Raw genomic sequence first — 188330 nt, 5'->3', positions numbered from 1 at the left:
TGGCGAGGCATCGTCAGTCGGGTTCGCTGGCCGATGCACACAGGACAGTTGGAAGGCATAAACAATCGAATAAAGGTCATCAAACGGATGGCGTACGGTTACCGGGATAGCGAATTCTTTTTCATGAGGATCAAGAGCGTCTTTCCCGGTAATCCGTGAAGAACCATAAAAAAGCCGCTCTAGGCGGCTATTTAAGGGGTTTCGTGAAGCTTGGCGAAACCCTGTGAAACTGGAAATGGTGCCCGAAGCCGGAATCGAACCGGCACGCCCTTACGAGCGGGGGATTTTAAGTCCCATGCGTCTACCAGTTTCGCCATTCGGGCGGTAGCGCGGTGAAGCGACCGGGTTCTGGCAAATACTTTTTGACAGGTCCGACGCTTGTGCAGCAGAGGTGGAAATATATACATCCCGCCCCGGTGAAGCAAGGTTGCAAATACCCTTTTCAAGACTAAATCTTGCAGCCTACTGCAAATAAAAAAGCTCCGTAAATCATAGATCTACGGAGCTCGTTTATGAGTGGAGGCCGAGGTCGGAATCGAACCGGCGTAGGCGGATTTGCAATCCGCTGCATAACCATTTTGCTACTCGGCCTCAAAACATTTGCTGTCAGTAGCGCAACATCAAATGTGAACAAACCTGATACGGGAAACGACACGTTGATTCGCGCTCTATCTCCTTGAAAACATTGACCTTTTTCAGCCGTCAGTGCTTTCGATGGCGTGAATTATGTACTCATTTCTTGAGACTGGCAACCCCTTGATTTCAAAAAAAATTCTGGCGGCGAGTTTCATTGCTCATGGGCTCAAACGTCCCGTTCTGTATTGGACCTTGGCACCGGTGGAGCCCGCCTTGACGCAGAGCGATCGAGGGAATGAGCGGCGCGTAGACGAGGACGTGGAGAGAAGGATGCCCTGTGACTGTCGCTTTTTTTAGACTGCGCATTCAATGGACACATCAATAGGGTTTGGGGTCAGTCGCCAGGCATGACGTCGCAAACATTGAATTTTTTTGCTCAGCCAGCTATCTCTTTTTCAAGCACGAGCAGCCATCCGCTGAAACCTGCACAACCATGAAAATCGATTGGCCACTCAAAAAATTACCCTCCCTGCCTCCCGCATGAAAATCTCAACGGTCTTGGGGCCGATCCCTTCGAAGGCAGACAGACGTTGTTCAAACTCGGCACGGTTAGCACTGGCTTCCAATATCTTGCGCACTTTTCCGGCGTATTCGCCGTTGAGCTTTGCGGCCAACGCCAACAAACGGGACGCGGTGGTTTCGTCATACCGCACGTAATGCGCCTCGCCGAGCATCGCCACCAGTTCGCGGTGGCTACAGTGGGCAAGCTTGCGAGGTGTATCACGGTGATGTTTGTCGACAATCACCTGATAAGCCTTCACTGCGATGTCGGCCTGAATCCGTTTGCCCATCAGGAAGCTGGCGATCAACCACTTGAACAACCCCTCTTCGTTCGCATCGTCGAGGCTGATGTGTAAGTCCTTCGCACTGATGTTTGTGTGCATCTGGCACCTTCTGGCTTCGCAGAGCGCAGCAATGTTATTTTTTTTGCGGTAGTACAGCCCCTAACACTTGCTTGGCTGTTTGCACGATGACCCCGGTCTCATCGGGGTCGCCCCTGAGCAGTGTCGTAGCGAATTTTTTCGCCTGTTCAAGCTTGATGTGCGGGGGTAACGGCGGGACATTCGGGTCTGTCTTGAATTCGATCAGCACGGGCACATCCGACGCCAGGGCCTGCTCCCAGGCCGATGCCACGTCTTCGTCGCGCTCGACGAAAATCCCCTTCAAGCCAATGGAGATGGCAAACAGGTGATAGGGAACGTCAGGAATGTTTTGCGAAGCTTCAAACTTCGGATCACCTTCCATCACTCGTTGCTCCCAAGTGACTTGATTCAAATCCTCGTTGTTGAAAACGGCGCAAATCCATTTAGGGCTTTCCCATTGCCGCCAGTATTTGGCGACAGTGATCAGTTCCGCCAGGTTGCTCATCTGCATCGCGCCATCGCCGACCAGGGCGATGACCGCACGTTGCGGGAACGCAAACTTCGCTGCAATCGCATAAGGCACCGCAGCGCCCATGGAGGCGAGCCCACCGGATAGAGAACACTTCATGCCGCGACGAATTTTCAGATCGCGGGCGTACCAGTTGGCGCAAGAGCCCGAATCGCTGGTGATGATTGCCAGTTCCGGCAGGCGTGGCGACAGTTCGAATACCACTCGCTGCGGATTGACCGGCGAAGCCTTGACCAGCGCGCGCCTCTCCAGGGTTTTCTCCCAAGTGCTGCGCCAGCCTTCAACCTTTTTGCGCCATTTGCGCGATGTCTTTTGCTCCAGCAAAGGCAGCAAAGCCGTCAGCGTCTCACTGGCATCGCCCACCAGGTTGACCTCCATCGGGTAGCGCAGGCTGAGCATGTCGGGCTGCAAGTCGATTTGCACGCCGCGCGCCTGGCCTTCCTTTGGCAGAAATTCGGAATAGGGGAACCCGGAACCAATCATCAGCAAGGTGTCGCATTCGGTCATCAACTTGTAGCTGGGCTCGGTACCGAGCAGCCCGATGCTCCCGGTGACCCAAGGCAACTCATCGGGTAACGCGGCTTTGCCAAGCAATGCCTTGGCCACCCCGGCGCCGAGCTTTTCCGCCACCGCAATTACCGGGTCTGTTGCCTGCAACGCACCGGCGCCGACCAAGATGGCAACTTTCTCACCCGCGTTGAGCACATCGGCAGCACGCTGCAAATCGACCTCGTAAGGCAGCACTTTGGGTTTGGTGTAGCCGACTCCCGAATGAACCGTGCCATGCGCCCTCGCTGGCGCTTCATACTCGGCATCCTGCAGGTCATTAGGCAAAATGATCGCGGTGACGCGGCGCTCCCCCACCGCCGTTCGCACTGCCCGGTCGATCAAATGGCGGACTTGCCCCGGCACCACGGCTTGCTGCACAAAAGCACCGGCCACATCCTTGAACATCGACACCAGATCCAGCTCTTGCTGATAATGACCACCAAGCGCTGCACGAGCCTGCTGGCCGACAATTGCCAGTACCGGCATATGATCCATCCGCGCGTCGTAAAGGCCGGTGATCAAATGTGAGGCGCCAGGGCCAGAGGTGGCGATGCAGACGCCCAATTCGCCGGTAAATTTGGCGTGCGCTGAGGCCATGAACGCCGCCATTTCCTCATGCCGGGCCTGAACGAACTCGATTTTTCCCTGCGCTCGATTTAGCGCTCCGAACACCCCATTGATCCCATCCCCGGGATAACCAAAGATCCTGGTCACGCCCCATTGGCTGAGCCGCTCAACCAGAAAATCCCCCACTGTCATGGCCATCATCGCTCCTCATCTTTCACCATTCAAAAATCCCGGCCATCAGCCTGCCGAGAGGTGTAAGGGTCTGGACAGCCGGGCCGGCTTTGAAGTTCGACCCGATTATTGCAGCCTCGCAGTGAGGCACTGCCGCTATCTGCAATGGCGAAATCGCCGGTTCTTGCAGACTGCATGCCCCGTTCAACGAGTACGATTCGCAAGTCATTGTTTGCGCACGAGTTGGTTGAATGAAGTCTTTGGCACAGGAAATGCGATAGCTCTGCGGTACCTCAATGTTTGATCCATTGGGGGCTCATTTTTCCGTGCTACCTGAGGCAGCCAACATGAACGCCATCGACCTTCTGCAAGCCGACCATAAGAAAGTGAAAGCCATCCTTGCCCAATTGAGTGAATCGACGGACAGAGCGACAAAGAAACGCACTGAACTGCTGGACAAGCTGGAGATGGAGATCTCCATCCATACAAAACTGGAGGAAGAAATCCTCTACCCGGCTTTCAAAGAGGCGGGTACTAAAGAGCAGGACGTCATGTACTTTGAGGCCAAGGAAGAGCATCGCACTGTCGACTCGCTGGTATTGCCGGATCTGAAAGAGACGGATCCAGGCACCCCGGAATTTGCCGGACGAGTGAAGGTCGTAAAAGAACTGCTGGAGCATCACATTGAAGAAGAGGAAACCGAAATGTTTCCTCAGGCAAAAAAGCTCCTGGGCAAAGCCAAACTCGACGACCTCGGGGAGCAAATGGAAACGATGAAGGCCGGTTTTAAAAAGGAGTGGGCCGCCAATCATCTGGCAGCTTGATGCTGTAGAAGCAAGTTTGCTCGCGATGGTCGTTAACGAAAACGCGTGTTTATTGGTTAAACGCAGCGCTCTTGGGTCCATCGCGAGCAAGCTCGCTCCGACAACAGCGTGAGGCGTCACTCCTTGAGTGGGTGAACCTTGCCGCTGAAGACCTTGAAACCGTAGGTGTTGTAGATGTGTGTCACTGGAATCAACGCGGCGAAGCCGACCAACATGAAGGCCTGGCTGTGTGGGCTGGACGCTGCCGCTTGCAGTGTAAGGTTCGGCGGATCAGCGGATACAACGCCGCCCTCACCAGCGCGAATGCCAGTAAAAAATGCCCAATGCAGCAAACAGCGGCACGTAGTCTCGATGACTTCTAAACCCCACGAAAAAGACCATCATCAGCCCCAGGAACACGACAAGCCGGGATCGAGCCTGCCGAAGCGGTCACTTGCTGGCGGGACACCGCTGAGACGCTGTCGGCCGTGCGCAGCACACCATAGACGGTGAACGGCTGACGACCCACCTTGACAAGCGCATGGGTTCACCTTCCCCTCGTGTCGGGCGTCGCATATCGCTCATCCGAATACCTCTCGGTGGAGCGGTCGGTTGCACAATAGGTTCACAACGTCTGACGAGAGGCTCGCACTCGCAAACGCTAATCGGCGCACCGGTTGTCGGCCTGGAAACCTGCGGGCTTTTAGTCATCTGGATGGAACGTTGCTAGCAGCCCCATCCTCTATCGCAACACCAGTGAACCTGAGGACGTCACCATGATTGACTCATCGACCGGAATGAAGCCAGGCGAGCGCTACGTTGTTGAAAGCCTCGAACGCACGCGACATTTCCCCGGATTCTTTCTTGATGGAAAGTATTATCTGGGCCCGGAACTGATGACTGCCGTGGGCTGGCTCGAAGGGCAGCAATTTTTGTACGACGAACTGGATCCTGCTGGCGAGCCGGTTTTTCCGGGCCGGGTCGCGGGCACCATCGAAAACCTGACATTGATGCTCGCCGACGGTGTACGCCTGAAACTCAGCGAGGTTCAGTACAACGCTCGCCAGGAACCCCTCCCCTGCGAGGTCAACAGGGGCCCTGATGTGCTCTTTCAGCACATGTCCTCGCCGCTCAATAAAAAACTGGTGGTGATCACCGGCGCGTCAAGCGGGATAGGCCGTGCAGCCGCGCACGCATTCGCGGGCAAAGGTGCGCGGCTGGTACTGGCTGCACGTGACGAAGTCGCCCTTGCAGCAGTCGTCAGGGAATGCGCGGCACTGGGCGCTTTGGCACTGGCCGTGCGCACCGATGTCACGAACAGCGAGCAGATGCGCGCATTGGCAGACCAGGCCGCCGCCTTCGGCAACGGATGTATCGATATCTGGATCAACAATGCAGGCGTGGGTGCAGTAGGCAGTTTCGAAGAGACGCCGCTTGAGGCGCATGAGCAGGTGCTGCAGACCGATTTGCTGGGTTATTTGCGCGGCGCCTATGTGGCGTGGCCGTATTTCAAGGCACAGAAGCGCGGGATATTGATCAATACGCTGTCACTGGGCAGTTGGGTCGCACAGCCCTATGCCGCGGCCTACTCTGCCAGCAAATACGGTTTACGCGGCCTGAGCGAAGCGCTGCGGGGTGAACTGTTCGACTATCCGGCAATCCATGTTTGCGACATCTATCCAGCCGTCATGGACACACCAGGATTTCGTGACGCTGGCAATTTCACGGGGCATGCGCTGAAACCACCAACGCCTTTTTATGACCCCCATCTCGTCGCGCAAGCCATGCTGGAATGCGCGATACGGCCAAGACCCAGTACCACCGTCGGCGCAGCGGCAACGATGGCCCGGATCGCACATTTTTTGCTGCCGGGCTTCCCGTATCTGTCTGGTTGGCTGACTCACCTGGGATTGCAACACCGTCAACAGGCAGCTTCGTCGCCGGGGAATTTGTTTGCCCCATCAAGCTTCCAACGTCGCGTTGTCGGGGGATGGCGCGCAACGTCGTACCGACCCTCGCTCACCGTTGTGGTGGGTGCGACGTTATTGCTAGGAGGCTTGCTGGTTGTTTTGAATCGCCCTGGCCGCCCCCGGGTCAGCCAAGCAGGAAGCGCGGGATTTAACAGATGAATCCCACGACACCCGACGGTCGTTATTTTGTCGTCAACGGACAATTATGGCGCTGCTCCAATCCATCACTGACAGAACAGGTTCGCCAGCGTCTCGTCAACGAGCTGATGGCGGCGCGACGTGAGGTGAAAGCCGCGAAGGCCTCTGGAGATTTTGACCCGTTGAAGCTGGCCAGAGCCCGTGTTCAGACAGCCAAGGTTGCGCTTGGGGAACGAGGCCCTGTTTGGTGGTGCGATGGCCACCCCGACCTCAATCGACGAAATGTCCTGACTACAATCTATGCACCCTGGTACCGCTCCTTGAGCGAAAGCACCCACCGTTGAGCTGTTGAGTCGGCAGTCAGGAACAGGTACTGCGGGCAGGCGGCGCCATGGCCTCGCGGCCCGACACGTGCACAATCAGGATCGGCACGTCCACCAGTTCGGCAAGGGCAATGGCGCGATGGGTCGCTTCGCGCTCCACCAGCATCGGCCGCGACACGGCGTGGTAGCGCGGCGCAGTCAGCCCGGCCACCAGTAGTCGCTCGGTCAGCCAGGCGATGCAATCGCTGTTCTGGGTGTGGAGCATCACCATGCGCCCTCGCGGCGCGCGACCGACAACGTCTCGAGAATCTCCCGGTCGCCCAGCTTCAGCGCATCGTAGGTCATATAGATCTTGAACGATGTATAGCCTCGCCCATGGCGAGCGAGCGTTCGGAACCTTCTTCGTATTGATCACCAGGCTGATGGCCAATCGGGCGCCATTGGGCCAGGTGCCTTTTGGGCGCTGTCTACCGTAGCCCACTAAATCGCGTGCAGGTGAGTTCCAGGGAAACGATATTGGCCTGGCTGAACTCACGCAGTATCGCGCCGACGTCACTCGGGGCCTCCAGCAATGTCTCACCACCAAAGTGCCGAATACGTTCGCTGTGGGTGTCGGCAGCCTGTTGCAGCGGCGCACGGAACAGTCGCTGCAAATCCTTGAGACCTGCAAAGCCAAGGGCCTGCGCCAGTCTGTGGGTATCCTGCGCGCTTTGGCGCCAACGAACAGGGACAACCCGTCCATATCCCTAAGGGAATGGTTTTACCAAAGTGTTTGGCATTGTGCACAGCGGTATCAGTTAAACGCATGCGTACATCTCCTCGTCTCGACCGAATGAGGAGAGATGTACGATTCCGGCAATGCATCAACTATCTGAAATTGGCTATGCCTAAAACCACGATTTCGATGTACTTATTGATGTACTTGAATTCGTGGCTGTTGGCAGATTTCGATAGAATTCGCCGGAACGAAAAAAGAGGCCGAAGCCTCTTTTTTCTAGCTTTGCAGCGTTCGATGGAATGCTGCATTGCAATATTTGGAGCGGGAAACGAGACTCGAACTCGCGACCCCGACCTTGGCAAGGTCGTGCTCTACCAACTGAGCTATTCCCGCGTCTTGGTGTGGCGCATTCTATAGAATCCAGAAGCCCCGTCAACCCCTTGATTCAAAAAAGTTTTATTTCTTTTCGACGTCGGTCTTCAGATGTGGCCAGGCAGCCCGCAAGTACTGGACCATCGACCACAACGTCAGGCCTGCCGACACCATCAGCAAGGTATATCCGAGCAGGACCCAGAAGCTGAAATCGGAAGGATTGGCCAGCAGAATCACCAACGCGAGCATTTGCGCGGCGGTTTTCCATTTGCCCAGGTTCGATACAGCGACGTGGGCACGAGCGCCCAGTTCGGCCATCCATTCGCGAAGAGCCGAGACGACAATCTCGCGACCGATGATCACCGCGGCCGGCAGCGTGAGCCACAGGTTTGCGTGTTCTTGCACCAGCAGTACCAAAGCCACCGCTACCATCAGCTTGTCGGCGACCGGATCGAGGAACGCACCGAAGGGCGTGCTCTGCTCCAGGCGGCGCGCCAGGTAGCCATCCAGCCAATCAGTGGCCGCCGCGAAGGCGAAGACCGAGGCGGAAGCCATGTAGCTCCACTGGTAAGGCAGGTAAAACAGCAAAATAAAGATCGGTATGAGCAGAACGCGTAGAACGGTAATCAGATTAGGGATATTCATCGGCACAACTGGCTACGAGGTGAGGGGGCATTCTACTCGCTGTGCAGATTTGCATAAATCAACTCTGCGAGCTTTTTACTGATCCCGGGGGCTTTGGCAATTTCTTCGATGCTTGCACGAGACAGCTCCTGCAATCCACCAAAATGTTTCAGCAAATCCCGTCGACGTGTCGGACCGACGCCAGCGACGCCTTCCAGTGTAGACGTCCGGCGGGTTTTCCCACGTCGGGCGCGGTGCCCGGTAATGGCAAATCGGTGGGCTTCGTCGCGAATCTGCTGGATCAGGTGCAGCGCGGGCGAGTCGCCACGCAAGGTGAATTCGTGTGCGGCATCGTTGAGATACAGGGTTTCGAAACCCGCCTTGCGCGTCGCGCCTTTGGCCACGCCGAGCAAAATCAGGTCGGGCACCGCCAGTTCATTGAGCACGTCGCGGGCCATCGACAACTGGCCTTTACCACCGTCCACCAACAGGATGTCGGGCAACTTGCCCTCCCCGTCCTTCAGTTTGCTGAAGCGTCGGGTCAACGCCTGGTGCATGGCCGCGTAGTCATCGCCGGCCGTAACGCCCTCAATGTTGTAGCGACGATAGTCGGACTTGATCGGGCCTTCAGGCCCGAACACTACACAGGACGCGACCGTCGCTTCGCCACTGGAGTGACTGATGTCGTAGCATTCCAGTCGCTGTGGCGGCTCATCCAGCTTCAGCACCTCGGCCAGCGCATCAAAGCGGGCCGTAATATGCTGACGATTCGCCAGGCGCGCACTCAGTGCCTGCTCGGCATTGGTCACCGCCAGTTGCTGCCAGCGAGCACGTGTACCCCGCACGCGATGGCTGATGCTCAGTTCACGACCGCGTAACTCGTCGATGGCGGCAATCAGCGTTGGAAAATCCTCGTGGACCACGTTGACGATAAGCTCGCTCGGCAAGTCGCGTTCCGGGCTGCTGATGAAGTACTGGCCGAGAAATGCGGCCATGACTTCGGAAACGTCCTCTTCAATGCCCACTTGAGGGAAGAAGTTCTTGCTCCCCAATACCCGCCCACCACGTACGCTGATCAAGTGAACGCAGGCACCGCCCGGATTGACGAACGCGGCAATCACATCGACATCGCCGGTCCCGCCTTCCATGCTCTGTTGGTCCTGAACCCGACGCAGCAATGAAATCTGGTCGCGCAGTTCGGCGGCACGCTCGAACTCCAGATTGATCGCGGCCTCTTCCATCCCGGCGGACAACTCGTCAGTCAATGCATTGCTGCGCCCTTCAAGAAACATCACCGAGTGGCGCACGTCTTCGGCATACACATCCGGCTCCACCAACCCGACGCAGGGCGCCTTGCAGCGCTTGATCTGGTATTGCAGGCAAGGACGCGTGCGGTTCTTGTAATAGCTGTCTTCGCATTGCCGGACGAAAAACGTCTTTTGCAGCAGGCTCAGGCTTTCGCGAATCGCGCCAGCGCTGGGGTATGGCCCGAAATACTTGCCCTTGGCCTTTTTCGCACCGCGATGAATGCTCAGGCGCGGAAACTCACCGTCCGATAGATAGACGTAAGGGTAGGATTTATCGTCGCGCAGCAGGATGTTGTAAGGCGGACGCCATTCCTTGATCAGCGTCTGCTCAAGCAGCAAGGCTTCGGTTTCGTTGGCCGTGATCGTGGTTTCGACCTGGGCGATACGCGCGACCAGTGCAGCGGTCTTGGGGGCGAGCCCGGTCTTTCGAAAGTAACTCGACAGGCGACTCTTGAGGTTTTTCGCCTTGCCGACGTAGAGCAACCGCGCTTCGCTGTCGAACATGCGGTACACGCCGGGGCGTCCGCTGACGGTCGACAGAAAGGCGCTCGGATCAAAGATTTCGGTCATTTTCAGAGGCTGGCGTCGACCATGCCATGACGAACCGCCAACAGCGTCAACTCGACATCACTGCTGATCGAAAGCTTTTCGAAGATGCGGTAACGGTAGGTGTTCACGGTTTTCGGCGACAGGCACAGCTTGTCGGATATGATCTGGACTTTCTGGCAGCCGACGATCATCAACGCGATCTGGATTTCCCGCTCTGACAAGGCGTCGAACGGCGAATCGTTGGTCGGTTGAAAGGACTTGATGGCCAACTGCTGGGCAATCTGCGGACTGATGTAGCGTTGCCCGGCAAATACCAGGCGAATGGCCTGGACCATTTCCGGCAAACCTGCCCCTTTGGTCAGGTATCCTGCCGCGCCGGCTTGCAACAACCGCGTAGGAAACGGGTCTTCTTCACACACCGTCACCGCGACGACCTTGATGTCCGGATGACTGCGCAACAATTTGCGAGTGGCTTCAAGTCCGCCGATCCCCGGCATCTTGACGTCCATCAACACCACATCTGGTTTCAGCTCGCGCGCCTTGAGCAGGGATTCCTCACCCGACTCGGCCTGGCCGACTACTTGCAGGCCATCGATGTCAGCCAGCATTCGTGTAATGCCTGTACGAACGAGATCATGGTCATCGACTACTAGCACCCTAATCAAGCAGACACCTCGCGATATGGTCTTATTCGGTTGCCAGACACCTTAGCAAAAAGCATCTGGCAGACCTAGCAGAAAGCGTCGGATTAAAAGTTTCAATTCATCTTGAAAGGCTTGTCGCAAGCGCATCGTCGTGATTTTTCCGGGTGATATCGCACTGCATTCGCAAGAAACATTCGTCCTGGCCCACTACCTCCAGGCCTTTGCGCTGATACAACTGCCGGGCCGGATTGTTTTCGAAAACCGTCAGGCGTAACGCCAGTCGCCATTCCAGGCGCGCAATGGCCAGTACCTGGTCGATTACCCAGGAGCCGACGCCCTGTCCCCGATACGCTTCGACGATATGTATTTCGCGGATATAGAGCGCACTGGCATCACGACTGAGACTGACAAAACCGGTCCGGTCTTCGCCGCAGACAATCACTCGGTTGTCCCGCCCCGCCCAGGCCACATCAAACGCCCCGTCCTGCCACAACAAATCATGCTGAATGTAGTAAGGCAGCATGCCTTTGCAGGTCAGTTCACGGGCGAACACCAGGTCACCCTGCGTGGCCTCGCGCCATTGTCTCTGCATCGTGCCCGTGGCAAGTGTCACTGGCGCCATGATGTGTCCCTTTGACGAGTTGTTTTCCAAGAGCCGCAGAGTGTGTCACAACCTCAAGCACACTCAAGCAATAGAAAGCGCCGTCGCTGACCGATAGCATTTTCTGATTGAAACCGCGCACCGCCCTCTAGTAAGCTCGGCCCATTCATCGGAGACAGACCATGTTCAACACCCTCTCACAGCTTCGTACCGCCAGCGCCCTGCGCTCGGTTGCGGCTGCCCGGGTGAACGACGTTTGTGCTCCGGTCAGCTTTTATTTTGGGTATTGGTTTAGCCACTGGCGCGCCTGATACCCACACGGCGCCCACTTTAAACGGGTCGCCACCAGAGAATTCTCAACCCCCGGTCGGCCTCCCGACCGGGGGTTTTGTTTTTTCAGCCCCATGATTTTTTGCGACACACACGCCATTCAGAGGATCCAGTACATGAACTACGCCACTTATTACCGTTACGACAGTTTTACCGCCTGGCGATTTACCACCCTCCGCTCGGGACAGCCTGCCGCCTCCGATCGGTCACCCACAGGTGGCAACCACACGCACGCAACCAATTTGGCCAATTGTCGAACACCCCAGTAGGGCCGAGTGCGCGGGCATGAACCCGCCATCCGCCCAGGAAGCCTTGAAAATGAATTCGTCCGTCTCTGCCCTGCCACTGCCCACCTTGAGCCCAGCCAATGAAGCGCTGACCCTGCGTCTGCCCAGCTCTTTGCAGCTCAAACAGCAATTGCCCCTCGACAACGCCCTGACCCGCCAAGTCGCCGCCCACCGCCAAGCGGTTCGCGCGATCCTCAACGGTGAGGACTCCCGTTTGCTGGTCATCGTCGGTCCATGCTCGATACACGACCCGAAATCAGCCCTCGAATACGCCGGCAACCTTTCCCGCCTCGCCGCCGACGTCAGCGACCAGATGCTGCTGGTGATGCGCGCCTATGTTGAAAAGCCCCGCACCACGGTCGGCTGGAAAGGCCTGGCCTACGATCCGCACCTGGATGGCAGCGATGACATGGCCGGTGGCCTGACGCTGTCCCGCGAGTTGATGCGCGACATGCTGCGCCTGGGCTTGCCGGTTGCGACCGAATTGCTGCAACCCATGGCGGCCGGCTACTTCGACGACCTGTTGAGCTGGGTCGCGATTGGCGCCCGGACGACCGAGTCGCAGATCCACCGGGAAATGGCCAGCGGCCTTGGGATGCCAGTCGGTTTCAAGAACGGGACCGACGGCGGTGTTGGTGTCGCCAGTGATGCCATGCGCTCCGCCGCTCACCCGCATCGCCATTTCGGTGTCGATGGCCAAGGGCATCCGGCGATCATTCAAACCCCGGGCAATGCCGACACTCATCTGGTCCTGCGCGGCGGTCATCGCGGGCCGAACCACGATCGCGCCAGCGTGGCCCAGGTCAACAGCGACCTGGCCAGACTGAAGATTCCCGCGCGCATCATGGTCGATTGCAGCCACGCCAACAGCGACAAAGATCCGCTGCGCCAACCAGCGGTGTTCAACGATGTACTTGAACAACGCCTTCAAGGTGACTGCTCGCTGATTGGCATGATGATCGAAAGTCACTTGTTCGAAGGTTGCCAACCCTTAGGTGCCTCCTTGCAGTACGGCGTGTCGATTACCGATGGCTGCCTTGGCTGGGTCGGGACGGAGACCTTGCTGCGCCAGGCCGCAGATCGGTTACGTCATCAAAACAGCTGCCAGCCGGCATGACCCTCAGCGCCATCCAGCCCTAAAGCCCGGATGGCGCCAGCCCATCAATTCCCGCCCCGTGCACGTACCTGCACCCGCGTTTCCCCGGATAGCTGACTGGCATCATCGAGCCGCTCGACCGAATAGGCGACACGGATCGTCGAGCCCTCATGCTCGCGCCAGAATCGATAAGGAACGATGAACACCAACGGTTGGTCAGCGGTTTCCCGTGTTATTTCGCGATCATCCCGGTGGCTATAATTCTCCCCATCGCACTTGAGGTAAACCAACTCACCCTCCTCAGCCCGAGCCCGTTCGATGACGATGGTCACGCCATCTTGCGCATCCTGCAGGTCCAGCCAGCCTTCGTCGGCCTCCAGCACAATGGGCGCGAGTAAAGGTCCACGCTCGAGCCTGCCAATCATCAACTCTGTCGTTTGCGAGTAACGAGGGCCAAGCCCTGCTTGCTTGACGCAGTAATCGATGGAAACCGAGGAACCCAGGTTGTGCGCGATGCACGCCGGGGTGACCCAGAATGATAGTTCGTCCCCCACCGCAAAGGGCTCGACCCTGAGCGCATCACTGAAGCTGCCTTCGACTGAAAGACCCGCCCAGGTCAGCAGTACCCAGTCACCCGCCGCCATGCGCGCGTAGGGTTTGATCGTAACGATGGCGCCTTCTTGCACCCGATCCGGATCCAGTGTTCTGCCCACTGATTCGTTCACGGTCGCGGGCAACAAGTCGGTCTGCACGTCACCTACGTTCAGTTGCAACCGCGGGGAATGCAAGGGCGCGGCAAAACGGGTACTGATGAGTGAGTACCAGACTTCGAGAAAACCGCCGTCAAGGGCTGCGATATGCGCGCCACCCACGGCAAAGATGATGTCGTCGTCTACCCGGTCTTCGCTGACATAACGCGCCACCTGATGATGGTAGGCCAAGCCATCGGCATCCAGCCCCGTCCAATTCAACAGCAACTTGTCGCCGCAGCTCATTCCGGCATAAGGCTGCACCCTGATGACCGCCTTACTGTCCGAGGGATCCAGTACGCCGTTTTCTGCCTGTTTAAGCAGGGGAACGGGTAATCGTTGCTGCGCGAGATTCAGGGTGTCGGGTTCATAAGCAGTCATTGAGAGTCGCTCCAGTCCTTGGAATAACGCCAACCGGCTGGCCAGCTTTGGATGACGTCTATTGAACCGCAAGACTACGGTTCGCGCTGTCGGGTGCTTGCTCTACGGGACGAGGAAATTCGACGCTTGCGAGGTAGGTCGTTGTTCAGTAGCAGCGCGAAACCAGCGAAAAGATGTCCAGATATTCCGAACATACCCGCGTCAGCATTTGAGTTTTCGTACCTCCTCTATTCCGGTTTCTGCACTGTTCAGCGGACTTTTCAGACATCGCACCCAAGCACAGTGTTTTAGAGTGAAGCGCAACCCAGACCCAACGAACTTCTGCGAAAAGGTACGAATATGCAACGGAATGCACACACTTTTTATCCAATCCTGTTGGTCCACGGTCTCTTCGGCTTCGACAAAATCGGAAAATTCGAGCTGTTTCACGACGTCCGACAGGCGTTGCGCAACGCCGGAGCCAGGGTGTTCGTCCCCCACTTGTCAGCCACCCATGACAACGAAGTCCGGGGCGAACAATTGCTCAACCAGATCGAACGGGTCCTGGAGGGAACCGGCGCGAGCAAAGTCAACCTCATCGGTCATAGTCAAGGCGCACTGACCGCACGCTATGCTGCCGCGGTTGCGCCACACAGCGTCGCTTCGGTGACATCCGTCAGCGGGCCAAACCACGGCTCGGAGCTGGCGGATTTCCTGCGCAAGGCACTGACCCCCGGGTGCCTGCCGGAGCAAGTGGCGGAGACCGTAGTGACCCTGTTCGCCGATTTCCTGGCGACATTGAGCGACAACCAGTACCAGCCGCAGGACGCCATTGCAGCCCTCAACGCGCTGACCACCGAGGGCGTCGGCGCATTCAACGATAAATACCCGCAAGGGCTGCCCAAAACCTGGGGTGGCAAGGGACGCGAGCAGGTCGATGGTGTGCGTTATTACTCGTGGAGCGGCATCCTGCAATCGAACGCACTCGCACAACAGCTCAATGCGCTCGATCCATTCCACGCCTTCTGCCGGGCCCTTTCCGGTTATTTCGTCACCGAAGGCGAGCAGAACGACGGCATGGTCGGCCGCTTCAGCTCCCACCTGGGCACGGTCATCCGCTCCGACTATGCACTTGATCACCTGGACACCATTGGCCAGCCGGTAGGCCAATTGCGCACGGGCGTCGACCCGATTGAGCTGTATGTCGAGCATGCCGGGCGCTTGAAAAACGCTGGCCTTTGAAAAGCCACCTGCCCTGGATCCCGCGTGGAACGGAACTTTGGGAAGAAATAGCTCACTGAATCCGGTAGGCTCAGCACTTTACCGAACATTGAAAGGAGAATTTTCCCATGGCTAAAGCCACTGCCCGTCACATCCTGGTTGCCTCTGAAGCCAAGTGCAACGAACTCAAGGCCCAAATCGAGGCTGGTGCCGATTTCGCCGACGTTGCCAAGGCAAACTCCACCTGCCCTTCCAGCCGTCAAGGCGGTGACCTGGGCTCGTTCGGTCCAGGCCAGATGGTCAAGGAATTCGACACCGTGGTGTTCAGTGCACCGATCAACGTGGTCCAGGGTCCGGTCAAGACCCAGTTCGGCTACCACTTGCTGGAAGTGACCAGCCGTCAGGATTGATCCACGGTTGAGCGATTCACACAACGGCCCGCCTTTTGGTGGGCCGTCGTGTTTACGGTGCGTGATTCGGCTGGCGAGGGACGCGCCGCTAGCGTACAAATTGTCGTTATCGACCACCCGGCTTTAAGGCTGACAATGCGACTGGCTTTCCCGACCTTGTTGTTCACTGCCGTGGCCCTGCTGTTGGGCGCCACCGGTGTGAATGCGCAACCGCAGCATGCGCTGACCGTTTACGGCGAACCGGCGAAATATCCGGCCAGCTTCAGCCATTTTGCCTACACCAACCCACAGGCCCCCAAGGGTGGCACGATGCGTCGCTCGGCCATCGAAATCGGTCAGTTCGACCATGTCCTGCCCTACATCGACAAAGGCATTGGCGTCTCTCAGATCGACGGCCTGCTCTATTCCCCGCTGGCCCAGCGCTCGCTGGACGAGCCGTACACCGTCTACGGCCTGGTCGCCGAGAACATGGAGCGTTCCGACGATGGCCTGTCCCTGCGCTTTTACCTCAACCCCAAGGCACGCTTTGCCGATGGCAAACCGATCACCGCCGAAGACGTGCGTTACACCTTCGACCTGCTGATGACCCAGGGCAGTCTGCGCTACCGCACCCAGTTCGCCGACGTCAAAGGCGTCGAAGTGGAATCGCCGCTGACCATCCGTTTTGACTTCAAGAACAACGAAAACCGCACCCTGGCACTCGATATCGCGACCTTGCCAGTGTTTCCCGAGCATTGGTGGAAAACCCGCGATTTCGCCGGTGGCGGTGGTTATGAAGCGCCGTTGGGCAGCGGCCCCTATAAGGTCAGCAAGGTCGATTCCGGCCGCAGCATCACGTTCGAGCGTAACCCTGACTGGTGGGGCAAGGACCTGCCGGTCAGTCGTGGCTTGTACAACTTCGATCATTTCAGCATTGAGTATTTCGGCGATACCGACGTGGCGCGCCAGGTGCTGCGCGGCGGCGCTTACGACTACAACCGCGAGTTTTCCGCCACGGGCTATTCCATCGGCTATGACAGCCCGGCCCTGAGCGACGGTCGCCTGCAAAAGGCCCACCTCGCTACCGAAGCGCCGCAACCGGCCCAGGGTTTTGTGTTCAATCTGCAAAAGCCGCTGTTCCAGGACCGTCGTGTGCGCCAGGCGCTGGTGATGCTGTGGGACTTCGAGTGGAGCAACCGGCAAATGATGCGCGACATGTACATCCGCCAGCAGAGCTTCTTCTCCAACACCGTCCTCGCCGCCCGGCAATTGCCGGATGCTGGAGAGTTGGCGATTCTCGAACCGCTACGCGGGCAGATTCCCGATGAGGTCTTCACCAAAGTCTTCCAGGCGCCGAAGACCGATGGCAGCGGCGTAATCCGCGACAAGCAACTTCAAGCCCTCGACCTGCTTGAACAGGCTGGCTGGAAGCCGGATGGCGATCAACTGGTCAACGCCGAGGGCGAACCGCTGAGCTTCACCTTCCTGGTCAGCCAGAACGGCATGGATCGTCTGCTGTTGCCCTATAAACGCACGCTGAAACAGATCGGCATCGACCTCAACATCCGACGCATCGACTCATCCCAGTACGTCAATCGCCTGATGAGCCGCGACTACGACATGATCGTCACCGGCTACCCGGTCACCACGTCGCCGGGCAACGAGCTGCTCAACTACTTCGGCTCCGAGGCGGCCACCGACCCAGGCTCCAACAACTACATGGTGTTGAAAAACCCGGCAGTCGACACGCTGATTACCGGGCTGATCCGCGCCACCACCCAGGCCGACATGCTGCATTACGCCCATGCCCTGGACCGGGTGCTGCAATGGAATTACTACTGGATTCCCAACTACTACCCGCCCGGCACCTCGACCGTGTGGTGGAACCGTTTTGGCATCCCGAACGTGCAAGCGAGCAATGACGAAGCCATCGAGAGCTGGTGGGAAATGAGCACCACGCCATTGACCAACCAACAGATGACGGCCGAACGCATTCGTCGTGGCAGACCCGGAGGACCGCACTGATGTGGGCTTACATACTGCGGCGCCTGCTGCTGATCATTCCGACGCTGGTGATCATTCTGTTGGTCAACTTTGTCATCGTCCAGGCCGCGCCGGGCGGGCCGGTCGAGCAAGCCATCGCGCACCTGCAAGGGATTGGCGGCGCCTCTATCGGCGGCGGTTCAGGCGAAGCCATGAGCGGCAAGTCCCGGGCCAGTCGCGGGCTCGATCCGCAACTGATCAAGGACATCGAAAAACAGTACGGCTTCGACAAGCCGGCCCACGAGCGCCTGTGGCTGATGCTCACCAGCTACGCACGACTGGACTTTGGCAAGAGCTTCTTCCGCGGCGCCACCGTCACCGACCTGATCCTCGAGAAAATGCCGGTAACCATTTCCCTCGGTCTGTGGGCGACGCTGATTACCTACCTGGTGTCGATTCCGTTGGGCATCCGCAAGGCCGTGCACCATGGCAGCCATTTCGATGTCTGGAGCAGTACCGCGATCATCATCGGCTACGCCATGCCGGCGTTCCTGTTTGCGATGTTCCTGATCGTGGTCTTTGCCGGCGGCACCTCGTTGAACTGGTTCCCCGTGCGCGGACTGGTATCGGACAACTTCGATTCGCTGTCGACCCTTGGCAAAGTCGCGGACTACTTCTGGCACCTGGTGCTGCCGGTGACCGCGCTGGTGATCGGCGGCTTCGCCACGCTGACCATCCTGACCAAGAACTCGTTCCTCAACGAAATCACCCGTCAGTACGTGGTCACTGCCCGCGCCAAGGGCTTGAGTGAACGCCGCGTGCTGTACGGGCACGTGTTCCGCAACGCCATGTTGCTGGTGGTGTCGGGTATTCCCCAGGCGTTCATCAGTGTGTTTTTTGCCGGTTCCCTGCTGATCGAAGTGATCTTCTCCCTGGACGGCCTGGGTCGCATGAGCTACGAAGCGGCGGTGTCGCGGGATTATCCGGTGGTGTTCGGTTCGCTGTTTATCTTCACCCTGTTTGGCCTCTTGATAAAACTGGTTGGCGACCTCTGCTACACCCTGGTCGACCCGCGTATCGACTTCGCCGCGAGGAACGCCTGATGTTCAAGCTTTCGCCGTTGGCGCGCCGTCGCTTCGAGCGCTTCAAAAAAAACCGTCGCGGCTGGTGGTCGCTGTGGCTGTTTATTGGCCTGTTTGCACTGACCCTTGGTGGTGAGCTGATCGCCAATGACAAGCCTCTGGTTGTCAGTTACCAGGGCTCGCTGTATTTCCCGGCCTTCAAGCGCTACACCGAACAGGAATTCGGCGGGCAACTGCCGTTCCAGGCCGACTACCGCAGTGACTACGTGCAGCAGCTGATCAAGAAGGGCGGTGGCTGGCTGTTGTTCCCGCCGATTCCATTCAGCGACGACACGCCCAACTATGACCTGAACAAACCCGCCCCCAGCCCGCCCACCCGCGTCAATTGGCTGGGCACCGACGACCAGGCGCGAGATGTCCTGGCCCGGGTGATCTTCGGTGCCCGGGTGTCGATCCTGTTTGCCTTGATGCTGACATTCGTCAGCGCACTGATCGGCATCGCCGCCGGTGCGCTGCAAGGCTATTACGGCGGCTGGGTGGACTTGCTCGGCCAGCGTTTGCTGGAAGTGTGGTCCGGGTTACCGGTGCTGTATCTGCTGATCATCCTGTCGGGCTTCGTCGAGCCGAATTTCTGGTGGTTGCTGGGGATCATGGCGCTGTTTTCCTGGCTGGCCCTGGTCGATGTGGTACGCGCCGAGTTCCTGCGCGGGCGCAACCTGGAATACGTCAAGGCTGCACGCGCATTGGGCCTGGCCGACCGCAAAGTCATCGTCCGGCATATCTTGCCCAACGCCATGAACGCGACCTTGAGCTACCTGCCGTTCATTCTCACCGGGGCGATTTCCACTTTGACGGCACTGGACTTCCTCGGCTTCGGCATGCCGGCGGGCAGTGCATCCCTGGGTGAACTGATCGGCCAGGGCAAGCAAAACCTGCAAGCACCTTGGCTGGGCCTGACGGCGTTTTTTACCCTGGCACTGATTCTTTCTTTACTGGTGTTCATTGGCGAAGCCTTGCGCGACGCTTTTGACCCGAGATCTTGATGCGGATGTTGATATGACCAACCTGATCGAAATCCGTGGCCTCAGCGTGGCCTTCAGCGGCCAGACCGTGGTGCGCAACCTGTGCCTGGACATCCGTCCCGGCGAGTGCCTGGCACTGGTCGGCGAATCCGGTTCGGGCAAGTCGGTGACGGCGCACTCGATCCTGCAATTGCTGCCGCAAACCGATACCCAGACAACGGGCAGCATCCGCTATCGCGGCCAGGAGTTGGTGGGCGCCGATGCCGGCAAGTTGCGGCAATTGCGCGGCAACCGCATCGCGATGATTTTCCAGGAGCCGATGACGTCGCTGAACCCGCTGCACAGCATCGAAAAACAGATCGGTGAAACCTTACTGGTGCACAAAGGCCTGGCGGGCAAAGAGGCGCGGGCTCGCATTCTCGATTTGCTGCATCTGGTGGGCATTCAGAAACCCGAGGAACGCCTCAAGGCCTATCCCCATCAATTGTCAGGTGGGCAACGCCAACGGGTGATGATCGCCATGGCCCTGGCCTGCGAACCGGAACTGCTGATTGCCGACGAGCCAACCACCGCGCTGGATGTCACGGTGCAACGCAAAATCCTGCTGCTTCTCAAGTCATTGCAGCAACGGCTCGGCATGTCGCTGCTATTGATCAGCCATGACCTTAATTTGGTGCGCAGCATCGCCCAACGGGTGTGCGTGATGAAGGCCGGGGAAATCGTCGAGCAGGCGCCGTGCGAAACCCTGTTCACCGAACCAAAGCACCCTTACAGCTGCGTCTTGCTGCACGCCGAGCCCGAGGGCGAAGCCTTGCCGCGGGACGAACGCGAAAACGTTTTGGAAGTGGACAATCTGAAGGTGCGCTTTCCTGTCAGTGGCGGGTTGTTCCAGCGCAAGACCTGGCTGCGGGCCGTCGATGGCATCAGTCTGAACATCCAGCGCGGCAAAACCCTCGGCATCGTCGGCGAGTCCGGCTCCGGCAAGTCGACCCTGGGCCAGGCGATCCTGCGCTTGCTCGACTCCGAAGGCAGCATCCGTTTTCAAGGCCAGGCACTGGACGGCCTGACGCAAAAACAGCTGCGGCCGTGGCGCAAGAAAATGCAGGTGGTGTTCCAGGACCCCTTCGGCAGCCTCAGCCCGCGCATGTCAGTGGCACAGATCATCAGCGAAGGACTGGAAGTGCATCGCCAGCTGAGCACTGAAGAGTGCAACGCCGAAGTGATCCGCGCGTTGATCGAAGTAGGGCTCGACCCGCAAAGCCGCCACCGCTACCCCCACGAATTTTCCGGAGGCCAGCGCCAACGCATCGCCATCGCCCGGGCACTGGTGCTCAAGCCGGCGTTGATCCTGCTCGACGAACCGACCTCGGCGCTCGACCGTACGGTGCAGAAACAAGTAGTCGCCCTGCTCCGCCAGCTTCAGGAAAAACACGGCTTGACCTACCTGTTCATCAGCCACGACCTGGCGGTGGTCCGCGCCCTGGCCCACGACATGATCGTGGTCAAGGACGGAAAGGTGGTGGAGCGAGGCGCCAGTCATGAGGTGTTTGACTCACCGCAGCATCCGTATACCAAGGAGTTGTTGGCGGCGGCGTTGCTCGGGCAAGCATAATTCCGGCTCTGACCGAGTCGCGGCCTTCGCTGGCAAGCCAGCGAAGAGGCCAGCACAGCCAACACACAATCAGGATCAATACCGATGAACACCACCGAAAGCCTCAAGGACTACCAGCGCGTACGCCTGCTGGCGATCCGCTCTTTGTTCGAGATCATCGAGCAATCGAGCGAAGGCACGGTGATTGTCGACCGCGACGCCACTATTGTCTGGATGAACGAGCGCTATGCCCGGCGCTTCGGCCTGCAATCGGCCGAAGGCGCCATTGGCAAGCCTTGCGAAAGCGTGATCCCGGGCAGCCTGTTGCGAGAAGTGGTGCGCACCGGCCGGCCGATTCTGCTGGACATGCAAGACACCCCCAAAGAGCCACTGGTGGTCATGCGCCTGCCGATTCACGATGACGCCGGCGTGGTGATCGGCGCCATCGGTTTTGCCTTGTTCGATGAATTACGCAGCCTGTCGCCGATGCTCAAGCGCTACATGAGCATGCAGGAAGAACTGGCCTCCACCCGTTCGCTGTTGCGGGCACGGCAGACCAAATACAACTTCGCCCACTTCATTGGCACCAGCGCCGCGAGCCTGGAAGTCAAACGCCGAGCCCGGCGCAGTGCGAGTACCGAATCGCCGGTGTTGCTGCTTGGCGAGACCGGCACCGGCAAGGAGTTGCTGGCCCAGGCAATTCATAACGCCTCGCCCCGGGCGCACAAGGCGTTTGTCAGCGTCAACAGCGCAGCGATTCCCGAATCGTTGCTGGAAGCGGAGTTCTTCGGCACCGCGCCTGGCGCCTTTACCGGAGCGGAGCGCAAGGGTCGCGCCGGCAAATTGCAGATTGCCCAGGGCGGTACGTTGTTCCTCGACGAGATCGGCGACATGCCGCTGCCGCTGCAAAGCAAACTGCTGCGGGTGTTGCAGGAAAAGGAATTCGAGCCCGTGGGTTCCAACGACGTGATCCAGAGCGATGTGCGGGTGATCGCCGCGACCTCCACGGACCTGGAGGCGGCGATCAAGCGCGGCGAATTCCGCGCCGACTTGTACTACCGGCTCAACGTGCTGCCGATTCAGGTCCCGCCCCTGCGCGAGCGCCTCGACGACGTGCCAGCGCTCAGCGAAGCGATTCTTGAAGAGCTGCGCAGCCAGCATGAACTGCACCACGAAGCGCTTGAATTGCTGGGTCAACACGCATGGCCGGGGAACATTCGCGAACTGCGCAATGTGCTGGAACGGGCCGCGTTGCTCAGCGATGACGTGCGCCTGACGGTGGCGGACATTCGCGCGGCGATCGGTACGTTTGCGCCGGTGGAGCGCGCGACGCCCTTGGCGATCGAGCCGATTGCCCGTGAAACGTTCAGTGCGGCTCGGGAGCGGTTTGACCGACATTTGATTGAAACCACCCTTGCGCAATGCGGTGGCAAGGTGATTGAGGCGGCGGCGCGGCTAGGGCTGGGTCGGTCGACGTTGTACAAGAAGATGGCGGCGTTGGGGATTGCCGAGTCTCAATAAAGAGATTTTGTTCTCTATTTTAAGACGCGCTGCGCGCGATTCGCTGGCAAGCCAGCTCCTATGTATGGACTCGCCCCCACTGTCTACCCGCTTTTGAAAAACCGCTGCCCCGTTGCATCTATGTATTAGGCCTATTCGTGGAAGCCGTCTTCGGCTTCTGGCCAAAATTGGAAAAGCTCGTGGTATGCCCATTACAGTCAGGCCTCGAAGGCCAGTAGGAGCTTAGGCATCAATCCACGTCGGTCTTACCTGGGGTCAATTTTTTTCAGCAGAGGGTCAGACGGTTAGTACCTCGGTGGCAGAACTCTGTCGCTCAGTGGCCCATCGTCGCTGGCTGGCCATCACCCGCGTGGCGACGATAAGTCTGATCATTCTGTAGAAGTACCCAGACGATTCGCAGGTTGCGGTTGGCTAGCCTGATCGCAGCCTCCTTACGGCCCAACCGGCTCATCCAGTGCAACAAGCGGCGGTCATCGGGTTGCTGTGAATCAGGTCGTAGTTGTTGCAGCACCGCATGGGCTCCCTGGATCATCAGGCTGCGTAAATAAGCATCACCTCGCTTGGTCATGCCCCCCAGCCGGACCGTCTCCCCGCTGCTGTGCTGGTCAGGCACCATGCCAAAGTACGCGGCAAACTTGCGGGCATTGGGAAATCGCTCAGGCTTGGTTTCCTTGGCCACCAGTGCCGTGGCAGTGACTGGGCCGATGCCGCGCACAGTCATTAGCCGCTTCGCCGTCATGTCGGCGTTGGCGGCCACTTCCAGGCGTCCCGTCAGTACGCCGATGCGCTCGCCCAAATGGCGCCACTCGGCCAACAGTTCGTCGATCAGTTCACGCAGCAGGCCCGGCACCGGCTGGGTGGCATCTTCCAGCACCCGCGGGATTTTCTGGCTGATCGCAACATCGCCCTGTGCCAAGGCTACGCCGTGCTCAAGCAGCAGGCCGCGCATCTGATTACTGAGCGCCGTGCGTCGACGCACATAGCCCTGGCGGGCGCGATGCAGCGCCTGCATTGCCAGCGCCGCAACGCTTTTGACCGGTACTGCGCAGATTTTTTCATCGCGATTAGCCCGCAGAATCGCCAGCGCATCGTTGCGATCATTTTTAGGCCCGCTGCGATGTGTGGCCACCAAACCGGCTGGAAGAATCCGCACCGGATTGCCTTGGTCTTGCAGCTGCCGGGCCCAGGCCTGGGCACCCGGACCGGTTTCCATCAAAACCATGACATGCGGCGGCAACTGTCGGAGAAACGCATAAAACGCCTCGCGCGACTTGATCCGTTGCTGGTAGAGCACCTGGCCGAGGATCTCTTCACCGGCGACCTGAAACACCTGTTTGGCCAGGTCGACTGCCAAGGTTGTGCAGGCCGACAAATCAGAAGAAGACACGGATTGATGAATCGAACTATGATTTTTCATGGACTCGCCCTCGCTGTCGTTGGCTGTTTAGACTGCCACCGTGGCGCATTGACGCCTCGGCTTGGGCGAGTCCATCCAATTACAGGGCATCGCGCAACCTTGTAGGAGCTGGCTTGCCAGCGAAGACGTCGTGACATCCAAAAACATTCTCACGACAGAGACAAAAAACCGAAATATACCCAATACTTCTAAAAATAAACTTAAAAATCAAATACATATATTCCTGGCACAAATCTCGCTATACGCCTCTCCCACAACGATCCACCCTACAAAAATAACAACCCAGGAGAGACACACCATGAGTGTGATCATTGCCTTGGCAGCCCTCGCGCTGCTGATGCTGGCTGCCTACCGTGGCTACAGCGTTATTCTTTTTGCCCCGATTGCCGCCCTCGGCGCTGTCCTTTTGACCGACCCGTCTGCCGTCGCCCCCGCTTTCACCGGGGTGTTCATGGAAAAAATGGTCGGCTTCATCAAACTGTATTTCCCGGTGTTCCTGCTCGGCGCCGTGTTCGGCAAGTTGATCGAACTGTCCGGTTTCTCGCGTTCCATCGTCGCCGCCGCCATTCGCCTGCTCGGTACCCGCCAGGCGATGCTGGTGATCGTGCTGGTCTGCGCCCTGCTGACCTACGGCGGCGTGTCGCTGTTCGTGGTGGTGTTCGCGGTCTACCCGTTTGCTGCCGAGATGTTCCGCCAGAGCGATATTCCCAAGCGCCTGATCCCGGCGACCATCGCCCTGGGCGCGTTTTCCTTCACCATGGACGCCCTGCCCGGCACCCCGCAAATCCAGAACATCATCCCCAGCACCTTCTTCAATACCACCGCCTGGGCCGCACCGTGGCTGGGCTTGATCGGCACGATCTTCGTGTTCTGCGCCGGCATGCTGTTTCTCCAGCGTCAGCGCAACAAGGCGCAGCGCGCCGGTGAAGGTTACGGCACGGAACTGCGCAACGAGCCGGAAACCGCCGCCGACCTCAAGCTGCCCAACCCGTGGCTCGCGCTCTCGCCACTGCTGGCCGTGGGCATCATGAACCTGCTGTTCACCCACTGGATTCCCCAGTGGTATGGCAAGACCCACAGCCTCGCACTGCCGGGCATGGCCACGCCGGTGACCACCGAAATCGCCAAGCTCACTGCGATCTGGGCGGTTCAGGCCGCTTTGCTGGTCGGCATCCTCATGGTGCTGGTGTTCGGCTTCCGCGCGATTCGCAGCAAACTCGCCGAGGGCAGTAAAAGTGCGGTCAGCGGTGCGTTGTTGGCGGCGATGAACACCGCTTCTGAATATGGCTTTGGCGCGGTGATCTCATCATTGCCAGGCTTCCTGGTGCTGGCCGACTGGCTCAAGAGCATTCCCAATCCGCTGGTCAATGAAGCGATCACCGTGACCCTGCTGGCCGGCATCACCGGTTCCGCCTCGGGCGGTATGAGCATCGCACTGGCGGCAATGTCAGAGCAGTTCATCAGTGCCGCTCATGCCGCGAACATTCCGCTGGAAGTGCTGCACCGGGTCGCCGCGATGGCCAGCGGCGGCATGGACACCCTGCCGCACAACGGCGCGGTCATCACGCTGCTGGCGGTCACTGGGTTGACCCATCGCGAGGCTTACAAAGACATTTTCTGTATTACGCTGATCAAGACCCTGGCGGTTTTCGTGGTGATCGGCACCTTCTACGCCACTGGCATTGTGTGAGGTATTCATGAAGACTCTTTCGGGCAAGACTGCACTGGTCACCGGTTCCACCAGCGGTATCGGCTTGGGGATCGCCCTCAGCCTGGCCAAGGCCGGGGCCAATCTGATCCTCAATGGCTTCGGCGATGCGTCCAAAGTCATCGCCGAAGTGGAGCAGTTTGGCGCCAAGGTCGGCCATCACCCGGCTGATGTCAGCGACCCGGCGCAAATTGCCGACATGATCGCCTACGCCGAGCGCGAGTTCGGCGGCGTCGACATTCTGGTCAATAACGCCGGCATCCAGCACGTGGCGACGGTGGAAGACTTTCCGGTAGAACGCTGGGATTCGATCATCGCCATCAACCTGTCGTCGGTGTTCCACAGTACTCGCTTGAGCCTGCCGGGCATGCGAGCCAAAGGCTGGGGCCGGGTGATCAACATTGCCTCGGTGCATGGCCTGGTCGGCTCAGTGGGCAAATCGGCTTATGTCGCCGCCAAGCATGGAGTGATCGGCTTGACCAAAGTGGTTGCTCTGGAAACCGCGACCACCCAGGTCACCTGCAATGCGATTTGCCCGGGCTGGGTGCTGACGCCGCTGGTGCAAAAGCAGATCGATGATCGTGCCGCCAGCGGCGTTGATCCGCAGCAGGCGCAGCAGGATCTACTGGCGCAAAAGCAGCCGTCGCTGGAGTTCGTGACGCCATCGCAACTGGGTGAGCTGGTGTTGTTCCTGTGCAGCGAGGCCGGCAGCCAAGTGCGGGGCGCCGCGTGGAATGTGGACGGTGGGTGGTTGGCGCAGTGATTACCCCCATAACCGTGTAGCGAGCGGGCTTGCCCCCGATGGGAGGCGAAGCCGCCCTAAAACTTCACTGACGATGCAGGTAGTCTGATTTTTACGACTGCTTCGCAGCCGAACGGGGGGCAAGCCCCCTCGCCACACAAGCTCCCTCGCCACAACGGTCCGATTCACATCGGTAAAAGTCATAAAAACAAGAGGCAACCCATGTCCGACATCCTCTGGCAACCCGACGCCAAACGCATCGGCAAGACCCGCTTCGAGGCCTTTCGGCGCTTCGTCAATCAGCGGCATCACCTGAAGATCGACGACTTCCCTGCCCTGCACCAATGGTCCATCGAGCATCGCCCGGATTTCTGGCAGGCCATCGTCGACTTCTTCGACATTCGCTTTCATGAGCAACCCGACGCCGTGCTGCTCGAAGGCCCGCAGATGCCCAGTGCCCAATGGTTCCCTGGCGCTACACTGAACTTTGCCGAACACCTGCTGCGACGTCGCGATGATGCAATCGCCGTCATAGCCGTTGGCGAAAACGGCCAGCGCGAACACCTGTCCTGGGCCGAACTGGCCGAACACGTCGCCGGTTTTCAGAATGGCTTGATCGCCGCCGGCGTGGTGGTTGGTGACCGGGTCGCCGCGTGCATGCCCAACACCTGGCAAACCCTGGTGGCCATGCTCGCCACCACCAGCCTCGGCGCGGTGTGGTCCTGTTCTTCACCCGACTTCGGTACGCAAGGGGTGGTCGACCGGTTCGGCCAGATCGAACCCAAAGTGCTGCTGACCTGCGCCGGCTACCGCTATGCCGGCAAGGACATCGACCAGACGACCAAGGTCAACGAAATCCTCGAACGCCTGCCGACGTTGCAGCAGTTGATCATCGTGCCCTATGCCCGGCCCCGTGCACACATCGAAGACTTGCGCACCCACGCCAACGTGACGCTGTGGGACGACTTCTATGAGGCAGGCGGCGAGCCGGATTTTGTCCCGGTGCCGTTTGCTCATCCGCTGTACATCCTCTATTCCAGCGGGACCACCGGCGTACCCAAGTGCATCATCCACAGCACCGGCGGCGTGTTGCTGCAACACGTCAAGGAACACGGCCTACACAGCGATCTCGGCCCCGGCGAACGCCTGTTCTACTACACCACTTGCGGCTGGATGATGTGGAACTGGCTGGTCTCGGCATTGGCGGTTGGCAGTTCGGTGGTGCTGTACGACGGCTCACCGTTTCATCCCGAACCGCAACGCCTGATCGACCTGATCGACGACGAACGCATCAGCGTCTTCGGCACCAGCCCGAAATACCTCGCCACCCTGGAAAGCAGTGGCATCAAGCCCCGGGAAAGCCATGACCTGAGCAGCCTCAAGACATTGCTGTGCACCGGTTCGGCGTTGTCGCCGCAGAGCTATGACTTTGTCTATCGCGACTTCAAGGCTGACGTGTGCCTGGCCTCGATGTCCGGCGGTACCGACGTCGTGTCGTGCTTCGTCAACGGCAACCCGCTGTCGCCCGTGCGCCGTGGTGAAATCATGGGCAAGAGCCTGGGCATGGCCGTCGAAGTGTGGAACGACGCCGGCCAACCGGTGATCGGCGAAAAAGGCGAGCTGGTGTGCACCCGGCACTTCCCGGCGATCCCTGTTGGCCTGTGGAACGATGCCGACGGCGCAAAACTCCGTCAGTCCTATTTCAGCCTGTTTCCCGGCGTCTGGGCCCAGGGTGATTACGCCGAAGAATTGCCCCATGGCGGGATGATGATCCACGGCCGTTCCGACGCGGTGCTCAACCCCGGTGGCGTGCGCATCGGCACGGCGGAGATCTATCGCCAAGTGGAAAAAGTCCCCGAGGTGCTCGACAGCGTGGCCATTGGTCAGCAGTGGCAGGATGACGTGCGTGTCGTGCTGTTCGCGCGCTTGCGCGACGGGCTGGCACTGGACGAGGCATTGCAGCAGCGCATTCGCCAAGTGATTCGCGCCAACACCACGCCGCGGCATGTCCCGGCGAAGATTGTCGCGGTGAGCGACATTCCCCGGACCATCAGCGGCAAGGTCGTGGAGTTGGCGGTGCGCGATGTGGTGCATGGCCTGCCGGTAAAGAACACCGATGCGCTGGCCAATCCTGAAGCGCTGGAGCAGTACCGAAACAGGCCTGAACTCCAGGATTGAAATGTAGCGAGCCTGCTCGCGATAAATCAGAGAGCGCCGCGGAGCACCTGCCAGCCAGCGTTATGATTGACGACCTTCGCGAGCAGGCTCGCTCCTACAGACTTCCGTGTCGTTAAACCTGTAGGAGCTGGCTTGCCAGCGAAGCCTTCAATCCAGTCATACAGGACCGCTCAAGCCTTCCACTCAACCAGCGCCTGTCACCTGTGCAAGAATAGAAACAGCACAAGCGATTCAGGCGCAGGACACAGTGATGAACCCACCACCCACCGCCAGCGATGCCCAGGCACTGATTGCCCGACTCGACTGGGCCAGCGGCCCGTTGGGCGACGCCAGCCACTGGCCGCAAAGCCTGCGGACCGCCGTGGACATTGTGATTCACTCGCCCATGCCGATGTTGTTGCTGTGGGGCCCGCAACTGACGCAAATCTACAACGACGGTTTCGCCTTGCTCGCCGGCAGCAAACACCCCCAAGCCTTCGGACAACCGGCACACCTGATCTGGCCGGAGTTACGCGACTTTACCGACCCCATATACAGTGCCGTCCTGCACGGCCAGGTACGCACCTACAGCGAACAGCGCTTTACCCTGCAGCGTGAGGGTCGCGAATCCGACTTCTGGCTCGACCTGACCTACAGCCCGATCCGCGACGAAAGCGCCGAAGTGGCCGGGATCCTGGTCACCGCCATCGAAACCAACGAGCGCCGACGCATCGCCCTCGAACTCGAACAGCGCTCGGCGGCCAGTCTCAAGGCCCAGCACGAAACCGAAGAGCGCCTGCAACTGGCCCTCGCCGCCACTGACGCAGTCGGCACCTGGGACTGGGACATCAGCGAGGACCGTTTTATCGCCGATGCGCATTTTGCCCAGTTGCACGGCGTCGACCCCAGCATGGCCAGCCAGTTGCCGATCAGTGAATACCTGCACGGCGTGCACCCGGAAGATCGCGCCATGATCGCCCGCAGCATCAAGCACTGCATCACCCACGGCACCGAGTACGCCGAGGAATATCGCCTGCTGCAGACCGACGGCCAGATGCGCTGGATATTCGCCCGCGGTCGTTGCTACAAGGATCACCACGGCCGGCCGATCCGTTTCCTCGGTGCCGCCCTCGACCTGACCGAACGAAAGCACACCGAACAAGCCCTTCGCCAAAGTCAGACCGAGCTGCAACTGATCATCAACGCGATGCCGATCCTGATCAGCTACGTCGACCGTGAAGAACGCTTTCGCCTGAACAACGCCGCCTATCTCGACTGGTACGGACTGACGCCGCAGGAGCTCTACGGGCGAACCATCCTCGAAGTGATCGGTGAAGAGGCCTATGCGTTGCGCGCGCCGCACATTGTCGAGGCGCTGTCCGGCAGGTCGTGTTGCTTCAGCATCAGTACGCCATACCGCGATGGCAGCCTCCGCCAGGCTCTGATGAATTACTTGCCGCGCCATGGCGCTGATGGTGCGGTGAACGGTTTCTACATCTTCGTGATCGACGAAACCGAGCGCAAACAAACCGAAGAGGCGCTGCGCAACCTCAACGAAACCCTGGAAGAGCGCGTCGCCGCTCGCACCCGCCAACTGGCCGAAGCCAACGAGCGCCTGCAAAACGAGATGTTCGAGCGCGAGCGCGCCGAAGACGCGCTGCGCCACGCGCAGAAAATGGAAGCGGTCGGCCAGCTCACCGGCGGCATCGCCCATGACTTCAACAACATGCTCACCGGCATCATCGGCAGCCTCGACCTGATGCAACGCTACATCGCCGATGGCCGTACCGCCGAGATCGGCCGATTCACCGAAGCGGCGGTGTCGTCGGCCAACCGTGCCGCCGCGCTCACCCACCGCTTGCTAGCGTTCTCCCGGCGCCAGTCGCTCAACCGCAAGCCGCTGAACCCCAACGAGTTGATTCATTCCCTCGAGGATTTGTTCAGCCGCACCAAGGGCGACCACATCGAACTCAAGTTGCAACTGGCCGAGCAGGTCTGGCGGGTCAACACCGACGTCAGTCAGCTGGAAAACGCCTTGCTCAATCTGGTGATCAACGCTCGGGACGCCATGCCCGATGGCGGCGAGTTGCAGATCGAAACCGCCAACGTGTTCCTCGACGGCAGCGACATCACCACCCTGGAGCCAGTCAAGGCCGGGGACTACGTGATGATCGCCGTCAGCGACAACGGCATCGGCATGACGCCCTCGGTGCTGGCGAAGGCCTTCGATCCGTTCTTCACCACCAAGCCCATCGGACAGGGCACCGGTCTGGGCCTGTCGATGATTTACGGTTTCGCCCAGCAATCGGGGGGCCACGTCAGTCTGTTCAGCCTGCCCGGCCGGGGCACCAGTGTGCGTTTGTACCTGCCGCGCCTGCATTCGAACGAACCGGAAAAAGTCCTGACGCCGGTGATCAGCGAGGCACCCGCGGCGATTGCCGGCGAAACGGTGATGCTGGTCGAGGACGACCCGGCGGTACGGATGCTGGTGCTGGACCTGCTCAAGGAGCTCGGTTACCGCGCCCACGAAGCCGAGGACGCCAAGAGCGCCCTGCCGGTGCTGGAATCCGACTTGCGGGTGGACCTGCTGGTGACCGATGTCGGCCTGCCCGGCATGAATGGCCGGCAACTGGCGGAAATCGCCCGCCAGCACCGCCCCGAACTGAAAGTGCTGTTCATGACCGGTTACGCGGAAATCGCTGCCGAACGCCAGGGCTTCCTGGAAGAAGGCATGGACATGGTGGCCAAACCGTTTTCCATCGACCTGCTGGCCAACAAGATTCGCACGATGATCGGCCAACCGAACTGAGTTGAGGCATAATCGCGCGCCCCGTTGACATGACCGCAATCAGGTAACCGCCCCATGAAAGCTCAAGCCCGCCATATCCTGGTGAAAACCTCGGAAGAAGCCGAGCAGCTCAAACAACGCATTGCCAAGGGCGAAGCGTTCGATGTGCTGGCCAAGAAGTATTCGACCTGCCCCTCGGGCAAGCGCGGCGGCGACCTCGGCGAAGTGCGGCCGGGGCAGATGGTCGGCGTGATCGATGCGGTGATCTTCAAGAAACCCGTGCGGGTGGTGCATGGGCCGATCAAGAGTAAGTTCGGCTACCACCTGGTGCAGGTGTTTTACCGGGATTGATGAAGTTGGCTTGAGGGCCTCTTCGTTGGCAAGCCAGCTCCTACAGGTATCGCATCGTTCTTGTATGCGCTGGCTTGCCAGCGAAGGCGGTGACGCAGCCATCGGCCATTCAACGTTTACCGGGGAATCAACGCCCCCGGCACCTGAATCACCCGGCTCGCCAACCGATGCCCGGCCTCGGCGGCGTCTGCCGGGCTGCCGCCCTTGAGTCGCGACGCCAGGTACGCGGCACTGAACGAATCCCCCGCCGCCGTGGTGTCCACCACCCGCTCGACCTTCTGCGCCGGCACTTCGAACGACTCGCCAGCACACCGGATCAGGCAGGCTTCAGCGCCGCGTTTGAGCACCACTTCCGGCGTCCCGATCTGCTCATAGGCGGCAAACACCGCGTCACAACCGGCATAACCGAACAGCGCCTGCTCGTCATCCACGGTCAATAAGGCCAGGTCGACATACGGCAGCACCGTGCGATACGCCGCTTGCGCCGCCTCGACCGATGCCCACAGCCGTGGCCGGTAGTTGTTGTCGAAGACGATGCGCGCATCGCGTTGGCGGGCCTCGATCAAGGTCTGCAGGAGTTTTTCCCGACCTTGCTCGCCGAGTACCGCCAGGGTGATGCCGCTGAAATACAGCACGTCGTAGTCCGGCAGCGCTGCGAGGATTGGCGCGGCGGCCGGGGTGGTGAAGCAATCGCGAACCGCGGCTTCGTTGCGCCAATACAGGAAGCGCCGTTCACCGACGGCGTCGGTCTGGATGCAATACAAACCCGGCAGCCGCCCGGGCAGGCGCTGGACCATACCGAGGCCGATATTCTCGGCCGCCCAGCTTTGGCACATCGCGTCGCTGAAACTGTCATCGCCCAGGGCGGTGACGTAATCCACGGTGCCGCTCGTGCCCAGCTCCCGGGACAGATAGACCGCGGTGTTCAAGGTGTCGCCACCGAAGCTTTGTTGCAGGCTGCCGTCGGCGCGGTGCTGCAGCTCGATCATGCATTCGCCGATCAGGGCAATGCGCGGGGTGTCGGGGCCCAGGGTGTTGATGGTGTTCATGTGGTGGGGTCTCAGAGGTTTCTTTGTTGTCTGGGTGGGCCTCTTCGCGGGCAAGCCCGCTCCTACAGGGGAACGCATTCCAATGTAGGAGCCGGCTTGCCGGCGACGGCCGCACCTCGGTCCGGAACCTTAGAAACAGGTTTCCATGGTCTCGATGACGTTCAATTGCTCATCCACCAGACAGCCGACACGCCACTTGTCGAACGTCAGGCACGGGTGCGAAGTGCCGAACGAAATGATGTCGCCCACCCGCAGGTCAACCCCCGGCGCCACGGTCATGAACGCGTGCTGGTCCATCACCGCCGTCACCTTGCAGGCACTCACGTCATCGCCCATGGCCGGCACCACGCCCGCCTTGTAACGCAGCAACGGCACCGGCAAACCGGCGTCGTAGGCCACATCGCGTTTGCCCAGGGCAATCACTGCAAACCCCGGCTCCGGCAACGACTGCACGTGCGCCCACACTTCCAGCGCCGGACGCAGGCCTTCGTGCAGGTCGCTGCGGCGGTCGAGTACACAGCACTGCGCTTCCTTGTAGATGCCATGGTCATGGGCCACATAACTGCCGGGGCGCAGCACGCTGAGGAAGCGTCCGGCGGCGTTCTGCGCTTCGAAGGACTCGGCGATCAGGTCATACCAGGCCGATCCTGACGCGGTGATGATCGGCTTGGCAATGGCGAACGCGCCGCTGTCCTGCAACTGCACCGCCAGGCGCACCAGCGAGGCGGCGAAATCACGAATGCCGGTCACGGCGTGATCGCCATGGATCACCCCTTCATAACCTTCGATACCGGTCAGGGCCAGCGCCGGTTGCGCGGCGATGGCCTTGGCCAGGTCGAGCACTTCCTGCTCGCTGCGGCAACCGCAACGACCACCGACCACGCCGTACTCGATCATCACGTTCAGGCGCACGCCGCGGGAGGCGAAATAGGCGCCGAGGTCGGCGACATTGTCCGGGTGATCGACCATGCAATAGAAGTCGAACGTCGGGTCGGCCAGCAGGTCGGCAATCAGCGCCATGTTCGGCGTGCCGACCAATTGGTTGGCCATCAGCACCCGGCGCACGCCATGGGCGTAGGCCGCACGGGTTTGCGTGGCGCTGGCCAGGGTGATGCCCCAGGCACCGGCGTCGAGCTGGCGACGGAACAACGCCGGGGTCATGCTGGTCTTGCCGTGGGGCGCCAGTTCTGCGCCGCTGTCGCTGACGAACGCCTGCATCCAGCGGATGTTGTGCTCCAGCGCCTCGCGGTGCAGCACAAGGGCCGGCAGGCTGACGTCACGCACCAGGCTCGCACCGATGGCGGCGGTGCCTTTGTCGACGTTGGCAGTATGGGGGGCAGAAGACATGGTCGAACTCCTCGTTCACGCGGCCGCGGGCAGCCGCTGTTATTCGTTGATGCGACGGGCCAGGCTGTTGGCGCTGTCGATCAGCACCCGGCGGTAGTCGTTGTAGTTTTTCTTGGCATCGGCGCGTGGGGCGACGATGCACAGGGTCGCGATGGCCACGCCGCCGGGGTCTTTGACCGGGGCGGCAAAGCAATGGGTAAAGGTGTCGGCGACGCTATCGAAGGAGAAAAATCCGTCGATACCGGCCTGGCGGATTTCTTTGAGGAATTGCTCAAGCGGCAGTCGCTCGCCGCCGGGCAAGATGAAGTCGTCGTGGTCGATCAGGTCGACGATTTGCTGGTCGCTCAGGTGCGCCAGCAACAGGCGCCCGGACGCAGTCCAGGGAATGGGTGCGTTTTCGCCAATGTCCGAGGAAATGCGGAAATGCCGCTCGCCTTCCTTCATCAACGCAACGGTGTATTTGCGCCCATTGAGCAGGCACATCTGCGCGGTTTCGTGGGTCTGGCTGACGATCTCCTGCAAGGCATGATCGGCCTCGCGGGTCAGGTCGAAATGGCGCAAGTGGGCCTGGCCGAGAAAGTACAACTGGCGACCGAGGTAGACATGACCGTCCTTGCCCACCGGCTCCAGGATCCGACGTTCCAGCAGCGAGGCCACCAACTCATAGACCGTGGATTTGGGGCTGCCGATGCCGTTGGCGATGTCGTTCGGGCGCAGCGGTTGGCCGATTTCCTTGAGGAAATCGAGGATATCGAACGCCCGGTCCAGACCGCGTGCACGGCGCTTGATGGTGTCTTCGGTCATTTCAGTGGTTCCCATTCAAAGTCGCCGGGAGTTTAACCAGAGTGATGGGGTGACTGTTAGGGCGCCTTCGCTGGCAAGCCAACGCCTACAGAGACCGCGGTCCCTTGTAGGAGCTGGCTTGCCAGCGAAAGCAGCCTCAAAACCACCGCAAGTCTCAAGCCTTTTTCTTGTAGGCAATGCAGTCAATCTCAACCTTGCAGTCGACCATCATGTTCGCCTGCACGCAGGCCCGCGCCGGGGCATGTTCGGGCTTGAAATACTCGGAGAAGACCTTGTTGAAACTGGTGAAATCCCGCGGATCCTCCAGCCACACGCCCGCACGCACCACGTCTTCCAGGCCGAAACCTGCCTCTTCGAGAATCGCGATCAGGTTTTTCATGGTCTGGTGGGTCTGCTCGACAATGCCACCGACAATGATCTCGCCGTCCACCGCCGGCACCTGCCCGGAAACGTGCAGCCAGCCATCGGCTTCAACGGCGCGGGCGAACGGGCGAGGCGTGCCGCCTGCAGCGGCGCTGCCGGTGCCGTAACGAGTAATGCTCATGAGTGTTTCTCCTGAATCAAAAGTGAAGGTTTAAAAACGCGTGTTCTTGAGAAATTCCACCAGTCGTGGCGATTGCGGGCGCTCGAACAGGTCCTTGGGCGGCCCCTGCTCTTCGATGCGTCCCTTGTTCATGAAAACGATCTTGTCCGAGACTTCGTAGGCAAAGCGCATTTCGTGGGTCACCAGCAGCATGGTCATGCCGTCTTCGGCCAAACCCTTGATCACGCTCAGTACTTCGCCCACCAGTTCCGGATCGAGGGCCGAGGTCACCTCATCGAACAGCATCAGGCTGGGGTTCATCGCAATCGCCCGGGCAATCGCCACGCGCTGCTGCTGGCCGCCGGACAACTGACCGGGAAAGTGATCGCGCCGTTCCAGCAGGCCGACCCGCTCCAGCCATTTCTCCGCCAGGGCCACCGCCTCGTCCTTGTGCAGTTTCTTGACCTTGAGCAGGCCCAGGGTGACGTTCTGCAACGCGGTCAGGTGCGGGAACAGGTTGAACTGCTGGAACGCCATGCCAGTCATGGCGCGATGGCGAGCGATGACTTTTTCCGGATGGCGAATGCGCTTGCCGTTGACCTCGTCATAGCCGATCGACTCGCCGTCGAGCAGGATCTGCCCGCCCTGGAATTCCTCGAGCATGTTCACGCAGCGCAGCAGCGTGGTCTTTCCCGAACCGCTGGAGCCGATCAGCGTCACCACGTTGCCGCGCTGCATGGTCAGGTCGACACCCTTGAGCACTTCGAGCTGGTCGTAGCGCTTGTGCAGGCCGCGAATGTCCAGCAGTGGCTGGCCGATTTGAGCATTGGTTTGAGTCTGAGTCATGGCAAAGCCACCCGCTTTTCAATGTGCCGGCCGAGTAATTCGATGCCGTAGTTGATGACGAAGAACAAGAAACCGGCGAACAGGTAGAACTCCAGGGTCATGAACGTGCGGGCGATGATCTGCTGGGTGCTGAGCAGCAGCTCCGCCACACCGATCACCGACAACAGGGTCGAGGCCTTGACGATCTCGGTCGACGAGTTGACCCAGGTCGGCAGGATCTGCCGCAGTGCCTGGGGCAGCAGCACGTAACCGAGGGACTGGTAGAACGTCAGGCCAATGGCCTTGCTCGCTTCCATCTGCCCGCGAGGCAACGCCTGCAAGGCACCGCGTACGATTTCGGCGACGTGGGAACCGCAGAACAGCGTCAAGCCCAAGGCACCGGCCTGGAACGCGCTGATCTGCCAGCCCAGTGCCGGTGCCATGTAAAAGCACGCCAGCACCAGCACGAACACCGGCGTGCCGCGGATCACATCGACATAAAAACGAAACGGTGCGCGCATCCAGAACTTGCCGTAGGTCAGCACCAACCCGGTGACGACGCCGAGCAGCGTGCCGAGCAAAATCGCCAGTGCCGACACCTGCACACTGGTCAGGAAGCCCTGCCACAGCACTTCCCGCGCGACCCACAACTCATGCAACCAACTGGGGGATTCGTACATGGGGGCCTCCTATCGGCGAATCGCCAGACGCTGCTCGAGGTAACGCAGCATCATGGCAATGAGGTAACAGGCCGCCACGTACAACGCCGTGGTCACCAGCCAGGTTTCAATCACCCGGTAGCTCTCGACGTTGATCTTGCGGGCGTAATAGGTCAGCTCCGGCACCGCAATCGCGGCCGCCAGCGAGGTGTCCTTGAACAGTGAAATGAAGTTGTTCGACAGCGCCGGCAACACATTGCGCAGCATCACAGGCACGGTGACGTAGGCCTTGACCTGCCACTCGCCCAGGCCAATGGCCAACCCGGCTTCGCGCTGCCCCTTGGGAATGCTCAGCAAGCCACCCCGAAACACTTCGGTTAAATACGCCCCGGCGTACAACGACAGCGTGATGATGAACGAGGGGATCTTGTCCAGCCGGATCCCCAGGCTCGGCAACGCAAAGTAGATCAACAAAATCAACACCAGGATCGGCGTGTTACGAATCACCGTGACATACACCGACGCCAGCACCCGCAATGCGCGGTGCCTGGACAACAAAGCAAACGCCATCATCAGGCCGATCACACAACCGATGGCGATCGACACCAGCGCCAGTTCAAGGCCCAGGCCGAGCCCCGCCAGCAAGGTGTCGAAATCGCGCCACACGGCGGCAAAGTTCAACTGATAGTTCATGGTCAGCAGTACCTTGAGCGAGACGACTCGAATCGCCCCGCTCGTCATTCAGCCATTGGAAACGTCACGAGCCTGTTTACAACGCAGTGTTTTGCGCGAAGCCCGCAGCAGTTTTCATTTGAATTCGACGGGGAAGCCGATGGCCGGGGTAGGCAGGTCGACACCAAACCATTTCTTGAACGACGCCGCGTAGGTCGGGAACTCAACGCCGGTCATGGCTTCATGCAAGGTGGTGTTGACGAAGTTCAGCCAGTCCTGATCGCCGCGCTTGACCGCGCATGCATAGGTTTGCGGGCTCCAGGCGTAAGCCGGGCTGCGATAGCGGCCGGCGTTCTGCACCATCAGGTACTTCACGGAGGACTGGTCGGTGGCAGCGGCATCGGCGCGGCCGGAGTTTACGGCTTGATACATCAAGTCCACGCTGTCGTATTGATCGACCTTGGCCTGAGGCAGCGCCTGGTGCACCAGTTCTTCGGCGTAGACGTTTTGCAGCACCGCCACGGTGAGCTTATCGCCCGCCGCTTTCATGTCATCGATTTCCTTGTACTTGCTGTTCGCCGGCAACAGCAGGCCGACACCTTCACGGTAGTACGGCAGGGTGAACGCCACTTGCTGCGCACGGCTGGCCGTCACGGTGATGAACTGGCAACTGATGTCGACCTTGTCGGTCAGCAGGTTCGGGATTCGCGCATCGGACGACTGCACCACGTACTCGACCTTGTCCGGATCATTGAACAAACCCTTGGCGATCATGTGCCCGATATCGATATCGAAGCCCTGCAACTTGCCATCCGCCCCCTGGAAGTGCCACGGCGCGTTGGTGCTGCCGGTGCCCACAATCAGTTTGCCGCGGGCCAGAACACTGTCGAGCTTGCTGTCCGCTGCCTGGGCCACACCCATGGCAGCGGCAGAAGCCGCGAACAGAAAAACACACGCTTTGAACAAGGAAGGTCGGCGATGCATGGCAAGCACTCCAGGGTGATGTTTATTCCGCTATAGCGGAAGATGTTATGTAACAACGGAATAGACAGCAGAAAGTGTGCCACAGGATGCGGTGGGGATGTGAGAGGTTCGAAAGTTGTTTTGAATCAGTGGGATGCGTCGGGAGAGTAAAAAACGTTACCAAACGCACAGGTAGACAGGCGCTACCGTTGGCTACAGAGCGCGGGTATCGGGTTCTCAATCGGGCTGGGTTGAGCCATTTCGGTGCAGGAGGAAAACGGGGTGGTTAACGCGTGATTGCGTCCTTATAAACGTCGCCACGTTCTCTTTTACCGATGGCGATTACCGTCACCAACAGCACGTCGTCTTTGACTCGGTAAACCAGACGATACCCTGCACTGCGCAACTTGATCTTGTACGCATTCTCCAGACCGCAAAGCCTGTCTGCCAGAACATGTGGATTCACCAACCGTTCCTGAAGCTTTTTCTTGAATTGCTCTTTCAGGTTTACCCCAAGCTTTTTCCATTCTTTCCAGGCTTTCTCAGAAAACTCCAGCTCATAAGTCATCAATTGAAACCTTTACGGTTGGATCGTTTTCCCGCTCCTTGCATAGCGCGATCAACTCAAGATCCTCCAGCCGACTCATCATGGCTTCATACTCTTTGGCGGGAACACAGTAAAAAGCCGGTTCGTTTCGGTTGAGGATCGCTACCGAAGCCCCCCCACCAGCCGCCACCGTACCCATGGGGTTTCTTTTCAGTTCCGAGATGCTCGCCACGACCTGCGACAGCACAACATGTGTCATGTAGGTATTCCTTGGAGTGCTAATAGAGGTGCTCAAAATAGCACTCCAAAGTGCGTTCGGGCTCTACCCCTGTCACGGAAAATTACCGATTTCATGGTACTTAAGCCCCCTCATCCTGTTGCCGGCTACCTTCTCCAACCCATTCAAAAAGTTATCACGGCACGCGCTTCGGCATTTCCGTAACTGTCGTGGGCTCTGCCTCGCGAGTTTGTGGGAAGTTTCCGAGTCTGCGCCGCTCATTGGACAACCCCGCATCCGACTGCTTTATTCAATGTTCAAGTGATAATCGGTCTTAACTGTCGCGTCGCTTCGATGTGTGCAGTCCCAGGAGGGTTCATGTCCTTCAAAGTCATGATGGTTTTCGGCACACGACCGGAGGCCATCAAGATGGCACCACTGGCGCGGGTCCTGCGTAACTGGCCCGGTATCGAACTCAACATTTGTTCCACCGGCCAGCACCGGGAAATGCTCAAGCAAGTGCTCGATTCGTTCGAGCTGGCGGTCGACGAAGACCTGCAAGTCATGACCCAGGGCCAGACCCTCAACGGCCTCTCCGAGCAATTGCTGGCGCATCTCGACAAAGCCTACGCGCGGGTGCAGCCGGACATCGTGCTGGTCCACGGCGACACCACCACCAGCTTCATTGCCGCCCTCGCCGCCTTCAATCGCCAGTTGCCCATCGGCCACGTCGAGGCCGGCTTGCGTACCGGCAACTTGCGCGCACCCTGGCCGGAGGAAGCCAACCGGCACCTGACCGGCGTTATCGCCGACCTGCATTTCGCCCCGACCACCAAGAGCGAAGACAACCTGCTGCGTGAAGGCGTACCCAAGGCCAACATCGAGGTCACCGGTAATACCGTGATCGATGCGTTGGTGTGGATGCGCGACCACCAGCAAGCGACGCAATGGCACCCGGCCGCCGACTCGCCGCTGGCTGTGCTCGAAGACAACCGGCGCATGGTGTTGATCACCGGCCACCGGCGGGAGAACTTCGGCGGTGGCTTTCGCAACATCTGCCTGGCATTGGCCACCCTCGCCCAGCGCTACCCCGATGTGCAATTCGTCTACCCGGTGCACCTCAATCCGCAGGTGCAGAACGCGGTGTACAGCGTGCTGTCAGACAAGCCCAACATCTATCTGGTGGCGCCGCAGGATTACCAGCATTTCGTCTGGCTGATGGGCCGCGCTTATTTCATCCTCACCGACTCCGGCGGCATTCAGGAGGAAGCCCCGGCCATCGGCAAACCGCTGTTGGTACTGCGCGATGTCACCGAGCGGCCATCGGTGCTCGAAGGCGGCACCGTGTTGCTGGTGGGTACCGATACCGACCGGATCGTCAAGGAGTCCAGCCTGTTGCTCGATGACGAGGCCACGTTCCAGCGCATGAGTCGAATCCACAGCCCGTACGGTGACGGCCATGCCAGCGAGCGGATCGCCAACCGCCTCGGGGTCTGGCTCAAGCACCGCGCGGCGTCGGGAAAAGCGGTATGAGCCTGGGCTTGGTCGATTTTTTTGCCTATGTGCTGTTCGGACTCAAATACCTCGCCATTGCCCTGGCCCTGCTGATGTTCATACTCGGGCTCGATGACCTGTTCATCGACCTGGTGTATTGGGGGCGCAAGTTTATCCGGCGCTGGCGGATCTACGAAAAATTCCGCCGCGCCGATGAAGAACGCCTGTATTCGATCGGTGAAAAGCCACTGGCGATCATGGTCCCGGCATGGAACGAAGTCGGCGTGGTTGGCGAAATGGCGCGGCTGGCCGCCTCGACCATCGACTACGAGAACTATCAGATTTTTGTCGGCACCTACCCCAACGATGCCGAAACCCAGGCCGACGTCGATGCCGTCTGCCTGCACTACCCCAACGTGCACAAAGTGGTCTGTGCCCGCCCCGGCCCGACCAGCAAGGCCGACTGCCTGAACAACGTGATCGACGCCATCCTGCGTTTTGAGAGCGATGCCAAAATCCAGTTCGCCGGTTTCATCCTGCACGACGCCGAGGACGTGATTTCGCCCATGGAGTTGCGCCTGTTCAACTACCTGTTGCCGGCCAAGGACCTGATCCAGATCCCGGTTTACCCCTACGCGCCGGAATGGAAAGGCTTCACTGCCGGGCACTACGTTGACGAGTTCGCCGAGAACCATGGCAAGGATGTGATCGTACGCGAAGCCCTGACTGGGCAAGTGCCCAGCGCCGGGGTCGGTACCTGCTTCAGTCGCAAGGCCATCAGTGCCTTGCTCGAAGACGGCGACGGTATCGCCTTCGATGTGCAGAGCCTCACCGAGGACTACGACATCGGTTTTCGCCTCAAGCAAAAAGGCATGAAGTGCATCTTCGCCCGGTACTCGGTCACCGACCCGAAGCTGGCGCTGGAACAGCCTTGGGTGTTCGGCATGAACCGTGCGTTTTCCCAAGTGATCTGTGTGCGCGAACACTTCCCTCGTGACTTGCAGCACGCAATCCGGCAGAAATCGCGCTGGATTGTCGGCATCGTATTCCAGGGCACCAAGAACCTCGGCTGGAGTAGCAAAGGCCTGCTCAACTATTTTCTGTGGCGCGACCGCCGTGGTTTGATCGCCTACCTGCTGAGCTTTCTGGTCAACCTGTTGTTCATGGTGTTACTGGCGATGTGGCTGGTGACGGTGATTGCTCCGAACGCCTGGCGCTATCCATCAATCCTTTCCGACAGTACGTTACTCGTGACCCTGCTGTGGCTTAACGGTTTCATGCTGCTCAATCGACTGTTCCAGCGCGGCTGGTTCGTCACACGCTATTACGGCCTGGTCGAAGGGCTGCTCTCGGCACCACGCATGATGTGGAGCAACTACGTCAACTTTTTCGCCAACCTGCGTGCACTGCGCCAGGTCATGGAGATGGGCGACTCACGCCGTGTGGCCTGGGACAAGACCACTCACGAATTCCCCGCGTTGACCCAGGCCCAGCGCACGCCGCTGGGGCATCGGCTGGTGGAAAAAGGCCTGCTGACCGAAGAACAATTGGAAGCGGCGATCACCAACCCGGTGCGCCGGCGTTTGGGCCAGGAACTGCTGCTGCGCGGGCACATCGACACCACGCAACTGGTGCAAACCCTCGCCGAACAAATGGACCTGGATTGGGCGCCGCTCAATCCATTCAAACTCGACAAACGCCTGATCGACGCGGTGCCACGCAAAATTGCCACGCACTACGGCGTGCTGCCGGTTGCCGAAGAAGGTGAAACACTGGTGCTGGCCTCCGAGGGGCCGGTGAGCCAGGTGTCGCAAGGCGCAATCAGCCGTCAGCTCAAGCGCCCGGTACGTTGCCGCCTCGCGCCGCAGGGCCGGGTCACGCTGGGGATTCGCTACTGGTACCCCAGCCCCCATCAAAAAGGAGAGGTGCACCAGATGTTGCAAGTGCTGGAGCGGCTTCAGGACGATGAAGCCCTGCTCGAGCGCGTCAGTCATCACCAAGTGTTGTTGGGCAATGTGTTGCAGGTACGCGGCATGGTCCCGCCGACCCTGTTCAACCAAGCCTTGATCGACTTCGATGCCGATCAAATGTCGCTGGGCGAACATTTGATTTCCCGCGGCATGATTACCCAAGCCGTGCTCGAACAAGCCCTGAACGATCAGGCCAGCGAACAGCAAGAGGCTTATCGCATTGCCCGGGAGGCTGCATGAAGACCAGCCACCGTCGCACCCTGTTGCTCGGCAGTCTGCTACTGAGCCTGACCACTGCGACCTGGGTGCAAGCCAAGCCACTGACCGACTTCGAACAGTTTCGCAGCTATCCCTACATGGACCGCAGCTATCGCGAAGCGAAAAAAGGCAACTGGGCTGAAGTCGAACGCCTGATGCGACACCTGCTGACCAAAGTGCCAAACAACGATGAAGCGCGGGCGCTGCTGGTGCAGTCGCTGGCCAAGCAACGGCGCTACAAGGACGCCGTGCAGGCCCTACCGGACAACCCGGCCAACAGCGACGCCCTGCTCAACCTGCGCCTGACCTGGATCGAACAGGACCCACCCGGCAGCGATCAAGTGGAACAGTGGATCGCCACCAGCAACCTCAATCAGCGGATTCGCTTGTGGCAGGCCTACAGCCTGAGCCTGGCCAAGTTCGGGGGCGCGGCGCGAGCCCACGACTGGCTGGCACAGCTTTCGCCTAAAGGCGATGAGCGAATCTTGCATTTGGCCATTGCCAATTGGTCCGAACAGTTACGCGACTGGAACGGCACCATCGAGCAACTGGCCCCGCTCGCCGCCAAAAACCAGCTGGACGCGCCGGGTTGGCAACGCCTGGCCAATGCCTACGTGCAGCGCCTCGACGAGCAGCCTTTGCAACAGCTATTGCAAACAGCCCCCAGCCCGGAGGCCGCGCGCAAGGTTCGCCTGGCCATGGTCGACCGGGCGATTGCCATGGGCCATATCCAGCAGGCACAACGCTGGATGCAATCACTGCCGCCTGCCGACCTTGCCGACCCGGCGCAACGCCAGCGTTCGTGGGAGCTTGCGCGAGAAACCGGCGACAGCGCCACCGTGCAACGCTTGAGTGCCGATTTGCAACGGCCTTGCCTGGAGACGGCGGACTGGCTATCGCGCCACGACCCGCAAGCCGCGCTCACTCAGCTGAAAAGCTGCCAACCGGAAGACAATCCCCAGGTGTGGCTGGTTCTTGCCCAGCGCCTGCAAGCCACCGACCTGCTACAAACGACACGCCTGCCGGAACCGTGGGACAAGCGACGTCGCGAACAACTGCTTGATGTCTGGCAGGACGAGGGCCGCAACGACAAAGTCATGGCCTATCTTGCCAGCCAGCCGCAAACCGCCGACGTGGTCAGGCGCCGCGCCGAACTGCTCCAGGCAGCGGGACGCAACAGCGAAGCGGCGACGTTGTGGGAGCGGCATTACCAGCAGACCGGCAACCTCAATTCGTTGAATCAAGCGACCTATCTGGCCCTGAATGCCGGCCAACGGGAACATACGCAGCAGTTGCTGGAGAATGCCTACGATCGCCACGGCGGCAAGCTGCCAACGGCCATGCTGCAAAGGCTGGCGGGCTTGTACGCCGCCTCGACACCTACCACCGCACAGCAGCAGCGCATGGTTTCGCTGCTCCATCGCGTCGATCCCGCCACCCGCGGGCAACTGCTGGCGCAACTGGCAGAGAACGGCCAGTGCGGCGCAGTTCAACAGGTGATCGGCGATCATCCGCAAGCCGCGGGCGACTATCGCGCCCTTGGCCGTTGTGCAATGCCGGAGCGCCCCGGAGAAGCGGTGGTCTATTACCAGAGCGCGGAAAAAATGGGTGACCAGAACAGTCGCCAGCCCCTCGCCTACGCCCAGGAAGCCGCCGGAGATTCCAAAGCGGCGCAGGCCATCTGGCGCAACATTCCGGACGTAAAGCTCAGCGACAACGCCCGCCTCACCGCCAGCCGTGGCGCCCTGAATATCGGCGACACGCAAACGGCCGAGCGTTATTGGCAAGCCAGTCATACCCGGGGCGCCAATGAGTGGGCCTTGGGCGCGGCGATTGCCGATGCCCGGGGCGATCACGCGCTTGCGCTGCAACGCCAGCGTTCTGCCTTGCAACTGGCGCCGGATGCCGAGCATTACTACGCGGCCTCGGTCACCGCGCAAAAGGCCGGCGACACGCAACAAAGCACCCAGTGGCTGGCCGAAGCCGTGCACCGCGACCCGAATAACCCCCGCTATCGCGCCGACTACGGCGTGCGCCTGGCCGGTGCCGAGACCCAGGAAGAACGCGCCCGCGCCATCCCGTACCTGCAACGCGCCACCCAGGATTTCCCCGAGGATTATCGCCTCGGCGAAACCCTGGCCTGGCGTTATGACGAGGTCGAAGACAGCGCCTCGGCGCGCAAGGAACTGGAACGCGTGATCGACCTGGAGCAGAACCCAGTCGCGGCCGATGACGAGGATGGCAGCATGGAAGCGCGGCGCTATCGCCAGCGCCGCGCCCACGAAAGCCTGTCCCGTCGCGACTCGGTGAGCATCGCCAGCACCTGGTCGCCGGCCGGGGTATCGACCAACGACATCCTGCGACCCGACGACAGCAACGGCACCCAACGCCGATCCAGCTCGCAGAACGTGCAATTGGCCATGTGGGACCACGCACTGGGCGATGAACCCAGCCGTGCCGGCAGTACGTTGTCAGTCTATGGACGCGTGTTGCTCGGTAGCGTCGGCCGGTCGAGCTATGCCGAATCCCTCGGCACCGGTGTCGGTCTGCGCTATAAACCCTGGGGCACGACCAACATCAACTTCTACGGCGAGGTCTACAAACAAAGCCAATTCGATGACCAGGACAATCACGGCTTGAGTCTGGGTGAAATGCTGATCCCCGAGAAGCTGGCCGATCAGGTCAACGACCATCGTGACGATGGGCACACCACCACTGACTACCTGTTGCGCGCCACTGCGTCGTTTCTCGATCAGGGACGGTTTCGCAATGACTGGCGGGTCGATGAAAGCGAATGGGAGGAGCGCTTCCTCTACCTCGACGGCGCTTGGTGGACCCAGGCCGGTGACCATCAATGGCTCTCGCGCTTCCAGCAAGGGCACACCTGGAAGCTGCCGTTCAACGGCGCGCAAACCGTCATGCCCTATGGCTTCCTCGAATTTGCCAGCCAGGACCCGAGCAACGACTGGCGCCAGGATCTGCGCACGGGTGTGGGCCTGCGTTGGCAATGGTGGTTCAACGATGACATCTATAACGCCTACCGTGCCCACCTGTCGGTGCGCACCGAGTATCAGCAATCGCTGGGCGGCAATCTGTATGAAGGCGGCAACGGTGTGTTGCTCGGCGTGGAGTTGAATTTTTGATGAAGCGACTTCTTTTGGCGATGTGCCTGCTGTTCGTCGCGGTGGCGAGCCATGCCGACGAGCGGATTTTTTATCAGCCACTGAACGCCGACGCCAACCTGAGCCCTGCACAATGGCAACGAGTCTGGCAGGACGCGGCCGCTCAAGGCGCGCACACCCTGATCGTGCAATGGACGGCCTATGGTGATTCGGACTTCGGTGGCCCCAACGGCTGGCTCGCCCACAGCCTGAAACTGGCCCAGGCCCAAGGCTTGAAACTGGTCCTGGGCCTGCACATGGACCCGGCCTACTACCAGCGCATCGATGAACTGGACACGGCTGGACTGGCGACATATTGGCAGGCCCGGCTGGGGCAGTCGCTGGCCCAGCAGCAGACAATACGCAAAGACTGGAAACTACCTGTCAGCGGTTGGTATCTGCCCCTGGAACTGGATGACCTGCACTTTCAGGCACAGGACCGTCGGCAAACCCTGCAACGCCAACTCAAGGATTTTGCCGGCAAGCTCGACGCGCCGCTGCACCTCAGTGTGTTCAACGTCGGCAAACTCGCACCGCAAGTGAATGGCCAATGGCTGGGCGAAGTGGCCAATGCCGGCATTCAGGTATGGTGGCAAGACGGCGCCGGCACCGGGCGCTTACCGCCCCTGGTTCGCGCCGCCTTTGCCAATGCACTGCCCTGCTCCATCGGCATCGTCCGGGAAGCGTTCCGGCAGGTCAGCACCGCCGGGCAGCCCTTCCGTGCCGAGCCGATGACCCCGCAAACGGAATCGACAGGGTGCCACCCCACCGCTGTATTTTCCCTACGCTACCGACCGTGGGGTAAGGTGATTCTCGACAACCAGCACAACGACAAGGTCGGCGATGTACAAAACCATTGAAGATGAAGTCCTGAAAAAAGCGGCGCCGGCCGAGTTCAGAGCCGAGTTTCTCCAGCACGAATTTGAGCGGCTGCACACCTTCTGCATTTTGATCTACATCGCCAGTATCGTGGTCTGGATTGCCTACGACCTGATCCTGAGTTTCATCGGCGGAGAGCCCTTCACCTGGCGTTCGCTGGTGTTCTTTGCAATCTTTTCGGTCCTGGTCATCACCTTGCTGCTCATCCGTAATGCCAGGCATTTCCAGGTACTCAACCTGCTGTTTGTGTTCGCCATTGCCTTCGGCACGCGACTGTTGATCGAAGGCCTGGCCAGCGATCACCAACCGGCCTGGCTGCTGCTGGCGGCATCGACCACCCTTTTTACCGCCTCGGTTTTGCCGCTGAGCCGCTGGTCATTCTTTGGCGCACAAATCATCACCTGGTTTTTTCTCAATCCCTTCTACAACACCGGGATCGAACATTTTGAACTGGGTGGTGTGATGGCCTTCAGTTACTCGACCTTCATTGGCGGCCTGACCCTCTACAGTTTCCTGACCTTGCGCAAAGCCAAGCTCTACAACTTCATCATGTCCAAGCTGTTGCTGGACCAGGCTTACATCGACACCCTCACCGAAATCCCCAACCGCCGCTCGTTCATGACCCGTGCCAACCTGCAATTGAACAATGTGCCCCGGGAAAACGAGCATTACCTGGCGATGGTCGATATCGACAATTTCAAGAGGGTCAACGACGTCTACGGCCATGACATTGGCGACGAGGTGCTTAAACGCGTTGCCCAGGACATCAAAGGGGTGATGGCTCGGTACGAATATGCGCGATTGGGTGGCGAAGAGTTTGCGATTTACTTGGCCGGGGTGCGCCGTGAAGACGTCCAGTCGCTGGCCGGCGAGTTGTGTCGGGTGGTGCGCGAGCAAACCACCCAACCCCCGGTGACCATCAGTATCGGCCTGACCCGGGTGCTCGATGGCGACACCTTGAACCAGGCGTTGGTCAAGGCTGATGGGGCTTTGTATGAGTCGAAACATACGGGGAAGGATCGCTACACATTCCACCCGTGACTCCATGCTACCCAAAGGATCAGTGTTTGAACGAGGTCATCACCCGCTCGGCATTTTCATCGCACGTCATGCCTTCGGGCCGGGCCTGGAGGGTGTCTATCCAGCCCAGCAACTGCGCCTTGCTATGGGCCAGGTGCCGTTGCATCTCTTCGATCTGCTCGATCTTGCGATGCAGGCCCGTCATCAACTCATCGTGCTTGAACGCGCCCGTCACATTATCTGGCAGTAATTGCTTGAGTTCTTCCAGGCTGAAACCCGCTTGCTGCGCGCACTGGATGATTTGCAGGGTCTGCAGCGCCTGTTGCGAGTAACGCCGATAACCATTCGCAGAGCGCTCGACCTGGCGGATCAAACCCTGGGATTCGTAAAAACGGATGCGTGAGGCGGTCAGCCCGCTCATTTGCGCCAATTCGCCAATCTTCATTGCGACCTCATTTGCCTGCTTGACATTAAAGTTAACTTTAAGCGTAGGCTCTACTCATCACTACGAGGAGTCAAGCATGTCGCCCTTCCAGACATTAAATTTGCCCAACGGCCAGACCATCGGTAATCGCATTGCCAAAGCGGCGATGGAAGAGAACCTTGCCAATACGGATCAGGTGCCCGACGAGGCGCTGTTTCGCCTTTACAAGGCTTGGGCTGAAGGCGAAGCCGGCTTGTTGCTGACCGGCAACGTGATGATCGACCGGCGCGCCATGACCGGCCCGGGCGGGGTGGCGCTGGAGGATGAGCAACACCTGGAGCGCTTTCGCCAATGGGCGCAGGCCGGGCGGGCCGGCGGTGCGCAGTTCTGGGTGCAACTCAATCATCCTGGCCGCCAGACAATGGCCAACCTCGGCCAGCAAGCGTGGGCGCCGTCAGCGGTGGCATTGGATCTCGGTCAGTTCTCGAAGATGTTTGCCGAACCAAGGCCCATGAGTGAAGACGACATCCAGGAGGTGATCCGACGCTTCGCCACCAGCGCCGCACTCGCGGAGAAAGCCGGTTTTACCGGGGTGCAGATCCACGCCGCCCACGGCTACCTGATCAGCCAGTTCCTTTCGCCACTGACCAATCGGCGCACCGATCAATGGGGAGGTTCGCTGGAGAATCGTGCGCGCCTGTTGTTGTCCGTCGTAGCGGCCGTGCGCCAAGTGGTGTCGGCGCAATTTTGTGTGTCGGTGAAACTCAACTCCGCGGACTTCCAGCGCGGTGGTTTCGACGCTGACGATGCGCGTCAGGTGATCCTGTGGCTCAACGAACAGGCGATCGACCTGCTGGAACTTTCCGGCGGCAGCTACGAAGCACCGGCCATGCAGGGCGAAGCGCGTGACGGTCGGACACTGGCGCGAGAGGCATACTTTCTGGACATGGCCGCTGAACTGGCCAGCGTGGCGCGCATGCCGGTGATGGTGACCGGCGGGATCCGCCGTTTAGCGATCGTCGAACAGGTCCTCGACAGCGGCCTCGCCATGGCCGGCATCGGCACCGCACTGGCCGTGGAACCGCACTTGGTCAAGCACTGGCGCGAAGGCCGGGACAGCCACCCGCAACTGCCACCGATTCGCTGGAAACGCAAGCCGCTGGCGGCGTTGGCGAACATGGCGGTGGTCAAGTTCCAGATGAACCGCTTGAGCCGTGGGCGCAAAACCCGACCTGAAGTCTCGGCGTTGTGGGCGTTGATTGTCGACCGGTTATACATTGGCAAGCGTACCCGGCAGTACCGGCAGGCGATGGGTAAGTAATCCATCATTTGTGTTGGCTGACACATTGCCTTCGCTGGCAAGCCAGTTCCTACAGTAGTCGGGGTGTACACAATCCCTGTAGGAGCTGGCTTGCCAGCGAAGACGGCGGCATGAACCACCCAACACTCAGCCCGAAAGCAACTCATCAATGTGCCGATACTCGGCCCGCAACTGCGCCGCCAACACCCGGCTACGGCCAAGCCGGATCGGCCCGCGCTCGATATCGATCAACAACCCCGGACACTCCAGCACCGGCAGCAATGGCCAGTCCTTCAGCCTTCCATCGGTGACCAACAGCAACCGCTGTTGCTCTGCCGCAAAGCGCTTTTGCCGTGCCGCCAGCCATCGATCTGCTTCGCCCAAGGCCGCCAACAATGGCGTGCCGCCACTTGCACCCAGTCCATCGAGCCAATGCTGCAACCCCGTCGAAGCCTTCAGTCCCTGCACCTGCCACTTCGGTGCAGCACCGCTGGCCGTGAGCAACGCCAGCCGCGCACGCTGGCGATAGGCATCGTCGAATAACTGCGCCAGCAGCCCCTTGGCATCGCTCAATGCCTGATGACGACGGGTCGAGGCAGACGCATCGACAATCACCAACCACAGTTCATGAGGCGAGCGCGTACGCAGGTCAAACAACAGGTCGTCGCGCTGGCGCGGCCGGCCCTTGAGTAGTGTGCCCGGCCAGTTGACCGACCCATTGCGTGCGGTATGACGCTGGCCTTGTTTGCCGTGATCCAGCCGCCCGGCCCGGGGTCTGGCATTCGCCCCCGCGTCGCAGCGAGGACGAATGCCTAGGGCTTTTTTGGCCAGCTCGGCACTTCACGTCGTGCACCCACCGGTAGCGCCCGGGCCGGCAACTCGCCCCACTGGCCCTGCCCTTCGCTCGGGCTGGCCTGTTGCGGCGAGGATTGTTGCCCGGCATGAGGTGGCTGAGGCGCCGATGCTGAATGCTCGTGGCGACGATGGCGCAAGGCGAACTCGGCCACTGCATCGATATCTTCTTCGGCGATTGCATTCACCCCGCGCCAGGCAGCGTGAGCCCGTGCGGCGCGCAACCAGACCAGATCGGCGCGCAAGCCATCGACACCGGCAGCAAAGCAGCGCTCGGTAATCTGAGCCAGCGCCTCGTCGTCGAGGGGAATGCTTGCCAACACGTTGCGTGCGCTCTGGCAGCGTTCGCGCAGTGTTGCCTGGGCGGACTCCCATTCGGCACAGAAGCCCTGCGGGTCGCTATCGAAATTCAGTCGCCGACGAATGATCTGACCGCGCTCGGCCGGTGCCGTATGGCCACCGAGGGCGACGTTCAAACCGAAACGGTCAAGCAGTTGCGGTCGCAATTCACCTTCTTCCGGGTTCATGGTGCCGATCAACACGAACTTCGCTGAATGCCGATGGGAAATGCCGTCACGCTCTACCAGGTTGGTGCCACTGGCGGCCACGTCGAGCAGCAAGTCAACGAGGTGATCGGGCAGCAGATTGACTTCATCGACGTAAAGCACGCCACCGTCAGCCTTGGCCAGAACGCCGGGGGAAAACTGTGCGCGACCTTCACCCAGTGCAGCGTCGAGATCGAGGGTACCGACCAGGCGTTCCTCGGTGGCGCCCAATGGCAACGTGACGAATTGACCGCTGGCCAGCAAATCCGCCAGGCCACGGGCCAGCGTCGACTTGGCCATGCCCCGCGGGCCTTCGATCAGCACACCGCCGATCTTCGGGTCGATGGCAGTCAGGTACAGGGCCAGCTTCAAGTCGTCGGCGCCGACCACGGCGGAGAGCGGGAAATGCGGGGTGTCGGTCATATCGGGTTTTCTCATCATGGTCGGTGGTGTCGATCAACAATCCAAAGGACATACGGGTCACTGTGGCCCCGGGATTGGGGAAGCTAGCTGTCTTCTTCTATATCCAGCAGCAGGTTTTCCAGTGCCTCGCGGTACTCGCCGGGCTCTTGCCACATCCCCCGCTGTTGCGCTTCGAGCAGGCGCTCGGTCATGTCGCGCAAAGCATGAGGGTTGTGCTCGCGGACAAACGCCCGGGTGTCCGGGTCAAGCAAATAGGCATCGGCCAGCAACGCGTACTGGTGATCGTCAATCAACTTCGTGGTGGCGTCGAAGGCGAACAGGTTGTCGACCGTCGCCGCCATTTCGAACGCACCTTTGTAGCCGTGACGCTTAACGCCTTCGAGCCACTTCGGATTGGCTGCCCGGGAGCGGATCACCCGGTTCAGTTCTTCCTTGAGGGTGCGTATTTTCGGCAGGTCCGGCTGACTGTGGTCGCCGTGATAACTGGCCGCTGCCTCGCCCCTCAGGCTTTCCACCGCCGCCAGCATGCCGCCTTGAAACTGGTAGTAATCGTTGGAATCGAGCAGATCGTGCTCGCGGTTATCCTGGTTTTGCAGCACCGCTTGCACCTGGCTCAGGCGCTGGCTGAACTGCTCGCGAGCGGCGGTGCCTTCGTCGCAACCGCCATAAGCATAGGCGCCCCAGTTGAGGTACACCTCGGCCAGGTCCTCGCGGCTTTGCCACAACCGGCCGTCGATGGCGCCCTGCACGCCTGCGCCATAGGCACCGGGTTTGGCGCCGAAAATCCGCCAGCCGGCCTGGCGCCGCGCCGCCTCTTCATCGAGGCCGGCCTGCAACAAGGCTGCGCGCTCGGCGCGGACCTTGGCCGCCAATGGATTGAGGTCGTCCGGCTCATCTAGATCAGCCACTGCTTGCACGGCCGCATCGAACAGCCGAATCAGATTGGCAAAGGCATCGCGGAAGAAACCGGACACGCGCAAGGTCACGTCGACTCGCGGGCGGTCGAGCAGGCTCAACGGCAGAATCTCGAAATCGTCGACCCGCTGGCTGCCGGTGGCCCAGACCGGGCGCACGCCCATCAGCGCCATCGCCTGGGCGATGTCATCGCCACCGGTGCGCATGGTCGCGGTACCCCACACCGACAGACCGAGTTGGCGCAAATGATCGCCGTGGTCTTGCAGGTGCCGCTCGAGGATCAGGTTGGCCGATTGGAAACCAATGCGCCATGCGGTGGTGGTCGGCAGGTTGCGCACGTCCACCGAGTAAAAGTTACGCCCGGTGGGCAGCACGTCCAAACGCCCGCGACTCGGTGCACCGCTGGGGCCTGCCGGGACGAAGCGCCCGCTCAAGGCATCGAGCAAACCACGCATCTCTGCCGGGCCGCAGGCGTCCAGACGCGGAGCGACTACCTCGCGCAAGCCATCGATGATGGCCTGAACTTCAGACCACCCCACCCCTTGCCACACAGGACCGTTGCCATTGGGGATTGGTGTGCTTTGAGCCTCTGTATTCAGCGCATCCGAAATCAACTGCGCGGCGAACAATTCCAGGCGTTCACGGGTGTCGCCTACGGTACGCCAGCGCTCTTCGCTGACAGTCACAAGCGGCTCGGGCCGCGGCCCAATCCAAGGCTCGGCCAGCGCACAATCGAGCGGATCGAAACCCAGTTCGAACGCCTTGGCCAGCGCCCGCAGCAGGCTCGACTGCGCGCCGCGCCCGTCACCCCGGGGAATGCGCAGCAACGCCAGCAAGGTGTCGATGCGCAAACGTCCGGTGGGTGATTCGCCGAACACATGCAGGCCGTCGCGGATCTGCGACTCTTTCAGGTCACACAGATAGGTGTCGAGTCGCGGCAACCAGATCGCCGCGTCGGCATCGCTGTCCAGTTGTTCGTCCAGTTGCAGTTCACGGTCGATGTGGGTGTCGCGCACCAGTTGCAAGATGTCACGCTGCAACTCGCGGGCGCGGCGCGGGTCGAGCAACTGCGCTTCGTAATACTCATCGGCCAACAGTTCGAGGTTACGCAATGGACCATAGGTTTCGGCGCGGGTCAGCGGCGGCATCAAGTGGTCGATGATCACCGCCTGGGTGCGCCGCTTGGCCTGCGCACCCTCGCCCGGGTCGTTGACGATAAACGGGTAGATGTTCGGCAGCGGCCCGAGCAACGCATCCGGCCAGCAGTGTTCCGACAGACCGACACCCTTGCCTGGCAGCCATTCGAGGTTGCCGTGCTTGCCGACGTGAATCACGCCGTGGGCGCCGTAGGTGTTGCGCAACCAGAAATAGAACGCCAGGTAACCGTGGGGCGGCACCAGGTCCGGGTCGTGATACACCGCGCTGGGATCAACCTGATAACCCCGCGCCGGTTGAATGCCGACGAAGGTCAGGCCCAAACGCAGGCCGGCGATCATCATCCGTTCGCTGCGGTACATCGGGTCGTTTTCCGGCGCGCCCCAACGTTCGAGCACCGCTGCGCGATTGGTCTCGGGCAAGGCATTGAACATCATCAGGTACTCATCCATCGCCAGGCTTTGCTGACACGGTCGCTGGTCGAGGGTGTCCAGATCGTTGCTGACGCCACCCAGCAATTGCTGGATCAGTGCGGTGCCGCTGTCCGGCAACTCAGCCGGCAAGGGATAACCTTCGGCGTGCAGCGCCCTCAGGATATTCAGCGCCGCGGCCGGCGTGTCGAGGCCGACGCCATTACCGATGCGACCGTCGCGGGTCGGGTAATTGGCCAGGACCAGGGCAATGCGTTTTTCCGCATTGGGCAGCCGCGCCAGGTCCACCCAGCGCCGCGCCAGTTCGGCCACGAAGTCCATGCGCTCCGGCTGCGGCCGATAGCAGACCACGTCGGACTGACTGCGTTCGCTGCGCCACGCCAGGTCCTTGAAACTGATCGGGCGGCTGATGATGCGGCCGTCCAACTCAGGCAAGGCGATATGCATCGCCAGGTCACGGGGGCCGAGGCCCTGCTCGCTGGCGCGCCAACCTGGTTCGTTGTCCTGGGCGCAAATCGCCTGGATCACCGGGATGTTGCGGCGAAACGGGCGCAGATGCGGGGCTTCAGGGCTGGACTGAGCGAAGCCGGTGGTGTTCAGGATTACACCAGCGTGGACTTCATCCAGCCAGTCCTCGACCACCGAGAGGCAGCCGGGCTCTTTCAAACTGGCCAGCGCAATTGGCAACGGGTTCAGCCCCGCTGACTGCAAGCGCTGGCAAAAAACATCGATGAATGCGGTGTTCGCCGCTTGCAAATGCGAGCGGTAAAACAGCACCGCCGCCACTGGTTGGCCCGCTTGCCAGTCGGCCTGCCAGTCACTCAGTACGGCTGCGTGTTTGTGCGGATGATAAATCGCCGTACGTGGCAAGGTTTGCGGCTCGCCCCAGGTGTAATCACGGGCCAGCCAGTGGTTGGCCAGGCAGCGGAAGAAATCCAGCGCGTTGCCCATGCCGCCCTGGCGCAGAAACTGCCAGAGCCGGTCGCGATCCTCGGCACCGACAGTGCTCAGGTCACTGAGCTCCGGGTCCGGACGATCATCACCCGGCACCAGAATCACCTGCACCCCGCATTGCGACAGCTCTACCAGCCGTTCGATGCCGTAACGCCAATAGGCGATGCCGCCGTGCAGCGAAATCAGGATCACCTTGGCATGACGCAGCACTTCATCGACGTACAAATCGACCGACGCATGGTTCTGCACCTGCATCGGGTTGGCCAGGCGTACGCTCGGATAATCGTCGGGCAACTGCTGCGCCGCCTCGGCGAGTAGCGCCAGGCTGGAGTCGCCGCTGCACAGGACCACCAGTTCGGCGGGGGTTTGTCCAAGGTCGGCGATGTTGTCATCCGACACGAAACCGCCGGGCTGGGTCCTGAGCAGGTGCATGGCTTACACGCTGAGTGCGGCGCGCAGTTGCGCTTCGAGTAGAGCGGCGTCCAGTGCCTGGCCGATCAGCACCAGGCGAGTTGCGCGTGCTTCTTCGGCGCCCCACTGACGGTCGAAATGCTTGTCGAAACGCGTACCCACGCCCTGGATCAGCAGGCGCATCGGTTTATTTGGAATGGCAGCAAAGCCCTTGACCCGCAGGATGCCGTGCTTGACCACCAGTTGGGTCAGCGCGTCCATCAGCAGGCTTTCGTCGGCTTGCGGCAGCTCGATCGAAATCGAATCGAAGGCGTCGTGATCGTGGTCGTCATGATCGTCGTCGCCATCGTGATGATGGTCGTGGTGGCTGTGGCGGCTATCGATGTGTTCTTCGGAGCCGGCACCCAGGCCGATCAGCACGTCCAGTGGCAGGCGACCGCTGCTGGCTTCGATGATTTTGACCGCCGGCGGCAACTCTTCGGCGACTTCCAGGCGCACGCGGGCCAGGTCTTCAGGGTTGATCAAGTCGGCTTTGTTGAGGATCACCAGGTCAGCGCTGGCCAGTTGGTCGGCGAACAGTTCGTGCAACGGCGATTCGTGGTCCAGGTTCGGGTCGAGCTTGCGCTGGGCATCGACTTGATCCGGGAAGGCGGCAAACGTACCGGCGGCCACCGCCGGGCTGTCGACCACGGTGATCACCGCATCGACGGTGCAGGCGCTGCGGATTTCCGGCCACTGGAAGGCTTGCACCAAAGGCTTGGGCAGGGCCAGGCCGGAGGTTTCGATAAGGATATGATCGAGGTCACCGCGACGGGCCACCAGCTCGCGCATCACCGGGAAGAATTCCTCCTGGACGGTGCAGCACAGGCAGCCGTTGGCCAGTTCATAGACGCGGCCGTTGGCTTCTTCTTCGGTGCAACCGATGGAGCACTGCTTGAGGATCTCGCCGTCGATGCCCAACTCGCCGAATTCATTGACGATCACCGCAATGCGGCGACCCTGGGCGTTATCGAGCATATGGCGCAGCAGCGTGGTTTTGCCCGAGCCGAGAAAGCCGGTGACGATGGTGACGGGAAGTTTGGCCAGTGTTTTCATCGGATGCCCTGTGACGTAGGTGGCGGGCATACGGGACGACGACCGGCAACGCGCACGCGTGCCTGGAAGAGTTCGCCACCGGATCACCCCGCCCGGTTGAAAGTGAGAATCTGTGACGAGGCAGGTCTCCTGGCTGACGGTGCGCCGGCCTGGGGCCTGGCATTCGCTGCGCCTTCCCGCCGGGCTCATGGATTGAGCCAGCAGTGGCGTGGCAGCGAACATCACCGTTCACAGTTGCGGGGGCAGCCGCGGCATTGACCGCGTTCCCTTCTTAGCTTCGACAAACGCCGAAGAACCTCGAAAGCGCAAGGCTACGCATGGTCTTGGGGCGGGTCAATGCTTGCGATCCCTGCGGCGATCCGACAAGCCCCCTCGCCACAATGTGCTGTACAAATCTCAAGTGAGAACCCTTGCCAATTGACGCCCAACCCTCCCCCATGCTCTCCTACGCACCTTGTTACGGGTGCCCTTCACAGGGTGAAACGGGAAACCGGTGAATCATGTGCTTTACTCTAAAGCCATGTCAGTCCGGTGCTGCCCCCGCAACGGTAAACGAGTGAAGCTTCAAATCCACTGTGCCACATGGCATGGGAAGGAGATGCTTTCTGGTTCAGGCGCAAGCCTTTGCCCCTCGTGAGCCCGGAGACCGGCCCGCAACACAAAGTGACCTGTACGGTCACTGAACCAACAAACCCGCGGTGGGCGGGCGCTGTTCGAACCTCTGCGCGCTCGCTCGTGCAGGGCTTTGCATGCGCTCTTATTCCCCGCTGACAGACCAGAGGGATACGCCATGTCGATCATCAGCAGCACCGGCCACAGCACTGCCAGCACCACCGCTTCCCTGACCCAACGCCTGACCGCCGCTGTCTGTGCGTCGATCCTGGGTGCTAGCCTTGTGTATTTTGCCGGTTTCTCGCACATCGAAGCGGTGCACAACGCCGCCCACGATACCCGCCACAGCTCCGCGTTCCCGTGCCATTGAGACCTGCCGACATGATCAAGCGTATTGCGCAAACCGCAGGTTTCACCGGGCTGCTGGCCGCCCTGTTGCTGACCTTGCTGCAAAGTTTCTGGGTCGCCCCTTTGATTCTGCAAGCCGAGACTTACGAAAAAGCCGAACCGGCCGCAGTTGAAATGCATGAACATGCCGATGGCGCCATGGCTGGCCACACTCACGATGCACAAGCCTGGGAGCCGGAAAACGGCTGGCAGCGCGTGCTGTCGACCACCGGTGGCAACCTGGTGGTGGCGGTCGGTTTCGCCCTGATGCTGGCGGGCCTGTACACCTTGCGCGCACCGACCAAAACCTCCCAGGGCCTGCTCTGGGGCCTGTCCGGTTATGCGACCTTTGTGCTCGCACCGACCCTCGGCTTGCCGCCTGAATTGCCGGGTACTGCCGCCGCTGACCTGGCGCAACGTCAGCTCTGGTGGATTGGCACCGCTGCCTCCACAGCAGTCGGCATCGCCCTGATCGTATTCAGCCGTCACTGGCCGATGAAGCTCCTCGGCGCGGCGATCCTCGCCGTTCCCCATGTGATTGGCGCACCGCAACCGCAAGTGCACTCGATGCTTGCGCCGGAAGCCCTGGAAGCCCAGTTCAAAATCGCTTCGCAGCTGACCAACGTGGCGTTCTGGCTGGCCCTGGGCCTGATCAGCGCCTGGTTGTTCCGCCGCAAAAGCGAAGGCCAATACCACGCATGACAGATGCCAGCACAGCGCCGACCCTGGTGGTCGGTCTGGGCTGCCAGCGGGGCTGCCCGGTCAGTACGTTGCTGGCGTTGCTCGACCAGGCGTTGGCAGCGCACCAGATTGCGCGCCATGAAATCAAGGCTTTGGCCAGCATCGATTTGAAGCGTGATGAACCGGCCCTGGTCGAGTTGGCCACGCAATTGGGGGTGCAATTGATGTATTTCAGCAGCCAGCAATTGGCGGCTTATGAGCATCAACTCAGCCACCAATCGCAGATCGCCTTCGAGCGCACCGGTTGTTACGGCGTCGCGGAAAGTGCCGCGCTCGCCCTCGCCGAACAACTGATCCAGGCGCCCGCCAAACTGCTGATTCCCCGACAAAAATATGCCCAGGCAACCTTGGCATTGGCCGGCGCAGCCTAAAATCCCCGATAATCCCCACCCTCGATCATGAACATTCTTCATCTGAAGTTTTGTTCACCCCCTTTTTCCCACAGGTACCGACGATGACCGTCTACTTCATTGGCGCGGGTCCCGGCGACCCCGAACTGATTACCGTCAAGGGCCAGCGGCTGATCCGCAGTTGCCCGGTGATCATCTATGCCGGTTCTTTGGTGCCTGCTGCGGTGCTGGAAGGTCATCGTGCCGAGCAGGTGATCAACAGTGCCCCATTGCACCTGGAACAGATCATCGACTTGATCAAAAACGCGCACGGCAAAGGCCAGGACGTGGCCCGCGTGCACTCCGGGGACCCGAGCCTGTATGGCGCGATTGGCGAGCAGATTCGTTATTTACGTGAACTGGGCATTCCCTTTGAAATCATCCCTGGTGTGACGGCCACGGCCGCGTGTGCCGCGTTATTGGGTGCCGAACTGACCCTGCCGGACATCTCACAGAGCGTGATCCTGACTCGCTACGCCGACAAAACCGCCATGCCACCTGGAGAGGATTTCTCCAGTCTGGCGCAGCACGGCGCGACCATGGCGATTCATTTGGGGGTTAATCACCTGGCGAAAATCGTTGAGGAGCTTGTGCCACATTACGGTGCCGACTGCCCGATTGCGGTGGTGCACCGCGCGAGCTGGCCGGATCAGGATTGGGTGGTGGGAACGCTTGAGGACATTGCCGGGAAGGTTGAAGCCAAGGGCTTTCGCCGTACGGCGTTGATTCTGGTGGGCCGGGTGCTGGGCAGTGATCATTTCAGTGAATCGTCGCTGTATCGCGCGGGGCATGCCCACCTTTATAGACCCTGATTCACCACCAACCCTGTGGCGAGGGGGCTTGCCCCCGTTCGGCGGCGTAGCCGTCGCAAAACCTGTGCCCCCGTACAAAAGCCGGGACTGCTTCGCAGCCCAACGGGGGCAAGCCTCCTCGCCACAGGTTTCCAATTTCCCATAAAAAAACGGCGCTCACGGGGCGCCGTTTTTTATGTTTCGCAGCGAACACCTTAGTAATAGGCGTTTTCTTTCTGCGTGTGGTCGGTCACGTCGCGAACACCTTTGAGCTCCGGAATGCGCTCGAGCAAGGTGCGCTCGATGCCTTCCTTGAGCGTCACGTCCGCCTGGCCGCAGCCCTGGCAACCGCCGCCGAACTGCAGGACGGCGATGCCGTCTTCGACCACGTCGATCAGGCTGACCTGGCCGCCATGGCTGGCCAGACCCGGGTTGATCTCGGTTTGCAGGTAATAGTTGATGCGCTCGTTGACCGGGCTGTCGGCGTTGACCATCGGTACTTTGGCGTTCGGCGCCTTGATGGTCAGTTGGCCGCCCATGCGGTCGGTGGCGTAATCGACAACCGCGTCGTCCAGGAAGGCTTCGCTGAAATTGTCGATGTACGCGGTGAAGCTTTTCAGCCCCAGCGCGGTGTCTTCGGGTTTTTCTTCGCCCGGCTTGCAGTAGGCAATGCAGGTTTCGGCGTACTGGGTGCCAGGCTGGGTGATGAAGACGCGGATGCCGATGCCCGGGGTGTTCTGCTTGGAGAGCAGATCAGCCAGGTAATCGTGGGCGGCGTCGGTAATGGTAATAGCGGTCATGGAAACTCCTCGCAGGCTTGGGCGCAGTTTACGCCAATCGAGGCGCCGGACAAAGTCCCAGTATTTTTGTCAGGAAAGAAATCCTTTCCTTGTAGGAGCTGGCTTGCCAGCGAAGGCGTCAGACCAGTCGACATATGGCTTGACTGTCTCGGCCTCTTCGCTGGCAAGCCAGCTCCTACAAGGTGTTGCTTCAGAGGTTCTCGTAGCGATTCATGTCCAGCACGCCCTCTTCCACCGAGTCGGTTTCGTGGATGTAGCGGCTCATGTCGTGGAAATACGGCCAGAATTGCGGATGACTGCGGCGGATGCCCCAGCGTTCGACGATTTTCTCGAAGCTGTCGCTGTCCCTGGCGTTTTCCATCGCATCGACGAACGCCGGCACCTGATCGGCCGGGATGTTGAACATGAAGTTCGGGTAGCTGCTGAGCACGCCCGGATAAATGGTCAACGTGTCGAGCCCAGGCTGATAACGCAGCGATTCGCCGAGCAGGAACGCCACATTGCTGTGCGCTCGGTTGCGCAGCAGGCTGTAGACCTCGCGTTTGCCGCTGCCGGTTCCGACGCGCAGCAGGGTTGCTTCCGGCAGTTGATCGATGACTTTGAGCCCCGCCGCCGGGCGCGACGTCAGGCGGCTCAACGCCTGCTCGGCCGTTTGCAGGTCGGGGTCGATGTTCGGCCGCGAGCAATACGCACCGTCGCAGCGGTTGATCGGATCCGGCCGGGCATTGAGGTCACCGTAACGGGCCAGCAACTGCATGGCAAAGTCGCGCTTGGGGTCCTGCGGGTTGAGTTTGAGCGCAGTCGGCGTGTCGTCATCGATGGCCTCGTAGTCGAGCCACATCTTGAATTTGCCACTGTTCTGGTACCAGTCGTCGAGGTAGGCATCCCGCGAGTCCGCCGGCATCAGGCGCAGGAAGTTCTGCTCGGCGCCGTTGCGGATCAGGTCGAAATACAGCCGTGTCTGGGCCTGATGGGAGACATTGCCAAACACATCAAAATTGACCGCCAGTTGATAGTAGGTGCGCTCCAGCAGGGGATAGTCGAACAGCCACATCGTCTGCGGCACGTCGCCAATCAAGCCTTTGGTCACCGAGGCGCTGTCGAAGTGACGGAAGATGCTCAGCAGCGCGTTGTCGTTGCCGGCCCACAGGGTCGACCAGCTCGGCGCGGGTTGATCGGCGTAACTGTCGCGGCGCAGGGCCTCGTATTCGTTGCGCTTGTCGCGGTAGTCATGCCACAGGCTCAGCACGCTGCCGACGTCGTCGTTCTGCCCTGGCATCGCCAGCAACGGTGTGGCTTGCCCGCGATAATTCGGATCGGTGATATAGAGGTCGTGTTCCGGCGCCTGGAACAGGGCCCAGAAATTGTCGCGAATCACATCAGTGGCGATCTGCCCGCGACACACCGGGCCGCGAATGAACGTGCGCACAAAGTATTCGGCGTTATCGAGCATGAACTGATAGCGCGCCTGGGCCGGAATGGCCTCGAAGGTAGCAAACGGGTTGGCCCGGCTGTGCGGTCCATAACCCGGCAGCGCGTTGACCTGCCAGCTGCCGTTGTAGAACAGGCTCTTGACCCGCGCCATCTTCGCCGCGCTCAGCGGATAGGTGATGTGGGTCTTGTGCACGATCACGCCCTGCACCGGCCACAAGCGGTAGTAGAACTGCGAGCCCGGGTCATCGTTCGGGCGACGGGTGTTGATCACGTCGATCGGCTGGCCGGACGGGGTGCGCGATCGCACCCACTGGAAGAAATGCCCCGGCTCGCCGTCCTTGAAGTAGAGATGCGCGAGGAACCAGTGCTCATACAGCCAACGCCCGACCAGGCTTTCCCGGGCACCCGGCGCATTGAGCAGGTTTTCCCACTGCAGCACTTCCTGGGCTTCCTTGGCACTCGGGGCCAGCGCCTGCTGGTCGATGGGCGCTCCGGCCGCCAGCCAGCGCTGCAACGTCTGGTATTGCTGATCGGTCAGGCCGGTCACTGCCAGCGGCATGCCCTCTCTCGGTTGCGCGGCGGCATAGGCGCCGAATTCCGCCGGCATGGCGCACATGTTTTCCCGGTTCAGGCCCAGGACGATGTCTTCCGCCAGCTTGGCATTGGGTTGCAACGGGGTGTTATGGCCCAGCTCCAGCATCCGCGCCATCAACGCGGCCTGACTGCCCTGGGCATCGAGTACCGAGTAGAAGCCCTTTTGCTGCCAGGCCTGTTTGCCGGAGGCGTCGTAGAAAATCCGCGTCGGTGCCACCGCTGTACGACGGTCGCCGTCATACACCGGGACTTTCGTCGCGCCCCGCGCCGCGCCCTCGCCACTGCCCAGGTTGAGCTGACAAGCGGCGTCGTTGCAGGCATGGCAGGCCACGCACTTCTCGGTGAAGATTGGCTGGATGTCGCGGCTGTAGGAAATGGCAGAAGAAATGGCCGGACTTTGCGCCGCAGCGCCCCAGCTAAAAAACAACAGCAATGCGCTGATGACGAAGCGATACGACATGTCCCTGGTCCTGAATCCTGAAAAAACGCCGCGATTCTACCGGTCCAGCCTCCTTGCCAACATGAACGATATTCATGCAAATCCGAGTCATGCTCTAAAAGCGCACAGGTTTGCTATTATCCGGACCCTTCGTCATGGCCTTACCGAGTAGTCCAAATGTCCGATCGCAGCGTTCGCCTTCAAGCTCTCAAGCACGCCCTCAAAGAGCGCATCCTGATTCTCGATGGCGGTATGGGCACGATGATCCAGAGCTACAAGCTCGAAGAGCAGGATTATCGCGGCAAACGCTTCGCTGACTGGCCAAGCGATGTCAAAGGCAACAACGATTTGCTGGTACTGACTCGCCCGGACGTGATTGGCGGTATCGAGAAAGCCTACCTCGACGCCGGCGCCGACATTCTGGAAACCAACACCTTCAACGCCACCCAGATTTCCCTGGCGGACTACGGCATGCAAGGCCTGGCGTATGAATTAAACGTAGAAGGCGCACGCCTGGCGCGCAAGGTCGCCGACGCCAAGACCCTGGAAACCCCGGACAAGCCGCGCTTCGTCGCCGGTGTGCTCGGCCCGACCAGCCGTACCTGCTCGCTGTCCCCGGACGTGAATAACCCCGGCTACCGCAACGTGACCTTCGATGAACTGGTGGAAAACTACACCGAGTCCACCAAGGGCCTGATCGAAGGCGGCGCCGACCTGATCCTGATCGAAACCATCTTCGACACCCTCAACGCCAAGGCGGCGATCTTCGCCGTACAGGGCGTGTTCGAAGAACTGGGCATTGAATTGCCGATCATGATTTCCGGCACCATCACCGACGCCTCGGGCCGTACCCTGTCGGGCCAGACCACCGAAGCGTTCTGGAACTCCGTGGCCCACGCCAAGCCAATTTCCGTCGGCCTCAACTGCGCCCTGGGTGCCAGCGAATTGCGCCCGTACCTGGAAGAGCTATCGAACAAGGCCGGCACTCACGTCTCCGCGCACCCGAACGCCGGCTTGCCGAACGAATTCGGTGAGTACGACGAACTGCCGTCGCAAACCGCCAAGGTCATCGAAGAATTCGCCCAGAGCGGCTTCCTCAACATCGTCGGCGGCTGCTGCGGCACCACACCGGGTCACATCGAAGCCATCGCCAAGGCTGTGGCCGGTTACGCACCGCGTGAAATTCCGGACATTGCGAAGGCCTGCCGCCTCTCGGGCCTGGAGCCGTTCACCATTGATCGCAGCTCCCTGTTCGTGAACGTCGGCGAGCGAACCAACATCACTGGTTCCGCCAAGTTCGCCCGCCTGATCCGCGAAGACAACTACACCGAAGCCCTGGAAGTCGCCCTGCAGCAGGTCGAGGCCGGCGCCCAGGTGATCGACATCAACATGGACGAAGGGATGCTCGATTCGAAGAAGGCCATGGTGACCTTCCTCAATCTGATCGCCGGTGAACCGGACATCTCCCGCGTACCGATCATGATCGACTCCTCCAAATGGGAAGTGATCGAAGCCGGCCTGAAATGCATCCAGGGCAAGGGCATCGTCAACTCGATCAGCATGAAAGAAGGCGTCGAGCAGTTCATTCACCACGCCAAACTGTGCAAGCGCTACGGCGCGGCGGTAGTAGTAATGGCCTTCGACGAAGCCGGCCAGGCCGACACCGAAGCGCGCAAGAAAGAAATCTGCAAACGCTCCTACGACATCCTGGTCAACGAAGTGGGCTTCCCGCCGGAAGACATCATCTTCGACCCGAACATCTTCGCCGTGGCCACCGGTATCGAAGAACACAACAACTACGCTGTGGATTTCATCAACGCCTGTGCCTACATCCGTGACGAGCTGCCGTATGCGCTGACCTCCGGTGGCGTGTCCAATGTGTCGTTCTCGTTCCGCGGCAACAACCCGGTGCGTGAGGCGATCCACTCGGTGTTCCTGCTGTACGCCATCCGCGCCGGGCTGACCATGGGTATCGTCAACGCCGGGCAACTGGAGATCTACGACCAGATCCCTGTGGAGCTGCGCGATGCCGTTGAAGACGTGATCCTCAACCGCACCCCGGAAGGCACCGACGCCCTCCTCGCCATCGCCGACAAGTACAAGGGCGACGGCAGCGTCAAGGAAGCCGAGACCGAAGAGTGGCGCAACTGGGACGTCAACAAGCGTCTGGAACACGCACTGGTCAAGGGCATTACTACGCACATCGTTGAAGACACCGAAGAATCGCGTCAGTCCTTCGCCCGTCCGATCGAAGTGATCGAAGGCCCGTTGATGTCCGGCATGAACATCGTCGGCGACCTGTTCGGTGCCGGCAAAATGTTCCTGCCGCAAGTGGTGAAATCCGCGCGCGTGATGAAGCAGGCCGTGGCGCACCTGATCCCGTTCATCGAGCTGGAAAAAGGTGACAAACCAGAAGCCAAGGGCAAGATCCTGATGGCCACGGTGAAAGGCGACGTGCACGACATCGGCAAGAACATCGTTGGCGTGGTGCTCGGTTGCAACGGCTATGACATCGTCGACCTGGGCGTGATGGTCCCGGCAGAAAAAATCCTGCAAGTGGCCAAGGAACAGAAGTGCGACATCATCGGCCTCTCCGGCCTGATCACCCCGTCGCTGGACGAGATGGTCCACGTCGCCCGCGAAATGCAGCGCCAGGATTTCCACCTGCCGTTGATGATCGGCGGCGCGACCACCTCCAAGGCGCACACGGCGGTGAAAATCGAGCCCAAGTACAGCAACGACGCGGTGATCTACGTCACCGACGCCTCCCGCGCCGTGGGCGTGGCGACGCAGTTGCTGTCCAAGGAATTGAAGCCCGGTTTCGTCGAGAAAACCCGCCAGGACTACATTGAAGTTCGCGAGCGTACTGCCAACCGCAGTGCCCGCACCGAGCGCCTGAGCTACGCCGCGGCGATTGCCAAGAAGCCGCAGTTCGACTGGGCGAACTACACGCCGGTCAAGCCGACCTTCACCGGTACGCGGGTGCTGGACAACATCGACCTCAACGTTCTGGCCGAGTACATCGACTGGACGCCGTTCTTCATTTCCTGGGACCTGGCCGGCAAGTTCCCACGCATCCTTGAAGACGAAGTGGTCGGTGAAGCCGCGACTTCGCTGTACAAGGATGCCCGTGAAATGCTGACCAAGCTGATTGACGAGAAGCTGATCAGCGCCCGTGCCGTATTCGGTTTCTGGCCAGCCAATCAGGTGCATGACGACGACATCGAACTGTATGGCGATGACGGCAAGCCCATGGCCAAGCTGCATCACCTGCGCCAGCAGATCATCAAGACCGATGGCAAGCCGAACTTCTCCCTGGCCGACTTTGTTGCACCGAAGGACAGTGAAGTGACCGACTACGTGGGTGGTTTCATCACCACCGCCGGTATCGGCGCCGAAGAAGTGGCCAAGGCCTACCAGGACGCGGGCGACGACTACAACTCGATCATGGTCAAGGCCCTCGCCGACCGTTTGGCCGAGGCCTGTGCCGAATGGCTGCACCAACAGGTGCGTAAAGAGCATTGGGGTTATGCCAAGGATGAAGTGCTGGATAACGAGGCGTTGATCAAGGAGCAATACAGCGGCATCCGCCCTGCTCCAGGCTACCCGGCCTGCCCGGATCACACCGAGAAAACCCAGTTGTTTACCCTGCTCGATCCCGAGGCCGAGGAAATGCGCGCCGGCCGTAGCGGCGTGTTCCTCACCTCAAGCTACGCCATGTTCCCGGCGGCAGCGGTCAGCGGCTGGTACTTCGCGCACCCGCAGGCGCAATACTTCGCCGTGGGCAAAATCGACAAGGACCAGGTGCAGAGCTACACCTCGCGCAAAGGCCAGGAGCTGAGCGTGACCGAGCGCTGGTTGGCGCCGAACCTGGGTTACGACAACTAAGCGGTATTGCCGACCGCGGTACTGAGGTCGGCAGTAATCCATTGTGGGAGCAAGCCTGCTCGCGATTGCGGACCATCAGCCAACATCGATGTTGAAGGGTGTTCCGCTTTCGCGAGCAGGCTCGCCCCCACATGAGTTAGCCAGTGGCTGATCTAGCTATTGCTGGCCGAAGTCCCTGGCAGTGATTGTTCATTTGTCAGCTGCGAGACCTCCTTGCGGGACAACTCGATCATCTTCACATTGCGTGCCGCCGCCAACTCAAAGAGCTGATTCATGAACACGGCATCGTCGGCGTCATCGCCTCCCTCATCTTCCCCGCCCTGGTTCTCCACTTCATCGAGTGCCTGAAAGTCTTCCGGGTACTTTTCCTTGAGATAACTCACCCAGTAGTCACGCTGGATCAAGTCTTCGAAAAACCCGTCGGAGCGCTCCGCATGGACGATTTCCACGCGCGCATCTGTCAGTTGTTGGCGGGTGACACCCGAGGCATACGTCATGTGTTTGGGCTGGCCTGGCAGGATCAATCCGTCATCCCACCCTTCGGTCAGGCCGATTCGATAGCCCAGGCGAACCTCGGCCTCATCCGCACCGGTACGCGTCGCGGCTTTGGTCGCCAGTTCATCGACCTTGTCCAGTCGAAACAGCTGCCGGGACAGTTTCAGCAGGGCTTGACCCTTTACACCCAGGCGTCCTGGCGGAATGTCGAGCAAGGCGTTGTGGGTGAACACCTGGCTTTCGAGCCCGCTGAACGTGAGGATTCGCCCGTCGACACAGGTGCCATGGGACGCCGAACTGGCGAACAGGACTTCACGAAGTTCGCTGTTGCTGGCCGCCGCTTCCATGACTGTCCAGACCCGCCGAGTCAGGTCGGCACTGGCCACGCGAAACTCCTGGGTGTCCTGCAAGCGCGAGAGCAAATGAAAGAACGCGGCATTGTCCGGCTCGGCCGCCAGTTGATCCCAGATCAGGGTTTTACCGGCCAGTTCCTCCCGGGCCGCATTGGCCAGCCAGGGAGCCATTTGCGCGGCGTCCTGCTCAACCTCGGGCAGTTCTTCATCCGACTCGATGCTGTCGGTGTCGCTTTGGTCGTGAGCGTCATCCAGCAGCTCGTCAAGTTCGGCGCGCGAGAGCCCCAGCACAGTCTCGCGTGCCCCTGCATCACGGTAGGCCCTCAAGCGCTCAAGGCTTTCGAGCACCAGATTGTTGTCGCTCAGGTCGATGCCGATCATCAGCACGTTGTGGCTGCCGTCCAGAGCACGTGCTGGAACCGATGCGATCCCGTTACCGCTCAAATTCAGGACTCTGAGGGAGCTGGCGTCCAGCACGCCTCCCGGCCATTGCGTCAGGCTGTTATTGCGCAGATCGAGTGTCACCAGCGCTTCGAAAACGTCGAGATCGAAAGTACCCAGCTCGTTGTAGCCCAGATCCAGCCACTTCAGACGCTCCAGGTTACTCAACGAGGCCGACACGTGTTCGGCATCGTCGAGCCGGTTCGAAGACAGTTCCAGCCGCTCGAGTGTGCTCATGTGCTGGACCGGCTCGGGTATGGCCTCCAGCCCATTGCCATTGAGTTCCAGCGTCTTGAGGCGGGTAAAGGCCGTGAGGAATCCGTCGGAGCCCGTGCGCGTGAGTTTTACACCGGTCAGGTTCAGCCGAGCGATATGTGCGAACGTGACCGGCATTTCCGGCAGATCGCCCAGTTGCAGGCCGCTCAGATCCAAAACGGTATTGCCTGCACCCTCCACGCCCGTCAGGCCTTCGCGCCAGCATTCGAGGATGCGCAAAGCGCCCAGCCTGCGAGTGCTCGAGGACATCATCCAGCCTGTTCCACTCACTCCCCGCGTAAAGATCCAGCCGTTCAATTCACGCGTCAGCGCTTCGAAGGACTGTTCCCAGCCCGCCAGGCGCTCGCTGATTTGCAGCTCGGTCGTCCCACCCTCGCGCATCTGTTGCAGCGCGTGCAAGGCGTCCTCATCCGCCAGTGTCGGCTTCAAGCGTTGCAAACGCTGTGCGAAAACCTGCGCCCCGTCTCCCACCGGAATTTCAGGTAACGTCAATAAATGCTGCGCGATGGAAAGCCCGCTCTCGGACGGCGGGAAACCCAGCGGTATCGGCTCCAGGGCGAACCGTTGCAAGGTGCCCTCTGGCAGTACCCTGGCCACTTCTATCTGCTGCCAGGCGTTCTTTAGCCTTGCACTTGCCTGAGGGGTCAAGGGTGAACCGCCGAGGTGGGTTTTGAGCAAGATCTGATTTTCCAACACCGCCGGCAGCTCGGAAATCTCGCTGTCGCGCAAGTCCAGCCAGCTCAGCGCAGGCAAATCCTGGGCGCCTGCCGGCCACGCCTGCAGCGTTGTTGAGCGCAGGTCCAAGGCCTTGAGGCCCGTCATCGCTCCGATATCCAGGCGGTTCAAGGGGTTGCCGCTCAGGTCCAGATATTCGAGCGTCCGCCACTTGTCGAGGCTTCGCTGAACCGCTGAGTTGACCACAATGTCGTTATTGGAGAGATCCAGCTGAGTCAATTTGCCGAGATCGTCGGGGGACACAGGGATATCAGTCAGACCGCCACTGCGCAGATCGAGTCTTTGCAATTCGGAAAACCTGCTGACGAAAGCACGCACCTGGGATGCCGGCGCTTTACTCCCGCGCAAATACAGCGTTTGCACCTCTAGAAACGCTCCCGCTGGTAGCTCAGGGTAATCACTCAATCCCAGGTTTGGCAGGTCCAGCACCGTCGCGTCGCCCGTCGCGCCATAGCGCTTGAATACGCCATTGCGCCAGCAAGTTCTCAAGGCATTTGCCATTAATGTCCGACCTGTGATTTCGTTGATCGCCGTTGGCCTTTCCAGCGCACGATACGACCAGTCATTAAGGCTACGGTTGAGTACATGCTGTTGCTCACTCATGGCCTCGATCGCCGCGTACCGCGCCTCGGCGTCCTGCCATTGCTCGACGAACCGATTGAACAAGACCTCGTGATTCTCGTTGATGCCATGACCAATGCGACTCAACTCACCCTTGCAGTACCCCCTGATCATCCCCTCAAGATCAACACGGTATGGAGGCTGCCTTTTGGCGAACTCATACGCCGGCCTGAAATCTTCACGAAGGAAACTCGACCAGTCCAGCGACAGCCCGGACCACAGTTTTTCATGTCCGTTGAAAATGCGATCCGGCAAGGTTCTGATCCCGGTGTCCTTGAGGTTCAATCGCTCAAGTCGCGGCAGTTCGAGCACGCCGGCGGGCCATTCCATCAACGAAGGCGCCAGCACTTCCAGCAGGCGCAGGTTACGCAACTGGCTGACATCCAGCGCAATCGGCGTATACCCAGAACAATAGACATTGAGGAACTCAAGCCGGGTCAAGGCACCCAGCCTCGCCGGCATGTCGGCCGCGTAGGGCACTGTTGCATACAGGCTCAAGTCGACCAGCTCGGGCATCCTGCCGATGCTCTGGGGTACATTGCTGAACTGCTCACCCGTGGCGTTGATCCGCAGCTTTCTCAACCTGGGGAAATTCGCCAACAACGCATCGGCGTTGGCATCGGTGATGCACCGACCCCGAACGTACAGGTCCTGCACGTGGGAGAAATCGGCCGATAACGCAGGCAGCGCATCATCACAAGTCAATTCAAGCAAGGTGAATTGTGCATACCCGCCGGCCAACGGCGAGTTGCGCCAACTGTGCTTGAGCGCGTGTGCAACCGAGGCCTTGCCGCCCATCAAGTGCTCAAAAGCGGAATTCGATGCCGGCTCGCCGACCCATTGATCAAGCGTCGACTCAAGCGTTTCCCATTCCCGCAGGCGGTTCTGCAACAACCCGTAAATCTGCGCATCGGTTTTTCCCGCGCGCAGTTGCGCCAGGATAAAAGCGTTGGCCTGCTGTTCCGTCAATCCCGGATAGAGGTTGCGCACCCGCATCGCCAGTGAAGGATTGAGCCCCTGCCCGCGTCCGCTGGCGTAATACCCGACCAAGCGTTCGTTGACCCGTACCGGAGGCTTGAACCGCCCCTGCTTGCCGATGCGATTCTCCAGGCGTTCTGTCAACTCGGCACGATGGGCGCTGGCATAGTCGATGATCGCTCGGCGCAACTGGCTGCCTTGGGCCACATGGGGAACACCCAGCGCTCGACGTGCCCCATCCGGCATGGCGTGCATGATCGAGGGGTAGAAATTATCTTCATTTGGCGGCATGCCGTTAAGCGCCTCACCTCGCTCATCGAACGCCTGATAGGCAGGTCCCTTCTTGACCACATACTTGTGCGTGCCGGCGGTCTCACTGCCAATGCCATCGATCAGCGGGCCTTCGACGTGACCATCGCGCAGTTCCAGGCGCACACCCTGGGGCCAGCCCGGCAGTTTTTCCAGGCAATGCAGGACGAGCCACCGGCTGTCCGCCGAGACCAAACGCGCCTGATGCAGCCCGGCGAATGCATTATTGACTCGCTCCTGTCGGGCATACCAACGGCCCTCTTCCAGCAGCTTCAAGGGTATCCGCTGTGTCGTTTGCCACCTCGCCAGTTCTTCGGCATTGGCATCGAGCAAAACCCTGTTGGCAGCAGACTCGCTCAACCCAGGACACGCGCGCCGCAACACCGCCACCGGCCCCTCGCCCGCCTCGGCATTTCCCGGCCCCACCTCGAACGCCCGCAACAACTCAGCCAGCCCCGCAGGCGCCGGCAGATGATCGAGGTGCATCTTGCGCAGGGCATTGTCACTGGTCCCGCTGGCATCGGCGATGGTAAGCAGTTGTTCATCAGACAGGCCTTCGGTCGAATGACCCATGCGCCGCAACAGGGTCAGCCGATCCCACGCTAGAGGCCGCTCCAGCGTATGGCGCCAGGCACCGTGGCCGTTGTGCTCGAGAATCGGCCGCCAGGCACCCGTGTCGGAAGGATGCTTGATACGCCATTTTTTCAGCATTGAATCAAAGGTGATCTCATACACCTTGCCTGCCTGGCGGATGTAAGTCCTGCGGTTGGCGCGAAACTGTCCCAGGGCATTGGGGATGATGTCATCGCCCAGCTCAACGCTGCTTTCATAGGGCTTCAGGTCGGGTTTCCACAGCCGAATCGCGCCATCGGGGCGTTTGATGCTGTCCAGCCCTTCAACCACTGGCTCCGGCGCAACCGGCACCAGCTTGCCCAGCACCTTGCCGCCCCCCGCCATCGCCGCGATCAATGCCAGGTTTTCAGCGACATCCACCAGGTGCGCCTTGGCAGCAACGCGATCCCCCTCACTCCACTCGATGGCCCCCTCGAACGACTCGTACAGCATTTGCCCGGCCATTACCGTCAGCATGATCTCGCCCAGCACCGGTACGAACATCGACACCATGTTCAAGCCCAGCATGCCGATTTCCAGCAGGTGATTGAGCTTTGCCGCCCGCGCCCTCGCATCGACTTCAGCCGTCGGGACGGCATGGCTACGTGCGTCGGCAATGACCTTGGCGCGGTTTTGCTCGTAGAGATAAGTCCACAGGTCAGTGTTGGCGGACCAAATGCCGGCGACGCCATTTCGCGTCGTGCCCATGGGATCGAGGTAGGGATCATCCTCCGGTTCGCGCTTGCCCTGGATTTCCGGGGGCAGCTCCTTGATACCGATGAACGTGGAGAACGGCGCAATGTACTGGGCGACCTTGACCCAAATGGAATGCAACGGATCGTTCGGCGCATCCGCGCTTTTGCGGGTGAACTGGCTGAAGTAATAAGGGCGGTCGGCGTAAGCCACGAACTGACTGAAAAAGCGCTGGTGCGGGGTCGGCCTGCTATCGCCGGCAGACCGAGAATTGCCGGCCGTGAACTGGCGTGTGAACTCCTCGCGCAACTGCGCCGAGGTGTAGCGCTTGAGCGGATGTTCGGGGTCATGGGGAACGTAGACGATGAAATCGCTGGTATAGCGATACGGCTCGCTGATGCTGAACACCACACAGCCGGTCATCCGGCGCTTCATCAGGATGAGATCGCGAAACCAGACCTGCCTGCCGCCCATCCGCGGATGGACTTCCCCGCCAATGACTGCAAGGATCATCGCGTAGTCCTGCGGCTCGATGTCCTTTTTCAACAACGCCAGGTCGGCAGCCGCCCTCATGGCGGTTTTCTGGCTGTCGATGAATTGCTCGCGCAGGCTGGCTTCCACGCGCGCATCGGCGGGCTTAAAAAAAACCTGAACGAAGCTTTGATAGCGGGCGCCGATGTCCAGCGTTCGGCACAGCGACAGGAACTGCCTGACCGACATGCTCAACGCAACGTCCTTGAACGTGCCAGGGGTCGGTGTTTCGACGACGAACCCCGAATCTCGATGGAAGGCCCCTTCTTCACACTCTGACGCCTCGAAGTTATGCAGTGCCGCCTGGAGCAAGGACAACTTCATCACCTCGAAAGACGAGACTTCAACCTCGAACACCCCAACCTCCAGGGGGCGCCGCAAGCACACCCAGGTCTGGTTGACGTCGACGTCGACCGAAAACCTGTCCTTGAGCGCCTGGGCCAGAATCGGCCCGGCGAACGTTTCGGCATCGTGCAGCGCGGACATTGTCTGGTCCAGCCGGGACTGCGCGACAAAACTGGCGTTGAAGCTGGCCGTCAGTGCCTGCTGTTGCGCACGGGAGGCGTGCACGTAATCGTCAGGCAGGCGTATAGGGCTTTCTCTGATCGCGGCGCGCCTTGGGGGTGTCGCGTTGATCAACCAATCGGGGGTCATGCGCTCAAGCGCTATGCTGTGCATGCTGCTTTTACCCGGCAGCGGTTTGAAAGGCGGCGAAGTACGGGATGAAATGTTCATGATGTCTCTCCTGGCAAATGGAGCGACAGGACACCATCCCGGGGCAGGACGGCTGCGGTAAATAGTTACCGCCCTGTCGAAAAGGCGAGACAAAGCGTTTCAGGCAGCCCCGGCATGAATCGACAGATTGACTATGCTGTGGGGACTTACATTCAGGCGAGGGATTTATGGACGATCCGGCCGACAACAAGCCGCCGACCTTCTGGCAAATGCTGCACAGCGTCATGGCAGCGGCATTCGGGGTACAGAGCGGGAAGAACCGGGCCCGTGACTTCACTCACGGCAAGCCCAGTCATTTTGTGATCCTGGGGATCCTGTTCACGGCGATTTTCGCACTGACGCTGTTTGCCATCGTCGAACTGGTGCTGCACTTTGCCGGGGTTTGAACCGGCTCAGTGCATCAGGGTTTGCAGGGTGAACGGATAGCGATACGACGTCGGTCGGCCCTTGGCGGACAACTTGTTAAAGTCCACGCCGAAATCCTGCGCGTTGCCCATCGCCAACAGTCGCCGGGCCTGTGTCCGATCGATCAGTTGCAACAGCGGGATCTGCCGGTCGCGTCCGCCGTACTGGCTGACGTCCACGCCTTCATCGTAATCATGCAATTGCACCAGCGCCCAGCCGCCCAGGCTGAAGTGCCCGCCGAGCAATACGCTCAGGCGACCGTCCAGCAGCGCCTGCAACGCTGCGGGCGAATTGTTGATCGCGCCAAACAACACGCCCTTGCCCGGCATACCGCCGGCCTCGACACAGGCCTGCATCACGCCGAGCGCCATCTCGTCATTCGCCGCCCAGACCAGCGACGTCTGCGGGTAGCGTTTGAACAACAACCGGGCCTGTTCGTAGGCGCGTTGCCGGGTCCAGCCTCCGTACACCAATTGGCGCAAACGCACTTGCGGGTGCTCGGCCAGCGCGCGCCGCATACCTTTCTCGCGATACTGCGCGGACGGGGTAATCTTCAACCCGGAGAAGGCCAGCAGATCAAGGGTCTGGCCGGAGGCCACCGGACCGTGCTGGCGGATCAGCTCCTTGAGCATCAGGTAACCGCCCTCCTCGTCATTGGGCACCAGGCTGCCGAGAAAGCCGGGATATTTATCAGGGCGGGCGTCGACCAGTTTCAGCTGATCCGGAGTCAAGGCGTTGTTGACCATGAACAGCTTCACCCCGCTGCCTTTGGCCAGGCGCAGGATTTCCGGGGCGATATATTGCTCGTTGACGAACACCAGGTAGTCCGGACGATTGTAGCCCTGCAGGGCTTCGCGAGCCTGGCGGACCGTGTTTTCCGAGACGCGGTCGGAATACTCGATGCGCAATTCCATCCCCAGGTCAGTCGCCGCGGCCTGCATGAACTGCGAGTAACTCACCCAGAACGCTTCCGTGGCGGTTCCCGGATTCAGGAACAACACTGACGCCGCCTGGGCACAAGTTCCCACACTCATGCCCAGCGTCAGCAATGCGCCACACAAAAACTTCAACATTGGTCGTCCGAGCCCCCGGAAATTCGCCGCGCATTATAACCAACGAACATCCGTAAAACGGCGATTTTTCCGGTTTTTGTCAGACAATCGTCGGTACCGGGCCCGGACGGGGTCGTTTACTGATGGCTGACCCAGAATACCGCCGTCCCCACGACCAGAATGATCAGGAACAAAATGGCCCAGGCATCAACGGTGCTATCGCTTTTCCGTGCTTTGGTTGGGTTGCTCATTGCATCGCCTCTTGTCGGTTTTATCGGTGATTGCAGAAGGACACGAGCAGAGTAAAGACGACGATTGCCCGCACCACAAACAGGGTCTTTGCAACAACGATTCTCATTAGGCGATTTGGTTCTTTACATATGCTCAAACATCACTTTTACGCATAAACGCAAACGGGTATATTGCCCCGGCTCCGTAGGGAGTGCGCGGCCGTGCGCGCAGAATTGCCGAGGTTTTATCGGACGCCAGCAAGCCAAAAAAACGCCGCTGTTTCCGACCGGCCCAAGCCTGAGAACAGGACTTATATGTACGTATACGACGAATACGATCAGCGGATCATCGAGGACCGCGTCAAGCAGTTCCGTGATCAGACCCGACGCTATCTGGCAGGCGAGCTGAGCGAAGAAGAATTCCGCCCCCTGCGCCTGCAAAATGGCCTCTACATTCAGCGTTTCGCGCCGATGTTGCGAGTCGCCGTGCCTTACGGCCAACTGACTTCGCGTCAGATGCGCATGATGGCCAGGATTGCCCGCGACTACGACAAGGGCTACGCCCACATCAGTACCCGGCAGAACGTGCAGTTCAACTGGCCGGCCGTGGAAGACATCCCGGACATCCTGGCTGAACTGGCGACTGTGCAGATGCACGCGATCCAGACCAGCGGCAACTGCCTGCGCAACGTCACCACCGACCAGTTCGCCGGTGTCGCCGCCGACGAACTGATCGACCCGCGCCCATGGTGCGAGATCGTCCGCCAGTGGACGACATTCCACCCGGAATTCGCCTACCTGCCGCGCAAATTCAAGATTGCCGTCAACGGTTCGACCGCTGACCGTGCCGCCATCGAAGTCCACGACATCGGCCTTGAGCCGGTGCACAACGCCGCTGGCGAACTGGGATTCCGTGTATTGGTCGGCGGTGGCCTGGGCCGTACACCGGTGGTGGGTGCGTTCATCAATGAATTCCTGCCGTGGCAAGACCTGTTGAGCTACCTCGACGCCATCCTGCGTGTGTACAACCGCTATGGCCGTCGCGACAACAAGTACAAGGCGCGGATCAAGATCCTGGTCAAAGCGCTGACGCCTGAAGTCTTCGCGCAGAAGGTCGATGCGGAAATGGAGCACCTGCGCGGTGGCCAGACCACATTGACCGAAGCCGAAGTGCAGCGCGTTGCCAAGCACTTCGTCGACCCGGACTACAAGGCGCTGGACAACCAGGCCGCCCGACTGGCCGAACTCGACAAAGAGCACCCGGGCTTCGCCCGCTGGCGCGTGCGCAACACCCTGGCGCACAAGAAGCCGGGTTATGTCGCCGTGACCCTGTCCCTGAAGCCGACCGGCGTTGCACCGGGCGACATCACCGACAAGCAGCTCGATGCGGTGGCCGACCTGGCCGACCGTTACAGCTTTGGTCAACTGCGCACCTCCCACGAGCAAAACATCATCCTGGCCGACGTCGAGCAGGACAAGCTGTTCGCGATGTGGGGCGAACTGCGCGAGCAAGGCTTCGCCACGCCGAACATCGGCCTGCTGACCGACATCATCTGCTGCCCTGGCGGCGATTTCTGCTCACTGGCCAACGCCAAGTCGATCCCGATTGCCGAATCGATCCAGCGCCGTTTCGACGACCTGGACTACCTGTTCGACATTGGCGAGCTGGACCTGAACATCTCCGGTTGCATGAACGCGTGCGGTCACCACCACGTCGGCCACATCGGCATTCTCGGGGTGGACAAGAAAGGCGAAGAGTTCTACCAGGTTTCCCTCGGCGGCAGCGCCAGCCGTGACGCCAGCCTGGGCAAGATCCTCGGCCCGTCCTTCGCCCAGGAAGCCATGCCTGACGTGATCGAAAAGCTGATCGACGTGTACATCGAACAACGTACCGAAGACGAACGCTTCATCGACACCTATCAGCGTATCGGGATCGACCTCTTCAAGGAGCGTGTCTATGCAGCGAATCATTAAGAACAACGAGGTCATCGACGAGACCTGGCACCTGCTGCCCAAGGATTTCAGCATCGACGAGATCACCAATTGCGACGACTACATCGTTCCGTTGCAGCTGTGGCGCGAACACAGCCGTATGCTCCTGGCCCGCGACGGCGGCCTGGGCATCTGGCTGGACGCCGATGAAGAAGCCGAGGAAATCGGTGAAGACGTGGCGCAGTTCCAGGTCATCGCCCTGAACTTCCCGGCCTTTACCGACGGCCGCAATTACTCCAATGCCCGCCTGCTGCGTGACCGCTACGGTTTCAAAGGCGAACTGCGGGCCATTGGCGATGTGCTGCGCGACCAGTTGTTCTACCTGCATCGCTGCGGTTTCGACGCGTTCGCCATTCGCGCCGACAAGGACCCGCATGAAGCCCTTGAAGGTCTGAAGGACTTCTCGGTGACCTACCAGGCCGCCACCGACGAACCGCTGCCGCTGTTCCGTCGTCGCTGACTGTCATACCAGGAACCCCGAGCCGGGGTTCCTGGTGTTTCACCCTTCCCGTCAAAAAACAGGGTGATCCTCCAGCGGAATCGGCCGCCCCATGGCAACCCGTCCATGACCCATAGCAACGCACTGCCCGATGGCCTGTCGGCCAATCGTTGCCAGATTTGCTGCCGGGCCTCACGCAAGTGTTCATTGCCCCACAGTTTCACCCGGTCCCGGGAGACCGCCTGCGCGAGTATGGCGTAGGGAACCAGCCACCGCGTTGCCGCAAGCAGGAAGGATCGACAACTGCCTAGACATTTCGCCGTGGGCGGGAGGATGTTGGAAGGATTCGCAGGGAAAAAAGAGTTCTTCACGCAACCCCGGGAAACTGTAGGAGCCAGCTTGCTGGCGAAGGACTCAAGTGCGCCGCGTTTATCCAGATCACACGCGTTATCGTTAACGACCTTTGCTGGCAAGCCAGCGCCTACAGGGGACCGTGTTTGAGTCGAAAATGAAGTGGCCTGCACGCCAGTGAAAGCACAAAAAAACCGGCGCAAATGCCCCGGCCTTTGGTTTCGGCGATAGGTAAGAGTGCATTACCAGAAGCGTTGCTGGATCAAGCGACTCCACCAGCTCAGCAGCACGCGGTCGACCGAGCCACTGGCCGCCATGCCGATGCGCTCGGGCAGGCTTTTGCGTTCGGCGTAATGCAGGTGATAAAGCTCGGACTGCTTGGCGCGCTCGGCGAGGTATTCATCGCTGGTCTTCAGTTCGTCGACCAGTTGATTGTCCAGCGCTGCGACGCCGAGCCAGATTTCGCCGGTGGCCACTTCATCGATCGCCAGTTGTGGGCGATAGCGCGACACGAAGTTCTTGAACAATTGATGGGTGATATCCAGGTCTTCCTGGAACTTTTCCCGGCCCTTCTCGGTGTTTTCGCCGAACACGGTCAGGGTACGCTTGTACTCACCGGCGGTCAGCACTTCGAAGTCGATATCGTGTTTTTTCAGCAGGCGGTTCACGTTGGGCAACTGCGCCACCACGCCAATCGAGCCGAGAATGGCGAATGGTGCGCTGATGATCTTCTCGCCGATGCACGCCATCATGTAGCCGCCGCTGGCCGCGACCTTGTCGATGCACACGGTCAAGGGCACGCCGGCCTCACGGATGCGCGCCAGTTGCGAGGATGCCAGGCCATAGCTGTGGACCATGCCGCCGCCGCTTTCCAGGCGCAGCACCACTTCGTCCTTCGGTGTGGCGAGGGTCAGCAAAGCGGTGATTTCATGACGCAGGCTCTCGGTGGCGGAGGCCTTGATGTCGCCGTTGAAATCCAGCACGAACACCCGCGGCCTGGCCTCGGGTTTCTTCTTCTGCTTCTTGTCGGTTTTAGCCTGGGTCTTGCGCAGGGCCTTGAGCTGGTCCTTGTCGAGCAAGGTTTGCTCCAGGCGCTCGCGCAGCCCTTTATAGAAATCATTGAGCTTGCTGACCTGCAACTGGCCCGACGACTTGCGCCGACCCTTGCTGCGCAAGGCCGCAAAACTGGCCAGGACCACCAGGATGGCAATCACCAGGGTCACAGTCTTGGCCAGGAAAATGGCGTACTCGGAAAAAAACTCCACAGGGACTCCTCAAACGATGCGCGGCTTTAACGCGCGGGATGCCTCCAGCATACCCATGCACCGACCTTGCGACCAGCCGTGAAACCTCTGGCAACAGGGCTGTAACGGGCATTTCAAACAAGCGTATGTTTTTTCATTGACAGCACACCGCCATCCTCATAACCTCGCCAAACCTTTAACGTACGGGGATGACGCGGACGTGGGCAGCATCTATTTGATTCGACATGGCCAGGCCTCCTTTGGTGCGGACGACTACGACGTCCTGTCGCCGATTGGCATTCGCCAGGCTGAAATCCTTGGCCGGCACCTGGCCGAACTCGGGATCAGCTTCGACCGTTGCCTGGCAGGCGACCTGCGCCGCCAGCAGGACACGGCCACCGGCGCGCTGGAACAATTCGCCGCCGTCGGCCTGCCGGTGCCGATCCTGGAAACCGACGCGGCCTTCAACGAATTCGACGCGGATGCAGTCATCCGCGCACTGCTGCCGGCGATGCTGCCGGACGAGCCCGAAGCCTTGAACATCCTGCGCAACGCCGCGCAAAACCGCGGTGAATTCCAGCGTATCTTCGCCCTGATCATCGAGCGCTGGCTCGCCGGCAGCCACGACACACCGGGCCTGGAAAGCTGGCTGGGGTTTGTCGAGCGGGTCCGGGCCGGTTTGAACCGCATCCTCGACCAGGCGGACAACACCCAGAAAATCGCCGTATTCACCTCCGGCGGCACCATCACTGCCCTGCTCCACTTGATCACCCAAATGCCTGCCCGCCAGGCCTTTGAAATGAACTGGCAAATCGTCAACACCTCGCTCAACCAGCTGAAGTTTCGTGGTCGCGAGGTGTCACTGGCTTCCTTCAACGGTCATGCGCACCTGCAGCTGTTGAAGGCCCCGGAACTCATCACGTTTCGCTGAGTCCGGACTATTGTGACCCTGGCTGTAACCACCCAGCTCTTATACCCAAGAAAGGATCGAACCATGACCTCCGTAGCAGACGCCGTACAAGCAATGAAAGCCAAGTTCAACCCAGCCGCTGCTGCCGGTCTGGACCTGGTCTTCGGTTTCCGCATCGACGACACCAAGAACTTCTCGCTGGTCGTTAAAGACCAGACTTGCGAGCTCAAAGAAGGCGAGAACCCGGACGCCCAGGTGACCCTGGTGATGGACGGCGAAACCCTGGAAGGCATCGTCAGCGGCGAGACCGACGGCATGCAAGCGTTCATGGGCGGCAAACTGCGCGCTGAAGGCGACATGATGTTGGCGATGAAACTGTCCGAGCTGTTCCCGTCGTAAGACCTGGCTCCTGATTTTCGGGAGCGTACCGGGCCGCAAACGAATCCCGCCCTTAGTGGCGGGATTTGTCGTTTTGGCTGCCCTGTGGCGAGAGGGCTTGCCCCCTCGCCACGGGTATGAGTGGTGTCAGTAAGGCATCCGCTCTTACAATGCCCGAACCCTCCCAACCGGCCACCCCATGGACATCGACCTCGCCCGCACCTTCCTCGAAATCGTCCGCCACGGCAGCCTGGCAGCGGCCGCGGAAAAACTCCATGTGACCCAGACCGCGATCACCGCCCGCGTGCAAAAACTCGAGAGCCAACTGGGCAGCACCCTGTTTATCCGCAACCGGGCCGGCGCGCGCCTGACACCCAACGGCGAGGCGTTCGTGGTGTACGCCAATCAGTTGGTGCAAACCTGGGAAGCGGCGCGCCGCGACTTGCCATTGCCCGAGGGCTATCGCGACGTGCTTCACATCGGTGGCGAGGTGAGCCTGTGCAACCCGCTGATGCTCGGCTGGGCCGGCGCCATCCGCCAAAAAATCCCCAGCCACGCCTTGCGCATGGAGATCCGCGACGGCGAGCACTTGCTACGCCAACTCGAACTGGGTGTGCTGGATGCGGCGCTGGTGTATCAGCCCGAGTATTGGCCGCGTTTGCAGGTCGAGCAGATTCTCGAAGAAAAACTCATCCTCGTGCGCTTGCCCAGCCAGCCCGACCCATACGTGTACATCGACTGGGGCCCCGACTTCCGCCGCCAGCACGATGCCGCCCTGCCGGAAAAAGCCAAGGCGGCGCTGACCTTTAACCTCGGCCCGCTGGGTTTGCAGTACCTTCTGGAAAACGGCGGCAGTGGTTACTTTCGCACCCGCGTCGTGCAGACGTATCTGCAAAGTGGCGTACTGGAACGAGTGCCCAAAGCTCCGGAATTCAGCTATCCGACCTACCTGGTCTACTCCCGCGACCGCGACTCACCGACCCTGCAACAGGCATTCGATCTGCTGCGCGAGGTCATCATTTGCGACGAAGACTGGTCGCAACGCTGGGACCCGCTCACCTGAAAACGCCTTGCACCGGATCATGGCCGTTGTGTCCTTGAGGTTAAGCCTGCCAAAACGCCGGAATCGACTAATCTGCTGGAGATAACAATAACGACAAGGTGATTGCAGTGAGGCAGACCACCGAAGGATTCCGCAGCCGTTACCGCGCGGCCATTCATCCGCTCTACAACCCTTGGCTGCACAGTGCTTTTGTCCTGTTGTTCGGGGCACTGGCGATCAGCCTTTTCTGGAGCAACGTGCATCAGATACAGCCAACGGAATGGCTGGCGGTACCCATCACGCTGCTGTTGTTCAACCTCGGCGTGTACCTGGTGCATCGTCATCTGGGGCATCACAAAAAGCGCTTCGCCCGGCTGTTTTATGCGCGCCACGCCGGCGACCACCACAGTTTTTTCGCCCCCGGCCATATGACCTATGACAGCGCCCGCGACTGGCGGGTGATTCTGTTTCCAGCGTGGCTGATCGTTTTGCACACCCTCGCTGTCGCCCTGCCGCTCTGGTGGCTGCTCAAGCAGCTCGATTCGAATGTCGCCGGTCTGGTTGGCGGTTTTCTGGTGCTCGGCTATCTGGCCTATGAAGTGTTTCATGCCTGTGAGCACCTGCCGCCGCACAATCCGGTCACGCGCTTGCCCTGGATCCGCCAGATGCGTCGGCTGCACGCACTGCATCACCGCCGCGAACTGATGCAGGAGCGAAATTTCAACATCGTTTTCCCGCTGATGGACTATTTGTTCGGCACCCTTTACTGGGAGCCGGAGACCGAACCGCTCAACCTGACGAGAACGCCCATGACCCGCATGCAGCATCAGATTGTCATCGCCGGACACCCGATCAACGTCCTGGCGTATGCCAGCACCGTGACCCTCTGGCCGCAATGGCATCCGTCGTCGCTGCGTATCGATGGGCCCAAAGGCCCGTTGCATGCCGGTGCACGTTTCGAGGAGGACATCCGCGCTGGCGGCCGTGACGGGCACTTGAGCTGGGAAGTGGCGGAGTACCTGCCTGGGCGGCGCTGGAGCGCGCGTGCCCAGGGCGATCATGGCCTGTCATTGGTGGTGACCTACGAATGCGATAGCGAAGGCAACGACACCCATTTCGTGCGCACCCTGGAGTATCAGTTCAGCGGCATCGCCATGCGAATGGCCAACCGCTTGCTGCTCAAGCGCCGCATCGATGCTGAATCGGCCGCGTCGCTGCAGGCATTGCGCGACATGGCGCAGAAATACCTGGCGGCGACAGGGGTCAGCGCGTGAGCAAAGCCCTTAAATGCGTACTGCTGATCATCATCGCCATCGGCGCTTTCCTGCTGTTGATGCCAACCAAGGTTCGGCCGGTGGCCTGGACGCCATCGCCGGCGCCGTCCCTGAGCAGCGGTGTCTACGCCGAGAATCAGCGACTCAAAGGCGTGGAGCGCGTCGGCGCCGCCAACATCGACGGACCGGAAGCCTTGTTGCTGGAGAACGACACGCTCATCACCGGCCTGCATGATGGTCGGCTGATTCGCACCAGCCTGGACGGCAACACCACCAAACTTCTGGCCCAAACCGGTGGCCGACCCCTGGGACTGGCCCGCCATCCCAATGGCCTGCTGGTGATCGCCGACGGCGTCAAAGGCTTGTTGTCACTCGATGCCCAAGGGCGTCTGGTGCCTCTGGCCACCGAGGCTGACGGTGTGCCCTTCGGTTTTACCGACGATGTGGCCATCGACAAGCCCGGCCACTTCGCGTACTTCAGTGATGCTTCCAGCCGCTTCGGTTATGGCCATGACGGCGACGCGATCATCGAACACGGCGGTGACGGACGCCTGCTGCGTTACGACTTCCAGACCGGCAAAACCACGATGTTGCTGGATAAGCTGGAGTTCGCCAACGGTGTGACGATGGGACCGGACGATGCCTATGTGCTGGTCAATGAAACCGGCGCCTATCGCATCAGCCGCTACTGGCTCAGCGGCCCCAAGGCCGGGACGCATGACCTGTTCATCGACAACCTGCCAGGCTTGCCGGACAACCTGTCGTTCAATGGTCACGACCGCTTCTGGGTGGCGCTGTATGCCCCGCGCAATGCCTTGCTCGACGCCACGGCGACTCGTCCCTTCGTGCGCAAGATGATCGTGCGGGCCATGACGGTCCTGCCCAAACCCGTGGAGAAACGCGGATTTGCCCTGGGCCTGGACCTTGAGGGCAAGGTCATCGCCAATTTGCAGGACGATAGCAAAGACAATTACTCCCCCATTACCACCGTGCGCGAATATGGTGAATGGCTGTATTTCGGCTCGTTGAAGGCCCGGAACATGGTGCGTTTGCCGTTAAGCAAGGCCCTGCAATGAAGCCCCTGTAGGGTCGACCTCGATGCCTTCATCCTCCGGCAGTCCGTCGATACCTGGCTCTTCCTCGGGGTTGGTCGTGGTGTGCTCCGGGCTCAGGGGTTCAGGATGGGTGGGGATCGGGTCGTAGCCACCCTGTTGTTCGCTGGGGTATTTGGGCTGGTTCATGAGGCACCTCGTTGAGAGCCGTAGGGTCGGTCTCTGAACATTCGAGGTGCCGTTTCTTTTTGCCGTTCCAACTATTCAGCCACCGGTCGTCGGTGGCCGGTTGGCTGGGGTCAGGACGCCGAGCCCAGTTGCCTGACGATCTTGTCCTTGACCAGCAAACGCGCCTCCTTGAGCTTCTTCACGGCATCATCGTTGGATTTCGCATCCTCTGCCTTGACCACCTCGGCATCCGCCTGGGAATACTTGTTAAGCAGCGAATCCAGTAACGGATCCTTGGAGCGTTTCTGCTGGATTTCTTCCTTTGAGCATTTCAGATCCTGATAAAGATCATGGGGCACCGGCATGGAACACCTCCGTTTGATGGGGACAGCGAAACGCGATCAATTGCGTTCACCAACTATCAGAATGGCCTCGGTTGGCCTGTTCTGTCGACCATCTGTCAGACCAGCGGTGTCCGTTCGTCGTCCGGTCGCAAATGCGATAAAACCTTTGTCCGCCTCGCACGCTCCACCGGTTAACGATCACGCGATCACCCGTGAAAACCGAGCGGAGAACACCAATGGACGGATTCAACTCGCGTCACCTGGCCCTGGCCATCGCCCTGAGCACGTGCATGGGCAGCGCATGGGCTGCCACTTCCAATGACTTTGTCGATAAAGCAGCGGCCGGCGGCATTGCCGAAGTCGAAGCCAGCCGGCTGGCCCTTGAAAAAAGCGCATCGGCCGACATCAAGGCATTCGCCAACATGATGATCAGCGATCATTCCAAGGCCAACGATGAACTGGCCGCACTGGCAAAGAAAAACGACATCGAAGTGCCGGACAGCACGACCCTGGTCAAACAGGCCAAGGAAAAAATCCTCGACATGCGCGACGAATCCTTCGATGCGGCCTACGCCAACAATCAGGTCAAGGCTCACGAAGAAACCATCGAGCTGTTCAAGAAAGAAGCCAATACCGTGACGGACGACCGGGTCAAAGGCGCCGTGGACCTCAAGGGCTTTGCGCAAAAAATGCTGCCCGCGCTGGAAAAGCACCTGGCCATGGCCAAGAAACTCCAGGCCGCCCACCCCGGCAAGTAACCGAGACTGCCATACCAAAGCCGCCTCCTGTGAGGCGGCTTTTTGTTGCCCGTGCAGCAAAAAACGCGCGTACGCCGCCCCAGCTCCTTCAGTTTCTGTGCAGCAGGCAGGAATTACTGCCGATACCTAACAACTATTTTTAACGGCAAATGTCACTGACTTTACGCCGATCATTTTTTGCGATATCGGCCCACACCTTCAAGGAGTTCAAGTCCCACGGCGGCATTGCACACCAGCACTCTCGATGCGATTAACAAAAACCAGGTCCAATTGCTTGCCGAATGGACCAACGGCCTGGAGCTGATCGACAGCGTCAAACTCGATGCCCTGATCTTCGGCGACAAACATGCGCACCGAGGGCGTGTCCTCGACGATCAGCACATGTTCGCCCGCGCCCTGTGGGTCGACGCTGCCCGGTTCGACCAGACTGGCCGTTGGGTCCGAACTGGCTGGCAGCATGATGGTCACTTCGGTGCCCCGTCGCGCCACGCTTCGGATGTGCGCATCGCCACCCGATTGCCGGGCAAACCCGTAGATGCTGGACAAGCCGAGCCCGGTGCCCTGGATCGGGTAGGCGTCGGCACCGGCATCGAGACCGGTGATGATGTCGCCGGTCTGGATCAAGGCGGCCGACACATGGATCACCGGCAGCAACGCGGTCGCCACGTCCGAGCGCAGTTCGCGCACGATGCCGACCCCGCTCATGTCCGGCAGATTGACGTCGAAGACCAGCACATCCAACACATTGGTCGCCTGACACACCGCCTTCGCTGGCAAGCCAGCTCCTACAAATGGTTCACCGCAAAACCTGCAGGAGCTGGCTTGCCAGCGAAGGGGCCGGCAGGTCGGGACATAGATGTGGCCTAGCCGTTCAGGACCGTGCGCACCATCTGCGTGAGCGCCTGCGGGTTGTAGGGTTTGCTCAACAGATGAGTATCGGGGCTGAGCTGGTGATTGCGCGAAATGATGTCGCGGGTGTGTCCCGAGGTGAACAGCACCGCCACCGGGGGATCCTGCACTTTTGCCCAGGCCGCCAGATCCGAACTCTTGATCAGGCCGGGCATGACCACGTCGGTGAAAATCAGGTCGACCGCCGCGCCTTCCAGCAACATTTGCATAGCGATATCACCATTGTTGGCCGTGAGGATCTGATACCCCTCCTCGCGCAACAACTCCACCACCGAGACCCGCACAGCCTCATTGTCTTCGACCACCAGGATGCGTTCGTGCCCGCCCCGTTGCGGGGCATCGACATTCTCGATTTCACTGGGTGCCGCACGCAAGGTCCGCGGGAAGTACAACTGCACCCGGGTGCCCTGCCCCACATCGCTGGCGATTTCGATATGACCGCCGCTCTGCTTGACGAAACCGAACACCATGCTCAAGCCCAGCCCGGTGCCCTGCCCGTCGGCCTTGGTGGTGAAGAACGGCTCGAACGCCTGGGCCAGCACCTGTGGCGACATGCCGACGCCGGTATCGGCCACGGATACCCGCACATAGTCCCCGGCGACAATACCCTTGCCGGCGCAAAACTGCCGATCGAGAACGATGTTTTCCGCACACAGGTCAATGGTGCCTTCACCTCGAAGCGCATCCCGGGCATTGATCGCCAGGTTGAGAATGGCATTTTCCAGTTGATTGCGATCGACAAACACATTCCAGGCATCGTCCGGCGCCGTCATGCGCACCTGAAGGGTTTCGCCCAAGGCGCGCAACAACAGTTCCGCCAGGCCATCAAATATCTGCTGCAACGTGAAGACCGCAGGCGACAACGGCTGGCGCCGGGCGAACGCGAGCAACTGCGAAGACAGCTTGGCACCGCGTTCGACGGCGGCAATCGACGCTGAGACCCGGCGCTGCACATTGGGGTTATTCGCTTCATGGCGCGCCAATAAGTGCAGGTTGCCGGCGATCACCTGCAACAGGTTGTTGAAGTCGTGGGCGACGCCGCCGGTAAGGCCGCCGATGGCTTCGAGTTTCTGTGATTGGCGCAATTGCTCTTCCGCCGCCAGCCGCGCCTCCACCTCATCCGCCACCCGCTGTTCCAGGTTGCGGGTAAACCTGAGCAGCGATTCTTCCGCCGTCTTGCGCTCGTGGATATCGATCAACACCCCGGGGAACCGAAACGCCTCGCCCTGTGCGTCGAACTCGCAGCAACCGCTGGCGAGTACCCAAAGATAACTGCCGTCGGGACGCTGGATCCGGTACTCGACGTTGTACGGCTCACCCGTCTCGACCGTCAGCGTAACCCGCTCGTTGACCCAGCCGCGGTCATCCGGATGGATTCGGCTCTCGGCAACGTCCTGAGAGAGGTTTTGCAGATCTTGCCCTGGCGGGTAGGAAAAGGTGCGGGCGAAGCGCTCATCACCCGAGAGCACATTGGCCTTGATGTCCCAGACGAAGGAGCCGAGCAAGGCACCGGCGTTCAACGCCAGGCGCACCCGTTCGTTGTCGGCGCGATAGGCGTCTTCAGCCGCCTGCCGCCGACGTTCGGAAATCACCCGTTCAGTGGTTTCCACCACCATGGCCATGACCCCGGCCGGGCGCCCGTCATCAGTGGCGACCGGGCTGTAATAGAGGTCGAGCCAGACATCCTCGGGGACGCCGTCGCGCAGCAACACCAGGGCTTTATTGCGATAGGACAAGGTGCCGCCCGCCAGGCAGGTATCCACCACGTGGCGATTGAATTCGGCGACTTCGGGCCAACCCAGCTCAACCGCAGAGCCGAGCAGATACGGATGGCGCCCACCGGCGAACTTAGAATAGGCGTCGTTGTAGATCATGTACCCCGCCTGCCCCCAAAGCATCACCATCGGCAGCGGCGACGCGAGCATCAACTGCACTGCGCTGCTCAGGCTCTTGGACCATGAATCAAGTGGGCCAAGTTCGGTCAGGCTCCAGTCGAACGCACGAATGCGCCCGGCCATTTCGCCACTCCACCCGGAACACCCGTGGCTATCCTTTAGAAACTGCATCGATTGGCTCAATCCCGGTAATTTTTACCCGTTTGTTTCGAGCATTCTGGACGCTATTCGTTTCATAGAGGTATAGCTGATTCTGAGGCTTCTTTGTCTAGTCGCAAATCTGTGATCAACAGAGCCCCCTCTGGGAGCTTGCCAGCGAAGGTGTCCGCAAGATCGGTGCAAGGCTCAAGATGGCTTTCGCCGGCAAGCCGGCTCCTACAGGACATGCTTGGGTTCAAGAAATGGCCATGCAGACCCGTTTATTGTAGGAGCTGGCTTGCCAGCGAAGGTGTCCGCAAGATCTGTTCAAGGTTCAAGATGGCTTTCGCCGGCAAGCCGGCTCCTACAGGGGATTCAATGGAAATCCCGGCTGCGCACGGTTATGCCGTCGAGCAATGGGCTCAAATCACTCATCCGCCCGGCGATCAGGTGCCGCACCTCGCCCTCCTTCTCCCAGCGGCCATCGACCTTGAGCAATTGCGAGCCGACCAGCACCGCGCGTTGGCGCTCGGCCAGGTCGCGCCAGACCACCACGTTGACGTTACCGAACTCGTCCTCAAGGGTGACGAACGTCACGCCGCTGGCAGTGGCCGGGCGTTGGCGGCCGGTGACCAGCCCGGCGACGCTGACCGGCCGACCGTGCTCGACGTCCAGCAACTCTTTCGAACTGCGACAACGCCGCGCCTTCAACTCAGCGCGCAACAGGGCCAGCGGATGCGGCCCGAGGGTGGTGCCGACACTGGCGTAATCGGCTTGCAGGTCTTCGCCCACGGTCGGCTTGGGCAACGCCACGGCACCCTCCTCCTGGCGCGGCAGGCCGGCAAACAACCCCAGCTGCTTTTCGACCCCGGCCACTTCCCAGCGCGCCCGATGGCGGTCGCCGGCCAACCCGCGCAATGCGCCGGCATCGGCCAGTTGCTCCTGGGCGCGGGCATCCAGCCGTGCCCGTTCGCCGAGGTCGGCGATGTCGGCAAACGCACCTTGCGAGCGGGCCGCCTCGATGCGCCGGGCATCGTCCTCGCGAAAACCCTTGATCATGCGCAGCCCCAAACGAATCGCCGGTTGCGCACCGGCAATCGGCTCCAGGCTGCAATCCCAGTCACTGGCGCGCACATCCACCGGGCGAACCTGCAAGTGATGACGCCGCACGTCCTGCAGAATCTGGTCCGGGTTGTAGAAGCCCATCGGCCAGCTGTTGATCAGCGCACAGGCGAAGGCCGCTGGCTCGTGGCATTTCAACCAGCAACTGGCGTAGGTCAGCAAGGCGAAACTGGCGGCGTGGGACTCGGGAAAACCATAGCTGCCAAAACCCTTGATCTGCTCGAAGATCTGCGCGGCAAATTCCGCCGTGTAGCCTTTTTTCTTCATGCCGGCGGCCAGCCGGTCCTTGTGCGGTTCGAGTCCTCCATGGCGTTTCCAGGCGGCCATGGACCGGCGCAACTGATCGGCCTCGCCGGGGCTGTAGTCGGCCGCGACGATGGCGATCTGCATCACCTGCTCCTGAAACAGCGGCACACCCAAGGTACGCTTGAGCACCTCGCGCAACTCTTCAGAGGGGTAGGATTCGAGTTCTTCCTTGTTTCGGCGACGCAGGTACGGATGCACCATACCGCCCTGAATCGGCCCGGGGCGAACGATGGCCACTTCGATCACCAGGTCATAGAACTTGCGGGGCTTGAGCCTGGGCAGCATCGACATTTGCGCCCGGGATTCGATCTGGAACACGCCGACGGTGTCGGCCCGGCCGATCATGTCGTAGGTGTCTGAGTCTTCGGAGGGCACCGTTGCCAGGCTCAAGTCGCGATTGCGATGACGGCGCAGCAAATCGAAACAACGACGAATCGCACTGAGCATGCCCAAGGCCAGGATATCCACCTTGAGTAGCCCGACCGCATCGAGGTCGTCCTTGTCCCACTGGATGATGGTGCGCTCGGCCATCGCGGCGTTTTCCACCGGCACGAGGTGGTCCAGCGGCTGCTCGGAAATGACGAAGCCGCCGGGGTGCTGGGACAGGTGCCGGGGGAAGCCGATCAGTTGCCGCGTCAAGCTCAACACCCGGCGCAGCACCGGGCTGTCCGGATCGAAACCGCCTTCACGCAAGCGCTCCACGGGGGGTGTTTCATCGCTCCAGTGACCACAGCAATCGGCCAGGGCGTTGATCTGGTCCGGCGGCAAACCCAGGGCCTTGGCCACATCGCGCACCGCACCGGCCGCATGGTACGTGCTGACCACCGCCGTCAGCGCCGCACGACGGCGACCATAGCGCTGGAACACGTACTGCAAGACTTCTTCGCGGCGTTCGTGCTCGAAGTCCACATCGATATCCGGTGGCTCGTTGCGCTCCTTGGAGAGAAAGCGTTCGAACAACATGTTCATCCGCTCGGGGTCGATCTCGGTGATGCCCAAGGCGAAACACACCGCCGAGTTGGCCGCAGAGCCTCGACCCTGGCAGAGAATTTTCTCGCGCCGGGCGAAGGCGACGATGTCCTGGACGGTCAGGAAATAACTTTCATAACCCAGCTCGGCAATCAGCCCGAGTTCCTTGTCGATCAGCCCGCGAACCTTGTCGCTGGTACCTTCCGGCCAGCGCTCGCGCATGCCGCGCTCGGTCAGCTCCCGCAGCCAGGATTCTGCACTGTGCCCTTGGGGCACCAGTTCGCGGGGATATTGATAACGCAACTGGCCCAGATCAAAGGTGCAGCGCCGGGCGATGTTCAGCGTTTGCGCGAGCAAGTCTGGCGGATACAGGGCCTGCAACGCATCGAGTCCACGCAGGTGCCGCTCGCCATTGGGGTGCAGGCGCAACCCGGCATCGGCCACCGGCAGGTGATGACGGATCGCGGTCATGGTGTCCTGCAAGGCCCGGCGACCGCGCGCGTGCATGTGCACATCACCGCTGGCCACGGCGCGAATCCGCAGTTGCGTGGCCAGGGCCAGCAGATCGTTCAGGCGCTGGGCATCGTCCTGACCGCGATGCAATTGCACCGCCAGCCACAGGCGCTCGTCAAACACCTGCTTGAGCCAATGGCCCTGCGCAAAGGCATCGACCGCGTCCGGCACCCACAACGCCGTCAATCCCGGCAGCGGCTCGCTAAAATCCTCGCGCAGCACCTGATACTGGCCTTTCTGCGTGCGCCGCCGGGCGCGAGTAATCAACCCGCACAATGCCTGGTAACCCTCCAGGTTTTCCACCAGCAACACCAGTTTCGGACCGTCCTCGATGCGCACTTCGCTGCCAATGATCAGCGGCAACTCCACGGACTTTGCCGCTTGCCAGGCGCGAACGATGCCCGCCAGGGTGCATTCGTCGGTGATCGCCAGGGCTTGATAACCCTGTTTTTTCGCACGCTGGAACAGTTCGAGGGCACTGGAGGCACCGCGCTGGAAACTGAAGTTCGACAGGCAGTGCAATTCGGCATAGTCGAGGCTCATGCGAACCAGCCCTGCAACCACAACGGGCCGTCCTCACCGACCGCCCGATAGGCCCAGCCCTGCTGGCCGGCACGGGTCTCGATCAGGTAATAGTCGCGGCGTACGTCGTCGCCGTCCCACCAGCCGGACTCGATACGCTCCGGCCCCATGAGGATGCGCGCCGAGCCCTGCTGCACGGCCAATGGTTCGGTCAGCAGCCAGCCCGGCCGTTTCACTGCGCTCAGTGCCGCGCAAGGCTGGCTGTCGGCGCGGGCCTGCCACGCGCACTCAGGGCGGTGGTCGGCCTGGAAGCGCAAGCCATGCACCGCGTCATCCCCCAGCCGCGCTCGCAGGCGTTCGCGCAGTTGCTCCCAAGGCAAGGACTGCTGCGGACGGTCATCGAACAGTTCCTGATGCTGGGGTACGAAGGTCGGCAAGTCTTCGGCGCGCAGGCGAAAGCCGCGTACCGGTGCCTCGACCTGGACCTGCTCCAGCCGGCCACGGGCCAGCTCGAAGAGCATCGCCGGATCGCGCTCGGCACTGAGCAGGCCGACCTTGATGACCGTATCGGGCAACCCGGCATGCTCCAGATGCAGGTCGAAGCGTTGAACACCGCTGTCGCGCCCGCAAAGGAACGCCGACAGGTCACCGGTCAAGCGGCGCAACGGGAACAGCAAGGCTTGATGGGACTGCACATCGAAATTCAGTTCGATGCGCACATCAAAGCGGTCCGGCGGCAGGTAGAACGCCAACGCCAGCCGCCGCTGGCCGAGCAAGGTATCCAAGTGCTTGAGTACCTGGGCCTCGAAACGCCGGGCCAGGCTATGGCGGGGCAACGCCTGCACCTGGCCCAGGGTGCGCAACCCCATGCGCGACAACGCGATGGCCACTTGAGCGTCGAGGCCGATCCGGTCGACAGGCATTTGCCCCAGGTGATGCTGCAAGGCTTGCTCGTCCGGCACCACCAGGCCGTCATAGGCGTTGGCCAGCACTCGCGCCGCCACCGGGTTGGGGGCGGCCACGATGCGATGGCGAAAACCCAGTTCGCCGAGTTCATGGCGCAGGCGTGTCTCGAATTGTGGCCAGGCGCCGAACAGGCCGAGGCTGGATTCGATCTCGAACACCACGGCGCGGGGGTAATGCACGCTGACCTGGGAACTGAAGCGATAGGCCCAGGCGGCGAGGAACTGCTGCCAGTGATCGATTTCGCTGGCGTCGTATTCAGCCGTGGCAAAGCCCTTGCTCAGGGCTTGCGCCGCGCTCATGGACTGGCCGGGGCGCAGACCCAGCGCCCGCGCCGCGCCGTTGACGGCCTGCAGCACCCGACGCTGGGCCGGACCGGTCAGCAACGCCAGCGGTTCATCGGGATCAGCGCGCTGACGCAGTACCGCGTCCAGCGCCAATTGCGGGAAAAGGATACAGACCCAGCGCATGGCAACCTCAATGCCCCACGGCGAAGGCAATCGGCGCCGAACGGGCCAGGCCGCCGCGGCACTTGAGCACGCGCAGTTGCGCCGGTTGCGCATCGATGGCAATGCGCAGGGCCGCTGGCGAAGGGTTGATCGCTTCACCGAGGGGGCGATAGGCGAAGGCCAGGGTCTGACCGGTTTCCGCCGCCACCTGCAAGCGGCGCAAGGCGCGGTCATCGGCCTTGTGCGGCCAACACAGCACCGCGCCGCAACTGCCCGAACGCAGGCATTGTTCCGCCGCCCACAGGGCATCGCGCTCGCTGGCCCGAATGATCGACAACTGCCGCAGGTCGACCCCGGCACCCTGCCACGCCTGGGGATACGGCACGTAAGGCGGCGCCACCAGGACGATGCGTTCGCCCGCTGCCGACAACCGCGCCAGCGTCGGCCATACCAGTTGCAACTCACCCACGCCCTGCCCGGCCAACAGGATTTCCGTCAGCGCTGCCTCTGGCCAGCCACCGCTGGGCAGTGCGGCGTCCAGCGCGGCATGCCCGGTGGGTTGCGGGCTGGCAGTCGGCGGCGCAGGCCGGCCCTTCCAGACCTGGCCGCCATTGAACAGCGTATCCAGCGCGACGACGGCCCCCATCAGCCTTGCCTCACCAGGCCACAGAACACGCCTTCGATGGCCAGGTCCCGGTCGGCTTCGACAATGATCGGCTGGTAAGCAGGGTTGCGCGGCAGCAGGCGCACCACATCGCCAACCCGTTCGAAGCGCTTGATGGTGACTTCACCGTCGAGCCGCGCCACGACGATCTGGCCGTTGAGCGCCTCGGGATTGCGGTGCACACCCACCAGGTCGCCGTCGAGGATGCCGTCCTCGATCATCGAATCGCCGCGGACCCGCAACATGTAGTCCGGCACCCGCGAGAAGATCGACGGATCGAGCAGCAAGCGGCTATGGACCTCCGCATCAGCCCCAATCGGCGCACCGGCCGCGACCCGACCGAGTACCGCAATGTCCAGCAGCTCGGGGCGTGGCGGTTGCCCAAGCAGGCGGATGCCCCGGGCCTGGTGAGGGTTGACCTCGATAAAACCGGCTTCGGTCAGCGCCAGCACATGCTTGCGCGCCACGCTGCGGGAGGCAAAACCAAAGGCCTCGCTGATTTCAGCGAGGCTCGGGGACTGACCGTGCTCGGCGATGCGATCGCGGATAAAAGTCAGGATGGCGGTACGGCGGGGAGTGAGAGTCGTCATGGAGTACATTTGTACTCTTTTGTTTTTTACCTGGCAAGGACCGCCAGTCACCTGCCGAATGGATCACCTGTAGGAGCAAGCGCTCGCGATGAGGCCCGGTCAGTCGACACACCTGTTGAATGAAAGACCTTCGCCAGCAAGCTCGCTCCTACAGGGATCAGGCCAGGCCGCAGAGGTACGCCCACGGATAAATCCCGCGCTCATGACCATCACTGAACACCAGTTGCAGGCCATAACCCTGCGGGTTGAGTTCGATCACCTGCACCCGATCATCGACCAGCGGCGTCAGCCCCCGCAGACGAAAGGCCCGGCACTGCGAGCACGGGCACTGGCGGCGCAATTGGGCATGGTTCAATACCTGTTCGCGCCCATCGGGCCAATTCAGGCGCAATTGCTGCTTGCTGCGGGAATTGCCCACCGCCAGCGGGCTCATTGCAACTGACTCAAGGCAATGCGCACGGATTTACGCACTTCCGGGTCACCATCGTCTTGCGCGGCGGCCAAGGCCGGGATGGCGCGCGGGTCGTTCAGTTCACCCAGGGCCAGCGCGGCTTCCTTGCGCAGGTTGCTGATGCGATGGCCGAGGGTGTCGATCAACGCTTCCAGTGCCGGTACAAATCGCAGGCGACCGAGACTGCGGGTAGCGCGCAGGCGCACTTGCCAGTAATCGTCGCCCAAGGCGTCGACCAGGGCCGGGCCGGCGTCGAGGTGACCGACCTTGCCCAGCGTAGTGGCGGCTTCTTCGCGCACTTGCCAGGCCTCGTCGCGCAAGGCCTGGCGCAGGGCCGGCAGCACTTGCGCGTCAGACGCCAGGCCCAAGGCCCCGGTGGCAGCGCGGCGCACTTCGGTGTCCGGGTCATCGCTGGCCAACCGCGCCAGTGCCGGCAAGGCATCGAGCTGCTTGAGCCAGCCGAGCACGCCCACCGCTTCGCGGCGCACACTGGCGCTTTCATCGGCCAATGCAGCGACAGCCGCCGAGGCGGCATCAGGGCAACGCAACTCACGCAAGGCCCTGAATGCAGCGATGCGCACACCCGCGTCGGCATGTCCGGTCGATGGCAGGATCACCCGCCCGGCCGCTTCGCTCTTGAGCAGGCTGAGGCTTTGCGCAGCAGCGGCTTGCACCGTTGCCGAGGGGTCGGTCAGTGCCTGGCACAACGCGGCAACCACCGGCTCGTCCTCCCAGGCTTCCAGCAACCGTGCGGCTTCGGCACGGACCTCTTCAGCGGGATCGTCCGCCAGCCGATTGATCAACCACAGCAGACCGTCTGGTTCCTCGAGATCGGCCAGCTCGATCAGCGCGATCCGGCGCACGCCCGGGTCGTCATCGGTCAGGCGGGGTTGCAGGGCCAGGATGTCAGCGTTATCGGTTACATCGAATAGAGAGGTCATAGGGCAAACCGTGGCAATTTGTTTTCAGGGGGAAGTCCGAGCGGGTTCAGACGCGGCAGTTGCCGGCCGTCTTCGTGCCGCAGGAGTTCGAGGCAATGGCGCTTGAGGTGCGAGAATTCAGCGCTGGTCACCAACTCGGTGCTGCGCGGCCGGGGGAAGTCCAGGCGCAGGTCTTCGATGATCCGTCCGGGGCGTGAACTCATGACCAGCAAGCGGTCGGCGAGGAACAGCGCTTCGTCGATGTCATGGGTGACAAACACCACGGTGGTGCGGATGCGCGTCCAGATGTCCAGCAACAGTTCCTGCATGTTCAGCCGGGTCAGGGCATCGAGGGCGCCGAAGGGCTCATCCATCAGCAACAGGCGCGGACGGTTGACCAGCACCCGGGCGATTTCCACCCGTTGCTGCATGCCGCCGGAGAGCTGGTCGGGCCAACACTCGGCAAAATCTTCAAGGCCCACTAGCGCTAGAATTTCATCGGCGGCCTTGTGCCGTTCGACCTTGCCGACGCCGCGCATTTTCAGGCCGAAGGCCACGTTGTCGCGCACCGTGCGCCACGGAAACAGCGTGTGCTGCTGGAACACCATGCCCCGCTGGGGCGAGGGCCCGGTCACTGGCGCGCCATCCACGTTCAAGCTACCGGTGCGCGGTTGCAGGTGGCCGGCGAGCGCGCCGAGCAATGTGGACTTGCCGCAACCGGACGGCCCGAGAATGCACACGAACTGCCCCGGTTCGATCTGGCAATCGAGCCCTTGCACGGCTTCAAAGGCCGTGTCGCCCTCGCCCAGGCTGATCGACAGCCCGTGAATATCGATGCGCCCTTGCAGGTGTTGAAAAACGCTCATCAGGCTTTCCCTCGTGGTCGGTGCCAAGGCGTAAACAACCCGCCCAGGCGTTTGATCAACAGGCTGCTGCCCATCCCGAGCACGCCGATCAGCAACATGCCGACGACGATGTCGGCGTAGTTCTGGATGGTGTAGGACTCCCAGGTGTAATAGCCGATACCGAATTGGCCGGAGATCATTTCCGCCGTCACCAGGCAGAACCACGAGGAGCCCATGCCGATGGCCAGGCCAGTGATGATGCTCGACGCGGCGCCCGGCAGAATCACTTCCTGCAGAATTGCCCGGCGCCCTGCCCCGAGGCTTTTGGCCGAGGCGATCAACCTTGGATCGACGCCTTCGACGCCGTGCACGGTGTTGAGCAGGATCGGGAACAGTGCGCCGGTGAACGTGATGAACACCATCGACAGTTCCGAGGAAGGAAACATCAGGATCGCCAGCGGAATCCACGCCACGGCCGGGATCGGCCGCAGCACTTCCAGCGGTGGCAGCAACAGGTCTTCGGCCCATTTCGAGCGGCCGATGGCCAGCCCCAGGGCGACGCCGATGATCAGCGCCGCGAGGTAACCGGCGAACACCCGGCCAAGGCTGCTGTACAAGTGCTGCGCGAGCTTGCCCGAGTCACCGAGGCTGAGGGCGGCTTCAACCACGGCCAGCGGGGTCGGGACGTTGGCGAAAGTGACGAGGCCAAGGTTCCAGTGGTGGCTAGCGGCGAGTTGCCAGAACAGCAGGCAGAGCAGCAAGGAGGCGGCCCTGGGAATCCAGCGTGAATAGGATCGGTACACAATGCTTCCTCTCAACCAAAAACCTGTAGGAGCCGGCTTGCCGGCGAAAGCGGTGGGTCAAACAACATCGATGTCGACGGGACTGGCCTCTTCGCTGGCAAGCCAGCTCCAATTACAGGGCATTGCGGTGGTATGACGGTTAGCGAACGGCCACGGCTTGAGTCGTCGCATCGGTAAAGTCAAAGACCTTGCCGCCCTGCGCCGTCGCAAATTGCTGGGCCTGGCCTTTGAGCAGGAACGCACTCAACCGCCCCTTGGCATCACTGGCAAACCACGCCTGGTCCGCCAGCAACTTGATCCCGCTGTCACTGGCCTGGGCATACACGGCGCGGATGTTCTTGCCTTCCTGCTTGAGGGCCGCCAGCGCGGTGAACGCCGCTTCTGCCGAGGCGTACTGGCGGACTTTCGGTTCGCCACGCACCCAGATTTCCGCCACGTGGCTGAAGTCAGTGATGGCTTGGCCGCTTGCTGCATCAACGGCCTTGAGCGGCGCCTGCTGATAATTGGCAAGTTGTGCGCTGTAGTCCAGGTTGGAGGCCTTGAACGCGGCGCGGATGTATTGGTCGTCGATGAAGTGGTCGAGATCGAGACCGCGATCGGCCTTCTTCAACAGCTTGAGGGTGTCGATGGCAGTGCCCACGGCCTGGCGGTATTCCGGCTTCCAGCTCAGGTCGCGCGTCTGCACGCCGAGCGGGCCATGGAACAGGTAATTGACCTCGGCATCGACGCCGGTGACCTTGGCGATCAGCTCGCTGTACTTCTCCGGTTCAGCCGCCAGCAACTGGTTGGCTTCCAGGCTCGCCCGCAGGTAAGCGACGACGATTTCCGGGTACTTTTTCGCGTAGGCCTGATCGACCAGCGCACCGTGGAAGGTCGGTGCATCGGCCTGGGAGCCGTCATAAATCTTGCGGGCGAAACCACGGCTGGGGAACAGTTCGGCGAACGGTACGAAGTCGGCGTGCGCGTCGATCTTGCCGGCTTGCAACGCCGAGCCGGCGACTTCCGGTGGCTGGGCGATGATGTTCACATCCTTGAGCGGGTCCCAACCCTGGGCCGCCACGGCGCGCAACAACATGCCATGGGCGGTGGACGCGAACGGCACGGAAATGGTCTTGCCTTTGAGCTCCGCCAGCGACTGCACGCCCGACGCGCTCGGCACCACGATGCCGTTGCCGCTGCCCTTGATGCTGCCCGACAACACGCTGATGAACAGGCTGTGCTTGCCCGCAGTTTCGAACGCCACGCCGTTGAACGCGCCGGGAAAATCGGCCATGGCGCCAAAGTCGAGCTTGCCGGCGACCATCTCGTTGGTCAGGGGCGCGCCGCTGGTGAAGTTCTTCCACTGCACGTCGTACCGGGCGTCTTTGTATGGGCCGTCGTGGGGCAGGTACTTGTCCAGCAGGCCCAGTTCGCGAATCAACAGGCCACCGGCGGCGCAGTTGATGGTGGTGTCCTGGGTGCCGATGGCAATGCGGATGGTTTCGGCCGAGGCCGACAGGGTGAAGGAAGCCAGTACCAGACCGGTCAAAGCTGCACGCAACATCATGAGTGTTTCCCCTCGAATCATTTATTGGCTGTTCGTCTCCGCCACGATCAGGGCGTGGTGGGAAACGAGGGGTGGTTTTGAATCAGGCGTCCGGGGGTGGCCGGATGGCATTTTTGCGTTGTTTGGGCTGGCCTCTTCGCTGGCAAGCCAGCGCCTTCATTTTCTTGAAGCCCTGCACAAACCACTGTAGGAACCGGCTTGCCGGCGAAAGCGGTGTGTCAGGCACAACAATGTTGAATTTGAAAAGGCCTTCGCTGGCAAGCCAGCTCCTACAAAAGCGGTTATCGCAATAAGTACGGGATGTCGACTTTCACGGCGCCTGTCGGGCAGTCCTTTTCACAGGGCATGCAGTACCAGCATTCGTCGAACGCCATGTAGGCCTTTTGCGTGGCCGGGTTGATCGCCAGCAGGTCCATCGGGCACACGTCGACGCACACGGTGCAGCCTTTGTGGGCGATGCATTTGTCTTCATCGACCGTCACGGGAGCGTTGGAACGGAAGAATATTTCCTGGGGTTGATAGGCCATTTCGGTCTCTCTGTGTGTAAGGCTCAGGCCGCAAAGGCGCCGACCCGCAGCCGGTCATAGGCCTGCAACTCATCGGCATCGAGCGGGATGATGTAAGGCTCGACGGGCTTCTTAAAACTGCTCATCACCCCGTTTTCGTCTTTCTTCAGGTGGCAATGGCAGAACCAGTCGCTGTCGTTGCGCTGTGGGTGATCGACGCGATAGTGGTACAAACCCCAGCGGCTCTCGGCGCGGAACAACGAGGCACGGGCGGCCATTTCGGCGCAGTCGCGGATCATGCTGACTTCCATCGCGCGCATCAGTTCGTGGGCGTTGTGGGCCTTGATCTGGTCGAGGTCGCGCTGGATGTCGCTGAAGCGTTGCAGGCCGATCTGCATCTTCTTCGTCACTTTCGGCGGTTGCAGGTAGTCGTTGACGAAGCGTCGCAGCTTGTACTCGACCTGGGCCGGCGGCAGGCCGTGCTCACGATCCAGCGGGGCATAGACCCGTTGTTTTTCGGCTTCGATCTGCGCCGCGTCCAGCGCTGAAAATTCCCGATCGGCAACAAAATCCGCGGCGTTGTGACCGGCAAACCAGCCGTAGGTGAATGCACCGAGCATGTAGTTGTGCGGCACCGCCGCCATGTCGCCAGCCGAGTACAAGCCCTTGACCGAGGTCTCGGCCTTCTCGTTGACCCACACGCCCGACGCCGAATGCCCACTGCAAAAACCGATTTCCGAGATGTGCATCTCGACCATCTGCGTGCGGTAGTCGGTGCCGCGATTGGCGTGGAACTGGCCGCGACTCGGACGTTCGTTGCTGTGCAGTATTTCTTCGATGTTCTGGATGGTTTCCTCGGCCAGGTGATCGAGCTTGAGGAACACCGGGCCGTTGCCGCTCTCCAGCTCTTGGTGGAACTCCCACATCATCTGCCCGCTCCAGTAGTCGCACTCGATGAAGCGTTCGCCCTTGTTGTTGGCGGTGTAGCCGCCCAAGGGACCGGTCACGTAGGCACAGGCCGGGCCGTTGTAATCCTTGATCAGCGGGTTGATCTGAAAGCACTCCAGATTCGAAAGCTCCGCCCCTGCGTGATAGGCCATCGAATAACCGTCGCCGGCATTGGTCGGGTTTTCGTAGGTGCCCATCAGGTAGCCCGAGGACGGCAACCCCAGCCGCCCGGCAGCCCCGCAGGCGAGGATCACCGCCTTGGCCTTGATCACATGAAAGTCCGCTGTGCGGCAATCAAAGCCCATCACGCCATTGACCGCTCCCTCTTCATCCTTGAGCAACCGCGTGCAGACCAGGCGGTTGGTGATGCTCACCCGCGCCCGCTTCAACTGCCGATAGAGGACTTTCTTGATGTCGTGCCCTTCCGGCATCGGCAGCACGTAGGCGCCCATGTGGTGGACCTTTTTCACCGCGTAGTCGCCGGTTTCATCCTTCTCGAATTTCACCCCCCAGCGGTCCAGTTGTGAGAGAGTTTCGAAGCTGTGGGTGGCATAGGCGTACACCGCGGCCTGGTTGACGATGCCGTCGTTGGCAATGGTGATTTCCTTGGTGTACTGCTCGGGCGTCGAGTGCCCCGGAATGATCGCGTTGTTCAGGCCGTCCATGCCCATGCTGATGGCGCCGCTGCGCTTGACGTTGGCCTTGTCGATCAATAACACCCGCAGGTCGCGGTTGCGTTCCTTGGCCTTGATCGCCGCCATGGGGCCGGCGGTGCCGCCGCCGATCACGACGATGTCGTATTCCTGTTCGAGGGTATTGCGTGTCATGCCTGATCCCCTTTGTGGCGGTCGATTCGCAGGCGGTACTGGAAGGCATCGCCACGGTAATAAAGGTGTTCGAAGTCCACGGGGCGGCCCTCGCCATCGTGGGTCAGGCGCTCGATGCGCATGATCGGCGAGCCGGCCTCGACGTTCAGCGCCTGGGTCAGGTCGCTGTCGGCCAGCACGGCATCGATGGCCAGGTCAGCGTGCCCCAGGGTCAGGCCGCAGTCGTTTTCCAGGATCAGGAAGATATCGCGGGTGACCAGGTCAGCCTTCTCCAGCCGTTCGCCAATGGCCTTGGGCAGGTAGGTGATTTCCAGGGAAATCGGCTCGCGATTGATCAGGCGAACCCGCTTGATCTGCGCCACAGTGTCGCCCTCGGCGACCTGCAAGCGTTCGGCGACGAGCTTGTCGGCGGCGATGAATTTGAAGCTGCGCAGGCGGTTGATCACCTCAAAGCCACGACCGGTCATGGACTCGGCCAGGCCCTGCAGGGTGCTGACGTTCTGGAAGGTTTTCGGCTTGGCGACGAAGGTGCCTTTGCCGTGGATCTTGAAGATCAGCCCTTCTTTTTGCAGGTCACCCAAGGCCTGGCGCACGGTGATGCGGCTGACCTTGAACAGCGCGCCCAGCTCGCTTTCGGAAGGCATCTGGCTGTCTTGCGGGTATTGGCCGTCGAGGATACGGGCGCGCAGCACGTCTCGCAGTTGGGTGTGCAGCGGGACGCTGCTCAGGGACAGAACGTTATCGGTCATGAAGATCACTTGTTATAACGAGTTATGACGTGATCTTAAAGTCGTTATGACAAGCTTGAGAAATACCGAAAAAGCATAAGGTTAGATGCGACGCTTGTTCATGCCCAAAACCCCATGTGGCGAGGGAGCTTGAGAAACCTCACCGCCACCAACGCCGAGCCGGGCGCGTTGTACAAGGCCGGGGCGCTTTTGCGCTCAGTGACGCTGCCACAACCGATCATGCCCCAACGCACCACGTTCATAGCCTCTCCTTGCTGCTCAGCCGATGCGCAAGGCGCGCAGGTCCAGTCGAGCGTCCTTGAGCGGCGGGCACCAGTAGTAGCCGCCGGTGATGGGCCGGCTAATACGGTACAGGCCGTCGGTGATGCCGTCTTCCAGGCCACTCATGCGGCGCAGCTGGGCTTCGAATGCGTCGAGGGAAAAACCAAAGGCCAGGAACATCAGGCCGGCACGGTCGCCTTCGATCCACGGCATCGAGCGGCGCACCACGAATGCTTCAGGTGCAAAGCTTTCCTGGGCGGTGCGTTTGACGTGGGCGGACACCGGCGCGTCGTCGATCTCTTCGTTGTCGCTCAGGCGACGGCCCATGATGTTGTCCTTCTCATGGGACGCCATCGCGTGGAAGCCCTTGAGGTCGTGCTGCCACTGCTGGATCGCGGCGAAGCTGCCACCAACCGTGCCCTGCGCGCCATCAGCCACCAGGGCGGCAGCAACAGCGGCTTGGTCGTGAGGGTTTTCGGTGCCGTCTTCATAGCCGGTCAGGTCGTGGCCGGTCATGTGGCGGAAGGTTTCGTTCATCTGCACCAGGCGCAATGCCGGAGCCAACGCGTCGGCGATGGCGTTGCTGCGATTGAGCAATTCGCCACGGTCGTCACCGTGCAACCAGCACCAAAGCGCGTGTTGCGTCGACGGGTTGTCGACGCCAACGCCGGTCAGTGCCGGGAACGGGCGCAGGCCTGCGAGCTGACCATCCAGTGCCTTGACCAGGGATTCGCCGAAGCCAACCACCACCGATTTGCCGTCCACCAGCCCTTGCAGCTTGTCGAGTGCGGCCGGCAGTGCAGCGACGGATTCGAGCGCGAAGAACATATGGCGGGCTTGAGGCGGAACGGGAGTGGCGAGGATGCCCGGCTGGTAATGACTCATATGAACTCCTTGAAAAAGAGTGCGGAGTTTAACCGGAGTGCGCGGTTTTGTGTGTCGTCAGAGGCCATTACCACAAAAGCGGCTCGCTACAAAGCTCAAGCCACACTGGCGCTTTCATTACGATACGCACTCGGGCTCATCCCAGTCCAGCGCTTGAAGGCCCGGCGAAAGCTGCGTACGTCGCTGTAGCCGACTTCTTCGGTGATGCGTTCGATGGACATCTCCGGGTTGCCCAGCAGGCTCATGGTGCGGGACTGGCGCACTTGTTCCAGCAGGGTTTCGAACGTCAACGCGTGCTCGGTGAGGCGGCGGCGCAAGGTGCGGCTGCTCATGTTCAGGTCGCTGGCGATTTTCTCGATGTGGCTGCCCTCGGTCAGGTCCCGGGCAATCGCCCGTTCCACCGCCTGGATCAAATCCATTTTCTGGTGCACCTGCGCAGCTTCCAGTTCGAGCAGTGCCACCGCCTGGCGCAGGGCCAGGGAATGGTGATTGGGCAGGTGCACGTCCAGCCAATGCGCATCGATCACCATGCGGTTTTGCAGGCAACCGAAATGCACGTCCGGCCCCAGCAGGCGCGAATACTCGCTGAGATAGTCCGGCGCGGCATGCATGAACTCCACGGCCATCGGCTTGAAATCCGCACCGGCCAGCGCCCGGCCGTACACCAACAGGCTGGCGAAAAACTCCTCGACCGCAAACAACTGCACGTCGGCGAACGGCAAGCGGCATTCAACGTCGAGAAACACCCGATCACCCGCCTCCTCCACGCTCGACACGACAATGCCGCCGGAGGTGTGTTGGTGGCGAATGCCCAGTTCAAAAGCATCGCGCAGGGTCTTGCACAGCGACAATACGTGCCCCAGCAAGCCCAGGGTCCCGAGCACATTCTGCGCGCCAACCCACAAACCGAGCCCTTGATTGGGCAAGGCCTTGAGCGCTCGCTGAATCATGGCCACGGCCTGGCGATAGGAGATGCGCTGCGCCGGGTCCTGAAGGTCTTCAAAGGTAAAACCCAGCCCTCGGCACAAGCTTTCGGGGTCGATGTCTTTTTGCCGGGCGACTTCCGCCAGGGTCTGCAGGAGAAACGGCGACACCAGCGCCAGTTCAAAGGTGGGGTCGATCACTTTCATTTGCATGGGGCTATACATTCCGGGCCGAGCTGCATTCTTATTTTTGTTACCGGTTATGTCGAAGGAAGTTAGCACAGGGTTCAAAGCCTGTCCGCAGAAGTCCCCCTAATGGCCGCCAATACCCTGCCTTGCAAGGCGCAGACAGCTTATTTCTATGGGGCGGCCCTCGTATGGATGCCGAAAAGCCCGCTAACAATAATAATGAGTACGCCCATGATCCCGACCCGCACGACACTTCCCCTACTGGTCATCGGCCTGGCCGGCGCCTGCGCCCTGCAACCGGCACTGGCCACCGAGGCTGGCGTGGACAACATCGGCCCCGGCACCGACGGTTTCTTCATGTTGCCGCTGTCGCCCGACAGCCTTCCGCAGAACATGCTGGCGTTCAACCTCTACTACAACCACTACAAAGCCACGGAGCTGAACATCAGCTCCCTCGGCGGCAAAGTGCCGAACGTCGAGATCGAGTCCACCGCCGTGATTCCACGACTGGATTACCTGAGCCCCTTGCGCGTGTTTGGCGGCCGATTGGCCGGCTACATCGCGCAGCCGTGGCTCAAGCAGGAAGTCTCGGTGTTCGGCTTGCACGACACTCGCGAAGGCATGGGTGACACCACGCTCGCGCCGATCATTCTCTGGGACATGGGCCCAAGCCTGACCCTCGGCGCCGCCATCGAGGTCACCCTACCGACCGGCGAATACAGCGTTGATCGCCTGGCCAACACCAGCAACAACTTCTACACCTACAAACCGCTGTTCTCCTTCACTTGGCTACCGACGGACAGAACCGAGGTGTCAATGAAGACCACGTACAGTTTCAACGAGAAAAACAAAGACACCGACTACAAGTCGGGACAGATTTTTCACTTCGACTACTCGGCCAGTTTCAAAATCACCGACGACCTGATGCTCGGCGTCAACGGCTACTACCTCAAGCAAACCACCGACGATAAGCAGTTTGGCCATACCGTGCAGTTCAATGGCGAAGACGTGAATGATGGGGTGCGCGGGCAGGTGTTTGCGATGGGTCCGGCGTTGCACTGGACCTTCCTCAAATACGCCAGCGCGGAGATTCGCTGGGCCAAGGAGTTCGACGTGGAAAACCGGCCCGAAGGGGAAATGCTTTGGGCGAAGGTCAGTATTCCCTATGCGTTTTGACTGAGTTGACACTATCGCGAGCAGGCTCACTCCTACATTGAAATTCATTCCAACTGTAGGAGCGAGCCTGCTCGCGATAGCGGTTAGCCAGACTCAGAATCTTCCTCAGGAATACACCGCCCAGCTATCGACAATCCTCCCACCCCGAACCGCCAGCAAATCCCCAAACTGCAACAGCACCGACTCGGTCTGGGTCGGTCGCAAGAACACCTGATCCTCCACCGTCAGCCCCACCGCCGCCGACCCATTGACCATTTCCTGGTTCGAGCTGCGGCCATACACGCCATTGCTCTGCAACCCCGTTGGCGATTCGAACTCCGCCATCCAGTTGCCGCCATAGATGAAAAACGTCTCGCGCTGATTGGTGTCCCACCAGGAAAACAGCCTGGATTTGTCATCCAGCGCCGGAATGTTCACTGTCCCGGTGCTTTTCAATACCGGCGTGGCGATGTAAGCGGCTGGCACGTGCTCCAGCAGTGACGGCAAATCATAGTGCGTGGGCTTGAGCATCGCCGTGCCCACCGACACTTCGCTGCTGAGCTGTTCGTGCTCATGCATGCGATAGCTCGGGCTACCGGCCGTATTCAGGGTCAATCCTTCATGCCACAAACCGGGGTATTGCTGGCGAGTGAAATCGACGCAGCGGTTGTAGACCACCATCACCTTGGCGAACAGTTCTTCGGGTGAACCCAATATCCCCGGCACACCCATGCCCACGAACGGGTCGTAGCCCATGAACCCGGCGAAATCCAGGTGCTGCGGGTGCTGGCTGATCAGCGTCAGCATCTGCCCGAGGACGCCCAGGTCGCTGACACCACCGCGGTGCAGGCCGACATCCAGTTCAATGTTCACCCGCAATCGTGTACCCAGGCCTTGCGCCAGGGCGAGGTACTGCTGCAAACGCTGCGGCGTATCGAGCAACCACTGCAATTGCTTCGCCGGATCAAAAGGCCCTTTGTGCGACTGATAAAACAACTCGGCCGAACGCACCGGCAGCGGTTTGCCCAGCAGGATGTCGGCCCCGGGAAACTGCATGGCGTCATGATTGAGAAACGGTTGGTGAAACGACATCAGCCGTTGCGTGCCAGCGCGTTGGGCGATGTAGCTCAACAGCCCCGGCGCCGGCAGTGATTTCTCCACCAGGCGCAGGTGTTTGCCGCCGCGCTTGACCGATTGCATCACTACGTCGATGTTGTGATCCAGCCGATCCAGGTCGATCAGCATCACCGGTCGCATCGGGCCGTGGTCCTTGAGCTCGCGGTTCAGCGTGCGGAAATAATCGCTGTAAGGTACACCGCGATCACCCGGCCGCAGCCACGCGCCGACACCCACCAGCACAGCACCGACACCCAGGGTGCCGAGCACAAAATTGCGGCGATTGACCGTCATCCGTTCACCCCCAGAATCGATGACAAATGTGCATTGAGGAATTTGCCGCTGGGGTCGAGTTCCTGCCGCACCTGAATGAATTCCTGCCAGCGTGGATACAGCGGCTGCAGGTTTCTCGCGTTCAGTGTGTGCAACTTGCCCCAGTGCGGGCGGCCGTTGTACTTCCAGAAAATCGGCTCGACGGCGGCGAAGAAGTTGTGATGATCCATCTGGTAATGCTGGTGCACCGAGATCGAACAACTGTCGCGACCTTCGAACATGCTCAGGGGGATGTCATCGGCCTTGACGTAACGGTACTCGATCGGAAACCAGGTGCGCAGGTCCTTGTCCTGGATCAGCTTGAGGATCTCGCGCAAACACGCCGGGCCATATTCGGCCGGCACGGAATATTCCATTTCGTTGAAACGCACCGTGCGCACATTGGCGTAGATATCGAACGAGTCGCCGACCCGGTCCTCGAAGTTGGCCAGGTGACGCAAGTTGTTGACCAGTGTGCGGCGCAGGTCCGGGAAGTCACTGGCGTACTTGTCGATCTTCTCGATCAGTGTGACGAACTCGTTGCCGCCCTCCTCATCCGCCGGGATCGGCAGTGTGGCAGGGTCGGTGGTTTCGTTAAGGGTCATCGACAAGGCGTAGTCAGAATGGGTCACCACGAGCATTTCCCAGTGCTGGTTTTCCCCGGTGTTCTTGTCCAGGTCTTCCAGCAACTCTTCGGTCTTGGCGATCCACTGGTGCTCGCGCAGGCGATACGCCGGGCGGTTTTGCAGGCGTATCTTGCTGGCCACGCCCAACGCCCCCAATGACACCCGCGCCGCATTGAACACTTCAGGATGACGGTTGGCGTCGCAGTCGAGTACCTCGCCGCTGGCGGTCACCAATTGCAAGCCGCAGACGTGCGCCGAATAGGATTGAAAATTCTTGCCGGTGCCGTGGGTCGAGGTCGAGATCGCGCCGGCGAGCGTCTGGTAATCGATGTCGGCCATGTTTTGCAGGGCCTGGCCGATGTCCTTGAGCGGCGTGCCCATGCGTGACATCGGCGTGCCGGCGGCGAACTCGGCTTGCAGCGTTTTCGCATCGTGATCGAGCAAACCGGTGAAATAGCTCAGCGACAACAAGGTGCCGTCGGTGGGCACCAGCGCGCTAAAGGAATGCGCCGAGCCCACCGGGCGAATCTTGCCGGGGGCCTGGCGCACCACCTGCGTCAACTCATCGAGATTCTTCGGCGCCAGCCGCGCCGCCGGCAGGCAACTCTGGCCCCCCGACCAGTTGCGCCAGGGAATCAACCGTGGCGCGCGCAACAGCTCGGCCAGTGCCGGCGTGGAGCCGAGCGCGGAAAAGGCGCCAATGACGCTCGCCCGTTGCAACAATTGACGCCGTGTCAGGTCCATCGTCATGAATCGCACCCTGCCGTTCTTGTTATTGGATTTGCTGGCCGGACATAAAGGCAATCAGCGCCAGGAACTGTTCCTGCGAGCACTGCATGCACATGCCCATCGGCGGCATGCCGTTGTAGCCATTGATGGCGTGATCGAGCAGCGTATCGGCGCCCTGCAACACCCGGGGTTCCCACGCCTTGGTGTCGCCAGTCAGCGGCGCCCCGGCCGCCGGGTTGGCATGGCACAGCTTGCAGCTGTTGTCGTACACCTGTGCCAGCTCCGCGTCGGCAGGCCTTGCAGCGCTGGCTTCGCTGCGGCTCGGCGGGTTTTTCGGCTTTTCGCCACACCCCGTCAGTAACACCGCAAAGACACACCCCACCAGTGCCAAACAAAGGCTAGGCTTTTCAGTTAATCGGCTTGCCTGCATGGCTGTCCTCTCATTGAGTGCCCGGTCAGCCGGGCGCACCTTTTTTATTGTGGTCAAGCACAGGTCAACACTAAGGCACCGCGTATGGGCGGGTTGAGGGCATTGGGGGCCAACAAGGGGGGCTTCTGAGGCCATGACCGAAGGGGCTGAGCAACAGGCGATCCATCACGCTGTGCGGCAAAACGCTGAGATGAGTCATGACAAGCGGGGCCCAAGCCTGCTAAAACGATTCATCAATGCAACACCCAAACCAGAGGGGGTAGCGACATGACCACAGCCAATATTCTTCAGAACCTGTTCCCGAGCCCCGCCGACATTCCGGAAAAGTACCGCCTCGACGGCCAGACCGAGCAACGTGAGTACCTGGTCGATGGCGAGCTGAGAACCTGGAGCGGGCCGCTGGCCCAGGTTCGCAGCCCGGTGTACCTGAGCGGGCCGAATGGCGATGAACAGGTGATCCTGGGCAGCACGCCGCTGCTGGACGCCGACACCGCGCTGACTGCCCTCGACGCCGCCGTGCGCGCCTACGACCGCGGTCAGGGCCTGTGGCCGACCATGCGCGTGGCCGAACGCATCCAGCACGTCGAAACCTTCCTCGCCCGCATGCGCGAACAACGCGATGCCGTGGTCAAGTTGCTGATGTGGGAAATCGGCAAAAACCTCAAGGATTCTGAAAAAGAATTCGACCGCACCTGCGACTACATCGTCGACACCATCAATGCGCTGAAAGAACTCGACCGCCGCTCCAGCCGTTTCGAACTGGAACAGGACACCCTCGGCCAGATCCGTCGCGTGCCGCTGGGCGTGGCGCTGTGCATGGGGCCTTACAACTATCCGCTGAACGAGACCTTCACTACGCTGATCCCGGCGCTGATCATGGGCAATACCGTGGTGTTCAAGCCGGCCAAGCTCGGCGTGCTGTTGATTCGCCCCTTGCTCGAAGCCTTCCGCGTCAGCTTCCCGGCCGGGGTGATCAACGTCATCTACGGCAGCGGCCGCGAGACTGTGAGTGCGTTGATGGCCAGCGGCAAGATCGACATCTTTGCCTTCATCGGCACTAACAAGGCCGCGAGCGACCTGAAAAAGCTCCACCCAAAACCTCACCGCTTGCGTGCGGCGCTGGGTCTGGATGCGAAGAACCCCGGCATCGTCCTGCCGGAAGTGGACCTGGACAATGCGGTCAGCGAAGCGGTGACCGGATCGCTGTCCTTCAATGGGCAACGCTGCACGGCGCTGAAGATCCTGTTCGTCCACGAAGACGTGGTCGATGCCTTCATCGAAAAATTCAATGCCCGGCTGGCCACGCTCAAGCCCGGCATGCCGTGGGACAGCGGCGTATCCCTGACGCCTCTGCCGGAAGCGAGCAAGGTCGATTACCTGCATTCGCTGGTGGCCGATGCCCGGAGCAAGGGCGCCAAAGTGGTCAACCCCAACGGTGGTGAGGCTCGCGCATCGTTCTTCTACCCCGCGGTGTTGTACCCGGTGACGCCGCAGATGCGTGTGTATCAGGAAGAACAGTTCGGCCCGGTGGTCCCCATCGTGCCGTACCGTCACCTCGATACCGTGATCGATTACGTGCTGGAGTCGGACTTCGGCCAGCAATTAAGCATCTTCGGCACCAACCCGGTGGCGGTCGGCCGACTGGTGGACACCTTCGCCAACCAGGTTGGGCGCATCAACCTCAATGCCCAGTGCCAGCGCGGCCCGGACACCTACCCGTTCAACGGTCGCAAGAACTCCGCCGAAGGCACCTTGTCGGTGCATGACGCATTGCGGGTGTTTTCGATCCGCACCCTGGTGGCCACCAAATTCCAGGAGACCAACAAGGAACTGGTCAGCGAGATCATCAGCGGCCGCAGTTCGAGCTTTCTGACCACCGACTATATCTTCTGAGGAGAGACAGCCTGAGTACATCCAGCGCCCAACGCTTGCCACCACTGCTGCGCCGACTGCTGCGTCCGTTGCTGGACCCGTATCGACGCTACCGCCATGCCCGGGTGATCCACGCGGTGCGGGTGTCGCTCGGGTTACTCGCGACGATCCTGCTGACCACCGGCATCAAGCTGCCCCACGGCGAGTGGGCGTCGGTGACGATGCTGGTGGTGATCGGTGGCTTGCAGCATCACGGCAACATCGGCAAGAAAGCCGCCGAACGGGCCATTGGCACGTTGATGGGCGCCGGTATCGGCCTGTTGCTGGTGGCGCAACAAGCCTGGCTCGGGATGCCTTGGTTGACCTATTTCGCGATGTCGGTGGTGTGCGGGTTCTTCTCGTATCACGCCATCGGCAAGGGCGGCTACACCGCGCTGCTGGCGGCGATTACCGTGTTCATCGTCGCCGGGCACGGCGACAACCCGGTCACCGATGGCCTGTGGCGCGGGGTGGATATCCTGATCGGCATTGCCCTGGCCTTGGCGTTCTCCTTCGCCCTGCCGCTGTACGCGGTTTATTCCTGGCGCTATAACCTGGCTGATGCGTTACGCGATTGCGCAAAAATCTACGGTCGCATCATTGACGGCCAGGCCATCACTGCCGACGAGCACTTGCAAATCATGACGCGCCTGAATGCGGTCATGGTGCAACTGCGCTCACTGATGCCGTCGGTGTCCAAGGAAGTGAAGATCTCCATGACCGAACTCGATGCGATTCAGCGCAACTTGCGCATGTGCGTCAGCACCTTGGAAATCCTCGGCAATACCCGACCGGATACCAACGACCCCGAGGCGCTCAAGCGCCTGCAAACAGCCTTGAAAGCCGAACATCGGCAGATTCGCGTGCAATTGATCGGCATGGCCCGGGCCTTGAAATCAGGCGCCAGCCAGCGCCTCAATCGGCCGATGGATTTACCGTTGGTGAGCCTGGATGCGCCGGTCTACAACTCGTTGGATGGCTATCGCCTGTTGACCCAACAACTGGCCGCCAACATCGGTGAGATGCGCCAGCGCCTGGCCAATAGCGCACCGCGCTGGAACATCTGAGCCAGGATCAGGACGTCACCGTTCGCCGCCACTTCAACGTCCACCCTTGTTGCATGCCAGCGGCGGCCAACAGAATCGCTGCGACGCCAATCCATTGCAGCAGCTCAAGGCGATGGCCGAAGGCAAACCAGTCGACAAAAATCGCCGCAATCGGGTAAATGAACGACAGTGCGCCGGTCAGCGCAGTCGGCAGTTTCTGAATGGCGCCGTACAGCAACACGTACATCACGCCGGTGTGCACCATGCCCAGCGTCACCAGGCTCGCCCACGCATTCGGCGCCTGTGGCAATGCCGAAAAATTCGCGAACGGCGCGAGCAACAACACGCCGGTACTGACCTGGACCAGCGCAATCAAGTGCGGCGGCGTGCCCGTCAAACGCTTGATGATCAGCGCCGCTATCGCATACAGAAACGCCGCCCCCAGGGCCAGGGCAATGCCCACCAGGTAATCGCTGCCGCTCTCGCCCTGGCTGCCGTGGGCACTGACAATCGCCAGCATTCCGAGAAACGAAACGCCCAGCCAGGTAAGTTTCTGTGCGGTGATCTTTTCATTGAGAAACAGTGCCGCCAGCCCGACCAGCATGAACGGCTGGACGTTGTACACGGCCGTACCGATGGCAATCGACGCCCGGGAATAGGACGCGAACAACAGCAGCCAGTTACCGACTATCGCCACCCCGCTGAGCACCGCCAGCAAGAACGTGGTGCGGGTCAATATGCCTGGGCGCAAAAAGCCGAACACCGCGCAAATCAGCAACAAGGTGCCGGCACCGAATAGGCAGCGCCAGAACACCACGTCCAGTACCGGTTGCCCGGACACCAGAACGAACCAGCCAATGGTGCCGGAGATCAGCATGGCGGCGGTCATTTCGAGCGACCCGCGGCGAAGGGATTTGTCCATCATCAGGCTCCTGTGTTTATGGGCAAAGTATGCCAATCCGCCCGGGGGGTTCTCCAGCGCAAAAAGCAGGCTAAACTGGTTTTCTGCCTTTTTTATCAAGGTGCTTTTGATTAATTGCCTAACAGGAGATGACCATGACCGACGACATTGACCAGGTGTTGATCACGGCCTTGATGGAGGACTCGCGGCGCTCGCTCAAGGCGCTGGCCAATATCAGTGGCCTGTCTTCGCCCAGCGTCGCGGAGCGCCTGCGCCGTTTGGAAGAACGCGGGGTACTCAAGGGCTATACCGTGGAAATCGACCCGAAATGCTTTGGTTATCAGCTCCAGGCCATCGTGCGCATCCGACCCTTGCCCGGGCAGCTACAGGAAGTGGAAAGGCAAATCCAGGCCATCCCCGAATTCACTGAGTGCGACAAGGTCACGGGGGACGACTGCTTCATCGCGCGCCTGCATGTGCGCTCGATGGAACAACTGGATAGTTTGCTCGACCGCCTCAACAGCCATGCTGAAACCAACACCGCCATCGTCAAGAAAACGCCGGTCAAACGCCGGCTTCCGCCCATGGCGTAAGTGACATTTTGCAAAGGACAGGCGTAGATTAATGTTTTTCCAGCTAAGGATTGGCGTAATGAAAATTCAGCTTCTGTTGATCACGGCGACGCTACTTGTCGGCTGCGGCACGATTCAAACAGTGGTGCGCAATGACGATGTGGCCGTAAAAAGCCTGAAGGAACAGAAGAGCTATTGCGGCGCCGTCCCACGCATCTACAGTGGCGTGACCTACGACTTTTGCTATTTGAATGCCCCCCTGGAGCAAGGCGTAGATGCACAGAACCACACCTGGGCTCCCGCCATCGTGCTTATCGACGTCGTAGCGTCCGGGGTGATGGATACGTTGCTACTCCCCTACACCTTCTACCGCCAGCAAGCCGACGGTAGCATCGTCATCGTGGAATAAAGCCCTGAATTTCAGTTAATAAAAAACCCGCTTAAGCGGGTTTTTTATTTCAAGGTCGACAATCAGTCATCGCGACCCATGATGCCGAACAGCTGCAACAAGCTGATGAACAGGTTGTAGATCGATACATACAGGCTAATCGTCGCCATGATGTAGTTGCGCTCGCCGCCATGAATGATGGCGCTGGTCTGGAACAGGATGCAAACCGAGGAAAACAGCACGAAACCTGCGCTGATCGCCAGTTGCAAGCCGCTGATCTGGAAGAACATGCCGGCCAGCGTCGCACCCAGCAGCACAAAGAAGCCAGCCGTGATGAAACCACCGAGGAAGCTCATGTCCTTGCGAGTGATCAGCACGTACGCCGACAAACCACCGAACACCAGCGCCGTCATTGCGAACGCCGAGCTGACCACTTCAGCGCCGCCCTGCATACCCAGGTAACGGTTGAGGATCGGGCCGAGCAGGAAACCCATGAAACCGGTCAGGGCAAATGCCGACACCAGGCCCCAGGCCGAATCACGGAGTTTGTTGGTAAGGAAGAAAAGACCGTAGAAGCCGATCAGCACCACGAAAACGTTCGGGTAGCCAACACGCATCTGCTGGGCAACGAAAGCCATCACACCACTGAAGGCAAGGGTCAGGGCGAGCAAGCCGTATGTGTTGCGCAGGACGCGGCTAACCTCTAGCTGCTCAGCCTGCACGCTGTTATTAACTGCGTAATCCTGTTCGCGCATGGCGACACTCCTGTTGGTTTGAAACGTTCAGTCGCAAAGATCATAACAGACGCCCTGCAACAAGCGATGCAGAGAGTTTGACAGTGTGTTTCATTCAGGTATTATGGCGCCCGCAACGCAAACGGAGGTGTGGCCGAGTGGTTTAAGGCAACGGTCTTGAAAACCGTCGACTGTAACAGGTCCATGAGTTCGAATCCCATCGCCTCCGCCATCTTTATACGACAAAGCCCTGATTTTTCAGGGCTTTGTCGTTTCTGGCATTTGAGTTTTTAGCATCACCCATCATCAAACCCATCAATAAAGAAATGCGCCTCTGCTCTTGGGGCCTGTCGCTGATGAGCTCTGGAAAACTTGCACCTAAAGAGGCGGGGCATTTAGCCAGTAGAACGCACCTTCCAGATGGCATACGGCTATAGTAGCTTCTGCCTCATCAGAGCTCGCTCGATAAAGAGGACAAAAAATGGAATTGCCTGTCCAGATAGCCGCAGGAGCCGCTTTGTTAGTGGGGACCTGTGTTCTTGCTCGCTTTTTCTATGTGGCGATAAAGGCACCTGAGGCTATGAGCTTGGGCTTAGACAGTGAGCTCCCTCGTTCTCTAGGTTCTCGTATCTATCTTGGGCTGGTTGTAATTAGCTGGGTGGCATTCGCTTTTAGTGGCGCTCATGGCTTGCTCTCGTGGCTTCCTGAAGAGAGTGCCGAAGGGCTCGCGAGTCTTATAGCCTTCTTGTCGCTGTTTCTGCTGGTCCAAATTGAGCGTTCGGCTTACACCCTGCAAGCCTTTCGCAGAGTCCTGAGGGTGCGCCGAGAGCTCGAGCAACTTATCAAATACGCGACCGTCCCTTCGCAAGGCATTATTGAAGGCTTTTGGGAAAAAGCCAGGTCCGCAGAAACAGCGTCGGACCGCGAGGCCTACGCAGAGTTGGCAGAACTAGCGTCGGCCCTGGCCGAGCGCGATAACCAGCTCTGTGATTATGTGGTTAGCCAAGTCCGGCGCGAAGTTGCAGAGCTGGCCGAAGCCCAGCAAAAAGCCCAGCAAGAAGCCCAGCAAGAAGCCGATAAGTTGGCAATTGCGGCAAAAGCGCAAGCGGCCAAGCAGGAGCAAAGCATTAAGCTTCGGCAGGCTCTCGACATAAGCATGGCGGAACTGCCGATAGTCAAGACAATTGACTCGGCCAGTTCTGGGTCTGAAGCGCTTCTCGAGCCTTGTGTGGCAAAGCAGAAGTGGCAGCCGTTGTACGACTTCGGAGAGCGGTTGCGGCAATTGGGCAAGGACGCCCTCATTCCTCAGCTATTGCAGCCGGTGGCTGGCGTACAGCCTATTGCCGGTGTCACTTTCGAGTTGGTGTTCAATGGCACTGAGCGAGATGGTCATTACGACTCACTCAGTGTCAGGGATGGTGCCCAAGGCAGCATTGCGGACGGGGTCACCTTTGAGGCATCCCTCGATGGGTTGATAGCCGCATTCTTTTTACGAGCCGCTTTGCCAGGATGTCTTGCCTGGGGGCACGGGTTCTACGACCACGACCAAGAATTCATCATTACTCAAGAGCGGGCTATCGCAATCCTTGTAGGTTGCCAAATATCCGCCGATGACGCGGGATTACAGACCATTACCGTGCCCGCTGGCTTTCGTGTCTGCTGCGAAGAGGATGGAACGTTGACACTGAAGTGCCTGACCTATCTCCCAGGAAAGGGCTTCTACGACTACGCAGTTAGTGTTGCGGCTGGCTGTGCCTCCAGCGTCCGAGAATCCAAGCTGTTTCAGTGGGGCCAGGGCATCTACTACTGAATCCCCCTAGGCCCTAGGAATCTTGCACCCAAAAGGCTGGATACTTAGTAGGCCAGTACGCACACGCGCGCGAAGCGTGCGGTGAAGCCATTGTTGGTAACGCCAAACCGAGGAAGGCGCCGAAGTTGATGAATGAAGTTGCCATTTCCACCGTGAGGTTCAAGCCGATCAACCCGATGACGCTGGTGAACAAAAGGTTGAAAACCGGTGTCCGGGTCTTTGGGTGCAAGGTACCGAACAGCGACCGCGGCAGCATCATTAGCCCTTGTGCGTTGAGGCGGCGCGTCTCGACGCCGGCCATGCGTTCGATGTCCACGTTATCGCCCACGGCGACGATGCGCCCCTGATTCACGGCGATGGCCTGGGCCCTGGGCAGGCTGGGGTCCATGGTGTGGATGTCGGCGTGGGTGATGATCAAGTCTGCTGCGGTGGTCATGGCAACTCCGGTCAAACGGATTTTTGTTGTGTAAAGCGTCAGCGCAGGGCGGCACTCAGGTGCCGCTTTTCACCTTGCTCCAGAGCCGGGTACGCACGCGCTCCAGTTTGAGTGGCAGCGTCTCGAGCGGGTAAAGCGTGGCCATGACGTCTTTGGAGGGGTACACGCCCGGGTTGTCGCGCAATGGCGGATCGATGAACGCCGATGCGTCTTTGTTGCCGTTGGGGTAGCCGACGTAGTTGGAACTCTTGGCAATCACTGGCGGGCGCAGCATGTAGTTGATGAAGTCATAGCCCTGCTGCGGGTGAGGCGCGTCTATGAGCAGCACCATGTTCTCAAACCATACCGGCGCGCCTTCTCGCGGGATGCTGTAAGCCAGTTTGACGCCGTTGTTGGCATGGTCTGCTGTGACTTTCGCGTTATACACAGAGCCACCCCAGGCGACCACAGCACAGATGTCGCCATTGGCCAGGTCCGTGGTGAACTTCGAGGAATCGAAATAGCGGATGTAGGGGCGAATCTTGCGCAGCAAGTCTTCGGCCTTGAGGTAATCCTCCGGGTTCTTGCTGTTCGGTGGCAGGCCCAGATAGTGCAGCGCGATGGGCACGATCTCTACGGGTGCATCCAGCATCGCCACGCCGCACTGACTGAGTTTTGAGATATTTTCTTCTTTGAAGATCAGGTCCCAGGAATCGACCGGAGCGTTCGTGCCCAGCAGTTGTTCGACCTTGCCCTTGTCATAACCAATGCCTGTCGTACCCCACATATAGGGGACCGCGTAGCGATTACCCGGATCATTGCCTTGGAGTTTCGCCAGAACGTCCGGCGCCAGGTGCGACCAGTTGTCCATACGTCCACGATCCAGTTCCTGAATCACGCCGGCCTTTGCCAGGCTCGGCAACAGGTCGTCAGGCACCATCACCACGTCATAACCGGTGCGTCCGGCCATCAACTTGCTTTCCATCACTTCTGCATTGTCGAAGGCGTCCCAGACCAGCGAGATACCCATATCCGTCTGGAACTCCTTGGGTGTTTGCGGTGCGAGGAAATCCGACCAGTTATACAAGTGCACGCGCGGCGGTTCGGCCCACGCGACACCGATTCCGGTGACAAACGATGTGACAAGGCTGAACTTCATCAAGCGGGGAAACTTCATGGGATGCTCCTGGCTGACTGCACGTTCTTGGCGAACGCGCCCCCAACTGACTGTTGCTGAATTATTGTTATGGGTTGAGCGGCGTCGATCGATGTGGCGCCTTAAGGAATCAGCAGTTCGCGTCGGCCATCCGCATGTTCAATACGCTCCCCCGCCAACTGGAAGCGCTGGTCTTTGCGGTAGTCGTAGACGGCTCGGGCATCGGCGAGTTGGGTCATGTCCAGCTCGATCACATGGCGGCTTTCCTGGCGCCCACTTTCGAGCAATACGTGACCAAAGGGGTCAATCACCGCACTGCCCCCGGCGAATACCGTGTCGTCATCACCCGGGCCAACCCGGTTCACCACCACGGCAAATACCTGGTTTTCCTGCGCACGCGCCATGATCGAGGTGCGGTGCACGTGACCGTAAGGCTCCATGTTGCCGTCGGTGACCAGGATCAGCTCGGCGCCGAGGGCTGCGACGGCCCGTGCCGTCTCCGGGAACTCGGTGTCGTAGCAGATCAACAGACCGATGCGCACACCACGCCACTCCACCGTGCCATAGCGGTCACCAGGCAATACCAGGCCAGGCTCGGAAACCCAGAGGTGGGTCTTTCGATAGCTCAGTTGAATACCTTCGGGGGTGATGAACAGCGTCGTGTTGTAAAAATTCCCGCCATCGTTTTCGATCAGCCCCACCACTACCGCCACGTCACGTTCCAGTGCCACCTGCTGGATGGCCAGGACACTGGGGCTATCCAGCGTCAGGGCCTGTTCGGCAATGTTCTGTTCATTCAGGAAACCGGTGATTTGCGCTTCGGGAAACACCACGATGTCGGTGTCAGGCGCACATTGGGCAATGGCCTTCAGCGTGCGTCGCAAATTGTGCGCGGTGTCGCCATCGCGCCCCGCCAGTTGTACGAGTTCGAGCTTCATATTCGGACCTTGTTATCAGGGTAAATCCCGGTCAGGAAGTCAGTGACTTTTGCAAAAGGTCGATGCAATTATGCGTTTTGCCAGCGATTTTCCTATCACGTCGAGTGATTAACCCCAGGGGGTATATGCATGACACCAACGCTTCAGGACATGGCCTGGCATCGCTCCGCCGGCCAACTGATCGAACGCCTGGACAAGACTGATTTCTGGCGAAGCCTGAGCCGGCTGATAAGCGAGTACGTTCCGGTCGATACCTGGGCAGTGCTGCTGTTCAGCGACGGTCGCCCTTTTGTCTTCGCCGAGAGCCCCTATCAGGGCGAGGGCCCTGACCCGCTGTTCAAGGACTACATCAAGGGCCTGTATCTGCTCGATCCCTTCTACATCGCCAATCGCGAACAGCCTGCCACGGGGCTGTTCCGTTTGGCAGACGTGGCACCGGAGCGCTTCAAGAAGACGGAATACTTCGAACGCTACTTTACCCATCACGTAGAGCAGGACGAATTGCAGTACAACGTGCGACTCGATGAGGCCCGCAGTTTGTGTCTGTCATTGGGAAGTCGTCAGCTGTTCACGCCCGAACAAATTTCGCTGCTGGAGATGATCCGCCCCTGGGTAGCGGGCCTGATGCGCCAACGCATGTTTTTCGAAAGCGCGATGGCAGAAAGTGTCCCTCGCCAGGTACCGCGCTGGCAGGACAACCTGGAGGAGGCAATGGTGCGACTGGGTACTCCGCTGACCGCCAGAGAGCTCGACGTGATCCGCTTGATTCTCAGTGGTTGCTCGAACAAGGAAGTGGCCAACAAATTGGGCATCTCGGCAGAGACCGTCAAGGTCCACCGCCGGCATGTCTACGCAAAACTGAACATAAAGTCGCCGCAGGAGTTGTTTTCACTGTTTCTCAAGGCGCAGGTTGAAACGCCGTAAGGGAAATCGATGCGGCCCGCCGACTCCAAAAATGAGTTGATGTAGCCAAAACCGGCGATAAAAAACCACCCGACCGGTGAAGGAACGAGTGGTTTTTGGAGGGGGGACGCGGTAAGGCCTAACCCAATATCTCGCTGGCCACGTGATCGACCGCGCGCTTGGTGATGTCCACGATCAGGTCCGCCTCCTCCTGGGTCAAGATCAAAGGAGGGGCGAAGCCGAGAATGTCACCATGGGGCATTGCCCGGGCAATCATGCCGCGCTCCAGGCAGGCCGCCGACACTTTCGGGCCGACCTTCATGGCCGCATCGAATGGCGTGCGCTGCTCTCGATCGGCCATGAACTCCACCGCCGCAAGCATGCCGTCACCGCGCACTTCACCCACCAGCGGATGGCCCTCGAGAGTTTCGCGCAACCGCCGATTGAGATAGGCACCGACCTTGTCGGCGTTGGCGGTGAGGTTTTCTCGTTCCAGGATATCGAGATTGGCCAGCGCCGCCGCCGCGCAGATTGGATGCCCGGAGTACGTCCAGCCATGGCCCATGGCGCCCTGTGACTCGGAAGCTTTTTCGATCACGTCCCAAACTTTTTCGCCGACGATCACCGCCGACAATGGCGCGTAAGCACTGGTCAGGCCCTTGGCGGTGGTGATCAGGTCCGGGCGCATCCCATAACGCTGGCTTCCCATCTTCGAACCCAGGCGACCGAAGGCGCAGACCACTTCATCGGCGATCAATAGCACGTCGTACTTGTTCAGCACGGCCTGGATCGCGGCCCAGTAACCGACCGGTGGGACGATGATGCCGCCAGTACCCATCAAGGGCTCGCCAATGAACGCGGCAACGGTGTCCGGGCCTTCGGCAAGAATCATTTTTTCCAGTTCATCGGCGCAATAGCGGACGAACGCGGCTTCATCCATGCCGTTCGGTGCCTTGCGATACCAGTGTGGGCACACGGTGTGCTTGATGCCTTCGGCCGGCAGGTCAAAATGCTGATGGAAACCTGGCAGGCCGGTCAGACTGCCGGTCATGATGCCCGAACCGTGGTAGCCGCGATCACGAGAGATGATTTTTTTCTTCTGCGGGCGGCCCAGCACATTGTTGTAGTAGCGCACCAGTTTAATCTGTGTCTCGTTGGCGTCAGACCCGGAGAGGCCGTAGTACACCTTCTTCATGCCTTCGGGTGCCCAGTCGATAATGCGGCTCGACAGCTCGATGATCGCTTCGGTCGAGTGGCCCATGTAGGTGTGGTAGTAGGCCAGTTCCTTGGCTTGCTTGTAGATCGCGTCGGCAACTTCGGTGCGACCGTAGCCAATGTTGACGCAATACAGGCCGGCGAAGGCGTCGATCAATTCACGACTTTCGTGGTCGCGGATGCGAATACCCGAAGCGCCTTTGATGATGCGCCCCTTGAGTGTGCCGCTGGCGTGGTCATGGGCATGAGTCGAAGGGTGCATGAAGTGCGCACGGTCTTGTTCGAACAGCGAGTCGAATTCTGGGTTCATGGCATGTCTCCTGAGAACTGGCCTTAGAACTGGCCTTGATGGTGCAGGCAAAAGTATTTGGTTTCGACAAAGGCTTCGAAGCCTTCGGCGCCGCCTTCACGGCCCAGCCCCGAGGCTTTCATGCCACCGAACGGGATCGGATGGCCGGTGAACTTGACGCCGTTGACCGCCACCATGGCGTGGTCGAGCCGGCGAATCAGCGGGTAGATCAGGTCCAGGCGATTGGAACAAAGGTAGGCGGCCAGACCGTATTCGGTATCGTTGGCCATCTCGACGGCCTGATCGAGGCTGTCGAACGGCATCACCCCGGCAATCGGCGCGAAGTTTTCTTCGCGGTAAATGCGCATCTGCGGCGTGACATCGGCCAGTACCGTGGGCTGGTAGAACAAGCCACCCAGGGCATGCGCCTCGCCCCCCACCAACCGTTGTGCCCCCTGCTGCAGTGCGTCGGCAACGCGCTCGGCGGTGACGTCGAAAGCGGCCTGATGCATCAACGGGCCAATATCGACCTGTTGCTCCTGGTCGCCGACCATCGCCGGGCCTACGCGCAACGCTCGCACCGCTTCGGAAAATCGCTGGAGAAATACCGGATAGACAGCACGATCCACCATGATGCGATTGGCTGCGCAGCAGTCCTGGCCAGAGGTCTGGAACTTGGCGGCTACTGCGACTTTTACCGCCAGTTCAAGGTCGGCGTCGGCGCAGACAATGAACGGCGCATTGCCGCCCAACTCCAGTGCAACCTTTTTCACATCCTGAGCCGCGGCTTGCAGCACCAACTTACCGACACGGGTCGAGCCGGTGAAACTCACCGAACGCACGCGAGGGTCCTGTACCAGGGTTTGCATGGCCATTTGCGGCTCGCCCAGCACCACGTTGAACACGCCGGCCGCGAAACCCGCTTCCTCGGCGAGTTGCGCCAGGGCGAAGGCCGAATACGGCGTTTCATGGGCGGGCTTGACGATCACGGTGCAACCGGCGGCCAGGGCCGCAGCGGCTTTGCGGGTAATCATGGCTGACGGGAAATTCCACGGGGTCAGCAATGCACATACGCCGACCGGTTCCTTGACCGTGCCCAGATGAGCACCTGGAATGTGGCTGGGAATGTTTTGCCCGTACAACCGCCGAGCCTCCTCGGCAAACCATGGAATGAAACTGGCGGCATAAGCGATTTCGCCACGGGACTCGGCCAGGGACTTGCCCTGCTCCAGGCTCAGGATCCGCGCCAAGTCTTCCTGATGTTCAAGTATCAATGCCGCCCAGCGCCGCAAAACTACCCCACGCGCCTCCAGGCTTTGTTCACGCCAATCAGCAAACGCGCGGTGCGCGGCCTCGACGGCGGCGACGATTTGGGGTGGGTCAAGCAGCGGCACATGACCGATCAGTTTTTGATCGGCCGGATTGTGCACGGCGATGCTGTTGCCGCTGTCACTGTGCACCCAATGGCCATCGACGTAGCAAAGGGCCTTGAACAACAATGGATGTTTAAAATTCATGGCATTCACTCCAATCCGTGTGCGTGAAACCATGCTAGGGCAGCCGAGCCTTGGGGATTTGGCGTTTGAAAGGGGTGTGGCAGGTGTTTTTTTCTGATTGAGTGCGGGTAAACACGTGCTTTTTGCGGTGCACTCAGGACGCTTGAATGAGTTCGGCCGGCAACGCACCACCGGTCTTGATGGTTTTGGTGACGATGTAGGTGAAGTACCGTTCGATACCCAGGTCATCAAGCAGCAGTTGGTCGATAAAACGCTGGTAATGGTCAATGTCCGGTGCCTGGATCATCGCCATATAATCGACGCCGCCGCCGGTGGCATAACAGAATGCGACTTCGGACGCATCGTTCATGCGCTGCTCGAAGCGCCGCATGTCCTGCGCCGTGTGCCGGGCCAAGGTGATTTCCACCAACACCTGCTGACGCTTGAACACCGCGCCCCAGTCGATTTGCGCCCGGTAGCCCTTGATCAGGCCCAGGGCTTCGAGTTTTCGCACGCGCTCCCAGGCTGGGGTCACCGAGAGATTGATCGCTTCGGCCAGGCTCGATTTGGTAATACGCCCGTCGTCAGCGAGTACCCGCAGGATTTTCAGGTCATAGCGATCGAGTTTGTGCATGGGCCGGGAATCTCCTGAATGTAAGGAAACCCTGTGGGAGTGAGCGGGCTCGCGCCCACAGGGGACTTTGAGTTACTCCACAACGTCGGCGATAACCGCAAGGGTATCGCCACAACCCACAAGTCCTGGAAAGTGTCGCGCCGCCAACACACCATTGCGCGCTGCACGGTATTGCACCGCAGCTACACCGCTACGGGTGGCGTCGTAGACGCGGGCGATCACCTCGCCCTTGTTCACGTTATCACCCAGGTCACGGCACATCTCCAGCAACCCATCGTGCTCACTGGCAATGAAACAATCACCGTCGGGCATGTCGAGCATGATCGAGCGCGCCGTCTGCATTTCGCCCTCAAGAATCCCTGCATGCACCAGCAAATTGCGCACACCGCGTTCGGCAATCGCCACGCTGCGTGCCGTGGACGAACCGCCGCCGCCCAACTCTGTCGTGACAAAGACTTTGCCTTGGGACTCAGCAGCGGTGTCGTACATCGCCCCCGCATCCAGTTCGAGCATGCGCATGCTGTATGGCGCATTGAACGCTCGCATGCCCGCCTCGCAGCGTGCCTGTTGCTCTTTATCCGGCAAGACGTGACATGCGGCGAACGGCAGGAAATCCAGGGTGCGGCCACCGGAGTGAATATCCAGCACGATGTCGGCCAGGGGCAGCAAGGCGCGGGTGAAGTAATCGGCGATCTTTTCGGTCACCGTGCCGTCCGCCTTGCCGGGAAAGCTGCGATTGAGGTTGCCCTTGTCGATCGGCGACGTACGCCGCCCAGCGCGAAACGCCGGGGTGTTCATGAACGGAACGATGATCACCCGCCCGCTGACGTCGGCAGCCTTCAGGCGTTGAGCCAGCTTGCTCAATGCCACAGGGCCTTCGTATTCGTCACCGTGGTTACCGCCGGTCAGTAGCGCGGTCGGTCCCTGACCGCCCTGGATCACCGTGATCGGGATCATCACCGCGCCCCAGGCAGAATCATCCCGGGAATACGGCAACTTGAGAAAACCGTGCTGCACGCCCTCGCGGGTGAAATCCACGGTGGCGCTGATTGGGTTGTCAGGCAGTTCACTCATGGCTCAATCCTTCACGAACAGTTGGCGAGGCACATCGCACAGCGTTTCGACGCCAGTCTCGGTGATCAGGATGCTCTCGGTAATTTCCAGCCCCCAGTCATCCATCCACAGACCCGGCATGAAGTGGAAGGTCATGCCCGCTTGCAATACGCTGTTGTCGCCGGGCCGCAGGCTCATGGTGCGTTCGCCCCAATCCGGCGGGTAGCTGATGCCGATCGGGTAGCCGCAGCGGCTGTCCTTGTGGATGCCGAACTTCTCCAACACCTTGAAGAATGCCACGGCGATGTCGCCGGTGGTGTTGCCCGGCTTGGCCGCTTCAAGCCCGGCGGCGATGCCTTCGACCACGGCTTTCTCGCCGTCGAGGAAGTGTTGGGGTGGCTTGCCCAGGTAAATCGTGCGCGACAGCGGGCAGTGATAGCGCTTGTAGCAGCCGGCGATTTCAAAGAAGGTGCCGGCGCCTTTTTCAAACGGCGAATCGTCCCAGGTCAGGTGCGGCGCACCGGCGTCGGCCCCCGTCGGCAACAGCGGCACGATCGCCGGATAATCACCGCCATGACCGTCGGCGCCGAGGATGCCGCTGCTGTAGATCTCGGCCACCAGCTCATTTTTGCGCATGCCCGGTTCGATCCGTTCAAGGATGCGCCCATGCATGTTTTCGACGATACGCGCGGCGATGCGCATGTACTCGATTTCTTGCGGCGACTTGACCGCACGCTGCCAGTTCACCAGCCCGACCGCGTCAATCAGCCTGGCCTTGGGCAGGTTTTTTTGCAGCGACAGGAACGCGGCGGCGCTGAAGTAATAGTTGTCCATCTCCACGCCAATGGTCAGCGCGTCCCAACCGCGCGCGCTGATGACTTCCCGTGACAGGTAGTCCATGGGATGACGTTCGCGCGACTGCACGTAGATGTCCGGATAACCGACGATGTTTTCCGGCTGCATGAACACCGTGCGCTTGGCGCCGTTGGCGTCCTGGCCACGACCGAACCACACTGGTTCGCCATCGAGGGCCAGCAGCACGCATTGATGGACATAAAACGACCAACCGTCGTAGCCGGTCAGCCAGGCCATGTTCGACGGATCGGTGACCAGCAACAGCTCGATGCCCTGCTCCTGCATGGCCGCTCGCACCTTGGCCAGACGCTGGGCGTATTCCGCCCGCTGGAACGGAAGATTGACGACTATCTGAGACATGCACATGCCCTCTGATAAATGACGCGCGGATGAAAAAACGGTTTAACTGCTGAACTGAAAACCCTTGCCGGCTGAGCGCGCACGCTCGAAGGCCAGGTTGGCCATGGCCGTGTCCTGAGCGCCGGTACCGGTGAGGTCGCACAAGGTGATCTGCGTGGCGCCCGTGCGACCGGGCCGTTGACCGGCAATCACCTGCCCCAGTTCTGCAAAGCCCGATTCGTCGCTGACGACGCCCGCCAAGAGCGCGTGATGTAGCTCACCGAGCAAGCGCGTCTGGCTCAAACGATCCGCCACATAGCGGTCGACTTGCGCCAAAGCACCGGGGGAAATTTCGTTTTTGTGCTCGGCATCCGAACCCATGGCGGTGATGTGCAAACCGGGGGACAAATGACGCACATCGATTAACGGCTCTCGGCTCGGAGTACACGTGATCGCGATGTCGACCTCGGCCATTGCCTCGTCGATGCTAGCGCAAGGTTTGATGGCCAAGCCGCTGTCACGGGCCAGGCGTTCGCTGAAGGACTGGGCCTTGGCGAAATTTCGCGCCCAGACATGCACGCTGTCGATTGGCCGCACCAGGCGCAAAGCCTCAAGCTGCAATGCGGCCTGCTCGCCAGCCCCCATCAATGCGACACGGCGACTGTCGGGCCGAGACAACGCCCGCGCCGCCACTGCCCCTGCCGCAGCCGTACGCACCGCCGTCAGGTAACCGTTATCCAACAGCAAGGCATCCAGCAGACCGGTGCGTGCCGACAGCAATATCATCATGCCGTTGAGGCTGGGCAAGCCAAGTGTCGGGTTGTTGAAAAACCCCGGGCTGACCTTGATTGCAAAACGCTCCAAGCCCGGCAAATAGGCGGTTTTCACGTCCACTTCGCCGTTATGCTCGGCAATGTCCAGGCGCAGGATCGGCGGCATGGCAACGTCGGCGGTCGCCAGCAACACGAAGGCCTGCTCTATGGCTTCAATGCTGGGCAAATCCAGCGCTACGCAAGCACGCAGATCCGCTTCATTCAACAAGGTGATTTCACTCATCAACGCGGCACTCCATTGAGTCGTTATTGTTGGAATTCAGGCATCGGCACCGCTCAACACCCGCAGGTGCTGATCGATATCGACGTTGCGTCCGCTGACCACCACCACGACCGGCCCCCGCGGCTCGATCAAGCCATCGAGCAGCGCGGCGATCCCCACCGCCGCCGCACCTTCCAGTACCAGGCGCTCTTCGCGATAGGCGTGGCGCATGGCGTTGGCGATAGAGGCTTCACTGAGCAAGTGCAGGTGATCGCAAGTGTCGCGGGTTATTGAGAAGGTGTATCGGTTGTCCAGGCCGATGCCGCCGCCCAGCGAGTCGGCCAGGGTCGGCAACTCTTCGACGTCCACCGGATGTCCGGCGGCGTGGCTGGCGTGCATGGCAGCGCCGCGTTGCATGCTGATACCGTGGGTGACGATCTGCGGGTTTGCACTTTTGAGCGCCAACGCAACGCCGGCGAACAAACCGCCGCCGGACAATGGAATCAGGACTTGAGCGACGTCTGGCTGCTGTTCAAGGATTTCCAGCCCCAGCGTGCCCTGTCCGGCAATGATTGCCGGGTGGTCGAACGGCGGCAGCAGCGTCGCGCCCTGCTCATGGGCAATCCGTTCGGCTTCACGCTGGGCATCATCTTGGGACTGGCCGACGATGCGCACATCGGCGCCGAGATCGCGAATGGCCTGGACCTTGTTTCCCGGCACCAGGTGCGACAGGCAAATCGTCGCTTTCACACCTTGTTGCGACGCGGCGTAAGCGAGCGCCCGCCCATGATTGCCGGTCGATGCGGCGACCACGCCCCGCGCCTTTTGCTCGGCACTGAGGTGTGCCACGGCATTACTCGCGCCGCGCAACTTGAAGCTGCCGGTGATCTGTTGAGATTCGAGCTTGAGGTACACCGGCACGCTCAATTGCCGCGACAGGCTGGACGAATGTTCCATCGGTGTGCGCCGAATCAGCGCAGCGATTCGCTGGCGGGCGAGGTAGATATCGTTGAGCTTTAGCGCAGACATGACCGCATCCCGATGAGGTAGTGGACGCAGTCTAAGAGGGCGGGATTGTCGCGCTGAATGTACTAGGGCAATTTAATCGACAAATTTTTCCACGCCTTTTTTCCCGTTTAAAAGTCATGGATCTGCGGGTACTGATCAAAAATTTCGCGCATGCCGATCAGCGCATTGCGCATTTCTTCATCGCTGCATTCAGCGCCGACGCACACCCGCACCGCCCGTGGTCGGGGCGTACCACGCACGGTAAAAGGGTCTGGCGAGGTAACCGCAATATGCTTGTGGCGTAGTGCCCTGACCAGGCTGTCGAGCTCCCAGTGCGGCGGGATGCCGATCCACGCGTTCAAGGCATGGGGATGCTGGCCGAGCAGGTATTCGCCCAGGTATTCGCCGACCATCGCCTGGCGCCCGCTCAACAGCTTGCGCTGCGCGCCCACCAGCGTGTCGGCGCGCCCATCGCGAATCCAGCGGGTGGCGATTTCCGAAACCATCGGCGTGGCCATCCAGCTGTTGACCCGTAGGATGCTTTCGGTGCGCAGCGCCAGGCGCTTGGGCATTACCAGATAACCAATGCGCAAACCGGTGAGTACCGACTTGGTCATGCTGGTGCAATAGAACGACAGCTCTGGCAGGTAACGGCTGATCGGCGGTGCGCGACGCTCATCCAGCAGCGGCCCGTAGACGTCATCTTCGATGATATGCACGCCAAAACGCCGTGCAATCTCGGCAATTTCACGTCGGCGGTTGTCCGGCATCAGGCTGGTGGTCGGGTTGTTCAGGTTCGGTGTACAGACCAGCGCAGTGATGCGCTCGTTGCTGCACATGTCCTCGAAATGCTCCGGATCAATGCCATAGCGATCCATTTCCAGGCCCTTGAGTGTAAAACCGAGTACCTGAGAATTGCCGATCACGCCATGGTCGGTAATGCCTTCGCAGAGCACCACATCATCGGGACCGGCCAGCGAAGCCAGGGCGAGGAAAATCCCGTGGGCTGCGCCGTTGGTGATCAGGATGTCATCGCGTTCGACGCGCAGGCCCTGTCGCCCAATCCAGTGCATGGCCGCTTCACGGTGCGATTCGAAACCGGCAATAGGCCGAAACGCGTGAATCCACGGCTGGTCTTCTTCGGTGCTGAGTTCCCGGCAGGTCTCGCGCCAGAACTGGTCGTGCTCACGGGTGTGCATGATCCGCGTGATTGAAAAATCCACGAGCGCGCGTTCCGGACTGTCGAGAATATAGGTGGCGACCCGGTCGCTCATGCGCCGCGATACAAAGCTGCCGCGCCCCACTTCGCAACGTACCAGGCCCTGGCGCTCCAATTCCTTATAGGCATTGGTCACCGTCTGCACGCTGATGCCTATCGTATCGGCAACCTGCCTCTGCGGCGGCAGGCGCTGGTCGTTGACCAACACGCCTTGCTCGATATCGTCGGCAATCACCTGCACCAGGATCTTGTATTTCGACTCGCCGATGCGGGCCATTTCCAATGCTGCCTTCCATTTGTCCATCAGCGCCGAACCCACGTGTTTGCCAATGCCAACAGCATCCCGCGAGAAACCATGCAAAGCAATTGTCCTAGTGCAATGCAATGTGGCGCAGGGCTTTTGTATGCTCGGTTCAAGGTCGATGCACAGGCTGCTGAACCCGCCGCCCATAACAACCAATCGATCTGTACCGGAACTGTGTCTCCAAGCTTCGGCTCAACAGGAAACGGCTCTCGTACGCTTTGCTCTTGTCACACTGCCTCCTACCACAGACCCGTCACCGTCGGGTCCACAAGAAACAGGAGATTTTATCGATGAGCAATTACCTTCCCCGCGGTTCCCATGTTTTGCGTCACTTGTTCGTGGCTTGTGCGATGTTCGGCCTGGCCGCCAGTGCCCACGCTGCCACGACGCTGGAAACCATTACGAAAAACAGCAGCATTCGTATCGGCTATGCCAATGAAACCCCGTTCGCTTTTACCGAAACCGATGGCCGGGTCACCGGGGAATCGCCAGAGATCGCCAAGGTCATCTTCGCCAAAATGGGTATCAAACAGGTCGACGGTGTCTTGACCGAGTGGGGCTCGTTGATTCCGGGCCTTCGCGCCGGGCGTTTCGACGTGATTGCCGCCGGCATGTACATCACCCCCGAACGCTGCAAGCAGGTCATTTTCACCGATCCGCAGTACCAGTTGCCCGACGCCCTCCTGACCGCCAAAGGCAACCCGAAGAATTTGCACAGCTATGAAGACATCGCCAAAAACCCGGATGTGAAGCTGGCGATCATGGCCGGCACGGTCAACCTGAAATATGCACGGGATTCTGGGGTCAAGGACGCTCAGATCCTGCAGGTGCCCGACACCACCGCCCAATTGCAAGCCGTGCGCGCCGGTCGCGCCGATGCCGCCGTGGGCACTCAACTGACCATGAAAGGCCTGGCCGCCAAGGGCGGTGAAAAAGTCGAGGCGGTCACTGACTTCAAGGATGACCCGTCGCACACCGGTTATGGCGCCCTCGCCTTCCGCCCCGAAGACAAGGACCTGCGCGATGCAGTCAATGCCGAACTGAAAAAGTGGCTGGGCTCCGAAGAGCACCTCAAGACGGTCGCCCCGTTCGGCTTTGACAAATCCAACGTGACCAGCAAAACGGCTGCCGAGCTCTGCGCTCAATAGTCAAGACAGGCATGGCGCTGCGGCACGATGCCTGTCCCTGTCGACTCCGGATGTTGAACCACGCAGGTGTAAACAATGGGTGAATTACTTCCGCTATTGATACAAGGCGCCTGGGTCACGCTCCAAGTGACCTTCTTCGGCTCGATCCTGGCCATTGTCGCGGCCATTCTGGCGGCACTGGGGCGCATGTCGCCGTGGCGCCCGCTGAGCTGGTTCTCGGTCGCCTACATTGAGGTGTTTCGCGGCACGTCGTTACTGGTGCAGTTGTTCTGGTTGTTTTTCGTATTGCCGCTGCCACCGTTCAATCTCGAACTGAGCCCGTACAGCGTGGCCATCGTCGGCCTCGGTCTGCACATCGGCGCTTATGGCGCCGAGGTAATGCGCGGTGCAATCAGTTCGGTGGCGAAAGGTCAGTACGAAGCGGCGACCGCGCTGAACTTCAGCAGCTGTAAGCGCTTTCGCCGGATCATTCTGCCCCAGGCATTGCTCGCGGCCATTGCGCCGGGCACCAACCTGCTGATCGAACTGTTGAAAAACACCTCGCTGGTGTCGTTGATCACCTTGTCCGACCTGAGCTTCCGCGCTCGGCAACTGGATCAGGCCACGTTCCAGACGCTGGAAATCTTCAGCCTGGCGCTGGTGTTGTATTTCATCCTGGCCCAAGCAATCAACTTAGGCATGCGCAGCATGGAGCGTCGCCTGGCGCGCGGCCGGATGCGTGGAGGTCTGTCATGACCCTGTTCGACTGGACGTATGCCTGGCAGATCCTCCCCGATTTGCTGCGCGCTTCGCTTAACACCGTGGGCATCACCCTGATCGGTTTCCTGATCGCGATCGTGTTGGGGCTGTTCCTGGCCATCGGTCGACGCAGCCGCCTGTACTGGCTGTCATGGCCGATCGCCGGGATGATCGAATTCATCCGCAGCACGCCGCTGCTGATCCAGGTGTATTTCCTCTATTACGTGCTGCCCAACTACGGGGTGAGCCTGACGGCCATGCAAGTGGGGATCATCGGCATCGGCGTGCACTACGCCTGCTACATCGCCGAGGTCTATCGCGGTGGGCTCGATGCCGTGCCTCGAGCGCAATGGGAAGCGGTGACCGCGCTGAACATCGCGCCGTACTGCGCCTACCGCAACATCATCCTGCCGCAGGCCTTGCGTCCAATCCTGCCGCCGCTGGGTAACTACCTGGTGGCAATGCTCAAGGACACGCCCGTGCTGTCGGCCATTACCGTGGTTGAAATAATGCAGCAGGCCAAGAACATCGGTTCAGAGAACTTCCGCTACCTGGAGCCGATCACCATGGTCGGCCTGTTTTTCCTCGCCCTGAGCATCGCTTTGGCTTATCTGGTACGGCGCCTCGAACTGCGCCTGGAGCTACGCTAATGACTTTTCCACTCTCGACCTCCAACGACCTTTCCCAACGCGGCAACCTGATGCCGTTGCATCCGCAAGAGGCCACGGCCATGCATCAATCCAAAACGGCCAAGCCTATTGTCAGCTTCCAGGACGTCACCAAAAGCTACGGCAACTTCACCGTGCTCGACCATTTGAATCTGGACGTCACGCCGGGTGAGAAAGTGGCGATCATCGGCCCCAGCGGGTCGGGGAAATCCACATTGTTGCGGGTACTGATGACCCTCGAGGGCATCGATGACGGATTGATCCGTGTCGAAGACGATCTGCTGACGCACATGCCCAATCGCAACGGCGTACTAGTGCCTGCCAACGACCGCCATATCCGACGTGTGCGCGGCAAGATCGGCATGGTATTCCAGAGTTTCAACCTGTTCCCGCACATGACGGCGCTGCAGAATGTCATCGAAGCGCCCGTGCAGGTGCTGGGTATGAAACCGGCCGAAGCAAGGGAACGTGCGGCGGACTTGCTGGAACTGGTGGGCCTGGGCAGCAAGCTGGGGCACTACCCTTCGCAGTTGTCCGGCGGTCAACAACAACGGGTGGCGATCGCCCGCGCCCTGGCCATGCGGCCCAAAGTGATGCTGTTCGACGAAGTGACCTCGGCGCTCGACCCGGAACTGTGCGGCGAAGTGCTCAATGTCATCCGCAAGCTCGGCGCCGAACACAAACTGACCATGCTGATGGTCACTCACCAGATGGGTTTCGCCAGGGAGTTTGCCGATCGGGTGTGTTTCTTCTACAAGGGCCAGATCCATGAACAGGGTACGCCGGCGCAGATCTTCGAACACCCGCAGCAGGAACGTACGTGCGCGTTTCTGAGTGCGGTAAAAGAAGCCAATTAGGCGACGTTCAACAGCCCTGTCCGTCGCTTGGGACGATGACGCGTAGGGATCGCCTGCGGTTAACGCGCTACAGCGTTCACGTACGGCTGAATTTGGTCTCCCTCACGATAGGCGAGGCGGTGTGCGCCACGCCCTTGATCATGTTGATCCGGGTGAGTTCTGCGTTGAGCTCGCTCAGGGCCCGAGCTTGCGAGCCAATGAGTCTATATTCATAGATTGCCAACGTATTTTCCCACTGCTGGGTATGCCGGGCCAGAAGCGGCCGCTCGCTTAGCCCGCCTCCAGCGAGAGCAGTCACCCACATTGAACGGCCGTTTTACTCGATCATCGGTGGATCCTGCAGGCCCGATTGCACCCTTCGTACTGTTTCAGGGCAAACTGATACGGTTTTTTATTGTGCATCTGAGCCTTTTTCTGGTGTTGATCTTTTCTTATAAAGTGCGCTCCTGCGCACTGCTAGGTGGTGATCACCCCCCTATTTCAGGCTCGATGACGTCCGATGTCCTTGAGAGTGTTCAGGCCCCCATGAATACTCGCTCCATGAGCCTGCCGCCAGCCCCGACGGTTTCGCGCCAGACATCTTCGTGTGGCAAATTACCGACCTTCCCCCACGATACGTCTCAGGGCTGCGTCCAGATTGGCAAAAAAATTCAAGGCCTCCCACCATCAACGGTCTGCCTTCACGTTAGCCCTAAAAAGCTACTACGCTCTGGTCATTGTTTAAGGGTTCATCCCGCTGTCGATAAAAAAGTGACCGAGACCAAACCTCAGATTTATCACTTGGAGTGTTATGCCGAAGCCTGACGCTTTTATCGCTGCTGACGCAGTCCCATTAAACTCAAACGTTGCACTCGCCAGAGCCTCCCTGTTCAAGTTCGCTGGGCTGCTGGGCATAGTGTTCATCCTTGCCACGGGACTACTGGTTTTTGTAGCCAAAAACCTAGATAGCAATGAAGAGTCAGAGAGCGCTTTCTACGCCCAAAAAGCTGTTCACACGCTGGAAAAAAATCTTCGTTCCACCATTAAGGATTACGCCTTTTGGGGCGATGGATACCAGCATTTGCACAAAACGGTGGATACGGACTGGGCATTTACCAGGCAGAACCTAGGCCCGACTCTTTACTCCGATTTTGGTTTCACCGGCCTATTCGTAGTAAACGCCGTAGATCGTACCGTCTACTCGGTCGTAAGAGGTGAGCTGACAACCGTTGAAGCTGCGAGTTGGTTGGGAAAGCCAATTGACGCGCTGCTCACCCAGGCTCGACGGGGCGCGGACAGTGAAGCGGTGGTGACTACTTTCCTCAACGTCCACGGTATTCCTACAATTGTTGCCGCAGCCGCTCTCACACCTGGGGCCGATCCTACCGTTCAACCTGATAAGGGCCCTCTTTCAGTACTGCTTTTTGTAGAAGTGCTGGACAACGCCAAACTGCAAGCGATGGGCAGGGATTACGGCATCGAAGGATTGCATGTCTCGACATCCGATGAGATTCACAAGGCGTCTGTCTTGCCACTGGGTGAAGACGGTTCCGCAGGGGGACTGCATTGGGAAGCCGCAAGGCCCAGCATCCGCTTGCTGGGTTTTATACTCCCGCTGATCGCCATAGCTGCTCTTCTCGTCGTTATCATGACTTGGGCCATACTTCGACGTACAACCGCCGCTGCCAAGGCGCTCGACTGCAGCTATGAGTCCTTGCAATCAAGCCAGATAGCCCTCGCCCAGAGCGAAGCACGTTTTCGCGACGTAGCTGAAGCAAGCTCCGATTGGATCTGGGAAATAGATCAGCATTGGCGTTTCACCTACCTTTCAGAGCGTTTTGAAAGCGTAACAGGGCTATCTCGAGACCTTTGGATAGGTGCAAACATTGATGATCTGCTGCGCATGGAACACGCTACGGTATCTCAATGGTTGAGCATTCCTAATCGTCGTCACAGCATCAGCGTTCAGTGCAGTTATGTTGATATGAAAAAATCCGCGCGCTTTACACGAATATCGGCGCGAGGATGGGTCAACGAAGGATTTAGAGGAACGGCAACCGACATAACAGATGAAGTGGAGGCGCGTCGACGTATTGAATTTCTGTCCCAGCATGACGCTCTGACCGGGCTGCCAAACAGGACAAGGTTGCAAGAGTTTCTAGACGGCAAACTGAAAGCTGCGCCAAGCCCGGAGCATCCTCTTGTAATGCTTATTTTAGACCTTGATCGATTTAAACCTGTAAACGACCTTCTCGGTCACGCGGCCGGTGATGAGGTACTCAATGAAGTCTCTCGACGGCTGGCTGAATGCGTGCGCAGCGGAGATCTCGTAGCGCGGATTGGCGGCGATGAATTCGTGTTGATTCTTAACGACGTGGGCTCGGTTGAAGAAGTAGAAACCGCGTGCCGTCGACTCATTGAATCCATTGAGAAACCAGTCAAGGTCGAAGATCAAGAGGTATTTGTGAGTGCCAGCATTGGAATTGCAATGGCACCGAACGATTCCTCAATAGCAGCAGAACTGCTCCGGTATGCGGACATCGCCTTGTATGAAGCCAAATCCGGAGGACGAAATACCTGGCGATTTTATGCCAATGAGATGAATGCCAAAATCATCGAACGCCGCCAGCTCGAAAATGATCTTCGCTATGGCATACAACACGGTGAGCTACGTCTGCATTTCCAACCCCGCTTTCGCATTGCAGATGGCCACATGGTCGGAGCTGAAGCGCTGGTGCGGTGGCAGCATCCTAAACGAGGCCTCATACCGCCTGATACTTTTATCCCTATCGCTGAAGAGACGGGACTCATCCTTGCGCTAAGTAACTGGGTGCTCAAAACCGCCTGCGAACATGCGGCCGGTTGGCCCGATAATCTATTTGTATCAGTCAATCTATCCTCCACTGAATTTCAACGCGGCAATTTGGTTGAGCGGATAAATGAGACCATCACGGCCACGGGGCTTCAAGCGCACCGCTTGGAATTAGAGGTGACCGAGAGTGTCATGCTTGAAGACGCTCTGGGCGCGCTTGATGTCATGCGAGCGCTAAAACAAGTAGGCGTACGTCTTTCAATGGATGACTTTGGCACCGGCTATTCATCTCTCAGCTACCTTCGCTCGTTCCCGTTTGACGGAATCAAAATAGATCGCAGTTTTGTAAGCCGGCTGCACGAAAGCGAAGAAGACAGGTCGATCATTCAAGCCATCGTAGGATTGGGCCGCGCTTTATCTTTGACCGTAACCGCCGAAGGGATCGAGACCGGTCAACACATGGACTTACTCAGAGAGGTCTGCTGTGAAGAGGGCCAGGGATACTTCCTGAGTCGACCGTTAAATCACGATGATTTTGAATCTTTACTAATGGCTGGCCAGGCATTGGGTAAGGTTTGAAAGGTAGAACCATGCAACTTTTTTCTGACATCGGCGCTTTTCAGAAACTAAGGCACTAGAGTATTGAGTTCCCACGCACTTAAAGCAGAAAGTTACGAAGCACGTTAACTCTGCGATCAATGGCTTGCTGTAAACGAACGCGATGTGCGTCCCAACTACCAGGATCGATTGAGCTTGAACGCATAAGCACCAGCATGGCCGATTTTGCAGCAGCATACTCTGCGTTAGCGTCTCGCATCTTGAGCTTTCGCTCTTCATGATCGGTCATTTCCATACGTCGAAGCGCCAGCTCTGTCTCGTCTGCAATCACCGGTCCTAGAGTCAACTGTGGGCGATGGGGCGCGCAGAAAGGTTCATTTTCCAACAGAATGGAACGTGCACGCTGAATCCCCCAACTCAACGCGATTTCCAGTCGCTCAGCCCCTTGTTGCTCATGAAACTCCTCGTGCATCAGAGCGCCGTTATCGGCATAAATCCCGACAAATGTTTGGACTTCTCGGTTGAGCGTAACGCGCGCCTGCACTTCCACCAGGCGCCCATCCTTGAGCCTTTCGTCATGGATCCTGGTGGGGAACCGTTTGTTGACCCAAAGCCAGTACTGTGGCCCTCTATGACGCATTCATTGCCCTCCTCTCCCAAGTTTTTGAGTAAGGCACACGCACCGTGGATTTTCTAGGTCATTAGTCGGTAAAGAAAATTATGCGATAGGCAGATCATTCGTAGCATTGGTCTTGGCCCAGCCAGCCCACCTTAACCGCCCTCGGCAGCATCAGGTGGGCATATTCGAGCAGCTTTCTATCACGTGCAAAAGTGGCTTTCGGAGTTGGGTCAAGCAGCGGGTTTAAGCACCACCTTCGTCCACCCATTGTCACGCGCGTCAAAATGCTTGTAGGCCTCGGGCCCTTCGGCGAGCTCCAGACGGTGGGAGATGATTTGGGCCGGATTGGCCCGACCGTGATAAATGAGTTCCGCCAAGCGACGGTTGTAAGCCTTGACGTTGGCTTGGCCCGTTCGAATCTGCTGACCTTTGAACCAGAAGGCCCCGAAGTCGAAGGCCATCTTTCCCTGCTTCGCGAGCTGATCTTTGGCACCTGGGTCTTCGGGTACAAATACACCGACGACACCGATCCCCCCGGTTGCCTTGGTCGAGGCCACCAGGTTGTTCATGGTCAGGTGATTGGCTTCATGACCATGCCGGTCACAGCACTGATAGCCGACACACTCGCACCCTCGATCCGTGCCTTTGCCATGGGTCAGGTCAAGAATCTGATCCACCGCCTCCTTCTCCAGGGAATTGATCGGTGTGGCGCCAAGTTGCGATGCAAGCTTCAAGCGGTCGGGATGATTGTCGACGACGAATACCTGCGCCGCGCCTTTGATCATGGCGGAGTGAGCGGCCATCAAGCCGACCGGGCCGGCGCCGTATATCGCAATGCTCTCGCCCGGTAACAGCCCGGCCAATTCGGTAGCATGCCAGCCGGTCGGAAAAATGTCCGAAAGCATGACGTAATCATCTTCGCGCTCCTGTGCATCCTCAGGCAGTACCAGACAGTTGAAGTCCGCATAAGGCACCCGCAGCAATTCGGCCTGTCCGCCCTGATACGGCCCCATCTCGGCAAACCCGTACGCAGCTCCAGCGCTTCCAGGATTGGCGGTCAGGCAAAAGCCGGTCAAACCCTTCTCGCAGTTTTCGCAGAAGCCACAACCAATGTTGAACGGCAGGCAAACGCGGTCACCCACCTTGACCCGATCAACACCGGCACCCGCCTCGATAACCTCACCGAGATTTTCATGCCCAAAAACACGACCTGTCTCCATCGAAGTGCGACCTTCGTACATATGCAGGTCAGAACCGCAGATATTGGTCGTGGTGATTCGAACCAGGACATCCGTAGGCTTTTCGATTTTGGCATCCGGGACATTCTGCACACTCACGTCCCGGGGGCCGTTATAAACGATGGCTTTCATGTTGTTCTCCCATTGGCAAAACGAAAGGAATATTTCGTCCGCTCAGACTTATCTGTCCAAGAGAGGGATACAGATGTTCAAACGATTAAGGGCGCTCCCGGACGGGTGGTCAGTCGCCAGGCATGACGTCGCATGCATTGAATTTTTTGTTCAACCCAATATCTCTTTCTCAAGCATAAGCGGCCATCCGCTGAAAACTGGAAAAATGAAAACCAGAGGGACCGGGCCCTCATCATGGATCGGGGTGTTCGCTGGAAACGGAGTTGTTGGCATCCACATCTTCCATTTCTTCGTCGACTGGCGCTTCGTCGTCTGCAGGAAGCGGGAGCTCGGCTTCAGCGCGTTGGGGATCATCCTCTACCCGAGGTACTTTTCGAGGATCTTTCTCATGAATGTCCATGCTGGTTCTCCGTAGTGATTCGGATATAGGGCCTGAACTAACCACCCTGGGTATCTATGTCACCATCCTGAACTGGCTTATGTTCAGGTTCAGATTTGAAATCTGGACTGTAGGAATTTTCTTTCGCTATGGCATCGTTCCTTGGATTATTAGGCGCCATGGCTGATCCAGACGCATCAGGCACATGGGTCGAATCCTGGTCGTTGTCCAATTCTTCTTTCCCACCGTTTGTGTGGGCCTCGGATTTCTTTTGAGGCGTGTCAGTCCGTTTGGGATCGTGGCCAGCTTCGTTATCCGCACTGATTCCGGCTCCGCCCTGTTGTGATACGTTCCCAGGTGCTTTCTCATCAATATCCATTGTTGATCTCCGAATTGATGCGCGGTGTCCCCGTGCTTGAACGTGAGAGGTGGTGAAACGATGGAAGTGCACCGCAGCGGACGAGTGGCAAAAAAATGCCCGGCTCACTCGCCGGGCTTTCTGTTAGCGCATATCGTCTGATAGCGGTGTTTCTTCATCTGCTTCTGGCGGAGTCCTTTCACCTGGATCCGTCCAATCTCCAGGACGACCATTGCTTGGGTTTTTCAACGGATCGTATTTGTCGGGGTCGTCAGGATCGAGCGTCGGTTCATCTGTACCTGGCTCAGGCTTGGCAGGATCAGAACCTTGTGTCTGGTCTTGGAAATTCGAATCGTTAGACATACGCACCTCACCAATGAGGTCCAGAAGTTCCGGGCCGTACTTGTTGGAAATCGGCGGATTTCCAGGGTGCTGTCGACTAGATGAACGGACATACGGGTTTTAACCTCTGCCCCCTGACGTTAGCGCCTTCTTGCAACAGCCGGCCTTCCAGGCATTGCTGTCGCTGGCCGGCAATGGACGAAGCGCGGAGGGTGCGGGTGTTGCCTCAATCCTCCTGATCTGTCTGATCCAGGAAATCGACGTCGTCATCTTCGTCGTTTTCATCGTCAAGAATGCCTTGGGCGTCTTGTTCGGCCCATGGCTCGTCATCGTGAAATTCGTGATCGAGCAGGTGGTCGTGCTCCGGCTCGGGAATATCAATTTCATCGCTCATTTTCAGTTCCTGCGTTGACTGTGCTGCGTGGAGGGCACCTGTATAGGCGTGCCCCGCTCCTCAGTCAATGTCCAGGCGATGACTGCTCGGTCGGTACTGGCCCCTGTCGCCTTGAAGCCGACGATGGCGCCTCATAAATATCCCCGAGAAAACCTCGCCGAAGCCGTGAAGGATTTCAATGCGCTGCTAAAGTGATACCACGCGCAGCCACATTCTGCCCCGGGTCTGCACATTGGGTGGCAGGTGGCGCACAGCTAGTAAAGGCAGCTTGCTTGTGTCGCGTACGCTAACGCTTTGGAGCAAGGGCCGTCTTGAACTGAATCGCGCCGTCATTGAGCGCGTGGGGGCAGTAAATGAGGTCTAAACATGATATTCAAGCCTAACGCCAGTCGTTCCGTACTACAGCGTAGAAGCAGTACCAGTATTGTGATTCAGGCCGGCCTCGATGGCCTCGCGGTGACCGGTGTCGCGTGGTACTTGATCAACTATCACATCGGCTATGTCACCCAAGCCTACGTGATCATGGTCTTGTTGCTGCTGGGGGCGTTGGCTGTCTCATACGACCACTATGCTATTTACCGAAGCAATGTCGGGTTCGCCGTAAAATCCTTCAAGCTGCTCAAGGCATGGACAGCCGCGTTTTGTTTTCTGGTTGCCATGGCCTTTCTAACCAAACAAAGCGAGCAGTACTCCCGTTTATTGGTGGCCGAGTTGTTTGTTATCGGCTACTTCGCTCAGCTCTTTTTGCACCTTGGCACACGCGAGATGCAGAAGAAATTCCTCGCCCACCCGACGCAAAGGGACAACGTTCTCATTATTGGCTCCGGGGAACTGGCCAACTACCTTCATCAGAAAATCAGCAACAACCCCTGGTTGGGTGAGCGCGTGGTCGGCTCCGTATTGATCGGTGCGGATGATGATCAGGGGAAGGATGGCTCGGCGAGCACAAACCACTTACCCATTCTGGGTAACATCACTGACCTGGATGACCTGGTCGTGCAGTACAACATCCGCAGCGTCTATTTCGTTACGCCTCTGGATAGTTCACAGATTATCAAGGACGTTTACTTAAGGCTGTTTGACAAGCACACCACGGTTAATTGGGTGCCCGATATTTTTTCACTGCGCCTGATCAATCACAGCGTGCGTGAAATTGCCGGAATCCCGGTACTGACCCTATCTGAAACGCCACTGATGGGGATGCGACTTTTTCTGAAAAACCTTGAAGACAAAGTCCTGGCCTTCCTCATATTGCTATTGGCCGCGCCATTGCTGGTGGTCGTCGCCATTGCAATCAAGCTCGATAGCCCGGGACCGGTGTTTTTCCGCCAGGAACGTATGGGATGGAGCGGTGATACATTTCGAATCTGGAAGTTTAGAAGCATGGTCGTCCATCAGCCCGAAGAAGGCATCGTCAAACAGGCCGAAAAAAATGATCCACGCAAGACTCGCGTGGGCGCTTTCATTCGACGGACCAGCCTGGATGAGCTTCCACAACTGTTCAATGTCTTGACCGGGGAAATGTCTTTGGTAGGGCCGCGCCCGCACGCTATTGCGCACGACGCGCAATACTCGCCCGATATCTCCGACTACTTTGCGCGTCACAACATCAAACCCGGTATCACCGGTTTGGCTCAGGTGCGTGGGTTTCGCGGTGAAACCAGAGACATTGAACAGATGATCCAGCGGGTTGACTCGGACATCGAGTACATCAACAACTGGTCGCTCTGGCTCGACTTTGTCATTCTTGCACGCACGGTCCTGGCCTTCTCGGGCAAGCATGCCTACTAGCGTCTATGGGCATTTCATAGGGACGATTAAAGAAGTTTGCAAGCAGTCCGGCAGTGCCATCGATTGGCGCTGCCAGCTTCACTGGTCAGTCGCCTTAAAGAGCGTTTACAGGAAATAGATCCAGGGTTCGCTCAACCTCTTGCGCGTCGACGCTAAAGCCTTCGCCCTCTTGCTTACCCACCACAAAACCGAAGTTCTGGTGATCACGGTCTGTCAGATACTTGAAGAAGCAAAGAAACCGATTAGGTGGCTGCAGTATCAATAGCGATCCACCCGGCTGAAGTACATTGACCCCGTGAATCAGATGACTCCCCTCGATCCCGACTACGGTTCTGGCCCCGGCACAAGCCGCGACAATCGTCGCTACATCTGATTTTGCGGGATCGATTATGCGAAATCCCCTGCGGTCCCGCAGTCGTTCAGCAAGCTCCATTTCATTGCGTAACAAGCGCAGCTCACCCTTATTGCCTCGCAGGATGAACACACCTGGATGGGAACTGGCATTGACGTGAGACAGCAACTTTTCACCCATCGTGCGAAAACGCAAGTGCTTGTGGCGATTCTGGCTTAGATCATCAAAAATCACGAGTTCGTGAAAAAACGCGTTCCGTAAACGAACCGGTTTCATCCCCAGCCAGTTTTCATAACCGGGCGCGTGAAGTATCCCGTGCTTTGCTGCAGATACGAGTTCGTCGGAGACTGCCGTGGTCACCGGCACGCCTTCATTGCACGCCAGTGGGTAGGTAATGCAATCATCCATCAACCATGAGCCAAACCACTTGTTCCCGCCTGCCGTGCAATACAACGCGCCACGCTCGATCTCGGTTTCGACTCGAATCCTCGGCAACCTGCTGGTGCGAGGTGATAACCATGACTTGGCATTTCCGTTATAAAGCGTGCCGTCAATCAGCCAGGCATTCTTGAGCAGGTAGCCACGCGTAGGACCATGCTCAACAGGACCGATGCCCTCCATCGTGCGGCGTGGATGCTCGAATGGATAAAACTGATCCCCGGCCCACCCCGTCACTCGTTCAAGCTGGTTGGGAAGGAAAAACGCCGGCGGAGCGATTGCCACTTCACCAGGAGCAATCTCCCAACTCTTCACGGCCACACTTTGCAGTGTTAACGGTGGCTTTCCCGTCAGACGCGACTTCAACAGGTGATGATACGCAGCAAGGCTCCACTTCGAAGAACCGCTATTGGTCAATGTATAAGTATCCGACATATGAATGACCACTCTAGTGTGCTTATACGGAAATAGCGCCCTGATCCAACTCCATGACACTGCACTGACACGACATCAGAAATTCATTCAACTGGCGAGAACAGCTTCCATGACCGGTGGTGACTTCAAATGACTATAACGACTGCTTAAGGTCTCCAGTAGCAACGCTTCCGGCTGTTTGGCACAGTGGAGATATATTTTGGATAATCCACCAAACCCCATTTCACGATAACGGCTGGCGATTTCCTCGTCACTCGGCCCTTCGGGCAGCCCTAGATGCAGCGTCAGTTTTTTGCCTTCGACAGCAAACAGAGGCGTTTCCCAAAGAAATTGCGCAGCGCCCCGCTTTGGCAATCGAATAAACACATATCCGTAGTTACCCAACGTATCTACATCACCCCCACGCCTTCTTTTCCACTCAAGCAGTCCGTCGTCCGGTCGTGCCAGGCACGTCCCGATATCGTAATAGTCGAAACCATTTTCGATCGCCCATTCAAGGGCCATGAAGGTTGTAATCGAGTTGATTTCACGTAGTTTTTTGGCATCTGAATACACCGCTTCAGGGTAACCAAAACGGATCGTGCTCCAGTAACGCTTGCCTACGCGAGTGATCACGCACCCGAGATGGCAAGCGACAACCTCGTCCTCGAGCATTACCAGGTCGAGTCGCCCGGCATTCTTTGCCACCCGTTGTACTTCGTGCGTTTCGATTTGCGAGGCCGCCGTGCCATGCCGCGCCTGGGCATAGGGTTTGAGCATTTGCACATCGGCACTTTGAATTTCGTCATCGTTCAAGGCCTGCTTCATACGATAACGCGAGCGATTCTTGCGCAGACTTCGACGAAGCTCGGTGTTGTACCTCGCGGTGATATCGTCGATGGATCGACTCAGCGGTACAACGGCGCTCAAATACTGAGGCACACACAATGCGCCAGAGGTCGGCAAGTCACTGACAAATACAGTCTGGCTTGATGATTCCGATTTTAGTTGACGATCTCCCTGTGAAGACTCCCCTCCCATGAGTACCTTCACAAACTCTCGCTGGGTTTTCCTGCCCATATAGAGGACGCTGAAGTGGCTATCTTCCCGAAGTTTGAACCTGACAATTTCCCAGCGCCAAAAACAAGCCCTACTCACTATGTCTCGCAGCCAGGACATCGCTTTTCTTAGCTCGAAACGTACAGAGGGCGATATTAGCTGACGCATCAATGCCGCTATATTTTCTTTCATTGGCTCACTGGCACATGTCGAGGAAAAGTGGTTTTGCTTGCAAGCAACAATAGACGTTCCCCACTTTGCCGCCAGGAGAACGCCAGGAAAAACCTTGCCAAAAGCTCAAAATGTCTTTGAAAAACAACCTACAGGCTCGTCGCACCTCGACCTTTGAAAATCAATGTGCGCAGCAAAAACATCGGGTTCCCCAGCACATAGCGAGTGAACAATCGCTTCGGTTCATTGATCAACCTGAACAGCCACTCACACCCCAGGCGACGCATCCATTGCGGAGCCCGATGAACCTTGCCGCCGAGAAAATCCAGAATGGCCCCGCCGCACACGATCAGGCAAGGCACGCCACTGGCCGCTAACCTGGCTGCCACCGCTTCCTGTTTGGGCATGCCCATGCCCAATATCACCAACTCAGGCTGCAACTCCTGGGCGAGCCTTATATAGACGTCCACCTCGGCAAAACCATGGTGAGCAGAAACAATATTCACCGCATGGATCGCTTCGCAATGGCGTACCGCATTGTTCAGAAAGGTATCTTCCGTTCCCCAGAAAGCCACGCGCCGGCCTTTGAAGGCAGCCAGTAATTTGGGGATGAAGTCCGTGCCATTCATATTGAGTCCCGGCGTCAAGCCGAGTTTGCGCAATAGCAGCGCCATACCGGAACCATCTCGTAATAACACGTCGGCAGATGACAGCGAACGATAGTAATCGGCATTGCCCGCGATCAGGTTCATGGCGTGGGCATTGACGAATCCCAGCACGGTCGCCCCCTGCGCACAGGACAAGGCATCGATCAGGCCTTGTTCATCATCACAATCGTTGACGACCCTGAGCTTCTGGAAAATCGTTTGCCAGTTGTGCAGCCAATCCAGAGCGCCCATCAGTTTTCATCTCGCTTGGACCGCACCCACTCAACTTGGCGCTTGAATAAAAAACCCACGTACAGAGGGATTTTTTTCAGGGCGTACAATGGCGCATACATCAAGGCTGAAAAGGAAATAATGTCGCGGCCAAACTGGCTCCATGCCAGAAAAACAGTCATACCCAAAATCGTCACTCCAGCTGACGCGATCAATGCTGGCGCCAACACTCCGGTTAGTACGAGTACCAGGCCTGACAGTGCAAATGCCGCCGCCAGGACCAACGTCAACAACGCCAATGGAGGGACCAGCAGATCCAGCGTCATCGCCAGCAGGCTGCCATTGCCCTTGCCAATTGACTCTACAAACAACTTTGGCGTGTCACCCAGGATCACGCCCAAATGGCCATGCTCCCAACGCGTACGCTGGGTGATCAAACCCTCTTCACTGCGCGGAAAATAACTGGTGACCAGCGCATCAGGGCAAAACAACGGCGGCTTGCCGCTGCGGCAGAAATCCAGGCCCATCTTCAAGTCTTCGACGATATGGCCGCTGGCCAACTCGATTAACGGCAGGTCCCGCCAGGCGAATGCCATGCCGGTACCCATTAACTGGCAGGGCAACCCGAGCCGAGCCCAACCTTGCGGCCGCGCCCGATTTTTCACACACCAGGCAAACTCGGCAAGCTGCACTTTCAACCCTGATCCGGCAGGGGCACGCATCAAGTTAAGGGACTGGACCGGCCGTCCCGAGTCGATGCAACGGACGGCCAGACACTCGACAAAACCGTCGCCCACCTGGCAATCGGCATCGACAATGATCAGCACGTCTGGCGCAGCATTCGCCAAATAGCGCACCCCAAAATCCAACGCATAGCCCTTGCCACGTTGATGAACATCCTTGCGTTCCACCACTTCGGCACCCGCGCTGCGTGCCAGCGCCGCCGTATCGTCGGAACAGTTGTCGGCCACCACCAATAGCCGGTCGCCTTCCAGTAATTGCGAGCGAACGGTGCGCAGCGTCGCTTCGATGACGGAGGCTTCATTGTGTGCCGGAACCAGCACCGCCACTCGTGGCCGCGCACCTTTGGGCGACGCCAGGGTTCGCATGGGCAGGCAAGCCAGCAGTATCTGGATAAACAGGATCATTACCGGCAGGACAATCACTGCCAACAGCCCGCAGAACAGCCAATAAAGTAGAGTCATCATGCTTGCGCCCTGAACAATTGAGCCAGCTTGGTCGCTTGCGTATCGATATCATGTCGCTCCAGCACTCTCTGATAAGCCGCTTCTCCCATGCGCTGCAGCACCTCGACCGGTGCCCCGAGGCACTCCGCCAGCGCCGCCGCCAACTCCTCCACGTCGCCCGCGGGAAACAACCAACCGTTCTCCCCCTGACGTACCAACTCGGGAATCCCCGCTACATAAGTCGTCAGCACGGGCCGGCGCAAAGCCATGGCTTCCATGATGACCACCGGCAATCCTTCGGCGAAGCTCGGCAACACCATGGCCCGCGCCGCAAGGATTTCCTCCCGAACCTGCTCGCTGCTGATCCAGCCGGTAATTCGCACCTGTGCCTGCAAACCGTACTGTGCTACCAGCGCTTCGATTTGCCCACGCATTTCCCCATCGCCGGCCAGTACCATCTCGAATGTCACGCCTTGTTCGGCCAGAATGCGGGCCGCTTCAAGCAACAGTAGTTGGCCTTTCTGCTCACACAAGCGACCCACGCAAACCAATCGCGGTGCCGCCGGAATAGCGACTGCCGGTACGTTGTGAAACGCCTGCTCAAGACCACAATGCACCACTTTCACCCTCGGCCAGTGCGCATGATCCACCCAGCGAAACAACTGGCTGCGGCCATAGGCGCTGATGGCCGCGACAAAAGCCGCGCGCCGGACTTTCTCGCCCAAATGAATAAACTGTGGTTTGTCGAACTCTTCCGGGCCGTGCACGGTAAAACTGTAGGACGGCCCGCCGAGCGCATTGGCCAGCATAACGACCTCGGTTGAGTTGGTACCGAAATGCGCATGCACATGCCTGGCGTCGAACGCCTGCAACCAGGACAGCAGTTGGCACGCCTCGAACAGATAGACAAGGTGGTAGGGCCAGGAGCGATCGGCCCGCCAGCCCATACGCAGCGCTAGCCATAGCGCTGAAAAAAAGCGTCGCGGCCGGGCCCGTACGACCTGCAGCACGGGTGCCAACAGGCCCTTGATTCCGTCGCGCAGTACATACTGTGTTTTATCGCGTTCGGCCACATCCTCGGCGTCCACCAACTCGGCATCCCAGCCACGCAGGGCCACGCGCTGCACCGCAAAACCCTGGCGCTCCAAAGCCAAAATCTCGCGACGAATGAAACTATGACTGACCTTCGGGTATTGATTAATGAAGTAAGCGATACGCATGGTCATCAGGCTTATAGACTGCAGCGGTGATTGATGACTGTAGGTAAACCCACAGCGGCGCAGTAACTTGCAACGTCAATTCCCCGCATAACAGTCCTTTAATAATTTATCCATATTGGTAAACGCACTGTCCAAAAGTTCATAACGCCTGCGATACATGGCGCGTTTTTTTGAAGGAATCGTCTCCAGTGGTTTTTTAGAAGGGGTCAAGGGAATTTCAAAGAAGTCCTCACGCTCTGAAGGCGTCGCACCATGTTCCAACCAGATCAAGTCATAATCCGCGGCCAGCTCTTTGGCTTTCTCAGCACCAAAATAGGGATGACGATGATGACGATAACCATCCCCGACCGCATAGATTTTATCGACACCGATGTTTACGCCCAGATACTTGATGACCTCAATCAAAAAACTTCTTGGCCGCAGGCCTTCAAAGTTTTTAGTCAGGTCCCGATAGATACTCAAGGACTTATCGCTCTCTATGCCTTTGTGTATCCCCTGGACTGCACCAATAAAGATATAAAGCTTATCTTCTTCGCAACACAACGTGAACGCAATCGACGCAACACGCAAGTCTTCCTGAAACAAGTTCAGTACCAACTCCCCTTCCCGCATAAACCATACAGGACGATCCAGCACCAACGAGCAACCTGGCGAAAATACCGACAGATCACTCAATATCAAACTGTCGTTACGCCCATACAACAATAACTGCGGGCAGCTCTTGATAACCACTTCGTAGTGCGAGGCCATTACGCCCAGCCTGTCCTGGGAACTCCAACTTCTACTGATATAGGGCCAATGAACGACCCCGAGACAATCTCCGCCCAACCGCTCAACACCGGTCTTGCCCAGGGCCATCGACATCCGCGACAAAAACAACTTCAGTTGCGACCAATTCTGCCCGACTAGAAACAGCAACTTGATCTTGTTCTTCAGGGCCCTGATGGAATACCCGGCATGTATCGAAGACATGCTTTTCAATAGCTGCCAATTATTCATGGAAGGATCACTTGTATTCGATCAACGCCGACTTGCCGGCGCCGAACCTGTTCAGTAGAAACCTGGTTTGCCCCAGCATCTCGGGAAATTTTCCAAGCACCAGAAAGAACGCCAGCAGCCAGTTCTTGCGTACCGAGCCATCCCCCCGACGAGCCAAACGCGCTATTTGCAGCGGATAGATCAACAGCACCAGCAGCCCCCACCCTCCCAGCATCAGGCTCGCAATGATCGTGGCCACGGGGATACCCAAGCCCCAAAACCAGGCACGGCGCGACTCGCGCTGCCAATGCTGCTCCGGCGTGGCTCCATGCAAAAATGCGCCCTCGGCAAAGGCATAGCCACCGCGCAGCGTGCGTCGCCACCATTGGCCGAAACGGGTCATGCCGGCATCGTGCAAGGTCATTTCCTCGGCCAGGCGCCAGACCTTCCATCCTTGGCCACGCAGACGCACGCACAACTCAGGCTCCTCCCCGGCAATCATGTCCGCTCGAAAACCAGACACCGCAGCAAAGGCGTCGGCCCGCATCAGCGCATCGCCACCGCAAGCCTTGGCCTCACCGACAGGGGTGTCCCATTCGAGGTCACACATATAGTTGTAAATCGAACGCTGGGGGAAACGTTCACGGCGCCGACCGCAGACCACCGCTACCTCAGGCCGCGCCTCAAGGAAGGCCAGGGCCTCGGGCAGCCAGCCAGCGACAACCTCGCAATCACCGTCGACGAACTGGATATAGCGCACCTGCGGCGATACCCGTTGAAGGCAGGCAAAACCTTCATTGCGTGCGCGCGCCGCCGTAAAGGGCTTCGACATATCCAGCTCCACCACCTCGACGCCACGCTGGTGTGCCATCTGCACGGAGCCGTCGGTTGACCCGGAGTCGACATACACAATCTTCTGCGCCACACCGATCAGTGAGGCCAGGCACCGCTCAAGCCGCGGGCCTTCATTGCGACCGATGATAACGACACCGATGCCGGTCGCGAGGGCGTTCAAGAGCAGGCCCTCACTTCTGCTACCTGCCGGATCTTGATGATCGCTGGTACGCCCACGGCGACCGAGTTATCCGGTACATCCGTCAAGACCACGGCATTGGCGCCGATTACCACATTATTGCCAATGCGGATATTGCCCAGGACCTTGGCCCCCGCACCGATATCAACGTTATTGCCGATCACCGGGGCGATCGGTTCATTCACATTCTTGAGCCCCACGACCACGCCATTGCGAATGCGGCAGTCATCACCAAACTGCGCATAACCGCTGATCACGATCCCGCCAAAATGATCGATGACGAAGTTGCGCCCCACCACGACCTCACACGGCAACTCGATTCCGGTGACGATCTGCACGCACTTGAATAGAAACTTGTACAAGAAAGAGAAAACCTTGCGTAACGGCGCCGGCCGCACCCCGTAGCGCCAGCGCCCGAAGCGATAAACCAGCATTACCCAGAAACCCTGGGCGGCCCAATCACCGGCGTAGGCGCGCAAGTCCGCACGTATGTTTTCGAACATGGACTGATCTACCGTGTAGGTTGGCTAGCGAGTCTGGTTTTACGCAGCAGTGCCCAGGTAACACGGGTGTGCTGCCAACACGTGCCTATAGCGGCCCACCCCCTCCCTTTCAAGATTGCCTTGAGCGCCAGAATCAAATCACCCAGACTCACCAGCCCCATGTGCAAGGCCAGCCCCGCCAGACCGTGATGCTTACGGAAATACAGCAACTCGCTTTCAATCTGCAGCGTGGAGAGCTGCCGACTGGCCGCATTGAGCGTGTTGACGGTTTTGGCACTTTCGCCGCCGATATGCACCACGGTGGTGTCCGGGTAATACACCACTTTCCAACCGGCCTGTTTGACGCGTTTACAGTGATCAACCTCCTCGTAGTAAAGGAAATAGCGCGGATCGAACAAGCCGACTTGATCGATGACCTCACGGCGGATCAGGTAATAACAACCGGGCACCCAGTCGCACTCGCGCACTGAATCATGATCCCAGGTCATGTCGTCGACCTTTTTTACCCACGGGAAAAAACGTTCGAGCCCGGCGTGCGCAAGGAAGACGTTCAACGGTGTCGGAAAATAGCGGCAAGAGGGTTGCAGGTCCCCTTCTCGCCCAACCAGGCGAACGCCCAGGACGCCGCAATCAGGATGCGCCTCCATATAGTCGAGCGTCTTGTTCAGGGTATCCGCCGCCACGAAGGCATCGGTATTGAGCAGTAGCGCGTACCGGCCTTGCAGGTGCTCGATCAATTGGTTATTGGCACGACCAAAGCCAACATTATTGTCATTTGAAAGTTGCAATGCTTCTGGGCAAATACTGGCCAGACGCTCCAGTGAATTATCCGCAGAGGCGTTATCCACAATTAAATAACGCAAACGCTCGGCATGTTTGGACTGGCGCAGCGCATCAAACATCGGCTGCAACAGATTTGCTGTATTGTAATTAACGACCAATACATCAAGTTCTGTATTAACCATTGGATTGCTCACCAAAAAAATACTCGGCGCGCATGGCTGACAGCTTGGACTCTAGCTCATGGTCGTATAAACCCTGACGCTGCTCGATAAGGTCAATCCAGGGATAGGCAGCGCAACGTTCTCCGATATTTTTCACCAGCGTTTCCATCGTACAGATAACCCTGGCTGGATTACCGCCAACCACCACACCTGGCGGAACATCCCTTAATACAACAGCGCCAGCCGCCACAACCGAATCCGGACCAATAGTGACTCGCGGCATGACAATAGCGCCATGACCAATGAAGGAGTTGGCTTTGATATCGACGCCGCCTACAGAGTCGAGTTTGGTTCCGTCACGCGCATTGATGACATGGACGATGCCATCGTGACCGAATATCGTGCAATCCGACAAACCGACATTGTCGCCGAGTCGAAGCATTGCCGGGTCGGTGATATTGCATCCCAGGTTAATCCATACGCCCTTGCCGATGGAGTGCAGCCCGCCCCAGCGAGCCATATGTTTGGCCCACTCATACCCGTCCGGTTTACATAGCTTTTTATAGAGTGCGGTTCCGCGTCCTGTTGTTTTGGCGTAATGAGCAACTGCACGCTTTAGTAGACCAATCATCCTGTTAGCCTCAAAAATTCAGCGATAGACATCCGGGCCAAGGTTAGCGACACCCTGATTCTTGTTTTACCCACACTCTAAGAATAGCCCTCCTCCTCTGATTTCAACTCGGAACATCCAAAAAAACCCCTGCCCCGGAGTACGTGCCCACCGCAGGTCCCAGTTGGTGGTTAAGGTAATCCGCGAGCCTTAGCGCAAGCTGCAGGAGCGGCATCGTCGGGTTGGAAGCGCCCCCTGTTGAGAAAACACTGCTGCCGGCGACATAAAGGTTCTCTACACCAAACACTTTGCAGTTTTCGTCGACGACGCCGAACTCAGGCGAAGCCGCCATGCGCGTGGTGCCCATGTGGTGGGCGTGGGGATTGACCTTCAACGGCACCGAGACGTCGTAGACGCATTCCTCCAGCTTGACGAAGCCCAGGCCGGACTCAGCGAAACACTTGGCCATCTCCATCCCGATGGACTTGATGGTATTCCTGTCTTCCGGCCTTAGCGCCCAGTTGACGTTGACCTTTTTCATCCCCAACGTATCTCGCTCTTCGAGCAGCGTGATACGACTGTCAGGATTGGGAAACTGTTCGATCAACGTGCCGAGCACCCCGTCGCCCGGGCAGTCGAACTTGCTGATGAACGCAACTTTGTTCTCCACGCCGATGTCGCAGACGAGGTTCTCGAAAAAGTCCTTCACGGCGGCCATGCGCCCATAGGCTTTCACTTCCGATACCAGGGAAGCGGTCACGTTGCCTTTGCCTGAATGGTGCTCTTTGACGAATGCATCGGTGGTGAAGTACTGCCGCACATCCGTACCCTGCCCGTCCTTGAGGATGAACGTGCCCATTTCGACGTTCAGGTGTTCCATGAAGCATCGACCGACATAACCATCCTTGCTGACGATACCGCCCGCGGCAAGCGACTCACTGTTGAGCAATTGACGGGCGTTTTCGATCGCGCCGGTCGCCAATATGAATTGCGCTGCCTTGATACGTTCGCGACGCGGCTCATAGTCCGAGACAACAATCGTCGCTATGCGACCGGTTTTGCTGTCGAATTCAAGATCAACGCAGTTGCAATTGATGAAGACATCCAGCCCTTGGGTCTCATTGAGTTCCTTGGCATATTTTTGCGCAAACCGAGTAGGCGGACTGAGCAGGAAACGGTCGGCCTCAAATTCGTCATCGTCCAGTCCGACGTTGATCGCCTTGAATCCGGATTGCGGCGGCAGGTCGACAATATCCATGGCCCCGGACAGATTGCGATCCATCTCGTTGAACGCGATGGGCCAACCGGGAATGTTCACCGCAGGGCCGACCGCAAAGTCGGACCGCTCGAAGGGACGGCAGCGCCCGGCCCAGTGATTGGACGTCCCACCGAGAAAGCGCAGGCGGGTTTCCCCTGGGTAGACTTCAAGGCCTGACGATGTGCATTTATAGAGATCCTGGGAATGCTCGGCGTATTCGTGCCCACCACCTTCGATCAGAACAACGTGGCGACCGTTACCCGCCAGGCGCAACGCCAGTGTTATGCCGGCAGGCCCGCCGCCTATGATGCAGACGTCATAGTAGTCACGCAGTTCTTTTTGCGATTGGTAGTCTTTGATCATGCTTTTGCTTGCCGAAAATGGTGGGCCGGAAGCACCCAACCGTTGATGACGACAAACTCGGACTTAACGGCAGGGGCAGCAGGCCGAACCACGGCTTCGGAAAGTCCGAATATGCCCCACCCAAGCCCCAATAGTGTGCACGCCTGAAGGAAGCCTCTGCGTCCCATCACAGAGGTTTTCAAATCCGTTTCTCTCATGACACAAAGCTCCCCCACATCAAGATTGCGCAAAAAATTCACCTGGCCATCGAGGTCACAATTTTTCGGCCTCGCCCTCAACCCAAGATGGCGATGCCGTTACCGCAGCGTTGGAAACAACAAGAGAAAAGGGTCGCATCAAAGCCATTTAGCCAGCGCCGTCATCAGCTCCCCACACAAAGCCCCCACTGCCAGCATCGGCAGCACTACCAGTTCACGCTTGAGACTGAACATCCCCAGACGGCAATTGACATAAAACACCAGGACGAGCGTAGGAAACGTATACAGGGCAGCGCCCCAAATCGCATATTTGACCCCGCCAATCGCCAGCAGCAGGGGCAGCAGCACCCACAACGAAACCACGCGAATGATGTTGTCCATGGCCTGGTACTTGGTGTGCCCCAAGGCGATCCAGACCTGATGCGCCAACATATAACGCATGGTGAAAAAAGACAGTGAAAGAATAGCCATCATGTCGCCAGCTTGCGCATAACGCTCATCGTACAAAATGCTGATGAGCAATGGACTGCCGGTAAGGAACAGCCCACAGGCGAACAGACAAGCAACATCGAACATCATTTTGAAGCGGTAATACAGCGAGTGCAGCCGAACGGTGTCGTTAACCCTTGAAGCCTCACTGAACGTCGGCAAGGCGACGGCGCCAATCACCTTTTGCAGCCCCAGCTGAAGGGCGCCCAGGATCAGCACTGCAATGGAGTAGGCACCCAGTTCGGCGGCCGACATGCTGCCACCAAACCAGATCCGGTCGCCGTACATGGCCAATACACCGACGGCCGATGACAACAGAATCCAGCGGCCGAAGACCACCAGTTCCTTCAGCGCATCGCGTTCCCACTGCAGACGATTGGACGGGCCTTCAAACCAGAAGTGGCCCAACAGCGTGCTGACCATCGCCGAGACCAGCCCCGCTGCCACCAACGACCAGACGGACCGGGTGAGGTAACCGATGATGAGCATGAACAACAAACCGGCCATCTGGGAAAAGAAATCAGTCAGCACCACTTTCTTTTGTTGGAAAGCGCGCACTGCCAAATCGATTTTGGTCGACTGCAAGCCGTAGAAAATCGCCGAGATGCCGGTCAAGGCCAAGACCATTGGCAGTTCAGGCGCGGCATAGGTGGAGTCGGCCGGCCAAACATTGAACATCTGCGTCAGCCAGGCGATGCCCGCGATCAGCAGGGTAAAAGCAAAAAGAATCAGACCGCGAACGATCTGCACCGTCCACACGGTATTGAGAAAGGCCGGATCCTCGCCACGCGGGCTCTGGATGATGTTCTGGCGCAAGCCCACATCGGAAAGCAAGTGCAAGACCACCGACACCGTGGTGGCGATCATCATGAGGCCGAACATTTCGGGCATCAGCAGGCGGGCCATGATCAGGTTGCCACCCAAACGAATGGCTTGTGACGTGACAAGTGCCCCCAGATTCCAGGCTCCCGCGGATATCGCTCGCTTACGAAGGCTCAGCGTTGGCGATAAATCGACTAACGACATAACATCAACCTCGAACTCACTGGCATGAAAGATACTATAGTCGCAATTTGCCACCTCATCGTCGCCGGTCAACCAATAAGTCCAAATACCCATGCCTGAGCATTTCCGCGCGTTAGTCGTCATCCTGGTCCTTGCTGGCATCGTTTTTGTCATGGCTCGCCGACCAGCAGCAGATGTGATTTCAGATCGTAATTTCACGCGACGGCGTAATTTATGGTTTGTCTTGACCCTATTGGCCTTCGTTTCCCACAGTTTCTGGGTGTACGCGGGCATCGCCGCTGTCATCCTGACCGTTGCGCGCAAAAGCGAACGCAATCCGGTGGCGCTGTTTTTCTTTCTACTGTTTCTCATACCACCGGCCCCGGTGGAGATTCCCGGCTTCGGGCTGATCAATTATTTTTTTGCCCTGGACCACGTGCGCCTGCTAGCGCTGTGCCTGCTGCTTCCGGCTTATATCGCTCTGCGCAAGCGTTCCGACTCGGTGCCTTTCGGCCGCACCTGGCCCGACAAACTGTTAGCCGCCTACATCCTGTTGATGAGCCTGCTGTATCTGCGTGAAACCACGGTCACCGACACCTTGCGCCAAACGCTTTATCTGTTCCTCGAAGTGTTCCTGCCCTACTACGTTGCCAGCCGGGCGCTGAAAAACATCAACGACTTCAAGGATGCAATGTTCGGTTTTGTCCTCGCCGCCATGCTGCTGTCGCTGATCGGCCTCTTCGAGTTTGCGCGCAGCTGGTTGCTTTACAGCGCCCTCACCAGCGTCATGGGCATGCCTTGGGACATGTCCAGCTACCTGACCCGTGGTGGCTCCCTGCGCGCCAGTGTCACCACCGGCCAGGCCATCGCGTTGGGGTTCGTCATCAGCGTGGGCATCGGCTTTTACCTGTACTTGCAGGAGGAGATTCGCAGCAAAATGCAGCGCGGCCTGGGTGCACTGCTGCTCCTCGGCGGCCTGTTTGCACCACTGTCGCGCGGCCCCTGGATCGGGGCCGCCGCGATGGTTGTCGTGTTCATCGGTACCGGACGAAAAGCGCTCAAGCGCCTGATGGTGCTGGGGGTTGTCGGCGTCCTTGCCCTGCCCGTTCTGGCGATCGTGCCGGGCGGGCAAAAAGTGCTTGATCTGCTACCGTTCATCGGAACGGTGGAGGTCGAGAACATCACGTACCGCCAGCGCCTGATCGACAATTCGGTCATCGTCATTCAGCGCAATCCTTGGCTGGGCTCTTTCGATTACCGCAGCTCACCGGAAATGCAAACCATGACTCAGGGCCAAGGCATTATCGATATCGTGAACACCTACATCGGCGTCGCACTCTCGACCGGCTTGATTGGACTGACGCTTTTTGTGGCTTTTTTCGCCAGTGTCCTGCAGGGCATCCGCAAGGGCATGCGTTCGTTCCCCGACAAGGACAGTGAGCGACGCCGACTCGGCCGCGCACTACTGGCGACCCTGGCCGGCATCCTGATCACCATCGTGACGGTCAGCAGTATCACCGTGATTCCCGTGGTGTACTGGTCGGTCGCCGGCGTGGGCGTCGCCTATGCTCAGATGGCGCGCAGCACACGCAAGCAAACCGCAACCGTCGCCAGCGCCCAACTCCAACTCCGGTAGAACTCATGGCCCCTTTGCTTCGCCGCCCCCTGCTACTGCTGCTCGTGTCTTTTGCGTTTTGCCCGTTTCGCAGTTGGGCGTCGGATTGGGTCGCCAGTGTCGATGAGCGCAGCGGCCTACCCATGCTTGTGCGCGGTGGCAGTCCCGCCCTTGCCAGTGCATTGACCTTCTGGGACAAAGGCTGGTCGTGGACCGCCCTGTCAGGCCAGTTCAAGGTCGATGGGCCCTATCGCTATTCTCTGGTAGGCCAGAACAAAACCCTCGATTTCGACTTCAACGCGCAGATCCAGAAAGAAGGCGAGCAAACGCTGACCTGGAACATCGCCCTCGATGCACACAGCGTGAAGTCGGGCGTGATCGGCGGCGGCATCGTCTTCAGGTTCGACCCTGTGCTGTTTGCAGAGATGGGCGAGCCCGCGTTGCTGCCGGACAACCGCGGCTGGGCTTGGGGAACGGCACAAGGACGACGCATTGAAATGCGCTTCGAGCCGGCGCTGGAAACCGTGTATTTCGAGCCCGGTGGTAAGTCCGAAGTCCGCGCTTTTTTCTACAAGAACACGATCAAACCCGGCCGCCAGAATGTCACCGCCACCTTGAGTGTTTCCGGCGATATGGTGCTCGGCCCGACCACTAATGAACGCTTCGGCCAGGCAGACCCGAAGAGCTGGCCGACCGACACGCTCGACTGGAAAACCTCGCCGGTCGATCTGTCCTTTCTCAACGCCCAGGAAAAACCCGCAGGCAAGCGCGGCTTCGTCAAAGCGTCTGGCGAACAACTGCTGTTCGCAGACAACACCCCGGCGCGTTTCTGGGGTACCAACCTGTCGGCCTACACGCTGTTTCGCACGCCGGACGATGCCATAAAACTGCAAGCCAAACGCCTGTCGGCGCTGGGCTTCAACCTCGTAAGACTGCACCACCACGACTCGCCGTGGGTCTTTCCAAATATCTTTGGCGACGGCAACGTGGTGCGCGACACCCAGCAACTCAGTGCCGATTCGCTGAAAAAGCTCGACTGGTGGATCAAGTGCCTCAAAGACGAAGGCATTTATGTCTGGCTCGACATGCACGTCGAGCGTGCGTTTACCGCAGATGACAATATCCTGGGCTTCGACGAGCTACCAAAAAACAGCAAGAACGGCGCCGACCTCAAGGGCTATGCCTATGTGAACGGCACGATCCAGAACGCAATGAAACGCTTTGCCGACGCCTACCTGTCGCATGTAAACACCTTTACCGGCCTCGCCTACAAAGACGACCCGGCGATCGCCGCCATCTTGCTGACCAACGAGGATGACGTCACCCACCACTACGGCAACGCCCTGCTGCCAGACAAGAAAGTCGCAAAACACAGCAAGCTCTACATGGCCGAGGCCGAGGCGTTCGCGACCAAGAACAATTTGCCGGCAAACCAGACCTGGCGTTCCTGGGAGCCTGGCCCGGCAAAATTATTCCTGAACGACCTGGAGCAACGCTTCAACGTCGACATGATCAAACACCTGCGGAAATTGGGCGTAAAGGTCCCCATCGCCACGACCAGCAGCTGGGGCGGTAATGGCCTGAGCTCGTTGCCGGCCCTGACCGCAGGCGACGTGATTGATGTGCATAGCTATGGAGGTTCCGGGCAGCTGGAGAAAAACCCGCTGATCAGTGAAGGCATCGTCAATTGGATTGCGGCGGGCCAGGTGGTCGGCAAACCCCTGACGGTCACCGAGTGGAACAATGAGCCCTTCCCGACACCCGACCGCCATTCGCTGCCCCTGTACATGGCCGGCACTGCCAGCCATCAGGGTTGGGACGCGCTGATGCAATACGCCTACAGCCAAGAGCCGCTGACGGGCGAATGGATGACCGCCGACAACTGGCACGCCTATAACGACCCGGCGATGTTGGCCACCCTGCCCGCCGCCGCCCTGCTTTATCGTCGCGCAGACGTTGAACACGCCAGGACGACCTATGTTTTCGCGCCGACACCGAACACGCTATTCGACCAGAAAATCACCCCGGCCACTTCTGTTCTGCTGCGCACGGCCATGGAGAAAGGCAAGCTGGAAATCGCCATGCCACAGACGCCGCAATTGCCCTGGTTGCAACCGAGTGTCATGCCGGCCAATGCACAGGTATTCAGCAATCCCGACCAGTCGTTACTGGAGGCCAATGCCAACGAGTCAACGTCCGATACCGGTGAGCTCAAGCGCAACTGGAAACAAGGCATCTACACCATCAACACACCGCGCACGCAGGCCGCTACCGGCTGGATCGGCGGTGAGTCGATCACCCTGGGCAACACCCGGATCCAAGTGAAGACCGCCAATGCCAGTGTGGTGGTGCAAAGCCTGGACGATGCGCCCATCAATCGCTCACAGAACCTGCTGATTTCGCTGGGTGCCCGCGCCCAGCCCCGGGACGACGGCAAGACACCGTTTTATGTCGAGCCCCTCACGGGCACGCTCAGCATCCAGGCGCCGCAGGGTTTGTCGCTGTTCACCCAGGCCGGCGGGGCAATGAGCAAGTTGCCTGCCACCTACGTCGATGGCCGCTATACCTTCCAGCTCGATGGCCTCCAGGCGTCGAACTGGCTGTTTTTGAAAAAAACCGACTCGCCAGCTATAACCTCTGGCAGTAAACCGCCAAGCCCTGCCAAAAAAACATCATCCGGCGCAGCGGCGACCCAATAGCCAACGTAACGTTTTGCCAGATCACGCTTGCTCGACAATCGCTTCCAGGACACGGAGCTCAGGATGAAATTTTTGGTGGTGGGTGGTGCGGGCTACATCGGGTCACACATGGTTAAGCACCTGCTGCATGCGGGTCACCAATGGGTCGTGGCGGATAACTTTTCAACGGGCCATCGCCGAGCGTTGATGGAGGGGACGGTGGTCGAACTGGACATCGCCGACCCACAGGCGCTGGACACCCTGTTTGCCCAGCATCAGTTTGATGCGGTGTTCCACTTCGCCTCCTTCATACAGGTCGGCGAGTCCGTCAGCGAACCTGCCAAGTACTATCAAAACAATTTCTGCGCCACCCTGACGCTGCTGCAAGCCATGCTGCGTGCAGGCGTCAAACGCTTCATTTTTTCTTCAACCGCCGCCGTCTATGGCGACCCGGAATATGTGCCCATCGATGAGCAGCACCCCAAGGCACCGATCAACCCTTATGGTCGCAGCAAGTGGATGGTGGAGCAGTTGCTGGAAGATTTAGACCGCGCCTACGGACTCAAGTCAGTCTGCCTGCGCTACTTCAACGCCGCTGGAGCCGACCCGGAGGGCCAGTTGGGTGAACGCCATGAACCGGAAACGCATTTGCTGCCTCTGATCCTGCAGGCGGCTAGCGGCCGACGCCAATCCATCACGGTCTATGGCCGCGACTACGACACACCGGACGGCACCTGCATTCGCGATTATGTGCACGTGACCGACCTCATCGCCGCTCACGCACTGGCGCTGGATTACCTGCTCGAAGGTGGCGCAAGCACCGCGTTCAATCTTGGCAACGGTCAGGGTTTCTCGGTGCAACAAGTGATCGACACCGCGCGCAACGTCACCGGCCAGGCGATCTCCGTAAGCGAAGCCCCACGCCGCGCCGGCGACCCTCCCCGCCTTGTCGCCGATCCTCGAAGGGCCCAGGCACTGCTGGGCTGGCAACCGCAATTCGCCTCGCTTGAACAGATCGTGACGCACGCCTGGCGCTGGGAGCAGCAGTATCCCTGGCAATGACAGTCGGCGCCGGCGAATAACGCCAGGCGCCGCGGGGTGACGCTCTACGGTTAGTAGTAGGAGCGGTTCTGCTGCTCACCTTTGTTCAGCACCGTGCCGATCAGATTGGCCGTTGCCAGGTGATGCAGGCATTCCTCGATTTCTTTCGTGCTGTTCTCCCCGTTGGCGACCACCAGCAGCACACAATCGAATTGGGGCAGGACGGTGATCACATCATCCGAGCTCAACAGCGGCGGCAAATCGAAAATCACGATGCGCGAGGCGTAGCGCTCGCGAAGGTCGCTGATCAAGTCGCTGACGACGGGCGAGGACAGCACCTCAGTGGAAAGCGGGACCGGTTCGCGTGTCGGCAGGACCACAAAACGCGGCAAGGTTGGATTGACCAGCACATCTTGCAGCTCGGCTTTACCTGAGAGAAATTCGTTGAGCGACGTTTCCATCGTAAGCCCAAGGCATGAACCCACCTTCGGTCGCCGCAAGTCGAAGTCCACCAACAACGCCGTCTTGGTGGTGTGATGGGCGATACTCATCGCCAGGTTGATCGCCATCACGGTCTTGCCTGCACCCGGCGTTGGCGAGGTGATCGCGAGCGTGCGCCAGCCATTTTCCTCCATGGTCCTGAGGATTTGCGTGCGCAGTAAATCGAACGCCCCGCCCATGTTCGAATTCTTGTTGTAAGCCACGATGCGGTTGCGCTCTAGGTGCTCGGCCCGCAAAGGGACAACCTTGGTTTGCACATAACTGAGGGCATTAAGCGTTGGCTGCCCACTCGATGAGGTAACCAGACTCGACGAAGCCTGATGCTCGGCTTTTTCACTCGCTGGCTTGATTATTTCCATGACTGTATTCCTTATCCAAACCGGGCCAGAGCCTTGAACAACAGAAGATCCAGAGGCATATAAAAGAAGTGCACAAGCACCAGGAGCGTCGCGATCACCACGAGGCCGAACAGGGTCAGCCATTTCCACATCTGCTTGCGACGTGCAATTTCGGCCCTGGTATGAATATAGGGGATGGTCACCAATACGCGCTTGCCCAATACACTGGCCAGGGCTCTTGAACCGCGCACGCGCTGATTCATCATCTCCAGCAGCATGACCAGGGCGCCAGTGCCCACTGGGGCAAGCACAAAGCCCATGGCAACGACTTTCTTACGGTTGGGTTTGATCGGTTTCTCGGGTACCAGCGGCGCCTCAAGCAGGACAAAACGTTCGGCCTTGTTTTCCTGTTCCAGGCTTTCGGAAATCTTTGCGCCCATTTCCTTGGTGCGAATCTCTTCGTATTTTTTACGGGCGTTATCATGGTCACGCATCAAGGTGACCAAGCCGCGCTCGACTTGCGGTGTCTCAAGGATTTGCGCTTCGTAAGCCTCTATCTTTTTCAGGATTTCATTCTTTTGATCGCCCAGCGACTTGATGCGAGCCTCTGAGGCCGCGACCCGGGCCTGAGCCTTGGCAACATCCAGACTGACCGAGGTGACCGCACCTGAACCGGAACCCTTGACCGCCTCGAGCGCATCAATCTTGCGTTTGACGGCGCGCACATCGGGGTGGGCTGGCGTATACAGCGACAACAACCGAGCGTACTCGGCCTTCAGGCTTGGCAAGTCCTGCGGCTGATCGGCTGCCGCACCGGTCGCACCCGGTTTGGTCGCGACACCAGCACTGGCGGCGGAAACCTCCAGTTCGTTAAAGCGCAGTTCCTCACGCGCCGCCTTGTAGTCACGGTCGACTTCTTTAAGCTCGGTCTCGGCGCGTGACAACATATTCATGCGCAATTCCTGATGCTCAGGCAGCGCGTTGCTGTGCAGTTGCTTGAAGTCCGCCAGGCGGTTCTCCAGGGTTTCCAGTTCTACCCGGAGCTTGTCCGCTTCCTGCGTCAGAAATTCTGTGGTTTCACTGGCGCGCTCGGTGCGCTGCTTGATGTTTTCATTGAGGAACAACGTCACCAGTTCGTTGGCCACATCCGTGGCGACCTGCGGCTGCTTGTGCTCAAAGCCAACGCGGAAGGCGATGGTCACTTCGCCACGCCCTTTGACGGCCGCGCTGACCAGAGAAACGGTGATCGCATTGCGCATTTCATCGATTTTCTCGGTAAGACTCAACTCGCGGCTTTGCGAGGAAAAAAGATTGTATTTGTCGATGATCCCTTCCAGATGCTCGCGGGTCATGACGCGCTGGCGAATGACTTCGATGCGCTCGTCGGCAAAGGTATTGTTATTCGCGGCAACCAGGTCTGGCGATATCTGCTGGGACTCCACCAGAATCGTGCCGGAGGACTCGTAGACGGGTGGCATCGACATCGCGACCAGCACGCTGACGCCAAATATGACCGCGATACTGATGGCGACCAGGACGGCCCGGTGCTTGAGGATTGCAATGTAGTCGGCGATCGACATTTCGTATTCAGAGGTCATAGATGCTCACACAGCTGAATGTCAGAGTTCAGGAAAACTATAGGTCAGCGATAACCCGACAACGTTAGCGCTGGCATCGGGCAAATTATCCTGTTGGCGTTGTTTGTAAGTGTAGGATAGGCGGGCAACCCAAAAAGGCGAGAGCTCGCGACTGGCCCAGATATTAAAATTGCGCAAGGTACTGGGCGTTGGACCTTTGGTTTTTTGCCATGAAGCATCCACACCGGTACGACTGAGTTCGTCGATGGAAAAACTCCACGTACCCCTTACGTTATCGGTCTCCACGAAACCACCGTCACCGTTGGCGATCGTGCTGCGACTGGCGTCAAGGGCTGCATCAAAACGGTCACCGGCATAGTGCAGATTTGCCCCGCCCTGTCCCGTGGGATTGCTGTTCGAACCCGAAACCTGGTTAACGCCCCCGTACAGTGACCCCTCGAGTTGCTCGGATAGCTTGTAATTGAAACCGGCAATGGGTGTGTAGCTGTTGGAGGAGGAAATCCCCGAGCCCGAGGCAGGTTCATAGCGCTTAGCCGTAAAGCGGGTGAAGAGCCCGAGGCGTTCGCTCCAGGCATAATTGAGGCTCAACCGGTTCGACAGCTCGTCATAGTCCGTCAGCGTATTGATATCGTATTTGACGTCGGAGTATTCGGTTTCGTTGAGCAAGGTCGTGCGCTCACTCAGCGCCGTGCGCCAGTTACCGCCCAACGTAAATTCCCTTTGCGTGCCATCGGGGGCGATCACGCCGGTTTCCTGAACCGCGCTGGAAAGTGTCGAGCTCTCGACATACTGTGTTGAAAGCCCGTAGCCCCCCTTCTCCGTCTCCCGTTGCCAACCCAATAGCAGTTTCGGGTCTTCACGATTGCGCACGACGGACGTGTCGGACGAATGCACCACGTTCACCCCGAGATCGAGATGCAGTTGATCCCGATCGGACGTGCCCACCAGATTCAAATCCGGGGCAATGATCGTCCGGGTGGCCGACTTGGCATTGGTGCCGACGAGCGCCGGGTTGCTGTCATACTCGACCGTCGATGGCACAACGATGTTTGATTGCCAGGTGGCGGCACAGGCCGCCCCTGAATACGGCAGGATCAAGATGGCCGTCGCAGCCCCGGTCGATCTTAATGCAAGCAAGGCAGACCCCAATACGTCCCGCAAGGTTAAGGCACAACCAGCGTATCGCCGGCCTGAAGTTCATAGTTGGTGGACATGTCCTTCCCGCTAATCAAATAGTCGTAATTGACGGGCATCACCTTCTTGTTCCGCACGACCTTGATGTCGTCTTTTTCAGCGAATTTGTCGAGCCCGCCCGCCATGCTCAATACCTGCAGAACAGTCGTTGGGCCTGCCAGTTGCAAGGGACCGGGTTTGAGTACTTTGCCTTGGGCGTAGACGAGATTGCCTTTGGGGTCCCTGACCACGACGCTGACATTCGGCTCGGGCATGAACGCTTCGAGCTTGGTCGTGATGAGTTTCTCGACCGCCGTGGAATCAAGCCCGGCAACGGCGATTCGACCGACCAGCGGGAAGGTGATGCTGCCATCGGGAAGCACGTGCACTTCCTCCTTGAGTGCATCCTCGCGCCAAACGGAAACAAAAATGACATCCCCAGGATTGAGCAGGTAATTCGCGTCTTTACCATCGGCACTGGAAAGGCTGGGCCAAACAGCCAGCGCGCAAAGCGCAGGTAACAATAAACGCAACATCGGCATCCCCTCGCCTAACGATGATCTGAACTCGCCATGAACGCTGGCGGACTTCAACATTCGTTGATTTTTAAACCAATTTTTCGCCTGAAGAACTCACGCGGTCAAAAAACCAAAGTCACCTACTAAACTTTTCGCCGATTGGCCATCACCACAAAACCAAACAAGGCCGAAGAAAACAGCCATGCAACCGCAGAAACCGGTACGACCTTCGGTTGATTGGAACTGCTGGTCGCCGCTGTCTCCTGACCATTCAAATCAACTATAGCGTGGTCGTTGGAAACCGACGCCATTAAACCGTCAGAGGAAGAAACATTGACACTTTCTGTCGAACCTGTGGAATGGGTCACGCGACTGAATTGAGCCGACTCAACGCCGTCGAAGTAGATATCGGTGAGCAATGCAGGCACGCCAAGGCCGTTTCCAAAAGCAAGTATTTCGTTTGTGGACGACTCATCAAGAACCGTTCCCAATTGTACTTTAAGCGCATCGCACGAATTACTCATGCGATTGTAATCGTTGATAAAGTTAGCCGCTTGCGAATGACAAACAGCTCCCCCACTGAGAAGCACAAGTACCAAAACGTTTTTCATGACAACTGTCGGACGCATAGCAACAGCTCCCTGCGTAGAGGTTATTTCTTAGTAGGATGGGGGAATCCTTCACCAGTCTTGAATTGAGCGTATAAGCACATAGCCAGTACGTCAACAGCTCGTCACGATAATAAAATTAAATAAAAAAACCGGCAGGGTGACGTCAAAATATCGACACAGAAAACCCCCAGCGCAATCAATTGAATGGACTACTTTCCTGTTAGCCTGCCTCAGGTTCGACGTTATAGAAGCTATAGGGAATGGGGGATTTTCCTGACGGGAATAGTCCATTGCTTGCGGCTCTCTATAGCCGCAGGAAGTTGTCCTGTTTGAATCGCAGAGGCGTGATTAAACTGCAACTCTATGAAAAATATGGTTAAAACATTGCCCAATCAGGCGACGCGTTCAATTTTCTCTGCACGGCCCTTCTCTGTGCCGCCATTGCAGCGCATCAAAACGATTCGCACCAGCTTGTTCCAGGCATAGCCCACCCCAATGCCACCGATAATGGCAATGACGACCGCCAAGGCGGGTGCGCCGTCAATACGACGGGCGATGGACTGGAACTGAAAGTGCGTCAAATAAATAAACAACGTCGAGGCTGCTATGGATGCCAGCCCCCGCGCAAGGATACCCGGCACCGGAACAGAGCTGATCCAGATCACCGCGAGAATGGCCGGTATGGCGATATCAACGTAGCTACTGGTCTGCGACTCATGGCTCAAGGTCGTCAGAACGTCCTGCCCCCCTATTACCAGGATAGCGACCGCACTGACCACCAACTTCCGGGCATTTGAATGGGCATAGTGAATGGCCATCCCGAGCACCATGATCGCGAGGTAGTGTTGCGGCACCCGGTTGAAGAGAGCAGTCGCGTCAAACACATACGCGTTGATCAGGACGTCGGCCACTGCCAGCAGGCACGAGGCGATCACCAAATGATGAAACGGGTTTGACATGATTGTTTTCCTGACGCGTTCAAACGATAACGCAAACCCGATGATCAATATCATCTGCAACAGGACTTCGATGTACCAATAGGTAAAGTCACCCACGGCATCGCGCGTAAACCAATTGGAAATCATCAATATCGATTGCCAATGAAACCGGTCAAACAGTATCTGGGTCAGGATCGTATACAGCACGGTGGGCACTGCAATACTGGCAACGGATTTTACCAGTGCACGTGCATTGCCTCGCTCGTTTATCGCCTTTAATTGAAACCGCGCCAGGCTGAGGCCGGAGACGATAAACAGCACTGAGGTCTCACCTGAAATAAACCAGTTTGAAAAAACATGAAAGTGCCCAATCACGATCAGCAAGATAGACATGACCCGCAGCAAGACGGGAACTTCCATTGCCCGAACCGACAGCCTTGATGGACGGGAGACACTCATTTCAGAGAGTTCACGTACCGATATCATCTCCCATTGATCGGGAAGTCGGCCAATCAACTTTTCAAGGACCATTGAAGCCTGAACAAACGAAAGCGAATCGCCACCCAGTTCCACGAACGACAAGCGGCTATCAATGTGCGGGACTTCAAGTATTTGCGACCAGGCTTGCGCGAGTTTTAAACCAAGCGGTGAAAGATCTTCGTTCGCCGGCGCTGCATCCAGATTACCGGCCAATGCAGATAACGCCCGTTTATCGATTTTTCCGTTGGGCGTCAGTGGGATAGCGTCGATAAAAATGAATAGTGCCGGGACCATGTAATCGGGAAGTTGATCGCTCACATGCTCACGCAACTCCACAGGGGAAACGAGGGTGTTTAACACGCAATAGGCAACCAGTTTGACGTTTCCGTTTTCATTAATTGCCAGGACAACGCACTGTTTAACTTGGGGATGGCGCGTTACTGTGCCTTCGATTTCAGTGAGTTCAATTCGATGGCCGCGAATTTTCACCTGGCTATCGCCGCGCCCCAAAAAGCTCACGCTGCCATCGATCAGATAAGTGCCAAGGTCACCGGTCTTATAGCAAATATCGCCTTCGACCTCGGTGAACGGATTGACGACAAATTTTTCACGGGTTTGTGTGGTATCGCCCCAGTAACCCAATGACAAATAGGGACTACGAATCAAAATTTCGCCGACTTCGCCTTCGTCTGCCAATTGAGCCAAGTCGTTAACCACCAACAGTTGTGCACCGTCAATGCCTTTACCCAACGGGATCCGGGAGTTGTCGGCTTGCGGGTCTACCGGGTGGAACGCCATGGCCTGTGGCGTTTCCGTGGTGCCGTAAAAATTCACACTCCTGGCGTTGGGTGCAATGACACACATTTGTTTGTACAACGTTTCGCTTAGCGCATCGCCTCCCCAAAACAGATAGCGCAAATCGTCGAATCTTGAGCCAACCAGTTTCGCCCCGGTTTCAATGAGTTTCCCCAAGGGCGGTGTCAGGTGAATAACGGTTATTGCCTTGTCCTGTATCCACGCGGCCAATGCCGAAGGATTGATCACGGTGGACTGCGCCGCAATGATGACCTTGGCGCCAATGGAGAGCGGCGTAAACACATCCCTGTAGACCGGGTCATGGCCCAATCCGGAGAGCAGGGAAAAACAATCCTTCCTTGATAAGGAATGCTGACGGGTATGCCACTCAATAAAATGCACCAAGGGCGCATGATGGGTGACGATCCCCTTCGGCTCACCGGTGCTGCCCGACGTGAAGGTGATATAGGCCGCGTGACCAGGATTGACCTCTGGCAATGCGTCGGCATCAACCGTGAACGCATCCCGTGATTCGGTGTAAGTCTGCGCAATTCTAAGGACGCACGGCCGCTGTGGCGTTTGCCCCAGGCTTTCCAGGTCGATATCGAATGTCGCCTCGCCGCATAACAGCACAAAGGAAGGCTGAAGTATCCGCAGGATTTGTTCGATACGTGCCGCGGGATAGGCCATGTCGGCGACGCTGAAGGTCAAGCCGGCACGCGAGGCCCCCAACATGGCGCTGACCAATCCGGCGCAGCGATTCGACACGATCACCACGCGGTCTGATTCGGTGGCACCTTTCAAGATCAGGAAAGCGGCAATCCGCCGGCTGATCTCTTCCAATTGACGATAACTGTACGTGGCGTCGTGCGAGACAACGGCGGTAGCGTCGGGGGCGCGCTTGGCCTGCTGCAGGAAATCCGCGAAAATCGGCCGTTCGGCACAATATCCCAGTGCGAGCTGCGGGTCCGGGCGAGCATTCTGCATTATTCATGTACTCCAGATGGGGCCGATGCGCCCCCTCACAAATGACCCATCAACCATTGCCGTTGTCCGGGGGATCAACGCGCCGAACAACACGATCACTCAATGGCCGAGCGGGTCGAACAGTCCTTGGCTGCTGCTCGCAAGGTAAATGACCCCAAGAAACTAGCACAGACCGCCACGCCTGCCAGGCAATCTACCCTGTACCGCCGCCAGCCTGGAAGATGGCCCTTCTACGTCCGCTGCAATACCGACTCCCCCGCCTTCGCTGGCAATCGCAGGATATCCAAAAAGGCGACCTCTGCCACCCCGGCGACACACAGGAATGTCAGCTGAAAGTCGACCGTTCCAGCGGTTCCGTCGTTGCCATGAATGCTCATTGCCAAGCGCAGCAGCAACGCGCCCGTGGCGACCCCCATCGCCATGCTCAACTGGAAAAACATACTGAACAAGGTCGAGGCCTCGCTCATCTGCGCCTTGGGTACATCGGCAAAGCCCAGGGTATTGAACATGGTGAACTGCATGGATCGTGACAAACCGCCGACAAACAGAATGACCATGATCAGCGTCCAATTCATCTGCGGGTCCAGCCACGCACAGGCTCCGATCGCCAGTACGCCCAGGGCACCGTTGATCATCAGCACCGGACGAAAGCCCCAGCGTTGCATCACCCATGTCGTGAACGGCTTCATGGCCAGGTTGCCAGCGAAGAGGGCCAGCACCAGAAGGCCGGAATCCAGCGCAGACAGGCCGAAGGCAACGAAGAAAAGCTGAACAGCACGATCGCCGAACTGAACACCCACCGTGAGCCGAAGCGATCGGCCAACCAGCCACTGATCGGAATGAACACCGCCACCGCGAGCATGTACACGCTCATGCCTGTGGCGTTACGACATGGCTCGACACTCTACTATCGAAACCCGGGCCAGCGTCATCCCCACCCATGAGCCTCTTCAATAAAGTGCAACACGGCGCTGGAACGCTCGTCAATCCGTGAAATCAGCGACAGTTCACTGACCATTTCCGCTTGTGCCAGGGGCACGATACGTATGCCCGGCATGCTCAGGCGAGTCATGGCTTCAGGCACAATGCTCAGGCCGATGCCGGCGGCCACCAGCCCTGGGATACTCATCAGCGATGGCACATACATGATGTTCTGCGGGTGCAACTGGTTCTGCCGGCATGCCTGCAGGGTATGGGAGGTCAGGCCGATGCCGGCGCTGTCCTGCAGGAATACGAACTTTTCATGGCGCAGCGTCGACAGGTCTCCGCTGAAGCTGTCGACCAGTTCATGGTTGTCGGGGAGCAGCAGGACGAGCCTGGACTGGCTGAAATGGTGGGTGCGCAGGCGATCCGGCAAGTGATCCTTGAACACCCTGGCAAAAGCCAGATCGAGTTTGTGGTCGAGCAACATGTCGAACTGCGCGCGAATACCGGCGTCCACCAGCGACACCTTGACCTCCGGGAACGTGCTGAAGTAATGCCGCAGCAATTGCGGCAAATGGGCCTCGAACAATGCCGAGTGGTAGCCGATGTTGATCTCGCCCACCTCCCCCCGTCTGGCACGTCGGGCAGCGGCGATGGCCAGTTCGCTGGACTCGATGGACTGCCGCGCATGGGGCAGGAACGCCTCGCCGGCAGCGGTCAACGCCACCCCGCGGTTTTCCCGGCGGAACAATACCAGCCCCAGTTCGGACTCGAGCGTGCGCATCAATTGACTCAGCGCCGGTTGTGCAACGCCCAGTTGCTCGGCCGCACGACTAAAATGTTGCAGGTCAGCCGCGACCACGAAGGCTTTCAGGTGCCGCAGTTCCATCACTCTCACTCATAAGGCTGGCTTATCTATTTATCTGTATTTCGATAATTATTCTGCAAGCTGCATGGGTTAACGTCTACTCACTTCGACGTTTCTGCTGGCGCCCTCACCCGGGCTGGATCGTAGAGGTACCCCCATAACCATAAAAATGACGAGCACCTCAATGAGCACAACCAGTCACGAGACGCATGATTTGCGCATGCCTCGCAAAGCGGTGACCGCCGCGACCATCGGCACCGCCCTGGAGTGGTTTGACTTCACGCTGTATGGCGCCGTGTCGGCGACCATTCTGCCCAAGCTGTTTTTCCCGGCGATGGAACCGACGGCCGGCCTGCTTGCTTCGCTGGCGACCTTCGGTGTTGGTCTGGCCGCGCGGCCATTGGGCGCCATTACGTGTGGCTACCTCGGCGACAAACTCGGCCGCCGCAACTTGATGTTGGCCACCGTGACCATGATGGGCCTGGCGTCGGTATTGATGGGCTTGTTGCCCACCTACAGCCAGGTGGGCGTCTGGGCGCCGATCCTGCTGGTCGTCTTGCGGATCATTCAGGGTTTCGCCTTGGGCGGTGAATCCACCGGGGCACAACTGATGGCGCTGGAGCACGCATCGCCCGATCGCCGCGGGCGTTATTCGGGCATGCTCGGCGTGTGTTCGCCGCTCAGTCAGATATTGGCCAACGGTGTGTTGATGGGCCTGGCTGCGACACTTTCAAGCGAGCAATTCGAAAGCTTTGGCTGGCGAATCCCCTTCCTCCTGAGCTTCGTGTTGGTGGTGGTCGCGATCTTCATCCGCCTGAAAGTCGATGAAACTCCGGCCTTCGTCGCCTTGAAAAAGACCCCGGTCAAGCAGGAAAAAAGTCCACTCAAATCGGCTGTCGGCAGCCACTACAAGACCATCCTGCGCTTGATGCTGTTTTTCTGCTCGCCGGCTGCACTGTTCTACCTGATCGTAATTTTTTCCCTCAGCTACCTGACCAAGCACCTGGGCTTCAGCCAGTCGACGGGCTTCATGTCGCTGATGGTGGCTAACGTCTGCGCAATCTTTGGTGCACTGGCCGGTGGTTATCTGGCAGATCGCTGGGGCCGCAAGAAGGCGCTGGCCCTGGGTTCGTGCATGACCTTGCTGATCCTGTTCGTGTACTTCCCGATCCTCAACACGCTGAACGTCGCCGCCATCATGGCGATCATGGGGCTGTTTTTGGGCTTTACCCAGTTCCAGAGCGGTATTCAGCCGGTGGCATTCGCCGAAGCCTTCCCGACCCAGGTCCGGTACTCGGGCTCGGCACTGGCCTACACCGGCGCCAACCTGGTGATTGGCGGCCCGATGCCGATGATCGCCGTGTGGTTGATGAGCCAGTCGAACAACTCGCCGTGGCCTCTGGTGACGCTGTGCGCGGTGATCAACCTGATCTCGCTGGCCATGATCGTCATCGGCCCGGAAACCCGCGGCATCGACCTCAACGCCGTCGCCAAAGACGACGCCGTCGACACTCACGCTTCAGCCATTCTTTCCAAATAACGCAGCAGGACGACCATGAACCGCACCGTCTTCATCCTCAACGGCCCTAATTTGAACCTGCTGGGTCGTCGCGAACCGCACATTTACGGCCACACCACACTCGATCAGATTCGCCAGACCAGTGAACGGCTGGCCGAGGAACTTGACCTGGTCTGCGACTTTCGCCAGACCAACCACGAAGGCGTGATGGTCGACTGGATTCAAGAAGCTTTCGAACAAGGCGCAGCACTGATCATCAACCCGGCCGGCTTTTCGTTTCACTCGATTCCGGTGCTCGATGCCCTGAAGTTGCTCGACACACCGTTGATCGAACTGCACCTGTCGAACATCCACGCCCGCGATGAACTGCATCGCCACTCGATCATGTCCGGCGTGGTCAATGCGGTGATCTGTGGCATGGGCGCCGACGGTTATCCCCTGGCCATTCGGGCCATCGATGACCTGCTGCGTCGTCGGGTCGCCAACCCCTAATACGCCTCTTCTCCAGACGCTTGCACGGCGGTCCCTTGGCAGATGGTTGCCAGGGCCGCCTGCACCTGAAATTCAGTCGCCGGCAGCACAACACTGCCGAAAAAAACAATAATTCACCGCGAGAAAACCCTCATGCACCACACTCACTTTCGCCGTAACGTGCCCGCACACTACTCATTGATCGGCCTGGCCCTGGCATTCGGTGCCGGCTCGGCAACCGTCGTCCAGGCCGATGAAAACAGCGGTTTTATCGAGGGTGCTACGGCCACCCTCAATCTGCGCAACGCCTACTTCAATCGCAATTTCGTCAACCCCGCCTACCCGAATGCGGCCGCACCGCAAAACAAAGCCGAGGAATGGACGCAAAACTTTATCCTCGATGCGCGCTCAGGCTACACCCAAGGGCCGGTAGGTTTCGGTGTCGATGTACTGGGCCTTTATTCGCAGAAGCTCGACGGTGGCAAAGGCACTGGCGGCACGCAACTGTTGCCTGTCGGTAACGATGGACGTCCTGCTGAAAACTTTGGACGGCTGGGGGTTGCCGCCAAGGTCAAGGTTTCAAAAACAGTGGTTAAAGTCGGCGAATGGGTCAGTACGCTACCGATTCTGCGTTCCGATGACGGCCGCTCCTTACCGCAGACCTTTCGTGGTGCTCAGGTCACCTCTCAGGAGATCAGCGGGCTGACCTTATATGGTGGCCAGTTCCAGCAGAACAGCCCGCGCAACGACGCCAGCATGGAAGACATGTCCATGAACGGGAAACCTGCGTTCACCTCCGACCGTTTCAACTTCGGTGGCGGTGAATACACCTTCAACGAGAAGCGCACCACGGTTGGGCTGTGGTACGACGAACTTGCAGACATCTATCAGCAGCAATACTTCAGCCTCAATCACAGCCAAGCCGTGGGTGACTGGACGCTCGGCGCCAACATGGGCTTTTTCTCGGGTAAGGAAAACGGCGCCAGCCTGGCCGGCGACCTGGACAACAAGACCGCGTTCGGCCTGTTCTCCGCCAAACTGGGCGCCAACACCTTCTATGTAGGCCTGCAAAAACTCACCGGCGACAGCGCCTGGATGCGGGTCAACGGTGCCAGTGGCGGCACATTGGCGAACGACAGCTACAACTCCAGCTACGACAATGCGCAGGAACACTCCTGGCAGGTTCGTCATGACTTCAACTTTGTTGCAGCGGGCGTCCCGGGCCTGACCATGATGAACCGCTACATCAGTGGCGATAATGTGCACACCGGTGCTATCACCGATGGCAAGGAATGGGGGCGCGAATCGGAGCTGGCCTATGTGGTTCAGTCGGGCGCGCTGAAAAACCTGAGCGTCAAATGGAGGAATTCCAGCATCCGGAAAAACTTCAGCACCAACGAGTTTGACGAAAACCGGCTCTTCATCAGCTACCCGATATCGTTGTTGTAAGGCTGCTTATGTAAGACACGTCGCCCAGCAGAACCGGAGGACGGGGGTAACGAATCTCTTCGTTACTCCCGTTTCACCGTCCCACAAGAAGAAAAGCATCGGCCGGTGCCGCGATCCGGTCGGATGACGCGAAAGAGGCTACGCTGTCTCGTAGTCAAAATTCGCAGCGTTTTTGATGTTCTGCTGACGCAACCTGACGAAATCGCGGAGCGAACCCATCATGCCCCTGGCCCGTAAGTTGTTTGTCGGCATCGCACTGACCAGCGTGCTGCTCGGCGGTTGCACCTCTCAGGTCACCGAGCGCGAGCAGTACTCGGGCTTTCTGTCCAGCTACGACAACCTGCAAGAAGTGACCACCGCCACCGGTGAGAAATCACTGCGCTGGGTCAGCCCGTCGTGGAACCCCAATGCCTACGACACCCTCGCGTTCCGGACCCTGGAGTTTTATCCGGCGCCCAAACCCAATGAGCAGGTCAACCCGCAGACGCTCGCCGAGTTGCAGGACTACATGTCCAGGAAGGCCAAGATCGTGCTGGGCCAGAAATACCGCAGGGCGTCCAGCGCCGCCGCTGCACCGGCCGGGTCACATCCTTTGATCCTGCGGGCGGCCATCACGGGCGTCAGCGCGTCGAACGAAGGCATGAAGTGGTACGAAGTAATGCCGATCGCGGGCGTTGTCGGTGCGACGCAGGCTGCCACGGGTCACCGGGATCAAGACACCAACCTGTACATCGAAGCCGAGTTCATTGACGCCAGAACCCACCAGACCATGGCCAAAATGGTGCGCAAGATTTTTGGCAACTCGCTTGAAAACCAGAGTCAGGCAATCACCACCAAGGACTTCAAGGCCGCGATTGAAAAATTGAGCACCGATCTCTGGGCGTTTATTCATACCGGAGGGTAAGCCGGGCGGAAGGATCAACACCTTGCTTCAATCCCCTGCTTGCGACAAAGGCCTGGCCACCTGTTCCAACGCTTGTCGCTCCGCCGCTACACCCCAAACTGCTTGCACCACCGCCGCCAGGCACATCAGGGCAGCGCCTGTCAGATACCCCATGAATAGACTGCTGCGCTGTTGGCTCTGGATGAGCTCGCCAAACAGCGTCGGTCCGATGATGCCGCCAAGGCCCGTGCCGAACGCGTAGAACACCGCGATGGCCAGGGCGCGGATTTCCAGCGGGAAGGTTTCCGCCACGGTCAGGTAGGCCGAGCTGGCCGCTGCCGATGCGAAAAAGAAGATCACCATCCACGCCGCCGCTTGCTGGGTGACATCCAGCCAACCCTGTGCAAAGGCATAGCCGCTGAGCGCCAGCAGCACCCCGGAGATTGTGTAGGTGAAGCTGATCATCACCCGCCGGCCGATCACGTCAAACAGCCGCCCCAGCAGCAACGGCCCGCAGAAATTGCCGAGTGCCAAGGGCAAGACGTACCAGCCAACCTGTTCGGCGGGCACCTGGTAAAAATCGGTCAACACCAGCGCATAAGTGAAGAAGATCGCGTTGTAGAAGAAGGCCTGCGCGGTCAGCAGGGTCATTCCCACCAGCGCCCGGCGGGTGAACCGGATGAACAGGGTATGGAAGACCTCTGTCAGTGGCGTATGGTCCCGAGCGCGCAAACGCAGGGTCGCGCTGGTCACTGCCGGTAGTTCATGGCCCTGTTCGCGCAGCCGCGCTTCGATGCCTTCGACAATGCGTTGCGCCACCTCGTGCTGACCATGGATCAGCAACCAGCGCGGGCTTTCCGGCAACCACAGGCGCATCACCAGGATCAACAGGCCCAATGCTGCACCGATGCCGAAGCACAAGCGCCAGCCCAGGTCGCCGCCCACCACGTGCGGATCCAGCAGGATGATCGCCCCGCCAGCACCCAATGCTGCGCCTAACCAGAATGTGCCGTTGATGGTCAGGTCGACCCAGCCGCGATAGCGCGCCGGGGTGAACTCCTGAATGGTCGAATTGATTGCCGTGTATTCACCGCCGATGCCCATGCCCGTGAGGAAGCGAAACAGCAGGAAGCTTTCCAGGTTGAAAGAGAACGCCGTCGCCGCCGTGGCCCCCACATACAGCCATAACGTGATGAAGAACAACTTGCGCCGCCCCAGGCGATCGGTCAGCCAGCCGAACAACAATGCACCGATGACGGCGCCAGCGATGTAGCAGCCACCGGCCAGGCCAATGTCGACGTTGCTCATGTGCAGTTCGGGACTGGTTTTCAGCGCACCGGACACCGAGCCGGCCAGGGTCACTTCCAGGCCGTCGAGCAACCAGGTGATGCCCAGCGCGAACACCAACAGCGTGTGAAAACGTCCCCACGGCAAGCGGTCCAGGCGTGCTGGAAGACGGGTTTCAAAAATCGCGCCGGGTTCACGGCCATGCAGCTGGGGACGGGTCATCGCTACATCATTGTCATGTTCTGTGTGTTGTAAGTTGGGAGTTGGCCTCGGGATCGGGAGTTCAAAATTCTATGGCTGGATGGCGGACCTCCTTGATAGCCCAAACTGCGCCACAATGGTTCGCCAACCCTAGCCCCCCTTAAGCCAAAAGCCCCGCCCCGTAGGGGTTTGCCCTACAGACTGGCGTTGATCCGGCGGCATACATTCAGTCACCGGCAAGGACGCATCCCAACTTCATACTCATGCCAAAGGCAGTCGAGTCAGATGCGATATCTAGCCATGATTCTCATAGCATTTTTCGTTGTCACCCTCGGCCTCTCGTTGTATGGCTGGTATCGCCATTTACGAGACGACGATGACGTCTTTGTGTAATCCACCGGCCTGAAAACATGCTCACAACGACTACGCTTGTGGAACGCCACCTCGTCCGTCAAGGAGCCGTTCATGAGCATGCTGGGTGCCATCGGCACGCCAGCATTTACTGACTATTCGTCCGCGTTGTACCGGCAACCGGATTTCTATTACACGCGCCTGCAACTGAGCATGCTCGACGCCGCACGTTTCTTCCTCATGACCACCGACGCCCTGCTCGGCGGCGCGAGGATTCCACCGAGCCCGTCGGACATTCCAGCCAAGGCTTTCGCGGCCTGGCTACAACCAGAGCGGGAGTCATGGCTTTTGCCGAAGAACACGAAAGCAATGCCAGCGCCCAGTGATCTATCTGAGGCAGTTTTTAAGCCGGCCTTGATTCTGCAAATCAACTGCTACCATTAGGAAGCGGCGTCGAGGCGAAGCTCTGTGGCTTGCAAAGTCAGCTCTCACCTGCCAGGGATGATCCACTCATTTCAAGCCTGCGTGACCACATGGGGGTGCGATGCACATTCCATCACTGTATGCGTTGTCGGCCGTACTGTTGTTGAGCGGTTCGTCCTTCCTGGCCTTGGGTACGGACGGCATCGCGGTTGCTGCAACGGCCCCTGCAGCCGCTCCGGCACCGACACCTGCGGCAGCCCCCGCACCGGCCAATGCTGCCAATGCTGCCAATGCAGCACCTGCCGCGCCGCTGACCAAGGACCCGGTGTTTACCCAGGAACAGCTGGATCAAATGCTGGCGCCCATTGCGCTGTACCCCGATCCGCTGTTGGCACAAGTCCTGATGGCCACCACCTACCCGGGTGAAGTCGGCGAGGCGGTCACCTGGTCCAAGGCACACCCGGATGCCAAGGGCGACGACGCCGTCAAACAGGTGGCGAACCAGCCCTGGGACCCGAGCGTGCAGGCGCTGGTCGCATTCCCGCAAGTCCTGGCCACCCTCGGGCAGGATCCCGTTTGGGTCCAACGCCTGGGGGATGCCTTCCTGGCGCAACCTGACGAAGTGATGGAAAGCGCACAACGCTTGCGTCGCCAGGCGCAGGAAGCGGGCAACCTGCAGAGCAACCAATACCAGAACGTGACGATCCAGAATGTCGCGCCGCCGGCACCGGCGCCCGCGACGTCCAACTCGGCACCTGCACCCGAATCGTCTCAGGCGCCAGCCCAAACCATCATCATCCAGCCCGCCGATCCACAAGTGGTGTACGTCCCCACCTATAATCCGACCACCACCTACGGCACCTGGCCGTATCCAGCGTCGCCGCCCACGTACTATCCACCGCCACCGGCCTATTACCCTGGCCAGGCCTTGATGGCCGGGCTGGCGTTCGGTGCCGGTGTGGCGATCGTTGGATCGTTGTGGGGTGATTGTGACTGGGGCAATAACGACGTCGATATCGACGTCAATCGCTACAACAACATCAACGGCAACAACCGCATCACCAACAATAAATGGCAACACAACCCGGTGCACCGCAATGGCGTGCCCTATCGAGACAGTGCCAGCCGCGCCCAGTACGGCCGCCAACTCAACGGCGCCAACCAGCGGGAAGCCTATCGCGGGGACAATGCCCAGCGCGCCCAGGCGCGAGAAAACGCCCGCAATTCCATGGACCGCCACGGTATCGAACGACCTGCCACCAGTAACCGCGAAGCGCGTGATCAAACGCGCAAGCTCCAGTCCGGTGCAACAAACGGTAACCGCTTGCAGGCCGGTGCTGACAGGCCAAAAGCCGCTGACAGAAGCCAGGGCACTGCCCGCAACACCCGCGAGAATCAGCCCGCCAGGCGAGAGTCCCACCAGGCCAATCAACAACCCAGGGATCGGGCCGCGCAGCATAGCCCGCGCAGGGAAGGCAGTGCGCAGACCCGCCAGGCCTCGAACAAACGGCCCGCCGCCCATGCTGGCAGTGCCCGCAACAATGCCTTCGCCGGTGCCCGCTCACCGTCACAGGCCAATGCCCAGGTCAATCGCGGGCGTGCCAGCCAGGCTTCAGCCCATCGCCCTAATGCTTCGCGCTCGGCCGGTCATCAGGTCAGTCGGCCGTCCAATCCACCTGCGCGTCAAAGAGGGGGCCGTCGGTGAACAATCATCTTCGAATGAAAGGACTCATGGGCCGGTTCCCTCACGTCCTCGTGATCGCCGTCGGCCTGGTGTGGTCGTGCCTGGCCGCGGCACAGCAGGTCTTTCCAACGCCTGAAAAAGCCGCCGAAGCCTTTGTCGAAGCACTGGGCACGGAGCACGCCGACCAGGCGCGCCTGACCGAGTTACTGGGCAAAGACTGGCACACCTACATCCCCCGCGAAGGCGTGCAGCGCAAAGACGTGGATGCATTTTTGCAGCAATACCACGAGCAGCACCACATTGAAAAAACCGCTGATCGCAAGGGCTTGCTGGCGGTCGGCAGTGACAACTGGACACTGCCCATCCCCTTGGTCAAGGACGCCAACGGTTGGCACTTCGACATGAAGGCCGGCAGTGCCGAGATCCGTGTTCGCGAGATTGGTCGCAACGAACTCGCCGCGGTGCAATCGGTATTGGCCTACCACGATGCGCAGATGGACTACGCGTCCGTCGACCGCGACGGTGACGGTGCACTCGAGTACGCGCAGAAAATCTTCAGCACCCCCGGCAAACACGACGGGCTTTACTGGGACGAAGACGACAGCGGCCAGATCAGCCCGCTGGGACCTTCGTTCGGCGCGGCCATCAACGACGAAGACTGGCATGGCTATCATTTCCGCATCCTCGATGGCCAAGGGCCGTCGGCACCGGGTGGCGCCTACAGTTACCTCATCCGCGACAAGATGAGCCGCGGTTTTGCGTTGATCGCCTGGCCAGCGAAGTACGGTGAGACTGGCGTCATGAGTTTCATGATCAGCCATGAAGGCCAGGTGTTCGAGAAGGACCTCGGCCCCGGTGGCGACAAACTGGCGCAGTCAATGAAGCGCTTCGATCCGGACGACAGCTGGAAAGAGGTGCCCGAGGATCAAGCGCAGCAGGACTGACCGTCCAGCCACGGTTTTCGACTTCGAAGTCGAGCAACGCTACGGTGTCCTTGACTTCCTCCGGGCTGGCACCGTGCTGTCGCCATCGTTGGCCCCAGGCTTGAAGTAGCAGGGGCTGGCTGGCATAAGCAAAGTGATTGCCCGCCACGATCAGCGGTGCGCCCGGTTTTGTTGAACAGCATTAGGGGGGACTTTTTCGTTGTGCCATTGACACCACCGACCACTAGCAGACGTGAAATTAAGCTTGAACTAAGGTTGCCTCTTTAGTCTTCGACGCTTTTGAGTCGTCGAGCATTTCGAAGATGGGCAGTGTCGATAAAAGCGTCAAACCGCCGTTCAGCATCGTTCTTGTAAATTACAAAACCCCGAGCTCACCAGGATCTGCCTGGAGTTGTTGCAAAAACATGTCCGGGCATCAGCCATACCGGTCTGGGTGGTGGACAACGATTCGGCGGACGCCAGCACCGAGTATTTGCGCTCACTGGACTGGATCAACCTGATCGAGCGCGAGGCCCCAGGCAAAGAACCGGGCCACATCGCCCATGGCAAGGCGTTGGACATGGCACTGGCCAGGGTCAATACCGACCATTTGTTCCTGATGCACACCGACACCTTCGTATTCGACGCCAACGTCTTTGCGATGATGATGGAGCACTGCACACGGGATCGAAAAGTCATCGCGGTCGGCTGCACCGAGCAACTCAATCGCGGCTTGCCAAGGACTGTGTGGCGCCTCGCCTCACGCTTCGCAAAGCACCATGTCCGCCGCCTGAAACGCTCCCTGGGTTTGCCCTCAAAAGAACCAAAACCCTACACCGAGACCTACCTGAAAAGCTTCTGCACGCTGTGGAACTGCAAGCTGATGAAACAACAGGGCCTGCACTTCCAGATCGATGACCGGGTGCCCGGTTATGAACTGCAAGACCGGGTGATCGGGCTGGGTTACAAGGTGGTGTTCCTGTCGCCCGGCAAAATCTTCAAGTACCTGGACCACGTCCAGGCCGGCACCGTCGCCGCCGCGGGCGGCTATGCCCAAGACCATCGGCGGACCAGGATGTACCACAACATTCTCAAACGCTTCGGCACCGCCAACACCTCGATGTCCTGAACGACACACAGCACGCACCTTTTTTTTAAAGCTTCAACTGATTTGGAGGTCACTTTACTTTCAGCGTGAGCATGGTCCCTTGTAGGAGCTGGCTTGCCAGCGATGGTCGCTAACGATAACGCGCAAAAACTGGATAAACACGGCGTACTTGCGTCCATCGCCGGCAAGCCAGCTCCTACAGTTTCCCGGAATTGCGTGAAGAACCACAAAGAAGCCCACTGACCGTTGCCGGTTCAGTGGGCTTTTCGCATCAGGCTTACTGGCTCATGATGAAGGTCGCCAGGCTCTTCAGGTCATCAGAGCTCAACTGCGCGAACGGAGGCATGGGTACTTCTCCCCACTTTCCGCTGCCGCCGTGCTCAATGCTCGACATGACCCGCGCCAATGCCTGCGGGTCGTTGGCATACTTGGTCGCCACATCGTGATAGGCCGGGCCGACCACCTTGTGGTCGATGGCGTGACAAGACAGGCAAGCGTTGTCCTTGAGCAAGGCCGTAGCGACTTTCGCGACCGTCACCGTCGGCGGCTGTTGCGCCGGCGGATTCGAGGCGGCCTGCACATCGGCATCGCTCTCTTTGGCACTGCCATAGGTCGCTGCCAGGTAGGCACCGATCACATTCACGTCCTGGTCGCTGATTGGCGCACCGTACACGTGCTGCATTTTGCTCGCTTCACCGGTCCACTGCGCCAGGCTCATTCCCGGCGGCTGGAAGTTGATGTAGTCGGCCGAATGGCAGATCGAACACTTCTGCTGCGCCAAGGGGTAGCCCGGCAGCGTACTGGACTTGAGCGCCGCCGTTTCCGGCGGCAATGTGATCGACACGGGCGCGGCACTCGCCAGGCTGGTGAAACACACTTGGGCCGCGCACAACAAGGCGGTCATGAACTTCATGGATGTCATGCGGCCTCCTCAGGCGACGGTCACGTGGGTGGTTTCCACGACATGGCGACGGTAGCCACCGGGGTTCCAGTCGGCCTGCATCGGCTGGGTCTCGCCCGCGCTGTTAGTGGCGCGCACCATCAACGGCGTGGCGCCCTTGTCGGTCAAGGTGATCGGCAGCGTCCACTCCCGGAAGGAGAAACGGCCCAGGTCCTGCCCAAGCGTGGTTTCGCGCCAGGTCTTTGCGCCGTCGATGGAAACCTCCACCTTATTCACCCCAGCGCCGCCGTCGAAGGCGATGCCCTTGAGCAGCACTTTTTTGTTCAGCGGCAATACATCGCCGTGTTTGACGCTGGTGATGAAACTGCGCACCGGCAATCTGGAAATCGGCCTGGTTTGTGCCGGCGTAGTGCCCGGGGCGATGCACTGGCAATCGTTGTCGGGAACCCGATAACCCTTGGCCATGAAAAAACCATCGTAGGTATGATCGACGACTTCGATCTCGCTCAGGTGCTTGACCCAGTACGTGCCGAAATAACCGGGCACCACCAGACGAATCGGGTAACCGTTGAGAAATGGCAGATCGGTGCCGTTCATCGACCAGGCAATCATCGGTTCGCCGTTCAGGGCGTGGCTGATGTCCAGCGCCTTGATGAACTCGGGCGTGCTCGGCAGCACCGGTTTATCGAGCCCGCGGAAAGTCACCTGCTGGGCCTCAGCCTTGACACCGGCCTTTTCCAGCACGGCCTTGAGCGGCACTCCGACCCAGCGTGCATTGCCCATGGAGCCATTGCCCAACTGCGCCCCGAACACGCGGGGCATCGAGAAGCCACGGCTGTTGCCCGAGCATTGATTGACGGCCACCACTTCCACCGGTTCGCCGAGGGCCTTGAGTTCGGCAAGGGACAGCGACAACGGCGTGTCGACCGTGCCCTTGATCGTCAGGCGATACCTGTCGGGATCGATGCTGGTGGGAAAATTGGCCAGGTGGTAACGCACGAAAAACGCGTCGTTGGGCGTGATCGCTCCTTCGTTGAACACCGAGAACGGCGTCTCCAGGTGCGGCGGGCGCGTGGTCACCAGGGTCAGCGGACGCTTTTGCGGGTATTGCACCAGCGGTCGCGGGCCGGCGGCAAAGGTCACTTCCTCTGCGCTTTCATCGGCGGCTTTGGCCAGGTTGGCCAATGGCGAGGCCGCCACTGCCAGCGTCAACGCATCGCGTAGAACCCGCCGACGGGACGGTTGGCTGTTGTCTAAAAAACTGAACTTCATTCTGCGCTCTCTATGATTTGTTTTATCGAGATGCAACTAACTACTGTAGGAGCGAGCCTGCTCGCGAAGGTCGTTAACGAAAACGCGTACTGACTGGATACACGCGGCGAACTTGAGTCCTTCGCGAGCAGGCTCGCTCCTACAGGTTTTCCGCCAGGGCGGAGAGGTATCAGGCGTACGGATTCACGTTACCGAGATCAGTCAACTAGCCAGTATCGTCAGGACCAAAAGGCCTGCTTCTCATTGGGCGTCAGTGACTTTTCAATTGATGACAGGGGGGTTATCGAAAGATGTGGCATAGCAATAGCGCGGTGCTTGAGGCGCACCTGCTTTTTGTGGCGAGCGACGTCTTGACCATCGCCCACAAAAAAACCCACTGACCGTTGCCGGTTCAGTGGGCTTTTTTTGATTTGGCCGTCTGGTTATAGCGCCATATCACTCGCCGCGTTAGCCTTCGGCGCCTTCACAGCCGTGTCGACCGTCACTGGCTTCACGGCCGGCGCGATCACCGCCGGTGGCCGGGTCAGTTCCAGCACCTTGGCGGTGTAGTCCCATTCCTCAGCAACTTTCTCCGGGCTGTTGTTCAACTGGGTGCCGTAGCTCGGCACAATTTGATGCAGTTTTGCCTGCCAGTCCGGGGTCGCGACCTTGTCCTTGAACACTTTCTGCAGCACGGTCAGCATGATCGGTGCAGCAGTCGATGCGCCTGGGGAGGCGCCCAGCAGGCCGGCGATGCTGCCGTCTTGCGAAGCGACGATTTCGGTCCCCAGTTTCAGCACGCCACCAGCGGCTTCGTCACGCTTGATGATCTGCACGCGCTGGCCGGCTTGCCACAGGCGCCAGTCTTCAGCCTTGGCGTTCGGGAAGTATTCCTTCAAGGCGTTCATGCGGTCTTCATCAGACAGCATCAACTGGCCTGCCAGGTACTCGACCAGCGGGTATTCCTTGATGCCGACCTTGGTCATTGGCCACACGTTGTGCGTGGTCGTGGTGGTCAGCAGGTCCAGGTACGAACCTTCTTTCAGGAATTTGGTGCTGAAGGTCGCGAACGGGCCAAACAGGATCACGCGCTTGCCGTCCAGCACACGGGTGTCCAGGTGCGGAACCGACATTGGCGGTGCGCCAACGGAGGCTTTGCCGTAGGCCTTGGCCAGGTGTTGCTGGGCGATGGTCGGGTTCTCGGTCACCAGGAACGAGCCGCCTACCGGGAAGCCTGCGTATTCCTTGGCTTCAGGAATACCGGACTTTTGCAGCAGGTGCAGGGCACCGCCGCCGGCGCCGATGAACACGAATTTGGCGTCGGTTTCGGACTTGCTGCCGTCTTTCAGGTTTTTGTAGCTGACGCGCCAGCTGCCATCGGCGTTCTTAGTGATGTCCTGCACTTCACTGGACAGTTTCAGGTCGAACTTCGGCGTGGTTTGCAGGTGCGCAACAAACTGACGGGTGATTTCGCCGAAGTTGACGTCGGTGCCGATCGGGCTCCAGGTGGCGGCGATTTTCTGGTTCGGGTCACGCCCTTCCATCATCAACGGCACCCACTGCTTGATCACTGCCGGGTCTTCGGAGTACTGCATGCCGGCGAACAGCGGGCTCGCTTGCAGGGCTTCGTAGCGTTTCTTCAGGAACTTGATGTTGTCATCGCCCCACACGAAGCTCATGTGCGGGGTGGAGTTGATGAACGAACGCGGGTTCTTCAGCACGCCTTGCTGGACTTGCCAGGCCCAGAACTGACGGGAGATCTGGAACGCTTCGTTGATCTCAACGGCCTTGGGAATCGAGACCTTGCCGTTCTCGTCTTCCGGGGTGTAGTTCAGCTCGGCCAGGGCGGAGTGACCGGTACCGGCGTTGTTCCAGCCGTTGGAGCTTTCCAGGGCGACGCCGTCGAGGCGCTCGACCATTTCCATCGACAGGCCAGGTTCCAGCTCGTTGAGCCAGACACCCAACGTGGCGCTCATGATGCCGCCGCCAATCAACAGCACATCAACTTTCTTGGCCTCTTGCGCCTGGGCTGTCGAGATCCCCATCGACAAAGCCAGGCCCAACAGGGCTGTGTTCACTTTCTTAAACATCTGTAGCACCTAATGATAAAACGCCATCCGCCCTTCCATCCTCGCGCCCGCAGCCCATGTTTCACGGCAGGTCATGGGGTGTGGTCATCAAGGATTGCAGGGTGGGCACACAAGGCCGATGAACTGCATCGACCCCAGTTTAATGTCCCTACTGAACTGACTTTTTATCGTTATTGGCTTCAGCTACTTGAGCGACAGTGATTCCGTCTGCCCGTCGCGAAGACAGGCAAACTGAACAGGTCAAACCAAGTTGGCGCGAAGAATATCACGTCATGGCAAACCCGCGCGTCTGTTCCCGACTTGACGGTCCGAACACGGTCGAACCGTAGGAGCCGGCTTGCCGGCGAAGGCGGTCTTGAATTTTGCGTAGGGCTTACGGGCGCCTTCGCTGGCAAGCCAGCTCCTACAGGGATTTTCTGTGCCGGCAAATACCGTATTCGCTGCACAATTTGGTAGGAGCCGGCTTGCCGGCGAAGGCGGTCTTGGATTGGGCGCTGGGCTTGCGGACGCTTTCGCTGGCAAGCCAGCTCCTACAGGGATTTTCTGTGCCGGCAAATACCGTATTCGCTGCACAATTTGGTAGGAGCCGGCTTGCCGGCGAAGGCGGTCTTGGATGTTGCGTAGGGCTTACGGGCGCCTTCGCTGGCAAGCCAGCGCCTACACCGGGTCTATACTCATCGGGTTTCCCTGGAGAGGCGTCGAGGAGTTGTCATGAGCGACAAAGACGATCTGCGCAAATACTCATCCCACGTCATCGACGGCATCGAGGCGGCGCCCGCGCGGGCCATGTTGCGGGCCGTTGGCTTTACCGATGCGGACTTCGCGAAACCACAAATCGGCATCGCCTCGACCTGGGCCATGGTCACGCCCTGCAACATGCACATCGACAAACTGGCGCTCGAAGCCGAGAAAGGCGCGAATGCTGCCGGTGCCAAAGGCGTGATCTTCAACACCATCACCATTTCCGACGGCATCGCCAACGGCACCGAAGGCATGAAGTATTCGCTGGTGTCGCGCGAGGTGATCGCCGATTCGATTGAAGTGGTCGTCGGATGCGAAGGCTTCGACGGCCTGGTGACTATCGGCGGCTGCGACAAGAACATGCCAGGCTGCCTGATCGGCATGGCGCGGCTCAATCGCCCGTCGATCTTCGTCTATGGCGGCACCATCCAGCCGGGGGCCGGGCATACCGACATCATTTCCGTGTTCGAAGCCGTAGGCCAGCACGCTCGCGGCGACATCAACGAGATCCAGGTCAAGCAGATCGAGGAAGTGGCGATCCCCGGCCCCGGCTCCTGTGGCGGCATGTACACCGCCAACACCATGGCCTCGGCCATCGAGGCGCTGGGCATGAGCCTGCCAGGCTCCAGCTCCCAGGACGCCATTGGCGGCGACAAGGCCTCGGACAGTTTCCGCGCCGGCCAGCAGGTCATGGAGCTGCTCAAGCTCGACCTCAAGCCGCGCGACATCATGACCCGCAAAGCCTTCGAGAACGCCATTCGCGTGGTGATCGCCCTCGCCGGCTCGACCAACGCCGTGCTGCACTTGCTGGCCATGGCCAATGCGGTGGATGTCGAGTTGACCCTCGATGACTTCGTCGACCTGGGCAAGGTTTCCCCGGTGGTCGCCGATCTGCGACCCAGCGGCCAGTACATGATGAGCGAGCTGGTGGCCATCGGTGGTATTCAACCGCTGATGAAGCGCATGCTCGATGCCGGCATGCTGCACGGCGATGCACTGACCGTCACTGGCAAGACCCTGGCGGAAAACCTCGCCAGCGTACCGGACTACCCGGCCGACCAGGATGTAATCCGGCCTTTCGACCAGCCAATCAAGAAGGACTCGCACCTGGTCATCCTGCACGGCAATCTCTCACCCACCGGCGCCGTGGCCAAGATCACCGGCAAGGAGGGCCTGCGCTTTGAGGGGCCGGCCCGGGTCTATCACGGCGAGGAAGGTGCGCTGGCCGGGATTCTCAATGGTGAAGTGCAGCCCGGCGAAGTGATCGTGATCCGCTACGAAGGACCCAAGGGCGGCCCGGGCATGCGCGAAATGCTCTCGCCGACCTCGGCGGTGATGGGCAAGGGGTTGGGCAAAGAAGTGGCGCTGATCACTGATGGGCGTTTTTCCGGTGGTTCCCACGGTTTCGTGGTCGGCCATATCACGCCGGAAGCCTTCGAGGGCGGGCCGATTGCCTTGGTCGAAAATGGCGACAGGATCATCATCGACGCGCAAACCCGGCAGATCACGGTCGATGTGTCGGTAGCAGACTTGGCAGAGCGCAAGAGCCGTTGGGTTCGCCCGGTGTCGAAATACAAACGCGGGGTGCTGGCAAAGTATGCGAAGACCGTGTCCAGCGCCTCAGAGGGCGCCGTGACAGACAAATACCTGTAGCCCCCCACCCTTGTAGGAGCTGGCTTGCCAGCGAAGGCGCCCGTAAAAACAACACCACATTCAAGGCCGCCTTCGCCAGCAAGCCGGCTCCTACAAGGAACGCGCCAAGCCTGACACCCCGCACCACTGTAGGAGCTGGCTTGCCAGCGAAGGCGGTGTGTCGGTGCCAACAAACGTTTTGCGGCTCAGCTGCTTTTCCATTCGCGCGGGCTGAGCCCCGTCTTGCGGCGGAAGGCCCGGGCCAGCGCCGAGGGGCTTTCGTAGCCGACTTCCTCGGCGATCAATGCAATTGGCCGGCCTTCGCGCAGGCGTTTCTGCGCCAGGCTGATGCGCCAACTCACCAGGTAATCCACCGGCGTCTGCCCAACCACCTTGCGAAAATGCTCGGCGAAACTGGCACGGGACATGTTGGCGGCCACTGAAAGTTCGGCCACGCTCCAGGGCTTGGCGGGAAACTCGTGCATCAGGCTCAGGGGTCGCGCCAATCGCACATCGGCGAGGCCGGCCATCATGCCCGGTTGCTGGCCAGTGGTGCTCAGGATGTGCCGCAGCAACAGAATCACCAGCAACTCGAACAGCCGATCCATCACCGCTTCGCGCCCGCACGTACCATCGAACGCCTCTTTGAACAGCCATTCCAGGGTCCCGGCCAACGTCGGGATCTGATCGAGTTTCAGCACCAGGTAATCCGGCAACGCCGCGGCCAGGGCATTACTTGCGCCACCGTCGAAATCCAGTGTCGCGCAAACCAATTGCGTGTCGCACGCTTCAGATGCGAACAGCCGATGTCGATAGGGCCGCGGGAAAAAGATCAGGCTCGGCTCGTTCAATTGCAGGTCCGGCTGATCGCCCAGCTTGAGCTGCAACTCACCCGCCTGGAGCAGGTGCAAATGCCCGCTCGCCTGTTGGCCGTCATGGGCGGAAACGCCGCAAAACGTGCCGCTATGGAAGGTGCCGGCATTGACGCCGAAGTGTGTGAGCAACGTGGACAAGCGATCCATGACAAGGCTCCCGAAGGCAGTTCTGGACGATCTGTCGCATATCGTCGACGATTTGCACCCAACAAGCCATGCCCAATCCCTAACATCAACTCCGTACCCAGCGCAGTCCGCGCTTCACACTACGGAGTAATCACCATGACCCGCATCGCCCCGATCAGCCTCGAATACGCCACCGACGCCACCCGCCCGCTGCTGGAAGGCGTGCAAAAGAAAATCGGCTTTCTGCCCAACCTGTTCAAGGTGCTGGCCAACTCGCCCGTCGCACTGACCTCGTACCTGCAAATTTCGGCAACGTTGGCCAAAACCACCTTGAGTGCCACGGAAAAAGAGGCGGTATTCCTCGCCACTTCCCAGGTCAATGGTTGTGATTACTGCCTGGCGGCGCATACGTTTTTCGCCAGCAAGGTCGGGTTGTCGAAAGAAGACATCCTCAGCGCACGACAAGGCGAGCTCAGCGCCATTGCCGCTCTCGCCCACCAAATCACCGAAAGCCGTGGTCACTTGACCGGCGACGAGATCGCCGCCGCCCGTGCTGCCGGGATCGATGACAGCAAGATCATCGAAGTGATCGCCCACGTGGCGGCACAGACGCTGACCAACTACCTGAACAACGCCGCCCTGACCGACATCGATTTCCCGGCCATTGACGCCTGAATGACTTGAACGACGGAGTACCCACCATGAACATCGTGACCCTTTACACCACCGACACCTGCCCTTATTGCCGCAACGCCAAGGCATTGCTGGCGAGCAAAGGCGTGGCGATCGAGGAGATCAACATCCAGCGCGAACCCGCAAAGTTCGACGAAATGCTTAGCCGCAGCCGCCGCCGCAGCGTGCCGCAGATTTTCATCGGCGACACGCACATCGGCGGCTTCGAAGACTTGGCCAGGCTGGACCGTCAGGGTGGCCTGATGTCGATGCTGGCCTGAGCCGATCAGGTGTTGGCTTGCCAGCGAAGGCTTTGTATCAGACGACAGGGGTGTTGAAGCTGACGGCCTCTTCGCTGGCAAGCCAGCTCCTACAGGGATTGGCGGTGTTCACATATCTGATAGGCCCCGCAGAACTGTAATTGGATGGACTCGCCCAAGCCGAGGCGTCAATGCGCCACGGTGGCAGTCTAAACAGCCAACGACAGCGAGGGCGAGTCCATGAAAAATCATAGTTCGATTCATCAATCCGTGTCTTCTT

158 protein-coding genes, 4 tRNA genes, 7 pseudogenes and 2 riboswitches are annotated in these 188330 nt (G+C 59.4%); of the genes and pseudogenes, 66 read left to right on the top strand and 103 right to left on the bottom strand.

The window, feature by feature from the left end:
* A partial coding sequence (locus J1D76_RS14635; RefSeq protein ID WP_421138991.1) for a transposase occupies nt 1-159 on the top strand: 159 nt, incomplete at its 5' end.
* Nucleotides 160-236: 77 nt separating this feature from the next.
* Here the strand turns inward: J1D76_RS14635 and J1D76_RS14630 are convergent.
* From J1D76_RS14630 to J1D76_RS14615, 4 genes are all read right to left on the bottom strand, one after another.
* Nucleotides 237-323 (bottom strand) — tRNA-Leu (locus J1D76_RS14630).
* A 194-nt stretch (nt 324-517) separates the two neighbouring features.
* Nucleotides 518-591 (bottom strand) — tRNA-Cys (locus J1D76_RS14625).
* A 497-nt stretch (nt 592-1088) separates the two neighbouring features.
* Nucleotides 1089-1520: a DNA methylase gene (locus J1D76_RS14620; RefSeq protein ID WP_421138980.1), complete on the bottom strand. Its 432-nt coding sequence runs from the start codon at nt 1518-1520 to the stop codon at nt 1089-1091.
* 34 nt (nt 1521-1554) lie between these two features.
* Nucleotides 1555-3342, bottom strand: coding sequence for a thiamine pyrophosphate-requiring protein (locus J1D76_RS14615; RefSeq protein ID WP_421138979.1), 1788 nt, complete (start codon nt 3340-3342; stop codon nt 1555-1557).
* A gap of 320 nt (nt 3343-3662) precedes the next feature.
* Between J1D76_RS14615 and J1D76_RS14610 the strand changes: the two genes are divergently transcribed.
* On the top strand, nt 3663-4139 hold the full coding sequence (locus tag J1D76_RS14610) for a hemerythrin domain-containing protein (RefSeq protein ID WP_421138978.1): 477 nt from the start codon (nt 3663-3665) through the stop codon (nt 4137-4139).
* Between the two features lie 116 nt (nt 4140-4255).
* On the opposite strand, the gene J1D76_RS14605 is transcribed toward J1D76_RS14610, so the two are convergent.
* Both J1D76_RS14605 and J1D76_RS14600 read right to left on the bottom strand, forming a co-directional pair.
* Nucleotides 4256-4471 (bottom strand): hypothetical protein, encoded by a 216-nt coding sequence (locus tag J1D76_RS14605; RefSeq protein ID WP_421138977.1) that lies wholly within the window; start codon nt 4469-4471, stop codon nt 4256-4258.
* Nucleotides 4472-4497: 26 nt separating this feature from the next.
* On the bottom strand, nt 4498-4647 hold the full coding sequence (locus J1D76_RS14600; protein ID WP_421138976.1) for a cytochrome ubiquinol oxidase subunit I: 150 nt from the start codon (nt 4645-4647) through the stop codon (nt 4498-4500).
* A gap of 247 nt (nt 4648-4894) precedes the next feature.
* Between J1D76_RS14600 and J1D76_RS14595 the strand changes: the two genes are divergently transcribed.
* Together J1D76_RS14595 and J1D76_RS14590 are read left to right on the top strand one after the other, a co-directional pair.
* Nucleotides 4895-6247, top strand: coding sequence for an SDR family oxidoreductase (locus J1D76_RS14595; RefSeq protein ID WP_421138975.1), 1353 nt, complete (start codon nt 4895-4897; stop codon nt 6245-6247).
* Entirely contained in the window at nt 6244-6570 is a 327-nt protein-coding gene (locus J1D76_RS14590) for a hypothetical protein (protein WP_421138974.1), read from the top strand. Before J1D76_RS14595 ends, J1D76_RS14590 begins: the two co-directional genes overlap by 4 nt.
* A gap of 16 nt (nt 6571-6586) precedes the next feature.
* On the opposite strand, the gene J1D76_RS14585 is transcribed toward J1D76_RS14590, so the two are convergent.
* From J1D76_RS14585 to J1D76_RS14555, 7 genes are all read right to left on the bottom strand, one after another.
* Nucleotides 6587-6814, bottom strand: coding sequence for a hypothetical protein (locus J1D76_RS14585; RefSeq protein ID WP_421138973.1), 228 nt, complete (start codon nt 6812-6814; stop codon nt 6587-6589).
* A gap of 202 nt (nt 6815-7016) precedes the next feature.
* Nucleotides 7017-7202 (bottom strand): hypothetical protein, encoded by a 186-nt coding sequence (locus tag J1D76_RS14580; RefSeq protein ID WP_421138972.1) that lies wholly within the window; start codon nt 7200-7202, stop codon nt 7017-7019.
* Between the two features lie 382 nt (nt 7203-7584).
* Nucleotides 7585-7660: transfer RNA gene (locus tag J1D76_RS14575), tRNA-Gly, on the bottom strand.
* A gap of 63 nt (nt 7661-7723) precedes the next feature.
* Nucleotides 7724-8284, bottom strand: a complete 561-nt coding sequence (gene pgsA, locus J1D76_RS14570) for a CDP-diacylglycerol--glycerol-3-phosphate 3-phosphatidyltransferase (RefSeq protein ID WP_421138971.1) — start codon at nt 8282-8284, stop codon at nt 7724-7726.
* Between the two features lie 32 nt (nt 8285-8316).
* A complete protein-coding gene (gene uvrC, locus J1D76_RS14565) occupies nt 8317-10140 on the bottom strand; it encodes an excinuclease ABC subunit UvrC (RefSeq protein ID WP_421138970.1) in 1824 nt (607 codons plus the stop codon).
* A 2-nt stretch (nt 10141-10142) separates the two neighbouring features.
* On the bottom strand, nt 10143-10784 hold the full coding sequence (gene uvrY, locus J1D76_RS14560; RefSeq protein ID WP_008015884.1) for a response regulator transcription factor GacA: 642 nt from the start codon (nt 10782-10784) through the stop codon (nt 10143-10145).
* Between the two features lie 97 nt (nt 10785-10881).
* Nucleotides 10882-11355, bottom strand: coding sequence for a GNAT family N-acetyltransferase (locus J1D76_RS14555; protein WP_421138990.1), 474 nt, complete (start codon nt 11353-11355; stop codon nt 10882-10884).
* 191 nt (nt 11356-11546) lie between these two features.
* Between J1D76_RS14555 and J1D76_RS14550 the strand changes: the two genes are divergently transcribed.
* On the top strand, nt 11547-11675 hold the full coding sequence (locus tag J1D76_RS14550; RefSeq protein WP_421138969.1) for a hypothetical protein: 129 nt from the start codon (nt 11547-11549) through the stop codon (nt 11673-11675).
* Nucleotides 11676-12012: 337 nt separating this feature from the next.
* Nucleotides 12013-13098 carry a 3-deoxy-7-phosphoheptulonate synthase gene (locus tag J1D76_RS14545; RefSeq protein ID WP_421138968.1) on the top strand — a complete coding sequence of 362 codons (1086 nt, stop codon included), beginning with the start codon at nt 12013-12015 and terminating at the stop codon, nt 13096-13098.
* Nucleotides 13099-13142: 44 nt separating this feature from the next.
* Here J1D76_RS14545 and J1D76_RS14540 read toward each other — a convergent pair whose 3' ends face one another.
* Nucleotides 13143-14207 carry a hypothetical protein gene (locus J1D76_RS14540; RefSeq protein ID WP_421138967.1) on the bottom strand — a complete coding sequence of 355 codons (1065 nt, stop codon included), beginning with the start codon at nt 14205-14207 and terminating at the stop codon, nt 13143-13145.
* A 339-nt stretch (nt 14208-14546) separates the two neighbouring features.
* On the opposite strand from J1D76_RS14540, the gene J1D76_RS14535 reads away from it, so the two are divergent.
* The 7 genes from J1D76_RS14535 (at nt 14547) to J1D76_RS14505 (ending at nt 22995) form a co-directional block, all read left to right on the top strand.
* Nucleotides 14547-15428 carry an esterase/lipase family protein gene (locus J1D76_RS14535; protein ID WP_421138966.1) on the top strand — a complete coding sequence of 294 codons (882 nt, stop codon included), beginning with the start codon at nt 14547-14549 and terminating at the stop codon, nt 15426-15428.
* A 107-nt stretch (nt 15429-15535) separates the two neighbouring features.
* The gene (locus tag J1D76_RS14530; protein WP_421138965.1) at nt 15536-15817 is read left to right on the top strand and encodes a peptidylprolyl isomerase; all 282 of its coding nucleotides are present in this window, start codon (nt 15536-15538) and stop codon (nt 15815-15817) included.
* Between the two features lie 135 nt (nt 15818-15952).
* A complete protein-coding gene (locus J1D76_RS14525; protein ID WP_421138964.1) occupies nt 15953-17821 on the top strand; it encodes an extracellular solute-binding protein in 1869 nt (622 codons plus the stop codon).
* Complete coding sequence (locus tag J1D76_RS14520; protein ID WP_421138963.1) at nt 17821-18882, top strand: microcin C ABC transporter permease YejB; 1062 nt, start codon at nt 17821-17823, stop codon at nt 18880-18882. Before J1D76_RS14525 ends, J1D76_RS14520 begins: the two co-directional genes overlap by 1 nt.
* On the top strand, nt 18882-19904 hold the full coding sequence (locus tag J1D76_RS14515) for an ABC transporter permease (protein ID WP_421138962.1): 1023 nt from the start codon (nt 18882-18884) through the stop codon (nt 19902-19904). The genes J1D76_RS14520 and J1D76_RS14515 overlap by 1 nt, the downstream gene beginning before the upstream one ends.
* 13 nt (nt 19905-19917) lie before the next feature.
* Nucleotides 19918-21495: an ABC transporter ATP-binding protein gene (locus J1D76_RS14510; RefSeq protein ID WP_421138961.1), complete on the top strand. Its 1578-nt coding sequence runs from the start codon at nt 19918-19920 to the stop codon at nt 21493-21495.
* Between the two features lie 84 nt (nt 21496-21579).
* On the top strand, nt 21580-22995 hold the full coding sequence (locus tag J1D76_RS14505) for a sigma-54 interaction domain-containing protein (protein WP_421138960.1): 1416 nt from the start codon (nt 21580-21582) through the stop codon (nt 22993-22995).
* Nucleotides 22996-23308: 313 nt separating this feature from the next.
* Here the strand turns inward: J1D76_RS14505 and J1D76_RS14500 are convergent, their stop codons facing one another.
* The gene (locus J1D76_RS14500) at nt 23309-24367 is read right to left on the bottom strand and encodes an IS110 family transposase (protein WP_421138989.1); all 1059 of its coding nucleotides are present in this window, start codon (nt 24365-24367) and stop codon (nt 23309-23311) included.
* A 343-nt stretch (nt 24368-24710) separates the two neighbouring features.
* Here J1D76_RS14500 and J1D76_RS14495 point away from each other — a divergent pair, with 343 nt between their 5' ends.
* The 5 genes from J1D76_RS14495 (at nt 24711) to J1D76_RS14475 (ending at nt 32158) form a co-directional block, all read left to right on the top strand.
* Nucleotides 24711-26102, top strand: coding sequence for a GntP family permease (locus tag J1D76_RS14495; RefSeq protein WP_421138959.1), 1392 nt, complete (start codon nt 24711-24713; stop codon nt 26100-26102).
* A gap of 7 nt (nt 26103-26109) precedes the next feature.
* Nucleotides 26110-26883, top strand: a complete 774-nt coding sequence (locus J1D76_RS14490; protein ID WP_421138958.1) for a 3-hydroxybutyrate dehydrogenase — start codon at nt 26110-26112, stop codon at nt 26881-26883.
* 201 nt (nt 26884-27084) lie between these two features.
* On the top strand, nt 27085-29040 hold the full coding sequence (locus tag J1D76_RS14485; protein ID WP_421138957.1) for an acetoacetate--CoA ligase: 1956 nt from the start codon (nt 27085-27087) through the stop codon (nt 29038-29040).
* Between the two features lie 250 nt (nt 29041-29290).
* Nucleotides 29291-31828, top strand: coding sequence for a PAS domain-containing protein (locus tag J1D76_RS14480; protein ID WP_421138956.1), 2538 nt, complete (start codon nt 29291-29293; stop codon nt 31826-31828).
* A gap of 54 nt (nt 31829-31882) precedes the next feature.
* Nucleotides 31883-32158: a peptidylprolyl isomerase gene (locus J1D76_RS14475; RefSeq protein WP_421138955.1), complete on the top strand. Its 276-nt coding sequence runs from the start codon at nt 31883-31885 to the stop codon at nt 32156-32158.
* Between the two features lie 116 nt (nt 32159-32274).
* Here the strand turns inward: J1D76_RS14475 and J1D76_RS14470 are convergent, their stop codons facing one another.
* The 10 genes from J1D76_RS14470 to J1D76_RS14425 all read right to left on the bottom strand — a co-directional run bounded on the left by J1D76_RS14470 (nt 32275) and on the right by J1D76_RS14425 (nt 39806).
* Nucleotides 32275-33207 carry a sugar kinase gene (locus tag J1D76_RS14470; protein WP_421138954.1) on the bottom strand — a complete coding sequence of 311 codons (933 nt, stop codon included), beginning with the start codon at nt 33205-33207 and terminating at the stop codon, nt 32275-32277.
* 129 nt (nt 33208-33336) lie between these two features.
* Complete coding sequence (locus tag J1D76_RS14465) at nt 33337-34554, bottom strand: amino acid deaminase (RefSeq protein WP_421138953.1); 1218 nt, start codon at nt 34552-34554, stop codon at nt 33337-33339.
* A gap of 39 nt (nt 34555-34593) precedes the next feature.
* Nucleotides 34594-35358, bottom strand: a complete 765-nt coding sequence (locus tag J1D76_RS14460) for an IclR family transcriptional regulator (RefSeq protein ID WP_421138988.1) — start codon at nt 35356-35358, stop codon at nt 34594-34596.
* 154 nt (nt 35359-35512) lie between these two features.
* The gene (locus tag J1D76_RS14455; protein WP_421138952.1) at nt 35513-35902 is read right to left on the bottom strand and encodes a RidA family protein; all 390 of its coding nucleotides are present in this window, start codon (nt 35900-35902) and stop codon (nt 35513-35515) included.
* 30 nt (nt 35903-35932) lie between these two features.
* On the bottom strand, nt 35933-36727 hold the full coding sequence (locus J1D76_RS14450; protein WP_421138951.1) for an amino acid ABC transporter ATP-binding protein: 795 nt from the start codon (nt 36725-36727) through the stop codon (nt 35933-35935).
* The gene (locus tag J1D76_RS14445; protein ID WP_421138950.1) at nt 36724-37386 is read right to left on the bottom strand and encodes an amino acid ABC transporter permease; all 663 of its coding nucleotides are present in this window, start codon (nt 37384-37386) and stop codon (nt 36724-36726) included. Before J1D76_RS14445 ends, J1D76_RS14450 begins: the two co-directional genes overlap by 4 nt.
* Nucleotides 37387-37395: 9 nt before the next feature.
* A complete protein-coding gene (locus J1D76_RS14440) occupies nt 37396-38058 on the bottom strand; it encodes an amino acid ABC transporter permease (RefSeq protein WP_033063194.1) in 663 nt (220 codons plus the stop codon).
* Between the two features lie 114 nt (nt 38059-38172).
* Complete coding sequence (locus J1D76_RS14435; protein ID WP_421138949.1) at nt 38173-39021, bottom strand: transporter substrate-binding domain-containing protein; 849 nt, start codon at nt 39019-39021, stop codon at nt 38173-38175.
* A gap of 265 nt (nt 39022-39286) precedes the next feature.
* Nucleotides 39287-39568, bottom strand: coding sequence for a type II toxin-antitoxin system RelE family toxin (locus tag J1D76_RS14430; protein WP_421138948.1), 282 nt, complete (start codon nt 39566-39568; stop codon nt 39287-39289).
* Nucleotides 39558-39806, bottom strand: a complete 249-nt coding sequence (locus tag J1D76_RS14425) for a type II toxin-antitoxin system Phd/YefM family antitoxin (RefSeq protein ID WP_421138947.1) — start codon at nt 39804-39806, stop codon at nt 39558-39560. Before J1D76_RS14425 ends, J1D76_RS14430 begins: the two co-directional genes overlap by 11 nt.
* 336 nt (nt 39807-40142) lie before the next feature.
* On the opposite strand from J1D76_RS14425, the gene wecB reads away from it, so the two are divergent.
* The 5 genes from wecB to J1D76_RS14400 are packed head-to-tail and all read left to right on the top strand — an operon-like array spanning nt 40143 to nt 48567.
* Complete coding sequence (gene wecB / locus J1D76_RS14420) at nt 40143-41297, top strand: non-hydrolyzing UDP-N-acetylglucosamine 2-epimerase (RefSeq protein ID WP_421138946.1); 1155 nt, start codon at nt 40143-40145, stop codon at nt 41295-41297.
* Nucleotides 41294-43468: a cyclic di-3',5'-guanylate-activated glycosyltransferase NrfB gene (gene nrfB, locus J1D76_RS14415; protein ID WP_421138945.1), complete on the top strand. Its 2175-nt coding sequence runs from the start codon at nt 41294-41296 to the stop codon at nt 43466-43468. The genes wecB and nrfB overlap by 4 nt, the downstream gene beginning before the upstream one ends.
* Nucleotides 43465-46629, top strand: a complete 3165-nt coding sequence (locus J1D76_RS14410; protein WP_421138944.1) for an NfrA family protein — start codon at nt 43465-43467, stop codon at nt 46627-46629. The genes nrfB and J1D76_RS14410 overlap by 4 nt, the downstream gene beginning before the upstream one ends.
* Complete coding sequence (locus J1D76_RS14405; RefSeq protein ID WP_421138943.1) at nt 46629-47507, top strand: DUF4434 family protein; 879 nt, start codon at nt 46629-46631, stop codon at nt 47505-47507. The genes J1D76_RS14410 and J1D76_RS14405 overlap by 1 nt, the downstream gene beginning before the upstream one ends.
* Nucleotides 47491-48567, top strand: a complete 1077-nt coding sequence (locus J1D76_RS14400; RefSeq protein ID WP_421138942.1) for a diguanylate cyclase domain-containing protein — start codon at nt 47491-47493, stop codon at nt 48565-48567. Before J1D76_RS14405 ends, J1D76_RS14400 begins: the two co-directional genes overlap by 17 nt.
* A 19-nt stretch (nt 48568-48586) precedes the next feature.
* Here J1D76_RS14400 and J1D76_RS14395 read toward each other — a convergent pair whose 3' ends face one another.
* Entirely contained in the window at nt 48587-48991 is a 405-nt protein-coding gene (locus tag J1D76_RS14395) for a MerR family transcriptional regulator (RefSeq protein ID WP_421138941.1), read from the bottom strand.
* Nucleotides 48992-49067: 76 nt separating this feature from the next.
* Between J1D76_RS14395 and J1D76_RS14390 the strand changes: the two genes are divergently transcribed.
* Nucleotides 49068-50291, top strand: a complete 1224-nt coding sequence (locus J1D76_RS14390; protein WP_421138940.1) for an NADH:flavin oxidoreductase/NADH oxidase family protein — start codon at nt 49068-49070, stop codon at nt 50289-50291.
* A gap of 126 nt (nt 50292-50417) precedes the next feature.
* Here the strand turns inward: J1D76_RS14390 and J1D76_RS14385 are convergent, their stop codons facing one another.
* From J1D76_RS14385 to cobW, 4 genes are all read right to left on the bottom strand, one after another.
* Nucleotides 50418-51029 carry a vWA domain-containing protein gene (locus J1D76_RS14385; RefSeq protein ID WP_421138987.1) on the bottom strand — a complete coding sequence of 204 codons (612 nt, stop codon included), beginning with the start codon at nt 51027-51029 and terminating at the stop codon, nt 50418-50420.
* A 53-nt stretch (nt 51030-51082) separates the two neighbouring features.
* Nucleotides 51083-52090: an ATP-binding protein gene (locus J1D76_RS14380; protein ID WP_421138939.1), complete on the bottom strand. Its 1008-nt coding sequence runs from the start codon at nt 52088-52090 to the stop codon at nt 51083-51085.
* Nucleotides 52091-52173: 83 nt separating this feature from the next.
* Entirely contained in the window at nt 52174-55977 is a 3804-nt protein-coding gene (cobN, locus tag J1D76_RS14375; protein ID WP_421138938.1) for a cobaltochelatase subunit CobN, read from the bottom strand.
* A 3-nt stretch (nt 55978-55980) separates the two neighbouring features.
* On the bottom strand, nt 55981-57051 hold the full coding sequence (gene cobW, locus J1D76_RS14370) for a cobalamin biosynthesis protein CobW (protein WP_421138937.1): 1071 nt from the start codon (nt 57049-57051) through the stop codon (nt 55981-55983).
* A 101-nt stretch (nt 57052-57152) separates the two neighbouring features.
* A riboswitch (cobalamin riboswitch) is annotated at nt 57153-57366 on the bottom strand.
* Nucleotides 57367-57495: 129 nt separating this feature from the next.
* A riboswitch (cobalamin riboswitch) is annotated at nt 57496-57721 on the top strand.
* A 120-nt stretch (nt 57722-57841) separates the two neighbouring features.
* Between cobW and J1D76_RS14365 the strand changes: the two genes are divergently transcribed.
* The 4 genes from J1D76_RS14365 to cobM all read left to right on the top strand — a co-directional run bounded on the left by J1D76_RS14365 (nt 57842) and on the right by cobM (nt 59992).
* The gene (locus J1D76_RS14365; RefSeq protein WP_421138936.1) at nt 57842-58033 is read left to right on the top strand and encodes a CbtB domain-containing protein; all 192 of its coding nucleotides are present in this window, start codon (nt 57842-57844) and stop codon (nt 58031-58033) included.
* Nucleotides 58034-58044: 11 nt separating this feature from the next.
* Nucleotides 58045-58752 (top strand): CbtA family protein, encoded by a 708-nt coding sequence (locus J1D76_RS14360; RefSeq protein ID WP_421138935.1) that lies wholly within the window; start codon nt 58045-58047, stop codon nt 58750-58752.
* Nucleotides 58749-59162, top strand: a complete 414-nt coding sequence (locus J1D76_RS14355; RefSeq protein ID WP_421138934.1) for a cobalamin biosynthesis protein — start codon at nt 58749-58751, stop codon at nt 59160-59162. The genes J1D76_RS14360 and J1D76_RS14355 overlap by 4 nt, the downstream gene beginning before the upstream one ends.
* A gap of 83 nt (nt 59163-59245) precedes the next feature.
* Entirely contained in the window at nt 59246-59992 is a 747-nt protein-coding gene (cobM, locus tag J1D76_RS14350) for a precorrin-4 C(11)-methyltransferase (RefSeq protein ID WP_421138933.1), read from the top strand.
* A 194-nt stretch (nt 59993-60186) separates the two neighbouring features.
* Here cobM and nfuA read toward each other — a convergent pair whose 3' ends face one another.
* Both nfuA and J1D76_RS14340 read right to left on the bottom strand, forming a co-directional pair.
* Nucleotides 60187-60771, bottom strand: coding sequence for a Fe-S biogenesis protein NfuA (gene nfuA / locus J1D76_RS14345; RefSeq protein ID WP_420649152.1), 585 nt, complete (start codon nt 60769-60771; stop codon nt 60187-60189).
* Between the two features lie 190 nt (nt 60772-60961).
* On the bottom strand, nt 60962-63259 hold the full coding sequence (locus J1D76_RS14340) for a fatty acid cis/trans isomerase (RefSeq protein WP_421138932.1): 2298 nt from the start codon (nt 63257-63259) through the stop codon (nt 60962-60964).
* 156 nt (nt 63260-63415) lie between these two features.
* Here J1D76_RS14340 and metH point away from each other — a divergent pair, with 156 nt between their 5' ends.
* Complete coding sequence (gene metH, locus J1D76_RS14335) at nt 63416-67126, top strand: methionine synthase (protein WP_421138931.1); 3711 nt, start codon at nt 63416-63418, stop codon at nt 67124-67126.
* A gap of 152 nt (nt 67127-67278) precedes the next feature.
* On the opposite strand, the gene J1D76_RS14330 is transcribed toward metH, so the two are convergent.
* Nucleotides 67279-73905 (bottom strand): NEL-type E3 ubiquitin ligase domain-containing protein, encoded by a 6627-nt coding sequence (locus J1D76_RS14330; RefSeq protein ID WP_421138930.1) that lies wholly within the window; start codon nt 73903-73905, stop codon nt 67279-67281.
* 167 nt (nt 73906-74072) lie between these two features.
* On the opposite strand from J1D76_RS14330, the gene J1D76_RS14325 reads away from it, so the two are divergent.
* Nucleotides 74073-74291 carry a DUF2970 domain-containing protein gene (locus J1D76_RS14325; protein ID WP_421138929.1) on the top strand — a complete coding sequence of 73 codons (219 nt, stop codon included), beginning with the start codon at nt 74073-74075 and terminating at the stop codon, nt 74289-74291.
* Between the two features lie 6 nt (nt 74292-74297).
* On the opposite strand, the gene J1D76_RS14320 is transcribed toward J1D76_RS14325, so the two are convergent.
* Nucleotides 74298-75383: an ABC transporter substrate-binding protein gene (locus tag J1D76_RS14320; protein ID WP_421138928.1), complete on the bottom strand. Its 1086-nt coding sequence runs from the start codon at nt 75381-75383 to the stop codon at nt 74298-74300.
* A gap of 524 nt (nt 75384-75907) precedes the next feature.
* Between J1D76_RS14320 and J1D76_RS14315 the strand changes: the two genes are divergently transcribed.
* Nucleotides 75908-77566 (top strand): nitrite/sulfite reductase, encoded by a 1659-nt coding sequence (locus J1D76_RS14315; protein ID WP_421138927.1) that lies wholly within the window; start codon nt 75908-75910, stop codon nt 77564-77566.
* Nucleotides 77550-78044, top strand: coding sequence for a DUF934 domain-containing protein (locus J1D76_RS14310; protein WP_421138926.1), 495 nt, complete (start codon nt 77550-77552; stop codon nt 78042-78044). Before J1D76_RS14315 ends, J1D76_RS14310 begins: the two co-directional genes overlap by 17 nt.
* Before the next feature lie 572 nt (nt 78045-78616).
* On the opposite strand, the gene sohB is transcribed toward J1D76_RS14310, so the two are convergent.
* Nucleotides 78617-79639: a protease SohB gene (gene sohB / locus J1D76_RS14305; protein ID WP_421138925.1), complete on the bottom strand. Its 1023-nt coding sequence runs from the start codon at nt 79637-79639 to the stop codon at nt 78617-78619.
* 199 nt (nt 79640-79838) lie between these two features.
* On the opposite strand from sohB, the gene J1D76_RS14300 reads away from it, so the two are divergent.
* The 5 genes from J1D76_RS14300 to J1D76_RS14280 all read left to right on the top strand — a co-directional run bounded on the left by J1D76_RS14300 (nt 79839) and on the right by J1D76_RS14280 (nt 84298).
* Nucleotides 79839-80549, top strand: a complete 711-nt coding sequence (locus J1D76_RS14300; RefSeq protein ID WP_421138924.1) for a histidine phosphatase family protein — start codon at nt 79839-79841, stop codon at nt 80547-80549.
* A gap of 63 nt (nt 80550-80612) precedes the next feature.
* Nucleotides 80613-80927 carry an SCP2 sterol-binding domain-containing protein gene (locus tag J1D76_RS14295; protein ID WP_421138923.1) on the top strand — a complete coding sequence of 105 codons (315 nt, stop codon included), beginning with the start codon at nt 80613-80615 and terminating at the stop codon, nt 80925-80927.
* 178 nt (nt 80928-81105) lie between these two features.
* Nucleotides 81106-81969 carry a LysR family transcriptional regulator gene (locus J1D76_RS14290; protein WP_421138922.1) on the top strand — a complete coding sequence of 288 codons (864 nt, stop codon included), beginning with the start codon at nt 81106-81108 and terminating at the stop codon, nt 81967-81969.
* A 107-nt stretch (nt 81970-82076) separates the two neighbouring features.
* Nucleotides 82077-83222, top strand: a complete 1146-nt coding sequence (locus tag J1D76_RS14285) for a sterol desaturase/SRPBCC family protein (protein ID WP_421138921.1) — start codon at nt 82077-82079, stop codon at nt 83220-83222.
* Nucleotides 83219-84298 carry an SMP-30/gluconolactonase/LRE family protein gene (locus tag J1D76_RS14280; RefSeq protein ID WP_421138920.1) on the top strand — a complete coding sequence of 360 codons (1080 nt, stop codon included), beginning with the start codon at nt 83219-83221 and terminating at the stop codon, nt 84296-84298. Before J1D76_RS14285 ends, J1D76_RS14280 begins: the two co-directional genes overlap by 4 nt.
* Here the strand turns inward: J1D76_RS14280 and J1D76_RS14275 are convergent.
* Complete coding sequence (locus J1D76_RS14275; protein ID WP_421138919.1) at nt 84278-84463, bottom strand: hypothetical protein; 186 nt, start codon at nt 84461-84463, stop codon at nt 84278-84280. The genes J1D76_RS14280 and J1D76_RS14275 overlap by 21 nt on opposite strands.
* A 110-nt stretch (nt 84464-84573) precedes the next feature.
* Nucleotides 84574-84807 carry a hypothetical protein gene (locus tag J1D76_RS14270; protein WP_421138918.1) on the bottom strand — a complete coding sequence of 78 codons (234 nt, stop codon included), beginning with the start codon at nt 84805-84807 and terminating at the stop codon, nt 84574-84576.
* Nucleotides 84808-85022: 215 nt separating this feature from the next.
* Between J1D76_RS14270 and J1D76_RS14265 the strand changes: the two genes are divergently transcribed.
* Entirely contained in the window at nt 85023-85544 is a 522-nt protein-coding gene (locus J1D76_RS14265; protein ID WP_421138917.1) for a DUF4142 domain-containing protein, read from the top strand.
* 333 nt (nt 85545-85877) lie between these two features.
* Here J1D76_RS14265 and J1D76_RS14260 read toward each other — a convergent pair.
* From J1D76_RS14260 to J1D76_RS14180, 17 genes and pseudogenes are all read right to left on the bottom strand, one after another.
* Nucleotides 85878-86108: pseudogene (locus J1D76_RS14260) on the bottom strand (hybrid sensor histidine kinase/response regulator); the annotation flags it as partial.
* A 299-nt stretch (nt 86109-86407) separates the two neighbouring features.
* Complete coding sequence (locus tag J1D76_RS14255; protein ID WP_421138916.1) at nt 86408-88519, bottom strand: ATP-binding protein; 2112 nt, start codon at nt 88517-88519, stop codon at nt 86408-86410.
* Between the two features lie 342 nt (nt 88520-88861).
* Complete coding sequence (locus J1D76_RS14250) at nt 88862-91960, bottom strand: error-prone DNA polymerase (RefSeq protein ID WP_421138915.1); 3099 nt, start codon at nt 91958-91960, stop codon at nt 88862-88864.
* On the bottom strand, nt 91936-93351 hold the full coding sequence (locus J1D76_RS14245) for a Y-family DNA polymerase (protein ID WP_421138914.1): 1416 nt from the start codon (nt 93349-93351) through the stop codon (nt 91936-91938). The genes J1D76_RS14250 and J1D76_RS14245 overlap by 25 nt, the downstream gene beginning before the upstream one ends.
* Nucleotides 93352-93358: 7 nt before the next feature.
* Nucleotides 93359-93976 carry a translesion DNA synthesis-associated protein ImuA gene (imuA, locus tag J1D76_RS14240; protein ID WP_421138913.1) on the bottom strand — a complete coding sequence of 206 codons (618 nt, stop codon included), beginning with the start codon at nt 93974-93976 and terminating at the stop codon, nt 93359-93361.
* Complete coding sequence (lexA, locus tag J1D76_RS14235; protein WP_421138912.1) at nt 93976-94593, bottom strand: transcriptional repressor LexA; 618 nt, start codon at nt 94591-94593, stop codon at nt 93976-93978. The genes imuA and lexA overlap by 1 nt, the downstream gene beginning before the upstream one ends.
* A 148-nt stretch (nt 94594-94741) precedes the next feature.
* Nucleotides 94742-95017, bottom strand: a complete 276-nt coding sequence (locus J1D76_RS14230; RefSeq protein WP_421138911.1) for a DUF971 domain-containing protein — start codon at nt 95015-95017, stop codon at nt 94742-94744.
* On the bottom strand, nt 95014-95976 hold the full coding sequence (locus J1D76_RS14225) for a HEAT repeat domain-containing protein (RefSeq protein ID WP_421138910.1): 963 nt from the start codon (nt 95974-95976) through the stop codon (nt 95014-95016). The genes J1D76_RS14230 and J1D76_RS14225 overlap by 4 nt, the downstream gene beginning before the upstream one ends.
* Complete coding sequence (locus tag J1D76_RS14220; protein ID WP_421138909.1) at nt 95973-96821, bottom strand: ABC transporter ATP-binding protein; 849 nt, start codon at nt 96819-96821, stop codon at nt 95973-95975. Before J1D76_RS14220 ends, J1D76_RS14225 begins: the two co-directional genes overlap by 4 nt.
* Nucleotides 96821-97603, bottom strand: coding sequence for an ABC transporter permease (locus J1D76_RS14215; protein ID WP_421138908.1), 783 nt, complete (start codon nt 97601-97603; stop codon nt 96821-96823). Before J1D76_RS14215 ends, J1D76_RS14220 begins: the two co-directional genes overlap by 1 nt.
* Before the next feature lie 139 nt (nt 97604-97742).
* Entirely contained in the window at nt 97743-99149 is a 1407-nt protein-coding gene (locus J1D76_RS14210; RefSeq protein ID WP_421138907.1) for an ABC transporter substrate-binding protein, read from the bottom strand.
* Nucleotides 99150-99430: 281 nt separating this feature from the next.
* A complete protein-coding gene (locus tag J1D76_RS14205; protein ID WP_085725661.1) occupies nt 99431-99676 on the bottom strand; it encodes a 4Fe-4S dicluster domain-containing protein in 246 nt (81 codons plus the stop codon).
* Between the two features lie 23 nt (nt 99677-99699).
* On the bottom strand, nt 99700-101430 hold the full coding sequence (locus J1D76_RS14200) for a fumarate reductase/succinate dehydrogenase flavoprotein subunit (protein ID WP_421138906.1): 1731 nt from the start codon (nt 101428-101430) through the stop codon (nt 99700-99702).
* Nucleotides 101427-102179: a GntR family transcriptional regulator gene (locus J1D76_RS14195; RefSeq protein ID WP_421138905.1), complete on the bottom strand. Its 753-nt coding sequence runs from the start codon at nt 102177-102179 to the stop codon at nt 101427-101429. Before J1D76_RS14195 ends, J1D76_RS14200 begins: the two co-directional genes overlap by 4 nt.
* A 140-nt stretch (nt 102180-102319) precedes the next feature.
* Nucleotides 102320-102421, bottom strand: a pseudogene (locus J1D76_RS14190) (gfo/Idh/MocA family oxidoreductase); the annotation flags it as partial.
* Between the two features lie 16 nt (nt 102422-102437).
* The gene (locus tag J1D76_RS14185; RefSeq protein ID WP_421138904.1) at nt 102438-103325 is read right to left on the bottom strand and encodes a Dyp-type peroxidase; all 888 of its coding nucleotides are present in this window, start codon (nt 103323-103325) and stop codon (nt 102438-102440) included.
* 95 nt (nt 103326-103420) lie between these two features.
* Nucleotides 103421-104461 carry an AraC family transcriptional regulator gene (locus J1D76_RS14180; protein ID WP_421138903.1) on the bottom strand — a complete coding sequence of 347 codons (1041 nt, stop codon included), beginning with the start codon at nt 104459-104461 and terminating at the stop codon, nt 103421-103423.
* Between the two features lie 207 nt (nt 104462-104668).
* Between J1D76_RS14180 and J1D76_RS14175 the strand changes: the two genes are divergently transcribed.
* The gene (locus J1D76_RS14175; protein ID WP_421138902.1) at nt 104669-105613 is read left to right on the top strand and encodes a SphA family protein; all 945 of its coding nucleotides are present in this window, start codon (nt 104669-104671) and stop codon (nt 105611-105613) included.
* Between the two features lie 105 nt (nt 105614-105718).
* Here J1D76_RS14175 and J1D76_RS14170 read toward each other — a convergent pair whose 3' ends face one another.
* The 3 genes from J1D76_RS14170 to J1D76_RS14160 form a co-directional block, all read right to left on the bottom strand.
* Nucleotides 105719-106927, bottom strand: coding sequence for a DSD1 family PLP-dependent enzyme (locus J1D76_RS14170; RefSeq protein ID WP_421138986.1), 1209 nt, complete (start codon nt 106925-106927; stop codon nt 105719-105721).
* A 71-nt stretch (nt 106928-106998) separates the two neighbouring features.
* Nucleotides 106999-108396 carry a D-arabinono-1,4-lactone oxidase gene (locus J1D76_RS14165; protein ID WP_421138901.1) on the bottom strand — a complete coding sequence of 466 codons (1398 nt, stop codon included), beginning with the start codon at nt 108394-108396 and terminating at the stop codon, nt 106999-107001.
* 22 nt (nt 108397-108418) lie between these two features.
* Complete coding sequence (locus J1D76_RS14160) at nt 108419-108805, bottom strand: c-type cytochrome (RefSeq protein ID WP_421138900.1); 387 nt, start codon at nt 108803-108805, stop codon at nt 108419-108421.
* Nucleotides 108806-109072: 267 nt separating this feature from the next.
* Here J1D76_RS14160 and J1D76_RS14155 point away from each other — a divergent pair, with 267 nt between their 5' ends.
* Together J1D76_RS14155 and J1D76_RS14150 are read left to right on the top strand one after the other, a co-directional pair.
* Nucleotides 109073-110698, top strand: coding sequence for an NADP-dependent glyceraldehyde-3-phosphate dehydrogenase (locus J1D76_RS14155; protein ID WP_421138899.1), 1626 nt, complete (start codon nt 109073-109075; stop codon nt 110696-110698).
* A gap of 44 nt (nt 110699-110742) precedes the next feature.
* The gene (locus tag J1D76_RS14150; protein ID WP_421138985.1) at nt 110743-111783 is read left to right on the top strand and encodes an FUSC family protein; all 1041 of its coding nucleotides are present in this window, start codon (nt 110743-110745) and stop codon (nt 111781-111783) included.
* 7 nt (nt 111784-111790) lie between these two features.
* Here the strand turns inward: J1D76_RS14150 and J1D76_RS14145 are convergent, their stop codons facing one another.
* Nucleotides 111791-112684: a DMT family transporter gene (locus J1D76_RS14145; RefSeq protein WP_421138898.1), complete on the bottom strand. Its 894-nt coding sequence runs from the start codon at nt 112682-112684 to the stop codon at nt 111791-111793.
* 134 nt (nt 112685-112818) lie between these two features.
* On the opposite strand from J1D76_RS14145, the gene J1D76_RS14140 reads away from it, so the two are divergent.
* Both J1D76_RS14140 and J1D76_RS14135 read left to right on the top strand, forming a co-directional pair.
* The gene (locus J1D76_RS14140) at nt 112819-113256 is read left to right on the top strand and encodes an Lrp/AsnC family transcriptional regulator (protein ID WP_421138897.1); all 438 of its coding nucleotides are present in this window, start codon (nt 112819-112821) and stop codon (nt 113254-113256) included.
* A gap of 58 nt (nt 113257-113314) precedes the next feature.
* Complete coding sequence (locus J1D76_RS14135) at nt 113315-113644, top strand: YceK/YidQ family lipoprotein (protein ID WP_421138896.1); 330 nt, start codon at nt 113315-113317, stop codon at nt 113642-113644.
* Between the two features lie 62 nt (nt 113645-113706).
* On the opposite strand, the gene J1D76_RS14130 is transcribed toward J1D76_RS14135, so the two are convergent.
* Nucleotides 113707-114378 (bottom strand): Bax inhibitor-1/YccA family protein, encoded by a 672-nt coding sequence (locus tag J1D76_RS14130; protein ID WP_223456995.1) that lies wholly within the window; start codon nt 114376-114378, stop codon nt 113707-113709.
* A gap of 123 nt (nt 114379-114501) precedes the next feature.
* Here J1D76_RS14130 and J1D76_RS14125 point away from each other — a divergent pair.
* Both J1D76_RS14125 and J1D76_RS14120 read left to right on the top strand, forming a co-directional pair.
* A tRNA-Ser gene (locus J1D76_RS14125) sits at nt 114502-114589 on the top strand.
* A 249-nt stretch (nt 114590-114838) separates the two neighbouring features.
* Nucleotides 114839-116167, top strand: coding sequence for a hypothetical protein (locus J1D76_RS14120; RefSeq protein WP_421138895.1), 1329 nt, complete (start codon nt 114839-114841; stop codon nt 116165-116167).
* 13 nt (nt 116168-116180) lie between these two features.
* On the opposite strand, the gene J1D76_RS14115 is transcribed toward J1D76_RS14120, so the two are convergent.
* The 3 genes from J1D76_RS14115 to J1D76_RS14105 form a co-directional block, all read right to left on the bottom strand.
* Nucleotides 116181-116603 (bottom strand): hypothetical protein, encoded by a 423-nt coding sequence (locus J1D76_RS14115; protein ID WP_421138894.1) that lies wholly within the window; start codon nt 116601-116603, stop codon nt 116181-116183.
* A 55-nt stretch (nt 116604-116658) separates the two neighbouring features.
* On the bottom strand, nt 116659-117759 hold the full coding sequence (locus tag J1D76_RS14110; protein ID WP_421138893.1) for a polyamine ABC transporter substrate-binding protein: 1101 nt from the start codon (nt 117757-117759) through the stop codon (nt 116659-116661).
* A gap of 101 nt (nt 117760-117860) precedes the next feature.
* Nucleotides 117861-118676 (bottom strand): carbon-nitrogen hydrolase family protein, encoded by an 816-nt coding sequence (locus tag J1D76_RS14105; RefSeq protein WP_421138892.1) that lies wholly within the window; start codon nt 118674-118676, stop codon nt 117861-117863.
* 129 nt (nt 118677-118805) lie between these two features.
* Here J1D76_RS14105 and J1D76_RS14100 point away from each other — a divergent pair, with 129 nt between their 5' ends.
* Nucleotides 118806-119600 (top strand): response regulator transcription factor, encoded by a 795-nt coding sequence (locus J1D76_RS14100; RefSeq protein WP_421138891.1) that lies wholly within the window; start codon nt 118806-118808, stop codon nt 119598-119600.
* 118 nt (nt 119601-119718) lie between these two features.
* Here J1D76_RS14100 and J1D76_RS14095 read toward each other — a convergent pair whose 3' ends face one another.
* From J1D76_RS14095 to J1D76_RS14060, 8 genes are all read right to left on the bottom strand, one after another.
* Nucleotides 119719-121104 (bottom strand): aspartate aminotransferase family protein, encoded by a 1386-nt coding sequence (locus J1D76_RS14095; protein ID WP_421138890.1) that lies wholly within the window; start codon nt 121102-121104, stop codon nt 119719-119721.
* Nucleotides 121105-121127: 23 nt separating this feature from the next.
* Nucleotides 121128-122600, bottom strand: coding sequence for an NAD-dependent succinate-semialdehyde dehydrogenase (locus J1D76_RS14090; RefSeq protein WP_421138889.1), 1473 nt, complete (start codon nt 122598-122600; stop codon nt 121128-121130).
* Nucleotides 122601-122733: 133 nt separating this feature from the next.
* The gene (locus tag J1D76_RS14085; protein ID WP_421138888.1) at nt 122734-123213 is read right to left on the bottom strand and encodes an Lrp/AsnC family transcriptional regulator; all 480 of its coding nucleotides are present in this window, start codon (nt 123211-123213) and stop codon (nt 122734-122736) included.
* Between the two features lie 72 nt (nt 123214-123285).
* Nucleotides 123286-124287: a N(2)-acetyl-L-2,4-diaminobutanoate deacetylase DoeB gene (gene doeB, locus J1D76_RS14080; protein WP_421138887.1), complete on the bottom strand. Its 1002-nt coding sequence runs from the start codon at nt 124285-124287 to the stop codon at nt 123286-123288.
* 3 nt (nt 124288-124290) lie between these two features.
* Nucleotides 124291-125481: an ectoine hydrolase DoeA gene (gene doeA / locus J1D76_RS14075; RefSeq protein WP_421138886.1), complete on the bottom strand. Its 1191-nt coding sequence runs from the start codon at nt 125479-125481 to the stop codon at nt 124291-124293.
* Nucleotides 125482-125523: 42 nt separating this feature from the next.
* On the bottom strand, nt 125524-126516 hold the full coding sequence (eutC, locus tag J1D76_RS14070) for an ectoine utilization protein EutC (RefSeq protein ID WP_421138885.1): 993 nt from the start codon (nt 126514-126516) through the stop codon (nt 125524-125526).
* 36 nt (nt 126517-126552) lie between these two features.
* The gene (eutB, locus tag J1D76_RS14065; RefSeq protein ID WP_421138884.1) at nt 126553-127524 is read right to left on the bottom strand and encodes a hydroxyectoine utilization dehydratase EutB; all 972 of its coding nucleotides are present in this window, start codon (nt 127522-127524) and stop codon (nt 126553-126555) included.
* Between the two features lie 107 nt (nt 127525-127631).
* Nucleotides 127632-129026 carry a PLP-dependent aminotransferase family protein gene (locus J1D76_RS14060; RefSeq protein WP_421138883.1) on the bottom strand — a complete coding sequence of 465 codons (1395 nt, stop codon included), beginning with the start codon at nt 129024-129026 and terminating at the stop codon, nt 127632-127634.
* 290 nt (nt 129027-129316) lie between these two features.
* Here J1D76_RS14060 and ehuB point away from each other — a divergent pair, with 290 nt between their 5' ends.
* The 4 genes from ehuB (at nt 129317) to ehuA (ending at nt 132437) form a co-directional block, all read left to right on the top strand.
* Complete coding sequence (ehuB, locus tag J1D76_RS14055; RefSeq protein WP_421138882.1) at nt 129317-130174, top strand: ectoine/hydroxyectoine ABC transporter substrate-binding protein EhuB; 858 nt, start codon at nt 129317-129319, stop codon at nt 130172-130174.
* Between the two features lie 75 nt (nt 130175-130249).
* Nucleotides 130250-130909 carry an ectoine/hydroxyectoine ABC transporter permease subunit EhuC gene (gene ehuC / locus J1D76_RS14050; protein WP_421138881.1) on the top strand — a complete coding sequence of 220 codons (660 nt, stop codon included), beginning with the start codon at nt 130250-130252 and terminating at the stop codon, nt 130907-130909.
* Complete coding sequence (ehuD, locus tag J1D76_RS14045) at nt 130906-131562, top strand: ectoine/hydroxyectoine ABC transporter permease subunit EhuD (protein ID WP_421138880.1); 657 nt, start codon at nt 130906-130908, stop codon at nt 131560-131562. The genes ehuC and ehuD overlap by 4 nt, the downstream gene beginning before the upstream one ends.
* A gap of 50 nt (nt 131563-131612) precedes the next feature.
* Nucleotides 131613-132437: an ectoine/hydroxyectoine ABC transporter ATP-binding protein EhuA gene (gene ehuA / locus J1D76_RS14040; protein WP_421138984.1), complete on the top strand. Its 825-nt coding sequence runs from the start codon at nt 131613-131615 to the stop codon at nt 132435-132437.
* Between the two features lie 76 nt (nt 132438-132513).
* On the opposite strand, the pseudogene J1D76_RS14035 reads toward ehuA, so the two are convergent.
* Nucleotides 132514-132615 (bottom strand): annotated as a pseudogene (locus tag J1D76_RS14035) (Lrp/AsnC family transcriptional regulator); the annotation flags it as partial.
* A gap of 612 nt (nt 132616-133227) precedes the next feature.
* On the opposite strand from J1D76_RS14035, the gene J1D76_RS14030 reads away from it, so the two are divergent.
* Nucleotides 133228-135807 (top strand): bifunctional diguanylate cyclase/phosphodiesterase, encoded by a 2580-nt coding sequence (locus tag J1D76_RS14030; RefSeq protein ID WP_421138879.1) that lies wholly within the window; start codon nt 133228-133230, stop codon nt 135805-135807.
* 79 nt (nt 135808-135886) lie between these two features.
* Here the strand turns inward: J1D76_RS14030 and J1D76_RS14025 are convergent, their stop codons facing one another.
* The 6 genes from J1D76_RS14025 to J1D76_RS14000 all read right to left on the bottom strand — a co-directional run bounded on the left by J1D76_RS14025 (nt 135887) and on the right by J1D76_RS14000 (nt 139248).
* Nucleotides 135887-136336 carry a hypothetical protein gene (locus tag J1D76_RS14025; protein WP_421138878.1) on the bottom strand — a complete coding sequence of 150 codons (450 nt, stop codon included), beginning with the start codon at nt 136334-136336 and terminating at the stop codon, nt 135887-135889.
* 299 nt (nt 136337-136635) lie between these two features.
* The gene (locus J1D76_RS14020) at nt 136636-137775 is read right to left on the bottom strand and encodes a glutathione-independent formaldehyde dehydrogenase (protein WP_421138877.1); all 1140 of its coding nucleotides are present in this window, start codon (nt 137773-137775) and stop codon (nt 136636-136638) included.
* A 232-nt stretch (nt 137776-138007) separates the two neighbouring features.
* On the bottom strand, nt 138008-138175 hold the full coding sequence (locus tag J1D76_RS14015; RefSeq protein ID WP_421138876.1) for a hypothetical protein: 168 nt from the start codon (nt 138173-138175) through the stop codon (nt 138008-138010).
* 37 nt (nt 138176-138212) lie between these two features.
* Entirely contained in the window at nt 138213-138533 is a 321-nt protein-coding gene (locus J1D76_RS14010) for a hypothetical protein (protein WP_421138875.1), read from the bottom strand.
* A 123-nt stretch (nt 138534-138656) separates the two neighbouring features.
* Nucleotides 138657-138875, bottom strand: coding sequence for a hypothetical protein (locus J1D76_RS14005; protein ID WP_421138874.1), 219 nt, complete (start codon nt 138873-138875; stop codon nt 138657-138659).
* A gap of 205 nt (nt 138876-139080) precedes the next feature.
* Complete coding sequence (locus J1D76_RS14000) at nt 139081-139248, bottom strand: hypothetical protein (RefSeq protein ID WP_421138873.1); 168 nt, start codon at nt 139246-139248, stop codon at nt 139081-139083.
* Between the two features lie 366 nt (nt 139249-139614).
* Here J1D76_RS14000 and J1D76_RS13995 point away from each other — a divergent pair, with 366 nt between their 5' ends.
* Nucleotides 139615-141039: an undecaprenyl-phosphate glucose phosphotransferase gene (locus J1D76_RS13995; RefSeq protein WP_421138872.1), complete on the top strand. Its 1425-nt coding sequence runs from the start codon at nt 139615-139617 to the stop codon at nt 141037-141039.
* 94 nt (nt 141040-141133) lie between these two features.
* On the opposite strand, the gene J1D76_RS13990 is transcribed toward J1D76_RS13995, so the two are convergent.
* The 12 genes from J1D76_RS13990 to J1D76_RS13935 all read right to left on the bottom strand — a co-directional run bounded on the left by J1D76_RS13990 (nt 141134) and on the right by J1D76_RS13935 (nt 154159).
* On the bottom strand, nt 141134-142264 hold the full coding sequence (locus tag J1D76_RS13990) for a glycosyltransferase 61 family protein (RefSeq protein ID WP_421138871.1): 1131 nt from the start codon (nt 142262-142264) through the stop codon (nt 141134-141136).
* An 87-nt stretch (nt 142265-142351) separates the two neighbouring features.
* The gene (locus J1D76_RS13985; RefSeq protein ID WP_421138870.1) at nt 142352-143494 is read right to left on the bottom strand and encodes a hypothetical protein; all 1143 of its coding nucleotides are present in this window, start codon (nt 143492-143494) and stop codon (nt 142352-142354) included.
* Between the two features lie 128 nt (nt 143495-143622).
* Nucleotides 143623-144372: a WecB/TagA/CpsF family glycosyltransferase gene (locus J1D76_RS13980; RefSeq protein ID WP_421138869.1), complete on the bottom strand. Its 750-nt coding sequence runs from the start codon at nt 144370-144372 to the stop codon at nt 143623-143625.
* Nucleotides 144372-145559: a glycosyltransferase family 2 protein gene (locus J1D76_RS13975; RefSeq protein ID WP_421138868.1), complete on the bottom strand. Its 1188-nt coding sequence runs from the start codon at nt 145557-145559 to the stop codon at nt 144372-144374. The genes J1D76_RS13980 and J1D76_RS13975 overlap by 1 nt, the downstream gene beginning before the upstream one ends.
* Nucleotides 145556-146758: a glycosyltransferase gene (locus J1D76_RS13970; protein WP_421138983.1), complete on the bottom strand. Its 1203-nt coding sequence runs from the start codon at nt 146756-146758 to the stop codon at nt 145556-145558. The genes J1D76_RS13975 and J1D76_RS13970 overlap by 4 nt, the downstream gene beginning before the upstream one ends.
* A 75-nt stretch (nt 146759-146833) precedes the next feature.
* Nucleotides 146834-147757 carry a DUF535 family protein gene (locus J1D76_RS13965; RefSeq protein WP_421138867.1) on the bottom strand — a complete coding sequence of 308 codons (924 nt, stop codon included), beginning with the start codon at nt 147755-147757 and terminating at the stop codon, nt 146834-146836.
* A gap of 7 nt (nt 147758-147764) precedes the next feature.
* A complete protein-coding gene (locus J1D76_RS13960) occupies nt 147765-148751 on the bottom strand; it encodes a glycosyltransferase family 2 protein (protein WP_421138866.1) in 987 nt (328 codons plus the stop codon).
* Nucleotides 148748-149272, bottom strand: a complete 525-nt coding sequence (locus tag J1D76_RS13955; RefSeq protein WP_421138865.1) for a serine O-acetyltransferase — start codon at nt 149270-149272, stop codon at nt 148748-148750. The genes J1D76_RS13960 and J1D76_RS13955 overlap by 4 nt, the downstream gene beginning before the upstream one ends.
* A gap of 8 nt (nt 149273-149280) precedes the next feature.
* Entirely contained in the window at nt 149281-150237 is a 957-nt protein-coding gene (locus J1D76_RS13950) for a glycosyltransferase family 2 protein (protein WP_421138864.1), read from the bottom strand.
* Nucleotides 150230-150847 carry an acyltransferase gene (locus J1D76_RS13945; protein WP_421138863.1) on the bottom strand — a complete coding sequence of 206 codons (618 nt, stop codon included), beginning with the start codon at nt 150845-150847 and terminating at the stop codon, nt 150230-150232. Before J1D76_RS13945 ends, J1D76_RS13950 begins: the two co-directional genes overlap by 8 nt.
* A 103-nt stretch (nt 150848-150950) precedes the next feature.
* The gene (locus tag J1D76_RS13940) at nt 150951-152447 is read right to left on the bottom strand and encodes an FAD-dependent oxidoreductase (RefSeq protein ID WP_421138862.1); all 1497 of its coding nucleotides are present in this window, start codon (nt 152445-152447) and stop codon (nt 150951-150953) included.
* Between the two features lie 335 nt (nt 152448-152782).
* The gene (locus J1D76_RS13935) at nt 152783-154159 is read right to left on the bottom strand and encodes an oligosaccharide flippase family protein (protein WP_421138982.1); all 1377 of its coding nucleotides are present in this window, start codon (nt 154157-154159) and stop codon (nt 152783-152785) included.
* 91 nt (nt 154160-154250) lie between these two features.
* Between J1D76_RS13935 and J1D76_RS13930 the strand changes: the two genes are divergently transcribed.
* From J1D76_RS13930 to galE, 3 genes are all read left to right on the top strand, one after another.
* Nucleotides 154251-155774 (top strand): O-antigen ligase family protein, encoded by a 1524-nt coding sequence (locus J1D76_RS13930; RefSeq protein ID WP_421138861.1) that lies wholly within the window; start codon nt 154251-154253, stop codon nt 155772-155774.
* A gap of 5 nt (nt 155775-155779) precedes the next feature.
* On the top strand, nt 155780-158452 hold the full coding sequence (locus tag J1D76_RS13925) for a glycosyl hydrolase family 5 (protein WP_421138860.1): 2673 nt from the start codon (nt 155780-155782) through the stop codon (nt 158450-158452).
* A gap of 63 nt (nt 158453-158515) precedes the next feature.
* Nucleotides 158516-159493, top strand: coding sequence for a UDP-glucose 4-epimerase GalE (galE, locus tag J1D76_RS13920; protein ID WP_421138981.1), 978 nt, complete (start codon nt 158516-158518; stop codon nt 159491-159493).
* Nucleotides 159494-159543: 50 nt separating this feature from the next.
* Here the strand turns inward: galE and J1D76_RS13915 are convergent, their stop codons facing one another.
* The 8 genes and pseudogenes from J1D76_RS13915 to J1D76_RS13880 form a co-directional block, all read right to left on the bottom strand.
* On the bottom strand, nt 159544-160332 hold the full coding sequence (locus J1D76_RS13915) for a CpsD/CapB family tyrosine-protein kinase (RefSeq protein WP_421138859.1): 789 nt from the start codon (nt 160330-160332) through the stop codon (nt 159544-159546).
* Nucleotides 160333-160343: 11 nt separating this feature from the next.
* Nucleotides 160344-161909: a GumC family protein gene (locus J1D76_RS13910; protein WP_421138858.1), complete on the bottom strand. Its 1566-nt coding sequence runs from the start codon at nt 161907-161909 to the stop codon at nt 160344-160346.
* Between the two features lie 21 nt (nt 161910-161930).
* Nucleotides 161931-163046, bottom strand: a complete 1116-nt coding sequence (locus tag J1D76_RS13905; RefSeq protein ID WP_421138857.1) for a hypothetical protein — start codon at nt 163044-163046, stop codon at nt 161931-161933.
* A 26-nt stretch (nt 163047-163072) separates the two neighbouring features.
* Nucleotides 163073-163618, bottom strand: a complete 546-nt coding sequence (locus tag J1D76_RS13900; RefSeq protein WP_421138856.1) for a polysaccharide biosynthesis/export family protein — start codon at nt 163616-163618, stop codon at nt 163073-163075.
* Nucleotides 163619-163743: 125 nt separating this feature from the next.
* Nucleotides 163744-164229, bottom strand: coding sequence for a hypothetical protein (locus J1D76_RS13895; protein ID WP_421138855.1), 486 nt, complete (start codon nt 164227-164229; stop codon nt 163744-163746).
* 374 nt (nt 164230-164603) lie between these two features.
* Nucleotides 164604-167411, bottom strand: coding sequence for an amino acid adenylation domain-containing protein (locus tag J1D76_RS13890; protein ID WP_421138854.1), 2808 nt, complete (start codon nt 167409-167411; stop codon nt 164604-164606).
* Between the two features lie 230 nt (nt 167412-167641).
* Nucleotides 167642-168178, bottom strand: a pseudogene (locus J1D76_RS13885) (MFS transporter); the annotation flags it as partial.
* A gap of 161 nt (nt 168179-168339) precedes the next feature.
* Nucleotides 168340-169224: a LysR family transcriptional regulator gene (locus J1D76_RS13880; protein ID WP_421138853.1), complete on the bottom strand. Its 885-nt coding sequence runs from the start codon at nt 169222-169224 to the stop codon at nt 168340-168342.
* A 163-nt stretch (nt 169225-169387) separates the two neighbouring features.
* Between J1D76_RS13880 and J1D76_RS13875 the strand changes: the two genes are divergently transcribed.
* The 4 genes from J1D76_RS13875 to J1D76_RS13860 all read left to right on the top strand — a co-directional run bounded on the left by J1D76_RS13875 (nt 169388) and on the right by J1D76_RS13860 (nt 173546).
* Nucleotides 169388-170743: an MFS transporter gene (locus J1D76_RS13875; protein ID WP_421138852.1), complete on the top strand. Its 1356-nt coding sequence runs from the start codon at nt 169388-169390 to the stop codon at nt 170741-170743.
* A gap of 15 nt (nt 170744-170758) precedes the next feature.
* Nucleotides 170759-171214: a type II 3-dehydroquinate dehydratase gene (locus J1D76_RS13870; protein WP_421138851.1), complete on the top strand. Its 456-nt coding sequence runs from the start codon at nt 170759-170761 to the stop codon at nt 171212-171214.
* A gap of 132 nt (nt 171215-171346) precedes the next feature.
* On the top strand, nt 171347-172642 hold the full coding sequence (locus tag J1D76_RS13865; protein WP_421138850.1) for an OprD family porin: 1296 nt from the start codon (nt 171347-171349) through the stop codon (nt 172640-172642).
* 220 nt (nt 172643-172862) lie between these two features.
* Nucleotides 172863-173546: a DUF3313 domain-containing protein gene (locus J1D76_RS13860; protein ID WP_421138849.1), complete on the top strand. Its 684-nt coding sequence runs from the start codon at nt 172863-172865 to the stop codon at nt 173544-173546.
* A gap of 27 nt (nt 173547-173573) precedes the next feature.
* Here the strand turns inward: J1D76_RS13860 and J1D76_RS13855 are convergent, their stop codons facing one another.
* Complete coding sequence (locus J1D76_RS13855) at nt 173574-175034, bottom strand: MFS transporter (protein WP_421138848.1); 1461 nt, start codon at nt 175032-175034, stop codon at nt 173574-173576.
* Between the two features lie 450 nt (nt 175035-175484).
* Here J1D76_RS13855 and J1D76_RS13850 point away from each other — a divergent pair.
* The 3 genes and pseudogenes from J1D76_RS13850 to J1D76_RS13840 form a co-directional block, all read left to right on the top strand.
* Nucleotides 175485-175697: pseudogene (locus J1D76_RS13850) on the top strand (tyrosine/phenylalanine carboxypeptidase domain-containing protein); the annotation flags it as partial.
* A 211-nt stretch (nt 175698-175908) separates the two neighbouring features.
* Nucleotides 175909-177492 carry a DUF3300 domain-containing protein gene (locus tag J1D76_RS13845; RefSeq protein WP_421138847.1) on the top strand — a complete coding sequence of 528 codons (1584 nt, stop codon included), beginning with the start codon at nt 175909-175911 and terminating at the stop codon, nt 177490-177492.
* A gap of 26 nt (nt 177493-177518) precedes the next feature.
* The gene (locus J1D76_RS13840; RefSeq protein ID WP_421138846.1) at nt 177519-178415 is read left to right on the top strand and encodes a DUF2950 domain-containing protein; all 897 of its coding nucleotides are present in this window, start codon (nt 177519-177521) and stop codon (nt 178413-178415) included.
* A gap of 49 nt (nt 178416-178464) precedes the next feature.
* On the opposite strand, the pseudogene J1D76_RS13835 reads toward J1D76_RS13840, so the two are convergent.
* A pseudogene (locus tag J1D76_RS13835) lies at nt 178465-178584 on the bottom strand (SAM-dependent methyltransferase); the annotation flags it as partial.
* Nucleotides 178585-178717: 133 nt separating this feature from the next.
* Between J1D76_RS13835 and J1D76_RS13830 the strand changes: the two are divergent.
* Nucleotides 178718-179523: pseudogene (locus J1D76_RS13830) on the top strand (glycosyltransferase family 2 protein).
* A gap of 256 nt (nt 179524-179779) precedes the next feature.
* Here J1D76_RS13830 and J1D76_RS13825 read toward each other — a convergent pair.
* The 3 genes from J1D76_RS13825 to mqo all read right to left on the bottom strand — a co-directional run bounded on the left by J1D76_RS13825 (nt 179780) and on the right by mqo (nt 183744).
* Nucleotides 179780-180424 (bottom strand): c-type cytochrome, encoded by a 645-nt coding sequence (locus tag J1D76_RS13825; protein WP_421138845.1) that lies wholly within the window; start codon nt 180422-180424, stop codon nt 179780-179782.
* Nucleotides 180425-180433: 9 nt separating this feature from the next.
* The gene (locus J1D76_RS13820) at nt 180434-181675 is read right to left on the bottom strand and encodes a molybdopterin-dependent oxidoreductase (protein ID WP_421138844.1); all 1242 of its coding nucleotides are present in this window, start codon (nt 181673-181675) and stop codon (nt 180434-180436) included.
* Between the two features lie 422 nt (nt 181676-182097).
* Nucleotides 182098-183744, bottom strand: a complete 1647-nt coding sequence (gene mqo / locus J1D76_RS13815) for a malate dehydrogenase (quinone) (protein ID WP_421138843.1) — start codon at nt 183742-183744, stop codon at nt 182098-182100.
* A 711-nt stretch (nt 183745-184455) separates the two neighbouring features.
* Here mqo and ilvD point away from each other — a divergent pair.
* Nucleotides 184456-186138, top strand: coding sequence for a dihydroxy-acid dehydratase (ilvD, locus tag J1D76_RS13810; RefSeq protein ID WP_421138842.1), 1683 nt, complete (start codon nt 184456-184458; stop codon nt 186136-186138).
* A gap of 185 nt (nt 186139-186323) precedes the next feature.
* Here the strand turns inward: ilvD and J1D76_RS13805 are convergent, their stop codons facing one another.
* Nucleotides 186324-187139 (bottom strand): cupin domain-containing protein, encoded by an 816-nt coding sequence (locus tag J1D76_RS13805; protein ID WP_421138841.1) that lies wholly within the window; start codon nt 187137-187139, stop codon nt 186324-186326.
* Nucleotides 187140-187274: 135 nt separating this feature from the next.
* Here J1D76_RS13805 and J1D76_RS13800 point away from each other — a divergent pair, with 135 nt between their 5' ends.
* Together J1D76_RS13800 and grxC are read left to right on the top strand one after the other, a co-directional pair.
* The gene (locus J1D76_RS13800) at nt 187275-187793 is read left to right on the top strand and encodes a carboxymuconolactone decarboxylase family protein (protein WP_421138840.1); all 519 of its coding nucleotides are present in this window, start codon (nt 187275-187277) and stop codon (nt 187791-187793) included.
* Nucleotides 187794-187819: 26 nt separating this feature from the next.
* Nucleotides 187820-188071, top strand: coding sequence for a glutaredoxin 3 (gene grxC, locus J1D76_RS13795; RefSeq protein ID WP_421138839.1), 252 nt, complete (start codon nt 187820-187822; stop codon nt 188069-188071).
* The last annotated feature ends 259 nt before the right edge of the window (nt 188072-188330 follow it).

The organism is Pseudomonas sp. NFX15, from assembly GCF_049132105.1.
Classification (GTDB): Bacteria; Pseudomonadota; Gammaproteobacteria; order Pseudomonadales; family Pseudomonadaceae; genus Aquipseudomonas.
Note: the sequence above shows the minus strand (reverse complement) of the source record. Positions and strands in the feature narration are given on the sequence as shown.

Coding starts and splice junctions, on each gene's coding strand:
- J1D76_RS14620 (WP_421138980.1), bottom strand. CDS start 1,520: ATGCACACAAACATCAGTGCGAAGGACTTACACATCAGCCTCGACGAT.
- J1D76_RS14615 (WP_421138979.1), bottom strand. CDS start 3,342: ATGGCCATGACAGTGGGGGATTTTCTGGTTGAGCGGCTCAGCCAATGG.
- J1D76_RS14610 (WP_421138978.1), top strand. CDS start 3,663: ATGAACGCCATCGACCTTCTGCAAGCCGACCATAAGAAAGTGAAAGCC.
- J1D76_RS14595 (WP_421138975.1), top strand. CDS start 4,895: ATGATTGACTCATCGACCGGAATGAAGCCAGGCGAGCGCTACGTTGTT.
- J1D76_RS14590 (WP_421138974.1), top strand. CDS start 6,244: ATGAATCCCACGACACCCGACGGTCGTTATTTTGTCGTCAACGGACAA.
- J1D76_RS14585 (WP_421138973.1), bottom strand. CDS start 6,814: ATGCTCCACACCCAGAACAGCGATTGCATCGCCTGGCTGACCGAGCGA.
- pgsA (WP_421138971.1), bottom strand. CDS start 8,284: ATGAATATCCCTAATCTGATTACCGTTCTACGCGTTCTGCTCATACCG.
- uvrC (WP_421138970.1), bottom strand. CDS start 10,140: ATGACCGAAATCTTTGATCCGAGCGCCTTTCTGTCGACCGTCAGCGGA.
- J1D76_RS14555 (WP_421138990.1), bottom strand. CDS start 11,355: ATGCAGAGACAATGGCGCGAGGCCACGCAGGGTGACCTGGTGTTCGCC.
- J1D76_RS14550 (WP_421138969.1), top strand. CDS start 11,547: ATGTTCAACACCCTCTCACAGCTTCGTACCGCCAGCGCCCTGCGCTCG.
- J1D76_RS14545 (WP_421138968.1), top strand. CDS start 12,013: ATGAATTCGTCCGTCTCTGCCCTGCCACTGCCCACCTTGAGCCCAGCC.
- J1D76_RS14540 (WP_421138967.1), bottom strand. CDS start 14,207: ATGACTGCTTATGAACCCGACACCCTGAATCTCGCGCAGCAACGATTA.
- J1D76_RS14535 (WP_421138966.1), top strand. CDS start 14,547: ATGCAACGGAATGCACACACTTTTTATCCAATCCTGTTGGTCCACGGT.
- J1D76_RS14530 (WP_421138965.1), top strand. CDS start 15,536: ATGGCTAAAGCCACTGCCCGTCACATCCTGGTTGCCTCTGAAGCCAAG.
- J1D76_RS14525 (WP_421138964.1), top strand. CDS start 15,953: ATGCGACTGGCTTTCCCGACCTTGTTGTTCACTGCCGTGGCCCTGCTG.
- J1D76_RS14520 (WP_421138963.1), top strand. CDS start 17,821: ATGTGGGCTTACATACTGCGGCGCCTGCTGCTGATCATTCCGACGCTG.
- J1D76_RS14515 (WP_421138962.1), top strand. CDS start 18,882: ATGTTCAAGCTTTCGCCGTTGGCGCGCCGTCGCTTCGAGCGCTTCAAA.
- J1D76_RS14510 (WP_421138961.1), top strand. CDS start 19,918: ATGACCAACCTGATCGAAATCCGTGGCCTCAGCGTGGCCTTCAGCGGC.
- J1D76_RS14505 (WP_421138960.1), top strand. CDS start 21,580: ATGAACACCACCGAAAGCCTCAAGGACTACCAGCGCGTACGCCTGCTG.
- J1D76_RS14495 (WP_421138959.1), top strand. CDS start 24,711: ATGAGTGTGATCATTGCCTTGGCAGCCCTCGCGCTGCTGATGCTGGCT.
- J1D76_RS14490 (WP_421138958.1), top strand. CDS start 26,110: ATGAAGACTCTTTCGGGCAAGACTGCACTGGTCACCGGTTCCACCAGC.
- J1D76_RS14485 (WP_421138957.1), top strand. CDS start 27,085: ATGTCCGACATCCTCTGGCAACCCGACGCCAAACGCATCGGCAAGACC.
- J1D76_RS14480 (WP_421138956.1), top strand. CDS start 29,291: ATGAACCCACCACCCACCGCCAGCGATGCCCAGGCACTGATTGCCCGA.
- J1D76_RS14475 (WP_421138955.1), top strand. CDS start 31,883: ATGAAAGCTCAAGCCCGCCATATCCTGGTGAAAACCTCGGAAGAAGCC.
- J1D76_RS14470 (WP_421138954.1), bottom strand. CDS start 33,207: ATGAACACCATCAACACCCTGGGCCCCGACACCCCGCGCATTGCCCTG.
- J1D76_RS14465 (WP_421138953.1), bottom strand. CDS start 34,554: ATGTCTTCTGCCCCCCATACTGCCAACGTCGACAAAGGCACCGCCGCC.
- J1D76_RS14460 (WP_421138988.1), bottom strand. CDS start 35,358: ATGACCGAAGACACCATCAAGCGCCGTGCACGCGGTCTGGACCGGGCG.
- J1D76_RS14455 (WP_421138952.1), bottom strand. CDS start 35,902: ATGAGCATTACTCGTTACGGCACCGGCAGCGCCGCTGCAGGCGGCACG.
- J1D76_RS14450 (WP_421138951.1), bottom strand. CDS start 36,727: ATGACTCAGACTCAAACCAATGCTCAAATCGGCCAGCCACTGCTGGAC.
- J1D76_RS14445 (WP_421138950.1), bottom strand. CDS start 37,386: ATGTACGAATCCCCCAGTTGGTTGCATGAGTTGTGGGTCGCGCGGGAA.
- J1D76_RS14440 (WP_033063194.1), bottom strand. CDS start 38,058: ATGAACTATCAGTTGAACTTTGCCGCCGTGTGGCGCGATTTCGACACC.
- J1D76_RS14435 (WP_421138949.1), bottom strand. CDS start 39,021: ATGCATCGCCGACCTTCCTTGTTCAAAGCGTGTGTTTTTCTGTTCGCG.
- J1D76_RS14430 (WP_421138948.1), bottom strand. CDS start 39,568: ATGACTTATGAGCTGGAGTTTTCTGAGAAAGCCTGGAAAGAATGGAAA.
- J1D76_RS14425 (WP_421138947.1), bottom strand. CDS start 39,806: ATGACACATGTTGTGCTGTCGCAGGTCGTGGCGAGCATCTCGGAACTG.
- wecB (WP_421138946.1), top strand. CDS start 40,143: ATGTCCTTCAAAGTCATGATGGTTTTCGGCACACGACCGGAGGCCATC.
- nrfB (WP_421138945.1), top strand. CDS start 41,294: ATGAGCCTGGGCTTGGTCGATTTTTTTGCCTATGTGCTGTTCGGACTC.
- J1D76_RS14410 (WP_421138944.1), top strand. CDS start 43,465: ATGAAGACCAGCCACCGTCGCACCCTGTTGCTCGGCAGTCTGCTACTG.
- J1D76_RS14405 (WP_421138943.1), top strand. CDS start 46,629: ATGAAGCGACTTCTTTTGGCGATGTGCCTGCTGTTCGTCGCGGTGGCG.
- J1D76_RS14400 (WP_421138942.1), top strand. CDS start 47,491: ATGTACAAAACCATTGAAGATGAAGTCCTGAAAAAAGCGGCGCCGGCC.
- J1D76_RS14395 (WP_421138941.1), bottom strand. CDS start 48,991: ATGAAGATTGGCGAATTGGCGCAAATGAGCGGGCTGACCGCCTCACGC.
- J1D76_RS14390 (WP_421138940.1), top strand. CDS start 49,068: ATGTCGCCCTTCCAGACATTAAATTTGCCCAACGGCCAGACCATCGGT.
- J1D76_RS14380 (WP_421138939.1), bottom strand. CDS start 52,090: ATGACCGACACCCCGCATTTCCCGCTCTCCGCCGTGGTCGGCGCCGAC.
- cobN (WP_421138938.1), bottom strand. CDS start 55,977: ATGCACCTGCTCAGGACCCAGCCCGGCGGTTTCGTGTCGGATGACAAC.
- cobW (WP_421138937.1), bottom strand. CDS start 57,051: ATGAAAACACTGGCCAAACTTCCCGTCACCATCGTCACCGGCTTTCTC.
- J1D76_RS14365 (WP_421138936.1), top strand. CDS start 57,842: ATGTCGATCATCAGCAGCACCGGCCACAGCACTGCCAGCACCACCGCT.
- J1D76_RS14360 (WP_421138935.1), top strand. CDS start 58,045: ATGATCAAGCGTATTGCGCAAACCGCAGGTTTCACCGGGCTGCTGGCC.
- J1D76_RS14355 (WP_421138934.1), top strand. CDS start 58,749: ATGACAGATGCCAGCACAGCGCCGACCCTGGTGGTCGGTCTGGGCTGC.
- cobM (WP_421138933.1), top strand. CDS start 59,246: ATGACCGTCTACTTCATTGGCGCGGGTCCCGGCGACCCCGAACTGATT.
- nfuA (WP_420649152.1), bottom strand. CDS start 60,771: ATGACCGCTATTACCATTACCGACGCCGCCCACGATTACCTGGCTGAT.
- J1D76_RS14340 (WP_421138932.1), bottom strand. CDS start 63,259: ATGTCGTATCGCTTCGTCATCAGCGCATTGCTGTTGTTTTTTAGCTGG.
- metH (WP_421138931.1), top strand. CDS start 63,416: ATGTCCGATCGCAGCGTTCGCCTTCAAGCTCTCAAGCACGCCCTCAAA.
- J1D76_RS14330 (WP_421138930.1), bottom strand. CDS start 73,905: ATGAACATTTCATCCCGTACTTCGCCGCCTTTCAAACCGCTGCCGGGT.
- J1D76_RS14325 (WP_421138929.1), top strand. CDS start 74,073: ATGGACGATCCGGCCGACAACAAGCCGCCGACCTTCTGGCAAATGCTG.
- J1D76_RS14320 (WP_421138928.1), bottom strand. CDS start 75,383: ATGTTGAAGTTTTTGTGTGGCGCATTGCTGACGCTGGGCATGAGTGTG.
- J1D76_RS14315 (WP_421138927.1), top strand. CDS start 75,908: ATGTACGTATACGACGAATACGATCAGCGGATCATCGAGGACCGCGTC.
- J1D76_RS14310 (WP_421138926.1), top strand. CDS start 77,550: ATGCAGCGAATCATTAAGAACAACGAGGTCATCGACGAGACCTGGCAC.
- J1D76_RS14295 (WP_421138923.1), top strand. CDS start 80,613: ATGACCTCCGTAGCAGACGCCGTACAAGCAATGAAAGCCAAGTTCAAC.
- J1D76_RS14290 (WP_421138922.1), top strand. CDS start 81,106: ATGGACATCGACCTCGCCCGCACCTTCCTCGAAATCGTCCGCCACGGC.
- J1D76_RS14275 (WP_421138919.1), bottom strand. CDS start 84,463: ATGAACCAGCCCAAATACCCCAGCGAACAACAGGGTGGCTACGACCCG.
- J1D76_RS14270 (WP_421138918.1), bottom strand. CDS start 84,807: ATGCCGGTGCCCCATGATCTTTATCAGGATCTGAAATGCTCAAAGGAA.
- J1D76_RS14265 (WP_421138917.1), top strand. CDS start 85,023: ATGGACGGATTCAACTCGCGTCACCTGGCCCTGGCCATCGCCCTGAGC.
- J1D76_RS14255 (WP_421138916.1), bottom strand. CDS start 88,519: ATGCAGTTTCTAAAGGATAGCCACGGGTGTTCCGGGTGGAGTGGCGAA.
- J1D76_RS14245 (WP_421138914.1), bottom strand. CDS start 93,351: ATGCGCTGGGTCTGTATCCTTTTCCCGCAATTGGCGCTGGACGCGGTA.
- imuA (WP_421138913.1), bottom strand. CDS start 93,976: ATGGGGGCCGTCGTCGCGCTGGATACGCTGTTCAATGGCGGCCAGGTC.
- lexA (WP_421138912.1), bottom strand. CDS start 94,593: ATGTACTCCATGACGACTCTCACTCCCCGCCGTACCGCCATCCTGACT.
- J1D76_RS14230 (WP_421138911.1), bottom strand. CDS start 95,017: ATGAGCCCGCTGGCGGTGGGCAATTCCCGCAGCAAGCAGCAATTGCGC.
- J1D76_RS14225 (WP_421138910.1), bottom strand. CDS start 95,976: ATGACCTCTCTATTCGATGTAACCGATAACGCTGACATCCTGGCCCTG.
- J1D76_RS14220 (WP_421138909.1), bottom strand. CDS start 96,821: ATGAGCGTTTTTCAACACCTGCAAGGGCGCATCGATATTCACGGGCTG.
- J1D76_RS14210 (WP_421138907.1), bottom strand. CDS start 99,149: ATGATGTTGCGTGCAGCTTTGACCGGTCTGGTACTGGCTTCCTTCACC.
- J1D76_RS14205 (WP_085725661.1), bottom strand. CDS start 99,676: ATGGCCTATCAACCCCAGGAAATATTCTTCCGTTCCAACGCTCCCGTG.
- J1D76_RS14200 (WP_421138906.1), bottom strand. CDS start 101,430: ATGACACGCAATACCCTCGAACAGGAATACGACATCGTCGTGATCGGC.
- J1D76_RS14195 (WP_421138905.1), bottom strand. CDS start 102,179: ATGACCGATAACGTTCTGTCCCTGAGCAGCGTCCCGCTGCACACCCAA.
- J1D76_RS14185 (WP_421138904.1), bottom strand. CDS start 103,325: ATGAGTCATTACCAGCCGGGCATCCTCGCCACTCCCGTTCCGCCTCAA.
- J1D76_RS14180 (WP_421138903.1), bottom strand. CDS start 104,461: ATGCAAATGAAAGTGATCGACCCCACCTTTGAACTGGCGCTGGTGTCG.
- J1D76_RS14175 (WP_421138902.1), top strand. CDS start 104,669: ATGATCCCGACCCGCACGACACTTCCCCTACTGGTCATCGGCCTGGCC.
- J1D76_RS14165 (WP_421138901.1), bottom strand. CDS start 108,396: ATGACGATGGACCTGACACGGCGTCAATTGTTGCAACGGGCGAGCGTC.
- J1D76_RS14160 (WP_421138900.1), bottom strand. CDS start 108,805: ATGCAGGCAAGCCGATTAACTGAAAAGCCTAGCCTTTGTTTGGCACTG.
- J1D76_RS14155 (WP_421138899.1), top strand. CDS start 109,073: ATGACCACAGCCAATATTCTTCAGAACCTGTTCCCGAGCCCCGCCGAC.
- J1D76_RS14145 (WP_421138898.1), bottom strand. CDS start 112,684: ATGGACAAATCCCTTCGCCGCGGGTCGCTCGAAATGACCGCCGCCATG.
- J1D76_RS14140 (WP_421138897.1), top strand. CDS start 112,819: ATGACCGACGACATTGACCAGGTGTTGATCACGGCCTTGATGGAGGAC.
- J1D76_RS14135 (WP_421138896.1), top strand. CDS start 113,315: ATGAAAATTCAGCTTCTGTTGATCACGGCGACGCTACTTGTCGGCTGC.
- J1D76_RS14130 (WP_223456995.1), bottom strand. CDS start 114,378: ATGCGCGAACAGGATTACGCAGTTAATAACAGCGTGCAGGCTGAGCAG.
- J1D76_RS14120 (WP_421138895.1), top strand. CDS start 114,839: ATGGAATTGCCTGTCCAGATAGCCGCAGGAGCCGCTTTGTTAGTGGGG.
- J1D76_RS14115 (WP_421138894.1), bottom strand. CDS start 116,603: ATGACCACCGCAGCAGACTTGATCATCACCCACGCCGACATCCACACC.
- J1D76_RS14110 (WP_421138893.1), bottom strand. CDS start 117,759: ATGAAGTTTCCCCGCTTGATGAAGTTCAGCCTTGTCACATCGTTTGTC.
- J1D76_RS14105 (WP_421138892.1), bottom strand. CDS start 118,676: ATGAAGCTCGAACTCGTACAACTGGCGGGGCGCGATGGCGACACCGCG.
- J1D76_RS14100 (WP_421138891.1), top strand. CDS start 118,806: ATGACACCAACGCTTCAGGACATGGCCTGGCATCGCTCCGCCGGCCAA.
- J1D76_RS14095 (WP_421138890.1), bottom strand. CDS start 121,104: ATGAACCCAGAATTCGACTCGCTGTTCGAACAAGACCGTGCGCACTTC.
- J1D76_RS14090 (WP_421138889.1), bottom strand. CDS start 122,600: ATGAATTTTAAACATCCATTGTTGTTCAAGGCCCTTTGCTACGTCGAT.
- J1D76_RS14085 (WP_421138888.1), bottom strand. CDS start 123,213: ATGCACAAACTCGATCGCTATGACCTGAAAATCCTGCGGGTACTCGCT.
- doeB (WP_421138887.1), bottom strand. CDS start 124,287: ATGAGTGAACTGCCTGACAACCCAATCAGCGCCACCGTGGATTTCACC.
- doeA (WP_421138886.1), bottom strand. CDS start 125,481: ATGTCTCAGATAGTCGTCAATCTTCCGTTCCAGCGGGCGGAATACGCC.
- eutC (WP_421138885.1), bottom strand. CDS start 126,516: ATGAGTGAAATCACCTTGTTGAATGAAGCGGATCTGCGTGCTTGCGTA.
- eutB (WP_421138884.1), bottom strand. CDS start 127,524: ATGTCTGCGCTAAAGCTCAACGATATCTACCTCGCCCGCCAGCGAATC.
- J1D76_RS14060 (WP_421138883.1), bottom strand. CDS start 129,026: ATGGACAAATGGAAGGCAGCATTGGAAATGGCCCGCATCGGCGAGTCG.
- ehuB (WP_421138882.1), top strand. CDS start 129,317: ATGAGCAATTACCTTCCCCGCGGTTCCCATGTTTTGCGTCACTTGTTC.
- ehuC (WP_421138881.1), top strand. CDS start 130,250: ATGGGTGAATTACTTCCGCTATTGATACAAGGCGCCTGGGTCACGCTC.
- ehuD (WP_421138880.1), top strand. CDS start 130,906: ATGACCCTGTTCGACTGGACGTATGCCTGGCAGATCCTCCCCGATTTG.
- ehuA (WP_421138984.1), top strand. CDS start 131,613: ATGCCGTTGCATCCGCAAGAGGCCACGGCCATGCATCAATCCAAAACG.
- J1D76_RS14030 (WP_421138879.1), top strand. CDS start 133,228: ATGCCGAAGCCTGACGCTTTTATCGCTGCTGACGCAGTCCCATTAAAC.
- J1D76_RS14020 (WP_421138877.1), bottom strand. CDS start 137,775: ATGAAAGCCATCGTTTATAACGGCCCCCGGGACGTGAGTGTGCAGAAT.
- J1D76_RS14015 (WP_421138876.1), bottom strand. CDS start 138,175: ATGGACATTCATGAGAAAGATCCTCGAAAAGTACCTCGGGTAGAGGAT.
- J1D76_RS14010 (WP_421138875.1), bottom strand. CDS start 138,533: ATGGATATTGATGAGAAAGCACCTGGGAACGTATCACAACAGGGCGGA.
- J1D76_RS14005 (WP_421138874.1), bottom strand. CDS start 138,875: ATGTCTAACGATTCGAATTTCCAAGACCAGACACAAGGTTCTGATCCT.
- J1D76_RS14000 (WP_421138873.1), bottom strand. CDS start 139,248: ATGAGCGATGAAATTGATATTCCCGAGCCGGAGCACGACCACCTGCTC.
- J1D76_RS13995 (WP_421138872.1), top strand. CDS start 139,615: ATGATATTCAAGCCTAACGCCAGTCGTTCCGTACTACAGCGTAGAAGC.
- J1D76_RS13990 (WP_421138871.1), bottom strand. CDS start 142,264: ATGTCGGATACTTATACATTGACCAATAGCGGTTCTTCGAAGTGGAGC.
- J1D76_RS13985 (WP_421138870.1), bottom strand. CDS start 143,494: ATGAAAGAAAATATAGCGGCATTGATGCGTCAGCTAATATCGCCCTCT.
- J1D76_RS13980 (WP_421138869.1), bottom strand. CDS start 144,372: ATGGGCGCTCTGGATTGGCTGCACAACTGGCAAACGATTTTCCAGAAG.
- J1D76_RS13975 (WP_421138868.1), bottom strand. CDS start 145,559: ATGATGACTCTACTTTATTGGCTGTTCTGCGGGCTGTTGGCAGTGATT.
- J1D76_RS13970 (WP_421138983.1), bottom strand. CDS start 146,758: ATGCGTATCGCTTACTTCATTAATCAATACCCGAAGGTCAGTCATAGT.
- J1D76_RS13965 (WP_421138867.1), bottom strand. CDS start 147,757: ATGAATAATTGGCAGCTATTGAAAAGCATGTCTTCGATACATGCCGGG.
- J1D76_RS13955 (WP_421138865.1), bottom strand. CDS start 149,272: ATGTTCGAAAACATACGTGCGGACTTGCGCGCCTACGCCGGTGATTGG.
- J1D76_RS13950 (WP_421138864.1), bottom strand. CDS start 150,237: ATGGTTAATACAGAACTTGATGTATTGGTCGTTAATTACAATACAGCA.
- J1D76_RS13945 (WP_421138863.1), bottom strand. CDS start 150,847: ATGATTGGTCTACTAAAGCGTGCAGTTGCTCATTACGCCAAAACAACA.
- J1D76_RS13940 (WP_421138862.1), bottom strand. CDS start 152,447: ATGATCAAAGACTACCAATCGCAAAAAGAACTGCGTGACTACTATGAC.
- J1D76_RS13935 (WP_421138982.1), bottom strand. CDS start 154,159: ATGTCGTTAGTCGATTTATCGCCAACGCTGAGCCTTCGTAAGCGAGCG.
- J1D76_RS13930 (WP_421138861.1), top strand. CDS start 154,251: ATGCCTGAGCATTTCCGCGCGTTAGTCGTCATCCTGGTCCTTGCTGGC.
- J1D76_RS13925 (WP_421138860.1), top strand. CDS start 155,780: ATGGCCCCTTTGCTTCGCCGCCCCCTGCTACTGCTGCTCGTGTCTTTT.
- galE (WP_421138981.1), top strand. CDS start 158,516: ATGAAATTTTTGGTGGTGGGTGGTGCGGGCTACATCGGGTCACACATG.
- J1D76_RS13915 (WP_421138859.1), bottom strand. CDS start 160,332: ATGGAAATAATCAAGCCAGCGAGTGAAAAAGCCGAGCATCAGGCTTCG.
- J1D76_RS13910 (WP_421138858.1), bottom strand. CDS start 161,909: ATGACCTCTGAATACGAAATGTCGATCGCCGACTACATTGCAATCCTC.
- J1D76_RS13900 (WP_421138856.1), bottom strand. CDS start 163,618: ATGTTGCGTTTATTGTTACCTGCGCTTTGCGCGCTGGCTGTTTGGCCC.
- J1D76_RS13895 (WP_421138855.1), bottom strand. CDS start 164,229: ATGCGTCCGACAGTTGTCATGAAAAACGTTTTGGTACTTGTGCTTCTC.
- J1D76_RS13890 (WP_421138854.1), bottom strand. CDS start 167,411: ATGCAGAATGCTCGCCCGGACCCGCAGCTCGCACTGGGATATTGTGCC.
- J1D76_RS13880 (WP_421138853.1), bottom strand. CDS start 169,224: ATGGAACTGCGGCACCTGAAAGCCTTCGTGGTCGCGGCTGACCTGCAA.
- J1D76_RS13875 (WP_421138852.1), top strand. CDS start 169,388: ATGAGCACAACCAGTCACGAGACGCATGATTTGCGCATGCCTCGCAAA.
- J1D76_RS13870 (WP_421138851.1), top strand. CDS start 170,759: ATGAACCGCACCGTCTTCATCCTCAACGGCCCTAATTTGAACCTGCTG.
- J1D76_RS13865 (WP_421138850.1), top strand. CDS start 171,347: ATGCACCACACTCACTTTCGCCGTAACGTGCCCGCACACTACTCATTG.
- J1D76_RS13860 (WP_421138849.1), top strand. CDS start 172,863: ATGCCCCTGGCCCGTAAGTTGTTTGTCGGCATCGCACTGACCAGCGTG.
- J1D76_RS13855 (WP_421138848.1), bottom strand. CDS start 175,034: ATGACCCGTCCCCAGCTGCATGGCCGTGAACCCGGCGCGATTTTTGAA.
- J1D76_RS13845 (WP_421138847.1), top strand. CDS start 175,909: ATGCACATTCCATCACTGTATGCGTTGTCGGCCGTACTGTTGTTGAGC.
- J1D76_RS13840 (WP_421138846.1), top strand. CDS start 177,519: ATGGGCCGGTTCCCTCACGTCCTCGTGATCGCCGTCGGCCTGGTGTGG.
- J1D76_RS13825 (WP_421138845.1), bottom strand. CDS start 180,424: ATGACATCCATGAAGTTCATGACCGCCTTGTTGTGCGCGGCCCAAGTG.
- J1D76_RS13820 (WP_421138844.1), bottom strand. CDS start 181,675: ATGAAGTTCAGTTTTTTAGACAACAGCCAACCGTCCCGTCGGCGGGTT.
- mqo (WP_421138843.1), bottom strand. CDS start 183,744: ATGTTTAAGAAAGTGAACACAGCCCTGTTGGGCCTGGCTTTGTCGATG.
- ilvD (WP_421138842.1), top strand. CDS start 184,456: ATGAGCGACAAAGACGATCTGCGCAAATACTCATCCCACGTCATCGAC.
- J1D76_RS13805 (WP_421138841.1), bottom strand. CDS start 187,139: ATGGATCGCTTGTCCACGTTGCTCACACACTTCGGCGTCAATGCCGGC.
- J1D76_RS13800 (WP_421138840.1), top strand. CDS start 187,275: ATGACCCGCATCGCCCCGATCAGCCTCGAATACGCCACCGACGCCACC.
- grxC (WP_421138839.1), top strand. CDS start 187,820: ATGAACATCGTGACCCTTTACACCACCGACACCTGCCCTTATTGCCGC.